The organism is Marinoscillum luteum, assembly GCF_044005705.1.
Classification (GTDB): Bacteria; Bacteroidota; Bacteroidia; order Cytophagales; family Cyclobacteriaceae; genus Marinoscillum; species Marinoscillum luteum.
Genome location: NZ_JBIPKE010000019.1, coordinates 230,686 through 461,371 on the forward strand (window position 1 = coordinate 230,686; position 230,686 = coordinate 461,371).

The window sequence follows — 230,686 nt, forward strand, 5'->3', positions numbered from 1 at the left end:
ATTGACCAACTCCTGAACATTGCACTAACGAACTCACCTGTAGGTAAAATCTACTTTTTAACTGACTACCAATTTGGTCCAGACGAGGCGAACTACGAACGAACTTTTCTAATCAGCGACCTTTGGGAACAACACGATTCGAACGGGCTATCTTGGAACACTCTTTACGAACTCTATGGCAAATAAATGCTGTGGGTAACAGACGCTGATCGGTTATATGCCAAAGTGCTTTCTGGCTGGTTTCAGTGCAACTTGACCGTGAATCTGCCGCTGAGGAAAGTTCGGTGCTTTCTACTGAGTGCAGCTTGCAGGAGTTTTCATCTTTCGGAGCGCAGTGCTACTTTGAACCGTTGTGAGCTTCGGCAGATTTCACTAGATTGTGCCCTTTACAAGCCGTGGGCATACAACCGATAGCTTGGCGTTATGATCAATCCCTACTCATCAAATGATACTCTCATGAATAAATTAAGCTTATTAGTTATTTCAATTTTCACATATTCACTCTCATATTCCCAAGTAACTGACACAGGAGATAAAGTTGGCATTGGCCAAACTAATCCTTCAAGTAAGTTAGATGTATACAGAAATAGTGGTAATGAAACTATTGCCACATTTGGAACAAATGAGGGATCTATAAACATTGCTGCAGCTGGTTCTTCTACTGAAAACCCAACATATATTAACTACATTTCTTCTCGAAATGCAAATAATACTGCTTATGAAGACTTTGCCATTAAAACAGGAGGAGGAGTTGGTCAATTTCTTATTAAGACAAATGGAAACATTGGAATTGGGGAATCATCACCACAAGCGATGGTACATATCAAACAAAGTGCTTCTGGTTTAACTCCAACAAATGTCTCAGGTGGTATGTACATAGAAAATAGCGGTTCTAGTAATACACATTATGTATTTCAGACCGCCACCAGTGGCGGAGGCAAAAGCTTCTCAATAACGAATGCAGGGAACGTAGGAATTGGAACGACTTCACCAAATTATCAATTTGAGATTTTCGAAGGTGATGGGAAAGAAACGGTTGCTCAATTTAGAACTAATGAGGGTATAATTGGTATTGCGGCGGCTGGAAATTCAACCGAAAACCCAACTTATGGAAATTACATTTCTTCTCGAAATGCTAGCAATACCGCATACGAAGATTTTGGTTTTAAAACATCATCTGGAATACCTCAGCTTCTGATCAAGACTAATGGAAGTGTAGGAATCGGAACAAACAACACAGGCACTCATAAATTATCAGTTAATGGCTCAATAAGATCAAAAGAAGTCAAAGTTGAAGCCAATTGGTCAGACTTTGTTTTTTACGACGACTATGAACTTCGAACACTAGAAGAAGTCGAACAACACATAAACGAAAATGGACATCTCCCTGAAATCCCAAGTGAAGCAGAAGTAACTGAGAACGGGATCAACCTTGGAGAGATGAATGCTAAACTGCTTCAGAAGATCGAGGAACTAACTCTGTATCTTATTGAACAAAATAAAGAAATCAACGAACTGAAAGAAAAGGTTAGCAGCCTTGAAAACAAATAAAGATCATAACAAACAATAAAATGAATGCGCTTACTTTCTTCGTAGAAACGAAAGCGCTAGATTGAAAGTTTGTTACCTCAAACAAAGTGTGAGCGCACTCATTTTATTTGGACGTTGGCATCCATAGTCTTCAAGACGCATAAGTAACTCCCAAGTGAACGTATTTAAAATAGGAAATAAGGTATTACATATTGAACCTTCCAAGATTTACTGGGAGAATCAACTTTTTGACAACCTCATTGATCAACCGACTGAAATCCGATATGGAATCGCCCCCATTCAATTGGATATGTTCACCATTGGAACGAACTTCAAAATCCAACTTCGGAACGAAAAGAATGACAGATTTAACATATCTCTAAAATCTTACTTCGGAATTGGAAGAGCTAAGAAATATCAACTCTATGAACAGATAGCAGATTCAATCTGGGACAACTTTTTTGCAACACAATTTGCTGAACTGGTAGAGAAATGGGAGAACGGAGAAACTATTGAGGTTGCCAAATTCTTGATAGACTCGAAAGGTATCACCAAGAAACTTGGACCACATAAAATCACCATGAACTTCGATGAAATGAAATTATTTCCAAGGTTTGATCATTTACTGATTAACTCCAACCTGAAGGATGACAAGTTTATGAAGCTTCACTACCTAGATCATTGGAACTGGCCATTGATTAACGAAATAATAAACCGCGCGATCAATACGGATGCCAACAGACGCTGATCGGGCATATGTCTCCCGATAGCTATCGGGAGTCTGGCTGGGTTCAGTAGAAAACATCACCATGAATCTACCGCTGGGAAATGACGGTGCTTTCTACCCCCCATAGTATTCGCTATCCGAAAAGCTGATCGCGCTTTTTTGTAATTAACTGGGAATACTGCTCCATCATTTCTTTTGACAAAAAGGATTGATTAACAAAGGCCAACCACCTATTCGAAAGTTTAGAATATTTATTGAGAATATTCTCTGCAGCCTTATCTGGTATTCCGGAAGTAGTCATTGCGCTAAAAAAATCTGATTTCTTTAATCTCTTCTTTTTCCCACATAGGGTCAGAGCAAGTTCTTCATCATCACCTTCAACCACCAATGCCGAAGCAACTAAATCATATGCCGGAGCCAATTCATAATGACCATAGTTGTTCTTTAGCAATGAAAAGTTCTTCAAATGCATGTCTGCATTCCCAGTGAGGAAACTGAACAATGTCAACTCGTAAAACCTCACCAAATCAAGTCCTGGATTAATACTGCTCCGTTTTATTTCCTTGGCTATCTGTTCATGTGATGATTTATATTTATCCTCCGTAAGACGCCCAAGTAATTGACACATATCTTCCATATGCTGCTTGTTTCCATCTCTTCTATCCATTCTTTTGGTTATGTATGCAAGTTCACCTGAACCCAAGCGAACCAAGGAATGCTCTGCGGTTCGAATATTTGAAATCTCGGCGAGATGCATCGTCAAGTCTTCTATTTGGGGTAGTTCATTCCACTTTGATGACGGAGGTTTTAATATAAATTGCCCCCACAAACCAACGATTGTCAATTTTTCGGATTCATTATCAGGCTTTTCAATATGCAATGACAATTTCGGCTGAACACCTGTAATGGTAGATTTCCCCTTGATCATTTGTTCCGCCAGATTAAGAAGATCTTCTTCTGTATACGGTACATTCGGTGGCTTTGGGAGACCAAATATTTTCTTACTGCAATTTGTATGAAAATCACCTTCTGAGTCTCTATAGCAGTATAAACATGTCATACTAGTGGTTCAATTGATACAGCTCCAATGCAATCTTTACATGCGACGAGAAGAATTCCCATCCTATCCTTTTCATTCACCTTCCAGCTCTTTTGAACAATATCCAAAATCCACCCTTCTGGGATCAGACCATCAAAAAACGGAAATAAAATATTTGATTGATATGCCTTTTCTTGCAGTGGTAATGTTAAACTGATTGGCTCACCTTTCTTAGCAAAGTATTCAGATTCATATTGAAAATGATACCCTTCGTCATCTTCAGTCAGTGTCCCGGCCCATTGGTCCTGATAAAATACTTTAGCTTTTCTCATCTCTGCTGGCTTCTATAGGCCCTAATTCATATCCAAAAAGGTTTAAAACTTGATTAACCTTATCCATTCTCAAGGTTGGTTTTCCTTGCTCCAGTTCTCGAACGAATCTCAAACCAACCCCTGCAGCAAATGAAAGATCTTCTTGTTTCATTCGTGCTTGCTTTCTTTTCTCCTTGATGAACTGCGCTAATGGTGTTTGTTTCATTCTCTATACCCTTACGGGTGTAAATATATGAATTTATCGCAATTATACCCTTAATGGTATAAAAAAATATATTCTTATGCTAATATACCCTAAAGGGTATATATAGGTGATTATTGGTGTTTATGCCCAACCTGATAACTGGTTACCTATAACTCCTTGCTCCATGAAGAACCAGGATCAACTTTGATGCTTATATCTACTTCTTGTTTTTTGATGGTGGAAGCACATTTGATTTGAAAAAAGGCTCCCCACTTAAAAAGTGGAGAACCAGTATGAAGAAGAATTATTGTATTTCAATTTTTCTTTTGCCATCACTATCCGAGAACTTGATGTGTAGCTTTCCGGAATTTTTATCATACGACCAAAACTCTTGATCGACTTCTGATTCTACGATTTTTTTTGAATTTGTCAATTTTAGCTTTTGTCCATCAAGGGATACTCTTTTAGGGCTACTTTTGATTGTAAGTTCAATGATAATGCTTCGTGGTGTAGCTTCACGTGCTTCATGTTTCCTTTCAACCGTCACAATTTTTTGCCCCTCATTACCTAATGTGTTTGTCACTAATGTACTCGAGAAAATATTCTTCTTATAGTCATTAGTTACTCCATCATCTTCATAAAGTGTGAATGAAGAGGGATCGTCAGGACCGTAAACTCTAAAAGTAATCGGGTAATCCTGAACTTGATGTATATACTGCATTACAGGCATCATTGGGATGATTGAACCGGATTTTACAAACACAGGAATATCGTCCAAAGTCACAGGGTAACCGATCCATTGACCTCCTTCGTAGGATTCTCCTGTAAAAAAGTTGATCCATTCTCCTGCTGGCAAATACACCTGTTTGACCTTAGCGCGCTGCTTAGTAACCGGAGCCACTAACAACTCTTGCCCAAACATAAATTGATGTTCTGCTTTTAAAGCTTCTGGATCATTGGGATACTCTAAAATCATTGCTCGCATAATGGGTAAGCCTGTATCATAAGCTTCCCGCGCATAAGTATACAGATAGGGGAAAAGCTGATATTTCAGTTCTATTGCCTTTTTAGATGCCTTTTCGGCTTTGTCCCCAAAGAGCCATGGCTCTACGGCATTATTTCCTTCATGATGGGCTCTACTAATCGGGTTGAAAACCCCAAACTGAAGCCATCTCACATAAAGCTCGGCCATGGCGTCATAATCTTCTATATCTCCACAGTACCCGGAAATATCCGTAGCCCAAAAAGGAATCAGGCCCATTCCTGCAGACAATGCAACCGGAATTTGGTTTTCGAACTGCTGCCAGCCTTCCAGGACGTTGCTACCATTGCCAGCATCACCGGACCAGCCAAAAGTGTAACGTTGCAGACCGGCGTAAGCGGCACGAGTCATTTGAAAAACACGTTGGTTGGGATTCCGCTTTTCGAATTGCTCAGTAACGACCTTATCCCAAGTAAGCCCATACACATTGTGTATTTCGTCATGCATGCCCAGGTGATGCTTCATATAGAGGCGATCCGTACTTTCCTCATTACTCCAGGCAGGCTCACCCATATCGGTCCAGAAACCCTTCACCCCGTCATCCAGGGGTTTTTGCTGATATTGGCCCCACCAATCAGCCACTTCAGGGTTGGTAAAATCCACCACTCCACAATTGCCTCCCCATGGCCAGGGCATGTCATAGGTTTTGTGCGTTCGAACATCCGTAGTAAAATATCCCAGAGAGTCTGCTTCTTTCCACTGCTGAATGGTACTTTGTGAAATGACCGGATCCTGAGACACAACTACTTTAAATCCATCGTCGGCAAGATCAGACAGCATTTGCTTGGGGTTTTGATACCTTTCTTTCCACCATTCAAAATTTTGGAGACCTTCCACCCATCCAATGTCTTGATAAATGATGTCACATGGAATTTGCCTTTCCCGATATCCAGTAGCAATTTCCCGCGACAAAGCTTCATTCGTAAGCATTCCTCTGCTTTGAGAGAATCCCAATGCCCACTTTGGTGGCATAATGGGTTTACCCGTCAGTTGGGTATACCCATTGATGATTTCCTTATAGTCTTTGCCGAAGATGAAGTAAAATATCATTTCACCATCAGGAGCTGAAAAAGAATAGTAATCATTGGACGAGGCTCCGAAATCAAACTCTGTGAGATAGGTATTATCGAAAAAGATCCCGTAATTATAGCTGCTCATAAAAAAGGGAATACTCTTATAAAGTGGATCTTCATTGATTCCATAGCATGGTTTATCGCTGTTCCACATCTTATAGCTCTGCCCCCTTCGGTCAAGTGAGCCCGACTTTTCTCCCAGCCCGAAAAAATGCTCATCATCCCTAAGTAAATTGACAGCTTTTACCTCTGTGCCAGAGTACTGAAAACCTTGATCCTGATAGCCCCCAAATAAAAGTTTCTGCCACTTGTCAAATATCTGCAGCTGAAAGGGTTTTCGATTTACGCGAATTCGCAAAGGACCCGTAAAAATTTCATAAGCTGAAGCAGACTCACTAACCTGAATATTAGAGATCTCTTCCAGCTCTTCGTTGATCACTGCAAAGGATTCATTAGATCGCTGAAATTTACCATCTGGAGCATACCAAATTTTTATTACCGAACTACTCGCTAATTTGAGTTTGATCTTTGCGCTATCCAAACAATGAAATGTCACTTCATTTCTATCAACAGTATAGGCAAAGCAGTCCTCGGGGGTTTGAGATTGCCCAAACAGGTTGAGATACATCCCAACGTATACAAGAACTACTAAAAAATATTTCACGGCATTCATCTGCATAAGTTTAAAGTACTAATAGAACAGAAGGAAACCTGTCCTTCTGCTCACTATTTACTGATTAGGAATAAAATTTTATTTGATCAATGTTTTCCTCGTCACCTTGATTCCGTTCATTTCACATTCCATTAATAAATGTCCTGGCTTCATTATCAATCCTTACGCATGTGTCTCCAATACATCATAATCAATGCTATCACAAACACTGCGAACTTCAAATGTCTCATTTTGATTAGGGTTTGGTTATAAAAAAGAATTCTCCTGTTTGAGTTATCTGACCTGAGTCAACTGCACATAGTCCAGTACGGCTTCATTGACTTTTAAATTCATATTTTCATCGGACGGCTGAAAGGCCAGTAATAGTTCGTGCGTACCAGCAGTCAGATATGCTTCCACTTCATTGGTCATCCCCCAGTTGGACCACTCTCCCATGCCTCGCTGAGGCATAACTATCGAACCTGATTTTTGGCCATCCACGAAAAGGGTACGTATTGCACATTTATTGTCTGTATTCCAGGGGCCATTTCCATTGGCATAGCGAAAGCGAATAAGATATTTTCCACCCTGCTGCAGGGTGATCGGGATCTTTAGCTTTGTGTTACTCTCTTTTGAAATCCTGATAAACCCACTTCCACTATAGTTGACGAGTGAGGCACCATCCTTCGCAGCGAAACCCTCCATTTCAACTTTAACTTCCTGATTATAATAAGTAACAGGTACACTGGTAAACGATGAAACTCCTTGCTCATTTATGGCCATCACTTTATACTGCCCATAGCCCCCGTCAGGTAAAATGTAAGTGGTGTCATTCGTTTGAGACAGCTCTCTGCCATTAAAAAACACCAGATACCTGTAGGCTCCTTTTACCTTTGCCCATCGTAGGACATCATTTTCCAAACGCACAAGAGGCTCTGACGGAGATACTTCATTTTGCTCTATGTTATATGGCTGTGAATGCGCTAGCTTGTTGTTCATTTCGATTATCACCTGATGATGCCCCTTATATCCGGCAGAAATTTCCATTTCCTGTTTTTCTACACCATCCACTATCAATCGTTTGATTCCGTCTCCGTATCCTCTTACCTCAATATCCAAAGTGGCATCCCGATATCGAAACCCATTGACATGCTTAACCCCTCCATAAGCTCGTGGTATGAATGGTTGGAATAGCAGCTTATCTGGCTGAAAAGACATTCCCAAAAAGACTCTGTAGACCATTGCAAGGTTTCCTGCCATACTCCATAGCATTCGGTCTGAGTTGATCTGGGTGTCCGCATAATCTCCATTCTCTGCTACAAAATTTTCCTTATTGGTCGTAAAAAGTGCTGCGGGACGATAAATTGAAGCCAAACCATGTAACAGTGCCTGCTCGTTTCCAGCCTCTTTTATGGCCCAGTTCCAGTATCCCTGCACAAAAGGCCAAATACCGTTGTTATGATAGGGAGGCACATTGGGAATCTGCGGATAGATACAGGGAATGCCAAAAGACATCACAGGAGTATTTGCCACCACCTGTTGGATGCGCTCCGGCGAGGCTACACCATAAAGTACGCTCAAGGCTTCACCCAGTGCTTCAGAGCGTGGAGATACATTCATGTAATAACGACCGTAGAGATATTGATTGTAATAGTCTTTTTCATCATTCCACAAGTGATCATTGATTGCTGTCCTTACCAACTCTGCTTTTTCAGCATATTGCATACCAGCGACTTCTTCACCCAGCTCGGCAGCCATCATGGAAAGTATCTCCAGCGCCCTGGAATACACCACATTAGTGCCGAGATTCAGCGACTGAGAGATGTCCACATTATCCATCCAATGGGGATAAGTCTGCTCTCTCCAATCCAGAAATGAAGATTCCCCTTTGAAAAGACCCGTAGTTTCATCATAAACAGTCTGAAAGTCACCAGTCAAAGTATTACTGATGATGCCATAGGCTTGCTTAAGCCACTCCATATCGCCTGTGACAACATAAACCTCCCAAGCGGCCAGCGCCCAAACCACCCGATCTGAAGATACAGGCCAGGCACCTCCCGATCCGGTATCTTGTATGATGCGATCAAGTTCATCAACTTTCTTCATCAGACTTATCTTGGCGATGGTCGGCTCGATGTAAGCGAAAGCCAGCAAAATACTGTAGCTGATATCTCGAGTCCATACACCCGACCATTCTTTCCCTGTCCTGAAGGTGCTATCATCTTCGATGTTATAAATCATCTCATCCAGGGCCATATTGTAAAGTGCATCTACCAGCAGCTGATCAGAACTGTATGAAGGGTAGGCTGAGATGTCGTTTTGAAGGGTCCATTGTTCTTCTGCCGGAGCTTCAGGATCATGCGGGTTCAGAATAAAAGTGCCTTCATAAATGCCATCAGCATCCGAATCTTCTAACAAGTATGAAGGATTCGTGTGCAAATTATCAAAGTCCCAACTTAAAGGCGCCGAACCTCCTGCGATGTAAACTCCTTTGAAATCCTGTTGACGAATCTGATCACCATCAAAAGTGGTATAATAGTCTTTTTCCTGAAATTGTTTCAGTACAGCATTCATATCCACCCGCACGGTAAATTTTGTGTTTGCGGGTAAGGTGCCAGGCGCATCAGGTTGTATGTAAGACGCTGGGTCCTTAGCTCCGAAGCTGATGACCGGTGAAACGTATTCGCCACTCTGAGGCACAATGGTAAGCGCATGATCCTGTCCTGAGGATGCCTCATTGTCTTTTCCATTGATCGAAAACTTGAATGACAAAGTGGAAGAATACTGTGTCCTGGCGGGGCTTATATAATCGGAAACTATGTGGGTTCGATCAAGAGCTTTTGCCTGATATGGCCCTTGTACCACCTTGTCAGAAAAAACTGTATACTGCTCAGACTGGTAAAGCACTTCCGACTCGCTACATCCCGTAAGCCCCACCACAGCGCTCACAGCACAAAAAAATTTCCTAAAATCCATTTGTTCTTAATTAATTTGAATTCAGTCGGACGAAAAGGTGAAACCTCGCTCCGATATATTAACTTTTATTTCGAGATGATTCATTTCAGTATTCCACCACCAACATATCCCAGAAAGTGAGCGAAGGAAGCGTGAGTGAAACCTGGCTACCGTTTTGCACAAAATCAAGCTCATGGGAAACCCCCTGATTTACATCCGGGGAAGCCCACCATACTCTTGTTATCGTTTGATTGCTGATAAAATTGACCCTAAAGTTTTTCACCTCTGCCGGAAATGGCTGGGTACCGTTATTATCACGCCAATTCAAGCTATTAGCACTATTAAAATTGATCAAGTGCACCACCCGTCTATTGGCGAATTCTTTGCCAAACACCGACACATGCCCTATCTGAGGAGGCCAAGAACCTATATTCATCTTACCATCTCCAGATTGTAATTCGGGGTAGATAAATTCCCCTCCATCCCGAAGCAAATTCTGATATGCCACCATAAAGTCATAATACTCCATGAGTGCACTTTTGAGGTCATCCCGCATTTTCAGGTTGTTGTTAGGGAAATACTCCTTGGCAAGCATATGCTCTCCTAACTCCAGGTGTGCTCCCCCAAACGCAAAAATTACAGCATCTGCGAGGAGTACAGCCGGTGTATTGAATGATCCGGGGCTGTTGGCCAAATCATAGTTCATGTATGCGGCCAGTACCGTATTCAGTTTGCCATTGCTCCATTCATTATTTTTAAGGATGATGTCCGCAAGAGCCTTGTAGGTGTTGTTTGGATCCCAAACTTCAGTATAAGCAAAATCCACGGCAGTGCTCAATATCTCTGCTTGCCCATATTGGTTAACCGCATTTAGCACCATTTTCTTATCTGGAAAATCTGCGTACAGATTGTTTAGAAAAGGGGCATACGTCTCATTTAAGGAGATTACATTCCCGAAATAATCAAATACCCTTCCTCGATCCCCCAATTGATCAAGATGCCAGCCATCAAACTCCAGGTGATCGTATACAAGTCTGGTCTTTTCAAAAATGTACGATTGCCACTCTTGATTTGCGGGGTTGGTTACCAGAATGTCACTCTCCCAATCGTCCGGAAGGTTATGCTTATTCACATTCTGGTGATTGGCATCACTGTATATCATCCACTCCTCTGACACTCCATCTGTTGCATAATCATCCCACGCTCCATAGAGCAAGTTGTACTGCATAGAAGCCATATTCATTTCTTGGGCTCTACTGATGTAGCTCTCCACTGTAGCAAAGGAGATTTGTCTTCCGATAACATCTACCCAAGTGGTAGCCGGACTGGTGCCATTCATTTTAAGTGGAGAATGATGCTTATTATGCCAATCATAATACTGCAAGCCGTTGATATGATAATCTTTTAAATTAGTGAGCGTGCTATTGATTTCAATATCAGAGAGGTTTCCAAACTCCGACAGAAAACCATATCGTGGAAATCTGGTCCAGTCCGAGGAAACGTCCACAGCTACAGAGCTAATGACCTCCTCTTCTCCATTTACGAAATGAAAAAATTCAACCATATACCCTTTAAAATCTTCAGTTGGGGGCGACCAGGTCCAGGTCTTGCTGGTCATTGGCTCCTCCATCAGCGTTTCATTTAAATGTCTGTACCTCACGGTTACTTCTTGTGGCACGTTATCAGCTGTGAAGGTCACCTCAGAGCCCGGTGTATATCTTGCCTGATCGGTTACTACTTTCAGGTTGATGTTCTTTACTGAATCCTCCGGTTCGTACACGAAATCATCATCCCTCTCTTTACAAGACGTGAAAGTGAACACCAACAATATCAAAACCACCTTTACCAAATCACTCTTCATCATATCATTTCATTTACAAGTGGCGGTGGCAGGTTGCCACCGCCCTTGTGTCTATTCACCACTACCTAAACTTATGCTTTACTACTGTCTTTCTATGGTCATCACTCCTGCATCCAGGTCAAAGGTGATCTCATAGTTGCCGACATCTCCAGAAGCGAGCTTCCATTTATTATCCGGACCATCACATCCTTGCGTGAGAATGTACTCCGTATTGGTAAGAGACTGATTTCCTGTAGCGGCATTAATCCACTCTCCCCCACACCAGTCACCAGCAAATTTCGAAAACTTGAATTCGCCTGTGGCGTTGTCTGCACCCAACGGGCCATTGAAGGTGAAAACACCATCGCTATATGTCATTGGCTCCGGGTTTCCAATGTTCCAGCCATTCGGGCCACCATCACCTATTATATACAGGGTCACAGGATTTATTGAGATGGTATTTTCCAGCGTGTTTAAGGAGACTTTATATCGCCCCTCCATCTCTGAAGTGATCTGCCATGTATTGTCAACATCGCACCCGGAGTTTTGCTCTACCAGGTTGGAAGTGATATCCTGGTGCTGCTCCAAAGGCCTAAACCATTCACCACACCAGTCACCAAGCGGGCCTGCAAATATCTTGAATTCGCCAGGCGTTAAATGGGCTTCATAGGTGAATATGAAAGGATTACTAGCACTTTGCGTCATCTCTTCAGGACTATCAATGTTCCACCCGCTTGGTGTTGCATCTCCAACAATCCAAAGAGCAGAAAACGTAGGAGCTTCTACTGCCTTTATGCTAAAAGTAAGCGCAATCAGATTGACCACTATCTTATACTGACCACCATTGGTGATCCTCCACTGCAAGTCATCGCCGCTTCCGCCTTCATTGTATACTAGTACTGTTGAGTCAGCAGGATCTTTGGTGTAGAAATCCTGGCACCAGCAACCTTCCTGGCTAACCGCAAACTTGAAATTTCCGGGAGAAAGTGCTCCCTGATAAGTAAAGACCCCCGCCTCACTGGATGAGGGTGTTAGCGCTGTAGCGTTCGCAATGTCCCAACTATTGGGAGTGGCGTCACCTACCAGATAAAGCTTTGAAGATACTGGCTCGAAAGGGGTAACTACTACTGAAGTGGTGTCGATCTGAGGCTCTCCGTTACCGTCGGCGAGTGTTGCTGTGATACGTGCCACCAAAACTATCGGACTACCAGGTTGAGCTCCAAAAGTAGAACGCAGAATATTGTTCAAGGTGCCATGCTCATAGGAAAACGCGAAGGTGTTTTTCCCCATATCGTACACCAGCGGAGAGGAGAAATCATTGCCTTGCATGTCCACTTCAAGCAGGTAGTCGATAGACGAACCGGTACCATTATTATTTGCTGGAGTCCAGTTAAAAGTAAGCTTGTTAGATGCAAATTGCTCTTGCAATACTAAAACGCTATCAGAAGTACTAAGACTTAGTGTTCCGTCTTTTATGATCTGGTTATTTTCTAATTCGTCCACACAAGATGCCAGAAGAAATATTACCAGAACGGATGCCAGAGCAGAGAATAAATTGATTTTATATGCCTTTTTCATATTGGTTTGAAATTAGTATCCTGTGTTTTGCGATAATTTTGGATTGGTATCTATTTCCTTTTGTGGGATCGGTAAGAGCAAATGATTTCTTGTCGCATTTGTTTTGCCAATAGAATGCAGAAAATCAAGTGCATATGTCCCGTCTTCAACTCGGATTAGATCAAACCAGCGCTGACCTTCAAAAGCAAGCTCTACCCTTCGTTCATGCAATACCGCTTGACGAAAGTCCTCTTTGCTTAACCCCGTGGCAATATCATCAAGGCCAGCACGATCCCTCACACGATTGAGTGGTGCTTCTGCTTCGCTGGTTCTATCCAGTTCGTTGAGCGCTTCTGCCTTCATCAATAGCACATCTGAAAAACGCAGTATTGGAAAGTTGAGTGGACTATTGTCATAAGAAGCAGAGACCGACAATGGAACCAAAAATTTACGAACATTATATCCGGTAAGAGAATATGCCGCATCATAGGAGTTACCTGCAAATTTTGGACCTCCCTCATATAATATTGTGGACTCTTTTCTAAGGTCATCCTCTTCATAAGAATTCACAAACTCCTCGGTGGGTTGATTCCAACCATAGGCGCCTGCCACAAAATTTGACCCTCTTGGTCCCATGAATGCACTGGCCCAGGATGCCTGGTTTTCGTTGCTCCAGAAATTGTAGCCACCGTTACTGGCGTACTGTACCTCAAAGATAGACTCTACAGAATTTTCCATTGCTGGGTTGAAGTTATCGGCATAGTCCTCGTTGAGGTCGTACCCAAGTCCTTCTAACTCTGTGGTCAAATCCACAACCTCCTGCCAGTTAGCCAATGTTAGGTGAACTTTAGCCAGCATGCCTAACGCAGAGCCTTTAGAAGCTCTGCCCAAATCATTGGCGGAGTACGTGCTTTTTTCAGGCAATAGATCAGCAGCCATCTCCAGGTCTGAAATGATCTGCTCCCAAACGAGCCCTTCCGGATCACGTGCAGGATATAGATCGTCATCTGCGCTCTGAGGTTCTGTAATCAAAGGCACATCTCCAAAAAAGCGAACGAGAATGAAGTAGTAGTGTGCACGAAGAAAATATGCCTCTCCCATGGACCGATCTCTGATTTCCGGAGTAATGTCAAGTTCAGGTGCTACTTTCAGAGCAATGTTTGCCCTCAGGATGCCTGGCCATGGCCCTCTCCAAAGATCAAGAACACCGGCATTATCAGACGTGGTAACAAAATTTGACAAATCCTGAGTTTCGATACCGTCTGTACCGCCACCTGCACCGACAATACTGTTACCAGCCATGATATCGGTTGTCCACATTCGTAAATTATACAGTTTTGGCCATTGCAATGGCTGATATGCGCCATTTACAAGGGAGACCAACTCAGATTCATTGGTCGGATAATTCTCCGTATTAATTGTATCAAGAGGAGCTTTATCCAAAAAATCTTCGGAACAGGCTGCACAAACCACCACAGCCATGGACAGGTAAATATTTCTTAGCAATTTCATGTTAGTCATCTTTAAAATTTGACATTTAGTCCAATCGATACCGTTCTGGTAACCGGATATAGGTTATTGTCGATTCCATCTACACCGACTTCAGGATCAAGGCCAGAATAATTAGTAAGGGTGAATAGGTTTTGACCTGATACGTAAACCTTTGCACCACCAAAGCTCCCTTTACCGATAACCTCAGAAGGAATATTGTAAGCCAGTGTGATGTTTTTAACTCTTAGGTAAGAGCCATCCTCAATGTACCGACTTGAGGGTCTGGCATTGTTGTTAGGATCACCATAAATAGCCCTAGGTATGGTATTGCTGGAACCAGGTCCTGTCCACCTGTCAATAACTGATGCGTTCTGGTTGGTAGTGATTGACATTCCTTCGGTATATATCCTGTTGGCATTGAAAATGTCTCTTCCCTGAACACCCTGCAGAAAGATATTTAATGAGAAATTTCCGTAGCTGAAGGTGTTATTCAATGAATAGATAAAGTCAGGGTTGGGATTGCCTAAGAAAGTTCGATCATCGTCATTGATGATTCCATCATTATTTAAGTCCTGAAACCGGATGTCACCTGCCGATGTGCTGGTCGCTGATGAGCTTCCAGGGATCTGTACGGCACTTAGCTGTACTTCCTCATCCGTCTGAAAGATTCCTTCTGTCACAAATCCGTAGAAGACATTGACCGGATATCCGGGCTGTATCCGGGCCAGGTTATAGTTAAGCCCTATTCCCCCGCGGGTCAGCGGCGTTTCACTATTGATATCAATCACTTCATTGTGATTGAAAGAGAAAACAACATCAGATGTCCAGATTAATTTCTCATTTTGAATATTGGTGGTATTAACAACTACCTCAATACCCCTATTTCGCATCTGTCCTGCATTTATGGATGGCACATAAATATCAGAATAGCCTGATGTCACCGGGACAGCCTGGGGAACCAGCATATCTTTCGTATTCTTGATATATCCATCAATAGTGGCATTTACTCTCCCTTTGAACATTGACAAATCCAATCCGACATTTATTTGCTCCTGTGACTCCCATCGAACATTAGTGTTAGGAAGTACTGTCGGCACTACAGCGCTCACAAACGTGTTATTGAAGTTGTATCGGTAAGTGTCGTAAGAGGATGCGAATGAATAGTTTCCAATTTCCTGATTTCCGGTAATACCATATCCACCTCTTATTTTCAGGTCCTCGATGAAAGCCACATCGAAGAAATCTTCCTGTGATATTCTCCAGGCCGCAGACCCGGAAGGGAATGTACCGTATTTATTGCCCTCGCCAAACCTGGATGAACCATCCCGCCTTACTGTTCCAGTGAGGTAGTACTTGCTTTCAAAGTCAACGTTGAACCGCACAAAATAAGAAAAAAGGGCCCATTCAGATCCACTTCCATCCAAGTTCATCTGAGCGATTCCATTGTTCAATGTTTGTGTTTCTTCACTTTGAAAATCCTGAATGGAACCACTGATAAATTCGAAATCATTTTGTTGTGCACTTGATCCAATGAGCGCAGTTAAATTCAAGCCGTTATCTAAACTTTGCTGATAAGTCAGGGTATTGTCCCACAATAAAGTGATGCTCTGATTAGCTGCTTCATACAGGTATGCATTTTGTGCAATATCTGAATCCCATTCATAAGACGGAGTCCACGTACGATTTTTCCAAATATTAACTTCTATGCCTCCGAGCGACTTAAAAGTGAGGTACTTTAAGAATGTTATTTCTCCAAAGAGCGAACCTTGGGCATTGTATCCACGAGTGCTCATATCCACAATTGTGGCTTTCCCAATCGGGTTATCAACATCTCCAGAGTACAAAGGTTGTCCTATTGCGCCCGAAAAATCTCCATCCTCACGTCGTATTGGCTGGGTAGGTAATGACAGGATGGCATTCTGAATGTTAAAGTCTCCCTGTTCTTTGATGTCATGATTGAGTTTAAGACTGTTACCAAACTTTAGGTTTTTGGTTACTTCAGTATCAGTATTCAACTGGAAGTTGAATCTCTTATAATCGGTGTTTAGTATGATTCCCTGCTGATCAAAATAGTTTAAAGAAGTATACACCTTGGATTTGTCATTTCCATTGGAGTATGAAAGCGCATAACTATTTATTTTGCCCCTATCAAAAAATGCCCCTAACCAATCCGTTCCGTTTCCTAGAGATTCAGGATCGTTAAAATCAGGATTGGGATCCAATCCACCATTGGTCAACATCTCATTGCTTAGTTGAGCAAACTCCCTAGCATTCAAAACATCGAGCATATTGGTAGCTTCGGTGATTCCGGTATATGCATCAAATGTTACCGATGCTTTCCCCTTTTTTCCTCGTTTGGTAGTGATCAACACCACCCCGTTTGCCCCTCTAGCTCCATAAATGGTTGTTGCCGAAGCATCTTTCAGCACTTGAACAGACTCTATGTCATTCATGTTGATTTGGTTTAGCCCGCCATTTAAAGGCATACCATCCACCACAATGAAGGGGTCGTTATTATTAATCGTGCCGATACCTCTTATTCTAAATGTAGGATTACTCCCTGGTTGTCCGGATGTAGTAACGCTAACTCCAGCGGCTCTACCTTGAATAGCATCACCAATATTAGATACCGGCTGCTGCCCCAAGTCATCTGGATCAACGATAGATACTGCACCTGTCAGATCCCTAGTTTTGGTTTCTCCATATCCAATTACAACAACTTCGTCGAGACTGGTGAGGTCTGGAGATAAGGAAGTATTAATGACGGATTGACCTTTTAGCACAACTTCCTGAGACACGTACCCAACAAAGGAGAATACTAGTACAGCATCCTCTGGAACTTCTAAGGAAAAGTTGCCCTCAACATCTGTTATTGTACCTAAAGAGGTATTTTTGACTGTGACCGTTGCACCAGGTAGTCCTTCTCCATTTTCATCGGTGACTTTCCCTGTCACAACTATCTCATCAGTTTGTGGTACATCATCTGAAAACTCCTTCGAATTAGCGTGAACTGCAAGCAGACCACCAACGGCCCAGAAGAACAAGGCCAGCTTCGCAGTTTTCCTTGCCACAATCCTAAACAGGATGGGGGCGGGAAAATTCGTGTGTAAAATTGAACTCATACGCTCGTGTTTGTTTGGTTTAGACATAATTGAAAATCAAGATCATTGTTGTGATCATGTCGACTAAGCAAACTTGTTGAGTATAAAAGGAATTAGGAATTTTTCGGCCCTTTAGGTAAAATATTTTCAATCACAGAGTCTCGTAACTCTCTGATATTGAAATATTTTCAAAATTAACTACCGGCAGATGAGGTAAACAAAAAGTAAAGGGTTTTGATCTGTTTTGGAGCGCAGAGAACCTGACATTGTCATTCGAATGCCTTAATTCCCATTAATTGAACATCAAACTCATCACTGGAAAGAACGGATAGTTTCTTTACCTTATTCTTATAATTGTAGATAGTGCGCACCGAGTAGCCTAGAATACTAGCGATCTGCTCGTGCTCAGTAATGCCGATTCGGATCAAAGCAAAGATTCTTAGCTCAGTTGGTAAAGGCTTATTTTCATCCAACTTAAACTGGTATTCTTCTTTAAAAAACGCATTGAAATCAGCAATGAAATTGGGAAAGAGTTTGAGGAAAATTTCATCAAATTTCCTATTCAACCTTGCCGTCTCGCTCTCTATATCAAACTGTTTAAGGGTGTATTTCAAGTCATCATATCTCTTTTCAATCAGCTTCTTACTTATCTCCATTTTGAATTTTTCAAGCTTATGGAGATATTCCGAATCTTTGGCAAACGAGAAGCCAACATACTCCTCTTTGATGGTATTGGACTCGATCAGCTTCTCGTTTAGTTCTTTCAGACTTTCGTAGGCAAGAGACAGGCTTCTCTTGGTTTTATTTAGCTTTTGATTCTGTCTGTATATAATGAAAGCGAACAAAACAATAAGGAGTGAAAGAAGGCTGACCAATACCAGGTAACCCAAAAGTTTCTTGCTCTTATCCTGAGCATTTAGCAGCATAGCACTCTCAATCAGCGGTAACAGGCTTGAAACTTGAATGACTCGTTGTTTAGCTCCGTAAAATTTAGCATCTGTTGCTGCTTGATTAATATAGATCGATGCTGCCTCAATGGCACCTTGCTCATACATGTAACCCGCGAGTTCCATTGTAGCCACTGTTTCTTTCGTAGCAGACTGAATATCAGCAATCGCTGCGCGAATGATCATATCGAGGTATTCTTCCTCATTGTTGAGTGCCCTATTGATTTTACCTAATGAATAAAATGCCATCGCTTTCTGATGTCGGCTAACATCGAATTGCTCTATAATTTGATGGAAAAGGTACAGGGCCTCCCGGTAATTACCACTTGCTTCTGCTTTCAGACCTTTTAACCGATAAAATTGGAGTGTTTTATCTTCAGTCAATGACAATGCTGAATCGAGATACAAGTTGCCGAGGTTACCATAACTCTCCACAAAATAATCTACATCGTTGAACGAACTTAGGTCGAAGTAGGTGCGCCCCATAGATTCATAGTATCTGACCCACAAGCTTACAGGCAAATTGGATGCGTTAACACTTTCCAAAGTTTGATATGCCTCCTTGTACATGCCTGCAGAACGAAAAATAAAAGCAAGATTTAACTTGGCTTCAGCTTGTCTTGGTGAATCAGCCATTTCTTCCGCTAGTTCCAACATCTTATTTGCATACTTAAAAGCGGAATCGAACTGAAAAGAACTGTATTCAAACCAGAGTGAATCAGATACCTGGAAAAGCTCAAGTTCTGACATTTCACTGCTTAGCATCTCTCTATAATGCAAAATCCGCTGCTGCTTCTGCTCAACGTATTGACCCTGATTGATAATAACCTGATTTAGTTCATACAACAGGCTGTCGGTGTTTGCCCAGCTGGTCAAAGCAAGAATGATCAATGGAAAGCACGTAAGCAGAAAGCGCATAAACATGAGAAACTAATGAAAAGAACAAGGTAAAATAAGACTAAAGAAGTAACAAAATTAATTAGATAGGCTCTCAATTAGTCGACCGAAGATAATTAAGTACTGGAGTCAAAGCAAGGTATCCAATAGATAGCCCCTTGTTCTGGTAGATCATTCATTTGGTTAGCCTTCGCAGACCTGATCCCCAAAACAAAGAACCCTGACTATTGTCAGGGCTTTGCTTGCAGTGGAGGAGGGATTACTCATTCACACAACCATGCCGCACTATCCCCTTGTGAATCTCCTTCATCGATTTCGAACCAAGGTTCTCATCCCAGTTCCTTAAAATAAAAAAGCCTTCTTACAAGTGCAAGAAGGCTTTTATGCAGAGGAGGAGGGATTCGAACCCCCGGTACCTCGCGGTACAACGGTTTTCAAGACCGCCGCATTCGACCACTCTGCCACTCCTCTGTGTAATATTGGTCTACATCCAAACAGGATGCTGCGTTACCAAAATTCGTTTTCAAGACCTTATTCATCACGATCTTGTCCGCGAAATTGGAACGCAAAAATAGTGTATCTAATGAATTAGACAAGTGTCCGATATAATTTTATTTTAATCAGGCAAAATTGCCTTCTCCTCATCCCAAATCTATCACTTTCCCCTGTTCAGCACTCTCGAAGGCTGCGTCGATGATACGCATCACATTCACCCCATCCTGTGCGGTGACGGGCTCGGGCAGATCGCTGGTTAGTGACTGGTAGACCGCCTCATAGTATTCCTTGTAATCCCCCGGGAGGGTCTGAATGTTCTCACGGATCACCTTGCCCTCCACCTCCGTATGTAGCAGCCCCTGCTCCGTATCGGGCTCCACTCCATACTGCGGATCATTGGGTTTCATGCCGGCCTTCAGCTGATCTTCCTGTACATCAGCCCTTGATTTCAAAAACGTTCCTTTCGTACCGAAAAAAGCGAACGAAGGAGTGGGCTCCCGGAAAAAATAGCCGCCCTTCACATGGACACGCATTTTGTCGTATTTCAATAATATATCGAAGTAGTCGTCTACCTGAGAATCCGCTCGAGTAGTGGCAATATCGGCAAAAACGGATCGGGGCATTCCAAACAGGCACAATGCCTGATCAATCACATGTGCACCCAAATCCTTAATGATTCCTGCTCCCGCACTTGGTTTTTCCTTGTGAGTTTTGGGACTGAGTTGGGGGGTATACCGTGCAAAGTCAATACTGGCTTCCACAATGTCTCCCAGCAAACCCTGCCGTACCACGTTCTGCACTGTCTTGAAGTCACTGTCCCACCGGCGATTCTGAAATACGGCCAGCTTCAGGCCCTGCGCCCGGGCAAGTGCCTGTAGCTCCACGGCCTCTGCAGTGCACCCTACAAAAGCCTTCTCTACGATCACATGCTTCCCCGCATTCAGGGCTGCTTTGGCATATTCGTAATGGGTATAAGTGGGTGTATTCACCACCACCAGCTCTATACGATCATCTGCCAGAACAGCTTCCAAACTGTCATAACTGTGCGTGCCTGGATACTGGTCTGCAATGGCCTTCGTGCTTCGCTCCCACGAACCCAGCAAGGTAAACCCGGGATGCAGGTGAAGAAAAGGCGCGTGAAAAACCTTGCCGGACATGCCAAACGAAAGTAGGGCTGCGTTGATGTTAGTCATGCTACAAGTTTAAAACATACAATCCATTCCTGAAATCTTTCAGCAGGGTTACTCATTCGGTTTTTCACAAAACGCCATTAACAGGTCGCCCCACACGCTAAATTGAAAGGGAATCTTTGCATCGATAAACCAGAAAGCCCGGAGACGCTGTGCTTTACAGTGCTCCGGGCTCTTTTGTATCCAACTCTACCTGACCTTGTCAGATTAAAACTATTGGATATGTACTTTTTTGACAGTGCGGATCGAGGGGCCTTCGATCTCCAGTAGATACAAGCCACGCATTACTCCCGCAGGAAGGGTAATTTTTATCTCTGGTGATTGCGCACTCCAAAGACCTATGGCTCTGCCTGACAGATCGGTCAGCTTAAGAGAAACGCCTCCTTCCACCTGAGGCAATGATACGGTAAACATCCCATTCTGCACTGGATTAGGATAAATGGAGAATGATGGTGTCAGTTGCTGCTCATCAGATACTTCTCCCAAGCGTGCACCGCTTAGGTTTTCAAAGCTCCATAACTGATGATCCCCACTACCAGAGTTGGACTGCACAAGCTTAGTCCCGTTGGAGGTGCTTGATCCAGGCACTTCCAGCACCTTATTGCTGTGCGATGCTATGATTTTGAAGTAGCCGCTCCCGGCATCCTGAATTTGCCATTGCTGATTGGCGCTACCAAAATAGTCCCATTGCTGAATTTCCTTTCCATTGGCATTGGAGGCATCCAGCACATCCAACACTTTGCCGCTATGCACCGCAGTGAGTTTATAGAGACCGGACCCAACACTCTCAACTACCCATTTCTGATTGTTACCATTGGCCCAATCCCATTGGTGGATGCGAGCACCATTCGATGTAGATACGCCGGAGACATCCACCACCTTTCCACTGGCCTTATTGGTGATCTTATAGGTACCTCCGGAGACTATTCCTCCTCCAGAGGTGCCCTGAGTGGTTGCATTGGCCGTATTGGACCAGGCAGAGCTCCCGGCGCTATTGGAAGCCCGAACACGGTAATAGTAGGTAGTGGAAGCACTCAGGCCAGAGCTGGTATAAGTGGTAGCATCAGCACCGGGGGTAGCTATCTGCACCCAACTACCCGATCCGCTTGGCGATCTCTGTACTTCGAAATTTACTTCATTGCCGGAATTGTCAGTCCAGCTGAGGGCTATGCTACTTGAAGACTGAGCACTGGCACTCAATCCACTGGGTGCCTGGGGTACGGTGGGCCCGGCTCCGAATTTGAACCAATTCAGGTTCCCTATTCCGTTGCCCCCTTTGAAAACCAAATAAAGATTTTGGACACCAGAAGCTCCGGATACACTTACAGTTCTGGTAACCCATGATTGCCAACCGCCAGTGTTTCCAACAGATACAGTAGCAATCAACGCACCACCAGTACTACCCAGTCTAAACTCAATGGTTCCCGTAAAGCTGGCATTGGAGGCTATACGCGCTTCCAGACTACTCGCCCCACTACCAAAATCCACATTGCTATACGCCAAATAGTCGTTGGTATCAGCATAACCCACATTTTGTCCTCCACCAGTGTCACTGGTGGTTTCAAGCTGTGTACCACTCTGACTGGTGTAACTTTCAGCCTCCACAGTATTGAAAGGGTTGATGGTCGGCTGATTGTGAGTGGTGGCACTGCTGGTGTTAGACCAGGCCGAATTGCCCGCACTGTTAGATGCACGAACCCGATAATAGTAGGTAGTAGATGCGCTAAGCCCAGTGTTGGTATAGTCGGTGGTATTGGCACCAGGAGTGGCCACCTGCACCCAACTGCCGGATCCCGTGGGTGATCGCTGTACCTCAAAATTTACTTCATTGTTAGAATTATCACTCCAGCTAAGGGCTATGCTGCTGGAAGATTGCGCGCCAGCATTCAATCCACTGGGAGCAGAGGGAATGGTGGGTGGATTGGTTTCTCCTGACCACACAAATGTAGCTGCTGATGATCCCGGCAGACTATAAACAAATGATTGACCACCGAACACCACCTTCACGTTTTGAGCACCCCCTGAGGAATTGTATGCCAATACTACCTTGGAGCCATCAGGATTCGAAAAAGCTACATTGGATATGGAAGCTGTGGTATTAGACTCTATTCTTACGGCACCGGGCTGTACAAATTTAGAAACCTGACTAATGATGTAGTAGGATACATTTCGGGTAATGCTGCTACTGCTATTGACAGTAACTGCCCCAAGGCATTCTGAGCATCCCCCTGGCGTTTTAGGCCCGTAGCTGGAGTTTGTGGCAAGGTTCCACTCTATCACAGATTTTGACCAGTTGCGCATAGACCCAATCACCACATTCTGCATGTGCCACCCTAAATCACCCGAAAAATTACCATTGGTGCTGGTAAACTGCTCAGTGAAGTACACGTTTTTACCCGTCTGATTCTTCACCGTAGACATGGCCGAAATATTCCCTCCATAAAGGTGAAAAGCCGCTCCGTCAACATAGCTGCTGTTGTTGAGTACATCTATCGGATAAGCCGTATTGTCGCAGTTGTGATCAAAAGCAATGATCTTAGTAGCGTGACCGGAGCTGGCGATGGCTGGCCCCAGGTTATTGTTTATAAAATTTTTCTGCTCCGTGGAGTTCATGAGCATGCTTGGTTCATTGAACGGGTTTTCAGGCTCATTTTGGGGAGTAATGGCCCAGATGTCTATCCCCAGGGCGGACATGGCATCAAGGTACTTCACAAAATAGGTTGCATAGGCCGCGTAATAGCTGGCATTCAGGCTTCCGCCAATCCAGGTATTGTTCGTCTTCATCCAGGTCGGTGCTGTCCATGGGGTAGCCAGCACTTTGATGTTGGGGTTGATGGTCAGAATATCTTGCAGAATTGGGATCAGATAGGTCTGATCCGGGCCAGCCAAACTGAAATTATTCATATTCACATCTCCGGAAGTTTCATTGTATGAATAGACAGAATTGCTCAGGTCTGAGGCACCAATACTAATTCTCACGATCGATATCGCATTGCCAGAGGCCGGATTGAAGAGCTCATTGAGAAGTGCAGTTCTGGTGCTGGTATTGAGCTGGCTAAGGGCCTCGGCACTTCCCTGAGTAAGCGCAAACCCAAAACCAGTAATACTCTGATAAGTATTTGCATCATTGACAGTGATCGTATTGGGCACATTACCATTGCTCCCAAAAGTCAGGGAAGATTGCTGCTGGAGCTTCACAGACTGATCTCCTTTGGTCAGCCAGACATCCACTGACTGGGCGTTCATCAGCAGTGGCATCAGCATCAAGCCCCATACAAGCGAGGCGATTTTGAAGAATTTAGAATAGTTCATAGTTATTACGTTGAAGGTTGAGAAACAGATTATCTGAAGAATGTACATTTGCCCGCCGATTCACCTGCTTTTTTAAAACAGAAATAATTGCTTAGTTATTAATTCATATTTTAAAGTATTAGCAATTTATCGCTGGTTAAAATGCAAATTCCTCAAACTCAAACCTAGTCACCACCTCACCCCAAATTCCAAAAACAGGGTACACTTTGGTTACATCAGTTCCCTGGATGACTTTCGCCAACCTTACGCCAATTCGTTTATCGTGCTGATTATCAATTAATTAAATACGCCCAGAAAGCATATTATCCGCCACTTTCTGCTGCGAAGGCCTGCGAGAATCGCCCGCTTGGGGTTCTATTAATCCTCCGCATAGACCTGCTTCCACTTCGTGCAATGAATATTTCAACAAATAATACCTGAAGTAGGTGTATTTTTAAATAATGCTAAAAACCCATCACTACTGACGCCACCCATTGTCGATTTTCTAAAATTATACGTGACCTAAAACCCAAAATCGGATTGATTATTTTAGACCGAATGAAAAAGGTGATTTCTCTTATTTTTTCAGGGATGCTGATTGCTCATATTCCTCAGGCACAACCAGCCGCACCCAATGAAATACAGATATTAGGCAAGCCAAGAATAAGGCACTATGATCGCGGAGATTTTCATGGGGACACTCAATTCTGGACCGCCTGCGAGGATTCGCTCGGCGTCCTTTATTTTGGCAACAATGATGGTACCCTCATATTTGATGGTACCCGATGGCAAAACATTACGTTTCCAAACAACTCCTCTACCAGAAGTCTGCATTTTGCACAAAATGGCACGGTGTACATGGGAGGATTTGGGCAGTTTGGTGCAGTCGGCAAAGATGCCTTTGGCAATTACCAATTTGAATCACTCTTGGACCTACTGCGGCAGGAAGATCAAAACATAGAGAATGTTTGGGATATCTGCGAATACCAGGGCTCTGTTATTTTCAGAACCTATAATAAGCTTTTGGCACTTAAAAACAATCAAATCCGTGTGATCCCCACAGAGCACGCCTACTATTCCAATGTGGTGAATGATCAGTTGTTAATCGCCGATGCAGATGGCCTGAAGGTATTGGAACTCAGCAGTATCAACTTTTCCACTTTAGTGACTCAGGAGGAGTTAGATGGTAGCGAAATCTCATCAATACTCCATGGCAGAAATGACCATGAGATGCTCATCACCACAAAAAAAGGAACCCTGTTTTCTCTCTCAGGTCATAAGCTGACCCACATGTTTTCATTAGTCGGTGGCCAGTCCGAATACCAGCTGATTACTGGCATAAAATCCAAAAACGAGATTTACTACTTCGGCACGCTCAACGACCAGATAATCTCTCTTGACAAAAACCTCAACCTCCTTGAATCAGGTAAAGATTACTGGGCCCTTCAAGACAACACGGTACTGAAACTATTCGAAACCCGGAAAGGAAATGTCTGGGCCCTCCTCAACAACGGGCTTGACCTTTTAAATACCTCATCGGCATCCACCATTCTTTTTGAGGAAGCGTCTGTTTTTGACGTAGAGATCAACAGGAACACCCTGTATATGGCCACTAATCAAGGCGTATTTAAGTCAACAGTCAGTGAAAACCGAAAACCACTCAACATGACGCACCTGCTGGAGGGTCAGGCCTGGTCCCTCCAAACGTTTGAGGGAAAAGTACTCTGCGGGCACGACCGGGGATTGTTCGAAATCTCCGAAACAGGGATCACCCGCATTGGCAACATCACAGGTGTTTGGAAGATCATCAAAATCGCTCAGCAACAGAATAAGTACTTGGTATGCACCTATGACGGACTGATTTTAATGGAGTATTCTGACAGTGAAGGCTTTGTACTCAATCAAAAAATAGCTGGTTTCAATGAATCAGGCAGGGACATCTTACAGGCAGAAGGCGAGGGTGTTTTCTGGGTTTGTCATGGATATAAGGGAATCTATCGGTTAAAGCTGGACAAGAGTTTCACCAGGGTGCTGGCCCTGGAGCATTTTCGTGAAAAAGGACTTCCAAGTCCATTCAATATTAACGTATTCAAATGGCAAGGCAAGACGGTATTTACCACCAATCATGGCATCTTCCAGTTCAATGAAAGTACAGACCTATTCGAGGCATTTGCACCCCTCAACCAGGCATTTGGGCAAGAAAAGAATGTGCGCAAAATCATAGAAGCCGGGAACAAGACGTGGTTTGTACTGGACGATATGCTGGGCTATTTTGAAGGGGACGGGTCTGGTGGACTGCAACTTGACCCTTTTCTCGAACTTAAAGGAAGCTTTAACCGTGGCCTTGAATGCATTTACCCAATGCATCAAAGTGTGTTGATCGGAACCACTGAAGGTCTGTTTGCCTATGACCTGAATGCCCTGAAACAGACCGAAAATCAGACAGTGCTCACCAAAGTAACCTTTCGTGTAGGGGCGGAAATAAAAGAAGCCATACTCAACGCTGCAGAACCTATATCCTTGCCAAACAACGTGAGTGACATCACTTTTGAGTATGCCGTACCCGGGATGTCTGATCCTGAGACCGTGCAGTTTCGCTATCGACTTTCGCAGGCCTGGTCTGAATGGGATGCTCAACCTGTCAAACAGTACGAACAACTTAATCCCGGGAAATACACTTTTGAGGTGGGCTCCAGAAGCCTCCTTGGTGAAACAGGCACTATCGCCAAATACGCTTTCAGAATAATGCCTGTCTGGTATAAGACCAACTGGGCCTACCTGGCCTACGCCTGCATGGGGGGCTTGGTCCTTTTGAGCTTAAGAAAACTTGTAAAAGCGAAAATCAGTCGGGAAAAAACACTCACACAACAAGAGGAACAGGAGAAAAGAAACTTGCTGGAGCTGGAGCTGGAGCGAATAAAACTGGCAAGTGAAAAAGAAAAAATAGAGCTGGAAAAGCAAATGCTGGAACAAGATGTAGTGGACAAAAGTAAAGAACTGACCAACTACACCATGCTGCTGGCCAAAAAGCGAGAACTGATCACCAACATCAAAGAAGCACTCAAAGACCTCAAGGAATCCGCTCGCACAGAGGCCAACCGTATGTCCATCAGGGAGATCGTCAGGAGCATCAACATGCACCTCAATGATGAAGAATACCTTAAGGTCTTTGAAACCAACTTTGAGCGGGTTCACAAAGACTTCTTTGATGAATTGAAGGCCAACTTTCCAGATTTATCACCGAAAGAACTCCGACTGTGTGCTCTGGTAAGAATGAATCTGACCAACAAGGATATCGCCCCCATATTAAACATCTCCATAAGAGGTGTAGAAACAGCCCGATACCGCCTAAGGAAACGCCTGAGTATTGACCATGACGAGAACATGGCGTCCTTTCTGGATAAGTTGGCAGATGCTAACCAGGAAGGATAACATGACATACCAACCCAATCCTTTAGACTCCAGTATGGTTGCAGGTCCATTTGGCCAAATGGCCATTAACTCAGTCCAGTTGAATGGGTTTTTCGGAATAATACTTCTTCAACACAAAAAACGCCTTCTTCTTGACTCCCTGATCTGAGATCAGTCCCTTTCTGTTAAAGAAATCCTGAATGTCTGGCAGAGGTCTCCTGGCAGAGTAAAAATCCATCAAAATCCAGGGGGTAGTTCCGCGCAGAAACGGGATATTCTTAAGCATTTCTATATTGTATTTGTATACGTCCTCCTGATACTCCTCCGTCCAGCGTTCCTCTGGCAGGCCGTGCAGCCCCTGCAAGGCACCTCCACCAAACTCACTGATGACCAAAGGCTTGTCATAGATCATTTTCCACTCTACACCGGCACATGACACTGGCGTGCCACCGTACCAGCCACAGTAGTTGTTGATCCCGATGACATCTAAAGATTCGCCCAGGGCATCATCAATCACACGATAGCCGTCCTCAGAGTGCGGCTCCAAAGCACCTGTCAACAGGCGCGTGTTGTCATAGTCACGGGCAGAAACAACCAGTCGCTTCAGAAAATCTGTGCGTGGGTCACTGATGGGTGTCTCATTGGCCACAGACCACATGATCACCGCGGCTCTGTTTTTATCTCTGGTGATCATCTCCCGTAGCTGGTTCTGAGCATTGTCAAACACCGACTGATTTTCCCAGTCTATGGTCCAGTAGACGGGTATCTCCGACCACACCATGATCCCCATTTGATCCGCCAGCCGCACCATGTCTTCATTGTGTGGGTAGTGCGCCAATCGCACAAAGTTGCAACCCAGATCACGGGCCCAATTGAGCAAGGTTAGACACTGCTCCGGAGCAATCACCCTACCACCTGTGAAGGCCGCCACTTCATGGATGGAGATCCCTTTCAGAAATACCGGCTCCCCGTTCAGCAGAATGTCATTGCCACGGGTTTCGATCGATCTGAACCCAATCTGATCCTTCACCTGGTCGTCCCCCGATGTGAGCGACACTTCGTAAAGCTTTGGATTTTTGTCAGACCACAGACTCAGTTTGGTTTTGAAACTTACTTTGGCCAAACCAGTGGCATCGGGAGTCAGTGTGAGCTTCACCCTGGCTTCCGGGATTTCCAATTGCACCTTTTGGGTCAATTGCGCTCCGTCCAGTTGCACCCAGCCTTCTACATCGGTCTTGCTCCCTTTTTTGAGTTGTATGGCATAGTCCCTGATAAAAGTCTTCGGTACTTCCACCAGCTTTACCGAGCGGGTGATCCCCCCGAAATTGTACCAGTCACTGTTTTTGGTAGGGATACTCTCACTTTTGCGTGTATTGTCCACTTTCACCACCACAAAGTTTTCACCTGCCTTCAAAAGATTCGTTACCTCAAAATTGAAGGGCGTGAACCCCCCGATGTGCTCACCTATCTTCTCGCCGTTCAGGTACACTTTGGCGTCATAATTCACCGCCCCGAAATAGAGGAAAGCACGCTGATCTGATGGCTCATAGATAAAGGACTTTTTGTACCAGACCGTGCCCTCATAAAAGAACAGATCTTCCCGCTGCGTGTTCCAGTCACCTGGTACGTTGAGCTGTCCTGATTTATCAAAATCATATTCGATCAGGTCACTGACGGTTTCGGGTTTCTGATCCTTGAAATAGCCATTGGGGTTAACCTTGTACCGATAATTATAATACCCGTTTTCCATCGGGTCTACTATGTATCGCCACTTGCCATCCAGGGTCATGGCCTCACGGTTTGTCATATTGGTCAGTAACGGAGATTCATTCTGTGCTTGTACATTGAGCAACATGATGCTACAAAGAGCGGCCATACAGGTCTTAAAGAGGATTTTCATATCGAAGGGTTTTTTAAAACAAAAAAGAAAAACAGGACACAAAAAAAACTGCTCTCAAGCAGCTTTTGGTGAGTTATATCCAGAGGCTAAAGATACTCAGGGTGCTCACAAATCTGGGCATCAATCGTCCCAAAATGGTCAATTTTTGTCCTTTTGATTTAGTTGGTTTCTTTCACTACCCATCGTTTGTGATCATGTGTAGATTACATAAGTTTGAAAAATGAATCCGAGAACCATCAAGTATCTGAGTACACTGGGCGTCACCGTGGTAATGGCACTGAGTGCCGCTTACTTTTACAAGACCTGGCAAAAAGGTGAACCACGATACTATTTTCTGATTATGGCCTTTGCCATAGCGCTCCTCCTTTCCTATAGTCTGTTTAAGAAAAAGAAAGATTAAACCTCCAACATGAAGCGATTTCTAATCATTCTTCTTGCCATGGGCATATTGTCGGGTTGCGATAAAGAAGAGCCGGCCCCCAATACCCAACTGGAGATTGCGGTACTTGATGCTGAGGGTAATGGCGCTTCAAACTCTGAGGTTAATGTTTATTTGTCTTTGGCGAGTTTCCTGGATCAGGAGTCCCCGATTGCCAACGGTCTTACCGATGCTACCGGTGCGATCACATTTTATGGGCTTAAACCAAAACAGACGTACTATATTGATGTTAGGCGAGTGAATGCAACCAACTGGATCAGTCAGATTACTTCTCCTTACATAGAAGAAGGCATGAATACCTTCTCAACGGTCATCTCAGAAAACTGGTACAGCAACCTGAGCAATGCTGGCGGAATTTCCTGGTCTCCAAAATATGTATTCATAGATGATGTCTGGTACATATACAATGACTGTTTCAACGATGATCAGTATCTGTTTAAGAAAAACCTCAAGATGTCTTACCGCAATCACACCAAGTGCAGCGCCTCCGACCCGGATTTTTACACAGGAGAGTGGTTTGGCACGGCCAATCAGGTAACCATTTATTCTGATCTTGAAGGTGACACAGGACTATCCTTCAAACTGGTGGAGTCCGACCCTGCTTATTTTTTAGGCGAACTGAGAATTAATGGCGGCGAGCTTTTACTGGTCAGGTTTGAAAAAATGGGTATCTGATGTGAAGTTCGACTGAACTGTCGGAGAAAATATTGGGGTTAAATTTGAACAGCATGGCATTAAATGGAATACCTTTAATGGAATACCATGACACTTCAAGCGATTAAACCATTCGTATTTCTATACCTGATGGCCTCATTGACCGCCTGCAATGAAGGAGAGTTAATGTCCGCCGCTGAATTGATCATAACCGTTGAAGACGCACAGGGCAATAAGGTTACCACCGCTGAAGTCTACCTTTATGAATCTCTGACCGCCTTTCAAAATGAAACTTCATCAGTAACTGCCGGCCTGACCAACACCGCAGGGTACCTGCAGTTAAAGAATCTCTCCCCCGGTCAGATATACTATTTGGATATACAAAAAGGAAGTGCCTCCAATTGGATTCATCAAACAACTTCTGTGGTCATTCAGGAGGGCTTGAATGAATTCACAACAATTCTGACAGAAAACTGGTACAGCAATTTAAGCAGTGTTGGTGGCAAGGTTTGGTCCCCAAAATTCATATTGCAAAATGAGCAATGGGTTCAGTATGACGACTGTTTCAACGATGATCAATATCAATTTTATAAAAATTTTGACATGGATTTTCGAAACAACACAAAGTGTGTAGGATCAACCGAAGACTTTTTCACAGGACAATGGTTTGGCAGTGCCACCCAATTGTCAATCTACTCAGACGCAGCGGAGAGCGCCGGACTTTCTTTTAAACTTCTTGAGTCCAGCCCTGATCATTTTGTTGGCGAACTCAGGGCGACAAGTGGACAATTGATCACCGTATACTTTGGAAAGACCAACGGCTAGGAGGACGGCGACCATCTCAAAAAAAGAAAAGGGGTCAATGACCCCTTCTCCCCTAAAACAAAAATACGAAGTATAACAACCAGCCAGATTATCTCTCAATGAGCATTCTCCGGCTTATCTTCTGGTCTCCGCTTTCTACAGTAATCACGTAGACCCCAGCTTTCATTCCTGGGGAAAGACCAATTTCTGTAACTTCTTTTACGAGCTCCTCTGTCAAAATCACTTTTCCGGACAGATCAGTTACCTTCATCACCCCTTGATGAAAATCAAGGTTTCGCAGGTCTATTTTGAAAAGATCAACTGCTGGGTTGGGGTAGATCAGGAAGGATTCCTCTAGGGCTTCCAATCCATTAGACTCTTCAGCCATTCGCGAGCCTGAAACACTCCCCCAGGTGAAGGTTTCCCAGCCACCAATGGTCGCTCTGTTGCACATCATCCCTGAGGCACCATTTTCAGAAGACACATATTGACCATTGAATCCTTTCAAAGCCACGGCATTTCCACCAAGGGATACCCACTCAAAAGCTTCCCAGCCACCTACGGATGGTCGGTCGCAAAGCATGGCAGCGGCGCCATTCATAGAGGACACGTACAGATTATTGGTGCCCCGCAAGGCTACCTTGCCATCTGGAAGACCTACGACGGTAAACTGCTCCCAGCCACCTACTGACCCCCGGTTACACATCATCGGGTTCTGGCCATTCTCAGAAGACACATACTGATTGTTGCTACCACGTAGCCAGATGGTCTGTCCGGTGGGTGCGCCATTTGCCACTGGGGTAATCTTAAACCAGTTGAGATTGAAACCACCAACCAGAATACTCAAGCCAAGTTCCTGCTGACCTGCTGGTAATGTCACCGTATGTGAAATGGTCTGCCAGGTCTGCCACCCACCTGTCGCAGAGACTGCTTTGGTACCATAAGAAGCTCCTCCTCCGAGTTCCTCCAGCTGGAGGGATCCACCACCATTCTGACTGGCTACACGATACTCCACCGTATAATCGCCTGAAGTGGGGATGTCCACCCGATAGCCCAGCCAGTCTCCGGCGTCCGTCCAGCCTACATTCTGACCACCACCTGTATCGGAGGTAGTCTCTGTCTGGATACCGGACATATCGCAATAGGCCTCTGCCTGAATGGCTGCGCTGATACTCTGAAATGATCCGGTACATCCACCAGGTGGAGGCGTGGATCCGCCGGTACAACCGCTTGTCCAGGGGGCAGGCAGATCCTGAGTAACCGCAGCAATGGTATTGGTATTGGGGATACAGTTTTGGAATTTGATGCTTTCGAGTACGCCAGCCATGGCTGAGGCACCGTCTGTCGGGTAACTGCCCCCTATTCGCATCAAAGCCGCATTGGCTCCCACATCATGCCTTTTGTAGGTCCAGTGGCACCAGCCGATGCCTTCCTGATCCAGTTTGTCTATATTTTGACTCAACCATTCATTGGTATTCTCACCAGTCTCCCCAATCCATACCGGCACTTGGTGATTGTTTCTGAAAGCCACCAGGTTGGCCATTCGGTTGATCTGATTCGGATTAGAGTCAGACACCCAATCATCCGCAGGATCTATCCAGTACCGATGCGCATTATAGACCAACCCCCAATTGGGCGAAAAGGTAAACGGCTCCAGGTAATCGTAGTTATTTCCCCAGCCATTACCTTCCACCATGATCATGTGGTTATCACCATTATCACGAATGGTGGTAATCAGCCGCTGCAGCAAGGCATGAATGGCCTGTCCGCCTCCGGGTACATTATTAGGCTCATTGATGAGGTCGTAAAATGCGATGCGAGGCTCGTTGATGTAACGCGCGGAGATCCTGTCCCAAAGCCTGTTGGTCACATCCTGAAAGACCGGAAACTGCCAGAGGTTATTGTCATGAAAGACATCCGCAATGTTCTTATCCGAACCCTGTCCACCTGGAGCCGCATGCAGATCCAAAATCACGTACATGCCGTTATCGGCACACCAGCTCAGCAGGTTGTCGATCACACGGTAGCCTTCCAGGTTAGGGTCATTGAACAGTTGATCATTATCATGCCAACTTTGAAGCGAATTCTTGTAGGTATCATGACCAAAATTGAGGTCGGTGATCACATTGTTTCGCACGGCACGCTGGGCACTCGACAAAAACAGCTCATAATGCATTGGCAGACGCACACTATTGAATCCCAGCGAGGCGATATAGTCAATGTCTGCCTTGGTAATGAAATTGTCCCGCCAGCTTTGATAAAAAGCCTCCACCTGAGCCATGGATTGACCTTCATTTAAATATTGCAGTTTCATCTGCCACTGGGTGCCAGGGCAGCCCGTACACCCTTGAGGGTTGAGCATATAACCCTCCTGAAGCGCCCAGTTGCCCAGGCCCACAGCGCGTAGGATTACCGGCTGGTTGGTTTCAGCGTTGACTATTTGGGTGCCCGAAGCCTCCAGCCAGCAGCTTTGGCCGAAGACAGAACTTTGGGTGATGATCATCAAAATGGCGATTATAAGAAACCCGAGCTTACGAAGCCCGATCCCTTCCGGGATAGAGCCTCTTTTTTCATTTGGTAGGTTAGAAATATATTTCATGGTTTTTTTGGTTGGTTGAATGGTTGGAATAAGAATCAGGCAGAGCAGCAACTCTCATCAATTCCCTGTGCCTGATTTCATGACGATTTAGGGTTCATCATTCAATGATGATTAATGGTGATAGATAATTATTATTGAGAATCAGACATTGAGCAGAAAATCCCGTTTACCGCCGCTGGCCTGATTCAATTAGATATGAAGAAGTATGTAAATCATAAGATTCTTTCTTTTTAGTAAGCCAGTATTTTGTTAGGTGCCAGAGTGGATGGGTCGGACAATCAGGAGGTTCAGCAATGCATGGCGCACTACTCTCCTTGAATTGATCATTTGTAGAATTGAGTTTTCCACGATACATCTTTTAGGTTGATTTTATATTCTCCAACTTCACTTCTCATCTACATACTTCTCACATTCGTAGGGAAGTGCTACTCTCACACCTACATGGTCACTGAGTTTTGGGCCCTGTTGAATCAGGAAAGTGATAACAAAAAGGAAGGCAGAAACTCCGGTAGAGTTCCCACCTTCCTACTAAATGGTCAATTAATCTTCAGCGAACATAGAAACATTGTCTATGACCACCCCTCCAGCGGGGAATGTAATCCCCCCTGCTCTGATCGCTACGTAATATGTTCCGGCAGTGAGTGTGATGGTACCATCACTACTACCACAGTTGTTATCTCTCAAAGATCCCGAATAGGTCGCCTGTGCATCGCCACAATCCCAGGTATTTACTGCCAAAACCACAGTAGCGCCAACCTCGGCATTGTAATCTTGATCTGCTACCGGCTCAGTATCTCCTACCCAAACTTCAGCCCAGAACTCATCTGCAGCATCGGTAGTGATATCCAGGTCAAAGCCATAGGTGCCTGCCTCCACTGTAACAGCCTGCCATGCACCGCCATGAGCTTCTCCACCCCATCCGGCGTCCGGATTAACTTCACCAATAGTCAGAACCCCGGAAGCTATGGATATATCGGCATTCGCATTCACATTAAACTGCTGCAAAGTCCACTCAGAATCATCATCGAATGTGCCATTTTTAATTTGGTTTTGAGGCTCTGCGTCTTTTACTGTCACTTCTTTGGTAGCCTCATTGGATCCTCCTTCATTGGTCGCAGTTAATTTTACCGAATAGGTACCCCCTGCCGAATAGGTGTAGGTAGGATTCTCCTCAGCTGAGGTGCCTGCACCATCACCAAAGTCCCAGGCAAAAGTCTCTCCCTCCAGGGTGGTATTGGTAAAAGTTACAGAAAGGGGATTTGTCGCATCTACTTCAAAGCTGAAGCTCGCACTAGGTGGAGCAATGGGCTCTTCATCCTCAGTACACGATACGGTCACCAGTGCCACCAGTAAAGCAGCACTCAAAATTCTAAAATTCTTGAAAAAAATTCTCATGTTTATAAGGTTTAAGTTGATCTTGGTACGTTTATAAAATCTTTTTTACCTGGTTGAATGTCTTGCTTTCGGTAATGGAAAAGCGGCTTTTAAGCTCCCCAATATTCACTTCATACTCTCCCGCCTCTACGGTCCAGGACAAGTCCCTGGCCACAAAGGCCACATCCCGGGCACTGATCTCAAATGAAACCCTGGTGGTCTCACCTGGTTTGAGCGAAATCTTCTCAAATCCACGCAAACGCTTTACATCTGGCGTGACGGATGCAAACAGATCCGAGATGTAGAGCTGCACCACTTCTTTGCCCTCCACATTGCCCACATTGGTGACGGAGACCGAAATACTAAGTGTTTCGTCCGGGTCGATTGACCCCCGTGAAAACTCCATGTCGCTGTAATCAAACTCCGTATAGCTCAGCCCAAACCCAAATGGGTATTGCACCGCAAAGTCAGACTCGTAATCATACATTCCTTCCATCTTATTCTGCTCCTCTGACGGCTTGTGATCATAGGTAACCAGGGTATTTCCAAACATGGGATAGGTATAGGGCAGCTTGCCACTTGGGTTCACTTCGCCGAAAAGCACAGCGGCCAGAGCATCGCCACCATAGTTGCCAGGAAGGTAGGTTTGCAACACTCCCTGCATCTGGTGTTCGATACTACTGATCAGTCTGGGCCGACCTTCATTCAGCACCAGAATGACAGGCTTACCCGCAGAGGCTGCGGCTTTGGCCAGGTTCAGCTGGTTGGCAGAAAGGCTCAGGTCATGTAAGTCGCCGGGTTTTTCAGTATAGCTATTCTCTCCCAGACAGAGCACTACATAATCCGCCCTTTTCGCAGCGGCAATCACCGCATCCAGATCTTTTACTTCGTCCTCCCAATACTTCCCCTCATGATTATAAGCCACACCTTCCACAAACTCTACATTGGAAGCTCCGGCTTGTGATTGTATGGCCTCCAGAATGGTATGATAGCTCCCTGCAAATTCTTCTACTTTTTCTCCTTGCCAGGAGTAAGACCAGCCACCATTGAGCGTTCGCATGGAATGAGCGTTTGGTCCCGTTACCAAAATTTTGGAGCCTTTTCTCAACGGAAGAATTCCGTCATTTTTCAGGAGGGTAATGGCCTCAGATGCCACATCATACGCAGCAAGTTCAAAGTCTTTGCTCCCAAAATTCGGATAATCCGCAAGGCTCGTTACTGGTTGTTCAAACAGCCCCAGCTCATCTTTGAGTGTGAGAATTCGGCGCACAGCGTCATCAATACGCTCCATGCTCACTTCTCCCTCTTTCACCAGCTCTACCAGATAGGTACAAAAATCGTAATCATAAGGGATCATAGACATGTCAATACCCGCATTAATAGCCATTTTCACCGCTTCCTTTCGGGTGGCAGCCACCTTATCACGAAAGTGGAGGTTGTCAATGTCTTTCCAATCGGTCACTACTACACCCTTGAAGCCCAGTTCACCCTTTAAAAGGTTGGTGATAATCTCCCTATTGGCATGCACCGGAATACCATTGATGATCCCGGAGTTGATCATTACTGAATGAGCCCCAGCCTCTACCGCAGCCTGGAACGTTGGCAGGTGTCGCTCACGAAGTTCCATTTCAGAAATATGTGCCGGTGTTCGGTCTTTACCGGTATATGGTACCGAGTACCCAAGAAAATGCTTTAAGGTGGAAGCCACCTTGGTAGGCTTGGAGACATCATTCTTTTGGCCCTCGTATCCCTTAATCATCTGTTTGCCCATCTCTGAGGCGAGGTAGGTGTCTTCACCGAATGTTTCCCACATCCTCGGAAAACGAGGGTCACGCCCCAAATCCAGAACCGGCGAAAAATTCCAGGGAATCCCTGAAGCACGTGTTTCGTATGCAGTGATCTCTGCCCCCCGTCTCACCAGGTCTCTGTTCCAGGTGGCAGCCAGTCCAATCTGCTGTGGAACAAAAGTAGCTCCTGCTGTGTAGGTTGTTCCGTGGATGGCGTCAATTCCGTAAATAACCGGAATACCAAGTCTCGATTGGTTTACCGCAATGTCTTGTATTTCAGAGACTATGGCATTCCATTGTTCCGGAGTACGTGCACGGTTATTTGCAGTATTGAGTATAGAACCTACCTTATGGTCTAGTATGGCTTCCTTAACCAATGTTATATCTAGTTCCAGTGGCTCATTACTGACATATACACTTTCTCCTTTGGTGATCACATCCAGGGTCACCTGAGCCATCTGGCCTACTTTCTCCTCAAGGGTCATTTTAGCCAAAAGCGCTTCTATTTTTGGTGTAGGCCGTGTCAAAAACGAGGCCTCCATCAATCTGCTGTCAGGATTCTCACAGCTCAGTATTCCTGAGAATACCACCACAATCAATAAATACTTTCTAAACATTATACAATGAGTTTTCTGTGTTTACACACCTTTCATCTTTGCAACTGGTGCAACGCCTTATTCGAATTAATTTGAAAATATGGTGGTGCCAAACACATCGGGCACCACCAGTAATACCTGTTAGTTGAGCTCCACGAGCTGTGTATCATCTATGGTCACTCCCGATCCAAGGTTACCATCCCAGCTTCCTACCTTTATCAGGAAGTACACGGTACCTGCTTCTTCAAAAGAGGTGTCCCCGCCAATTTCAATTCGCCCCTGTGTATAATCGGTTCCATCAGAAGGCTCTGTGGTATGTACATAAAACTCTATCCAGGAACCAGTAGCTCCGGGATCAACTACCGTGGCTTTGAGCCGGTATTTCTGCCCCGCTTCTACATCCACAGCTTGCCACACCCCAACGTTGGTCTGTGCCGGTTCAGAACCGTTGGTAAACTTCATCACACCATCCACAAACTCAACAGTGGTGAGGGTCAGCCCTACGTTAGTCACAGTCCATACATTTTCATCCTCCATGTTACTCCCCACAAGGATATTATCTCCCTCCACAAGTGGGGTAGTATCAAGGCCAACCAAGACGACATCATCCAATATCAACCCGGTGGTTCCGAGGTTTCCGTCCCAGCTACCTACTTTTATCAGCAGATAATAAGTACCATCCTCGGCAACACTCACCTTTCCATCGCCTATGCAGGAAATAGCTGGTAATTTACCATCGAAGGCATCGCCACCACAGCCTGTCCAGGTATTGAGTCCGGCAATTGGTGTGGCACTTGGATCCACTCCTTCCTGAGGCTCTTCATCCAGAAGTAAAACCTCCACCCAGGAGTTGGTCATCCCTGACCCGGAAGCTGATGCCGAAAACTGATAGTCAGTTCCTCCTGTGAGCTCAACTTCCTGCCAAACCGCAATATTGGTTTGGGCCACCTCAGTTCCATTGGAGAGAATCAACTTGCCGTCACTAAACGTGTAGGAAGTCATAGTACTTCCTGTGGAGGTAAAAGTCCAGGCACTCTCGTCGTCCATCTCACTACCCAGGAGCACATTCACCCCGGTGGAAGCATCCGCCTCCACAGTCACCTGCTGCTCGGTGGTCGACTGACCTCCGGCACTCACCACAGTCAGGCTGACGGTATAGACTCCTTTACTTTCAAAAAAAGCGGTATCTGTCTTGCTTCCTGTGATTACAGTACCATTGCCCAAATCCCATTTATAAATAAATGCTCCTTCTGAGCTACTCTCGAGCAGGTAGGTATTTCGCATCTCCGATGTAGAGATGTCCGTGATGGTGAATGCAGCCTCTACGATTTCACCCAAGCTCAAATCTTCGTCTTCAGGAAAGCAGCTTGTCAGCAACATCACCAGCACTCCTGAGTATAATATTGATCGTATAATTTTCATAAACTATTCTCTTTAAGATTGTGAAACTGAGCCCGGCTGGCGCCGGGCTGTGCTCTGTATTTTTTAGTAAGCTGGATCCTGCTCTAGTTTAGTGCCTGAAAAGTCCAACTCAGACTGTGGAATAGGCAAGGCATCATGCTTCCCATCCTCATATCCACGGGGCCCCAGCTTCTCAGCAGCCATGCCCCATCTCACCAGATCAAACCATCTGTGGCCTTCTCCCGCAAGCTCGAGACGTCTCTCAGCAACGATGTTTTCGAAAGTGGCAGGCACAGGTGTCAGACCTACCCTGGCTCTTACAGCATCCAGTAGCAGCTGTGCACGGGCCACGTTTCCTCCGCCTCTTACTAGTGCTTCTGCCTCCAATAAGTAGGTATCAGCCAGTCTGATTTCATATTCATTGGTGCCAAAGTTGATTTCGAAAGGCACTGTTCCGTCGGCTGTTTTCTCCTCTTCTTTACCTGCAAACTTGGCCAGGAAGTAGCCGGTATTTTCATGAGCGTGGGTATAAGAAACTATCCCCAATTGCTCCAGGCTATCGATATTTGTGATTGTGGTAGCATATCGTGGGTCGTACACACTTCCCTGCACAAAAGCATCTACCAAGCTCTGAGTTACCGTATTGAAACTCCATCCAGACACGTATGTTGGTGCCTGAGAAGGGTCATTGATCACATAACCCCGAGGTGCCACCATGATGCTCATGGGGTTTCCTTCGGTACAGGCTATACAGCCCCAGTTTCCCTGTGAGGTAGAGTTATGGCTGATTTCAAAAATGGACTCAGAGTTGAATTCATTGTCCAGGGTAAAAAGATCAGCATAGTTATCCACCAGGTCATAACCAAACTCATTGGCCCCACCAGGTGTACCGTTGACTTTAGCCAACTCTGTGGCAGCAGGTCCAAATTTATCCTGCTGAAGATATACTTTGCCCAGAAGTGCCAAAGCAGCGCCTCGTGTAGCACGACCTGCTTCTTCCATTCCGGAGATCGTACCAGGCAGGAGATCAATCGCCTCTGTCAAATCTTCCTCTATGAGCGCAAAAACGGCAGCCCTGTCTGAAGACTCTACTTCGAATATTTCGGAAGTTGGGATGGGAGCCGTGATCAATGGAAAGCGCTCAAACAACCTAACCATGTCAAAATAGTAATAGGCACGGAGAAAAAGCACCTCACCCATGTAGCGATCCTTGAGTGCCTGAGACATCTCGATATCCGGAAGCTTTTGGATCAGAATATTTGATCTGAAAATTCCAGAATAGTTTCGGTTCCAAAATTCACCCTGTGGGCCGGTAACCGGATCAAGGGAATAGTCATCCCAAACCTGCATGGCGTTGATATCAGTGGGACCACCACCTCCAGCGAAGAAATCATCCGAGGCGGCATTCAGACAACCAGTCTTCACCACAAAGCCGTTCGTCCAGCCAAGTGGATCGTAGGCTGCAACTACTCCATTGAACGCTTCCTCAGCATTTCTATAGTAATTCTCTTCGAGTGCAGTTCCCTTAGGCTCTACATTCACGAAACTGTCAGAGCATCCTGCAAACAGGTGCATGGCGCCTAAAAGAATCGATATATTGATATATTTTGTTTTCATAATTGTATCCTTTTACTACTTAAAATCCAACATTTAGACCTACCATGAAAGAGCGGGCTTGCGGGTAGATCCCACGGTCAATTCCAAAAGAACCTCCACCGATTTCCGGATCGTAACCGGTGTACTCAGTGAATGTGAATAGATTCTCAGCCATCACGTAAAATCTGGCCTTACGCACCTTGATGTTGTCCAGCAATGACTGAGGGAGTGAATACCCCAACTGAACAACCTTCAGGCGGAAATATGAACCGTTTTCGATATAGAAATCCGATGCATATTGGAAATTCTTATTAGGATCATCGTCTGTGAGTCTTGGGAAGTCATTGGACGTGCCCGGACCTGTCCATCGGCCCAATGCTGCCGTCTGATAATTGGCGGCATTAATATCCAACCTTCTGAGTCCCTGAAAAATCTGGTTCCCCTGTACTCCCTGACCAAACACCAGCAGATCGAAACCTTTGTAGTCCAATTTGATGTTCACACCGTATGTCCAATCCGGAATTGGGCTACCCAAAAAAGTACGATCCTCAGGATCTATGTCGCCACTTCCGTCACGGTCGGCCCATTTAAAATCTCCAGGCTGAGCATCCGGTTGAATAAGCCCTCCTTCGTCATTTACATAGGCGTCAATCTCACTTTGGGTCTGGAAAATACCCAGACGCTCATATCCAAAAAATGAGTTGATCGGTTGACCCACAGCCATTCTCGCCATGGCACCCATGTTCTGCACACTTGTGGTGTTGTAAAACTCCACATCACCCAGGTTGGTCACCTTATTCTCTACGTAAGAAGCATTAGCGCTCACGTTTAGGTTGACATCACCAAGACTTTTTCTGTAGCCCAGTTCTATTTCCACACCCATGTTTTCCATGTCTCCGATGTTGGCATATGGGTTACCAATGACACCAGTGTACCTCGGAATGGGCTTGGTTCTCAGGATATCAGTAGTCTCTTTTCTATACCAGTCCGCATTCAACGTGAAATCGTTGAATAGTGTAGACTCAAAACCAATGTTTAACTGACTGGTCTGCTCCCATCTAAGGTCTGGGTTGGCCGGCGCATCCGGGCTGTACCCATTTACAGAGGCATCTCCATTCCCAAAAGTATAGTTACGACCCGAACCGATGGTAGAAAGGAACCTGAAATCCCCAAGGTTGTCGTTACCTACCACACCATATCCTCCACGTACTTTCAGGAAGTTGATAATCTGGTTTCTTTGCCAGAAACCTTCATTGGAAGTGACCCAGCCTATGGACGCTGAGGGAAATACTCCGTACTTGTTGTTCGCCCCGAACCTGGATGATCCGTCTCTCCTTACCACTGCTGTGAATAGGTACTTCTCATCAAAATTGTAATTCAATCTGGTGAAAAGCGAAGAAACAGTGTGAATCACACCCTCACCAGCACTTGCCGTGATATCGTCGGTAGTTACGTTGTAAATAAAAGATGCATCATCGTAATTATCTACCGGGATATTGGCTTTGGTTACCCCAAAACTATAAGTCATGTTATCCTTATAGGCTCCTTGACCCACCAGTACTGTAAAGTTGTGGCCGCCAAGAGATTTGGTGTAACTAATTGTATTTTCTACGTTCCAGTCAAGTCTTCTGTTCAAACCTCCACTTATTCTGGCCTTGTCAAGGTTCTGATTGGTAGCACTTAGGTAATAAACCGGCGTAAAGTCCCTGTTACCATAAAATGCCATTTTTGCACCCATGGTGGATCTTAACGTCAATCCGTCAATCGGCTTGATTTCTGCAAATACGTTTCCAATAATATTATCAGCATAGCCATGATTTCCCAAACGCGTCTGTGCATATGCCAAAGGGTTGAGCATTTCCTGCTGCACGATATCCGAGATGCCATATGGTCTGCCCTGTGCATCTCTCACCACCGGGTTGTTGGAGTATGGAGGTGCACCTGCCACAGTGGGATCAGTAATGACCACTGGCGTAATGGGATCCAGGTTGATGGCTGAACTCAGGGGTCCGCCAAACTCACTATTGGTGTTACCCAGACCTATGGACTCATTGTGCGCATAGCCGATGTTCTCTCCTACAGTCAACCACTTCTTAAGATTATGAGTTGAGTTTAATCTTAGGTTGGTTCGTTTGTATTTCGAAATTTCTGTTGATACGATCCCTTCTTGCTCCAAATGGCCAAAAGAGAAATAAAATGTGGAGTTCTCATTGCCTCCACTCAAGCTTAACTCATGGTTTTGGCGCTTAGCTCCGTTGTTAAAAATTTCCTCTTGCCAGTCTGTGCCCTCTCCGTAAGATGCAGGATCTGCAAAGCGAGGAGCTTTTCCATCAGCGAGTAGTGCCTCATTTCTTAGTGTAGCATACTCAGTAGCGTTCAGCAGATTCAGTTTTCTGGCTGGGCCAGAAACTCCATAGTAGCCATTGTAGTCGATGTTCATTCTGCCTGACTTACCGCTTTTGGTAGTCACCAGAATCACACCGGCTGCCGCTCTGGCTCCGTATATTGCCTGTGAGGCCGCATCTTTCAATACTTCCACAGAGGCAATATCCGATTGATTTAGGTAGTTAATACCGCCATTGTCAACCACTACTCCATCCACTACCCACAACGGGTCGTTGTTATTGAGAGTGGTTATCCCCCTTATGCGAATAGTAGATCCTTCACCTGGCTGACCACTATTGGCTGCAATAGTCACACCAGAGACACGGCCCTGAAGCGACTGACTGATATTGTTCACAGGCAAGGTCTCCAGGTCCGAAGCCTTTACACTGGAAATGGCACCAGTCACCACGCTTTTCTTTTGAGCTCCGTAGCCTACTACTACTACTTCCTCAAGCGACTGGATGTCCATCTCAAGTGCCACATCAATTCTGGTCTGCCCAGCCAGGGAAATTTCCTGAGTGGTGAACCCCACGAAGGAGTAAACCAAGGTTGCATATTCTGTAGGTAATGTGAGGGTATAATTACCTTCAGCATCTGTAATTGTACCATTAGATGTACCTCGTTCCAAAACGGTCACACCAGGTAGACCCTCTTTGGTCTCAACGTCCGTCACAGTACCGGTCACTCGAATATCCTGAGCATATGCCATGCTACTGAGTACCGAAAGGCCTAGTACGAGTAAGAGCCGGTTGGTGCTCTTAAACATGTGTAAAATTTTCAATCTCATATTAATACGGTTTATTAGTAATGGTTAATTGATGGAAATTCAAAATAATCCTCGGATAATCAGAAAATCCTCAATACCAAATATATAATCCTCATTTAGTGATATTCATTTTCATCCTTCGCTTTGATTACTTCACCTTTTCCAATGCCTCGTCATAAATACTTCATTTCATATAAATGATTATATATCAGTAATTTATAATTTCAAAAAATGAGGAAAATTGGCAATTTATAAGCCCTTACACAGAGAATATTGTTAAATGTCATATTGAAATAATACAATATTGGGTGTTTAGAGTCATTTTAGCCTAGTGCGGCTCCGCCAGCAGACCCCAAGTGAACGCAATAACCGCCTACATCATAGAAAACCTTTGTCCCGATATCAATTCATCCAAAAAAAGAGGCCAAAAACTCCCTTAATTTGAATGAGAGCACATCCGCATGTCAGAAAACTGCCGGAATGGTATTTTTCGAAGGGCTGATTTAGGCGATTGGTAACCATCACCCTGCTTTATGTCATCCCATAAGTGTTCAAAACTTCTGTTCGAGGGGAGTATATTGTTTGTGTACAAGCACATCACCTCTATTGACTTTCGTAGGATCACCCATGGCACAAAAAAAGCTGCTCATATTGAGCAGCTTAAGACAGGTTGGATTGGTTGATTTTAAATTATTTGATGATGAGTTTTTGCACTTCCTTCATGTGTCCATTACTCATATAAATCAAATAAACACCTGAAGAAAGTCCCTTTAAATCAATTTTGGAAAGGTTCTGCCTATAAGCCTCGCGAAGTTCCCACACCACCTCACCACCCATATTTCTAATCTCCAGTGAAATTGGGCCAGCGGCATTTTGCAGATCGATAGAAATGTAGCGAGGGGTTGGATTAGGGAAGAGTCTTGCCCATGCAGGAACCTCTAAGCCTAGCGGATCAATTAATTTCTCTTCCCGCTCAGTGAGGATATCCAGCCAGTTGAGATTGAACCCACCACTTACTACTCTGAGGGTTAACCGGTGATGACCCGAGGGAAGTTCAAGAGAATCCTCTAGAGTCTGCCAGCGCTGCCAGGCTCCAGTGGATGGAATGACGATGGTTTTGATAAAATCTCCATCCATCATTAAATCAACCCTCCCATTTGCGGTACCGGCTACTCTCAGATCAAAAGTGTACCACCGATCAGCTGGCACCTCTACCTGATATGACAAAGAATCCCCGGCATCCAAATATCCCACATTCATCAGTCCGGTCTCGTCTTGAGTTAGCTCCAGTTGTATACCCGACATTGTTTGATAGTACTCTGCTTCAATCCTCGAGGGTAAGGTGACGAAATCAGCAGGATCATGTACCGGCATATTCACATAGAGCTGACCAAGCTCGGTTAATTCCCCATCTCCTGCCAGAAGGGCGATGTGTGGCCCATATCCACGCCCTACAAACCAGGCATACCTGAAGACATCCGGGTCATTTTCCATCTGATCCACTACGTTGATCAGATAACTTTTTTGTTGGTCTTCAGAAATATCATCCTGATCCCAACACGCTATTTCAGTTACCCAGATGGGTCGGTTGTATTTCTTGAACAAATCAAGGTACCAGTCGAATCCGCCACAGCCATACCAGTGAATAGCCACGTAGTCCACCTGACAATCCTGGCAGGCTGCAAAAAAATCATCGAGATATACGATGGGGTCAGAATAAGTGGTTCCGTTTTCACTCACACAGTTACCGCAATAGTTGACCGCAGGGCCGATGAGTTTCAAATCAAATCTTGAAGCGAGCTCCTCCAATTCGGGCCACTTTGCTGCAGCTTGTGAAGGCGTCATATTAGCCTGATCCTTAAAGTTGGGCTCATTAAATCCGAGCAAATACTCTACCTCGGGATTGGCTTCAAGAAAATTAATAGTCTCTGTTTTGTTAAAATCCCCATTCCAGGCCATGGGCACATAGGCCACTCCGGATTGCTGATAAGTATCCCGAACCCCTGCATCGGGCTGATAAAACCAATTATACCACCAACTAACCCCCGGAGCAAGGGCTTCCAGGTCTTTCTGGGAATGATACCCATACCCAAGCCCTCGTTTCTCGCTCTTCCGCTGTGCGTAACCGGAGATTGAAACAAGAATGATCAGAGAAACCAAGGTGCCCAATTTTTTCATGATTACCTCACCATCACTTTTGATTCCAGGGTTCCTTTTTCTCCGCTTACTTCGATGACATACAAACCACCTGGCAACCCAGAAATGTCAATACGCTCCTGGCTGTGTACTTCCTGCTTTTTGAAAACCAGCTGACCAGACAGATTATGAATTGTGACCTGAAGAAGGCCACCAAGTCCTGGGGCATTGATCATCAGAAAATCATCCGCAGGGTTCGGGTAAAATGTCAGTCTCCCAGGGGCCTCAACTCCCAAAATCTCAGGAGCTGCCGTGAACCTAAACCAGTTCATGTTGAATTCAGGATCCAGAATTTTCACTTTCAGCCTTCCACGACCCTCCTCCAGCGTCATCTGAGCGCTCACCGTTTCCCATGTTTGCCAGCCCCCTGTCACCGGCACATCCACTTGCGCCTCGTTGAGCACATTACCTTCTTTGTCAAGCTGCTGAAAGGCCAATTTCCCGGAATTATTATTACAGGCAATGCGCACATCCAAATCATAAACCCCAGAGAACTGTACGTTTACCAGGTACTCGAGGTAATCTCCCGTACTGGTGTAGCCAATATTTTGGCCCAGCCCAGTGTCGGTAGTGGCTTCCAGCTCCAGCCCAACGTTCACTTCAAAGTCTTCGGCCTCAATCTTTCCGGGAATGGAAAAATGAGCAGGAAGCTGATTGTCCACAGGTAAATCGGAAAATGCTTCTAAAGAAGTGCCGTCCTGAGCTTCCAGGTTGGTTCCAGTGTAGCTCAGCAGGATCACATTATCATCTCCCAACGTTTCACTAAGCTTGATCAATATCTGAAACTCGCTTTTATCATTAATCATCACCTCACTGGGTGTCAGGTCTTCACCATCTACAGAAACAACAAACCCGGCACTGGAAATGGATTCCTGCTTTACTCTCTTATTAAGGTTTAAAAGAATGGATTCATCATCATAGGTGGTGGACGAAAGGGCCTTAAAATCAAGCTCAGACAATTCACCGGTCAAAAAAAAACTGAGATAGCTGAAATTGAATCCCCCTTTATCAATATGAAATTGAATGGATTTGGTGCCCGACTCAAGGGCCACATTCTCAATCACCTGATCTTTCCACACCTGAAAGCCTCCGGTAGCGGGCAGTTCTACTGGCCCCGAAATGTCCACACCATCCACCTCGAGATGAATAGATCCGGCAGCCTGGCCCGCATAGCGAACAACTACCTGATATGCCCCTGAAACATCTACCTCCACGGTATATTGTAGCCATTCACCATCTTCAGTCCACCCCACATTGTAGCCATTGGTCACCTCTTCTGAGTCAGCTATGGGCTCAATGTCCACACCATCATTTCTATAAGCCCAACCACTGTTCCAGGCTGTATACTCACCCGTACTTCCGTGGTAGTTGGCAGATACCTTATCGTAATAGGCATATTCATTTCTACCCAAATCATAGTCCGTTGCCTGAACGACAGTGGCCTGCCCTTCAGTAAGTCTATGCGTCTTAAACGGTTTGGTATCCAACGTATGAGGCTGACGAATTTTGGCATCTACCACATCTTTGTGATAAAGGGTATTTTCCAGTTTAATGTCCTCCGCCAGTTGCATCAAGCCTGCCAGGGCCACTTCCTGTGAGGGTTTCGCCCCTTCGCCGTTCCAATATTTAACCACCGCCCTGTAATCATCATTATACGGCACTTCCAGTGGGTTATTAAGTCCCAGTTTTTTCAGAGGCCACCAGGACCAGCCTATGCTGTTATCTTCCAGCAACTCGATACAATCCGTAAACCATTTATTGGAATTCTCACCTGTTTCACCCAACCAGATGGGTACGTTTCGCTCCGTTCTCATATTGAGCATTCCCTGGATGTCTCCCTGGGTATTTCCATTCCAGTATTTGTGGTAGCTAATCACGAGGTTATCATCCCAAAGGGTGGGAAGGCCTGAGTAGTTGTTTCCCCAGCAGTTACCTTCTATTACGATAATGTGATCAGGATCTACCTCTCGGATGGCAGCAGTCACCTCTTTTTGCAAATCCCACAGTAATGTATTCTGAGACTCAGCGCACCCATTAGGATCCGAGTCGTGATTCTGAAATCCCCAGTTGGGTTCATTAATAATGTCATAGGCCCCGATCATAGGTTCATCTGCATAGCGTTCGGCCAACTTTCTCCATAATGCCACCATCTTAGCTCGATTGGCTTCACTCTCCCACAGCGATGGCTTGGAGGGATCATAGTCACTAATGTCAGCATTTTCGCCTTGCCCACCGGGCGCAGCATGCAAGTCCAGGATCAGGTACATATTGTTAGCCTTACACCATTCCAGTAACTCATCGGTCATTTCGAAACCTTTATCTATCCAGGTGATTTCTCCGGCCACTGGCTCCTCCTCTATAGGAGGTGTAAAAAGCTTATAGTGCATAGGCAAGCGGATCATATTATAGCCCCACGTCGCCATGGAGTCCACGTCGATCTTACGGGTATGATTCGCCAACCAGGCTTCATAAAATTGTTCCTTACTTTCTGCGCCGACCAACTCTTCTATCCGTTGCTCCAGCACGTGCTGAGCTCCCGAGGTTCCGAGCATATAGCCCTCCTGTAGCATCCATCCACCAAGGCCAATGCCACGCCATATGACCTCATTCCCTTCACTGTCAACAATCTTCTGACCTTCCGTATGCAGAAGCTGAGCAGATACCCAGTGCCCGAAAACGAGTAGAAAACAACACAGCACTCCTATTTTGAAAAAATATCTCATTTGTAATTTTGATTTTTTAAACGCTAAATTTGATTGCCCTATTAATGAAATCATAATATCCAATCGATTTCATTAACAATTATTCATTTCAAAAATACTTTTATAGGATATACAATCTGGAAGTATTTGATACACTATAATTACATCGGGAGTTGTCAGTCGTACATCAGTACTACGCCACATGTTGATACTCGATTGATTATCAGAGTGTTTCGCCTTTAATTTTTGAATGAAAATGCACATAAAAGATTGGAAAATTGTACTTGTTGGCTGCCTGATCATCCTCTTATCACCCCTTTTTGGGCAAAAAAGCGATGACAATGCTACCGCACGCGCAGAAATAAAAGGCACTCCCCGGATCATCCATTATACCCGAAAGGACTTCAGTGGGGATCCACAAATATGGGCCATGTGCCAGGACAACGATGGCATCATGTACTTTGGCAACAATGACGGCACACTTATTTTTGATGGGGCCAGATGGCAAACAGTAAGCCTTCCCAACAACTCCTCAGTAAGAAGTCTCCTGCACACCACCGATGGACATGTCTATGCTGGTGGGTTTAATGAGTTTGGGAGGATTGAACGTGATGAGTATGGCCACTATTCCTATCATTCTCTCATAGACCAACTTAGCCCAGAAGACCGAAACCTCGAGAATATTTGGGCCATTCACGAAGTTCAGAATCACATCGTCTTTCGCAGTTTGTCAAGACTGGTTGCCATTTCCAACAATAAGGCATTCACCATCCCCTCCACAGGCTTTTACCACTCTGCGGTCATCAATGACAAACTGTATCTGGTCAATGGCGAAGGAGTGAAAACCCTGGATCTTCAAACACTTTCTTTCGAATCACTCGTTGCTCCTTCCCAATTCAATCAGGAAACCATCGTTGCCATGGTGGAGGGCACCGCAGAAAATCAAGTCATCCTTTTCACCAGATCGGGTGCTTCCTATACGATCGACCATGGATCAAAGAACATTCACTTCTTCAAAAGCTACTTCACAGGAAACTCTAACAACCAAATACTCTCTGCCATCAAATCGTCGGCCGGGCATTACTACCTCGGCACCCTCAGCTCACAAATCATGGTGCTGGATGAGCACGGAGACCCTGTACCACTGACTGAGAGCTTCATGGAGCTACAGGACAACACCGTCCTCAATCTCTCTGAAAGTTCAGAGGGTAACATTTGGGCACTCCTCAACAATGGCATTGACTGCATCAATATCTCCTCGCCCATCTCTGTATTGTTTGAAAATGCCTCCGTCTTTGACGCCATGATCAGAGGTGGCAAAATATACGCCGCCACCAATCAGGGTGTGTTTGTCTCACAGCGAATCGTCCAAAACCCTCATTTTGCAAGCATGGAGTTCAGAAAAATACCCGGTCTGGAGGGGCAGGCATGGAGTTTACTGAGCCTTCATGGCCAAATACTCTGCAGTCACAATGATGGTCTTTTTGTGATCGATGATAACAACATACTGAAGATTGAAGGCCTGGCGGGAGTGTGGAAAGTTATTCCCATAAGGGGGAAGGATAATCACTATTTTGTATGTACCTATACTGGTATTCACATGCTCAGATTTGAGAATGGTAAGTTTGAACTCCTCTACCGGGTAGATGGATTCAATGAGTCCAGCCGGGACATCATCCAGAGTGATGAAGAAAACACTTTTTGGGTTTGTCATGGCTACAAAGGGGTCTTCAAACTGCAATTTGATCGCAATTTCGAACGTGTGGTAGGTCTGGAGCACTTCCGTGAAAAGGGCTTGCCTTCCCCATTCAGCATCAATGTATTCAGGTGGAACGATCACATCGTATTCACCACCAATCAGGGAGTCTATACATTCAATGAAACCAGCAACCAGTTCGATCCGATGACCGAACTGAACGAGCGCTTCGGTACCGATGTGAACGTAAGAAAACTTCTGCAATACGAGGACAAAACCTGGTTTGTTCAGGATGATGAAGCAGGCTTCTTTCAGAGAGACAGTAAAAAACTTGAAAAGGGCCTGTTCTTAGAACTCAAGGGGACTTTCAACCGGAGCATGGAAAGCATACTCCCCATCAACACCAGCAATGTACTCATAGGCACCACCACCGGACTATATGCATACGACCTCTCCTTTCAGCAGCACGCTGACACCAAGAAAACGCTGATAACAGAAGTGAATTATCAAGATAACGGGGAGCGCACCAAGCGATCGCTGAAAGGTTCATCCGAGCAAATCCCTCACTCTGCCAGTGACCTCAGGTTTGAATTTTCGGCTCCTAAACTAAAAGACCAAACTCAGGTACAGTATAGCCACATGCTGGAAGGCATAGACGAGGACTGGTCTGACTGGAGCGTAGACCCATTTAAAAACTACTCTCAGCTTTTCCCGGGAAAATACACCTTCAAAGTGAAAGCGAGGAGTATGATCGGCGAAACCACATCGGAGTCCTCCTACCACTTCACCATTGCCCCTATCTGGTACATGACCCGCTGGGCCATAGGCGCATATGTCTTGATGATCCTCCTGATCATGATAGGATCCAGAAAGCTGGTGAAAAAGAAAATCGTGGTGGAGAAGGAGAAAACCAGGGAAGAGGAAAAGAAAAAACGAACGGTACTGGAACTGGAACTGGACCAGATGCGATTGGAGCGCGAAAAAGAAAGGATAGAACGCGACAAGAAAATACTCGAAGAAGATGTCATCTTCAAAAGCAAGGAGCTGGCCAACTACACCATGCTGCTGGTCAAAAAACGTGAACTGCTCACGGACCTACGTGAAGACCTGAAAGAACTCAAAGAAGTGGCGAAAAATGAGCGCTCGCGCAACATGCTGCGCAATCTGATACGCAAAATTGGTGTCAACCTGAATGACGAAGAACACATACATGTATTTGAAGCCAACTTCGAAAGGGTGCATGATGACTTCTTTCAGGAACTAAAAACCTACTTCCCTGATCTTACCTCTAAGGAATTGAGACTATGCGCCCTGGTGAAGATGAACCTAACCAATAAGGAAATAGCACCTATCCTGAATATTTCCCTCAGGGGGGTTGAAACCGCCCGGTATCGTCTGAGAAAACGCCTCAGTCTCGATCATGAGGAAAATATGGTAGAATTTCTGGAAAAACTGTCGCCCTAAACCTGGGTAACACTCATACGCACAGGGAGCGTCATGGTAAACACAACCCTATCGCCTTCATTTTTAGCCTCGATCCTTCCCTCGTGTTCTTTCACCGCACTAAAGGCAAAATACAACCCTAATCCCGGAGATACGCCATCATCTTTGGTGGTGTAAAATGGATCAAATATCCTGATCAGGTGATCTTCGGGAATGGCAGGTCCGTTGTTCTCAATCCGAACTTCCAGACTTTCCCCCTTCTGACAGGCCGCCACCCACACACATTTTTCATCCGATGAAGACTCCTTCGCAAAAAAGAAAGCATTCTCCAACACCGCCTTGAGGGCATGATGAATGCGATTGGGAAAACATTCTAAACTCACCGAATCCACCTTGGTGGAAAACCTCACCTCGGGATGACTGGTTCTGCTAAAGGCGATCAGCACATTGTCCACAATCTCGGTGAAATCCAGAACTTTAGGCTTGTGCTCCGTATAGGTGGCAATGATCAGTGCCTGAATGATCCGATTGATTTTAGAAATACTAAAATTAGACTCACGCAGCATAATATTGATGTCCTCCAATAGCTCCTCTTGATTTTCCGAATGGGCATTCATCACTTCAGCGAGGTTCTTTTCAATCACCTGAAGTCCACCGCTGAGTATATTGATGGGGTTGTTTAGCTCATGCGCTACCCCAGAGGCAAAAGAGCCTATAGAGGCCATCTTCTCAGACTGAATGAGTTGGTATTGTGTGCCCTTGAGGTCACTGATGATCTTCTTGAGGAGATCATTTTTTCGCTGGAGATCGTCATGCTGGGAGGATATTTGTGCATTAAGCACCTGTAGCTCCTGATTAAGTTTGTTTCTATTGGACAGGGAGCGGTAGGTAATCACCACCACCAAAAGCAGGATCGTCACACCCAAAATCAGGAAGATGATGTAAGACCGGGATTCGTACTGCCTGAGCTCATACACCTGATTTTCCTTCTCCAGCAGGTCGATGGCCATCTCCTTCTCCTGGAGCTCAAAGAGCTTCTGATAATTGGCCAACTGGGTGGTGAGGTTATTCTTGTAGTACGACTTGAGCTGCTCCACATATTTCCCCTGTTTTTGCACCGCGGCAGTATAGTCTCCTATCAGGGTATCTGCGATAATATTGGTTTCATAAAAATCCAGTGTCTTCTCCAAATGCGCCAGGTCCACGGTCAAAGAATCACGCTTACTCCGATACAGCCTACCCATCACTTCATTGCCCAGCTTCAGATATAGGGCGCTGATAAAATTGAAAACGAAATATTGAGAGGATGGAGTGAGTGATTGTAGGCCTTCGCGCTCCACCTGCAGGAGACCCGCCAGAGCTTCTCTGTACCTGGCTCTGGAAATATTGATGCCCGCCAGGTTGATCAGTGAACTGGCACCAACCTCTCCCGTTTGGGCATATTGTGCCACAGCCATATTGAGGTATTTCTCCGCTGAATCGAGTTGTTTTAGGTTAAAATAAACATAACCAATCCTGTGATTAATCTCTCTGATTTGCTTGAGATCCGTGGCATAGCCACTCGCCCCGAGGATAAAGTCGAGCGCCTTATCATACTCCTGCACCAGCGAATAAGTAAAGGAAATCTGCCGAAGCACGTCAGCCATTCCTGCTGAGTCTCCAGCCGCCCTATAATAGCGAAAGGACTGGTTCAGTTCCTCCAGCGCTTTGTCCGTAAAATCCATTTTGGCGTATTCCTTGCCGAGCAGAAAGGTATACCTGGCGAGAGCCAAAGTATCAGAATGTTCCTCTATCTGGCTATTCAATTCCAGAATCCGGCTTTCAATAGACTGATCCTCGCTGACTGCAAGGCTATCCGCAACTGACCGATTGATGTGCAATGGGCTTAATAGAATAGAAAACAGGAGTAGAATCATAAGGATCAATTACACCATTGGACATCCGTCTTAATCTAAAATAGGATGTTGGGGAAGAAAAACAAAGGAATAACCCACAGTTAAACGGAATAAATCAAAGAAGGACTAACTTATTTCCTTTCCTCTAATTCTCGGTAGAAAAAAGAGTACGGGTAGAAATACTTCGTGCCAAAGTGATTTCATCGGTATATTCCAACTCACCACCCACAGGGATGCCCCGGGCGATGGTGGATACCTTCACAGGCGTATCTCTGAGCATTTTAGCGATATAAAATGCGGTGGTGTCACCCTCCATGGTAGAGCTCAGAGCCAACACCACTTCCTTCACCGCAGCATCACTTTTGACTCTGTCCACCAGCGAATCGATCTTTACATTGTCTGGGCCAATGCCATCCATAGGGGATATTCGCCCACCTAACACATGGAAAAGTCCATTGTACTGACCGGTGTTTCTGATCGCCAACACATCAGGCGTATCCTCCACCACGCAAATCACTGAGGTGTCGCGCGACAGGGTCTTGCAGGTACACTCTTCAGTGTCAGCAATGATGTGACACGTACCACAATATTTGATGTTTTGCCGAAGGTTGGTCAGAGCCTCAGAAAGATTGGTGGTCTGTGCCTGCGGCTGCTTTAGCATATGCAAGGCCAGTCTGAGGGCAGTCTTTTTGCCTATCCCGGGAAGTTTCGAGATCTCCTCTACTGCCTGCTCCACGAGTTTTGAAGGGTACTCCATCATTCGATAGTAGCCGAAATACCAGCATCATTGATCCCCTCTTTCATTGGCTTCAACTCTCTGAATGATCCTTTTTTGACTGCACACTTCCCTTTAAAATGTATAATATAAGTGCACTGCTCTGCCTGATGTACCTCATGCTTACACACTTTGATCAGGGTGTTGATCACGTGATCGAAGGTATTGTGGTCGTCATTGTGAACAATCAGATCTTTGATATCGCCCTGACCAAGATCGGTCTCTACATCTACTAATTCCTCTATTTCCGGTGCGAACTCCATCTGTACCATAAGCTGCAAAATTAGTCTATGTGATTTATTTGCCACAATTTTGAGCACTTTCTTCACACATTTAGTCAGATAATCGTATGAGTCCGGTCTTTGTTGGTGGCATTATCCTTAGTTATTTCCTTCTCCTGATCGTTATTTCATGGCTCACCTCGAGAAATGCCACAGATAGTGATTTTTACAATGCCAACCGCCAATCACCGTGGTATCTGGTGGCTTTTGGCATGATTGGGGCTTCCTTATCCGGGGTTACTTTTATCTCCGTACCCGGTGAAGTAGGCAACAGCAACTTCTATTATTTCCAGGTGGTGATCGGGTATTTGCTTGGGTATTTTGTCATTGCCAAAGTTCTGCTGCCACTCTACTACCGACTCAACCTGGTTTCGATCTATTCCTATCTGGAGCAGCGTTTTGGGTTCTGGTCTTATAAGTCCGGAGCTTTTTTCTTTTTGCTGAGCAGGATCATCGGATCTTCCTTCAGACTCTTTCTGGTAGCCAGTGTGTTGCAAATCTCCTTTTTCGATGCATTCAATTTCCCCTTTTGGGTTTCTGTGCTGGTGACCATCGTACTTATCTGGCTCTATACCTTTCAGGGCGGCATCAAGACCATCGTATGGACAGATACTCTTCAGACCGCTTTCATGATTGCCTCGGTGGTCATCAGCATCGTATTTGTCACCAATGAACTTGATTGGAGTTTCAGCGAAATGATTGGTCACATTGCTGAGGATGAGCGAAGCAATATTTTCAACTGGGAGTGGCAGAGCGGACGCAACTTCTTCAAGCAGTTTTTTGCGGGAGCCTTTATAGCCATCGTAATGACTGGGCTGGATCAGGACATGATGCAGAAAAACCTGACCTGTCGTAGCCTTGGCGATGCACAAAAAAACATGTTTTGGTTTTGCATCATTCTGGTCATTGTTAATTTTCTTTTCCTTAGCATGGGGCTGCTGCTTTTCCAGTATTCAGAAGCCATTGGCGTATCCATACCCTCGAGAACAGACTTTCTCTTTCCTGAGCTGGCCATCAACCACTTCTCTACCCTTGGGGCTGTGGTATTTTTATTGGGGATCACCGCTGCAGCCTATTCCAGTGCCGACTCAGCCCTCACGGCACTGACTACCTCCTTTTGTGTGGACTTTTTAGGGTTTTCACCCAAAAATTACAGTCAAAAGAAGACCCTTAGAAAGCTGGTTCACCTGGGCTTCTCCTTTGTCTTGTTTCTGGTGATCCTCGTCTTTCAGGCCATCAATGACCAAAGTGTGATCACGGCGGTTTTTGTGGCTGCCGGGTATACCTACGGTCCGCTACTGGGGCTTTTTGCGCTTGGTATTTTCACTAAATATGACCTTAGGGATGAGTTGGTGCCAGTGATTTGTTTGCTCTCCCCAGTCATTTCTTACATCATCAACATCAATTCAGAGTCTTGGCTTGGTGGGTATAAGTTTGGTTTCGAAATCCTGATTTTGAACGGGCTACTCACATTTATCGGACTGCTCCTGATCAGGAAAAAAGGCTGACAATTCCCATCATCTCCAAAAAGTGGCCGGGTCTAGAGCTCAAGTTCTTTAGCCGGGTCCCAAAAGATGGATTTGAAATCAATGATTTTGTCATCCTTCACCATGATTCCCTCAGCCTCCAATAGCTGCTGCATGGCCTCCGGACCCCCGCTAAAAAAATGCTTTCCAGTGAGTAAACCTGCACGATTAACCACTCTATGGGCTGGCACGGAGTGATTTCCATGTGCCTGATTCATCGCCCAGCCTACCATGCGGGCGCTGCCCTTCACGCCCAGGTAATTGGCAATGGCGCCATAGGAAGTCACCCGACCTCTGGGGATCAGTTTTACGACCTCATATACATCTCCAAAGAAATTGGATTTAGAATCTTCCATAACTTAGTGGACTGAAGACAACATTAAAAACCTGAAAGTTATGAGCAAAAATGTATTAATCACGGGAGCAGCAGGAAATCTTGGCAGTGCTGTTTCGAAAAAACTGATCTCAGAGGGCTATTCAGTGATCGGGACCATAGTACCTGGCCATCGGGCACCTGAAAATGGTGTGGACTTTTACGAATGTGATCTCACCGATGAAAAAGCAACACAAGCCTTTTTCCAAACCCTCACGAAAAAATACCAAAAGATGGATGCCGTGATCATGCTGGTGGGTGGTTTTGCCATGGGCAACATCCAAGAGGCCAGTAGTGCAGACATGATGAAAATGCTCACACTCAATTATTTCACGGCGTTTCACTCCGCTCAAAACGCTATCAAATGGATGAATGAGGCGACGGGCGGCAAACTGATCTTCGTAGGAGCCAAACCCGCTGTGGAAGGGGGTGGCGCAGCTGTGCTGCCCTATGCCATCTCCAAAAGTGCAGTCATCAAACTTGCAGAAATCATCAATGAGGATAAAAACAACAAGAATATTCAGGCATCTGTCATCATTCCGAGCATCATAGATACCCCTCCAAACCGGGAAGGCATGCCGGATGCCAACTTTAACAACTGGGTGAAGCCCGAGGAAATCGCCGAGAATATTGCTTTTCTCATTTCAGACAAAGCGAATGTACTCCGTGACACGGTGCTGAAAATCTACAACAATTCCTAAACGCTATAAGCCACGCTGATCGCCGGAAAAGGTGGTGATCCTCACCTGACTGGCGGTAGCAGGTATGAGCACTCTTCTGGATCCCTGCGACAGGTAGGTGTGCCCATAGTACACCTCCTGGATACGCTTGCTCCCTGAGGCATCAAGGTACTCCACCCGGGCATCCGTAGGGTACAAAGTAATGACCTGTTGCCCACTGGTAGCCACCGAAAAAGCCTTTAACGGCCCCATGTTCTGGGCGGCCAGTATCTTCATATCTTCATCGCTGTTGATGACATACGTCAGGCTTTTGGCATCCTCCGGCACATAGACGCCACTCTGCCCCATGCCCGTTGGCCTAAAAGTGCCGTCGCCAGCTCCAAGCACGAGTAACCCTTTAAAGGCATCATACCGCCCCTGCAGCACTTCGTTGCCATAGTCGTTGCCCACCATCAGCACATCCAGATTTCCATCATTATTGAAATCCTCGGAGATCATACCATAAACAGGCGCCACCTGGCACTCCAGCGGCAGTGGAGTCATAGCAAAGCGCCCATCACCCAGGTTTTCCAAATAAGCAGACTCCATGTAGTTGGCATGATATGCAGTAGCCCCCGACAACTGCTCCGTCGAAAAAATATCTGCAATACCCGCCCTTGCAAAATCTGCATGCATCCTGAAATCCGCCTTTATTTTGGTCATTTGCTTGATCATATCTCCGCGTCCAAAAAACGGAAACTCCTTAAGCTTCCCCTGCTCATCCGGAAGAAAAACTGTCGGCACTGCATCCAGCCCTTCATTGTGATCAAAATCTGAAGCATAGATGCCAATTGGCGTTTCTGTAGATGCCCTATTGATGGTATTGAGTCCCAGATTTCCAGCCACATAATCTACATCTCCATCTCCATCAAAATCTCCTGAGCTGAGGCTGTTCCACCAGCCCACGTTTTCACCCACACCAGAAGTGGTGGTCACATTGCGGAAGGTTCCCTTTGTGTTTTGTAAAAAACTAATGGGCATCCATTCCCCAGCAAGGATCAGATCGGTGCTCCCATCATTGTCAAAATCGGTCCATAAGGCATCCGTCACCATCCCAAAATCCTCCATCAGCGCCGAGGCCTCCTCGTCAATGACGAATTCTATATGCTCCCTATCTGATTCATTCCTGAGAAAATAACTACTTGCTGGCAGCGGATAATGCAGTGGCACTTGCCTGCCACCGATGAATAAATCCAAATCCCCATCCTGATCATAGTCGGCAGCCCTCACACATGACCCACTGGCCAAAAATGGTGGCAACGCCCCCTTATTCAAAACAAACCGTCCGTCACGGTTCTCATAAAATCGATCCTGATAACTGGAATCCTCGGGTGACAGCTCATAGCTGCCGTGTACCAGGTAGAGGTCAAGATCACCATCCGTATCCGCATCAAACAGTAAGGCGCCCAGTTCTTCCCCTTTGTTTTTATTATTTATCTCTGGAAGCAAGTCTTGCTTGATGAAAGTTCCCTCCGGCTGCTGAATCAGAAAAGTCCCTTTTTTGAAACGTGAACCACTCATGTACACATCATCAAGCCCATCACCATTCACGTCACCCACGGCCATGCCGGGCCCATACTGAGAGAGTTTGTGAGGCAAAAGCGGCTGCACATTGAAGTCAATGAATTCCTCTTCTTCATGGACATATCCAGCCACAACGTCATCTGGTAAAGCCTCAAAATATTGAACTGAACCTGCTTCTCTCACTGGCTGCCTCCTCTTCGCATTTTCGCTGTCCAAAGTAATGTTCTCATTGACCGATACGTTGGAGAGGGCCTCTACTTCACCTGAGGGCCAGTACACCACCACGGAATCCACTCTGGCAGACTGTCCTAGACCAAAAACCAGTGTAGGATCATTACTGGAGAGGTATCCACGGTATGGACTGTGGTCCCAGTAAAGGGTGTTCCCTCCATGATAAACTTTCAGTTGCGCCCCTATTCCTCCCGGGTTCAGACCTCTTCCCTTCAGTCTTATTCGGATCCAGTTATTAGGACTTTCCTTTTTTCGATTACTCAAATTCTCGTAAATAGAAGCCGGATCATTGATGTTATTGACCACATAGTCAAGGTCACCGTCGTTGTCCAAATCTCCATAAGCCGCTCCATTGGAAAAGGACGGCTCGCTAATGCCCCAGGCAGTAGTGACATCTTCAAACTGCACACCGTTGATATTGCGATAAGCATAATTTCGAATCTTCACTGAGGGTATTCTCGCCAAAAGCATAGATTTTTTGGCATAGCGGCCCACTTCTACATTATAATCTGAAAAATCCCGATCAGTGATGTCTTTAGGAAAGCCATTGGTAATGATTAAATCCCTGTACCCATCATTGTCAAAGTCGGCCACCAAAGGTGCCCAGCTCCAGTCTGTAGATGACACCCCCGCAAGGAGTGCCACATCCCCGAAAGTAGGCTCACCTGTGACCGGACTAATGCCCTGATTAAGCTGTACAGTGTTTCTGACGCATTGATATTGATAATCATACTTTTCATTGTTGATGTATCCGGTGTAATTATTGTTCATCAACATGGTCTTTTTTCGGAAGTTATCCTCCGGAAGCATATCCACGGCGACTATATCCGGGTAGCCATCATTGTTGAGGTCTACCACATCATTGCCCATAGCCGAATAGCTGGTATGCGGCAGAAAGGCTTTGGATCGGTTGGTAAAAGTGCCATCCTGATTGTTGATATAAACAAGGTCCTGTGTGAGGTAGTCGTTGGTCACATAGATATCACTCCAGCCATCACCGTTGATGTCGGAGACATTCACTCCCAGGCTGTAGCCTTCATAAATGATACCAGCCTCTTTGGATACCTCTGTAAAAACCGGATGACTCAGGCTGTCGTTCCAGTCATTTCTGAAAAGCTTATCCACCCTGTCCAGTGCTTCTGTGTGGCTTTTCTTGTACACATTGGGGGTCATTATTGGGTCCATCTTATTGATGGCCAGGTAAACATCCAGGTCTCCATCTTTGTCATAATCCAAAAAAGCGGCCACTGTGGTATGGCTGTTGTCCGCTAATCCATAAGCCTCGGCCTGATCCTCAAAAACCGGAATCCCTTCCTCAAGACCCTGATGAATAAAGAGCATGTTTTTCCTTTTCTGGGGATCAGAGTAGACGGTAGCACAGACATAAATGTCCAACCAGCCATCCGCATTTACATCTACCACCGCTACTCCCGAGCTCCATTTGTCCGGAGCTCCCACACCTGCTTTGGTGGTAATATCCATAAAAGTCATTCCGCCCTGATTAAGGAAGAGTCTATTGGGAACCATATTCCCAGTGAAAAACACATCCGAAAGCCCATCATTATTAAAATCGGCCAGCGCAACACCCCCTCCGTTGTAGACATATTCAAAGTCAAGGATATTGAAGCTATCGTTTTCTGTGATCTCGTTATTGAAATTGACATGAGTGAGGTCCATTGGTAGCGACTTGAAGGCGGTCTTTTCCTCACAAGAAACAAGGCACAAAAAGCTAAAAGTGGCGAAAAGCCAGGAATTAAGAATTTTTTGGTTGGTTCTTCTCATACTATTGAGATCATTTAGATTTTGGTGAAATGGTCAACTGATCACATTTTGATGTCCCAGTATCCACTATTCTGTTTCGCGTTTAGTCTGTGAGAAAAGCAAGGCCTTCTGATTATTTCTGGCTACCAAAATGGCCTTTTGCCCGTCGATATCCAGCAACGAGGCATCCCGCACTTCTCCATTGACCGTGATACCACTTTGAGCATTGGTCACGTAAGTAAAGGCCCTATTGCCTTCGCCTTTGAGGAATACCCCTTTATTGGCAGACTGAAAACCCACTTCCGGTTTCAAACCATGAAAGTTGCCCAACAGCAAGAGATCTTTGATTCCATCATTGTCCATATCATCTGCCACGATGGCATAAATGGGCGCCACCTGTGCTTCCAGAGGAAGCGTCTCCAACTGGTAATCGCCATCATTGCTCCAAAGCACGGCACTCTGAAGTAAGGATACCGAATAGGACGCAGCTTCCGCCCGCTGCTGCTCATCGAACAACGTTTCATAAGTGCTGCCAGCATACTGCTCATAGGTAACTGCCTTTTTCTTAATACCGGGTATTTGGCCCGTGATGTCCATTTTGGAGGCAAAAGGATATGATTGGTCTTCTACCTGTGGGTACCAGTTGAGGATAAACTCCGACTTTCCATTTTTGTCAAAATCATTCACAAACATGGTCAATGGCTTTTCTACGCTGGCCTTAAACTTGGTATTCAGCCCCCAATTGCCCAATACATAATCATCCATACCATCACAATCCAGGTCTACGGCCTCTATGCGGTTCCACCAGCCGTTGGTCCCTGGAATGGCATAAGCCTCCTCAAGCCCCTGGCCATTATTGAGGTAAACAGACACGGGTAGCCACTCTCCCACCACGATCAGGTCTTTGCGATCATCTCCATTGAAGTCACTCCAGACAGCATCGGTCACCATGCCAGCTCCACCCAAACTCTGAGGCTCCACGTTGGTCCAAAGACCGTTATCATTTCGGAACAGAAAACTTCTGGGAATTAGTCCATAATTACCCGGGATCACGCGTCCCCCAACAAACAAATCCTGATCTCCATCCTGATCAAAGTCTTCCGCCAGAATACATGAAAAATTACCAATGGCCCGCGGGGCTCTTTCTACTGATCGATTGAACACCCCATGCCCATTGTTATCGTAGTACCTCAGCACATGTGCGTCAAGTCCACGGTTAAATTCATTCCCTCCAGAGCCTATCAGGAGGTCCAGATCACCATCCTGATCTAAATCAAACAATACTCCGCAGGTACTCTCAAAAATGGAATCTCTCAGTAAGGACCCTTGTGGCTTCTGCTTGAACCGGCCGTTGGATTCTTGTAAGAAGACCTTATCGGAATCTCCAAATGCCCCGAGGAGTATGAAGTCATCTTTCCCATCTCCATCAACATCTCCCTCGATCACCCTTGGTCCCTGAGTAGATAGCTTTCTGGGAAGCAGACGCTCATGGTTGAAGTCATTAAAATCATTCTCCTTATGTCGGTAATTACCCTCCAAAGTGGTCTGTGCTACTTCGCTGTAAAGAGACTGAGCACCTGGCTCGGTCTGTCGGAACGTGTCTTCCGCATCCGGGTAACTCAGCGGGAGTACCGTATTCACGGCAAGGTCTCGTACGGTTTGTCTTTTCAGGTCTGGCCAAACGACCTCCAATGAATCCAGCCGCTGAAGGGACCCCAAACCAAAATTAACTACCGGCTCCACGGAGCTCTGAAATCCCCGGGAAGTAAAATTCTCCAATCTTTGTCGCTTGTCACCGGAATAGACTGTGACCCGAGCTCCAATGCCAAAAGGGTTCTTTTCCGGGCCTTGAAACTTCACTTTGAGGTAGGCATGACCGAAAAGCGTATCTGTCTGGTTTTGATAAATGGAGGCAGGTGCATTGATGTTGTTCACTATCAGGTCCAGGTCTCCGTCATTGTCCAGATCGGCATATGCCGAGCCATTGCTAAATGAGGGGATCCCCAAGCCAAGTGAGTCCGCCTGGTTGATAAATGTGCGATTGCGCTGATTGATGTAGGCGTAATTCGAAATTTTGGTGGACGGCAGATAAGCCAACAAATCGTTAACGTCGAGTTTTCCCTCTTTCTGAACAATCTTTTTGATGTTTTCCCTGTCGGAAGCAAAGCTGGCAAAATCCATTGAGGTGATGTCCCGGAGTATTCCATTACTGACAAATATGTCTTTCCAGCCATCATTGTCCATATCGAAGATCAGGGCACCCCAGCTCCAGTCACTGGCCTCTGTATTTGCCAAAGCGGCCAACTCCTGAAAATTCCCATTTCCATCATTGAAATGGAGACAATTTTGCAATACCTGAATGTGATAATCTGCTCTTACTTTTAGCTCCTTCACATTGGTTTCGTCAAACCTGGTCATGGTTTTTAGTCGTTGATTGTCCGGCGGAAGCATTTCTGTGGTAAATATTTCTGGAAATCCATCATTGTTTAGGTCCGCCACATCTGCACCCATACTGGAGCCAGATACCACATCGGTGCGGGAGACAATCTCCTCAGAAAAGGTACCATCCCCCACGTTGAGATAGAGGTAATCCCTTTCCCAAAAATCATTGGCAATGTAGAGGTCGGGCCGCATGTCGCCGTTCAGATCACTGACGGACACTCCAAGTCCAAAGCCCACTGCTCCTCCATAGATACCGGCTTCTGCACTGATGTCTGTAAATAGACCATTGTCATTTCTGAGAAGCTTATCACCCCCAAGGGTATCCCGCAACTCTCTGCGCTGGGTGAAAAGCTCCACCCTGTCGATCGATTTGAAGCTATTGTTCAGCAAATAACAATCAAGGTCACCATCCCCGTCAAAATCAAAAAATGAAGCGTGTGTAGAGTACCCATGATCATCCAGGCCAAAGACAGCAGCCGATTCTACAAAGGTGAGGTCGCCCTGATTGATAAATAATTCATTCGTTTTATTGGAGCCTTCCAGGTCTCCGGAGTTGCACACATAAATATCCAGCCAACCATCTCCGTTTACATCGGCCATGGTGACGCCCGTGCTCCAACTTCTGGTGCCTTGCACACCGGCCTTCTCCGTAATATCTTCAAAACTCCAGTTCCCTGTGTTGAGGTAGAGTTTGTTGGCTGCCATATTCGCAGTAAAGTAAATATCCGGCCATCCGTCATTATTCAAATCCCCGATAGCCACTCCTCCTCCGTTGTAGAAATTCCGGTAATTGAAAATATTGAAGTCTTCCTGATCCCGTACCTCATTGACAAAAGAAACGCCTGTATGATCCATTGACATTTCCTTAAACAGGAGTCCCTGATCCGGAGAATCTGGCCCACAGGCCATCACCAAAAGTGACAATACAATCAGAGGTGAGGTAAAAAATTTTGTGCAGGTCATTTAACTTAATTTAGTCTGTATTCCAACTCAGGTAATCCTTAGGACAGAAAAGTGTAAAACAAAAGGCAGATGATTGAGATCTGCCTTTTGGTTAATGAAAATACAATAGTGGTCCTGATTACCAACCAGTATTCTGTTTCAGAATTTGCTCACCGTTTCGGGTATTCGCATTGATCTGAATGGTAGGAATAGGATACCATCTGTGTCTTGCTTCATAGGTAGCAGCATCAGCATAATAACTTCTGGTTTTCGCTGCGTATTCGGTGTATTTGTTCAATACCTCCGCGGCAATCCCCCACCTTCTCAGGTCAAAGAAGCGATGACCTTCGAGGGCCAATTCAAGTCGTCTCTCCCACCTTACAGCGTTCATAGCAAATTCAGAACCATTGGAAGCAAAAGTGCCAGCCGGATAAGGCTGTACGTCATAGTTGGCCCACTCAATACCCGGATCATTGATATCATCCGTGATGACTGTAGCACCACCTCCATCTACAAATGGTCCCTGTGCGCAGTTACCTGCACGTTCCCTGATGGCATTCACCAGGTCCTCCGCAGCGGATAGATTGCCCAGTATGACTTCAGCTTCAGCCAAAAGCAACATGGCATCAGCCAGTCTGATAATAGAAAAGTTGATACCATTGTAAGCATTATTATTCCATCCACCTGTTGAAACCGGATCAGCCTTGTAATGGGTGAACTTCTTGGGGCTATATGGCCCCGAAAAAGCTCTGTCCCTGATCCAAGATGCATCATGAATGTCCCAATCCCAGTAAGGTACGTTGTCTCTTCCAATGGTCAAGTCAATACGTGGATCAACCGCATCAGTAGACGGATCAAGTTCAGAATCATTATAGTTGTCAAACATCGGTAATCCATTGGCATCTACCTTGTAGGCATTCACCAAATCCTGAGACGGCTGATGAAATCCGCAACATCCAAAGCTGGATCCAGCAGGGAACGCGAGCTGATTCAGCCAGTTGGCATTTCTAGAGTTGCCACCATCATTGATAGACGACTGCACACTGAAAATCATCGCAGGATTATTCTCAGTAGATGTATGGAACATATCCTTGAAGCATGGTGTCAACGACCTAGAAGCCACCACGGGATCCAAATTATCCTTGGCACTAGAGGCATCCGCTGCACTGCCTGATTCTCCGTACTTATACATATAGAATTTGCCAAGCATAGCACGGGCAGCGTCTTTGGTAGCCCGACCGGCATCATCTTGAGTAGCAGGCAGTAAATTGACAGCTGCGGTCATATCCGCAATGGCATCTCCCAGCGGGTCCACACCCTCGTTTGACTTCACAAAGTCCTCATCTGCTTCCGTGAAATAAGGCACATTTCCCCACACTTTGTATAATTCAAAATGATAGTAAGCTCTCAGAAAACGAGTCTGACCTTCCAAATTATCTCTTACTGCATCGGGAAGATCTGCACCACCGAGCAAACGAATCGTTGAATTCGCTCTTACAACTCCTTCGTATGAACTCACCCATTTGTCATTCATAATGGAGTTGCCAGCTGACCACTGATAAATCTCCAGCTGAGTCATTTCCGCAAAGTCAGTTTGCTCTGAACCTTTATAGGCATCATCAGAAGGCACACTTCCAAAAATCCAGTTTTGAGGATTCGCTGACCATGTGTTCGCTCCATCGATATTCATGCCATCCAGCAGGGCGTAAGCGCCTACCAGGGCAGCATTGATACCTTCTTCATTCTGAAGATTGGACTCCCCCAAAAAACCCTTGGGTTCTTCTTCTAAAAATGATTCGCCACAAGCTCCAAGAAGACTCGCGATAGTCAGGAAAAGAATACTTTTTATAATTGATTTTTTCATCTCTTTATTATTTATCATAAATGATTAAAAAGCAGCATTTACACCAATCATGAAGATTTTGGATGCAGGATAGTTACCCAGGTCATAACCTGTCCATCCATCATTCTGCAATCTTCCGTCTACTGCGGTACCAATGTTAGCATTGGATAGTGCAGGATCTATGCCGCTATAACCCGTAATGGTAAATGCATTTTGAGCTTGCACGTAAACTCTCAAGCTGGAGATGCTGGAGATGCCAGCCGTAGGAATGGTATATCCCAGCGTAATGTTCTGAGCCCTCAGGTAAGAACCATCCTCCACATAGAAATCACTCGACTGACTAGCGAAGGTGTCTCCCCCGTCAAGCTTTGGAAGTGAAGCGTTTCTGTTGTTCTCTGTCCAGGTATCTGTCAATACATCTTTACTCATGTTGGAATTGAACTGACCAAAGTGAGTAAACAGCTTGTTGTAGTTGTAGATATCATTTCCAATAGAAGCAAATAACATCACCGAGAAATCAAATCCTTTATAGTCTAGTCCAAGGTTCAATCCCATGGTCAGGTCCGGATGTGGATTGCCAATGACCCCAAGGTCATCACCATTGATCACACCATCACCATTCAGATCCTTTCTTCTAAACCTACCAATGGCTGCTCCTGCCTGATCCAATGCTGCTACATCTGCGGCATCCTGGAAAAATCCATCGTTGGTATAACCATAAAAGCTGGAAATAGGAGAACCTACCTGCCATACATTCACCTCACCAAATCGTTTGTCAATACCCGCAGGGAAAATGGCACTAGCCTCACCATCTAACTTAACGATTTCATTTTTGTAGTGAGACAGATTAAGGAAAGCATTGAACCCAAGGTCTCCTGAAAATCGCTCTCTGTAACCAAGACCCAAATCCCAGCCGGTGTTTCTCATGGAGGCCACATTTCTGAATGAGGCCTGAGAGTTACCTGCAGAACCAGCATTAGTTGGGTCAAAAATCAGGTCATTGATATCTCTTTGATACACATCAAATACTACACTGACCTTCCCATCAATAAGGGAGGCATCCAATCCAATATTCATTGATTCATTCTCTTCCCACTTGGTATCTGGATTACCATATCTATAAAGGGTAAATCCGGGCGTCATAGAGCCTCCAGTACCACCAAGATCGTATCCAGCATCACTTGGACTTCTACCACCGTATCTATCATATGCATTGTATGACACAGGGATGTTCTGATTACCTGTAATACCCCAGCCTCCTCTGACTTTCAAGTCATCTATGAATGAGATACCACTCATGAAAGACTCTTCGGAAACTCTCCAGCCAACACTGACGGCAGGAAACACTCCGAATCTATTGTCTCCCAAAAACTCAGAAGTCCCATCTCTTCTCACAACTCCGCTGACCAGATATTTGTCTTTGTAGGAGTAATCAACCTGACCAAAGACAGAGGAGAGTGCTACCACACGCTCCTGGCTACCAATAGAACTGAAGGTAGAGTAGCTGAGATTTAGAAATCTCACATTAGGATCAATGAATGCAAGATCATTCACCTGACCGTTAATTTGCTTAAATTGGTTTTTGACCCCTTCCTGGCCCGCCAACAATTTCAGAGAGTGATCATCCCCAAACTTCTTGTTGTACTCCAAAGTATTGGTCCATACCCAGTTTAGATAAGTCTGGTGCGTCTCCTGGTAACTGTTGCTGCTATTGACTTCTCTGTCTTCATATCTTGGGAAGTTGGCACTTGGCTGAAAATTCTGTCTGAAATCCACACTAAAGCTGGACCGTACTTTTAGTCCTTCTATCAGCTCGTACTCTCCAAAAATGTTGGTCAATACTCTGAAATCCGTGCCAATATCGTGTTTATTATTTTTAGCAAATGCTACAGGGTTTTTTCCATTTGAGAATCCGTTGGTTTTACCTCCAGCGTAGTTTCCAGCCACGTCATAGACGGGGACAATGGTATTCATCAAAAGAGTCTGAGTGACCGTATTCTGCTCGTTTTGGTTTCCTCCCTGCTGGTCCACAGTCTCTGAACGAGCGACGGAAAGCGACTCACCAAAAGTGAATTTACCAGAGTTCACTCGGCTATTCAATCTGGCTGAAAGCCTTTCAAATCCGGTATTGATCATGGTACCATCTTGCTTAAGGTATCCTACAGAAGAGCTAAAAGTTGCATTCTCAGAACCCCCTGAAATACCAAAATGATGCTCAGTGATTAAAGCAGGGTCAAAAACGGCATCCCACCAATCTGTTCCATCCTTATTGGATCTCATGATGAGATTATCTGGGAAAGAATAGCTAGCTTCATTTGGGTTAGCAGGAATCAGGAAGTCATCATCTGCATTGTCGGGCGTACCATTATCACTCGTAGCCACAGGGAAGAAATAATCCGGAATGACTGGATTGTTAGGATCTCCTCCATAATAATTGGTCAAAGCAGGATTCTTGGCAATTTGTATCCGCGCGTAATCCACAGGATCTTTGATCAGGATATCGTTGTAACCTCCCACGGGATTCTGCACACCAGCATATCCATCGTACGTCACTTTAATTTTCCCTGGTTTTCCCTGCTTGGTGGTGATGATAATCACCCCGGCATTGGCTCTCGATCCATAGATAGAGGAAGCAGAAGCATCTTTAAGTATTTGCATACTCTCAATGTCATTTGGGTTCAAACCATTCATGGCTTTGTCTCCCTGGATCTGCACTCCGTCCACAATGATCAATGGATCACTACTCCCAAAGGAGCTAATCCCTCTGATTCGTATGTTGGTGCCACCCCCTGGAGAACCCGAGTTGGAAACAGTCACCCCAGTGGCTCTACCTGCAAGTTTTTGGGAAAAACTTGGTGCTTTGATGGCATTAAGAGCCTCAGCGTCCACTACCGTCACCGCACCAGTGATATCTGCTTTACGCTGTGAGGTATAACCTGTCACTACTACCTCAGCCAGAGACTGCACGTCATAGTTCATGGCAACATCGATGGTGGTTCGTCCATTGATGGCCACTTCCTGAGTAAGGAAACCAACGGAAGAAAAAACCAGTGCATCGGCATCCGAAACGGCCAGTTTGTATGCGCCGTTAAGGTCTGTTACCGTACCGGTGGCCGTACCCTTGATGAGCACTGTCACGCCCGGCAGCTCCGCTCCATCTTCATCAGTGACAGTCCCAGAGACTGTAAATTCCTGCCTTGTGAGGTAGTTTTCCTCCACACTCACATTTTTGGCCTGGCTACGGTTTACATGGATATTATCGTTGATTCGCTTGAAGCGTAAATCTGTAAGACCAGAAAGGTCCTCTAGTATCTCTCCCACACTCTTATTGCGTCGGTTGAGAGTGACTTTATTCGCATCGATATTCTCGTCGTTGTAGGTAAAGAGGAAATCGGTCTTTTCCTCCAGTTGCTTGAACACCTCAATGACTGACACATCCTTGGCATGAATAGATACCTTGATCTCGTAAACGCTCTTGTTTTGAGCACTGGTTTCTTCTGCATACAAAAATGTCGCAAAAATCACCTGAAGAAAAAGTACTTGAAAAAGGAGTTTAGACATGGTTAGAATTTCCCTTAGTAAATTGTTTTTCATATTTTTAACTGTTTTTAGTTAAGTAAAAATTGACTGCTAAAAACCGCCCTTGCCCACTGAGTTCCCCAACTTGTGTTAGGCAAGGGTTTGTTTTTTTAGGTTTTGTTAGATTGGTTAGTTGCGTTTTACTTTTTTTCTCTCATAGATTAAGATGGTTTTATGGTTCATTTCATAGTTAAAATTCGACGTATAGCTTAACCCCTCGAGGATCAACTCGAGCGATTTTTGTTTATATTCTCCACTGTATTTACCAGCAAGTCTGGTTCCTTCTGCCACTTCAAAAGTCACTCCATACCATTTCTCCAGCTGACCGAAAATCGTCAGTAAATCTTCGTTTTCGAACAATAAAGTGCCATGTGTCCAGGCCATTGATTTTCTCTGATCGAACCGCTGACGCCTCAGGTCATTGCTCTCTTTATCATAGACGCCCATTTCGTTGGGAAGTAAAATGGTGGATCTGCCTGTTTCGGTCTGCACCTCCACCTTACCAGTCAGTACAGACACGCTAGCCTCTGTCTCTTCTTCGAAATGCTTCAGGTTGAAGGAGGTTCCCAACACGCGGGTGGTAAAGGCACCGGATTCAATGACAAAAGGTCTTTCCGGATTATGAGCCACATCGAAGAAGCCCTCACCCTCAAACTTGATCAGCCTCAGGTTAGGCCCGAATCCTTCAGGATATTTGATTGTACTACCCGAGTTCAACATCACTCTCGTGCCATCTGGCAATTGCACGGTCTTTTTCTGCCCATACTCCGTGGCTGCAACTTTCCAAACCAATGAAGGCTCGTTGGCGGGTACTGAGTCATTGTAATTGAGATAAAAAATCAAGGAGAATCCTAGTAAGAACAGAAGGGAGGCCGCTACCCGATAAGAATGCCTCAGCACAAAATTACTCACTGACCTGATCGCTCCGTGTGGTGCCTTATGCTGGAGAATTCGCTCCATCAGGATAGAATATTCATCCGACTTCATCGAGTGCTCCTGCTTATAGTGGATAGATTTGACCAACTCACGAGCCATCTCCACATCGCTCACCTTCTCAGGGTGTCGCTTTAGCCAATTACTCCAGAAATGATCCGCTTCCGGGTGCTGATGTATCACCCAGTCCACGAAAAACTCATTTTGGAGAAAGTCTCCTACCTCAAATTCTTTAAAATCCATCAACGGTTTTTGATCAACACTATAAGTAAAAGACCTTTTCGAGGTAAATGACCATAGCTAATTGGAATAAATGTGTTTTTGACAAAATATTATTCCATATTTTGTGGCGGATGTAGAATAAACTTCGATTTGTTATGATATTCCCAATAGGATTAACGTCACAAGAGGTTCTTGCGAACAGGAATGAGGAGCTTACTCATGGAATCGATTCCACGATACACCAGCGCCCTGGCAGACTTCACTTTCATCCCGAGAAGGCTCGCAATCTGATCGTATTTTAAACCTTCGTAGTAGAATAAGAGAAGGGCTTCCTTCTGAAGAGGTGGCAATTCATTAAGTTTTGCCGCAATCATGCTTCTCTTCTCTTCATCTATCTGCTGATTGATCAACACCAGCTCAGGAGAGAGGGATATAGCAAAGGGATAGGCATCACCCATGTCTCCGGATTGCTCCTTATTCATTTTGGTAAGGACTTTCACCAGTTTATTGCGCAGAGATTTGAAGAGGTAGTACTTGATGGAGTTAGTGTTGCCCAGACGCTCCTTATTGTTGATGATCTCTATAAAAAGATCATGAATAGCATCTTTCACAATTTCCTTTGAGGTCAGCTGGCAGCCGTAGTTGTACAGTGGGTTGGCGTAGTTCCTGTAGATAAATGTGAGCGCAGCCTTATCCCCCTTCTTAAACTTTTCCCATACCACCTCATCGTCCACCGTTGCTTCAGAAAGCGATGGATATTTTTTATCAAATATACCTCTATCAACTGACGAATCTAGGTAGGGATTCTCCATGGGGTTAGGCTGGTTTGTTACAATAATCTCATTAGATTTTCGTAAATCCTATTCCATTTTGAAGAATTTTGTATTTGCCAGGGGTATTATTTGAATATTTTTAATCAATAAAATCATCATTCCACCTGCTAAAAACCTCGTGATTTGAAAGCAAAGGCGCTTAGTTTACTGTCTGAATGAAGTATCCTGAAAATGCAGACCCGCTTTGATTTAATCAAGTGAAGTAACCCTGGCTTCCGACAAAATAAAAAACAAATGCAGCGGATCATTGGCATTGAGCTCCAGGCGGCCGGTGACCCGCACTCTGGAATCCTCCGTTGCCACTTTGTCTTTTGTATAAATTTCGGCAACCGTCTCGGGCCCGGCATTTCCACAGAAAAAGCAGTTGTTATAAGGAAAACGCGAAAGCACAAAAAAATCACCCTCACGGCTCGTTTGGAGCGGAATCACATACCCTTCAATGGTCACGATTTCTCCCTCGAAGCCCTTCAGCTCCTCCGAAAAAACAGGAACCTCTGTCTCTTCTCCCAAAAAATCATCAAAGCCACTAACCAGTTCCAGCCGGGACAAAGTTTCCCATCCCTGAAACGGACTCTGGAGCAACCAGGCAAAAAGGATTAGTACCACTCGCATAATAGAAGTTAATTTGTAAACCAAAACTATAGAAACTACCGTTTGTTAGTCGGTACCTTGTTTAACAACTTTACTTATTACTTTTAAAGTCTATGAGCCTCATAATCGACACTAAAGATATCAAGAAGAGCTATGTGATGGGTAGCGAAACCATCCACGCCCTCAAATCCATTTCCATCCAAATAGAACGTGGCGAGTATGTAGCCTTCATGGGACCCTCAGGATCTGGTAAATCCACCCTCATGAATATCATCGGTTGCCTGGACACTCCGTCAGATGGGACCTACATCCTCAATGATCACGACGTGAGTGACCTGACAGAAAACGAACTGGCAGAAATCAGGAATAAAGAGATTGGGTTTGTTTTTCAAACTTTCAACCTTTTGCCACGAGCTTCCTCCCTGGAAAACGTGGCCCTGCCGCTGATCTATGCTGGCTATGGGAAAGAAGATCGGGAAGAAAAAGCCCTTGCCGCGCTGGATGGTGTGGGTTTGGCAGATCGCGCTCAGCACAAGCCCAATGAACTCTCAGGGGGACAGAGGCAGCGTGTGGCCATAGCCCGGGCACTTGTGAATGACCCAAGTATCATACTTGCGGATGAACCTACCGGAAACCTGGATTCCAAAACCTCTTATTCCATTATGGATTTGTTTGCCGACCTACATCAAAAAGGCAATACCATCATCATGGTCACACACGAAGAGGACATAGCCGAGTATGCACATAGGATCATCAGGCTTCGGGATGGGCTGATCGAGTCTGATGAAGTCAATAAAAACGTGCGATCAACTGTTGCAGCTGTTTAAATAAACCGTATGAGTACCAAGTTATATACCAAGACAGGAGACAAGGGCCAGACGTCCCTTCTGGGAGGCCAAAAAGTTTCGAAATCTGACCTTAGAATTGATGCTTATGGAAATGTGGATGAGCTCAATTCCTTTATCGGATTGCTTAAAGATCATCCCGAAGTGGAAGCTCGCATTGGGAATCAATTCTATTGGATTCAGGAGAATCTTTTCACCATAGGGTCCATTCTGGCCACCGCGCCAGGCTTCACCGGATTTAAATTACCAAAGGTCACGGAGGTTGAAATCAAACAATTAGAAGTTTGGATAGATAAAGCAAGCGGTGAACTTCCAGAATTAAAAAATTTTATTCTGCCGGGAGGTCATCAGGTTGTATCTTTGTGCCACGTTTGCAGGACAGTCTGCCGCAGGGCTGAAAGAAGCATTATTGCGCTCTCGCAAGAAGAACCAGTGGAGAGTGAATTAATCAAATTCATGAACAGGCTTTCGGACTACTTTTTTGTGATGTCTCGAAAAATGGCTCAACTCCTGAACGCACCGGAAACTCCCTGGAGTCCAGGTAATGATTAAAAAATATATCTAATTATTTGAGGTATGACTGAGACAATCGACATCAACATCACGAAAACCAAACATTCGAAAATCCACGAGGCAGACCTGGAAAAGCCACAATTTGGATCAGTTTATTCAGATCACATGTTCCTGGCCGACTACAGCAATGGACAATGGCAAGACCTGAGAATCGTTCCTTACGGCAACCTGAGCATTTCACCTGCCAACACTACCCTACACTATGCCTCCACCATTTTTGAAGGGTTGAAGGCTAACAGATCTGCTGACGGAGAAATTTTGGTCTTCAGACCGGATGCCAATGCCAGAAGGCTTCAGGTAAGTGCAGAAAGGATGTGTATGCCTCCCGTGCCAGAGGAGCTTTTCATGAGTGGCCTCACCGAACTACTGAAACTGGACAGTAGCTGGGTACCATCTGCCCCGGGCACCTCACTTTACATTAGACCCTTGCAGTTGGCCATGGATCCTTATATTGGCATTCGACCATCCAACTCTTACCAGTTTCTGATCATCACCGGCCCCGTAGGCGCCTACTATGCAGAGCCTGTAAAAGTAAAAATAGAAACCAAATACACCCGTGCAGCTCAGGGCGGAACCGGATTTGCCAAAACTGGCGGCAACTACGCTGCTGCGCTCAAGCCCGCAGTGGATGCGCAGAAAGAGGGCTTTAATCAGCTCATCTGGACTGATGCCAAAACACACGAGTTTGTGGAAGAAAGCGGAACGATGAACCTGATGTTTGTCATCAATGACACACTGGTAACGGCCCCCGCCGGTGACACCATCCTCAACGGCATCACCCGGGACAGCATCATCCAGCTGGCCAAGGACAAAGGAATGAAAGTGGAAGAGCGCCCGGTAAGGGTAAGCGAGGTGATTGATTCCATAAAGAATGGCAGCATGCAAGAGGCATTTGGTGCAGGCACTGCAGCCACCGTGGCGCAAATCAAACTCATTCATCATGAGGGAGTGGATTATCACCTACCTCCAGTAGAGGACTGGAAATACTCCGCGGACTTTTTGGACACACTAACCAAAATCAAAACCGGAGAAATACCAGATCCACACAACTGGATCTATAAAATCTAAAATCAGAAAAGCAGTTTGTCACAAACTGCTTTTTTTGTTTATACCGCTTTCAGTAAGCATATCTCTTGCCACTCCAGCCCTCACTTTCGGTCAACTATTAGGAAATCAGGCTCCTTTTGTGTAACTTATTTGACTACCCAAACTCAAATGATATGGTTAAAAGTTACCGGGGCGTGCAGCAAGCCAAGCCCCTCCCCAAAGCTCAGAAAGTAAGTGTGGCCGATTATATGTCCACCAAACTCATCACTTTTCGTCCCGACCAGCACATGGATGAAGTCATCGAAACCCTCCTGAAAAACAAAATATCAGGCGGTCCGGTGGTGAACGAACATGGGGAACTGGTAGGCATCATCTCAGAGGGTGACTGTATGAAAGAAGTGGTACGTGGAAAATACAATAATATGCCCAATCTCAATGGTAAGGTGTCTGAGCACATGACCACAGGCGTCATTAGCATTTCTCCTGAAACGAACATCTTCGATGCGGCTAAAATGTTCCTGGATAAGCGAATCAGGAGGTTTCCGGTGGTCAATATGGGCAAACTCATGGGCCAGATTTCACAAAAAGACATCATGAGAGCCGTGCACAGTATGCAGAGTAGCACCTGGTAGAAAACCCAGCTTTTTAATGTACTCAATTTCTGTCCTTCAATTTCAAATCTGTATAACTTCGCACTCGAATATTCGACAACACTAAATCTCACAACATGACTACAGATCAGTTGAAAGACTTGAAGGCCCGTATCTCGGCCTTGAGGAGGTATCTTTGACTATGATGCCAAGAAAAAAGAAATAGAGGAAGAAGAGTTGGTCACAGCTCAGCCAGATTTTTGGAACGACCCGCAAAATGCGGAGACCACTATGAAGGCGATCAGAGCTAAGAAGACCTGGACCGACCACTTCGAACAAGTAGCAGCCTCTGTGGAGGAAGCTGAAACCCTGCAGGAGTTTCTAAATGAAGGTGAGGGCACAGAGGCGGAAGTGAATGCTGCCTATGAAAAAGCCCTCTCAGACGTAGAGGAACTCGAATTCAAAAAGATGCTTTCCGGCGAAGAGGATCAACTCTCAGCCATGCTTCAGATCAACCCCGGAGCGGGTGGTACTGAAAGTAATGACTGGGCAGGAATACTCATGAGAATGTACATCATGTGGGGAGAGGCCAATGGCTACAAAGTGCGCGAGGTGGAATTTCAGGCAGGTGATGTGGCCGGGGTAAAATCCGTGACACTTGAATTTGACGGTCCGCTGGCCTATGGTTTTCTTAAATCGGAAAATGGTGTCCACAGACTGGTGAGAATTTCACCCTTTGACAGTGGCGGAAGACGTCACACCTCCTTTGCATCGGTATATGTGTATCCTGTGGTGGATGATTCCATTGAGATAGACATCCATCCCAATGACATAGAAATGCATACTTCACGCTCCGGTGGTGCGGGTGGACAGAATGTAAACAAGGTGGAAACCAAAGTGCAGCTGACCCACAAACCAACGGGTATTGTAGTAGTGTGTCAGGTAGAGCGCTCCCAGCTGGCCAACAGGGAAGGTGCCATGAAAATGCTGAAATCCCAACTGTACCAGATGGAGATAGAAAAGCGCAACGCTGAACGCGACAAGGTGGAAGCAGGGAAGATGAAGATTGATTTTGGCTCTCAAATCCGAAATTATGTGCTCCACCCCTACAAGCTGATCAAAGACGCTCGAACAGGACATGAACGCACCGATGTGCAAAATGTACTGGATGGAGATATTAATGACTTTATCAAAACCTTCTTACTCCATCAGCAAGACTAGGCATGTTCAAAAAGTACTCTAAGAACTTTTGGCTCCTGTCTTTTAGCTCATACTTATTCTTTTCCTCCTTTACCATGATTATTCCGGAGCTTCCGGCATATCTCACCGGTATGGGAGGGAAAGAATACATTGGGCTCATCATTGCGCTATTCACCCTCACAGCGGGGATTTCCAGGCCATTTAGTGGTAAGCTCACAGATCACTGGGGAAGAATACCGGTGATGGTAGTGGGCGCTACAGTGAGTGGGCTGGCCGCACTTCTGTATCCTGTTGTGGCCACGGTTTCAGGCTTTCTCCTGATCCGGCTTTTTCACGGATTTTCTACCGGATTTAAGCCCACGGGCACCTCAGCATATATTGCCGACATAGTACCTGCCGATAAGCGAGGAGAGGCGCTGGGCATTTCTAGTTTTTTTGGGTCTGTAGGAATGGCCTCAGGCCCAGCCATTGGCTCATGGTTTTTCCTTCAGTATGGGATCGACGGACTTTTCTACCTCAGCTCCGTTTTTGCTTTCGCCTCTGTGGCCATCCTGATAGGCATGAAGGAGACCCTAAAAACAAAGCAAGCCTTTCACCCCAAAATGTTGAAAATTTCGCGTTCAGACATTTTTGAACCTTCGGTATTCACCCCCTCCACCGTGATGATACTGACCACACTGGCCTTTGGCACGGTGGTTACGCTGGCGCCGGACTTTAGTGATTTTCTGGGCATCAAAAACAGGGGGCTGTTCTTTGTCGTATTTACCAGCTCTTCACTGTTGGTGAGGATCATTGGTGGTCAATTATCTGATCGCTTTGGGAGGAAAGTAGTCCTGAAAGTAAGCACCCTGTTGATTTTCACAAGTATGATTGTGCTGGGCTTCTCCATCACACCATTTCAATTTTTCGCAGGCGCATTCATCTTTGGGATTGGGTATGGCCTGAATTCACCCACTCTTTTCGCATGGACGATTGATCTGAGCCCTGAAGCGAGCCGAGGCAAGGGTGTGGCTACTCTATTCATATTTCTGGAAATAGGGATTGGTGTGGGTGCGCTAATATCGGGCACTGCCTATCAGGGGGTAAACGAGCGTTTTCCCCTCATATTTGGAGCAGCAGGTTTTTTCTCCTTAATTGCTTTCCTTTACCTCCAGTTTTTTAATAGAAGATGAAAGAACGAATCGCCATAGGGGCTTACATGATCTTTGGGACGCTAAATATTACGGCGCAGCTGATCGACGCACCACAACTCGCCCAGACCTCCAAAATCCTGCTGGTACCCACACTGATTTATCTGGTTTTTGTAATGGCCGGGGGCATGGTCACTCTGCCCAGGTTACTTCTGGCAGTTGGGCTTACTTTTTCATGGGCTGGAGATATTCTCCTGCTATTTCCGGATGAGGAAATCTATTTCCTGGGAGGGTTGGGAATGTTTCTGGTGGCGCAGGTGCTTTACACCATTGTGATGTACAAATCGGCCTACAGCAAGCCAAGGGTAAATGTGAAAGCACTGCTTCCCATTGTTCTGTATGGCGTTATCCTTTTCTACTTCATATTACCTCATACGGGCAATCTGGCAGGGCCTATCATTGCCTATGCTGCCTGCATACTGGGCATGGTGAGCATGGCGCGGTTTCGTCAGGGAAAAACTTCAGACGAGAGTTATCAGCTGGCGTTCTTCGGAGCTGCCCTCTTTGTGCTTTCAGATAGCTTTATAGCGCTTGATAAATTTGTGATTGATATTCCCCTGTCCACGTTTTGGATCATGTCCACCTATATAGTGGCTCAGTTTCTCATTGTAAAAGGGGTGATGAGTCATCCCGGGGGATAATCGGGGAAGGTTAGTTGGTATAGTGAAAGGCTACATTGCCCAGTGCTACATCCACTTTGAAGGTGAGAAGGTTTTTGGCATCTGCCCGATAATTCATATTGACAAAGACATTACGCTCTACCTCTTCAAACCCCTCTGCTAGACGCATCCCGCAAAGAGGACTGTCTTTCATATAAATAATCATAGGCACATCCCGACCAGGAAGAAATACGTCCAGATTGCCAGCGCCTACTGAGGCATCCACGGTACACCTGGTGTCACTGGCATCACTAAAGTCCAGCAAGGCGCGACCAAAACCTATATTGGCCATCACATATTTGGCACGTGCAAGCTCCAGGTGTCTGGCCACAATGGAACCCATATCGGCCTTCACCCAAAAGGTATCCATTTCGATCTTGTTGGGCTCGCCATCACTGTAGTCTACCAAAATGTCTGCGCTCCCTGATCTCACTTTGAAATTCTGCACGGAGGTACCACTCAGGTCCACGTCTGCATTTCCAAAACCATAGCTCAGATTGAGCCGGTACTTCTTTTCCCTATCAAAAATGATCTTCCAGTAGTTGTTTTGCTCCGATTTATCCCTGATCATGGCCAGAAGAATCCCGTCGCTCAGGCTGGAGGATCTAAACTCCTGTAGGTCCAGGTGAACCTTGCATACATCATCGACTATTTTACTTCGAAATGAGGGATTGATCTTATCCAGATCGGGATTGCCATAAATAGAAAGAGGCCCTTCGGAATCTGATGATTTGATGAAACAGTTTCCAGCAGTAGCCTCTAATGTGAAATCTATGGTGCTATAACCAGAGGTCTCCTTTAGGGTATAAAACTTCTTTAACTGTCCGTAACAAAACGAAAAAAGCAGCCCAAAAGCCGCTGTAAATACCAACCGCAACATGCCTATCCAATACGTATTAAATGCACATGAGTTGCCAATTTAAATTAAGCGCCAAAAAATTCCTTCATATTCTCGAAAAAACCTTTTTCTCCTTTGGTCGGATTAGGCGTGAAGTTCTCCGAATCCCTCAAAGACTCTAATGTAGCCCTTTCATCCTTGCTCAGGTGTTTTGGCGTCCACACATTCACGTGGATCAGCTGATCTCCTATACCGTATCCTTCGATATCCTTAATTCCTTTTCCTCTCAATCGAAGAATTTTTCCGCTTTGTGTGCCGGGCTCAATTTTGATTTTCACCCGATTGTTCACCGTGGGCACTTCTACTTCAGTACCCAGTGCTGCATCTATGAAGCTCACGTGTAGCTCATAAATCACATTGGTTCCGTCCCGCTTAAGGGTTTCATCAGGTTGTTCTTCTATCAGGATGAGTAAGTCTCCGGGAATACCACCCGCTACTTCGTTGCCCTTTCCGCTCATGCTCAGCTGCATGCCATCCGACACTCCGGCTGGAATCTTCACCGAAATCACATCTTCCTCACGTTTCATCCCCGAACTGTCAGTGCCAGGTGATCGGCTATCCACCGTCTGGCCCACCCCACCACAGGTAGGGCAAGTAGAAGTAGACATCATCTGCCCCAGCATGGTGTTCATGACTTTTCTTACCTGTCCGGTGCCCTGGCAGGTGCTACAGGTTGCAAATTTCGTGTTAGGGTCAACTACCAGTCTGTTAACCTTGATTTTCTTCTCTACTCCGTTGGCTATTTCCTGAAGTGTAAGCTTTAGCTTGATCCGAAGGTTGGTGCCCTTTCGGGTACGTCGGCTTCTGCCGCCGCCTCCACCACCAAAAAAGCTATCGAATGGACTTCCGCCTCCACCGCCGAAGATGTCTCCGAACTGCGAGAAGATATCATCCATGTTCATGCCACCACCACTGTAGCCACCAGCTCCACCAACACCCTGATGACCGAAACGATCATATCGCTGACGTTTCTCGTCGTTGCTCAGGACTTCATAAGCCTCCGCTGCTTCCTTGAACTTCTCCTCAGCTTCCTTATTGTCTGGATTTTTGTCTGGGTGATACTTGATAGCGATCTTACGATAAGCTTTTTTGATCTCATCCTTAGAGGCGCCCTTATCTACTCCCAGTATTTCGTAATAGTCTCTTTTAGCCATTATTATGATTTTGCTCCGGTTACCACTTTGGCAAATCTCACCACCTTATCACTCAGGAAATATCCATTCTCCACTACGTCCACAATCTTACCTGCCAATTCTTCTTCGGCCGGTATTTGCGTGATCGCCTCATGATAGTCGTCGTTGAAGTCATCTCCTTTGTTGACTTCCATTTTCTTCAACCCTTTTGATTCAAGAATCTTTTTGAATTTGTTGTAGATCAATTCCGTACCCTCTTTAGCTGGAGTCATTTCTTCGTTTTCCTCCATGGATTTCAGTCCACGTTCGAAATCATCCAACACGGGCACCAGACTTTCAATCAATTCCTTACTGGCAGACCCGATTAATTCAATCCGCTCTTTAGCAGTTCGTCTCCTGAAATTTTCGAACTCTGAGTACAATCTCAAGTACTTGTCCTTTGCTTCGCTCAACTCGATACTCAATTTCTCCAGCTCAGTTGGTTCCTCTTCTGCTGTCGCAGCTTCAGCTCCACTTTCTTCGTTCTCGGTCACAGGCTGGTCGGTATTTTCCTCCTGATTGACTTCTATATTCTGATCTAGTTCTTTTTCTTCTACTTTTTCCTTCTGCATCGGTAATACACTTTTTTAGAGATAGCTCACTGTTGGCAATTTCTTTGCCAAAGCCGTAGAGGCTGACAAGTTGTCAGAAATGGCCACTACTCAGCGTAATCAGACATTTAGCATTTGCCAAATCTTGTCCTTCAGCTCTTGTATGCCAAGTCCTGTCACACTCGAAATATAAACGTAGGGTAGTTCTGGCAGCTCGGCTTCCATCTCAGCCAAAAGCTCTTCATCGAGCAAATCTGACTTGGTGATGGCCAACAGTCGCTGCTTGTCCAATAACTCGGGATTGTACTTCTCAAGCTCACCAAGCAAGATGTTGTATTCTGCTTTGATGTCCTTGGCATCCGTAGGAATCATAAAAAGCAACATGGAATTACGCTCAATATGGCGCAGGAAACGAATCCCAAGCCCTTTACCATCTGCCGCACCCTCTATAATCCCGGGAATGTCTGCCACCACAAAGGAGCGTTCGTCGCGATATGGAACCACACCCAGGTTAGGCACCAGGGTGGTAAAAGGGTAATCTGCTATTTCAGGCTTGGCTGCAGAAATAACTGAAAGCAGTGTAGACTTACCTGCATTGGGGAAGCCCACAAGACCTACATCGGCTAAAATTTTGAGTTCGAGAATAATCCACTTTTCTACTCCGGGTATTCCCGGCTGGGCATGTCTTGGTGCCTGGTTAGTAGGTGTGGCAAAATGGGCATTGCCCTGACCTCCCATACCACCGGGCAGCAAAATTTGCTCATGCCCATCTTCCATAATCTCGAGCAGGACTTCTCCTGTTTCAGAATCTTTGGCCACAGTACCTACGGGCACATCCAGGTAGATATCACTACCACCTAGTCCGAAACGTTTTCCACCTTCACCATTGCCTCCATGCTCAGCCTTGATATGCTTGCGGTATTTGAGGTGGATGAGTGTCCACATTTGCTTGTTGCCACGCAGGATGATATGTCCCCCTCGGCCGCCATCTCCTCCATCGGGACCGCCTTTTGGTACAAACTTCTCTCTTCGAAAGTGAACTGAACCGGCTCCCCCATCACCTGACCTGGCGTAGAGTTTTACGTAATCAATAAAATTGGAATCCATTCCTTAAGTAAAACTGTCAATCACTGTGCATATCTGATTAAATATTCCTTCGATAGTACCAACCCCATTGATGCCATTGAATTTTCCCTGCTGCTTATAATAACCAGCCACTGGAGATGTCTCCTCTTCATACACCCTTATTCTAGTGGTGATTTTGGCATCATCCTGATCGTCTACCCGACCAGAGGTTTTAGCACGCTCCTTGATACGAGCCCTGAGCTCATCCTCGGGTACTTCCAGAGCCACCATGCCAGATATTTGCAACCCGTGTGCGGTCAGCATCTTATCCAACTCAGCAGCCTGATTGATGGTGCGTGGAAAACCATCAAAAATGAACCCCTTTGCGTCCAGCGTCTCCTTGATCTTATCCTCTACCATGCCCACTACCACCTCATCAGGTACTAGTTTGCCCTCGTCCATATACTTCTGAGCCAGCTTCCCCAGCTCGGTTCCTTCTCCCAAATGTTTTCGGAAAAGATCGCCGGTAGAGATATGTGCCAGCTTATACTTTTCAATGATATTCTCACTTTGTGTACCCTTTCCTGCTCCGGGAGGGCCAAACAGTACGATATTTAACATGGTATAAAATGCTTAATTCAATAATTAAATATAGTGATTAATAATACATGTGAACTTAGTCAATGGCAGCATATATCTGTGACAACTGCCGACCATGACCATCGTAATCCATGCCGTATCCTACTACAAATCTATTTGGAATAGCTATCCCGCAATAATGTACCGGAAACTTGTCATTAAAAACCTCCTTTTTAATAAGTAAAGTGGCCAATGAAACAGAGGCCGGTTTCTTTTCCTCCAGCAAACCTAACAGATACTTCAGCGTGATCCCAGTATCGATGATATCCTCCACTACCACTATATGCTTGCCACTCAACTCATCACTAAGACCTATCAGGCTCTTCACCTCTCCTGTGGTCTGCTCACCCTCATAAGACTTCAATTTCACCAGTTCCAGAGTAAGAGAGACCTCCAACTTCTTCAGCAAATCTGCCAAAAGCATAAAGGCGCCATCCAGTACGCCAAGTATCACTGCTTCCTTCCCTTGAAAATCCCGATTGATCTCCTCCGCCAACCTACCCACTGCAGATGCTATCTCCTTTTCCGAAAGAAATAGCTCGAAGGGCTTTCCATGCAAAGCAATTTTCTTCCCCGTCATAGCTTTTCCATCAGGTATATATACATAGCAATCATTGCTGTAAGATCTTTGATCGCCACCCGCTCATGTGGCGAATGGACGTTGTCCTCCGGGGCACCAATAAAAAGCCAGTCGATCGGGTAAGGAGAATGATGAATCTCACGTCCATCGCTGGAGCCACCACCTTCCACTTCCAGCTGGTGGGCTATGCCCGACTCGGCCGCCAGCTCCAGTACACGGTCGAGAAATTTCCGTCTCGGAATATTTCTATCCCGCATGGAAATAGCCACTCCTGATTCGTGCTGAACACCTTCGGTCACCCAGGTAATGTCTGAAATCAAACACTGTTTTATTGAATAATTCTCCGCGAGGTATTTAATCAGTATGGGCACTGAGCCTCCACCGTGCTCCTCAAACGAACTGAAAACAATCACTCCATCTGTCAGGTGTTCGGCCACCTTCAGTGCATTATAGATTCCAAGCCGGTTGTCCATGTAGGGGCCTTCCAGAAATCCCTCACCCACTTTTAGCGCTGGCTTCCAGGTAAGCGTGGTACCTGTCTCAATGGCCCGAGGAAAATCATAAAACAACTGCCCTTCGTCATCTACCCTGAGGGTACACTGTATCAGTCCTTTGCTATCTCTTCCCACAAGCTCATAGCCATTTTCCACATCAGGTCCGCCTATCGGCACCAGCTGATCGTGATACCTCACCGTGAAACCAATGGTATCCATATGGGCAAAAATAGCGGTGCGTGGCTCGCCAAAAACGAGGATGAGATTGTCTTGCAAAAAATCTCCCGACAAAATCTTTGGTTGAACTTTCCAGCTATCGGAATGCTTTCTTACGTATTGGGTAATAAAGTCCCGCATCAGGTATTCGCTACCTGATGGAGATGGAATGTCTATGAGCTGTTCGAGTAGTTTCATTACAAAAAGGACGCAAAGATAACTTTATCGTAAAGACCCATGCTCATAAATTTCGTATAAATTCACGCGCTCAAAATCAATCCAGAATGCCAGTGATCTTAAAATACCTAACAGTGTATGCCCTGAGTGCGCTCAAAATCATTTTTGGGCCCACCTTAGGCCTTGCTTATGGGTTTTCTGTCCTTGAGACCACCCTCCTATCCCTCCTGGGTATGATGAGTACGGTGTATCTCCTCACTTACTTTGGCCCTGAAATCAGGAACCTGTCACTCCGGCTGTTCAAGTCTAAAAAGAAGCGTAAAAACTTCACGCCCAAGCGACGAAGACTTGTCAGAATCTGGACAAAATATGGTGTAGCCGGCATTGCCTTCTTCACACCCATCCTCCTTTCACCCATCGGTGGCGCCATCCTGGCCAATGCCTTTGGCGGTAAGCGCTCTGAAATCATTCGGTGGATGTGGCTCTTTGGTGCCGTATGGGCATTTATCCTCACCTTGCTCACGAGGTATGCCGGATGGTTGCTGGAAGATTTTGGAGTGATCTAAGGCCCTATTCGGGAACCTCCTCATCGTCCATGATTTCGATATCCTGGATCAACACGCGCCTGGAAATGGCCTGCCCAGTGGGAGTAGCTGCCAGACCTCCCAGTGCTGTTTCTTTGTACTTGGCTTCCATACTCTGACCGATCTCTCCCATTGCGTCCACGCATTCGTCTACAGGTATCACCGGGCTCACATCCGCCAGGGCTATCTGAGCAGAAGAGTTGGCAATGGCTGCCGCACTGGCATTGCGCACTACGCACGGGATCTCCACCAGGCCAGCTACCGGATCGCAGACCAGCCCCAGCATACACTGTATGGTGATGGCTACTGCATTAAACGCCTGATCTACGGTGCCACCAAGGGCATACACAATGGCCGCTGAAGCCATGGCCGCAGCTGCGCCCGTTTCTGCCTGACAACCACCCACTGCTCCAGAAATAGAGGCACGCTTTTCCATAATCAATGCCACTCCGGCACCAATTAACAAGCCTTCCAGGATCGTCCGGTCGGGCAGGTCATGTATTTCCTGCAGGGTAACCATGGTGCCTGGTAAAATGCCGGAAGCGCCAGCAGTAGGTGCTGCCACCACTCGGCCCATACATGAGTTGACCTCCTTGGCCGCCAAAGCTCTTGATATCAATTTTTGAAATTCTGGAGAGAGCACTGACAATGGTAGGTTGGCTACCTTTTTCGCGCCACTGTTGATCATTCCTGAGAATGAGTTCATTTCCTGAGTAAGGCCCGTCTGCACGGCCTCTCGCATCACGAGGTAGGCCTTAGACAGTCCGGTCCATACCTCCTCTTCGCTCTTCCCTTTTTGCTCTCTTTCATACCGGAGCACGGGTTCATACAGGGGCTTGTTTTCATCCGAACAGTACTTACGCCATTCGTCGAAACTATCAAATAAGATACTCATATCTATGTCATTTTTGGGGTTCTGCAAAGTTATAGGAAATGATTGTCCCTTCGCTATTTACTACTACAAAGGATTAGTGGATAAGATTCAGTTTCTATATTTGCGCCCATGTTGAAGAATGACCTCATCTTAAGAGCGGCCCGTGGAGAAAAAACGGAACGAACCCCAGTATGGGTAATGCGCCAGGCCGGAAGAATATTGCCAGAATACCGGGCTGTCAGAAACGGATTGAGCGGTTTCAAGGAGCTGGTGGAGACGCCTGAGCTGGCCGCTGAGGTCACCATTCAGCCAGTGGATATTCTGGGAGTAGACGCGGCCATTATCTTCTCGGACATACTGGTCATCCCAGAAGCCATGGGACTCCCCTATGAGATGGTGGAAAAAACAGGCCCCATTTTCAGGAAGACTGTGGCCACTACGGAAGACCTGACTTCACTCAAAGTAGCCAAAGCTGAGGACCTTTCTTATACCCTGGAAGCCATCAAAATCACTAAACGAGAGTTATCTGGCCGAGTGCCGATCATTGGCTTTGCCGGGGCTCCATGGACCATCTTCGCCTACATGGTAGAAGGAAGCGGCAGTAAGACCTTCTCTAAGCCGAGAAAAATGCTCTATACCGATCCGGAATTGGCCCATCGGCTGCTGGACATGATCACTCAAAGCACCATTGCCTACCTGAAAGGACAAATAGCAGCAGGTGCGGACATGGTGCAGATCTTTGACTCGTGGGCAGGTGTACTGCCCCCTGAGCAGTATCAGAAATTCTCATTGGCCTACATTGAGCAGATTGCGGCAGGGATCACTGAGGTGCCAGTGACAGTCTTTGCCAAGGGTGCTTTTTTCGCCATCGCAGACATGGCCAACATCAGCTGTAACACAGTGGGGCTGGATTGGAACATGGATGTGCAAGAGGCGCGAAAACTTCTTCCCGGAAAAACCCTGCAGGGTAATATGGATCCTTGTGCCCTCTATGGCACCTTTGATCAGGTCAAATCAGAAACCATTAAGATGTTGAAAGCATTTGAGGGGCATCCGCACATAGCGAACCTCGGACATGGCGTGTATCCAGATACTGATCCGGATAAAGTCAGATGCTTCATAGATACAGTGAAGGAATACCGGGCTTAGCCGCGAATGTTCTTCACTAGCTTTTTCCTGAGCTCTTCCGGATCAAAGGGTTTGGTAATGTAGTCGTTCATCCCATAATGAAGCACTTTCTCCTGCACCCTCACCAACGCTGAGGCCGTAAGTGCCACGATGGGCACGTTGTTTTTGGTGGCTCTGATGGCCCTGGTGGCTTCATACCCATCCATCACTGGCATTTGCAAATCCATCAGTATGATGTCGTAGTAGTTGCTGGAAGCCTTTTCTACAGCAACTTCCCCATTTTCTGCCAGATCAATTTTCATATTCCAGCTCTTTAGAAATTTCTTAGCCACCACCACATTCATGGTATTGTCTTCCACCAAGAGCACCTGCCTCCCATGGAGTTTCTCCACCATGCCCTGCTCCTGATCTTCCAGGGATACTGGAGCCACCTTGCGAGCCACCCCCCTGGTATATTCTTGCTCGAAAAAGAATGTAGTCCCTTCCCCGAGCTTACTTTGCACCTGAATGGCAACCCCTTGGAGCTCTAACAATCTTTTGATGATAGAAAGACCGAGTCCAGACCCACCAAACTCTCTGGTAGTGGAGGAACTGGCCTGTGTGAATCTTTCAAAAATCTGCTCCAGCTTATCCTCCGGAATGCCTATACCGGTATCCTCCACTTCATACCTGATCGTAATCCGATCCCGGCTCTCTCCTTGTCTTTTTACCTTCAGGGTTACATGCCCTTCCTTTGTGAACTTGATGGCATTGTCCAGCAGATTGTTGAGTACCTGGTTCAGGCGGGTTCTGTCTGTGATGATTTCGATCGCAATGGATTCATCAAACTCCAGGTTAAGGTCTAGTCCCTTGGCCTGAGCCTTGACGCGATATCCCCTATAAATGCTGGTAATAACCTCCTTGAGGTTCACCGTCATTTCCTCAAATTCTATGGAACCGAACTCCAGTTTATTGTAGTCGAGGATATCATTGATAAGGGAGGTGAGATTCTCTGCGGAATATTTGAGTGAAATCAGGTTTTCCTTTTGATCCTTACGAGGTTTGTCCTGAAGTAAAAAGTGAGAGATACCAACTACGGCATTTAGTGGGGTCCTGATTTCATGGGAAATGGTACTCAAAAAATCCGTTTTTGCCTGAGAGGCTTTTTCAGCTTCCTCTTTGGCCTGCTTTAAAGAATTTGCAAATCGAAATGAAAGGATGAGTGACTGTGAAAAAAAGAAAGAGACGTACCCCCAGAATGAAACGGCCTTATTTTCTTCCAAGAGACCAAAATAGACAAAGATATTATACACAAATATCAGAAAGACCACTCCTACGCTAATGAGACCAAAAGTGGAGTCCGGCCGACGATTGATTTTAGCTCTGACATAAATGAAAAAAGTCAGTGCAATATAAATCAGTAATATGCCGAAAAAGGGCTCCACCAGATGAGAGTAAACGGACACTGGAAACAGAAGAGTAAGCCCAATAAACAGCAGACAAATCCCATCAAGTATGTCCCAAATAATTTTTTTCGCCTCCAGTGGGAAGGTATGATGCACAAAGCGTCCAAACGCAAAAGTGGCCAAAAACAGCGTGAGATATTCGATTCGGGTGGTCACATACCACGAGACGTCCACCAGTGAATGCAGCACATAATACCCAAAACCGATCACCCTGTAGCTGTAGATCAGGCAGAATAGCGCAAAATAAAGAATGGCTTTATCTCGTCTTCCGAAGAAATACAGGCCCAGAAAAAAAAGGCCACCGGTAAGTAAACTGCCCGTAAGGATCAGGTCATAAGCAAGTATCGCCAGGTATTCAGCAGCCATCACCTCCGAAGTGCCTATTTGCATACCCTCTAAGGCACCGCCTTTGCTGTGATCAAAATTGGCAATCTGAAGGATCAGTTCGTTGGTATCCGACACATTAGGAAGGGCGACAAACTGAGGCTTCCATTTGGGCAAGTAAGCCTCGGGAGTAGTTGCCACCTGACCATTCTTGGCGATCAGCTTTCCATTGAAGTACAACGCGAAAGCGCTGTAAACATCCTCAACATAAAGCGTATAGTCGGAACGCTCCGGCAAGAGTATTATGGCCCGGTATGTAGCAAACCCCTTTGCATTCAAAGGCTTGTCACCTACAAACTGATTATTCCAAAGCGACGGAAACGGGAAATAGCCAGGAGTCAATGTGTCAAACTGACCAGGTAGTAGGAGTTGATCCCAATAAAACTCATAGGTCCCATCGAGCGAAATGCTTTTGCTGAAATCGGCGTTTCTCAAATCTATTGTAGCAGATTGAGTCTGCCCCATGGAGAAATTTCCAATAAAAAGTAACAGACAGCAAATGACAAATCGCGATGCGAACATCCAGTATCAGGTATAGTGACGGAGCTTTTTCAAAAGTTCCCCCGGGTCAAAGGGCTTGATAATATAATCATTCATTCCCGAGTTTCTGATTTTTTTCTGTTCTTCGGGTAGTGCTGAGGCCGTCAAAGCGATAATTGGAGTCAGATTATTCTTCTTTCTGATTTCCTCAGCTGCTTCAAAACCATCCATCACCGGCATCTGCAGATCCATCAACACCACGTGAAAATTGCGGGTTGAGATGGCTTCTATTGCCTCTATACCATTCGCCGCCACGGTCACACTGGCTCCCCACTTATTTAAAAACTTGGATGCCACCATCACATTGATCTGATTGTCTTCAACCAATAGCACATCAAGCGGCAGTTGTTGTTCCTCTATGTTGTCAGGCATGCTCTCTAATATAATATCTTCAACTATTGCGAATTGCTGAGTGAACCAAAACAATGAGCCATTGCCCAATTCACTCTCCAGCATCAGGTCAGACCCCTGCAATTTGAGCAATTTTTTTGTAATGGTAAGCCCCAGACCTGTACCTCCGTAGCGTCGGTTAGTGGAGGAACTCGCCTGTGTAAAACTCTGAAAAATATCCTCTTGTCGTTGCTTCTCTATCCCGATACCAGTATCTGCTACTTCAAATTTAATGACCACATGGTCATTGGTCTGTGATTCGCATTTTAAACTCAACCTGATCACTCCTTCTTCTGTAAATTTAATGGCATTGCTCAGCAGGTTGGTCAGTATCTGACTAGTTCGGGTCTGATCACAGGATATGAATTGCGGAATTCGATCATCACACTCAAAGACGACTTTCAGCTTTTTGGCATCCGCAATCGGCAAAAACACACGGTTCAGGTTCTCAATAAGCGACCGGATATCGACCGACCTGTATTCAAACTCAATTTTATCAGCCTCAATTTTACTGAAGTCAAGAATATCATTGATGATGACCAGGAGGTTTTCAGCAGAAAACTTGAGGGTATTGAGGGTTTCTTCCTGATTTTTGGTGGGTTGATCTCCCAGCAAATAGTTGGACAACCCTATCACAGCATTCATGGGTGTCCTGATTTCATGAGACATCATAGAAAGAAACTCCGACTTGGTGCGGGCGGCATGTTCCGCTTGCTCTTTGGCCTCTTTCAAGGAATTGGTAAAGAGAAAAAACAAAATGAGCGACTGAAAAAAGAAGAACGCCAGGTACCCCACAAAAGAAATCAACTCAATCTCTTCCGCCGCACCCATATAAAGGTAAATCTTGTAAGAGAAGATCATTAAAATCATCAGCGAGCTGATCAAAGCATATCTGGACCCCTCCATGTTTCGCTGATATGCCCGGATGTATACATACGCCACGATTAAAATACCCACGAGGAGCAGAATCAAATAGGCATCCACCAAGCTGGTGAAAACCATTGGCGGAAAAATCAATGTAATGCCAGAAGCGAGGATGGAAATGGCCACGAAAATATACAGGGGATTGACACGATATTTCAGTGGAAAAAGTGCGTGCGTGTAAAGTGTGAAGAAGATAGGAGGCACAAATAGTGATAGATACTCAAGGCGAATACTCGTCAGCCACGCCATACCCGGATAAATAATTTGTAAGGTATAATCATCAGCACCCACCACCCGATAGGAAAAAGTGAGACAAAAAACTGAGAAGAAAATCGCTGACTTTTCTCGTTGACCGAAAAAATAAAGGGCACAAAAAAACAAGCCGGTCATTACCAAAGTGCCAGTAAGCAACAAGTCAAAAGCAAGAAGTTCGTTGGCCTGACTTCTCAAAAAAGCCTCATCGCCTAAAAGAATCGCTTCTCTGGCTCCACCTTTCCGGTGGGAAAAATTGGAGATCTGAAGGGTAATCCGAACAGTGTCCTGATCTGGCAATTCAATGATCTGGGGCACCCATTTGGGATCTGAGGTAGCCGGATCCATTCCTACCTGCCCACCAAAATCGATCCTTTCATCCTCGATATACAGTCTGGCTGCCGAATAGACATGTTTGATTCTCAGGGCGAGATCCGTCCGATCACGTGGTAGCAGAATAGTCAAATGGTAAGTAGCAAAACCATTCCGTGAAAGCGGCACTCCACCATGGGAGCTGTGATTATTCCAAAGCTCGGGGAAATAAAAAAAGTCCTGAGTGGAAGATGAGATAGCGTCCGGGGAGAGCAATTGCTCCCAAAAAAAAGTCCATTCACCATTCAGGGGAACGGGCGCAGCGGATAGGTCAGCATCCCTCAAATCCAATACCCCTTTCTGCGCCTCGCGTGCTGTGACATTCATGCCAATAGCAAAAAGTACGATGACGCACAATAAGAATTTCCCGTTCATTAAAAACTGCTGGTTTACTTCAACTGCGCTAAGACAAGTTCATTGGATTGAGCTTCTCCAAGCAATCGGATGGGGTCTATCGGCATCACTCCAGGATACTCACAGACAATACCGCCTCCTAAGTTAGCCAACTCAGCGGTAAATAGCAGTGGCAAATTCAGTGCACAGCAGAGTCCGGCAATAGAAATGACCGTATCTCCAGCCCCTGACACATCCGATATGCTGCGCAAATGCGCCGGCAATTTTCCGGATACTGCGTCTGAATAATAATAAACACCTTCCCCGGAAAGTGTTAACAGCAGCTGGTCAAATTGAATTTTGCCCGATAGTAGAGTGGCGCCATCAGCCAGGGAAGACTCATCGAGACTCAATGCCTCAAGCCCCAATCCGGTTTTCATTTCTGAGAGATTGGGTTTGAACAGACTCACGCCCTGATAAGTAAGGAAATTTTTCTTTTTGGGATCTACCACCACTGGCACGCTGCACTCCTGCGCCGCTCGAATAATCCACTGAATCAGCTCCTTACTCAGACAACCTTTATCATAGTCTTGCAGTAGAATCAAGTCCACCTCACTTATGAGCGGTTCGATGATTGCAGTCAATAACGAACGCTCTACAGCCGTTAGCGACCGTTCGGTTTCTCTGTCTATCCTAAGCAGGTGTTGAGAACCGGAAAGAACCCTGTGCTTGACAGTGGTCACTCGTTCGTCGCTTTTGACTACTTGTGCAGCAGAAATTCGCTGTTGCTCCAGCAGCTGGATCAGTAAATCCGCCTCCGGATCCGCTCCGGCGAGCGTACAAAGAATAGGGTGGGCACCAAGCGCCTGGATATTGAGCGCCACGTTGGCTGCTCCGCCAAGGCGATGCTCGGTCTTTTGGGCCTGTAAGATGGGTACAGGTGCCTCCGGAGATACCCGGTGCACCTCACCATATGTGTAAGTATCGACCATCGAATCACCGATGATCAATACTTTCATTTTTGTAAAAGCATTGAAAACCCCCTCAATGGAGTCAAATGCCATTATGCTAGTTTAGCCAATGATGCCTTCATCCTGCTCATGGCCGTTTTCAGATCCTCAACAGAAGCAGCATAAGACAGTCTCAAACATCTGGGATCACCAAATGCCTCACCAGTCACTACCGATACATTGGCATCTTCCAATAAAAACAGACTTAAGTCGGTGGCGTCAGCAATGACCTTCCCGTTGACACTTTTGCCAAAATAGCTGCTCACATTGGGGAAAAAATAGAAGGCTCCACCAGGCATATTCACCTCCACACCGGGAATTTCACTCAGCAGGCCATACACCAGCTCCCGTCGGCTTCTGTACTCCTCCACCATCTTGTAAGATGGCTCATAGTCTGAAGTCAGGGCCGTCAACGCGGCACGCTGAGCTATTGAACAGTTGGCTGAGGTGATCTGCCCCTGCATTTTATTGGCTGCTTTGGCCAGCCATAGGGGAGCTCCGATGTACCCCACTCTCCAGCCAGTCATTGCAAATCCTTTGGCAAATCCGTTGACAGTAACTGTACGATCCTCCATGCCTGCAATGGCACCGATGCTCACATGCTTCTCTCCGTAGTTGATCAACTCATAAATTTCATCGGAGATCACCACGATATTTGGATATTCTTTCAGCACTTCCGCGATAGCCTCCAGTTCTTCCTGAGAAAAAACAGAACCTGTGGGATTACATGGTGATGAAAAAATCAATGCTTTTGTTTTGTCCGTGATAGAGGCTTTCAGTTGCTCGGCTGTTGCTTTAAAGTCATGTTCCAAATCTCCATTCACAAAAACACACTTCCCCTCAGCCAGTTCCACCAAAGCGCTATAGCTCACCCAGTATGGCGAAAATACGATCACCTCATCACCCGGATCCAGCAGTGCCAAAAATACGTTGGCAATAGACTGCTTGGCTCCATTGGAAACCACAATCTGATCAGGCGAATAATTCAATCCGTTTTCCTTCTTGAATTTGGCACTGATAGCTTCTCTGAGATCCAAATAGCCATTTACCGGAGGGTACGCAAAGTACTTTCCTTCATCAATGGCCGCTTTCGCTCCCTCCTGAATGTGTTTAGGCGTCTTAAAGTCCGGCTCGCCCAAGCTAAGGCTTATTACGTCCACTCCATTCTGCTTCAGCTCCCTTGCCTTTGCTGCCATGGCCAGGGTTGCAGATTCTGCCATATTTTTGATTCGCTCTGATCGTAAATCCATTATCTTTATTCGTTTTGAGGTGCAAAATTAATTAAATCAAATACATCATCAAATGAGAAAAACTATCTATTTTATATTTATATGTGTCTTTTTTTTGAAATTTTTCAATGCGAAAGCGCAAGAATCCAAAATCAAGTTTGGCGCATACCTGGATACCTACTATAGTTTTGACTTTAGCAAACCTCTGGATAATCAACGACTTTACGTCACTCAATACGATAAACACAACGAATTTAACCTGAGCCACGCCTGGGTGAGTGCCGCCTACGAAGAAGATAAAGTCAGGGCTAGTCTGGCCCTACAGGTGGGAACCTATCCGGCCAACAACTACGGGGCAGAACCAGAAAAACTCTACCAAATGGTGTATGAAGCGTATGCGGGGTATCAGGTAACAAAAAAAGGATGGTTGGATGTGGGGATTTTTGGCGGACATTTTGGTTATGAAAGTGCCTTGTCTCTGGATCGGGATCTGTATTCTCCCGCACTGGCCACTGAGTACACCCCATACTATCAGTCTGGTCTGCGGTACACCCACGACCTCTCAGACAAAACACAGCTAAGAGCAGTAGTTCTCAACGGCTGGCAAAATATAGGTGAAACCAACAATAAAAAATCACTGGGTATCGCCGTGGACCACACGCTGAATGAATCATTCAAAATAAGCTATGGTAACTATTACGGCAATGAGAGCACCAACAGCAACATGGACCTGATGAGGTTTCACAACAATCTGATTCTCGAGGCAAAGCCCCTTAAGAATTGGAAAATTGCAGGTGTGCTAGACTACACCACACAAAGCAACAGCGCTACTGATAAAAACCTACACACTTCTTTTATCACGGTGATCAGCAAGTATACATTTTCTGAAAAATGGTCGGTGGCTGGCCGTTATGAAAACATCAATGACAAAGATGACCTACTCATCAATGGCATCACAGGCCAGTTTGCCATGAATGTCATTAGTCTGTCTGTAAACTATTACCCCACCGAAAATGCCGCATTCAAATTAGAAGCTAAAACCTACAAAGGCCCGTACAATAACTTCGCGGGTGAAGAGGGCGTGGGGGCCGGACTATTGGTCCTCGGAGCAGGAATGGCGATTAGACTCAACTAAAAAACAAAACCCCTGCTGCGAAGATCACAGCAGGGGTTTCATAACCAAATATCTATTAGCTATTAATTAGCGACAAACTCTTTAAGTCTTCTGTTTTTACCAGGCTCTCTCAATTTCTGAAGTGCCTTTTCTCTTATTTGTCTCACACGCTCACGGGTCAATCCCATGGCATCTCCTATTTCTTCCAATGTGTAAGGATTGTCATGACCGATACCGAAGCTCATCATGATCACTTCTCTTTCTCTGGCTGTCAGGGTAGAAAGCGCCCTTAGTGTCTCCACCTTCAGTGAATCATTGAATACCAACTCACCATCTGTAGGACCTGTGGTTTGGTTTTCCAATACATCCAAAAGTGAACCAGACTCATCTTCACCAAAAGGTGCATCCATGGACATTTGCTTCACCTCAGCACCCAGTGTGTTTCGCACTTCACTAGGCTTCATGTCCAGAATTTCTGCCAATTCCTCCTCAGTTGGCTCACGCTCAAACTGCTGCTCGAGCTCAGCATAGGCTCTTCTGATCTGGTTGATCGCACCTGACTTGTTCATCGGTAGACGAACAATTCTCGACTGCTCAGCCAAAGCCTGCATAATGGACTGACGAATCCACCACACCGCATAGGAGATAAATTTGAAACCTTTGGTTTCATCAAATTTCTTTGCTGCCTTGATCAATCCCAGGTTTCCCTCGTTGATGAGGTCATTCAAAGGAAGGCTTCTGTTTTGGTACTGCTTCGCCACAGATACCACGAACCTCAAGTTAGCCTTTACCAACTTCTCCAGAGCCAGCTCATCACCCTCGCGGATTCTTTTAGCTAGCGTCACCTCCTCATCAGGAGTAATCATCGGTACATTACTTACTTCAGTAAAGTACTTCTCCAGAGTGTGACTCTCTCTTCGGTTGGTAATGGATTGTGTGATCTTGAGTTGTCGCATGTGCTTTCTTTATAGTTAATATTCCAATCAGCCGCTGGTTTTAAGATCAAAAACGGCCAATTTTTCCTTCAGAATCTATTTCGCTAAATTCAATTAAAGAACCGCGAATTTACGAAAATATTGAGTACGGATCAAATTCTTTTAGACAATAAATTCCAACCTTAATAAAACTCGCTAAGTGGTAAATAGGTTTCACTTTTGGAAAAATTTACGAAAATAATCCCAAAATCCTACCTTTTCTTACTCGTATCTGAGAGAATTAACGGGATTTGATTTAGCCAAACGATACACACGGGCAATCACGGTAACAAAGGAAATAACCAAAACGGCAGCAAATGCAATCGTAAAAACACCAACAGAAAGCTCTATGCGATATGCAAAATCCTGAAGCCAGCCATTGAGGGTCCACCAGGCCACCGGTGCTGCCACGAAAAGGGATATAAGCAGTAGTGCTACATAATCTCTTAGAATGATTTGCAAGATGTTAGGGATGCTGGCACCCAGCACTTTTCTAATTCCCACCTCTTTGGTCTTTCTTTCGACCGTAAAATTCACCAGGCCAAACAACCCGAAAGCGGATATGATAATGGAAATAACGGTGGCAATCAGGATCAAATAGCTCCTACTCTGATCTGCCTGATAATACCGCTCCCAGCGCTCATCCAGAAAGTTGATTTCCGCCGGAGTTTCAGGGTCGTATCGCTTTTGTACCTCCTCTATGTGCGCGAGCACCTCAGGAAGATTCTCCTGATACCGGATAGTAAAATAGTCTATCCCCAGCACGGGATTGTTCCAACTGGTGATCACCACAGGCCCGAGCGGCACATGCAGCGACTGAAAATGAAAATCCTTCACCACGCCGATCACCTGCATTTTGGACAGGGTATCTTCTGCTATCCATACGGATGCGCCGATGGGATCCTCCAAACCCAATAGTTCCACGGCTTTTTCATTCAAAATCACTTTCAGTGTGTCACTGCCTGCAACCCCTGAGAAATTTGAACCCGTCTTCAGTGTCATCTGGTAGGTATCCAGCCAGTTTTCATCAGCTGCATAGTGCGTCGCCACTACAGGGTTTTCATTCTGAACCTGGGACAATTCTACCGATGGAATGTACTTCCACTCTCCAGGCACACGAGAGGAAGTGGTGGCATTCACCACACTGGCATGCTCCTTGAGCCCGGCAATAATGGACTTAAATCGCTGACGGGCGGTTCCGCTATTGATATCCAGTGTTACTAGTTTATCATTCCTAAAGCCCAAATCCTTCGTCTGCACATAGTGAAGCTGACGGTATAGCACAATAGATCCAATGATCAGGCATAAAGAAATACCATACTGCACCACCACAAATAATTTTCGCAACAGGTCACCTTTCCCAACAAAGACATTGCGGGTCAGAATAAGGGAATGATTGAGTTTGGAATAATAAACGGCAGGGATCAGGGATGACAGCACCCAAATAACACCAAAAGCCACAGCATGATAGCCAAGTAGGTCCAGACTAAAAAACCGGCTCAATGGGATGACTTTATCAGAAAGCTCCAGGAATTTCGAATGAAACACAATGAGCAGCACTACAGAGAGCACATAAGCAATCAAAAGGGTCAAAAAGGTCTCTACAAAAAGCTGGAACCGAAGCTGACCGATGGTCGCTCCATTCACCTTTCGGATGCCTGCCTCCAGGGTTCTCTTCAAGGCCTGCACCGAAGACAAATTAATATAGTTCAGTGCGGCTATGGTAATCACAAAAAGGCCTATCAGAAAAATTATTGAGACAAACTGCCGCTGAGAATAGGGGATAGACACCACTGCATCCGAACCAAATGTATCCAAATGACCAGACCCCAGGTGCATCTCTGCGATGGCCTGAAAGTAGAAATCATGGTGGGGTCGGATCTCATCATTGTAGTATTTCTTCATGAACCCCTCCTTCTTGGCAAGGACAGATTCGGGTCGGCTCCCCGCTTTGAACAGCGCCCAGGTGGTCATTCCCCGAGAGTTCCAGGAAGTCAGCCAGTCGCCATAAGCAGCCGGAAACTGCGCAAAATCCGCCACGTACACCGTATTGAACTGATAGGTGGAAGTAGCGGGCAAATCCTCATACACAGCCACCACTTCCACACTACTCATTCTGCCGGGCATGGTCACGATCTTGCCTATGGGATCCTCATCGCGGAAGAGCTTACGAGCGGTGGTTTCATTGAGTACCACCCCCACTGCGCCATTGAAATTCTGAAGTGGATCACCGGCCTTGATGTTGAAATCCAGGATATTAAATAAACTCTTTGTGGCGAATACATAATTGCGATCGTTGAACAACGTCTCACCATACTGCAAACCTCCAGACCCCAGCGAGATCATTTTAGCTGTTTCTTCTATTTCCGGAAACTCATCCTTAAGCCCATCTGCCAGCATATTGGAAGTGGCACTGAAATGCTGAACCTCTCCGTCCTCACCGGTACGTTTTTCCAGTACTCTGTAGATGCGATCCGCTTTGGCATGGTACCTATCCAAATGCTCCTCATCATATACATATATCAGGATAAAAAAGAGCACAGCAAACCCCAGAGCCAGCCCTAAAGTATTGACCAGATAATGGGTAGTTTCCTTTCGAAATCGTCTGAAATAAACTTTGGTATAATTCTGTAGGGCGTTCATGGTCCAGTTGTTAATGGTGAATGGTTTGATATTGATAGGTCGAAAGGCACGGATCACATCCCACAGAAATTTCCGATTGGCACTTTGTGGTGATACCTCCAGCCGCTTTTCAAAAAGCTCGATCAGATCTCCTTCTATCTCCTCCAGAAATTCTTCACGACAAAACCAGCGGAGAAACTTCAATGCTCTTTTCGGGGGTGTCATTTGCATTGGTTTAGTTGAAAGAGATATTAGGAATCTCCTTATAGATGCTCGTGCGAAGGGTGTATTGTTTATCCAGCATACTCTTGCCGAGTGCACTGATCACATAAAATTTCTTTCTTCTCCCACCCCGGTCTGCAGTGATCCCACCAAATCGGGAAGTAACAAAACCCTTTTTTTCCAGACGCTTCAGGGCTACGTGTATGGCACTGATGTTTACCTTTTTTTCCAGCTTTTTTTCCAGACTTTCCAGAATAAGGACACCATAGGCCTCATCGTGATGCGCTGCCACCATCAGCAAGACTAATTCTTCAAATTCTCCGAGAGATTGCTCTTTCATACCTATCTCAAAATTATTTACTTAACAAACGTGCATGTAATGTATTAGTTTCACTATTGTTAAGCAAATAAAGAACAACCGGATTCTTTAAGTTTACCATTCACTACGCTCCTGATATGAAACCATACCTTCACCTGCTGCTTGCTATTGTCATCCTGTCCTGTGGAGACCATACCGCCATAGACCCTGAACAGCCAACTGACTCGGCGGACACGCTCACGATTTTTTTCATCAATGATCAGCATGGCCAGCTAAGCAACTTCGCCAAAATCAAGCACATCGTGGATAAGGAGAAAGCAACCAACGAACACGTACTACTGGTATGCGCAGGGGATATGTTTTCCGGCAACCCCATAGTGGATCAATATGAGAAGAAGGGCTATCCGATGATCGACATCATGAACAAAACCGGATTTGATGTGTCGGTTCTTGGGAATCATGAATTTGACTATGGGCCATCGCACCTGAAAGACAGGGTACTGCAAGCAGAATTTGACTGGGTATGTGCCAACGTGGACATGAAAAACAGCGGAGTGCCACAACCTGACCCTTTCAAAACACTAACCATAGGAAACTTGAATGTCACTTTTCTCGGACTGGTAGAAACTTTCGGCAAGCCTGGAGCCATCATCCCTGCCACTCACCCCTGGCGTGTGACGGAAATGCAATTTCGCAGACACACCGACATACTGGCTAAATACCGTACCCTGAAGGAGGATGAAGGTGCTGATGTCCTCATCGCACTGACCCACCTGGGCACACAAAATGACCTTGAGTTGGCGGAAATTTTCCCGGAATTGGATGCTGTCATTGGTGGTCATTCCCACCAAAAAGTAAACCTGACCATCAACGAAACACCGGTGGTGCAGGCCGGCTCTTACCTGGCTCTACTCGGGCGACTGGATCTGATCGTCGACAAAGCCCGTATCACCAGTTCAGACGTCTCTTTCATCGATCTTCATGACTATGCAGAGCGTGACCAGGATTTAGCAGACCTGATAGCCACTTACAACAATGCACCGCAATTCAATGAGGTAATTGGGGTGGCCCTTTCAGATCATGATCGCAACGAACTAGGCTGCTTTTACACCACCGCTCTGATGGATTACTTGCAGGTAGACATGTCCTTTCAAAACGGTGGAGGTATACGCTCAGGCATAGATGCGGGGGATATCACCACTTTGGAAATATACAACATGGATCCATTCAATAATCAGAGCGTGATTTTCACCATGACGGCCCAGGAGGTGAGCGATTTTTTCACAGAGAGTCGGGCAGGCGTACATGTATCAGGAGTGGATTTCCAGCAAAATGGCTCTACGCTTGTGCTCTACAAAGATGGCAAAGCCATCCCGCCGGAAGATCTGGTTACCATTGGGATCAATGACTATATTCCTGCGGTCTACGACCAGTATTTTCCTTTGGAAAAAGCTGAGATACAAGGACTAACCACTGCCGAAACCATCATTGCCTACCTCAAAACCATCAACGCCACCCTGGATGATGAAGGATGCAACCGGTACTTTCAGTATTAACCAGAGAAAATCTATTCGTTTCGCAGGCATTCTACAGGATTGATTCTGGCCGTTCGGATGGTCTGAAGGGCTACCGTAAACCATGCCACCAGTAAGGCACTTAGACCTGCCAGTGCAAAAAACCACCATTCGAGACCAACCCTGAATGCAAAGTCCTGCAGCCAGTCAGCAGCAATGAAGTAGCTAACGGGCAAAGCAATCATAGCGGCCACCAATACCATTTTGGTAAAATCCAGGGACAACAAATAAACAATGCCCAAAACACTGGAACCCATCACCTTTCTAATTCCGATCTCCTTGGTACGCCGCTCGGCTGTGAAGGCAGCCAACCCAAACAAGCCCAGGCAAGAAATAAGAACGGCAAACCCTGCGAAATACCTCGATAGCACCCCCACTCGTTCCTCCGAGGCATATTGAGCCTGATAATCCTGATCTACAAACTGCGGTTTGAAGACGTATCCCGGATTGAAAGAGGAATAGAGTGATTCCATTTTATGCAGGGTACTCACTTCACTTCCTGGTTTTATTCTGGCCATGACATAATGGGTTTTCTCAGGATTGTATAGGAAAATCATGGGCTCCACCCGGGTATGTAGTGATATCAAATTGAAGTCCTTCACTACCCCCACGATCTTCTTATCGCCGCTATAATGCGTAATCGTTTTTCCCAACGGGTCTGCCATTCCCATGGCCGCAATGGCTGTTTCATTGAAAATAACACTGGTGGAATCAGCTCCAAACTCCGAAGAAAACGCACGACCAGACACCAGGTCCAGCCCGAGCATCTCCACCAATCCAGGGCCTGAATTGATCTCCCAAAACTGGATTTGATCCTGAGGAGTTTTACCTGGCCAACTCACACCACCTGTGGAGTTTCCTCCTCCCACCACAAAACCAGAAAGTGCCGCATCTTCTACTCCTTCGGTATTTCTCAACTCATTGATGAATGCATCTGAATGATTAATAAGCCTACCCTCCCTTTCGAAATACACGAGATTTTCACGGTCGTAACCCAGGTTTTTCTGCTTCACAAATTCCATCTGCTTATAAACCACCAACACCGATACGATGAGAATAATCGAGAGGGAAAACTGAATCACCACCAGTGATTTTCGACCCCAAACTTCACCCGTTTTTCGTGACAGTTTCCCTTTTAGCACTTCTATGGCTCTGAGCCCAGACAGGTACAGGGCAGGGTAACTACCAGCAATCACACCCACAATGACAATCAGGAGTCCGGCGATTTGGATCATCCGCCAGTCCATACCCAGGGTCAATTGCTTTTGGGCTAAAAAATTGAACTGTGGGAGTAGCAGCCGTACCAATACAAGGGCCACTACCACCGACAAGAGACTGAGCATGAGAGACTCTGTGAAATACTGCCCCATCAATGACCACCTGGAGGCCCCCAGCGATTTCTTTACCCCGATCTCCTTGATTCGATGCGTGGCTTTGGCAGTCGACAAATTGATAAAATTGATACTGGCGATAAATAGAATGAATAGGGCGATGGTGATGAATAAATTCATATTCTCAACCCGACCACCTATCTGCTTTCCATTTTCATATTTCCCATGGAGGTAAAGGTCGCTATAGCGGGTCAAAAACAGATCTACCTTACCTTCTTCCTGTTGTTCCTTCAAAATAGCGTCTATCTTCTTAGACACATCCTGCGGGTCAGCTGATGGATTGAGCACCACCGCGATTCTTGCGTAGTAGTTAAACCAATTTTTGTAACTAATGAGGTCATCATGAAAAAAGTCCCAGGACATTACAAAGTCAAACGGATCCGAAGAGTGTCTCGGAATATCTTTCAAAACACCAGCAACCTGAACATCCTTGGTCTGATCAAAAAAGTGCCACTCCAGCGATTTTCCAACCGCATCGGTACTCTTAAAAATGCGCATGGCCAGTGATTCCGTGATCAAAATCCCGGACTTATCAGATATCCCAGTACCTCCTATCAACGGATAGGTGTAGACATTCAAAAATTCGGTACTGGCAAACTTCCCATTGGATTTAAAATAGGTCTCGCCCGACGACAGGGTAAACTCATGGGTGTCAGTAGTGGCGACTGCCGTGCTCACTTCCGGCACCCTGGACTCAATCTCATCCAACAGCAGCCCGGGCACACCTTTCCAGGTGCGGATACCACTGGCATCACTGTGATTTGACATGACCTGATACAGCCGGGATTCATGCTCATGAAATTTATCAACGCTCCTTTCATCTGCCACCCAAAGTGCGATAAAGATCACGCAGGCCAACCCGGTAGACAGCCCTATGAGGTTGATCAAAAACTGAGACTTGTGTTTCTTAAAATTCCTGAATGTTAATGTGAAATTGTGACGCACCATGGTAAAGCGGATTAAGGAGGTTGACTTTGATTTTTTGATGGCGAAGGGCCTCAGGTAGTTAAGTACCTGATACCAGTAATTGAGTTTCGCTCTAAAAAGAGACTTGTGACTGGCCATGGAGTAGAACTTCTCCTCTAAATCTCCGAGCACTTCCTCGACCATGTCTGCCCGAAGCAGCCAGGTAAGTAGGCGCGTTGCCAATTTTGGGGGTATTTTATCGCGGTTTTTCAAGCCTTAGGTAAGAAAATTCAACCGATCCACAGACAATCCGGGGTACTGGTTCCATAGAGAAACCCTGAAATCTCTGGAAGAAGTCAGTGCAGCCTGGCCTGATGCAGTGATGGTATAAATCCGCTTGCGCCTCCCGCCTCGCTCGGCGGTTGGCTGACCCATTTCTGAGGTTAGAAACCCTTTGTCTTTCAATCGATCCAATGTAGAATGCACAGAGCCTATGGACGATGCCCGCCCCGACTGAGCTTCGAATTCCTCTGCAATTTTGAAAGCGTAAGCGTCCTCCCCCAGGATGCCTACCAGCAGTAAAATAACTTCTTCAAATTCACCTAAACGCGTTTCTTTCATAACTCAGCAGTATTATACTAGATTGTAGAACTAATATACGGGAAGGACAAATTATTTGTTCTGGTATTTAGTAAGAAATACAAAAACATGTCTCTTAAAAAGATAACAATATCAATATCCAATAAACCGTTTTACATTATAGATTTGCGGTGATTACAACACTTTGCTGGATTACTGAGTCTTAGATCAATCACATTCGCATCACCCAACCTAACGACGTGACTAAAAAAATTTTATCCCTTGTTTCACTCAATCTCCTTGGAGGACTATTGTTTGGGCAAAACTTTACCATCAATGGATACATCAGAGATCAGGTAACAGGTGAAAACCTCATAGGTGCCACCATACTGGATCCGGCAACCATGCAAGGTACCATCACCAATACCTTTGGTTTTTACTCCCTCACACTACCCACCGGCACGTATCAACTCCGTTGCTCCTATGTGGGCTATCAGTCCTGGGAACAGGAAGTCACCCTCACTCAAAACCTGAATCTCAACATCAGTCTGGCACCAGGTACTACCCTGGAGGAAGTGGTCATCACAGCGGAAGAAAACATAGAGCTATCCCCCCAGATGAGCAGCATTGACGTGCCTATAGAGCAGATCAAAGCACTCCCTGTACTCATGGGAGAGGCGGACCTGCTCAAGTCCCTCCAGCTCCTGCCGGGAATCCAGGGTGGGACTGAAGGATCCAGTGGCATCTATGTGCGAGGTGGCGGACCGGATCAAAACCTCATCCTGCTGGATGGAGTGCCCGTGTACAATGTATCACATCTTTTCGGGTTCTTTTCGGTGTTCAACCCGGATGCCATCAATCGGGTAAACGTGGTAAAAGGCGGCTTCCCTGCCCGCTATGGCGGGCGACTTTCCTCGGTCATCGACATCTCCATGAAAGAAGGCAACAATCAGAAATTTAGCGGGGAAGGATCCATTGGTCTCATCTCCTCCAAGCTCACACTCGAAGGCCCGATCGGTAAAGACAAAAAAACCTCATTCCTGGTCTCAGGGAGACGAACCTACATTGATTTACTCACCCGCCCCATCATCAGGGCTCAGTCCGATGGTCAAGCCTCTGGCGGATACTACTTCTATGATGTAAATGCCAAAATGAATCGAATCATTTCTGATAAAGATCGGGTCTACCTCAGCTTTTACAATGGCCTGGATAAGGGCTTCGGCAAAGACGCTTATCAGTATCAGAGTGATGGCGTCAAGTATACAGACAAAAATAAATTTGGCCTGAATTGGGGCAACACCATCACGGCACTCAGGTGGAACCACACCTTCGGCCCAAGGCTTTTTGCCAATTTTACGGGCACCTATAGCAAGTACAAATTCAGAATATTCAGTGAATACGAAACCATCACCAAAGACGGCAATCAAACGGAACGCGAAGCTGAATCAATAGAATACTTTTCGGGAATTGATGACCTGGGCTTTAAAGTGGATTTTGACTTTTTGCCTTCACCTCAGCATAACATCAAGGCGGGCATGAATATGATCCACCATCAGTTCAACCCGGGCATACTCGGGTATGAAACCAACCTGGAGGGTGAATCCGACACCACACTGGGAGCAAATAAAACCCTGGCCGCTGAGTTTGCTACCTACGTGGAAGATGATTTTAAGATCTCCGACAAACTGCGAGCCAATGGCGGACTTCATTATTCTTCTTTTTTGGTCAATCAGAAATATTACCATTCACTGCAGCCAAGGCTCTCCATGCGCTATTTGCTTGGGAGTGACCTTTCGTTGAAAGCTTCCTTTGCTACCATGACCCAATACATCCACCTCCTCACCAATGGAGGCCTGGGGCTTCCCACAGACCTGTGGGTGCCGGCCACAGACCGCATCTCTCCACAGCGAAGCTGGCAGGTGGCCCTGGGAGCGGCCAAAACCTTTAGTGGATTTGAAGGAAGCATAGAGGTCTATTATAAAGAAATGAACAACCTCATAGAATACAAAGAAGGGGCTTCCTATTTCAACCTGGGCTCCGACTGGCAGGATAAAGTGACTGTAGGAAGCGGTGAAAGCTATGGTGCGGAGTTTTTGATCCAAAAGAAAACCGGCAAACTCTCTGGCTGGGTGGGCTATACCCTCTCCTGGACCAATCGCACTTTTGAAGCCCTTAATTTTGGAAAACAGTATCCCTACAAGTATGATCGCCGACACGACGTGAGCATTGTGGCCGTCTATAATGTGAGCAAGACATTCGCTATTTCCTCCACCTGGGTATATGGGACAGGGGCGGCCATCACCCTGCCAGAGAGTGAGTATGAGCAGGAAAGCACAAACGACGCTCATTTTAGTCGGAGTATTCAAAAATATTCGTCCAGAAATGGCTACCGCATGCGCGACTATCACAGGATGGACCTGGGACTGACCTGGACCAAGCCAAAGAAAAACGGCGAGCGATCCTGGTCTTTGGGTGCCTATAATCTATACAATCGCAAAAACCCTTTCTTTCTCCAGCAGGGGTATGATAATAGGGGGAATAAGAAGTTTATTCAATACAGCCTCTTTCCGCTCATTCCATATGTTCGCTACAGCTTTAAGTTCTAAATAAATGAAATTGACTAAAAACTTATATCGAAAAGTGGCTGCACAAGGAGCCTTGATGGTCATGCTCCTGACCAGCTGTGAACTGGTAGTGGACGTTGATTTGCCTGAATTTAAACCCTCCCTGGTCATCAATAGTGTGATTCATCCGGATACCACTTTCATTATTGACTTATCCACCAACAGAAGCATCCTTGACAACATTTATATTTTTCCAAGCGTAAGTGGGGCCACTTTATATTTACATGAAGATGGAACCCTCAAAGGGACTTTCTCAGAATCTAATGATTTCCCGGGCAGATACACTTTTGACACCTATCCCTCCCCAGGAGCTACATACAAAATAGTGGCTGAAAAATCTGGTCTTCCAACAGCAGAGGCTCAGGCAGTTATTCCCACCAGAGAAACAGTAGTGGAAATCCGCGAAATTAGTAACAGAAATGACGTGAGCAATATGCGTATTATCAAATTGGCCTATTCGATTGACGACTCTGAAGGAGAAGATTTTTACGAAACACGCCTTTATTGGATTTCCCATTATTATGAGCATCATTATGATGAAGAAAAAGATAGTCTCATAAAAGGCGAAATGAAAAAACAGCTTATTGATTTACATTATTCGTTCCTAAGTGCCGATATCAACGAATTTGAAGACACCAACGCCGACTATATTTTCGATGATGAGCTCTTTGATGGCCAGAAAAAACGCATCACCATTGAATTTGAGGATCCCAGCAGCCAATGGGACACCGACACCATGGAGTATCGACTTCACGTCCGAAAGCTCTCCAAGGACTATTATCAATACCTGATCACCTCCAATTTGCAAAATGACTCAGGTGGAGACGGATTTTCAGAGCCGGTACAGGTGTATTCCAATATTAAAAATGGCTATGGCATTTTTGGAGCTTATCAGACCACCCCACTTCAGTTTGTGCTCGTAAAAGGTGAAAGAGCGGAATAAGCGTGCGCCGCATGCGTCTTTCACGATTCCTTCCCGCAACCAATTGTAAAAGGATCGCTATTTTATTCATCCCGCAAAGCGTCTACAGGATTTGAAAGTGCCGTGCCGATGGTTCTCAAGCTCATAGTGACCAATGAGGTCACGAGTATGCAAATGGCAGACCATGCAAAAACCTCCCAGCCTATGGAAATGCTATAAGCGAAGTTTTCCAGCCACCGGGTCATGATGTACCATGACAAAGGTACAGAGACCAAAAGCGACACAACAAATAGCTGGAGAAAATCCCTGGAAAGAAGCCCTACAATACTCGACGTGGATGCCCCCAGTACTTTACGAATCCCTACTTCTTTGGTCCGCTGAGCCGTACTGAAAATCGTCAAACCAAACAAACCCAGACAGGCCACAAATACGGCCAGTCCCGAGAAAACGGTGAAGATGATACCAAAGCGCTCATCGGCCTCATATTGTGCATTAAAATTTTGATCCAGAAAATGAGTGTCAAAAGGCCGATGCGGAACATTCTGACGCCAAATTTCCTCCAGCTCGCTTAAAGTATTGGTGTAATTATCCGAGTTGAGTCTCAAAGAGAGCATTGAGATATTTTCCCTGGTACCATACCTGAGTGACAGTGGCTCTACTTTGTTGTGAAGAGAGACATAGTTGAAGTCCTGAACGACCCCAATCACTTTACCTCTCCGTCCCCACTGCTCAAAAGACTTTCCGACTACATCGGCCGGATTGGAATAGCCATATAGCCTGGCTGCTGCTTCGTTGAGCATCAGTGCATTGCTGGAATCCAGTGGGAAATCCACCGAGAAGCTTCTTCCGGCAATCAAGTTCATTTGAAAGGTGTTTATAAAATCTTCGTCTATTTCATAAATAGCAGGACTTTGATAACTGATCTCTCCAGAAGGCTCCTCCACTCCAGTACCTGCATGTGGGAAAAAATCACCAGGTGTCGCCCTGGAAGCCGACGCACCCACCACGTCTGGGTGTTGCTTCAGCTCCCTTTTGATCACCTCTATCTTCCTTTGCACCAAACCATCGTAGCCATAGTCAATCACCAATACCCTATCGGGATTGAATCCCAAATCGTGAGTTCGTAAAAAGTCTAACTGAGAGTATACCACGCTAGTGCCCACCAGCAAGATCACGGACAGGACAAACTGCAGTGTAACCAGAGTCTTTCTAAGCCAAATACCATTTGAAGACGTCTTAAATGAGCCTTTGAGAACCCTCACTGGCTTGAATCCCGACAAGACAAACGCCGGATAAGAACCGGAGACCAGGCCCAGTGCGAGCACCAAAAAGACAGCCAACACTCCATTTCGGGGTGTAAATAGCCAGTCTATCGGCAATGATTTCCCCGACAACATCTCCAGATAGGGATGGCCAATTAACACAAGGGCCATTGCCACAGTGGCTGCCAAAAAACTCACCAGAATAGCCTCTACTAAAAACTGAAAGATAAGGGCGCTTTTAAGGGAGCCGATGGTTTTTCTAATAGCCACCTCCTTAGCCCGCTCTACAGACCGTGCCGTAGAGAGATTCATGAAATTGATGCTGGCGATGAGTAGAATAAAAATGGCTACGGAAGTAAATACAAAAATATTACTGAGGCTCCCAGATGGTCCCGGCTGCCTCCCCGCCTCGGAGTACAAATAGGCCTCACTGAGGGGTTCCATCCTCACATCATAATTGAATGAAGCGGTAAAGTTCTTTTCCAAAAAATCTGGTATCCTATCGGCAAAATCACTCATCCCAGCGCCCGACCGCACAGTGAAATAGGTATAAAAATCTACATACCCCCAGTTCTCAAAAATCTCTGGCCGCCTGTTCTTAAAAGTGGTCATGGAGATCATCCCGTCAAATGAGAAGTGTGAGTTGGTAGGAATGTCAATTACCCCTGTCACTTCAAACGGATCCTCAGTATCCATTATCAGGATTTGACCAATGGGATCTTCTACTCCAAAGTATTTTTCAGCCAGCTTTTTGGTGAGGACAATGGTGTTGGGCCTGTTCAATGCTGTCTTAGGATTACCAGCAATCATGGGCCAATCAAAGACCTCAAAAGCCGTGGAATCGGCAAAGACAATGTTGTTTTCAGAAAAGGTCTTGTCCCGGTAAGAAACCAGCCAGGGGCTTGGACTCGTAAACCGAAAAACCGACTCTACCTCTGGAAAATAATCTTTCAGGGCAGGCGCCACGGGGGCATTTCCCCAAACCATGTAATCCTTATTGGCTATAGCTTTAAAATCATCTATCTCCTGCTGATTACCAAAGTAATGCAGCACCCGATAGGTATTGTTATACTGATGATTGTAAGTGTCGTAGGAGCGCTCATTGTTTACATAAATGAGGATGAGTAAGCAGCTGGCTATCCCCACACTTAATCCTGCAATATTGAGTGCTGAAAACGTCTTGTGGCGGAGGATATTTCGAAGGCTTATTTTGAAGTAGTTTTTGATCATTCCATATTGATTAAATTCGCCAAAACCTGCCGGTGACCGGACGATCCCAGGCCTAAAAAGCAGTAATATTTCTTTGATGAAGAGCCATTTTGCAGCCTTTACTCCTTTCTTCTTAGCCGTGCGTTGAAAACGCTCCACCAGATCTCCCTCTATATCCTCAGCGTAATCCGGATTGCAAAACCAACGAAAAAATCCGAGCATCCATTTTGGCGACCGATGACCTCCCGGATCGCTCATGATTCACTCAGAGAAAAATCAGGAATAGCATTCCAAAGCCCCAGACGTTGCTCTTTGGTTTCATGAAGTATCATCCTTCCATGCTGTGTCAGTGAAAAGAAACGTTTGCGTTTACCTCCCCGAACGGCAGTGGCTTCTCCAAATTCAGATTTGAGGTATCCTTTCTTCTCTAACCTGCGCAACACAGTTTGAAGCGCCCCTATGCTCACCTTGCGATCCAGTCGGGTTTCCATCTCTTCAATAATAGCGATCCCATAAGCATCGCCCTGGAGAATAGCGACGGTGAGCAGAACCACTTCCTCAAATTCGCCCAATTGATGTTTTCCCATATTAAATTATATTTACCTCAAACGTAGTTAATATTATTTTTATCATGAAACAATATTAACCTTAATTGTAGTTTTTAATCCACATTACCAATACCGGAGTGTTTTGGATCTGAAATTACTTCTTGGAAATCCTGATCGTCAGGATAAAAAAGCAGGATTCGTTATCGAGGGGCTCGAAATAATACTCATACTTAGTGCCTGTTTTTTTGGCCATATCTATGAACCCCAGGCCTGCCCCTCCTTTTTCTGAAAGTTCAGAATTCATCATGGCGGTTTTATAGAGTGCCTTGATCTCGTCTCTATCCAGCTCATTGATTTTATCCAGCACGTCCCTCAGTCGAATGGCATTGGGCATGGAAATCCGGTTGCCGGTGGTCACGAAATACTCCGTTTCATTATCCCCAATGAGAAAAACCCCCTCCTTGGCCAGTCCCTCCTCCAGGCTGTCGGAAGTGTAGCTGGCTTTGCTGTCGGCATGCTTGCAGATATTCTGAAGGGATTCGATCATCACGTGATAGACCCGTTTGGTCACCAGACTATTTTCTCCTTTCTCAGCAATCCCCTCCTTGGTCATATCCGCTATACCATCTATGGTGGATTGGGTGACCCTCCCCAAATAGACGATGTTCAGATTTTCCTCATCCATCATGTCCTTGAGCGTGATCACACTCTGAAGGTACCTTAGCTGGCGGGAAAGTGTATTTTCTGATTCTCCTGTTGAATTTTCCATATAGGTTCACTTAGCTGTTGAGTTGATGAAATTAAGGAAGAGCACAGCATTCCTCAAACTATTTCGGTGAATGGGTGGAATATGGCGAACAATGAGTGAAGCACTGCTGTGAGGGAGTTGGGAGACAATTTCCGACCACCCAACTATTACGTGTATATTTTACACAGTTTTAAACTAGTTTTATCCTCACGATTGATTTTCCTGAATGTCCTATCTCCAAATTGTTCGAAAACATCCTCAAATCCTGGGATACGGTGCCTTACATTATTTTTTCTCGGCCATCGGGCAGACTTTTCTCATCAGCGTGAGCGTGCCTTACTTACTCAGAGACATGGGCCTCACGAGTATCGGCTTCAGCAACAGGTATGCCATTGCAACCATCTCGAGTGCGTTGGTCCTGCCATTGGTAGGCGGGTGGGTAGACAGAGCCAGACTCTCCACACTTAGTTTCCTCGGAGGCCTCGGACTCCTTACAGCCTGTCTTTTGATGTTTTTCAGTGCCCGCTATGCATTGTTGCTGCCCGCACTGTTTCTGATGCGGTTTTTCGGTCAGGGAAGTATGGTTTTGATTGGCTCCACGGCCATTGCCAAGTTTTTTACCAAAAACAGAGGTAAGGGACTTTCCTTAGCGAGCATGGGGCTTTCACTAGCGGAAACCTTCATGCCCCTCATTTTTGTGGGGTTGATCGGGCTATATAGCTGGGAGGATGCCTGGCTCATCATGGGATCGGGTGTTATTTTGATTTTTATTCCGGTCTCCTATCTTCTCATCAGAAACCACCTCCCAGGGCAGGAAGAAGTGGGTACCCCGCTCTCCACCACCATCAACGACTTCACCAGAAGACAGGTATTGGGAGACCCCTATTTCTACATGACCGTGCCGGTAATGCTTTTTCTTCCTTTTTTCATCACGGGCATATTCATACATCAAAATCTGATCGCCCAGGCCAAGGGCTGGACTATGGACTGGATGGCCTTTACTTTCATTGGCTTTGGGTTTTCCAAGGTAGTCACTTCCTTTTTGGGTGGCGCTCTGATCGATCGGTTCACTGCCCGAAAGGTCTTTGTGTTTTATCTGTTTCCACTGGCCGTTGGGCTCATCTTTTTAGCCTTTGGTGAACATAAAATTTTCGCTCTTGTATATATGATTCTCCTGGGGATGACCGCCAGTCTGGGTACCCTCACCGGTGTGGCCATATGGGTGGAAATGTACGGATCAAAAAACCTCGGCGCCATCAAAAGTATGGTCACCACGTTCATGGTTGTTTCTACAGCACTGGGACCAATAGTCCTTGGCTGGGCTCTGGAGATCTCTCTGGAAATGACACTCTATACTTTCTCTGGAATCATCCTCCTATTGATACTTTTGAGCTACCTTGTAGTGAATAGAAAGCGCCCATAACCGGCCATCAAATTCTATCATTTCTTATGAAAAATGTAGCACTCATTACAGGCGCCTCAGGAGGCATAGGGCTTGAACTTGCCAGAATACACGCACAAACCCATGGAGATCTGATACTCATAGCACGTAGCACTTCCAAGCTGGAACAACTCAAAAAAGAACTGGAGGCGGCGTATGGTATTTCGGTTCTGAATATCCCCAAGGATCTTTCCATCCCAGATGCGGCACAGGAAGTATACAATCAGGTAATAGCGGCGAATATTCAGGTAGACTATCTCATCAACAATGCCGGTTTGGGGACTTTGGCAACTACCACGAAACAGAGTGGGAAAAGGAGGAGATGATGATCAATCTCAACATCCTCGCACTGACACAACTCACCAAACTTTTTGGATCTGACATGGTAGAGCGAAAATCGGGGAAGATTATGAATGTCTCCTCCACGGCGGCATTCCAACCGGGCCCGCTTATGGCAGTTTATTACGCCACCAAACACTACGTACAGGCGTACTCCGAAGCCCTTTACGAAGAGTGGAAAGGGCATCGCGTATCCGTAACGGCACTATGTCCCGGAGCTACACAGTCGGGATTTCAGCAAGCCGCCGACATGGAAGACTCCAAGCTCTTCAAAGGAAAAAAGCTCCCCACCTCACTGGAAGTAGCAGAGTTTGGCTACAAGGCCATGATGAAAGGGGAAATGACCGCCATCCACGGGGTGATGAATACGATCCTGGCGGGATCCGCAAAATTCACTCCTAAGAAGCTCCTTCTGAAGGTGGTCCGAAAACTTCAGGAAAAAGCCTCAGCATAAGTCACTCAACTAGTAAATGGGAATGGTCATCAGGATATTGGTGCCCTTCCCCTCATGGGATGAAATGTCCATCTGACCATGAAGTGATTCGCATCTGGTTTGCATATTGATGAGGCCATTTCCTCCGGCCATCTGTACAGGATCAAATCCCACACCATTGTCGTCTATGGTGATCACGATCTCCTCCTGATAGCCCACCAGTTGGATTTCCACTTCGGTGGCCTGGGCGTGCTTGAGGATGTTTTGCAAGGCTTCCTGCACGATTCGGAGAAGAGGCACAGACATGTGCTCCGACAGTACCGGAAAATCAAACTGATCCAATGCTACTTTGATACCTGAGTCCCGTTCGTAGCGCTTGCAGTAGTCCGCCAGCACCTCCGAAAAGCCAATAAGTTCCATCTGATGAGGCACCAGGCGGTGCGACAGGGTGCGAACCTCCTCACAGAGTGCATCTATATCTGCATTTACAATTTTCGGATCAAAGCGCTCATTGGCCAGGCTGTTTTTCAACAGGGACAAACTGCTGCCGATGTTGTCATGCAATTCCTCTGAAATGCGCTTTCGCTCCATGTCTCCTCCGCGGATAAAAGCACGCATCAAATCTTTCTGCTGACGTAGGAGCTTGTTTGAAAGCTCATTTTTGCGCTCATTGAGGGTTTTTACCCGATACGCCATGGAGACAGACAAAATCAAAACCTCCAACATGGAGCCAATGATGATCGGGTTTATCGGGAAGAAACTTTCCGAAATCACTCCATATTCAATAAGTATGTAAATGGAAGCGCCGACCATCAGCGCAAAAAAGGCAAACATGACCAACAGCACATTGCCGCGCTGAAATCGCCAGGTCTTGATGCTTACATAAAACACGGAACCAAAAAATCCCAGAATAAACAGGTAGAGGATATTCAGCGTCAGGATGGTGTACTGCGCATAGGCCGGATTGAACAACCTGTTTAGCAGCCAAATCACAAACACCACGCCTAAAAACACCCATCCGATTTTGTAAATTTTACTCAATAGTGGCAGGTATTTTTTGATGTCCAACAGCCGACTAAAGAAGTCCATGGACGTAATGAGCAGGGAAAACGAAAAAATCACCCGTGAGTAATTATTGAAAGCCGACGATTCCGGATATAAATACTGAAATGAAAAACCCAGCTGGGTAAACATGTACATGCCAATGATGGCCACATAAATACCGTATGACAGAAAATTTCGCTCCCGCATCCCCACTCCAATCACGAAGCTAAACGCGCTCACAAAAGCGAGAATGCCAAAGTAAATACCATAGAGCAGGTTGGACATTGACTCATTGGTACCAAAGGTAGCTTCCGTCCACAGCCTGAGTGGAAAGCTCACGGAGGCATTTCGTTTGTCCACCATCAGGAGAAATTCACGGGGCTGCCCCGCCATTTCAATGGAAAAAACATATCGGCGGTTAATCTCCGTGCGATAACTAAACGCCTGCTTGTCGCCACCTCTGCCCACCAAAAGGGCCTCATCGCCCTTCACTTCAAATAGGTTTACAAAATCAATATGCGGATTGTCCAGCTCCAGTACCCAATCACCTGATTGATCATCCGTCAGGGTAAATCTGATCCAGAAATAATCTCTGGAAAAGCCAGGAGAGGTCTTGTTTTCAGCTGGTTTGAGGTCACCGCTTTTGATGCGGGGTATTACCTCTTCCGCAGACAAAGAATCAGGCGTCTGATACACCTCCACATAAGGGTTGATACTGATTGCCTGATTGGGCTCAAAGGTGCTCAATGGAACCTGCTGTGCAGAGAGGCCCAAGCCGTAAAAGAGGGCGATCAATGCGCCCCATTTTCTAGACCAGGTTATTCCTGAAGGCATAGCTCACCAGTTCTGAGACTTTATTGAAGGAAAGCTTTTTGAGCATGTTTTTGCGATGGGTATCCACTGTTGAAGGGCTGATCTCCAGGTACTCTCCTATTTCCTTGGATGACAACCCTTGCACCAAGAGTTTTAAAATCTCCTTTTCTCTGACGGTAAGTTTAATCAGTCGATCAAATTCATCCTCCACCAGATCACTCGGATCCGCAGAATTAGAATTTTCAACGGTGACAGAGACCATGAAATCCCCAGGCTTCAACTTGGACGCAGCCTCCAGTAGTTCTGTTTGATCACTGTTCTTCAGGAAATATCCATTGGCTCCTTCTTTCCTTACCGAATTGATAAGGGTTCGGTCGTTATACATGGTTACAACGAGTATAATCAGATCGCGGCTATATGCCCGCACCTCTTTCAGCACCTCCAGTCCGTTTTTCTTCGGGAGGTTAAGATCCAAAATTAAAATATCAGGATGATGAGTGATCACCTCATACAAAACATCATTGCCCTTTTCCACTGTACCAACCACTTCGTAGCCTGCCCGCACAAATAGAGCAGACATACCGGAGCTAAATAACGAATGGTCGTCCGCTATCAAAATTTTCCTCATAACGTAACTTAAAGCCTGTTTGAACAAACAGAAAGGGCGGTGATCGGCTCCGAAGAGCTTGTTGCTAAAACTAAGTGATTTGACTTGAAAAAATGGCTAAACCGTCAACTAATCACTAAAAATTAATATGACAATTGTCATGTGTGCTGTGCCTTGCCAGACTGGCTGGCTCTTCTAACTCGCCTTTTTAGCACTCAAGGTCCGCACCGCAAAGACCAGACTTAACAACGCAAATACAGCCCCCAGATAAAACGGTGCACTGGGCAGATACCAATCCGTTTCCGTAGCTGTGAAATAACCAAAAATACCCGTCATCAGTGGTGGCCCCACAATGGAAGTCACACTCACGAGGCTTGTCAGTCCTCCTTGTAGTTCGCCCTGCTCATTAGCATTCACACTGTTGGACATAATGCCTTGCAGTGAAGGTCCCGCGAGCCCACCAAAAGCATACGGGATCATGATGGCATAGAGCATCCAACCCTGAGTGGCCAGGGCAATCATGATAAACCCCAATGCATTGAAGGCGAGACCAGCGTATACAGCATTGGTCTGACCAATTTTATTCACCACCGGCCTGATGATCACACCCTGCACCAGAGCAATCATGAAGCCGACAAAAGCCAATGAATAGCCCACCTGTGCTTCACTCCAGTCAAATTTTTCGATGGTAAAATAAGCCCAGGTACTTTGTGTGGCATGGGCGGCAATGTATACCAGCACTAATGAAGCAATCAGTCCTATCACAGTCGGGTAGTTTCGGAGCTGCACCAGCGTCCCCCAGGGATTGGCTCGCTTCCAGCTAAATTTCCTTCTATTCTCCGGGCTGAGAGATTCCGGAAGCACGAAATACCCATATAGCCAGTTGACCAGAGTCAACCCTGCGGCAGCATAGAACGGAACACGAGATCCAAACTCTCCTAGAATTCCGCCGGTCATAGGGCCCACAATAAAGCCCAGCCCAAAGGCCGCCCCGATCATCCCGAAATTTTGTGCCCTTTTCTCTGGTGAAGATACATCTGCGATATACGCAGAGGCTGTGGTGAAGCTTGCACCTGTCACACCAGCTACAATCCGACCCAGGAAAAGCCACCAAACAGTCGGAGCCAGTGCCATGAAAATATAATCTATGCCAAACCCAAAAAGAGCAAAAAGCAAAACTGGTCGTCTGCCAAACTGATCACTCAGCCCGCCCAAAACCGGAGCACATAGAAACTGCATGAAGGCATAGGCAAACATCAACCAGCCGCCGTATATGGACGCATCACTGATGGTGCCTCCGGTAAGTTCGGTGATGAGTTGGGGAAGTACCGGGATGATAATCCCCAGACCTGTGACGTCTATGAGGACCGTGATAAAGATAAAGCCAAGCGCGGCCTTCTGATTTTTCATAGCAATGGTGAAAGTACGACTTTTCGAAAAGTCGGTGCATTATTTTTTAATAAAGGGGATTTGGGCCGGATGACCGGCCATACTGCACGCCAATCCAGAGTGATCGACCTAGATGGCCATTGAGATTCTTAGTCTATGGAAGGATCCATTTCCTGGGTGAGTTCCCTTAGGCGGAGTACCCCGGCTCCAATGCCGTCAATGTCAGCACCATATTCAAAAGTAACCCGCACAGTCTCTCCTTCTATCTGCAATTCTAACCACTCTGCACCACCATCTGCACAGTCCGGGCATCCTATGGTGGAGGGTAATTGCTGGAATTGATGCACGTCTATTCCTGACCTGATAGCCATCGCATCAGCGGTTGGGAGCTCAGCTACTTTTGTTTTAGTGGCCTGACCATCGTCCCGGGATTTGGCCTGAACGGTGATCTGCGTATCATGCAAGGTGGTCTCCCGAATGCAATAGCCAATACACTCCCCAAAGGAGGTACCATATCGGATATCGCTGGTCGTCATCACCACATCCTCGTCACATCCTGTCATCATCCATGCCATTATGATTATTAAAAGGTATTTCATTTTCCCTGGGTGTTTGCTCTATAGACACCTACTTTCCCCCTTCCGTTCGAATTCCCTAAAAAGGGGCTAAAACTTTATTTTTTTGGTCAGCCTTCTAAACCTCAAAATATGTAAAACTCCAGCGAGGGTTAACCCTCCGGAGAGTGCGTACCAAACCCCATGAATCCCAAGATCGAAGGTAAACCCGAGGAGATAACCTCCCGGAATGGCTAGCAACCAGTAGGAAACAAAAGTGACCAAAGTAGGCACTTTCACATCCGTGAGTCCACGAAGTATACCCAGACCCACGGCCTGAACACCATCAGACACCTGAAATGCTGCCGCAATGATCATGAGACTCGCCGCGATTGACTGAACGTGAGCGTCTTTCACATAAAGACCGGTGAGCTCCCCCCTGAACAGGATAAACATCAACGCAGAAACGGACATGAACATGGCCACCAGCGTAAAGGATGTATATCCGGCAATCCTTAGATTTTTCAAATCCTTAAGTCCCATCTGGTTACCAATGCGAATGGTGGCCGCAGCGGCAATCCCGGTCGCACACATGTAGGTAATGGCAGATAAATTCAACGCAATCTGATGCGCCGCCAGCGCCTCGGCGCTGATCCACCCCACCATGATGGAAGCGGTAGCAAATGCACCTACCTCAAACACATACTGCATCCCCGAAGGCACCCCAATCTTCAGCATCCTTTTGGCTAGTGCCCAATCAAAAGTCCACTCGAAACCTTTCATTCTTGGTCTGATCATCCACCACATCAGCACAGCCATGATCACCCGACTGACCAAGGTAGCATAACCTGCACCCAGAAGGCCCATCGCTGGAAAACCCAGTGCCCCATAAATCATCACATAGTTGAGGCCTACATTCAGGAGATTGGCGAAAATAGAGACCACCATAGGGTTGAACGTATCAGAAAGCCCCTCGGCAAATTGTCTGTAGGTCTGAAAAATCATTAACGGCATCATGGATGCACACATGATGATCAAATAAGGTCTGGCAGCGGTAGCTACTGCCTCCTCCTGCCCAAAGTATTGCAAAAATGGACTGACCAGCAGTCCCACTGCCATCATGAGCACCGAAAGGAGGATATTCAGCACCATCCCACTCTGAAGGTACTTCATCAGTCGCGGTTGGTCTCCAACCTTAGTGGCTGCTACCAGTGGTGTCACGGCATAGCTCACACCAATGCCAAAAAGCATCAACACGTGGTAGAAAGTCCCGGCAAAAGTGGCAGCCGCCAGGGGGATCACCCCTACGCGCCCCACCATCATGGTATCAGCTACAGACACCATGATGTGTCCGAGCTGACCAATCACCACGGGATAGGCCAATACTACGTTTTTACTGAAATGTTCTTTTAGGGTCACGGGGCTATTTTTTGGGGTGGCAAAGATAGAAAACTAATCCATGAGGAAAGGGTGGAACTCACCGGACCTTAAATCCTCAGCATCCTCCCCAATTTGAGTATTGCTACCATACTCAGACTGTCGGTGATCTTCCCATCCAGTACCATCTGATGAGCCTCAGAAAAGGGAAGTTTCCATATTTTGAGGTCCTCGGTTTCTTCAAAATCGGTCTCTCCCTCAGTGAGGTCCTCTGCCAGAAACGCATAGCCCACCTCATCGGTTACAGAGTTGGACGTATGCATTTTCAATAATTCGGTCCACTTTCGAGCAGAAAGACCCGTCTCCTCTTTCAGCTCCCTTTTGGCTGACTCCAACTTGGATTCCTCCTTAGGGCCGCCTCCCATGGGGATTTCCCAGGAGTATTCTCCGAGGGTATAGCGCCACTGACCTACAAGCCAGGTATTTTTTTGCTCATCCAAAGGGATGATCCCGATGGCGAAATTTTTGAAAAGCACCTTCCCATATTGACTCAGTCCTCCTCCCGGATTGATCACCATGTCTTCCTCCACGGTGATCCAGGGATTGTCATAGATCAGCTTGCCCGATTGTTTTTTCCAGGGGTTTTTCTCCATCAACCAAAGTTATCAAAACTCTACCTTGTAGCTCAGGTTAGGAAACATTCCCAGCTGGGTGGCATTCCATACTTTATCGGTCTCCGCTCCATAATACGTAAAGGCTACATTTTCGATCCCAAGCACATTCTGGACATTGATGGCTACCACAGTGGCAGACCTGATTTTATTCCATTTGTAACTCACGCCAAGGTCTAAGCGGAAATAGGCAGGTACCTTATCTTCATAGGTGCGGGTATAATCACGTATGGTATACCCAGCTGCTCGTGAGGCTTCAATATCCACCGGAGACTCCCTTTTCCCGCCTGCATAAATGAGGCGACTGTTCACACTCAGAACTTTTTGCCCGTTGTTGAAGGTGTATTCTTTTCCTCCAAGGGCGTTAAAAATGTAGTTCCCGTTGAACACTGTATTCCGCTCTATTCCGTCAATCGCAGTGTACTTGGACTGGTAGAATGAACCTGTGGTCATGAAGTAATAATTGTTGGTAAAATACTTTTCGAGGGTCAACTCCACGCCATAGTTTCTACCGGTTCCCTTATTGGCCAGTGGTACGGTGGTATATCCATCATAGGAATTAATGGCTGAAAAAGTGCGGGCCTCCATATCGGATATGGTATCATTTGGCCAAACGGGCACATCATACAAATACTGATAGTATACCTCTGACTTCAATTTCAGGTCAGGCTTCAGCATGAGTTCATACCCAACCACTGCATGTGCGGCCCGTGTAAATTTCAGATTCTTATTGTTATAAGTAGAGCTACCATCTTCCCGGATCTCTCGTGCGAGATAAAGTGCAATGCTTTCTTTCCTACTGTGAAGCCCAACCCCGCCCGTCAAAGCTCCCTTGGGTGTCACCTGCCACCGTATGCCAGCCCTAGGCTCCACATAGGCGGTATTGTTCAGTCCAAAATAGGTAAGGTGCCCACCTACGTTTACCGAAAAGTCTTGTGTGAACCTGTGCTGCAACTGTGCAAACCCCTGATACAAGTCCGTACTACCCTTCTCATCCAAAACAGTCACGAATCGCTCCTCATCACGGTGCCAGCTCTCACTTTTCAGATTGAACCCCAGACTGCTGTAGATTCCCCCTGCTCTTAAGGTACTTCTGGCATTGAACTTATGATTCAGAAATGATGATATCCTGAACTGGCTTTCAGTAAAATCTTCGGTGTACCAAACCTGCTGTCTCAGTGAGTCTTCAGAATAATCATTTCTATTGCCGGAGTACGAAACGATGGATTTCAGATAGGTGTCTTCTCCCAGGTAGACAATGTGTGTCAGGCCGGTCGCCCCCATCCACTGGCTTTCATCCTCAAAGTAGAAGTCGTTGGTATTGACTGTATCTGCCTTATACCCATAGGTATTGGCCCCGCCAAGCCCCCAAAGGGAGAATGTTCCCGCCTTTTTGGTAGGCACAAATACCTTGAATGACAAATCCTGAAAAGTAATGTCCTCCTGATCGCCCAGGATATTGATCCCCAGATGCTCAAAAAGAGCAAGAGTGGAATACCTGTAATTGATCAGATAAGAAGCGTTTGAATTCTTACTCAATGGCCCCTCAGAGGCCATTCCAATACCTAACAGGCCTACCTGAAAGGAGTGCTCATGCTTGTCGAAGTTTCCCTTACGCAAATTCAGATCAAAAATCCCGGAGGTGGCATTACCGTACTGTGCTGGAAATGCTCCTGTGAAAAAATCTGAACTGCTGAGCACATTGGCGCTAAGCATACTGACCCCTCCGGCTGAGGAACCTACTGAATTGAAATGATTAGGATTAGGGATTTCCACGCCCTCGAGTCTCCACAAAATGCCCTTGGGTGAGTTGCCCCTGATGACAATTTCATTGAGTAAGTCGTCGCCTCCGGTGGTCACTCCTGCCTGGGTAGCTGCTGCCCGTGCCGGATCGTCAAACGTAGCTGCATACCGACTCGTCTCTTCCACACTGAGCGAGATGGCACTCACAGTGGCCATCTCATTCATAGGCTGACCTTTGTCTTGCTTGTTGGTGGCTACAATTTCCACTGCGGCCATTTCCACAAGCGACTCCACCATTTCTACTTCCATGTATACTTCCTTCCCTGAAGTGACCAGCACATTGGGATGCGTCTTCACCTCATAGCCTACCGAAGAAAAAATCAGGACGTGTCTGCCAATAGGTACGGCTGGCAACCTGAAGTACCCCTCCAGATCGGTCACTGCGCCAAGCATAGGTTCTGAATCCTTGACTAGTACGGTAGCTCCTATAATAGGTGATTTGGATTGCTGATCCACCAAGCGACCCTTGATGGTCTGTGTGAGTGATTGAGCTGAAACATAAGTTCCGGCTACTAAAAAAATGATTGTGGCGATAAATTTCATGTGCATTAATGTTTAAAACACCTTCGGCCAGCTTTACCATATCAATGCCAAAAAATTAAAACCCTCAGAAAAGTGAAATTTCCCCTTGTCTTCGCTTTTTGAAAGTACAAGTGTATCTAAACAATACAATCAGGTGTCCATTTTCGAAAAACTCAATGGCCTAAACCCCTGTTTCACATTAGTTTGGTTAATCCCTCCTGATAAGTCAGATTGCCTTAATTTTACCTGATGCTTTTACCCTACTTTCAGGAAAACCAAATAGAAGCGGGCTGCGATGAAGCCGGAAGAGGCTGTCTGGCCGGACCTGTGGTAGCTGCTGCGGTGGTTCTACCGCCAGACTATCACCACCCCGTGCTGAACGACTCCAAACAGCTCTCCGAAAAGCAACGTGATGAGCTGAGAATTGAAATAGTCAAAGAAGCCATCAGTTTTGGAGTGGGGGTAGCATCCCCTGGAGAAATAGATGATATCAATATTCTCAATGCCTCCTATCTAGCCATGCACAGGGCCGTAGATCAGTTAAAAATCACCCCTGAGATGCTCCTCATAGATGGTAACCGCTTCAAACCGCACAATGAAATTCCCTACGAATGTGTCATAAAAGGAGATGGTAAATATTATTCCATTGCAGCGGCATCCATTTTAGCCAAAACTCATCGGGATGAGCTGATGCGGCAACTCGCACTCGAATTTACCGGCTATAGCTGGGAAACCAACATGGGCTATCCTACCAGGGCTCATCGGTCTGCCATCAAAGCCCAGGGTGTCACCCCGCATCATCGCATGTCCTTTCAGCTGCTACCTGCACAACTGGAGTTGTTTGATTAGAGATGAACATCAGAAACAGATTCGCCCGATCACAGGGAATATCAAATGAAATTCCCAATAAGCAGCTCGCCAGTGAAATAGTCGCCAGCTCGGATGAAGCCAGCATCAGAGAAATACTGCAGATACTGCATGAATCTAAGAAAGTAGATGAACTCTCAGATGGATTAAAAGTGCTAGAGATGGTCGGAGAGCAAAACCCAGGCCTGTTGGCAGACGCGTTTACTCCGGTATTCACGCTCTTACAGCATACCCAAAATAAGATTCAGTGGAGAGCCATGTCGGCATTGAGCACTTTCTCATTTCTCCACCCCGCTACCACTTTCGACAATCTGGGCGTCATTCTGGACCTGATGGATCAAGGAAGTGTGATCACCAGAGACCATGGGGTGAAAATCCTCATTGGACTATATAAGGAGGATGCCTACAGACGGGACATCGGCCCACTGCTCCTGGAGCAGGTGATCGCCGCACCAGACAATCAACTGGGCCAATATGCTGAGAAATGGATGCAGGTAATCACCCAAGAAGATCGTGCAAAACTCATTCGTGTTTTGGAAATGCGTCAGCCAGAGCTGGTAAACCCTTCCCACCAAAAAAGGATTAGCAGGGTCTTATTGAAACTTCACCGATCACAGAAGAATTTTGAGCCTTAACCAACCGCCTGAAAATGTCCATTAACCATTGCTCCCATACACTTGGGGTTGCTTTGCTTTTGCTTTCAGCCCTTTTTTTGTCCAATGATGCCATAGCTCAGGACAGCACACGCTACCAAATCCAAACACGTGATGGAAATACCTATTATGGACACATTGTCCAGAAAGAAATCGAATACATCCTTTTTCAAACCGATAATATCGGCCAGATAACGATCAAATTTGACGATATCAATGTGATCCGAAGGATGGGAAAAGAAGTAAGCACTGAGCGATACCGTGAATCAAATGCCAGCTACCGTGCCCCTGAAGTCTATTTATTTAGGTCCTCGGGCTTTGGCGTAAAAAAAGGAGAGGCCTATTATCGCAATGCATGGCTAATACTCAATGAACTGAACATCGGCGTTACGGATCATTTTTCCCTGGGACTAGGTATGATGCCCTTCGTAGAAGGTAGCTTGCCCGTGTGGATCACCCCAAAACTGACCCTACCACTTTTAAAGGACAAAGTAAACTTTGGCATTGGCTCCCTCAATGGAGTAGCGCTGGGCGAATCTCAATCAAGTTTTGGTTTGGTCTATGGAGACCTCTCTGTAGGTGGGCCCTCCACGCATATCAGCCTGGGTGCTGGCAAAGCTTATGACGAAGGTGAGCTCAATCCCGAACTATTGATCACCTTCAGTGGGGCTGTTAAAATCTCTAAAAACATTACCCTGATTTCTGAAAATTACACCCTTCAGGACTTTTACCTCTACTCGCTCATTTGCCATCAAAATTTCTCAGCTGTAAACATTCAGTATGGGCTCCTCATGTTTGATACCGATTTCGGGAACCTTACCCTTCCATGGATTGGTCTGGTTGTCCCGATAAAAACGAGGTTCTAACCATTGATCATATCCTTTTTTTCATTTATTTAAAGACAAATTTCCCTTGTGGATAAAAAAATGAACGCCTATGATCACCTGGAAAGACTTTGAGCAAGTGGATATACGAGTGGGCACGGTAGTGAGGGTGGAAAACTTCCCGGAAGCCCGAAAGCCGGCCTATAAGCTGGAAATTAACTTTGGGCCTGAAATAGGCACGAAAAAAAGCTCGGCACAAATAACCGATTTGTACAAAATTTCAGATATTTTAGGCAAGCAGGTGATTGCAGTGGTGAACTTTCCTCCGAAGCAAATCGGTCCTTACATAAGTGAATGCCTGGTAATGGGGATCTACAATGAGAACAATCAAGTGATCCTGCTGCAGCCAGAGCAAGCCGCACCCAATGGTGCCAAAATCGGTTAATCAGACGCAATTTGTCGGTAAAGAGCAAAAAAACAAGAGTAGACCTGACCTCATGGAATAGAAGCGAGCACTTCCATTTCTTTAAGGAATTTGACGAGCCCTTCTTTGGGATCACTACTCACGTGGACTGCACCAAAGCCTACCATCGGTCCAAAAACGAAGGATTCTCTTTCTACCTCTATTACCTCTACCAATCCCTGAGGGCCATCAATGAAAGCACCTCTTTCCGATACAGAATGGAAAGCGAAGAAGTCTGGTTGTATGAAAGAATACATGCCTCCACCACACTACTGCGAGAAGACAAAACCTTCGCATTTACCTTTGTGCCATACACAGATACTTTTGAGGAATTTGTGCAAGCAGCCCGACTGGAATTTGATGATGCCATGAACTCCACCGGGTTGAGAATGAGCGAGAGCACCAACAGAGCCGATGTGATTCATTACTCATCTATCCCCTGGTTTCCGTTCACGGCCATCTCACACGCCCGCGCCTTCAAATTTGAAGACAGCATCCCGAAGTTTACTTTTGGGAAGTTTCAGGAAGAAAACGGAAACAAGAAGCTTCCTGTGTCACTCCACGTACACCATGGCATGATGGATGGCTATCACGTAGGGCAGTTTCTGGAATTATTCCAACAATTTCTTCTCGACTAGCGCACAAGGATATTCAACCTTTATCGGGTTCATTTTGGCTGGGGGTATTAACTTCGAGGCAATAACAAAAGCATAAAAAACCTATGGCAGAGTTACACCTGGTATCATGGAATGTAAACGGCATCCGAGCGATCATCAAAAAGGATTTTCTTAAAGACATTAAAGAAATGGACCCTGATATCCTGTGCCTGCAAGAGACCAAGGCCCAGCCAGAAGATGCCAGGACTGCCCTGGAGCTGCTGCCACAGTACAAGTCATACCTCAACTCCTCCAAAGCGAGAAAAGGATACTCTGGCACAGCCATTCTCACCAAGGAGGAGCCACTGGAAGTAACCTATGACCTGGGAATAGAAGAGTACGATCAGGAAGGCAGGGTCATTACGGCTGAATTTGATAAATTCTTTCTGGTTACCGTATACACCCCGAACTCTGGTGAAGGCATGAAGCGTCTTGATTTTCGAGCTGAATGGGATAAGGTCTTCCGCGAACACCTGGAGGCGCTCAATGAGAAAAAGCCGGTAATCGTATGCGGCGACCTGAACGTAGCCCATACCGAGCTGGACATAGCCCGGGCTAAGGCCAATTACAATAAAACCTCAGGCTACACCCAGACTGAGATCGATGGAATGGACAACCTCATCAATGCGGGATTTATTGACACCTTTCGCCATTTTCATCCGGAGGAGATCAAATATTCCTGGTGGAATTATAAGTTCAAAGCCCGTGAGCGAAATGTGGGCTGGCGTATTGACTATTTCCTGGTGAGTAAAGAGCTCGGGCCCGCACTCCAGTCCGCTCACATCTACAATGACCGGTTCGGATCAGACCATTGTCCGGTAGGGATTAAGCTATCGAATGGTTAAATTATGAGATGATTGGAAAAATCTTCCTTTTACTCGTTTGCCTGAGTATTCTGACTGCTTGCTATGATAGTGATCAGAACAGCATGGCCAATTGTGAAAGGAACTTTTTCGACCCGAAAAGAACTTCGGCCCAGGTACTGGACAACGAGCACATGGTGCTCAAGCGAGTCATCAATCCGGACACCACCTTTTTTTACCTGGAATGGCTTGATGCCAACGACCAGTTATCGCTCCTGATTTTTCATCCCGGTCATAAGAATTTTCTGGGTGCGGAATCCCTCTCCCATTATTATGTCTCCGGAGACATCAAGGCATCATGTCCATCTGACCCCAGCATCAATGGAGTGCCCACACAGTTTATTGACATCTTCAATGCAGAGAAGATCAGCCACTGCGTCGTAAACGCTAAGCAGCCTGATGATCGCCCCCTGACGATAACTTATTGGCGATTTTTGGGCTTCCGTACTCCGGAAGGGATCCTTTCTCCCACCTGTGAAGAGAACTTCCTCTACCTCGTGTTCACGACCAGCCAGGTGAACCCTGTGAACCCGGATGACCGGTACTTTGCAGAAATCTACAATGGGGTGAATGATTGCGTCTATATCTACCGGCTGCTTTCCGGCTCACTCGGCATCATCACTCGCTCTTTCTGCTATCGGGAAGAGCTGGCACCCACCACCAGCTCGGAAAAATATGGCAATCGGTACATGCAGGGTCTGCTGGACCCGGATGCCATCCATATCTCGCATTCGGGCTCCACACTGGTCATTAGTCCGGAAAACATGACGGATGAAATGATCTTCGTGGGACTTTAGGAGTTTTTCCTATTTTTGCGCCCAAACAAACATTCCCCATGACAACACAAAAAATTCCCCTACACGAATTACACGTTTCCCTTGGCGGCAAAATGGTCCCTTTTGCAGGATTTGAAATGCCGGTGCGATACAGCTCAGACAAAGAGGAGCACATGAAAGTACGCGAATCCGTCGGGGTATTTGACGTCTCTCACATGGGTGAATTTATGATCACCGGCCCCCAGGCACTAGATTTGATCCAAAAGGTTACTTCCAATGATGCTTCCAAAATAGTGGATGGCCAGGCCCAATACTCCTGCCTGCCCAACGACAAAGGTGGCATTGTGGACGACCTGATTGTCTATCGGTTTGGGCCGGAAGAGTACATGCTGGTAGTCAATGCTTCCAACATCGAAAAAGACTGGAACTGGATCAAGTCTCACAATGACTTTGATGCCCAAATGGAAAATATTTCGGCTGATACAGCGCTTTTTGCTGTGCAGGGTCCAAAAGCTGCTGAGGTACTTCAGCGACTAACAGAGGTGGATCTGTCAGCCATTAAATTTTATCACTTCACCACCGGAGTACTGGCGGGAAAAGAGATGATCATTTCAGGCACAGGCTATACAGGGGCGGGAGGGTTTGAACTATACGTAGACAAGCAAGATGCCCTGGAAGTGTGGGAAGCCATTTTTGAAGCCGGAAAAGAGTTTGATATAGCTCCCATCGGTCTGGGTGCCCGTGATACCCTCAGAATGGAAATGGGATTTTGTCTTTACGGGAATGACATTACGGATGAGACCTCCCCGCTCGAAGCGGGACTTGGCTGGATCACCAAGTTCACCAAAGACTTTGTGAATGCTGAAGCTCTGAAAAAACAGAAGGAGGAAGGCGTCACCAAAAGATTAGTCGGATTTGAAATGGTGGACAAAGGCATTCCAAGGCACGACTATGAAATAGTGGATGAAAATGGGGTTGCTATTGGCATTGTAACCTCTGGTACCATGTCACCACTGCTCAATAAGGGCATCGGCCTTGGTTATGTCAATACAGGTTATCATCAGCCGGACAGCAAAATCTTCATTGCCATCAGAAACAAGCAACTCGAAGCCCGAGTCACCAAACCTCCATTTATCAAATGAATGTCATAGAAGTCTGTCTTACGCCTGAACTCATCCACCAATATACGCTTCAGGGAAAAATCGCTGTGGTGGTGGATATCTTCAGGGCCACCTCATGTATGGTCACGGGCATGGCTCACGGGGTGAAATCTATTCACCCAGTAGCCAGCGTGGAAGAATGTCTGGCCCTCGGCCAGCAGGGTATGGTGACTGCCGGGGAGCGCGGGGGCATCAAAGTGGACGGCTTTACCATTGGGAATTCGCCGTTCGAGTATATGCAGGAGGAGTTCAAGGGGCAGTCTATCGCTGTGAGCACCACCAATGGCACCAAAACCATCCTGGCATCCACGGATGCGGATGAGATCCTGATAGGTGCGTTCTTAAACCTGCAGGCACTCGTGGATTACATAACCACCCAACGAAAAGATGTGGTGGTGCACTGTGCCGGATGGAAAGGCACTGTGAACATAGAAGACACCCTGTTTGCCGGCGCCCTGGCCAGCGCCCTTGCAGATAGTCATACCCTCTCTGGTGATGCCGCCCTGTTGGCGTTTGAGCTTTATGAAGCCAATCAATCTGATCTGCTGAAGATCGCAAGAGCTTCTTCTCATGCTCAGAGGCTCTCAGGGTTTGGCGTGGAAAAAGATATTGAATTTTGTATGGACCAAAGCCTGTACACGGCCATCCCGACTTATAACAATGGCTGCCTGAAAGTGATCAGCTGAAAAGCGGTGCCACGGCACCTTCGGTGATCTCTACAGACCCCCAGACGTTTCCCGTCAGGTAAGGTTCATTGGCCTTCCAGTCGTTCAACTCAGCTTCAGAATCAAAGTTCATCACCATCACGGAGCCTGCCATCTTGCCGTTTTCCAGGATCGCCACAGCGTAGAGTAGTTTTCCCTCCTCTTTCAGCTTTTTGGCACCTTCCAGATGGGCGGCACGATTTTGTTGTCTTCTCTCAAAGCCGTCTTTGTGGTCACGGCCGATTACCAGATAGGTCATAATTCGAAAATTTAAAACTTGGGCTTTGTACCTAGCTCCATATCACTCAGCTCTATTTCGAGTGCCCGGGTGGAAAGCTGGATTTCACGTAAAGATATAAAGAGAGAAAGCAACAAACAGACCAGGCTAATACCAAAAATAACACTGCCCCACTCTCCCACTTTGAGGTAGATGAAAAACATGGCCAGTACGCACAAAAACAAACTACCTACTCCAAAAAACTGCATGGTTCGGATGAGAAACAGGCGGAGGCGAAGGTTTTGAATCTGCCCTTTCAGTACACTCTCAGGGTTGTTGAGGTATTTGGTGTGTAACTGCCTAATGATACTTGCTATGGCCAGAAATCGATTGGTGTATGCCAAAAGTAAGAGGGAAATAGCCGGAAACAATAAAGCAGGTGTGGTCAGTGTTACTTCCATTATTTCAATTTCTCATTTTCCTGATGCCTGGTGGCATCCCTTACATTCTTCTTTTGAAAGTTTTTTTGAAGAGCCTCTGTCAGATCCACGCCCGTTTGGTTCGCCATGCAAATCAACACCCAGAGCACATCGGCCATTTCATCACCCAGGTCTCGACCTTTATCCGATTCTTTAAAAGATTGCTCTCCATAGGTACGAGCCATGAGACGTGCCAACTCACCCACTTCCTCAGTCAGGATGGTCATATTCGTCAGCTCACCAAAATACCGTACCCCGGTGGTTTTTATCCACTGATCTACCTTTTCCTGTGCCTCCCGGATCGTGATCTCACCTTCGGACATTGGCATCCAGGTTTTCATTGAGGTGTTTGATTTCGAAGCCTGCCATATCCAGGTTGCTGAGGAAAAAATATAGTCTACTCTCTTCAGAATCCTTGAGAGAATCTAAATCTGGACCAAACTCCTCAAAGTGTTCGTGAGGGAAACGTTTCCCTACCTCGTAATGGTCTTCCCAGAAAAGCGCCTCTTCTACATTGCCGTCAGGGCCATAGTAGTACTTATATTCATAGGCCATTTGCCCATCTTTTTCCACCACCAGATGTCCACTGAAAATGGGAGTATTGTTTTCAAAGTAAAAATAATCGTCCCTGTCTACATGAGAAGTATGAAGAATACCAACAAGTTTGAGCAAACTTTCATCCATAAAGTAACCCCGGATTTTGTAGATGGAGTCACCGGAGTGAAAATCATCTTCTATTATTCGCACTCTGTGATTAGCATCTATATCGCCTACCTTTTTGTTAACGGAGGCCACCAACGGCCTTTTCTCCTTGCTGATCGTATCACAGGCCACCAGCACGGAGGCTACTATGGTTAGGTAAATGAGCTTTTTCATACAGTTGATCATTTTTCTTACAATATAACTATTTCCTTTTTTTCATTGCAGTTTCCTCCATTTCAACATATTCAAAAGCCTCCACTACAAATGCTATGCTACCGACATTGTCCCGCAATACAAAGCTTTTTTGTGATCAACTGAAAACCATTGCCAGTTTTACACGTGTTTATCTAAAAAACAAACCCTTATGAAACAATTCAAAACCTTTTCAAACGTACTCCTGGCCATGGCCTTTATCTGGTTCACATCATCTGGCCTGATGGCTCAGGACAAAGACAAAAGCAAACGGCCTAGTCCTCCTGCTCAGGTGACCAACACCGTGAACGGAACTACGGTCACTATAGATTACAGCCAGCCTTCAGTCAAAGGGCGAACCATCTGGGGCGATTTGGTACCTTATGGCAAAGTATGGCGGACCGGTGCCAATGAAGCCACCTGGATTGAAGTCTCTGCTGATGTAAAAATTGGCGACAAGACTTTGCCAAAAGGAAAATATTCAATGTTTACCATCCCCGGAGAGGATGAATGGGTAGTGATTTTCAATAGTACCTGGGATCAGTGGGGACACTACAACTACGACAAAAGCAAGGATGTGCTTCGTGTGAAAGCAACCCCTCTGAAGTCTGCCAAATTCAGCGAGCAATTTATCATAGGCCTGTCAGAGGATGGCGTGGTGAATATGGACTGGGCCAACCTTTCCGCCCGATTTGATATCGATTAAATCAGATAACATTACAAAAAACAAGCGCGACAGGATCATATCCTGTCGCGCTTGTTTGTTTATGGTCAGGCCTGAACCCGATTAAATAATATTCATGCTTTGTTCCTTGATTTTCTCCAGCTCATCCTTCATCTGAACCACTGCGCGCTGGATCACCGCATCGTTGGCCTTAGCACCAATGGTATTAATCTCGCGTCCGATCTCCTGAGAAATAAATCCTAGTTTTTTACCCTGAGAATCCCCTGACTCCATCACTTCCCTGAAGTACTCCAGGTGACTGCCCAGACGCACCTTCTCTTCAGTGATGTCCAGTTTTTCAATATAATAGATGAGTTCCTGCTCAAATCGATTCTGATCTACCTGTGTTTTCTCTTTGATATCTTCGATGCTGGAGGTGATGCGCTCACGGATCTGGCTGATTCGCTGTGGGTCATGCTCGGTCACCTCTGCCAGGCCATTTGCTATACCATCCAAATAGCTGGATAGCTTCTCCTGAAGGCTTTTCCCCTCTGCTGCACGAAACTGATTGCATTTCTCCAGTGCTTCCATCAGCGCGCCCTGTACCATTTCCCAGTCCACTTCATTATTACCCCCATCCGGTACGATCACATCAGGAGAGTGCAGCGCCAGCCGAAACAAATCCTTGGGGTTGGCACCCACTTCCGCAGCCAGTTGCTCGTACTGACGGTAGTAACTTTTGAATAATTGTTGATTGATATGTACGGCAGGTTCTTCCAGATTCACCGGAATCAACTCTATCGTGAGATTTACCTTTCCACGCTTCAGGTGCTGAGTCATGAGGTTTTTAATCTCCAGTTCTTTGTCCGCAAGCTCCCTTGGAAGTTTCGGTGCCAGATCCAAAAACTTACTATTTAAGGTTTTGATCTCCACTTTTACACGGTACATTTTGGACTCTGCCTCGGCAGATCCAAAACCAGTCATTGAATAAAGCATGCGCTAATTTAGAAATCTAATCCGAGAGTAAGGTGAATTCTGGTATCTCCTATTGCAAAGTCCCGAATAGGATGGGCCACATCCACCTTCAAATAGTACCCCAGAAGCACCGTTCGCAAGCCAAAACCATAGCTGGCCAGCCATGGATTCTGAAAATTGGCCAGCTCCGCACTAAATGCTGACCCCTCTACGACATATTTCTTGGTGAAAGCACTCCCCTCCTGTGTAAAAGGTGGCTTGCCTGTCCAGGCCGTGCCAAGGTCATAAAATCCAATGAGCTGAAAATTCCTCAAAAAAGCTGATGAAATAGGGGCATTGGAAAAATAACGAAAGACTGGTAAGCGCAGCTCCGCATTGAAAACCAATGCGTTGGTTCCATAGAGCTCATTGTAATCAAACCCCCTGAGGTTAGTCACAAATTTTGAAAACAGGATATTGGAGTTATCCCTGGCATTGGACATGGCCAGCGGATCGTTTACACCCTGATCTTCGTAGCTATTGAACAACCAGTTTTGCATCCCTCCGATCAGGTAATTCTGCTGGTTGGCTCCCATAGACCGACCGTAGAACAGGCGACCCGCTAACGTAAATTCACGATGAATCTTCTGATAGTGTCGAAGGTCCACATTGAGTCGGCTAAAACTTTTGTCCATACCGTTCAATCCCAGGTAGTTTTCAAACTCAATCAACCCACGGGTACCCTGATAAATGTTAAACCCTTTCTCGATGGTATTATCTACGACCAGCGCTGCCCGAGCGCCTCCATAATGAACCATACTATTAGGTGCCAATACTGTTGCGGTATTATTCTGGATCACAGCTTCCCATTGAAGATTTGAAAAACGCGTATTGGCATAAAATGGGAATACCTCAAACCGAAAAGTGTTGGTGAGAGGTAGCGATGCGCCTACTTCCACCTGATTGAGGGTGTACTTCTGGATAAGGTCTCCTTCCTGAGTGCCCCGCAGAAAACTCACATTCGGATCGATGATATAAGTGTTCCTGTCAAATCGCACTTTAAAATCCATCCAGTATTTCAGGTACTGGTACTCCCCGTAGATATTGGCACTCCTCAGGTCGGTATTGGTCAGCACGCCCCCGTTGAGTCGGTGGTTTTCCAGAAGGTCATTGATTTCTGTCTCCAGCAGAATGCTAAACCCTCTTATCGGGTCTATGGCGAAGGAGGTAATCAGGTTGTTGAAACTAAACCTGGGATCATAAGGTTGGGGGCCTATCACTCTGGACTCCCGCTCCAGTTTTCTGTAGCTGGAAAAGAATGATTCTGGTCGGAATGCTGCCTTCACATCCTCCTCAAACACATAATTATCGGTATCAATCAGGCCATCATCCTTTGGTTTGTCCAACACCACCTCATCCTTCTCTGGCTCTTCCTCAAAAAAGAATGAATCCGGTAAGACCAATGAATCAATATCCGTCGGTTCGATTTCAGGTTCGGGAATGGGCTCGGGCTCTGGTTTCTTTCTTTGAGGTAACCGGGCAGCAATAAACCGTGCCTGCTGCAAACGTTGACGCCCTGTCTGTGGGGTGAAAATCCTTCTATTGAGGTCATAGGGAGACTCCACAAAGACCTTTGGTCTGCCCTCATCCAGCATCATGAAACTAAGCTTATCGGGATTATTGAAAGCCAAATCATAGTCGATGATGCTGTAGTGAAAGTCAGAAACCTGCACGAAAGTAGAATCCCTCAGACTGTATTTGTACAAATTAGTAATCCCCTTCTGATCACTGAGGTAAAAGATCTCATTCTGATTTTTGGCAATAGGTTTGCGATCCACACTATAGGTGTTAGTGAGGCGGACAAAACTGGTAGTGGTAGTATCCAGGTTGTAGACAAACAGGTTGTAATTATTGCCCACTGCCTCCAGTGTTGATTTTGCGCTGGAAACTTTTACAGAATCAGTCTCTCTGTTGGAGCTGAACACAATGGTGGAGGTACCTGGTATAAACACCGGATCAAGGTCATCATAAAGGTCTGTGGTAATGCGCTTGAGTGCGTTGCGCCGCATACTGATCAAAAACAGATCGTTCTGACCATCCACATCCCCACTGATAATGGCCAGCTTTCCATTGTCATTGAAAGAAAAACTCTCTACCTGCCTGAATCGATTGAGGGGCTTCTGAAATTTATCTCCATTGATGACATCATAGGTATTCAGGTACAAATATCCTCGCTTATAAAGAAGCACCCCCAATGTTTGATTGTCTTGCCAATCGATCAGCGGCAGGTGGTAATCAATATCCTGATCGTTGATCAGGTAGCCTCCTCTCACCACCGTGGATTCCCTTCCTGAAGTGAGGTTATACACATTCACTTCGTACCGACCATTCTTATGGTAAGCATAGGCCACCTTATCGCCATCGGCATTCATCTTCACATGCGAGAGGGTGATGTCTTTGTTCTTGAACCCGGCGATGATGTCTTCCTGCTTTGGCCCACGATAATTCTCTTCGATCTCCTCCCGCTGGAGCATGTAGTAGTTTTGCCAGTCACCCAGAAAATCCTTAAAAGAGATCCCCAGGGTACTGGAGATACTGTTTTCCTCGTTGCGGATGATACGGGTGAGGTTGAGAATATTGGAAATATTACTCTTCCCGTACTTGATGGCAATATAGTTCCAGATGGACTGACCGATGATTTCAGCTTCTTCGTTCTGTATTTTCACCAGTTTTTTGATCTTCTTCCGATCCAGATAATCTCTTACATAATCGTCCATCTCCTGAGACCATCCGTAGCTTAGGTAGCGGGCCGCACCACCAATGAACCACTCCGGGAGAGAAAGCAGGTAAGAGTTTTGAAAGATCTCCGCCAGACTACCCCCAAACATCATGTCATTGATCAGGATTTGGGAGAGTTTATGAATCATTTCATGCTTAAACTCATAGGCCTGACCCGGATAGGCCAGCTCCACCTGAAGTTTCACAAAATCGGTCTTACCCCCAATAGTAAAAACATCCCCACCTATGCCAATATTGCTCTGCTGAAGGTCCTGAATGGAATTGTAAATGAAGATTTTAGTCTTGGTATAAGGTGCATAGCCGAGAATATCTGTGAGCTCCACAAATTCCTTCTCCAGAAAACTCAGGGCTTCATTGGCATACTCCTGACCTCCGGGGTAGTAGTACACTTCAAAGTTATTGGTGGAGTAGTAGTACCAGTCGAATCGCTTGTACTGGATCCGGTTATGCCCGAATGGGGTATGATAGTATTGAGCCACAGCCGAAACCGTCGCTAACATCACCATCACAATTGTCAATAAGAACCCTTTCATTTAATCGCTCTGCTTACATTCACTTCCGGAATAATTACACCATCCCCGTTCAGGTAATTTACCAATTGACGGGCAAAATATGGAACTAATGAAACGCCTTTTGTTCCGAACCCATTAAATATGCCAATCCGGGGCAGGTCCTGATGAAAACCGATCAGCGGCCTTCGGTCAAATGTGGCGGGGCGAACTCCCGCCGATTCTGAAACAACCGCATATTCCCCCTGATACAATTTACCTAACCGATCTTTCAGGTTTTTGATTCCGCTTTCAGATGGTTCATAGTCCAGTTGAGCGTGATCGTAAGTAGACCCCACACTGAAGTGACCGTTTTTCGGAAGGACAAACACGCCTCTGTTCAGGATCAAATCTGTAGGCAGTGGGCTGTCTATTTCGAGAATCTCCCCTTTGACCAACTTAAATGGCAACCATCCCCAGTAAGGATTGTTTACTGCCATGGGCCCTTCACAAAAAATCACCTTCTCCGCCACGATATCTTTATACGTCACCTCCCGCTCGTTTATTGTCATCTGATCGTACTGAAACACTTCGGCACGGTAGGCTCCCTTATCCAGAAAATACTTTTTGAGGTGACGAAGCATGACCGGCAGATTGACATACCCACACAAAGCCAATACCAATCCTCCCACCGGATCGATCACACCCGGAAGCTGCATGGATTTTGCCCGCAATTCTTTTACAAAAGGAGCATACTCCGCCTCTGAAGCTTTCACTGACCAGTCGTTTTGCTCTTCAAAGTTGAAAAAAGGCCTGTAAATGGGCATGGGGTAAATAAAGTGTGCACCCAGTGTTTGCTCCAAGCCGAGATAGTATCCTTCCAGCCCCGGAAACAACTCATCGGCCAGCCATGTTTTCACCAACTTTCGGCCTGTGATAGGGTTATAAATCCCCGCAGCCTTGTTGGATGAGGTGTTATCCTTTTCTTCATTCAGCACAAGCACCCGCCGGCCCGCCTGCTCCAGCTCATAAGCAAGCAAACTCCCTGCTATCCCCTGCCCTACAATCAAATAATCGACTTTCTCCACGGCCTAAACTTATTTTTCACAAATTTGCATCATACTGAACCATTGAATCTGAATAAATGAAAATTAAATCATTTGTATTTAATCCGTTCTACGAAAACACCTACGTACTCTGGGATGATCGCATGGAGGGTGTGATCATAGATCCTGGCTGCTATGAGTCCCACGAAAAAGAAGAATTAACTGATTTCATAAAAAAAACGGGCATCCTGATCAAAGCCATCGTAAACACCCACTGCCATATCGATCATGTGTTGGGAAACTACGACATGAAACTGACATTTGGATGCCCCCTTTGGCTACCTGAGGGTGAATTGGAAATTTTCAGAGCGGTGAAAGCTTACGCTCCACAGTGGGGGATTCATCAGTACAGTGAATCGGAACCTGATCGGCTTCTGAAGGAAAAGGATCATATAGAGTTTGGAGAGACTACTCTGGAATGCATCTCCGTACCAGGACATTCGCCTGGGCATTTGGTGTTTTATCACTCCGGTGAGAAGAAATTGATAGGTGGTGATGTACTCTTTCGCGAAAGCATAGGCCGAACTGACCTCCCCGGAGGGAATCATGCGCAGCTCTTGGAAAACATTCAAACAAAGGTCTACACCCTTCCCGAGGAAACAGAGGTTTTCCCGGGGCATGGCCCTTCTACCACCGTGGGCTATGAAAAGGCAAACAATCCGTTCATCAAAGGCGCATGAAGAAGCACATTCCAAATTTTATCACCTGTCTTAACCTGGTCACAGGAGCGCTCGGATGTATCACCATCCTCCAGGGTGACTTTCATTTGGCCATCTACTTTGTCATTGTGTCCGGGCTTTTTGATTTCATGGATGGGTTTGCCGCACGGATTTTGGGTGTACAATCGGCCATAGGTAAGGAGTTGGATTCTCTGGCAGACATGATTTCGTTCGGATTGCTGCCAGCCCTGTACATGGTCATGCTCATCAGAGATCAGGAACCCACCAATGAGTACCTGGCTTTTTCGGGTCTTCTGATTGTTGTGTTTTCTGCCATTCGCCTGGCTCGTTTCAATATTGATGACCGACAAACCGATCACTTCATAGGGCTCCCGACTCCCGCCAATACCGTACTAATCACCTCGCTCACCTTCTTACCGGCCGCTTTTCAGCTATCTATCTTAGGGTTACTGATCTTCACCGTTGTTTCCAGTTTGTTGCTGGTGGCCAATTTGCCACTCATTGCACTTAAATTTAAAGGGGTGAGTTGGGCTGCCAACAAGTGGAAATACCTCCTGATGATGGTGGTCATAGGTCTGCTGGCCGCGCTGCAGGATGCTGCCCTTCCCCTGATCATCCCTGTGTACCTGATCATTTCTATTGTTGGGAATTTAAGCACCCGTTCAAGCGTTTAATCCCATGTCGAAATATAATTTTATCCATTTAATGCACGTTGGTAGATAGATGCGCCTGTTAATCACCTTCCTTACACTGAGTATCGCCACCTGTTCTATGGGCCAAAGTGTACTATCGAATGGCCAATGGTACAAAATGGGCCTGACCAAAGAAGGCATCTACAAACTCGACAAGAATTTCCTCATGAAGGAGGTGGGGATCAATGCCGGATTTGACCCCCGCACCTTAAAAATATATGGAACTCGGCATGGTGGAATGCTCCCTCAAGCCAATAGTGTGGAAAGGTTTTCAGACCCCCAGCAATTTGCCATTTGGGGAGTGGGCGATCAGGATGGCCGCCTGGACGATCAGGATTATTTTCTTTTTTACAGCGAAGGACCTGACAAGCTCATGCTGGATAGTACCGGCGCTCCTGTGTATGAAAACAACCTTTACAGCGATACACTTTATTACTTCATGACCACTGGGGGAGAGCCCGGCAAGCGCATCTCTACTGCAGAAATCCCTGCCCCCACCGGAAGCGTTACCACTTCCTATTACGATTATATCACTCATGAAATAGATATAGAGAACCAGCTTAGATCCGGACGCCAATGGCTGGGTGAAAAATTTAAGAAGAATCAGGATGCCCAGCAAAGTTTTGAATACACCCTGTCGGGATCAGCAGATTCTGTGGAAGTATGGGTAAGCGTGGCTGCCAACTCCGAAGGCCCCTGCTCCTTTGATGTCAGTGTGAATAACAATGTCTTAGGCAATATCCAGATAGAGGCCATTCAGAATGGTGTATACGGCGAAAAAATCAAATACAATGCTATTAATGCGAAGACACAGGTTTGGGGTAATAAAGTCACGCTGACGCTCACCTTTCAACCTGCCTCTGGAGTAGATACTTCTCTTGGCTTCCTGGACTTTTTTGTGATGGCCATCAAGCGAAAAATCAACCTTGGTGATGACAAGGAAATGATCATCAGACTGGCTCCGGGCAGTCTCCGTACTTTTGAAATCAGTCAGGCCACGAACCAATCACAGGTATGGGACATTACCGACCCTCTCAATGCGCGCCGCTTGAACAGTAGCATCGTCAACTCCAAAATTCAATTTTCCAACCAGTATGCCCAGCAAACCTTTGTCGCCTTTGATGGGAACGATTTTCCTTCGCCGACCTATTTCCATCCCATTGGCAACCAAAACATCAAAAGTCTGGCGGGCAATGAGGGGCTTATTGTCACCCATCCTGATTTTCTGGATGCGGCCAACAGACTAGCTGCTTTCCATCAGTCCTACAGTGGCCTCTCTGTGGGAGTAGTCACCACCAGTCAGGTGTACAATGAGTTTTCGGCTGGCCGACAGGACCTCACAGCCATCCGTGATTATGCGAGGTACTGCTACCTCAAAAGCGGGAAAATCAAGTACCTCCTTCTCTTTGGTGATGCATCCTATGACTACAAAGACCGGCTGAGCAATAACACCAATTTTGTACCGGTGTATGAGTCTCACGAATCGGCCCATAACATCCTGAGTCACTCTTCAGACGACTATTTTGGGTTCATGGAAGAAGATGAGGGCACCTGGTACGAAGGTGAGCGAAAAGAAAACTCTTCTACCACCTTCCTAGTCCCATATCAAGACCATACCATGGACATTGGCGTGGGCAGGTTACCGGTAAAAACCCCCGAAGAAGCCCATGATGTAGTCGACAAGATCATCAGGTACAAAACCGCCACTCAGGTATTTGGAAAATGGAGAGACCAGATTGCCTATTTCTCTGACGATGGTGATCGCAATGCACACATGATCCAGGCCGAGCAATTTTTTCAGATTGTAGACACCACCGCCATAGAATACACTGCCCGGAAGCTCTATCTGGATCTGTATGATCAAAGCAAAGACCTCAATCCTTCACCTGCTCAGGAGGCCTTTCAAAACACCATAAAAGACGGTGTGTTTATGCTCAATTACATGGGGCATGGCAATGAAAGCCAGCTCACTGAAGAGAACGTCATCACTCTTTCGGTCATTCGTAACCTAACCAACCGGCATAAACTTCCGCTGTTTATTACGGCCACTTGTCAGTTTGGGAAGTACGACAGCCCTATCCTTGTTTCGGGGGCTGAGCGGCTATTGCTCAATCCCAATGGTGGGGCCATTGCGCTGCTCACCACCACCAGGCCTGTATATGCGCACACCAATTTTCCTGTCAATCAGGCCTTGCACGAAAACCTGTTTAAGAAAATAGACGGCAGGCATCCGCGACTTGGCGACATCATTCGCCTAACCAAAAACGCCAGCCTAAGCGGGCCCATCAATAGAAATTTTTCCCTCCTCGGAGACCCCATGCTCACCCTCAACTACCCAGAGCACAACATCAGCTTTGACCAGATGGAAGCGGAGCAGGATACCCTGAGTGCATTGGAAGTCTATCGCCTCTCCGGGAAAATTACCTCGCAAGGCGCTCTGGTACCTGGCTTTTCAGGTAAGGCCATTGTCACACTCTGGGACATCCCACAGGAAAAAGTCACGAAAGGACAAGAAAGTGATCCCTTTACCTATTCGGACCAAACGAACTCACTATTCAGAGGGGAGATCACTGTGACAGATGGGCGCTTTGATACGGAGTTTATCCTCCCCAAAAACATCTCACACAAATTTCAGCCTGGCAAACTCACCATGTATGCCTGGAACGAAAACGAACGGACGGATGCCTCAGGAGCGTCCAGAAATTTTGTGCTGGGTGGCATTGCCGATCAGGTGTCAGAAGACAACACCCCACCCAGAATAAAGGTCTTCATTAATGACTCTACCTTTTCACCCGGAGGCACTGTGGGCACCAACAGTCTCCTGATCGCCAACCTGTCAGACGAAACAGGGATTAACATTTCCGACAATGGCTTCAATCAGGGAATTACCCTTCGGATCAACAGTGGTGATGAAATCGTGCTCAATGAGTTTTACACCGCGCACACTGACACCTACAAAAGTGGCACTGTCCTTTTTCCGCTTCAAAACCTGGAAGCCGGCAAGTATACAGCCACCCTAAAAGTTTTTGACGCGCACAATAATGCAGCCGAAACCACAGTTGAGTTTAAGGTATCCGAAAAACCAATCATAAGACTGTATAATGCTATTAATTACCCCAATCCAGTGTCTCAAGCTGGGGAGACTACTTTCAGATTTGAGCATGATCGGGAAGACGAAGAATTGGAAGTGAAAATATCATTGTATAATATGCGGGGTGAATTGGTACAGGAAAGTAACTTTCAAGTGGATAGCAGCCCCAGAGCAGTGGATCATCTGACCATCAGAGCTTCCAACTATCAGGGTGCTCCATTGGACAAAGGCGTTTACCTGTATCGACTAAAAGTGACCAGTACGCTGGATGATGCTACCAATGAAGTTATCAAACGCCTAATAATCATTAATTAATTATCTTTGCCAACCTTAAAAAATCATTGAATGAGTTTACGTATTAAACAGGCCATTTGGACATTCGTCGGGCTACTTCCGATCGGGGTAATGGCTCAAAATAACTCCGCTTACATCTCGGGACAAGACAGCTCCCGAAACCCTATTACCGTAGCAGTACCATTCGTGAGTTTTGCTCCGGACAGCCGTGCTTCAGCCATGGGAGATGCCGGCGTGGCTTCCTCACCAGATGAATACAGTGTACAGTGGAACAATGGCAAACTCGCTTTCATAGAAGACGACCTTGGATTTTCGTTTTCCTACTCTCCCTGGTTGGGAAACATTGTGGACGACATGTCCCTCAATTACCTGACCTTTCACACGAAGATTGACAGAATTCAGACCATCGGCGTTTCTCTGAGATATTTCGATTTGGGTGAAATCCAATTGACAGACTCTAACGGCGAACCCCTTGGATTGGAAAACCCAAGAGAAGCTGCCTTTGATGGTACCTACAGCCGAAAGCTCTCTGAAAACATCGGTGTGGGGGTAACTGCCCGATACATCTGGTCAAACCTGTCTGGAAACATCACTGGCGCCCCTGACGCCAAAGCTGGTACCAGTGTGGCAATCGACCTGGGTTTTTACTACACCAAAGAACTCATCTTCAACGGCATGAATTCGGAGTTGTCCTTCGGTGCGCATCTGTCTAATTTCGGCAGAAAAATCACCTACAGCAATGACTCTAATGAAGACTTTATCCCTACCAACCTACGTCTGGGAACAGCCTTCAAAATTGATATGGATCCCTACAACAGTGTGGCGTTCCTTTTGGATTTTAATAAACTTCTGGTTCCCACTCCACCCATCTACGAAGTTGATTCGGATGGTAATCTGGTGACAGATAATAATGGTGACCCGGTAATCGCTAAAGGAGAAGACCCTAACCGACCACTGCTGAGCGGTGCTTTCGGCTCGTTTACAGATGCCCCTAATGGATTCAGTGAAGAAATGCAGGAGATCATGATCTCTACCGGACTGGAGTATCGCTATCGCGAGGTTTTTGCGATCCGCACCGGTTATTTCTATGAGCATCAGAACAAAGGAAATCGAAAATACTTTACCGCCGGTATTGGCTTTAAATACCAGGTTTTCGGAATCGATTTTTCATACCTGGTGCCTCAGGAAAACAATCACCCACTGGGAAACACACTCAGACTTTCGTTTGTCTTTAGTTTCGATACCAAAGACGAAGAGCCAACGGTGAATTAATGCCAAACAGATCAGTAGCCCCTGAAGCAACGGCTGTAGCCAGACCCAACCTGCCGCAGCCTAAAGAAATCATGCTGGGTAATATCCCGCTGACGGTTGTCAATCAGGGATTGCAGCCTTTGGTGCTGTTTGAAATAGCTGTGCCAGTAGGCCGATGGGAAGAACCTTCACCTGGCCTGGCATTTTACCTTTTCAAAATGCTCACTGAGGGCACCAAAAGCAAGTCATCCGAACAAATCGCTGAAGCCTTTGACTTCTTTGGGAGTCACCTGGAAGTTACCCCCACCCTGGATGGGGTCTCAATCAAACTTTACACACTCAATAAGTTCTTTCCTGCACTATTGGAATTACTGGTGGAGATGCTCACTGAGTCGGTATTCCCGGAGGGCGAATTCAATACCCTCAAGCAAATAAGGATAGAGCAAGTGCGTCAGCAGCACGCCAAAAACAATGCTTTCGCGAACCTGAAGTTTAGGGAAATGCTTTTTGGAAAAGAGCATCCTTACGGACTATTGATGGACGTGGAGATGGTGGAAAAGGTCACTTATCAGGATTTGCTCCATTTCAAAAATGCACTCCTCACGGCTCCACGGCTTTTCATTTCCGGTCTGGTTACCGACGAGGAGATTGGAGCCATTGAGCGCTTCTTTGGCAACGTGGGTTTTCATGCCTCTCAGCCAGTGAATAACCATCCCCTGGAAACTACCAGTTATTTGGAAGTGACCCGTGAGGACAGTACACAGGCCAGTATCCGCCTGGGCAAGGTCATGATTGACCGGACTCACCCCGACATTCACTTGCTAAAGATCACCAATGAGCTGCTTGGAGGTTTTTTTGGCTCACGCCTGATGAAAAATATTCGGGAGAAAAAAGGACTGACTTACGGTATTCACTCCAGTCTGGTTCATTTACAAAATGCATCCTACTGGACCATCAGCTCGGAGATTCTCCGTGAGAAAACGGAGTTGGCTCATCAGGAGATCCTCAAAGAAATCAGCCGACTGAAAAGTGAGACACCCACCGCAGAGGAATTCAAAATGGTGGTCAATTACATGAAAGGTAAGTTTCTTAATTCGTTCGATTCCCCTTTTAGCTCACATGAAATGATCAAAGGCCTGAAACAGGCCGGGCTTACCGAACAATATTTTTACAATTTCCTGGATACACTGGACACTGTACAACCTGAAAATCTTTGCGAAATGGCCACCCAATATTTTGGTGAGGATGATCTGATTTTTTTGAAAGTGGTCTAAATCACCGTTATTTCCTCAATAACAAGTAATCTCCAACAATCTGTATTTGTTGATAGTCGAACGGTACTTTGGTAAACCCTGAGTAGTCTAGGACTCCTTTTTTGCCAGATCGGCCAGCGATAATGAGTGCCTGATCGGTATCTTCTATGGACCCGTAGTTGGGACGTACAATAAATTTACCATTGGCATCAACCAGACCCATTTTCATATCCCAGTCTGTAATCCTGTAATTGCCAGTAGCAAGGCGCTCAATGTACTTCCATGCAGGCGCTATCACTTCTTCCCCTTCCTGATTGATGATTCCGAAATGCTCACCCGACTGAATCACGGCCAGACCATGATCAAACACGCTGGAGTATCTGTAAAACGGCTGAATGACCAAGTTCTCTGCCGGATCTACAAAACCCCATTTCCCCAGCAATTTTATCGGGGCCAGCCCTTCATGATAATATTGCGCCGAGTCATACCGGTTAGCAATCCTGAGTTTGCCATTTTCGTCCACAAAACCGTGCTTCCCATCCTTGATGATATGGAAGTACCCTTCTGAATAGGAAAGCACATCCTCCACCTTATCTTTTGGGCCTAAAAGCACCCGCCCCGTCCCGGAAATGAGCCCCGTGATGGTACCTTTTCTCAATTCAAAAAACTCACCATGCCGACTCACCTCATCGTACTCGGGATAAATATAGTACCCCTGATCAGTCACAGCTCCCACACTGGCAGAGTCCTGCACAGCCAGAAAATCTCCCGGCATCAGTGTATATGGCAACTCATACAACAACTTCCCACCCAGGCTATACACATGAGTGGCAAAGCCTCTTTCGGCCAAATAGAACGATTGATAGGCATAGACACTATCATACTGAGGCATGATCAACCACTCATCTTCAAAGCCACTCACGCCCCACCTGCCATAGTTTTTAGCCATAAAATGGCCCGGATTAGTCGTGGGTATAACATCCTCAAAGTGATAATTAATCAGCTGCTCACCCTGAAAATCTACCCAGCCCCAATAATCATTTTTCCTAACCGGCACATGGCGCTCCTGAGAGCTCCTCACCTGCTGAAAAGGTCGGTCATTGATCTTCCTGCCAAAAAGATTGTACACATCCCAGCTAGCCCCTGATTTTGCATAAAAATAATCAGCATCCACAGCGACTGAATCAAACCCTATGGCCACTTCGCGACCATCTGTCTTGTAAATCCCCCAGGTCTGGAGATACTTATTGCGTGTCACCAAAAAACCGTTGCTGATGTACTTTAGGCCGTGTTGCTGATCCTGAAAGAGTGTCTCGCTCGCACCCAGCATGTGTTCGGCATTGTTCACATGGGCGATAAGTAAGTCCGTTTCATAATCGTAACTCAAAGAATCACAGAGAAAAAATCGCTGCTCAGCGCCATTCAGCTTTTTCACTTCCCAGCGGGGAAACTTCACCAAATCCTCAACCGACTTGTAAGTAAGCTCATGGATCAACTTGCCGTGATGATCAAGAAAACCCTGATACCCCTCGTTGATAACCACCAGACCCTCGGAGGTGGGCTTTACCTCATCCACCCATACGGGCAGTACCACCTGACCGTTCAGGTTATAGATTCTTGTTTTACGGGCCTTGTTTCTCGCCAAAATGTAATTTCCTTCCCGGTCTATGGAAGCATACTCCGGGGCAATCAATCTTTCATTTTGATCTGTATACACGCCAAAGCGCAACTCACCTCCTGTGACGTACTCTGACACGAGCAGCCGGTGATCTCCCAAATCATCAATGGTATAGTACTTGAAATCGAGATGCACTTGCGACTTGCTGTCAATCAACCCACGGAAAATAATATTGGTGAATTTTCCGGCCACCCCTGCTTCGAAAAGCACATTATTAAAAGGCTCCAGCGTGGTGTACCTGGCATTGGTGAGCTTGGTGGTCTTAATATTGATGAGTCCCCACTTCCCATTTTCAAAATATCCGATAGACTCGCTGGTGATATCACTTTGCCCATTGGACCAGCCCAGCTTCTCATAGATTGCCGGCACTACCACCTGGCCCTGATCATTGGCTACACCCTGCAAACCACCAGATGTGATGATGCGCAACTCGCCCGCAAAACCAGCCAAGCCAGAAAAAAACATAGCCAAAAAAACGTAGGATTTACGCATGCTCAAATATAGAGAAGGTAAAGCTAGATGACTACTCGGAATCTTTGGTTTCTTCCTTTTCGAGATTGAAAAGGTGATTGAGGAGCCCCACCATAGAATCAGCTTCACCCCGCTTACAAGCCGCTTTTAGTTGTAGGACAGGAAGCTTGATCACTTTCTGGATCATGTTCTTGGTGGCTTTATCGAGAAGCTTGGCCTGTGCCTCATCTACCTTGTCCGTATATCTGGCCAGCTCTTGCTTTCTGATGTCCTCCAGAGCCTGCTTGAATTTCTTGATGGTAGGAGATACTTCCATCTCCTGTGACCAGTTATCAAACTCAGCGATACTCTCAGTGACAATGGCGCTCACCAGAGCTACTGCAGATTTTCGCTTCTCAAGAGCTTCTGAGGCTCGCTCCTGAAGCTGATCCACGTTGTAAAGCAGTACACCCGATACGGTTTCCACATCCTCGGAAATACTTCTGGGTACCGAAAGATCTATCAGCAATTTGGGGTGAGAGTTTTCTGAGAGGTGCGCTGCATGGATAATTGGACTGGGAGCCTGCACCGCACTGATGATCACGTGCGCGTCTTTTAACACCTCGTCCAACTCTTCAAACGGCCTGGCCAGATAATCCAGCTCAGCAGCCTTAGCCTCTGCTGTAGAGAAAGTCCGGTTCAGGAGCGTGATCTCCGCATTCACCCCTTTGAGGTTTTCAGCCACATTCTGACCGATTTCTCCCATTCCCACAATGGCCACTTTGGGAGCGGTATAATTGACCATAAACTTCTCAGCCACGCTGGCGGCAGCAGAAGCCACAGAAGCTGTTCCGTCGTGAAAGGCAGTTTCCTGAACTACCCGCTTATTCGTATAAAATATGGTATGAAGGAGGCGATGTAAAAATGGACCAGCCATGTTTTCATCAGCCGCCCACTGATAAGCTTTCTTTACCTGATTGGTGATCTGGATATCCCCCAGTACCATTGACTGAAGGCCCAGCGCCACCTCGAACAAATGCCGAACCGCTTCCCTATGAGTGAACGGTTTAAAATATCCAGCAGATGGTGCGGTAGTAGAAATACCATGAAACACATCCACCAACCCGCTGATCTCTTTGTTTAGATTCTCGGAAGCAAAATAGTAGATCTCTGTTCGATTGCAGGTGGAAAGCACCAACGCCTCATCCACACCCAACATCTCCTTGAGCTGAAGCAGAAAACGCCTTGTCTGCGGCTCATCAAAAGCCACGGACTCTCTCACCTCCAACGGAGTGTTTTTATAAGATATCCCTACTGCCTTAAAATGTCTCTGCATCTATCCTTTACGCTACTTTACTTTTTCGTGAAAATTTCAAGTGTTTGCAAAAATAAGGCACGATGCGTTATTAACCACATGACATTTATCATAAAAATCTATTATTCTTGTTTGTAAACACCGGTCAATGATCAGATTTATCAGACAGTGGATAATTGACACGCTTGGCTTTTCGAAATCTGAAGCCAATGGCACCCTTGTTTTGATTCTCGTCACCTTTCTGGCAGCCGTACTACCCAAAATCTATCTCATTGAATCGCGATCAGACAAAGAAAGTTTCACTGCTGACCAAGAATCTTTGCGCCAGTGGGGAGAAGAGCTGGAATCCTTTTTGGAGCTTAAAGAATCTAAAAGCCTGGAAGACACCTCCCCAATCGTGAAACTCAAATCCTTCCCCTTTGACCCGAATACGGCCTCCCTACAAGACCTTATCTCTTTGGGGTTTTCTGAAAAAGCCTCCACCAACCTAATCAACTATCGTGAACATGGCGGGTCCTTTAAGGTGAAAAGTGACCTCTCTAAAATATATGGCATCTCAGAAGAGCGTGTGCAGGCCCTGTGGTCGAAAATCCAGCTCCCGGAGGTGATCGCTCCCAAAGAATCGAAAATGGTCTCGGCGGAAAAGGTTACTGAAAGCAAGAAAAGGTTCGACATTAACCGCGCAACAGCAGCTGATTTACAGGCTGTCCGGGGAATAGGCCCTGTGCTCTCGGAGCGCATCGTCAGTTTTCGAGATAAGCTCGGTGGATTTCACTCCAGCGATCAGCTGCGTGAGGTTTACGGCCTTGATCCTGAGGTCATCGGCAAGCTATCGGACCTTGCTATTTTCACCGGAGAAGTGAAAAAGATCAACATTAATACCGATTCACTCAAGCACCTCTATACGCATCCCTACATCGATTACAATCTGGCAAGGGCCATTGTAAGTTTCCGCAAGCAGAAGGGACATTTAGATTCTGTCAGTCAGATAAAACCCATAAAGATTCTCAGCGACAGTTTATATCAAAAAATATATCCCTATCTTTCACCTAATCCGTGAAGGACACCTTATGGAGAAAATTCTACAATCTTACTTACGTAGGCTCACCAATCTGTCCGGAAACAATCGATCACTACTCCTCCTTAGGTTGATCTCGGATCAGTTTCTCGACATTCACGATCTGGATTTTGCCAATAATGAACCCAGCTTCAGTGTGATTGAAGCACTCATAGGTCAAAAAGAGCGCATCAAACTCTGCGATGAATTTGATGCGAGAGATAAGTCTGTCAACACTACCAGCCAGAAACTCAGAAAAATTCAGCGAATAGAACAATTTATCTTTCAGGAGCGAGGGGCCCGGGATCTCTATGTTGGGTGGCCGTTCGTCCGGGGTAAATTCAGCGATGGAACCCTGGTCAGGTGCCCACTCATCTTTTTCCCTGTATCTCTGAGTCGCGGCCAGAACGGCTGGCATCTGGAGCAACGCAAGGATGTAAACATCACCTTCAACAAAACCTTTCTGCTGAGCTATGCCTACTACAATAAAGCCTCTCTGGACGAGGAATTAATTGAATCTGTGCTGACCGATCTGGACCGGGACAGCACTGTGTACCGCACGGAGCTCTACGGAATATTGAAGGAGAGCAACCTGGAATTAAACTTCAATCAGGAAAATTTTCTGGATAAGCTACTCCCCTTTGTCAACTACAAAAAAACGGATTTCGAAACAGATCAAAAAAATGGTGAGTTAAAACTACATCCGGAAGCTGTCCTGGGCATTTTCCCACAGGCGGGCTCCTACCTGGTACCGGACTACGTCAAATTACTGGAAAATCCGAAAACCACGGATCTATCGGACTTCTTTACCTCCCGAATCAAAGAGGACCCGGAGGCTTCTCAAAACATTCGCTTTTCCGATCAGGTAAAGGAAGAGACCACCTTCACGCCGTTTGAGATGGATGCCTCGCAGGAGTATGCACTCAAACTGATCAAAAACGGCAATTCCCTCACCGTGCAAGGCCCTCCGGGTACAGGCAAGTCTCAGCTTATCTGCAACCTGATCAGTGACTTTATCGCCAGAGGAAAAAACGTGCTGTTGGTCTGCCAGAAAAAAGCGGCGCTGGATGTGGTGTATGCCCGCCTGCAGCAGCAGGAGCTCCATGACTTCATTGGCCTGGTCCATGATTTCAAAAATGATCGGAAAGATATTTTCGGGCAAATCGCCAGACAGGTGGACAGTCTGGATGAATACCGTCAAAAAAACAACGGCCTGGATGCCATCCACCTGGAGCGTAACTTCCTGCAGGCCAGCAGAAAAATCGATCAGACCACAGAAGAGTTGGAGGAGTTCAAAACGGCCCTTTTCGATGAATCTGAATGTGGAAAGTCGGTAAAAGAACTTTACCTCACATCAGATCCCGAGCAGCCTTCTTTTTCCCTCAATCAGCAATATCGACAATTTGATTACCAGCATGCCCCCGAGTTTATCAGCCGACTTTCGCGGTTTCTCGATTACTATCAGAAATTTGAAAAGAAACCGCACTTCTGGATCTCTGGACCCTCTTTTGCCACCTTCACGAGTCAGGACTTTGTCAAGATCAAGGCGCTCCTGGAAGAGATTCCCGAGTTTGAGCTCAGACTGAAAACTGAATCGCTCCAATTTGCCGTACTGGCCCTTGACTTTGAAACCTGCCTGCATTTTTTATCCCATCAGCAAGACCTCAGCATGCTGCGTACCAACCTGGATAACGAGACCGTGTTCCAGTATTATAAGCACATGATGGAGTTTGATCCGGATGAAGACCCGTTATGGCTCTCCAATCTGGAACGAACCATGCTGCAGTGTTTTAAAGGGGACGGACCTGAAGTTTCACTGGCCTCCAGTGAACTTGGCCGCTTCCAGGAAGCGCTGGAGCACGCCATACGTGCCCGAAAAAACCTGTTTAGCTGGATCAGGTGGCGACTTTTTTCGGCTGACAAAATTTTCATCACCCGTGTGCTGGTAGCCAACGAGCTCAAGAGCAACCGGGAGGGATTTGAGATTCTTCTGAAACGCATTGACAACCGACTCAACTATGAGCACATTGTCACCAAAATAGAAAAAACCCCATGGCTCATAGAATTTCCCAAAACCTTTCGGAAAATTGACATCCAGAATTGGTTTTTCTATCAAAAACTGGGGCTAAAATGCATACAGCTGACACGAGCTGTGAGAACGATTACACAGTTTATCCCATCCAAAACAGCAGATCGCGGATCCTATATTTCCGCTCTCGGGGCGCTCCTCTCGTTCCTTGAAAAGATCCCTCAACAACTCCAGCGGTGGGCCAAATACATTTCTGAAAAGCAGGTACGCAGTATCCTCCTCGGCAAGGAGCGGGTGGAAACCATACAAAAGCAACTCACTGAAGATTTTGATGCGTTGGTGGAGTATCACAAGCTGAAAGGAGGGTTTACCAGAGAGGAAGAAAAAATCATTTCAGAACTCGTGGACAGAGATCATGAGGACAAGCAAAAAGTGATCACTCTTTTTGAAAACAGTCTCGCGCTTGCCTGGATCGATCACATTGAAACCAAATACCCCATTTTGAGGGCTGTTTCTTCCTTCAAGATTGACCACCTCACCCAGGAGCTACAGCAGGCTATTGAAGACAAAATGAGCATCAGTAAAGAAATACTACTGCTCAAGTCACGGGAACGAACCTATGAAAACCTGGAATATAACAGGCTCAATAATCTGGTAACCTACAAGGATCTGTATCATCAGGTCACCAAGAAAAGGAAAATCTGGCCTATACGAAGGGTCATTTCACAGTTTCATGAAGAGGTATTCTCCCTGCTCCCATGCTGGCTGGCTTCTCCTGAGTCCGCCTCGGCCATTTTCCCTATGGCTGAGACCTTCGACCTGGTTATTTTTGATGAAGCGTCTCAGTGCTTTGCTGAGCGGGGCATCCCGGCCATGTATCGTGGCAAACAAGTGGTCATAGTGGGTGATGATAAGCAGCTTCAGCCCAACGACCTCTACCGGGTACGATGGGAAGACGAAGCTGATGATGCGCCGGAGTTAGAAGTGGATTCTCTGCTGGGTCTGGCCAAACAGTACCTAACAGAGGTAAGCCTGAGAGGTCACTACCGTAGCAGGTCATTGGAGTTGATGGAGTTTTCCAATCATCACTTCTACAATGGCAAGCTCAAGCTCCTCCCCGACTATCATCTGGCTAAAAATGGGAAGCCCAACATCCACTATTTAAAACAAAATGGTACCTGGGAAAACAACACCAACCAGGAAGAAGCAGAGGCTGTGATAGCGCTCTTGAAAAAACTCAATCAATCTCACCCCGATAAATCCATCGGTATAGTCACCTTCAACAACAATCAGCAAGGGCTCATTTTGGATTTGGTAGAGCAGAAACAAGACGCATCCGAACTTACCATCCCGGATTCGCTCTTTGTCAAAAACATAGAAAATGTGCAGGGAGATGAGCGCGACATCATTATATTCAGTACGGCCTATGCCCCCGATGCGAAAGGTAACCTACAGCTTCGCTTTGGTTCACTCAATCAGGCTGGAGGCGAAAACAGGCTAAACGTGGCCATCACCCGCGCACGTGAAGCAATCTATGTCATCACCAGCCTGCTTCCCCATCAGCTCCACACCGAGCAAACAGTCAACCCAGGCCCGAAACTACTAAAAGCCTATCTGGAATATGCCAAAAACGTGAGTGATGGCCAGTGGCAGCCCGAAAGCCAGGAAGACACCAATCATCATCAAAGCTGGTACCTGAGAAACAGACTCACGCATACGGAAAGTACCGCCATCCTGGAGAAGAGCCTGCCCTTTGCAGACCTGACGGTAAAAATGAACGACCGTAACCAAGGCCTGATTCTCACGGATGATGATCTTTTTTATGATACCCTATCGGCCAAGGAGGCACATAGTTATCGCCAAACTCATTTCGTGGAGAAAGGCTGGCCTTTTTTACAGTTTTACAGCAGAGAATTTTGGATCAACCGCTCTCAAGCTCAGGAAAAGCTGGAGAAGTTTATTCACCGGATGGAAGAGTAAGTCTATTGCCCTGAAACCCGCTCAAGTCTGGCCCCTACTGACATAATCAGCGCCAGACTATCCTGTCGCATGTATTGCTCAAAGGTGACCGTATACTTGCCCTGGGCTGGGAAGTCATAGGCAGAAAGCAGCAACTGTCTGTGATCGAAAAGGTCTCCCAAACCACTTCCATAAGGTTCTCCCGTTTTCGGGTCGAAAAGATCAATGTTCTTCAACTCTTGTGCAAGCACTACACCAGAGGTGTCTGAAAGGGTGTACTGATAGTACAAATTGTAAAAAGGAAAGTGCTGGGCATTCCTAATGTTAGCATAGAGGTTGTACTTGCGATCAGCAGCGGGCACATCAAACTCAAAGGTCACCAGCGAATCTTTATGCCAATAGGCCTCTTCAAGGTTCTTGTTTTCTTCAAACACTCGATCGGGATCACATGCCAGCAATAGGGCTACCGGAATGAGCAGCCAAATCGATTTTATCATGATGGTTTATTCTGATTATTGGGACGATTCTTTCGGTTCTTATTTTTGTTTTTATTCTTATTGAACTTGCGCTTTTTATTCTTCCCTTTAGATTTTGGATCTCCTTTGGAGAATTTTCTATCCATGGCCACCAGGTCACTATTCAACCCTACGTCATCTTTCACCACTTCCACCACATCCTCAGCCAGGGTCACAGGTTTCTTTCCGGCTTTGTTCAATTCCAGGATCTCATTCACCCGTTTCACATCCAGTGGATACCAGGTGTTTTCATCATCGTACCCAAACCACATGATTTTCCTGAATATATCAGTCTTTTGAAGTTTGGCCCTCCCCTTGGCTGTTTCCAGGGGCTTTTCCACTTCCGGAATATCCTTGAGCGCCTCCATGTAGGTATCCAGCTCATAGTTCAGACAGCACTTGAGGCGTCCGCACTGACCTGAAAGTTTACTCGGGTTCAATGAAAGGTTCTGATACCGTGCTGCCTGGGTACTTACGCTCTTAAAGTCGCCTAGCCACGTAGAGCAACAAAGCTCCCGGCCACAGGAGCCGATACCGCCAAGCCTTCCGGCCTCCTGGCGCAGGCTAATCTGACGCATCTCCACACGAATTTTGAATTCGCCGGCCAGCAATTTGATCAGCTCTCTGAAATCAACCCGCTCTTCTGCGGAATAGTAAAAAGTGGCTTTGGTGTTATCTGCCTGATACTCCACATCGGTCAGTTTCATGCCGATCTTGAGGTCCTCGATGATCTGACGGGTGCGATAGAGCGTGGGCATTTCGCGCTTTTTCACTTCCCTGTACTTATCAATGTCGCGCTGGGAAGCTATGCGGTAAATGTTTTTGATTTCTTCGTTTTCCTCTACGCTGCGCTTCTTCATCTGAAGACGCACCAGCTCCCCCTGCAGGGACACGTGACCTATATGATGACCATTCGGCACATCCACCACCACAGCATCACCGGTAGTCAGGTTTAAATGATTATTATTCGTGAAGAATTCTTTGCGTCCGTTCTTGAACCGGACTTCCACTATATTGAAATCACTGACTATAGGATCTTCCATATTGGAAAGCCAGTCAAACACGTTCATTTTATTGCAGCCGCCAGTACTGCAGCCGCCATTGTTATTACAACCTAAGGCCACTCCATCCTCACTGCCAGCCGTACTACACGATGCACATCCCATGGTTTGAATTATTTAGGTTAAAATACCAAATATAACGAACAAGTGAAAGATCTAAGTTTTGAAGCATCAACACTTCAAAGCAGTGGGAAAGTTTTGTACCAAAGGCGGGAGTCGAACCCGCACGAGCGTAAGCTCACACGTCCCTGAAACGTGCGCGTCTACCAATTTCGCCACTTTGGCATTAAAGAAGTAAAATCACAGGAAACCGAAATATTGACCTGATAATTTTACCATTGACTTTTCAAAGCTAGGTAGATTTTTGCTAAAATCTACTGACCCAACTCCTGTAAATCAAATCCAATATCTGAACGGAAATTAATCCCTTCCCATTTGACATGCTCAGCCGCTTTGTAGCAATGACTAAGTGCCTCCCCCATGTTCTTACCAAGTCCTGTCAGGGCCATTACACGTCCCCCGTTTGTCACCAGTTTGTCCTGCACTTTTCTGGTGCCTGCATGAAACGTGATCACGGATTTCATCGAATCTGTAAATGATATTTCCTTCCCCTTCTCATAGGCATCGGGGTATCCTCCAGCCACGAGCATCACGGTGGCCGCGGTGAAGGGCTCCACCTCAAGCTTTTGACTAGCAAGAGTGCCGCGTGCTGCAGCCTCGAGAAGACTCACAAAATCAGATTTAATCCGCGGCAGGACTACCTCCGTTTCAGGATCTCCCATCCGCACATTGTACTCAATCACCTTAGGTACGCCGCCACTGTTCATCAGCCCTATAAAGACAAAACCAGTGTAATCCATTTGCTCCTTTCTGATGCCCTCAATAGTAGGCTTCACCACTTCATCCTCCACCCTTTTCATAAAATCCTTATCCGCAAAGATAACTGGTGAGATGGCGCCCATCCCCCCTGTGTTAGGTCCTGAATCCTTCTCTCCTATGCGCTTATAATCTTTGGCCTCAGGAAGTATGAGGTAATCCTTTCCGTCTGTTAGCACAAATACTGAAACCTCTATCCCCGGGAGAAACTCCTCTACCAGCACCTTGGCGCTGGCATCGCCAAACTTCTTGTTGATGATCAAATCATCCAGATTCTGTTTAGCCTCATCGATGCTCTCCGTGATCAATACCCCTTTACCCGCAGCCAAACCATCCGCTTTGAGTACATACGGAGGCTTAAGTTTTTCCAGAAACTGATATCCCTCCTGTATGTTCGATTGGTCAAATACTTCAGCAGCAGCCGTTGGCACTCCGTATTTTTTCATGAAATCCTTGGCAAACTCCTTGCTCCCTTCCAGGATGGCCCCATTTCGACCTGGCCCCACAATCAACAAATCCTTGCAAGCAGGGTCATTTTTCAGGTCATCCACCAGACCATTTACCAGAGGCACTTCCGGACCTATCACCACCAAATCGATATGCTTTTCCAATATAGCCGCTTTGATGCCATCATGATCCTCTACGCTGATATAAAGGTTAGTGGCCAGATCATGTGTGCCTCCATTGCCGGGCGCCACGAAAAGCTCATCACATTTAGCACTTTGCCGGATCTTCCAGACCATGGCATGCTCTCTCCCACCTGAGCCAATCACAAGTATATTCATTGGATATTTTGATTTTGTCAAAAAAAAGACCGCCCAAAAATAGACGGTCTAAATTAATTTTGTGGCGTTATTAAGGATTAATGCGCATGTTCTGACATGAATTTGATTCGCATGAGTCTCACTTCATCCTCGGAATAGAAATCGCGCAACTCTTCCATGGCATCTTCAATGCTATCAGACTCAGCATTCATGAAATAATCGATGATGTCCTCCTGACGCTCGTCATCCAGCAGCTGATCGATGTAGTAATTGAGATTGAGTTTGGTACCCCCGAAGCAAATGTTTTCAATTTCACGTATAAGCTGCTCATATTTCATCTCCTTTGACTCGGCTATATCTTCCAGGTCTATCTTCAGGTCAATCTGCTGGATGATAAAAATCTTGTTCTTGGATTTGACGCCAGACGACTTCACCAGCACATCTGATGCGGTGATAATGTCGTTTTCCTCAACATATTTTTCGATCATCTCCAAAAACGGCTTTCCGAATTTGCGGGCTTTGCTTTCCCCGACACCCACAATCTTGATGAGGTCATCCATGGTGGTGGGATAAAGCGTGGCCATTTCCTCCATTGAAGGATCCTGAAAAATAACGTAAGGTGGAAGATCCTTCTGCTTGGCTACCTTCTTCCTCAGATTTTTGATCATATCAAAGAGCACCTTATCATACGCCGTGGTATTAATGGTCTCCTTTTCTATTTCTTCTTCCTCTCCCTCAGTTTCGTATTCATGGTCTTTGACCAGGTCTACCGGATAAGGATCCAGCATAAATTCCACCCCCTTTGGGGTGAGCTTGAATACGCCGGGATTATCAATGTCTTTACAAATAAACTCATTCAACAGAGTCTGTCTGATGATGGACTTCCAGAAGTGCTCATCATTGCTCTTGCCCGCACCGAAGATTTTAAGTTTGTGATGGTTATAGCTCAGTACGTGCTCAGACTTGATGCCCAGTAGCACCTTACTCAGGTGGTCGAGATTAAACCGCTCTTCTGTCTGGGACACTGACTCTATCACCTTTTTCACATAGTCCTGCCCATCAAAGTGCTCTCTCTGATGAAGGCAATTGTCACAATTCTCGCAGTTCTCTACGTGGTACTCTTCTCCAAAGTAATGCAGCAATTGCTTGCGGCGACACACCGCAGACTCTGCATATAGCGCCATTTCCTCCAGCAGGTACTTAGAGTTCTCCCTTTCAGTAACTGGCTTATCCTTGTTGAACTTTTCGAGTTTCAGGATATCATTGTAGCTGTAGAACATGACCACTTTACTCATGATACCGTCTCTACCGGCCCTGCCCGTTTCCTGATAATACCCCTCGATGGACTTGGGCACATCATAGTGCACCACAAAACGCACGTCGGGTTTATCTATACCCATACCGAAGGCTATGGTGGCTACGATCACGTCCACGTCTTCATTAAGAAATGCGTCCTGGTTTTTCATCCGTACATTTCCATCCATGCCTGCATGGTATGGTGCCACATTCACACCATTTACTTTTAGAAACTCCGCGATTTCCTCCACCTTTTTTCTGCTCAGGCAGTAAACAATCCCGGATTCGCCCTTATGCTCTTTTACGATTCTGATGAGCTGCTTTTTTGCTTGCTTCTTGGGCTTCACCTCATAGATGAGGTTGGTTCGGTTAAATGAGCTTTGGAAGACCTCTGCTTCTTCTATTTCAAGGTTCTTCTGGATATCCAACTGCACCTTGGGAGTGGCCGTGGCGGTGAGCGCCACAATCGGAATATCACCGAAGCTTTTAATGATGGACTTGATTTTTCGATACTCAGGCCTGAAGTCGTGACCCCACTCTGAGATACAGTGGGCTTCATCCACGGCAACAAACGAAATATTGGCTTTGTGCAGAAACTCTATGTTGCTTTCCTTGGTAAGAGACTCTGGCGCCACATAGAGCAACTTCACATCACCAGCCAGGGTTTCCTTCTTTACCCTGGTCATTTCCCCCTTATTCAGGGTGCTATTGAGAAATCTGGCATTGATCCCTACTGCATTCATTTGATCCACCTGATTTTTCATCAAAGCGATCAGAGGTGAAATGACTATGGCTGTACCTTCCTTCACAATAGCCGGAAGCTGATAGCACAGTGACTTTCCAGCCCCTGTGGGCATAATGACAAAAGTATTTTTCCCATCCATTACATGCTGGATGATTTCCTCCTGAGTGCCTCTGAAGGTATTGTAGCCGAAAACACGCTTCAGTGTTTCCTTAAGTTTATAATCGATTCCGGTCTCCATCTATATCCTCTTCGTTCAAGGGATGTATAAATTAATAAAAATATTGGTATTTGCCGCACCAATGGCCCTCAGATATTCAATAGACGAGAGACACCGCTGTGCAGGTTGTAGCATTGGTCTATATTTGTCGAAAATAATCCAGAAAGCATTAATTTCAGCAACAGTCAACATGAACAAGAATATCCATGTAGTGATTATGGCAGGTGGTGCAGGGACAAGGTTTTGGCCTTACAGCCGCAATAATAAACCAAAACAATTTCTAGATGTTTTGGGAACGGGCAGAACTTTGCTTCAAATGACCTTTGACCGGTTTAAGGAAACTGTACCCTCTGAAAATATCTGGGTGGTTTCCAATGAAATATACAAAGATTTTCTTGCCGAGCAGCTACCTGAGGTACCCATCGAAAATATACTTCTCGAACCCTCCAAACGAAATACAGCCCCCTGCATTGCCTACGCTGCCTATAAGATCAGGGAAAAAGATCCCAATGGCGTGATGGTCATTTTGCCATCCGATCATGTCATCTTTAAAGAAGCAGCTTTTGTGGAGGTGATTGGGCAGGCGGTAGACAGCGCAGACGATGAACGTCTGTTTACAATAGGCATAGAGCCCCACAGACCTGAAACCGGATATGGATACATCCAGTTTGAAGAATCCGACGAAGAAATCAAGAAGGTAAAGACTTTCACTGAAAAGCCCGAACTAGAACTGGCTGAGAAATTTATTGCCAGCGGCGATTTTGTATGGAATGCCGGCATTTTTGTGTGGAGTGTCACGGCCATCATCAATGCTTTTGAAACGTATCAGCCCGAGCTGGCGGAAACTTTTGAGGAAGGTTCTGGCATTTACTATACTCCCGATGAGCCGAAGTTTATCAAATCGGCCTACTCGCTGTCCAAAAGCAACTCTATAGATTATGCCATCATGGAGAAGTCCGACAGTGTATATGTGGTTTTGGGGGATTTTGGGTGGTCCGATCTGGGCTCATGGAATGCCCTGCACGAAATCAAGACCAAAGATGAGAACGAAAACGTAATAGAGGGTAATGTGATCACTTACGACTCTAAGGATAATTACATTCTCAGCGAAACCAATCGCGTGATCGTAGCCCAGGGACTAGAAGGCTACCTCGTTGCCGACTTTGAAGATGTACTCCTGATCTGCAAAAAAGAAGATTCGGGTATTTTCAGGCGGTTTGTCACCGATGTGAAAATAGAAAAAGGCGAGAAGTTTATATAAGCCTTTGCCTATTCACTTCGTACAGAGCCATGGCGGCAGCCACTGACACATTGAGCGAGGCTATTTCTCCACTGATAGGGATTTTCACCTGTTTATCGGCCATGGCCAGATAGGCAGATGAAATTCCCTCATCTTCAGAACCCACAATGATGGCCGTGGGCACCATCAAATCGATATCCTGAAAGTAAGACTCTGCTTTCTCAGTACTGGCCACTATCTGAAGTCCTGAGTCCTTTAAGAACTGGATGGCTTCTTTCAGGTTGGCTTCTCTGCACACGGGAATAAAATTGAGTGCTCCGGCTGACGTCTTGATGGCATCCGCATTGATTTGAGCACTGTTTTTGGTGGGAATCAGTATGGCATCCACACCCATGCACTCAGCTGTCCGGGCAATCCCTCCAAAATTTCTAACATCCGTAACTCTATCCAGTATAAGTATAAGAGGCACACGTCTGTTTTCAAATACCGCAGGCAGCACATGGTCTATTTTGTGGTATTGTACAGGAGACAAAAAGGCCACCACTCCCTGATGGTTTTTACGGGTAAAGTTGTTGATCTTTTCTACGGGCACCGTGGAGAGTGGAATCTGTCGTCCATGAATAAGCCCCTGAAGCTCTTTAGCCAGATCCCCTTTCAACCCCTTCTGAATGAACACTTTCTCAAGATCCTTTCCTGCATGGATGGTTTCTATGACAGCCCGTATGCCATAGATCATATGTTCATTTTTCTTTACTTCCATTTATAAGCCTTTTCTGAGATCCCCTACCTGTGAATACCACAGCCGCTCATACTGGCGGTCACGCTTCAAGGTATACATTGCGGGTGTAAAGAGAGTTGAAATCCTGATGAATTCAAATTCAGGGCCGTCATTATATTTCCAGACCTCAGTGCTTTCATTACGGAAAACCTGATCCGGACGACCAAAAATGATGTAGATCATCCCCCGGTCAGTTTTCCATCCCTGCTTGTAATCCGTGAAAAGTTTGTTCGCATCTTCCACCTGCTTGTAGAAGACACGAATGGCATTTTTCGCTCTAAACTTGGTCCCATAGGTATTGAGCCAGAAATTTTCAAAAATCTTTTTACTTTGACTATCACTGATGGCTTTGAGCTCCGTAGGAGTGGTGATGTAGGTAAGCGGACCAATCAGTTCATCCAATCGCTTGAACTCCGGATAGTAAGCAGGGCACTTGAGCAGCGTAAGGGCGGTTTGAGCCAGGGTATCCTCCTGAATGAGGTAAAAGTGGTAGTTCTCCATACTGACCAGCTCCCCTTCAAAATAAAAAGAACTATCGATGGACAGGCTGGGAGCTATAGGCTTCATGAGGCCCATGGGCGGGTCTGCCGACCCAAAATCATCCAGGTATTGGTATGCATGGAGCTCAGCTACTTCACCTGCTATCCGTACACTTTCTTGAATTACATAACTATCAAAAATCGGAAGGCCCCGCTCATCCAGCGGAAGGTTTGGAGTAAACCCCACAGGAGTTGAAACCCTAATATCTCCAATTCTGTACAGCCCTCTGTTCAAGTCCACCATACTGATGAGCAACAATGCTTTTGAGGACTGGGACAGGGTAAGTTTAAAGTATCCGGAAGACAGACTGATCTGCAGCGTATCCAGTGTGTAATTACTCAGGGTATCATGCTTGGGTGAATTGTATCTCTCCTGCAAAAGAAAATGGCTCTGCCATGCACTCAGGCTATCGGTGCTCACCCTAAAATAAACCGCCACACCTTCATCCACCTCCACCACCCGATGACTGATGGTCATGCCGGCACTGAGATCATATTGAAAGCCAAGGTTGATTCTGGAAAGGTCTAAAGCATGAGAAACCGATGCCAGACAAATAAGGAAAATAAGAAAACCACTTCTCTGTCGCTGCATAAGGCAAAAAAGTTAAGTAATAATTTGGTTTCTTTGCCAAAAAAATTGCCATGAGTGTATATACTACTGAGATCACATCAGACCAGATCCCCTCAGACAACCCCATCCATCAAAGGCTCCTAAAAGCTTATTACGCAGCTGAGCCGCTGGTTTCGGGAGACTTGCTGGAGCTGGGCTGCGGCGAAGGCAGGGGCGTATCCCTACTTCTGAATAAAGTAGATAGTTATTTGGGACTCGATAAAATTGAAGGAGTTATTGAAACATTGCGTGGAAAATTTGAGAATGCCCGCTTTGAGTCAGGTGTTTTTCCTCCCATCGATTTGCCGGATAATAGTTTTGATACAGTGGTGAGTTTTCAGGTGATCGAACACATTCAGCAGGATGAACTTTTTCTTTCAGAAATCCACCGCATTCTGAAGCCTGGAGGAAAAGCAATTCTATCTACGCCCAACATCAAAATGACCCTGAGCCGTAATCCATGGCACATCAGGGAATATACTGCTGATCAATTGGCCACTCTGGCTGGAAAATATTTCTCCTCAGTAGATATGAAAGGAATAGCGGGCAATGAAAAGGTGATGGAGTACCATAAGCGCAACCGCAAGTCTGTGCAGAAAATCATGAAGTATGACATCCTGGACCTGCAATACAGGCTCCCGGCGGCACTGCTCAGAAAGCCCTATGAAATCCTCAACAGACGAAACCGAAATAAACTCAAAAACCAGTCGGACGAACTGGTTCTTTCTATCTCACATGAGGACTATTTTGTCAGGGAAAAGTCCGAACAAAACCTTGATCTTTTTGTTATTCTAAGTAAGTAAAAACAAAAAAAGATCATGAATTCAGAAAAACTAATAATCGAACTTAATCAACTACTCAGCGACTTTCATATTTACTATCAAAACACCCGCGGATTCCATTGGAATATCAAAGGAAAGCGGTTTTTTGAGCTGCATGTAAAGTTTGAGGAACTGTACACTGAGGCCCTGACCTCTATTGATGAAATCGCTGAGCGTATTTTGACGATTGGTGGCACGCCACTTCATGCGTTTGATGATTATCTCAGCACTTCAAAACTTCGTGTGCATAAAAATGTATCGCTCGACACAGCAACTGTTACGGCCATTCACGAACAACTGAGTCAGCTCGTAGATCAGGAAAATGTGGTGAAGGCGCTGGCGGTAGAATGTGACGATAACGAAACAGAGGATATGATGATTGCCCTCATCAATACTCAGCAAAAAACCATGTGGATGTTTAAGTCCTGGCTGGGTGAGGAAGTGACCGCTTAATCATTAAAATAACGGTGGTACCAGTTTTGAAAGACAAACAGGCACCACACCAAAATATGAGTATCGCCCGGATCAAAAGAATAGAGTTTCTTTTTGATTCGGGCGATTTCATTCCAGTCAAATATGGCCTGAGCTTCTACCTTTTCACGGTTAAATACCTTTTTTTCCAGCTCCCCTTTCAGGGCGCCTTTAAACCAATCCAGAAGAGGCACTTCGAACCCATGCTTAGGCCGCTGATATAACTCCTCAGGTAAAACCTCGCGAAAGGCCTCCCTAAGCACTATTTTCCTGCCGGCACTTGTTGCCTTCAAATCTGTGTGCATAGAAAAAGCCATCTCCACCACTGCCGGATCCAAAAATGGCACCCTCACCTCCAGGCCATTGGCCATGGACATCATATCTACTTTTGGGAGCATATCTCCCTGCAAAACCAACTGTGAGTCCAGCGCCAGCACCTCATTCAATTCACCCACCCTCATAAGCTGGAGCAGGTTATTCTTGAAAGACATATGATCTGTTTGATAATCAGACTTCAACAGCCTCCCAATCTGCAAATCATTGGTAAAACTGGCCAGAAACCAATACCGCTCCCTGAGGGTCATTTTCTGTGCACTGGCAAACCGGTGAAGCTGCCTGATGGTATCGGTGACCTTATGATTTCTTGACTTTGGTAGCTTCTCCCAAAGCCCTCCCAATGAGGCAATCAGGCTGTTTCTTGCACTTGTCTGCTGACTCATAAGCCAGGCACTGTGCTTGTTGTATCCGGAAAAAATCTCATCCGCTCCATCTCCTGAGAGAGCTACTGTCACGTGCTTTCTGGTCTCTTTGCTCAGAATAAAGACTGGCAGTGCCGATGAGTCACCAAAAGGCTCATCTATATAATCCACCACATTTTGCACCTCAGCCAGGAGGTCATCATTGGTCAGGGAAAATACATGATGATCCGTCTGAAATTTGTCTGCCACTAGCTGAGCATAGTGCGTTTCATCAAAGTATTTGTTGTCTTTGAATCCTATGCTGTAAGTTTTCAGGTCTTTGACCTCCTCGCTAGCCAGAGCCACAATGACTGACGAATCGATGCCTCCGCTGAGAAAAGCGCCTAATGGAACATCAGCTACCAGCCTGTCGGTCACTGCTTTTCGCAGCGTCGTAATCAACTGTTGTTTAGCTTCTGCCAGGCCTCGGATGGGTGGTGCTTCCCGATAGGGAAATTCATAGAATTTTTTAATCTCCACTGCTCCATGCTGTATCATCATGTAATGACCCGGCAGGAGTTTTTTCACACCCTCCAGTATAGACAGGGGAGCTGGAATGTAAGTGAGCTGAAAAAAGAGATGCAACGCTTCCCGGTTGATTTGTTTGTCCAAACCATAAGCCATCAGGGCCTTCAATTCGGAGGCAAACAACAAACGATCACCATCCACATGATATACCAGGGGCTTGATGCCAAACCGATCCCGAGCCAGAAAAAGCGATTCCTCCTCTTGATCATAAATGGCAAACGCAAAGAACCCATTCAGCCTGGGGAGCACCTCCTGCCCCCACCGGATATAGGCTTGGAGCAACACTTCCGTGTCACTGTCCGAATGGAAAACACACCCTTCATTTTGAAGCTCAGTCCTTAGGTGTTTGTAGTTATAAATTTCCCCGTTGAATACGATGTGATAGCGCCCCGAGACATCCTTCATGGGCTGATTACCGGCGGCCGAGGTGTCAATGATGGACAATCGCCGGTGCCCCAGCCCCGCCACCTCATCAAACCAGGTGTTATGAACATCAGGGCCACGTTTTTCCAACCGCCTTGTGGCTGCTTCCAGATGCACGAGATTGATTCTCCCGACAGAGTTAAATGCAAAAATTCCTGTAATCCCGCACATATGGCATTAAATTTATGGACTAAAGCATGAAATCATACAGGGATGAACAGTACTTTTCTTAAAATCCTCTTTATCGCAAGTTTTAGCCTTCTGATGGTCAGTAATATTTCGGCTCAAAACCGGAAAAAGACCAAAAAGATTGATCGGGTAATCGCCGAAGGAAGAAGATACATAGGCACCCCCTATAGGTACGGGGGTATGTCTAAATCCGGCATAGACTGCTCTGGGTTAATTTACAATTGTTACAAGACCATTGATGTAACCCTGCCACGTACGGCGAAAGACCAATCCAAAATAGGTAGCAGCAAAACCTGGGACAGCATCCGCCCAGGAGACATTGTTTATTTTAAGTTTAAACAAAAAGGTGAAAAGTGGTACCATGCCGGTATGATCACCTATGCAGAAAAGGATGACATCAGGTTTGTGCATGCCTCCACACGGAGCGGAGTGATAGAATCCAGCCTGATGGATAGCTACTATATGAACAATGTGAAGAAGTTCAGGAGAGTGATAAAGTAGATTTAGTCCTTCTTAGGATTTTTCAAAAATTGAGCGATATCCTTAACTATCCTCTTTGAAAATTTCAGATTTGACTTAAATCGGTTATCACTCTTATCTGTTTTGATATCGCGGGTATCAAACTTATCCAGAGCGCTGGTAAGTGAATTCATCGCTGAAGGGGTAACTCTCACTTCATAAACCTTCCCCGAAGCCTTTCCAATTTTCATAATAAGAGAGTCAACCGAAAAATCGATTAATGAGGACTCCTCAATTGGATAATTAAACTCAATGTGATCATTCCCAATTTGTACGGAAGTAGGAATGTCGGACGGAGATTGACTAAATGGAACCTCCAGGCTCTTCGAGTAATCTTCAAAAAACAAAGGAACTTTCATAAACTTCGGTTAAGATTTCAGAATTATTCCAACAGTATCAGATAACACCTTGATTTTGTCATCAAGCGAGTTTAAGTCCATTTTAGGCCGATCACCATCAAATACAAGAACATGAGATGGGGTCTTTTGTTTCGTATTACAATATAATGGAATAGCAACTATAAAGCCAGATAGTTTTCTAAATAGTTTTAGGCGTGAAAAGTTCCTTACGGATGTTTTCTTCATATATCTTTTCACCGTAGCTCTTAAAGAAGGAGGCAAGTCATCTAATTCTGAATATTTTGATAATTTTTCACCATCCACTTTTAATCCTTCGGCTTTGGAAATCTCCTTCGTATAATACGCTAACGGAACAATTCCATCCACTTCTCTATCGTTCTTGGGCGCCATAAAAAGCGTTGATCTCTTCTCAAGGTTTGGCAAGCCAGCCCGCTGATACACCCTAAGGTATTTATGAGCAGGTATAGGAAATGTCCTCATTCGAAAAATAAAGCACCGTCTTCTTAGGAAATATCTAACATTCATTGTCGTTGACCTCACAAAATACAATGCTGCGACTAATGGACCACATTCCTCAAAAATTGTCACCCGATACCTTGAAGATTCACTTCCCATGGATTGAATAAAGTTATCCAATACCTCGTACACTAAATTCCTTTTTCTATTTATTACCTGTAACGACAAAAAACCATAAACAACTGCATTGCCAAGAAACAAAGCTGCGCCAAAAAGCCCCTTATTATTGTAGATATCATTTAATAACATGCAGAACCAAGAATTTTCACATTCTTCAAGCTGCAGAGTTTCAATTGAAAAATAAAGATAACCACAAATTGAAGGGAGGAGAAAAGACCTTATCCAATTCATAATTTCGTGAATAATGTAATTCAAAAAAATCCCCTACCGCTAATTACAAAAATTTGATATTTTAACAATCAAAACTTTCAATTATTTCAATTGAAAGAAACTGAGGAATAGAGCCTCAATAATCAAATAGACCCCAATTGTTCAAAAGAAAAAATAAACAATGGGAGTCGAACCGTGAAAATATCGTAAAGTAATCCTATGGCTAGCCCCTACCAGTCTAAATCACCGAAGTTTAATTTACAACTAGCCAAGTCTCAAGAAATTGACAGAAAAAAGTGGAGCATATCGGATTCGAACCGATGACCCCCACGCTGCCAGCGTGGTGCTCTAGCCAGCTGAGCTAATGCCCCTTTTTTTGATCAGAAAGTGAATCAGCGTGGTGCTCTGGTCTCCGCGACCCGGCCACCTGCGCTAATGCCCCTTTTTCAAGTTTAAGAGCAAGCCTGATGCTTTTGCTCTTTAAGGATTGCGAATTTAAGCTAAAATTCAATTTAACCAACCCCTCCTTTATATTTTTCTACCGCCATCAACCCTTCCACGCGATCCCGTGTCCTAATAGGCAGATTTGAAAACTTATGAAAGCCCTTTTGCCCTTACTTTGTTTGACCATGCTGTCGGCATGTCTTACCAACCCCTCCCGAACAGAAAACACCTATTATCAGAATGCCAAGCTGATATAAGAACACCCCTATGTGCTCCCGGGAGATTCACTTGTGTTTCTGCGATATCATCAGGCAGAGGACAAAGAGAATGTAATGGATGATGAGTACGCTGAGGCTCTTTATTTTCAGGTTCCGGACACCACCCAATTTCACTACGAAGGTGCTGATCAACTTCGACAATTGAAAATCCGGCTCTATCCATACTGCTTCTGTATGGAAGCCGTGGGCAATACCATAGAAGGCGGCAAAATCTCCGGAACACGCAGCAACGGAAACTGGCGTATTTCAGCGGACATCGACTTACGCATTATCTATGCCTACGATCAGGACAGCACTTATCTGGGCCAGCGGATCAATCGCACCTTTTCCGGGACTTTTCATCAGGAAGCAATCCCAGCAGGGAGATAAGAAATCATTTTCATCACATATCCGTAGAAGGAATCTTAGAACCTTTTTGGAAGCATTTCGCTTTCCTACCTAAATTCCTTTTATGAGCAAATCCAAAGTAACACTGAGCCATGTGTTCAAAACCATCGTATGGCCCAGAAGAAAGATCATTGGCGTAGGTCTGATATTGATTGTGATCAGTCGGGCCGCCAGCCTGGTACTACCGGGAGCCAGTAAATACCTGATGGACGATGTGATCGCAAAGAGTGACATGGAAATGCTAAAAGTACTTCTGTTGGCCATTCTCGGAGCCATCGTGGTGCAGTCCATCACTTCCTTTCTGCTGACGCGCATACTGAGCGTAGAAGCTCAGCACCTCATCTCTCAACTGCGCGTCAGAGTGCAGCGAAAGATCATGTACTTGCCGGTTCGCTTTTTTGATAATACCAAAAGCGGGGAGCTCGTATCCCGAATCATGACGGATGTGGAAGGGGTAAGAAACCTTGTGGGTACAGGGCTGGTACAGCTGGTAGGAGGTCTCCTTACGGCCATTGTTTCCCTGTTCCTCCTCATCAACATCAGCCCCATGATGACAATTTACGTGTTGGTGCCGGTTTCCATATTTGGGGTGATCTCGTTAAAAGCCTTTGGGTACATCCGCCCCATTTTCAGAGAACGAGGCAAACTGAATGCCGAAGTAACCGGCCGCCTGAATGAGACACTCGGCGGGGTGCGGGTGATCAAAGGCTTCAATGCAGAAAAACAAGAAATCAAGACCTTTGAAGAAGGGGTCGAAAAACTTTATCTGAACGTAAAAAAGAGCCTTACCTCCACCAGTCTGGTTACCAGTTCGGCCACATTTCTGTTGGGCCTTGCCAGCACTGGCATCATGGGCATAGGCGGATACCTGATTGTCCAGGGCGAAATGACCATCGGAGATTTCCTGGCCTTTACATTGTATTTGGGATTTATGATCGCCCCTATCGTGCAAATGAGTAACATCGGCAGCCAGCTCACGGAGGCATTTGCCGGGCTGGACCGCACAGAGGAGATCATGAATCTTGCAGAAGAAGACGATGGCTCGGTAAGAACCATTCGCATCCCACAGATCAAAGGTGACGTGGAGTTTCGTGATGTAAGCTTCTCTTATGAAGACGACAACCATGTAATCAAGCACATTAGCTTCAAGGCTCCGGCTGGCTCTGTGACTGCCCTGGTAGGAACCTCCGGCTCTGGGAAATCCACCATCGCCAGCCTTGCTGCATCTTTCCTCACCCCCGATGAGGGCATCATCACCATTGACAATGAAGACCTCTCTAAAATTTCCTTGGATAGCTATAGGAGTCAGCTGGGAGTCGTCCTTCAGGATGATTTCCTCTTTGAGGGCACTATTCGTGAAAACATTCTCTTCCCAAGACCGGATGCCACAGAAGAAGCTCTGATGACTACCGTAAAAGCCGCTCACGTGGACGAGTTTACCGATCGGTTCGAAAAAGGATTGGACACGCGAATCGGTGAACGGGGCGTAAAACTTTCCGGCGGTCAAAAGCAACGCATAGCCATCGCTCGAGCGATATTGGCAGACCCGAGAATACTCATCCTGGATGAGGCTACCTCCAATCTGGATACCGAGAGCGAAAGTTTTATTCAGGAGAGTTTGGCCAGGCTCATGAGTGGGCGTACCTCGTTTGTCATTGCCCACAGGCTGAGCACCATTCGTCAGGCCGATCAGATTCTGGTGGTAGAAAATGGTCAGATTGCCGAGCAGGGTACCCATGACGAATTGATCCAAAAAGAGGGCCGCTACTTTCAACTTTACACTTACCAGGCAAGAATTTAAGCTTACAATACACCGCGGGCTGGTTAATTCCATTTGAGTTTGTATATTTATCCTCCCCTGATCAGCAAAATAAATTCGGGCATGTAGAATGCCACGTTGTTAAACCAGGATTAAAACCCAAAAAAAGCATGATAATAGGAATTGGAGGTGTAAGCCGTGCGGGTAAAAGTACTTTGGCCGAGAAGCTGAAAGTCCACCTTGAAAAGGCGGGCAAATCAGTGGACATATTTTGCCAGGATGAGTATGTGAAACCCAAGATTTCCATTCCTAAAGTGCAGGGTGTACCCGATTGGGAGAGACCCAGCACCATCAAGTGGGACTCGCTCACCAATGATGTTCAAAGATCTGAAGCTGATGTCAAAATCGTAGAAGGTTTGTTTTCATTTTATCCTGCCTCCCTGCGGGTAAAATATGATGCAAAGCTGTTTTTAGAAATCGATAAGGAGGTTTTTCTGGGCAGAAAAAGTCAGGACAAACGCTGGGATGAAGAGCCCGAATGGTATGCTGAACACGTGTGGAGGTCATATATGAAATATGGCCAGAAAAAGGGAGACAAAAGTGAGTATTTGGACATCTCAGGGGAAGCTCCGTATGACCCTAAGAAAATTCTGGAAGCCATCAGTTAGGTCACTTCGCCAATTTTGTATGATTTCCCATTGAAGGAAACCAAATCTCCGCGCTTTTTTCCCAGAAATGCCGCTCCCAGTGGTGCCACTGGTGAAATACAAAACACCTTTTCTGGAGTTTGGATGAGTCCGAGACTTATGCTGATGTAGAATAGCCCCTGATCTGTACTCAACAAGCTACCTAGCTCTACTTTCTCTGACTTTCGTTCGGGATGGAGCTCCCGAAGAACTTTCTGCTGCTTCAGCACCTGATTGAGCTGTGAAGCTACCTTCTCCTTCTCCAGGTGCATCATGGCACGCCCGGTTTCGTACTTATCTCCGGCACTGCTTTTAGACTCCTCATTGGCAGCCGCCTGAAAGCCCCTGAGCTCATTATTGAGCCCATCTATTCTGCTTTGGATCAAAGCCAAGCAGACTTCATGAACTTTCAATTTCATCGTGTGTAATTCCATGAAGCCTGCCTGATTATTTTATAATTCAAATTTTATCCCCTGTGCCAGAGGCAGCTGTGTGGAATAGTTAATGGTATTGGTCTGTCGGCGCATATAAGCCTTCCATGCATCCGAACCAGACTCGCGTCCTCCACCGGTCTCTTTCTCCCCACCAAAAGCACCACCAATTTCTGCTCCCGATGTACCAATGTTAACATTGGCAATACCACAATCTGAACCAGCCTGTGAAAGGAATAGCTCCGACTCTCGCATGTTGGTTGTCATGATGGCCGAAGACAATCCCTGCGGCACCGCATTCTGCATGGCGATGGCTTCCTCCAGGGTACTATACTTGATCAGGTAAAGAATCGGTGCAAAAGTCTCATGACACACGATTTCGTAATCGTTTTTCACCTCATAAATGGCGGGCTTCACATAACATCCAGATTCATAACCAGGACCTGAAAGCACCTCTCCTGCGATAACCGCTTTACCTCCTTCTGCGGCAATTTTGGTCAGGGCACTTTCGTACATCTGCACAGCATCTTTGTCGATCAGTGGACCCACGTGGTTGTTTTGATCCAAAGGACTTCCGATTCTCAGCTGACCATATGCACTTTGTAGTCGCTGCTTCAGATCTTCATAAATGCTCTCATGGATGATGAGCCTTCTCGTAGAAGTACATCTTTGTCCGGCAGTCCCTACTGCACCAAACACAGCACCCGGAATGGCAATGTTGAGGTCGGCATTTTCGGTTATTATAATAGCGTTATTTCCGCCGAGTTCCAGGATCGATTTTCCAAGCCTTCGCCCTACAGCTTCTCCCACGGCCTTACCCATACGTGTAGATCCTGTAGCGGAAACCAAGGGCACCCTGGTATCGTTAGCCATTTTCTTTCCGATTTCAGCGTCACCTACGATCAGGCCACACACTCCTGGGTGCACACCGTTCTTTTCAAAGATTCCCTGCACAATTTTCTGACAAGCTATGGCTGACAAAGGCACTTTTTCGGATGGCTTCCAGATACACACGTCACCACAGACCCACGCCAGAGCGGAGTTCCACGCCCAGACGGCCACCGGAAAATTGAATGCAGAAATAATCCCGACAATGCCCAGAGGATGCCACTGCTCATACATCCTGTGCAGCGGGCGCTCCGAATGCATGGTGAGCCCATAAAGCTGGCGCGAAAGCCCTACCGCAAAATCGCAGATGTCGATCATCTCCTGCACTTCTCCCAGCCCTTCCTGTAGAGACTTGCCCATCTCATAAGACACCAAAGTGCCCAAATCATCTTTATGCTTTCTGAGCTCCAGCCCTATCTGGCGCACAATCTCACCACGCTGTGGTGCGGGCACTAGTCGCCACTCCAGGAAGGCCTCCTGAGCCGCTCGCACTACTTTTTCGTAAGCATCGGCATCCGCCAGCCTCACTTCGGCAATGGCCTTGCCATCTACAGGTGAAAAAGAAGTGATCACTTCACCCTTGGTAGGAAGCCACTTGCTCCCTATAGCGGCACCGGGGTTAGATGCCTCTACGCCAAGGTTCTTTAAGATTTTAGTCATGTCAGAAGATGGGGTACTCATATCTGTTTTGGTTAAATGTTGTTTCGAGCGGCAAAGCTAAATAATCTCATTGCGAAAAACCCTAAAAACCAAAAGAGCCACCTTGCCGAAGGGCAAGGTGGCTCTTATCTCTGCTAACTTCGCTCACCAACCTATCCCATAATAGGCTTTTTCTCCATTGGGGTAAACTCCTTCTATGAGTATGCCCTCTCCTCTGGCTCCGTTTAGTGATGCAGATAGATCATCCATATTGGCGATCGGTCGCTTGTCTATTTTCGTGATAATAAACCCTTCCTCGATTCCGGCCTCTTTCCACTTGCCTTTTTCAATAGACTTCACCTGCACCCCTGACTTTATCCCAAACTTTTCTTTGTAGGTATCTGAAACGGGCTCCAGAGTAGCTCCCTCCATCTGAAAGGCGCTGTTGGCTTTCACCACCTCAGTTGTCATAAACTGGTTCTTCAATATCGCATCAACTGTTTTAGTTTTTCCATCCCGGATGAACGTGACCTCAATCTTGTCCCCAGGTCTGTTGAGCGCTACCTGCTCCTGAAGCTGGGCCACGTTGGACACCTTTTTTCCCTCGATGGCAATGATCACATCCTTCTCCTTCAAGCCTGCTTCGGCGGCAGATGTACCTTCGTTCACTTTAGCCACAAATACCCCCTTGAGCACATTCAGGTTTTCCTGCTCGGCCAGTGCTGATGACACATCCACAATCTGAATGCCCAACAAGGGGCGCTGTACCGCACCAAAATCCTTCAAATCATAGATCACCTTTTTCACCAGCGTAGCTGGCACTGCAAATGAATAGCCGGCAAAGGCGCCTGTCGGAGAGGCGATAGCGGTATTAATGCCCACAAGCTCACCTTTCAGATTGACCAGTGCTCCACCACTATTTCCGGGATTTACAGCCGCATCTGTCTGTATAAATGCCTCTATGCGTGTAGCACTTCCTCCACGTGCCAGTATGTTGATGTTTCGGGCTTTGGCGCTCACAATCCCTGCGGTCACCGTAGACCTGAAATCAAACGGATTACCTATGGCCAGTACCCACTCCCCAATCTGCATGCTTTCAGAATCCCCAAACTTCACCGTGGGCAGGTTCTCTGCATCTACTTTGATCAGGGCCAGGTCGGTATCGGGGTCCACACCCACCACTTCTCCTTTGTAAGTACTGTTGTCATTCAGCAGGATTTCGATCTCCGAAGCTCCATCCACCACATGGTTGTTGGTAGCAATGTATCCATCCGAAGAAATAATAACCCCGGAACCAGCTCCCATACCCGGTCCGCCCTCTCGCCTGTCATAGCGATCACCAAAATAGTCTCTGAAGAAATCCTCCATAGGGTTACGGGCACCATTGGATTGAGTGGTTGCAGCATATTTTGTGCGGATGTGTACCACTCCGGGTGTTGCAGACTTGGCAGCATATACAAAATTGAGTCCCTGCGGAACTACATAGTCTGTGGTATCAAAAACGTAATTGGTAAAACTCACCGGGTTGTTACCACTAACCGGCTGAATCTGATTTGTAACTTCTGTCTCCACCAGTGTGGCATACCCGCCAAGGGCGATGGCTGCTCCCAAAAATGAAGACAGAATCATTGCGAAAAATATATTTCTCTTACTCATAATTCTTACTGTTTCTAATTTCCGTATAGACTTATACTGTCTTTGATCAGACTTTGTTTGGGTTAAACTCCCGATACCCGGCAAGTGTGTATAACCTTAACAAATCTTAACAAAAAACCCTGATCCCGGCTATTGCCAGAACCAGGGCCTCACTTGCTCCAACTCTAATTACTTAATCGCAATGGTCTTTTTCATTTCCTTCTTAGCATCCTTGGGCAGTACAATGTTGAGTACGCCATCTTTGTAAGAAGCGTCGATTTTCTCCACATTCACATTGTCTGGAAGGTAGAAGGATCTACTGAATGTCCCGTAAGAGCTCTCCACAGTGTGGTAGTTCTTTTCGGTTTTTTCCTGACTCATTTTTCGCTCTCCACTCACAGTCAATCGATCATCCTTCACATCTATGTTGATGTTTTCCTTTTGGATGCCGGGAATGTGAAACTGAATTTCAAATTCCTTATCTGATTCAGCAATATCTACCTGTGGTGAAAAGCTGGTAATGCCTTTTCCTCCATAAAAGTCATCATTGAAAAATCTGTCAATGAAGTTTCCGAATGTCGCAGGCTTAAAGCCGTTTGGGTTATACTTTATAAGTGTCATGTTTTTGAAAGTTTAAATTGTTTAACATCAAATTCGATTACCCATTAAACGAATTCTGTACCAAGCCGAAAATCATAACAAACAAGTGTCATAATGACCGATTTTAATGACAAATAGATAAATAAACTGACATAATGGCTTGTATTTAAAAAATGCAGAAGTAATTAAAATTTTTAAGTGAAAGGTTTTGCAGATAATGAAACAGAAAATTAAGTTTGCAATCCTTTTTACAAAGCCTTGTAAAGAGGCAGCGAAAAATTCCTCCTTAGCTCAGCTGGTTAGAGCATCTGACTGTTAATCAGAGGGTCCTTGGTTCGAGCCCAAGAGGAGGAGCCAAAACAAGAAACCTACTAGTTCATTCTGGTAGGTTTTTTTATGTCCTGAAGGGTAAGACGCGGGCTCGAACTGGTTCGAGGGCTAGCCGCCCCTTTTCAGCAAGCCTGTTCCCCCTCTTGAGAGGGGCTAGGGGTGTGTAATTTGGATCAAGCAATATTTGCGCGGGTTATCACTTCATGGTTATATTTTGCAAACTGAAATAATCCACTCTAGATTCAGAAAAGTAAGGACACAATGGCGGGTAGGCATCCAAGCCTTATCCGACCGGGGCGAGGGCTAGCCGCACCTTTCAGCAAGACTGTTCCCCTCTTGAGAGGGGCTAGGGGTGTGTAATTTCACTTCCTCTTTTCCAGTCAAGGGCACTCCGATCCAAACGCTCATATTCATCCCACAAAGCAGCCGCTCCCAGAATGGCAAGATCCTGCTGATCCATAGTGACCAATTTCAAACGACGGACGGTCTCTGGAAAAGGAAAATCCGACAAAGCAGATTTGAGGTCACCTTCAAATAGCGGAAAAGCCTTGGAAATAGAACCTCCAAAAGCAATGACTTCAGGATCATAGGCTGCCAACACCATTTTCACAAATTGTCCCAGATGATCTCCATACTCCCTCCATACCTCAGTGACTTCACCATCCCCACCGGCTGCAGCTTCGTTTGCGGCCTGTGCGGTCGTTTGGTGTTGGGTCACAAAAAATCCGCTACTGCTAAAATCCTCGTAGCGGGCATCGAGGTAGCGGAGTATCCCGAGTTCTCCTGCCCCACAATTGCTCCCGAAGTAAGGTCGCCCGTTTAGCACCAGACCAATCCCTATTCCGGTGCCCAGTGTGATGCCCACCATGTTTTCACATGGGTCCTCCAGGCCATACTTATAAGTTCCGTACGCAAAGCAGTTGGCATCATTATTAACATGCACCGGCAGTCCGAATCTCATCTCCAGTTCGCGCTTGAGCTCCACCCGCTTCCATGAACTAATATTGTTTGAATTGTACACGGTGCCCGTGGGAATGTCTACCACAGCGGGTACCCCTATCCCAATACCATCCGTATTGGAATTGATCAATGGGGAAAGGAAATCAGAGATTTGATCAAGGGTCTTCTCCAATACATCTTTATTTTCCAGCAAGGTCTGACGCTTATGCTCCAACCGATCTCCCTGACAGATGGCTGCCCGAATTTGAGTTGCTCCTAAATCTACGCCTATTGTCATCCGTCCTAAAATTTCAATTTCCCAAAAACTTTAAAAAGGGCCACAGTACTCAAAAGTGAAACAGCAGCAAGGCATACACCCAACCAAACGTCCTGATAGACAAATGAGCCAATGGAGAAGAGGGCAGAATAAACCGACACCAGTCCAATAAAAATCAGCAGCACTTGTAACGGCATTTGCCAAACAACACCCTCTGCATTATCACATGGATCGTTGTCTCCTCTGGCTTCCTCCACCACGCGCTTCCACCCTGGACCACCGGGGCGGGTAAGGCGATAAAAATTTCTCAGAACCTGGGCATTTTCCGGCTTGGTCAGCAGTGTGACGGACACCCACGAAACCGTAACAACACCCACAGTAATCAGGAGCTTCATGGTAAAGCCATCCAGAACCTCCGTAGCCACTGTAGCGTCATCCACTCCAAGCACCAGCACAAAAGCCACCACAGTGGCCACAATCATGGCGGTAATTTCGGTGATGGCATTGATCCGCCACCAAAACCAGCGCAGCAGGTAAATGGCCCCTGAACCTGCTCCTGACAAAAGCAGGATATTGAATGCCTGAGTGGCATTGTCCAGCACATACAATGAAAGAAATCCGGCAATGATCATCAGGAGGACTGTAGTCCATCTACCCATGGCCACCATCTGCTTATCGGTCGCATCAGGCTTCAGAAACCGCTTATAAAAATCATTGACAAAATACGATGAGCCCCAATTGAGGTGAGTACCTATAGTGGACATATAGGCCGCAATGATTGACGCCACCACAAGGCCTATCCATCCTGTGCCGAGTTTGGCCAGCATCACGGGATAGGCAATGTCATCTTTCAAATAAGTGGGATCTATATCCGGAAATTCTGCATGAATAGAATCCAGGTCCGGGTAAATCACCATGGAAGCCAACGCCACGATGATCCATGGCCAGGGCCTGAGGGCATAGTGCGCAAAATTGAACAGTAAAGTAGCCCCGATGGCATTTTTTTCATCTTTGGCAGAAAGCATACGCTGGGCAATGTAACCACCACCACCAGGCTCAGCGCCCGGGTACCAGACGGCCCACCACTGCACTGCCAGGGGGATCAACAGTAGTGGCACCCAAACCGAGGCACTGCTGAAATCCGGAATAACGCTGATCTTATCAGCAATAATGGGGTTACTCATTAGCTCAGAAAGGCTCCCAACCTCCGGCTGACTCACGGCCACATAAGCGGCATATACGGCACCAAACATAGCAATTCCGTATTGGAAAAAGTCCGCCCAAACCACTCCCTTAATGCCTCCGAGCGAGGCATAAATCACCACCACAATGGAGGCACCCACCACCACCACCCAAGGCTCCAGTCCCAACATCACTGCACCAATCTTGATAGCCGCCAGTGTGACTGAACCCATGATCAGGGTATTAAAAAAAACGCCTAAATAAATGGCCCTAAACCCTCGCAGAAAGGACGCGAGCTTTCCTCCGTATCGTATCTCGTAAAATTCCAGATCGGTATTGACTCTTGACTTTCTCCAAAGCCGGGCATAGATAAAAACCGTGACCATTCCTGTAATCAGAAAGGCCCACCACGCCCAGTTTTTAGACACTCCACTCTCCCGGACAAATCCAGTCACCAGGTTGGGGGTGTCCGCTGAAAAAGTACAGGCCACCATGGATACACCCAGGAGCCACCAGGGCATTCCGCGGCCTCCCAGGAAGTACTCTTCCGAACTCTGACCCGCAGTACGGGAGGCCACCCAGCCTATTCCCAATACGATGGCGAAAAAAATGGCAATAATGATCCAGTCAAGGGTATGTAAAAGCATATCCGGTTATTTTAAGAGGGAGAAACTGATGTAAGTATTAAAAGTGGTAGCGCTTGAAGGCTTCGATGGCTTCATACTCAGCCAAACCAAGTTGATCATAAAGCTTGGCAGTGGATCTGTTTCGGTCTTCAGCCCTTTGCCAGAACTCCCGACCATCAGTTCCCTGAAAGACCACTCCATCTTTTTGTGATTGGTGCTTGAAGATTGCCTGACGCTTCTTCATCAACTCATCCGGACTCAGAGGCACAGCCATATCTATGTCTTCGATTCCCCACTCCTGCCATGCGCCGCGATACAGCCACACGTAACAATCCTTCAGCCAGTCATCATCCTTCAGGACTTCCAGTGCTTTGAAAATAACATCCAGACAGACCCTGTGGGTACCATGTGGATCTGATAGGTCCCCTGCTGCATAGATCTGATGTGGCTGAATGGCCCGGAGCAAGTCCACGGTAATCCTGACATCCTCTTCACTAATCGGGAGTTTTTTCACTCGGCCGGTCTCGTAGAATGGCAGATCCAGAAAGTGTGCTCGCTCGTCTGGTAACCCAACAAAGCGACAGCCGGCACGGGCCTCACCCCTTCTGATCAGCCCCTTGATCCTGCGAACATCATCAGTATCCATTTCACCGGTACCTTTATTGAGAATGTCGGCTTTTATTTTTTGATAAAACTCCTTTTGCTCTGACTGCTTATTGTCCTGGGAGTTTTTCAGCTCATTGTAGAAATCTGCAAAACGGATCACTTCTTCGTCAAATACCGCAATATTTCCAGAAGTCTGATAGGCCACATGCACCTCGTGCCCCTGGTCATGTAAGCGAATAAAAGTACCTCCCATGGAGATCACATCATCGTCCGGATGAGGGCTGAAAAGCACCACTCTCTTCTGGGCAGGTAAGGCACGCTCAGGTCGCTGAGAATCATCTGCATTGGGCTTACCCCCGGGCCATCCGGTAATGGTATGCTGTAGTGCATTGAACATCTTAATATTCAGCTCATAGGTAGAAGGATAAGCGGTAATGAGATCATTCATTCCATGATCATTGTAATCACGCTCCGTAAGCTTCAGGATAGGCTTTCCAGTTTGCTGGCAAAGCCATACCACCGCCCGCTTGGTGGTGAACTCGTCCCATTTACAACCACCTACCAGCCAGGGGGTATAGATTCGCTTCAGGTAAGCAGAAGATCCAGTGTCCAGTACCACTGTGGTATTGTGATGCTGCTGCAGGTAGGTAGCAGGTATTTCTCCTGAGATATCCCCTTCTATCATCCTTCCCACCACAGTGGCTTTGCTCTCACCCCAGGCCATCAATAGAATTCTCTTCGCTTTCAGAATGGTCCCGATCCCCATAGTAATGGCCTTGCGAGGCACATTCTCTTTTCCATAAAAATCTCCAGCGGCATCCTCGCGGGTCACTTGATCCAACGTGACAAGCCTGGTAATTGAATTGACGTGGGAGCCCGGCTCATTGAAACCTATGTGTCCGGTTCGGCCAATCCCCAATATCTGCAGGTCTATCCCGCCATATGTTTCAATCTTGCGCTCATACTCCAGGCAGTATTTTCTGACTTCAGATTCCTGCAGGTCACCTTTCGGGATGTTAATATTCTCCGGATCAATATTGATGTGATCAAACAAATACTCATGCATAAAATGCCAGTAGCTGTGACTGGAGATGGGTGCTATCGGGAAGTACTCGTCCAGATTGAATGTCACTACATTGTGAAAACTCAGCCCCTCCTCCTGGTGCATTTTGACCAGTTCGTTATAAACACCCTTCGGGCTGGAGCCTGTGGCCAGGCCCAACACACAAACATCCCCTTTGCTCTGCTTATGCCGAATCAAATCAGCTATCTCCATGGCAATGCTTCTGGAGCCTATAGATGATTCACTGAAAACAACATTGTGAATCTTTTCAAAGCGTTTTTCCTCATGCAACCCAACCATCTCATGGGTGAGTATTTGACTATTCTGAATGGGCTCTTCCAATATGTCAGTCATTTTGTTTGGTAGTTTAAAGATAGAAAAGACATCAATCGACTTCTCCTAAAATGGTCATCTTTTACAAACGTATAAAAAAATGTGTGCGCACACAATTAATTTAAATAAAAATGTGTGCGCACACACCAACATCAGAAAGAGTCTCAGGTTTTGATTAGTTTTGACCATTATATGTTTCGAAAATGATTGATAAGAAAAACATCAGAATCAAGGATATTGCTCAAATGGCTGGTGTATCGGTGGGTACTGTGGACCGGGTGCTGCATGGAAGGGGGAAAGTATCTAAAGACGCACAGCAAAAAGTAGAGGACGTTCTCAATCGTACCGGGTATAAGCCTAACCTGATCGCCAGAACATTGGGATCCAACAAGACACTCAAAATCACCGCCTTATTGCCCGACCCGGCACAGGATGACTACTGGGCGCTGGCTGAAGCCGGGATACTTCAAAGCATTGAAGAGTGGTCTTATTATGATGTAGAAATCAACTGCATTTTCTTTGACCTCTACAATCCTGGCTCATTCAAAACCACCACAGATGTTGTACTCGAAAGCAAACCCGACGGAATACTTATCGCTCCTGTCTTTCACCACGAATCTATCGAGCTGCTGGCGCAATTGAAAGCGCACTCCATACCTTATGTGCTCTTTAACACCAACATACCTGAAGCCGATCCTTTGTGTTTTATCGGACAAAACCTGGTACACAGTGGCAAGGTGGCCGGTGAGCTCCTCAGCCTTGCAGGTGGGACCAGACGAACCATCATGTCACTGCACATCTATGAAAACCGTGATAACTCGGTTCACCTGATGGCCAAGGAGCATGGGTTAAGGCAATATTTTCAGGAGCAGCCCTACGAGGTGATCAGTCTCGACCTCAGCACTCCACATGAGGTAGAGGATCATATCAGAGAAGCCATCTTGAATCCTGATCTACTGGGAATTTTTGTGACTACCTCCAAAGGCACGTACATAGTAGCCCAAATACTTGAAAAGTACAGTCTGGAGCACATTAGACTGGTGGGCTACGATCTATTGGAAGAAAACCTCCGCTATCTGAAAAAAGGAACGATTGATTTTCTGATTAATCAAAATCCCAAACGGATGGCAAAAATAGGCGTCAATCACCTGGTGAACCACCTGCTCTTCCAAAAGACCCTCCCGGAAAAAGAGATTTTCCCCATTGAAATCATCACCCGCCAAAACCTGGATTCCTACCTCACCTCCAGGATTCATTGAGACCCCTAAACATCAAAAACCCGCACCGATAAAATCGGTGCGGGTTTTCTACTTCAGTTGAGCACTGATCAACTCTTCAATATATCCTCAATCTTTTTGAGCTCATCTGCCTCAAACCCCAGATGATCCAAAGCTTTCACATTAGACCTTAGTTGCTCGGCACTACTCACGCCCACCAGTACGGAAGTAAGTCGCTCGTCTTTCAGCAACCAGGCGATGGCCATATCGCTCAATGATTGCCCTCTGGCCTCTGCAATGGCATGCAGGCCTTTTATTTTCGCCAAATTAGCCTCTACGGTCTCTCGCTGCAAATAGGTCATCCCCTTTGCCGCCCGGCTATCAGCCGGTATTCCCTTGATGTATTTATTGGTGAGCATACCCTGCTCCAATGGACTAAAAGCAATGCAGCCCACGCCATTGTCATCCAGGGTATTCATCAATCTCTTTTCCACCCATCTGTCAAACATTGAGTACCTGGCCTGATGAATGAGGCAGGGTGTTCCCAGATCTTTGAGAATGGCAATGGCTTTTTTAGCCTGATCATCCGGGTAGTTGGAGATCCCCACATATAAAGCCCGCCCTGATCTGACAATGAAGTCCAACGCACCCATCGTTTCCTCCAGTGGTGTGTCAGGGTCTGGCCTGTGGTGATAGAAAAGATCCACATAGTCCAGGTTCATCCTTTTCAGGCTCTGATCTAAACTATTCACCAGGTACTTTCTCGATCCAAAATTGCCGAACGGCCCGGGCCACATGTCGTATCCCGCCTTTGAGGAAATAAAAAGTTCATCGCGATGAGCTGAAAAATCCTCCTTATATAATCTCCCAAAATTGGTTTCGGCTGATCCAAACGGCGGCCCGTAGTTATTGGCCAGGTCAAAGTGTATGATTCCAAGATCAAAAGCAGTTCTCAGAATCTGCTGTCCTTTGAGTAGGTCATCTGCATGCCCAAAGTTGTGCCACAGACCAAGTGAAAGAAGCGGAAGCTGTACACCGCTGCGACCACAGCGGCGGTATTTCATTTGCTGATACCGGCCGTCCTTTGCCAGGTATCGTTTATATCCTGATTTGTCGTTAATTTCCATGGGTTTAAAGTTACTCGCTCAGTAAGAAAATACCAGTGCTACATCATCATTCCTACCTACCAAAATGTACTTGGATCCTTTAGCTGACTGGATCACTGCCAAACTCCGGATATCTCCACGGATTTTTAATCCCGCTTCACTGGCTTTGGGTACCGAAAACTCTCCTTGTCCATTACCCAAAAGTAAGGCACCCTGACTGGCATCATATGCCCCGAAATACGGGGTGGCCCATTCCATATTCCCCCCCAGAATGAGGTCCTGATTTCCATCATTGTTCACATCCAGAGAAGCAATGGCATAGACGGGTGCCCTTTGGGCCACTGCCGGGAGTTCCTTTTGCTCAAATCTGAGCCCTCCAAGATTCATCAGGGCTATAGACTTATAAGTGCATGCCTCATACCTTTTGCTGGCACTTAGTGCTTCCGGCTGAAAAATCTGATCAATGCTCTTCCCGGAAAAATCCTTATTGAGGATGAATAACTTCTTGATCAGGGGCATCTGCTTTACTAGCTCGTCTCGGTTGGCCAGGGGGTACTCCTTATCACCTATGCTGTAGGTAATAATCTGATCCAGAGAGAGATTCTTATCAAAATCATTCACATACATTCGAACAGGCTGATCCACGGATGGCTGAAGCTTACTATTAGTACCCAAATTTCCCAACACAAAATCAGGACGTCCATCTCCGTTCAGATCCGTTAGGGTGATGGTATTCCACCAGCCATTGGTTCTATCCAGGTCAGGAATATCGGCCTTCTCCAATTTCCCATTTCTATTCATAAAAACGGTAATGGGCATCCACTCACCCACAATGATCAGGTCTTCGTAACCATCCTCGTCCAAATCGGCCCAAACAGCATCAGTGACCATGCCAATGTGTTCGAGTTCAGGAGCCACGCCAGCAGTTTCGTTTCTGAACCTACCAGGGCCAATATTGAACAGGATACGGCTCTCCGGGGTCTGGCCATATTTACCGGCCACCACTCGTCCCCCCACAAATAAGTCCTGATCTCCATCATGATCTATGTCTGAAGCAATGACTACTGATCCATGCTGAAAATTCTCCTCCAAAGCGCCTTGCTGAAGCGAAAAATTCCCAGCTCCATCATTGTAAAAGAGTCTGTCATTCAGCCGGGGATTGGGCGGCTGAAACTCATTGCCACCGGAGGCCAGGTATAAATCCTGATCGCCATCATTGTCCGCATCAAAAAACAAAGCCGCAGTTTCTTCCGGTGCCGGATTACTACGGAAAGTCTCAGCCGAATGCTTTCGAAAGGTACCATCTGCGTTCTGTAAATAGAGCATTCCATTGTTGCCAGAGGCTCCACAGATATAAGCATCCTCCAGCCCGTCTCCATTGACATCAGCTACCGCTATGGCCGGGCCATCACGCGAGATTACATGTGGAATAAGGTATTGAGCATTAAAATCAACAAAGGGATTTTCAAAGTGTCTGAATGCCAGCTGACTTTGCTCGGTCACCTCCTTCAAAACAGGCGGCTGTCCCTCCTCCTCATATTCAAAGAGGCCTTTAGCCTGCGCCATGTCAAGCAGAATGGTCTGATTAACCTCTACAGCCGTGAGCATCTGTGTGCCTCCTCCCGGCCAGATGACTCGCAAGGAATCCACTTTAGCACTCTTACCAACTCCAAATACCAGCTCCTTGGTGGTACTTGACTGGAAGCCCCTATCCGGGAAAAGCTCCTGATACTGCAGGTTACCTTCCGCATAAAGCCTCACTTTGGTCCCTACGCCATTTGGGTTTCCAGACGAGCCCTTCAATCTTACCTTCAAATAATTATTTCCCTGCTGGTTGTTTTTAAGAATCTGCGCCCGGTCGTTGATGTTATTCACGACCAAATCCAGGTCTCCATCATTGTCCAGATCAGCATAAACCGAGCTGGTCGAGACTGTCTTTTCTAGCTTCGCCCACGAGGCGGATACATTTTCAAAGGATATTCCACCCTGATTTCTGAATAAATAATTCTCAACTTTTCCATCCGGCATCTGCGCAATCAAGGCTGAGTCACTGATCTCATCATTCCCTACTTTGAAATCATTGGCAGAAAGGAACATGATGTAATCCAAATCATTCGGACGTTTCACGATTCCGTTGGAAATAAACAGGTCCTTATAACCATCCAAATCTAGATCAGCAAAAAGGGGAGCCCAGCTCCAGTCTGTAGCCGCCACACCGGTCATCAGTCCCACCTCAGAGAATGTTCCGTCGCCATTATTAAGCTGCAACATATTGCGGGCAAACTGCTTTTCGTAACCAAAAGTCTGCTTGAGTTTGTAGATCTCATAGGATTCCTCGCCGGCTGAGTTCTTGAGGACTTTTTCATCCTCGGGTAGCATATCCAGGGTGATGATTTCAGGCAGTCCATCATTGTTAATATCCCCAATGTCATTACCCATGGAAGACCTGCTGCTATGAGTGATCATGCTCCCTATGGATTCAGTAAATGTGCCATCCTGATTGTTCAGATAGAGGTAGTCATTTTCATGAAAATCATTGGAAATGTAGATATCCGTATATCCATCAAAATTAAAATCTGAAAGTCCAATTCCCAGTCCGTAACCGATTTGAGAAGTATAGATACCAGCACTTTTAGTAACATCCACAAACATGCCGCCATCATTTCTGAGCAGTAAATCTCCTGCCAGGGAGTCTTCATCCAGACGCAGAGTGGATCGGCCGTAACTCCTTTTGGTATGGACAGAATGATTCAAAAGATAAACATCCAGGTCCTGGTCATTATCAAAATCAAAAAATGCAGCCTGTGTGGAAAATCCCTTAAAATCAAGCCCAAATGAAGCGGCGCTTTCGGTAAATGTGAGGTCTCCGTTATTAATAAAAAGCTGGTTTTGACCTGATATCCCTTTGTACTTCCCTACCCTGCAAACATAGATATCCAGATAACCATCCGCATTCACATCAGCCATGGTCACACCGGTTTTCCAGGCACCTGGCGAACTCACTCCTGCGGATTCGGTAATGTCCTCGAACTCAAAGTTGCCTTTGTTCAGGTAAAGTTTATTCTCTGCCTGATTGGCAGTAAAATAGATATCCTCCAGGCCATCATTGTTAATATCACCAACAGCCACACCTCCGCCATTGTAGAAGTAGAGATAATCCACAATATTGAATTGTTCATCCTCAGTAAGTGTGTTAGAAAAGGAGACCCCTGACGTTTCAGCAGGCACATACTCCAGCAGCGATTTCGGTACTTGCTCTTTACAGGAAACGACAGATACAATCAGAATTAACAGACAAAAGGTGCGTATGGACATCATTTTTTACTTTTCGCGATGAAGATTTGCATCGCCTCATTATTATTGGCCACTATGACTTTGGGTCCAGCCTTGGTATTCACTACTTTGATTTTCCTTGTTTGGCCGTTCAGGTATAGCCCGGAATCCGTTGATTTGAGGGCTTTAAACCCACCATTTCCGTCCCCCAGAAGCACGAGCCCGTAGTTGGCATCATAGCGGCCCACTTCCGGCTTAGTATCATTAAGGTTGCCACCCACCAGCAGATCCATATTACCATCCATATTCACATCCATGGCCTCCAGCGCGTAGGTCACAGAAAACTGAGCCTCAATGGGAAGACTAGCTTTGGTATAGCCATTTGGTCCACTTAGATAAACCACCGTTTCCAGTTCTCTTACTTCGTACACTTTAGACTTGGCAAGCGCCTCTGGTGGAAACACATCCGTCATCTCCTGATTCTTATAATCCCCCCATTCCAGATATTTCTTCTTCAAATGTGGCAGCTGCATGATCAGGTCGTGTCGCAATACCATGGGGTAAGCCTTCTCTCCATTATACTGGGTGACGATTTGCTCAATGGTGCCATTCTGATCAAAATCATTGACATACATGGAAACCGGCTTTGTCTCAGAGGCTTCAAACCGACTGTTGCTTCCATGATTTCCCACGGCCAGGTCGGGCCGCCCATCATTGTTGAAATCGGCCATTTCGATGGTATTCCACCAGCCAGCATCGTCCAGAAGGTTGGGTAAGCTATCTCTGACCAAACTCCCCCCGGTGTTGGAGAAATACATAATAGGCATCCACTCTCCCACGACCATCAGGTCCTGATCGCCATCACCGTCCATATCTTCCCAGCTGGCATCTGTGACCATTCCCAGGTCCTGAAAAGCTACGGATAGCTCCAAGTCAGTCTGAAAATTGCCCTTACCATCATTGATCAGTAAATAGCTGGAGGCGGGCACACCGTAGTAGCCGGGCACCATCCTAATCCCTACAAAAAGATCCAGATCCCCATCGCCATCCACATCCCCGGGCACCACCGATGAAGTATTTTCATACCTCCCATTCGGGTAAATTTTGTTCTGCTTAGTAAAACCTTGTCCCTTGAGATTGAGATATAGCCGATCTCCAAGGGCCGACGACAAATCAGAAAATTCTGAGCTTCCACTAGCAACATACAGATCTTGAAAGCCGTCTCCATCAGCATCAAAAAAAGCACAATCCACGTCTTCATACTCCGCTTCCTGGATCATATAAGATTTTGGCACTCGCTCGAAAACACCGGAAGCTTTCTGTATAAAAAGGGCTCCTGCCTGGCCCGCTGCCCCGCCAATGTAAAAATCTTCCAGGCCGTCATTGTTGGCATCCCCGGTGCATAAGCATGGACCTTCCGTGGACCGCATGTGGTAAACCAACCTGTCCTTATCAAAATCTACCCATTTGCTCTCTCGGTGCACAAAAGCCGAATCAGTCACCGACTGAAAAATTGGCTCCTTGTTTGTTTTTCTACTCATAGAGCCGGTCTTCTCTGAGGGCTCTTTGAGCTCCAATGTCTGGTTGGCCTCTACATTGATAAGAGTCTGGATGGCGCCACCCGCCCAGTAAATCTTGACCGAATCCGCCATTTTTGCTAACCCCAGCCCAAAAAGCGGGCGGCTATCCACGGTGGACTCGAAGCCCCTGATGGGCATATTCTCCAGGTAAAGCGTGGTATTCGCCAGGAAAACCTCAATTCGGGTTCCAAAGGCCCCGCTATTTTGACCCTGCCCGGTGAGTTGAAATCGCAAATAATTATTTTGCGGATAGAGTTTATTGGTTTGGTTCTCGAACACCCATGATGGAAGATTGACATTATTGACTATCAGGTCCAGGTCTCCATCATTGTCTAGGTCTCCATAGGCAGACCCATTTGAAAAACCCGGCTCGCCCAATCCGAACTCCTGTGATGTATTGACAAACTGAAGATTGCCCTGGTTCAAATAAGCGTAATTAGCAATTGGTCTGGACGGAATCAAGTCTATCAGGCTTTTGTAATCCACCCCTGCACCTGAAACCAGTTTTTTCACCACCTCCTCCTGTTTCACATAGTGCAGAAAATCCTGATCTGTAAGGTCCTGATAAATCCCATTGGCAATGAAGATATCCTTGAGGCCGTCATTTTGAAAATCAAAAATCAGCGCTCCCCAACTCCAATCTGTGGCTTCCACCCCTGCTAACCGACCAATCTCACTGAAGGTATTGTCTCCATTGTTCAGCTGAAGCATATTTCTGGTGAACTGATGATAATAGCCATTTTGGAGGTTGTACTGATACTTATCCCAGTTCTCGAAGGTCGTCACGGTCTTCACCCGCTCGTCTGGCTCTGGTAGCATATCTGTCACAAAAATATCGGGACGGCTGTCATTGTTGATGTCGGATAAGTCTGCACCCATGGACGCTGCACTTAAGCTTCTGATCTGATCCTCCAGCACTTCCCGAAAAGTACCATCCTGATTGTTCAGATATAGATAGTCACGCTCAAAAAAGTCATTGGAAACATAAATATCCTGCCAGTGATCCCCATCAATATCCCCGACCGTGACACCAAGACCAAAACCTATAATGCTGCCATAGATCCCAGCCTTGTCGCTCACATCCAGAAACTTGCCATTGTCATTTCTAAACAGCTTATCTCCTCCTACCGGATCTCTTTTTGGTCTTTCATTTCTTCTGAGGTCAAAACTCCCAATGGCCTGATAAGAGTTATTGAGCAGGTACATATCCAGGTCTCCGTCTTTGTCATAATCAAAAAAGGCAGCGTGAGTAGAAAACCCGGGATCAGCCAGCCCATACTCGGCAGCACTTTCCCGAAACGTGAGGTCTCCCTGGTTAATAAAAAGCTCATTTTCCTTGCTATCGCCGGCTATGTCGCCTGAGTTACAGACATAAATATCGAGCAGCCCATCTCCATTGATATCCACCAGGCTCACACCAGTGCTCCAGGCTTTTTTACCCTCCACACCGGCTGACATGGTTATGTCCCGGAACTTCATTCCGCCTTCATTAAGATATAGCTTGTTCTTTTTCTGGTTGGCTGTAAAATAAATATCTAACAAACCATCGTTGTTAAAATCGCCCAAGCCAACACCTCCGCCGTTATAGAAGTTACGGTAGGTGAAAATATTGAAGTCTTTATCAAACTCCAGCACATTAGAAAAGTCAACACCAGATTCTGCCGCTGGTACTTTTCGAAAAAGAGTGTCGGCCTCCCTGGCCGTCTCCTGCTGACAGGAAACCATTAAAAGAGACACTGCGAATAAGTATAAATATTTCATACGCTTCAAAGTCTATTGATTGAGTTGCTTGGCTACCGTAAGGTCCGTGAAACGAACGGACACTCGCCTTTCATCCTTCAGTGAAATAGAAATCCTCCTATTACCATCCACTTTCGCATAAGCTGTCGGTTTTTCGGGATGTTCGATCGCCAGAAATCCACCTCCAAATGTCTCTTCCGTTAAGCTCTTGACCGTCAGAATAAGGGAGTCCGCTCCGAACTCCGTATTCCATGGTGCCCAGGCATTGTAAAAATAATCATAGGACATCTCGTAAAGCCCATCTTCATGAAAGGAGGGCTGAAACTGCACGGTCACCGGAGATTTAACATTTTCCTTGATGACATACTCAACAATTCTGGCTCCAGGACCTTGATAAATAAGCTTCTGTCGGTTAAGATCCATGCACCGATCAAAAAAATCCTGAAGACTCATTCCAAAAGTCATTCCCATCAGGAGGGTATCATACCGCACTCCGCTTGCCAATTCACGCTCCTCCATCTCCTGATAGGGGTGCGACTGGCATCCTGCCAACATTATGGCGACTAGTCCTATCGAATACACTGCATTTCTCATCACTAATACGTCACTATATAAGGTTGATCATTATTTTTCAAAAACAATAGTAAAGGCCGGCCTTTCGTGTTAACCTCCAAGATACTCCTCACATCCCCGGTTGTGGAGATCCCGGATTCATTCGGATAAGTGTATCGGAAATCACCATTGCCCGCACCCAAAAACAACTGGCCGTAGCTGCCGGCATAAATACCCGTTTCGGGTTTTGCCATGTGTTGGTTCCCTCCTAACACAAAATCCATAATTCCATCACCATTATAATCAGCAGCACTGATGGCATAGACAGGTGAAAACTGTGCCTCGCGCGGCAATGCTGTTTTGGTGAAAATACCCGAGCCGTCATTGAGATACAAAGACGTTTCTAAATCTACCATTTCATAAGTGACCGCCCCCTCAAGCTGCTCCGGGGTAAAAACGTCTGTCATATTCGCTTCCTTGTATGCTTCATACCTCAGAAATTTCTTTTTCATGGACGGGAGTTGCTTAATCAGATCTTTCAATTGGATCATTGGGAAATAGGCCCCATCTCGATAGTAAGCGGTGATGTGCTCTATGCTCCCATTTCTATCAAAATCACCAACATAAATCCTCATCGGAGCATCAATAGTCGCCCGAAACCGCGAGTTGGTGCCGTTATTCCCTACCAGCACATCTACATCACCATCACCGTCCACATCGGCCACTTGCAGCGTATGGTACATGCCAGAGGAGTTTGAAAACCCCGCCTCCAGGGACTCTGTGAAGCTTCCATCCTGATTGATAAATACTTTCAGCGGCATCCATTCTCCTGCCAGGAGTAGATCCTCATCACCGTCTCCATCAATATCAGCCCATTGAGCGGCTGTAATCATACCGATCTCCTTGTGTGGTGCTATTTCCTCCGTGACTTCATGGAAGGTCCCATCTCCCTTATTCTGAAAAAGGTGACCCGAAACCGGCAACCCAAAGTACTGAGGCTTTAGTCGATCTCCGAGAAACAAATCCGGGTAGCCGTCACCATCAAAATCACTCACCGCTACTGTACCCGTACTGCGTAACTCTGTACCGGGCAATGCCTCTGGCATCAATTGAAATTTCCCTCCAATATTGGTATAGATTCTATCCCTCAGTTCGAGACTCAGACCTGTAAATTCACTTCCTCCACTTGCCACAATCAGATCAAGGTCTCCATCCCGCTCAAAATCAGAAAAAGCGCAATCTGTATCCTCCGACCCTGCTTCGGCATCAAACCTCTGCCCCTCAATGAAGGTACCGTTTCGCTGCTGAAAATAAATCCTGCCGGCCTGCCCCCTGGCACCGCCCAAATAGACATCCTCCAGCCCATCCCCATTCACATCTCCCTTGCAGGCGCATGGCCCTTCATTGGAAGCCATATCAAACAGTAAACGGTCCCGATCGAAATCAACATACGTGTTCTCAGTATGTGAATAAGGCACAACAGATGGATCAACGGCTTGAAAAATGCCTTTACGTTCGTTAAGTCCAGGTACCCGAGTGTCAGTAAGGCTGGCGTAAGAAATCTCAACCAATCGATTCACATCCACTTCCAATTTTCTACTCTCCCGACCATCGGGCCACTGAATCACCACACTGTCTATCCGATCAAGTGTACCCAATCCGAAATGGAGCCGTTGATCTACCGACGACTGAAATCCACGCATCGGGGTAAGCTCTCTGGACCAACCTCTACCACCTCCATACACCCATACTTTACTGCCAATGGCATTCGGATTTCTACCCTTTCCCTGCAGTTTGATGGAGATAAAATTGTTCCCCTGACCATTTGTACGGTTTTCATAGACAAAGGCGGGCATGTTCACATTATTGAGCAAAAGGTCCAAATCCCCATCATTGTCAAGGTCAGCATATGCAGAGCCATTGGAAAATGTCAGCTGATCCAGCCCCCAATCACTGGCTGCATTTTTGAATTCGAGATTCCCCTGATTCTCATAGGCATAGTTGGCCAACGGCTCGGACGGGATCATATCAATCAATTTTTTGATGGCATTCCCGTCGGCCTGAAGCATCTTTCTGATGGCTTCAGGATTTGCCATGAAATTGATATAATCCTGATCAAGCAGATCCTTATAAATTCCATTGGCTACAAAAAGATCACTGTAGCCGTCGTTGTTCATATCGAAAATCAAGGCTCCCCAGCTCCAATCGGTCGCTTCCACACCAGCCAGCCTGGACACTTCACTGAAGGTACCGTTTCGGTTATTGAGCTGAAGGGCATTTCTTCCAAATTGGTGATAGTAGCCTTGCTGCACTTGTAGTTGATACTTGTCCCACCCCTCAAAAGAAGCTTTTGACATGACCCGATCATGTCGCTCAGGCAGCATCTCGGTGACAAACACTTCATTGTAACCATCATTATTCAGGTCGGCAATATCAGCACCCATGGAGCCCATGGATATTTCGGTCATGTAAGAGGTCAGGGACTCTGCGAACGTTCCATTCTGTTGATTGATATACAAATAGTCACGCTCAAAAAAATCGTTGGACACGTAGATATCCAGCCAACCATCCATATCTATGTCACTAATGGTCACACCCAGCCCAAAACCAATGCTGCTGCTATAAATGCCGGCTTGTGTGGACACATCCACAAACCTGTTGTCATCATTTCTAAGCAACATATTTCCACCCAGAGAATCGGGAATCTCCCGCTGATCTTTGATCAAATCATAGCCTCCCACAGAGCGAATTGAATTATTGAGCAAGTAGCAATCCAGGTCACCATCCCGATCATAATCAAAAAATGATGCATGTGTGGAAAGCCCCAGATTATCCAACCCATATTTTTCAGCTTCCTCGCGAAACGTAAGGTCTCCATTGTTGATATAAAGAGAATTTCTTCTGTTTGGGCCACCTGGGGGGCCAGATTTGCAGACATAAATATCCATCCACCCGTCGTAGTTGATGTCCACAAAGGTGACTCCTGTGCTCCAAACATTCTCCGATAGAAGACCGGCGGACTCGGTAATATCTTCAAACGCTATACCCACTTCTGATGAAGTCCCTTTGTTAAGGTAAAGTCTATTCGAAACCATGTTTCCGCAGAAAAACACATCCGGGAAACCATCATTGTTAATGTCACCCACTCCAACACCTCCGCCATTGTAAAAATTTTTGAAGGTATATGGGTTGACATCTTCTGTGTAATCCAGTGTATTTTGGAAATCAATGCCTGTAGACTTCAACAGTCGGAAGCGTTTGTCCGAAGGCTCCTCCTCGGAGGGGACACAGGAAAATGCCAGACAAATAAGAAAAAAAATGATCGCTGGTTGTCTCATGTACATAATGAGGATGGATTCGCTCCTCCAAAACTAAAAAAAAGGCAAGCAACAGAAGCCGCTTGCCTTTTCTTTCAGAAATTATTCTTATTAATTATATCCTTCGTTCTGCTTCAACTTGTTGTTGGCATCCAGCTGAACCTGAGGAATAGGGAATATAGCATAGTGGCTGTCAGAAGTTCCTTTTTCCCACCATGGATCATCATACTTGCCAAATCTGATCAGATCCTGACGTCTGGTCATCTCTGCATACATCTCACGACCCCACTCAGCAAGTAGGTTGGTAGCATCCAGAGATGAGAAAGGGGTTACCCCTGCTCTGGTTCTGATCTGATTGACCATAGCCAATGCATCTGCAGTGTTTCCCTGACGGAAATCAGCTTCTGCTTTGGTCAGGAGAATGTTTCCTAAACGGAAGATCACAAAGTCATTACTCAGGTTAGGTGTAGCTCCCTGAGCAATCTCATATTTACCAATTCTGGCTCCAGCCTGACGCAATCCATCAGGATAAATAGAGTTGTGCTGAGGTGTAAAGGTAAGTGGTGCTCCATCCGGATCAGTTGGTTCTACACCAGCATCTTCGGTTCTGCTTCCATCTGGATTAAACTGAGGCCCAACGATGAAATTGGATAGCCTTGAATCCACAGTTCCGATACTTGTTGCCTGAGCCAGACCTTTATAAACATCCCCCTGAGGGCCAGGGTTTTTCGCAGGATCTACGTAGGAGTTATAAAACTCCTCTACAGTCGCATATCCATTCCATGGCTGATCCTGAAGGTTAAATGTGTTTTGACTTCCGTAATGCAGAGTCATCTGATGCCAGTTGAATCCTTGTGCAAATACCTGATCGTAAGGCACTACAAAGATGTTTTCCTGAGAACCAGCGTTGTCTGTCTGGAAATTCGCAGCATAGTTGCTCTCCAGTGAGTAAAGTCCTGAATTGATGATCGCGTCAGCATCAGCTTCGGCATCAGCCCATCGGGCAGTACCAGTATACACTTCTGCATTCAAGTAAAGTTTGGCACGAATGGCCAAAGCTCCCCACTTGTTGATTCTACCATAAGTAGAAGCATCTTTCGCTTCGCTCAGCAATGGAATGATTTCATTCAATTCTGACTCTACGAAGTTAAATACCTGCTGACGGGTAGAATTACCAGCCGTTTCAGTGTCTGTAAAGTCAGTCACCAAAGGTACATTTCCGAATGCATCCAATAACCAGTAGTACCAAAGGGCACGCACCGCTCTCAACTCTGCGATGAAAGCATCTGCTTCTTCAGTCCCTAATTGCTCAAACTGATAGATCAAACGGTTACAGGTATTCACCCCTGAGTAACAGAATCCCCAGGTGTTATTGAAGAATCCATTGTCAGCAGTGTATTCATGTTGATGCAACTGCAACAAAATACCACCATCATACCAGTCACCACCTTTGGTGGTAATTACCAACTCATCAGAAGCGATTTCATTGATTGACCAAAGGTTTGAGTGGTTACCAATTCCAAGCAGTGAAGAATATGCTTGTCCAAGAGCTGCGACAAACTCCTCATCAGATGTGAAGAAGTTATCGGCGGTTACGTCGCTATACAGCTCTTCTTCCAGGTCCGTACATGCCGGTGCAAAAAACACCAGGCCAAGAACCATTAAAGAAACTCTTTTCATTAATTTATTCATGTCTTAAAATTTTAAGTTTTTAGAAGCCCAGGTTTAAACCCAACGTGAAGGTTCTGGTGGTAAAGTAAGTTGACCTTCTCTCGATACCAGGTGATAGTGTATCAGCATCACCAGGACGTCCACCATTGTCACTGTCTATCCTGTCTTCATACCTTACTTCTGGGTCCACACCAGTGTAGTTGGTCAAAACAAATGGGTTTTGAACTGACGCAAACAATCTCAATTTACGTACTGCACTGCCACTCTGTAGTGGGAAATTATAACCAATGGTAGCGTTATCGATTTTCACGTAATCAGCACTCTCTACATGAACACTGTTCACAGAAGCCTTCTTAACATTTGAATCGTAATACTTAGTCTTCACCACATTGTAATTACCGACCGTAGTAGACTCATTGTTCTCATAGAAACCTCGGTAGCTATTCAGCAGGTCATGACCCACAGCTCCTCTAATGAAAATATTAAGATCAAAGCTCTTATAGGTAAACGAGTTGTTGAAACCGAAAGTGGCATCTGGAAGTCCAGATCCAATTACCGTTCTGTCGTCATCACAGTTACAATAAGAACCGTCACCACTCAAATCAGCAAACCTAGGTGTGCCATCTTCGTCTACACCAATCTGAACGGGTCCCCAAAGTTGACCTAATTCTTCACCTTCTTTAACTCTTACCAATTCTGTGTCATTCTGACCAGGCGCTCCCATGTTGGCTCTGTAGAGTACTCCACCTTCTCCAAAGGACAAATCCCCAGAAGTCAAACTCACTACTTCCGTTTTGAATGTAGAGAAGTTCACCCCAGTAGACCAGGTGAAGTCATTGGTCACTATAGCTTGGTAGTTAAGTGCTACCTCAAGTCCGGAATTCGCAAATTCTCCAATGTTCACCCAAGTCTGTCCAAACAAGTTTGGTGGCACAGGCACATTTACAGAAAGAATCATATCAGTAGTGGTTCTTGTGTACCAGTCAACTGTACCACTCAATTTATTATCCAAAAGGGTAAAGTCAATCCCTACGTCGATCTCATCTTTAGTCTCCCAGGAAAGATCCGGATTTGGATTACTTACAGGACCAAAACTTGGCACGTATTCCCCGTTATAAAAGAAGTTTCCTTGAGGACCATATCTCTGAAGTGATAGGTAAGACTGACCAGGGATGTTTCCTGTTCTACCAAACGAACCTCTCAATTTCAAGCTGTTCACTGTAGGGATTTCCACGAGGTTGGTGATGTTCACACCGGCACTCACGGCTGGGAAAATACCCCATCTGTTGTTGATACCAAATCTTGAAGATCCTTCATATCTCGCACTTGCAGAAAGGAAATATGTGTTATCGTAATTCAGATTCAATCTGCCAAAAAATCCAATGAGTTTGTAAGAATTCGCATAACTCCATAGGTTACCAAGTCCGTTAGCAAAATCAAGAGCAGCACCCATATTGTTATATCCAAACGCATCAGTAAGGAAATCACCGCCTTCCATACCAGATCCCTCAGTGAAGAATTCCTGGTATGAATAACCACCCAAAAGGGAAATATTAAGGTCACTTACATCCTTGTTGTAGTTTACTGTAGATTCGATCAACTGGTTGGTCCTTCTTTCATTAGACTTACGGGCCAAGCCATTTCTACCTGCTCCTCTGAATTTAGAATTCTTAGAGTAGTACTCACCTCTCAGGTCATTCTCCTCTTGTCTGGAGTAGAACACAGAAGCACTCAAGCCATTTACCAGATCGCTGAAGTCATACTCAGCTTTCACACTCGCAAGCAAACGATGATCCACTCCTTCATTAACATTCTGCTCTGCTATGCCCACCGGGTTGAAGAAATCAAAAATATCTCTCTGTGCATAACCACCTTGCTCAGTCAGACCACCACCAGATGCAGCAATATTTACAGGCATTGTAGGGTTAGCCACTACAGCATATCTAAAAGCTTCAGCAAAACCATAGTCAGACTCTTTGGTGGTACTTGATATACCCACAGTTATTTTCGCACGGTCATTTAAAGCACGCTGAGTAATGTTCACACGACCATTCAACTGGCTAAAGCCTGTACCAATACCAATACCTTCAGTATCTCTATAGTTCATAGAAATACGGTAACTGGTCTGGCCTGTACCACCTGACAGTGACAAGTTGTGCACCTGAGCCTGACCTAGTTGAGTCACCTCATCCATCCAGTCTGTATCAGAACCGAAATCCTGAGCCCCTGGCACCTCTCTGTACTCATCGGCGGTCATGAAGTCGATGGTGTTATAGATAGACTCCACAGCGTAGGAGCCGTTATAGTCCACCTGCATTTTACCTTTTGATCCGGTCTTAGTGGTCACGAGGATTACTCCACTGGATCCACGAGTACCGTAGATGGCAGCAGCTGATCCATCTTTCAGGATATCAATGGATGCAATATCATTCGGGTCTACTGTAGAAAGTGATCCTCCGATTACCCCATCAATGACTACCAGCGGGGATGCATTTGCTCCCACGGTAGAGATTCCTCTCAGTCGGATGTTATATCCACCATTGGGATCACCACCCGGCTTAGTGATGTTCAAGCCAGCCACTTTACCTTGTAGCAACTGTACTGGATCATTCACCGTACCACGGTTGAAATCCTCAGAGCTGATACTGGCTACTGAACTGGTGATCTCTTTTTTGTCCTGGGTACCGTACCCTACCACTACCACTTCTGATAATGATTGTACATCCAGGTCAAGGGCCGCGTCGATCACTCCGCGAGATCCTACTACCGCTTCCGATGAGGCATAGCCCACAAACGAAAACACAAGTGTTGCACCATCACCCACAGCCAATTTGTATTGACCATTGAAGTCGGTAATGGTACCATTCGTTGTTCCTTTTTCAACAACGTTGGCGCCCGGAACAGCTTCACCTGTTTCCGCATCGGTTACTGTACCTGTCACCGTTCTCTCCTGCGCCCACAGCGTGGCGGACAGAATCAACGATAAACCTAAGAGTAAATACTTCTTCATACTATTACAATTTGTTTCTAAACTTTTAACTAAAAGTCAATTTACGAAATGATATTCTGACCATTACAACCTCCAAGAAAACGAATTAAAAAGAATTATAAAAACGATTTGATATAAAAAGAGAGCGATTTTGGCAATTGAATAATTGCAAACGTTTGCAATGGATAGATAATTTTTGAAGTCATAAAATATGACTTTTCTAAGATGCCTGAAGGGCCTTTTTAGGCTTTCCTCACCGAAACCCTTTTTGAAAATTTTCTTTGGATAAAGAATGGGTAATTTTATAGTTCATTATCTTGCCTGAACATGAAAAAAGGATCAGTTACCATCAAGGACATAGCCCTCGAGTTGAACATTTCGGTTTCCACCGTTTCCAGGGCATTGGCAGATAATCCTTTGGTAAAACCATCAACCAGAGCGGCAGTCAAAGAACTGGCAAAAAAGTACCACTACCGTCCCAACTTCACTGCCCTGAGTCTGCGAAGCAATAAAACCAAAACACTGGGCATTATCATTCCGCAGCTGGTGCACGAGTTTTTTGCCATGGTGATTCGCGGCATTGAGGATTTTGCCTACTCCAATGACTACAATGTGATCATCTGCTCCACTCACGAATCATACGAACGCGAAGTGATAGACACCAAAGCCCTGATCAATGGGAGGATCGATGGTCTGATGGCCTGTATTTCGAAAGAAACCAATGAATTTGATCATTTCTCAGAATTTGTAGACCGAGGCCTGCCGCTGGTATTTTTTGACTGCATCTGTGACGAAATAGAAGCGCCAAAAGTGGTGCTGGATGACTTTGATGCAGGCTATAAAGCAGTGAAACACCTCATAGATCAGGGATGCACCAAAATAGCCTATGTTGGAGGGCCCATTAACCTTTTTATCAACAGAGACAGACTCGCCGGCTATAATAAGGCCTTATCTGAGGCGGGGCTCAATACCCGAGACAGCTGGATCATTCATTGTGACTCTGGGGACTATGACGATGGCATGGAAAGCACTCGCGAACTGGTGCAGGCCCGGGAGATCGATGGCCTCTTTGCTGCCACGGATATGCTGGCCATAGGTGCCATCAAAAACATGAAAGCAGCCGGACTGAAAGTACCGGAGGATGTGGCAGTGGTTGGCTTTAGCAACTGGTCCATCGGCACCCTTTACGAGCCTTCGCTCTCCACCATGTCACAACCCGGATATGAAATGGGCCAAAAAGCGGCAGAGCTGCTCATTCAGCAAATTGATAACCCGGATCAGGAATTCAATGAGACAGTGGTGCTCCACAGTGAACTATTGATCAGAGAGAGCAGCATCAGGGACTGAGGCACGTTTCTATTCCTGATATAAGCTTAACTTATCGACTGATAATCTTGATCAATAATAGTTTAATGATCTTCGCGCTCAGATTTTTAACCATTTTTTCAGAGCATGATTGAATTAACCGAGGACAACTTACAAAATATTCTGGCAGAGAACGAACGCGTGATGGTACAATATGGAGCCACCTGGTGTGGAAACTGCCGAATGATCAAACCAAAATTCAAAAGACTGGCAGGAGAACATGAGCAGGTGCTCTTCGTCTATGTGGATGCGGAGAAACTACCAGCCTCAAGAAGTCTGGCTGAAGTGAAAAACCTTCCAACATTTGCCGGCTTCAAAAATGGCACATTAGTGTCACAGGCAGCAGGAAACAAAGAAGAAACCATAACAACTATTTTAAATGAGATTGCCAATAATTAAGCACATCATCGATTTTGTAGATGAAAACGATGAGGACTGGGTAGTGGAGACCATCGAACTGTTGGAGCATATGTCTGAAGCCAAGGGCATAAAAGATGAGGAGCTGGATGTGATCGGGGAATTGCTCTCCAATATGTATGGTGCTTTGGAGGTTCATAAAGAAATCAAAAATGGCACCCCTCAGAAAGAGGCACTGAACGGCTTTATGAAAAGAGTGATGGGTGCTATTAACTAAGGCCAGTACTGCAAAAACATTGGGCGCTGCTGGCGCTCAATGTTTTTGCAATTTTATAGCTCTACTTCAACTCATAGGGATCCACAATGGCCCAAATGAGCCAGGCCAATCCCTGAAGAATGACAAAAATGTTGTGGGCCTTCTTGTTATGAATGTCCAGTGTTAGAAAAATGATGTAAGCCAATGCCATCAGGTACTGTGGAATCTGCGAGGTAATGGCCCATCCTGACACGATGATGTTTTGCAAAAAGCTAACCACTATGATGGAGAGTATGATTCCAAAAAACCACTTCCACTGGTCGTAGTAATACTCTTCCAGATTGGTCTCATGGCCCCTAAGCCCTGTGGGAAAGAGCATTCTGGCCAGCAGAAAAAGTAGAATGGGATAGATAAGGAGAAATAACACCAGCGGCAAGGTCCACACTTTCACATCGCTGGCATACTGATAACTGTACCACCACTCCTGAATGTGCAGCAGAAACACGTTGAACACCATGACCGAATGAGCCAGGCCGGTTTTCGTATTCCTGAGATTGGACACAATATCTGCAATACCTGTGAGTAACTGAGCGATCCCCAGCCCCAGAATCAGGGAGAAAAGAACGACAACATATTCGAAAGGTTCCATAGGCAGTTAATTGATGGGGACAATTCTATTCAACCTGGAGCAATTTATAAGCACAATCCGTGGGGTAATGCGCATTAGTAGTCACCACGACAGTTCTACACGGTCAATTCCTGAGGCTTCATTTCGTGCGAGTTTATTGACAGCCCCCTACGCGATGAATCGCGACCATGCCGCACTACCCCTCGTGAATGCTGCGCATTTCGAACCAAGCGTTTAACGGGGGTTCTCATCCCTCAAACCTCAGAGAATAAAAAAACCCAATCCGTAATCAAACGAATTGGGTTTTGGATGTGGGCGCTGAGGGATTCGAACCCCCGACCCCCTCGGTGTAAACGAGGTGCTCTGAACCAGCTGAGCTAAGCGCCCTTCCGGGCTCGCTTTTGATATGACCCTCAAAAACGGATTGCAAATCTAGTACAGTTTGGAAGTATTGCAAACACTTTCATTTTTTTATTCAAAAAAAATTAACTGACCGCCACAGTCAGGTAGTCATTGAAGGGCTTCATCGCCTTGAAATAGCTCACTGCGTCCTCTATCAGCCGATCTGACGTCACTTCGGCATCACTCAATTCGTGCAACACCACATAGCTTTTCAACTTCAAAAACTCAATATTGGGGTGGTCTTTGGGGTAACCCTTGGGTGCGGTCTTCAACTTTTCTCCACGGATCTCTCCATAGACTTTCCTGAAATTCGGCTCACTCACTATGTTTTTAAGCTCCTCCGGATTATAATCCACCTCCTGCCTGATCTTTTTTAACACTTCAGCCTGAGGCATGTAGATCCCTCCTCCAATGAAATTCTCACCTGGCTGTACATGCAGGTAATATGAAGGATTTTCAGAGTGCTTGCCCCCTTCTGAAATAGCCGCGCCAAAATTGGTCTTGTAGGGTCGCTTGTCATTGCTAAAGCGGATGTCGCGGTTGATCCGAAAGATGGTGTCTTTGGCCTGAATGCCCGCCAACCCCGGATCGAATGCCTGCATCTGCTGAATCAACTCCCCGACCAAAGCAATAAACTCCTGACGACACTCCTGATACCAACTGCGGTTGGCATCCATCCATTCTTTGGAATTGTTGGCGGCCAGTGCATGGAGAAACTGAAGACTGTTAGATAGGTTCATGGTGTGGTTAAACTGAAAGGATCAAAAAGGGGTTACAAAAATGGCTAGTAAACATCACTTTTGGGTAGTGAAGGGGCGCTTACTAATTGAAATAACCTGGAACTTACGGGCTAATGCAGTGATTCCACCACCTGGTCTAGTCCCATGCTTCGGGAGGCTTTGATCAAGACGGTATGATCTGCAAGGGATCTTGTTTCCAGAAAAGCCTTCGCCATCGCTACTGTCTCGAATCGGAATGAGCCCTCCACCAGCATGTTCGCCGCCATCATGTATCGCCCGATAAGGATCACCTGATCAAAACCAACCTCCTTCAGCCATCTGCCCACATCCAGGTGCCGGTCTACAGCGTCCTGCACTTCTTTCATGTCACCAAGAATCACCGCCTTTTTGCCGGGCATCGCTGCCAGATTGTCTATGGCCGCTTTCATGGACGTAGGGTTGGCATTGTAGCTGTCATTGATGATGGTGATGGAGCCTTTTTTGATGACTTGTGAACGCTGATTGGAAGGTGTATAATCGGAAATGGCCTTCAAAATCTTCTCGTCGGACACGTCAAATGCCCTGCCCACAGCCACGGCCGCAGCAATGTTGCCATAGTTGTACCGGCCGATCAGGTTGGTTTGTACCTCTAAGTCTCCAAGCTTTATTTTGATGTAAGGGTTTGCTTCGATCAACGCAAGGTCACTGGCCGGAAACAGTACCGGATCAGAGAATCGCTTGGCCATATTTTCCAAACGGAAATCATCCAGGTTGATAAAGGCTGTACCCCCTGTGGTTCTCAGGTGATCAAATAATTCGCTCTTGCCACGGAGCACGCCTTCTATTCCGCCAAACAGCTCCGTATGCGCCTCACCGATGTTGGTGATGAGCCCGTGGGTAGGGTTGGCCATCCGGCACAGATCGGCGATCTCGCCCACGTGGTTGGCACCCATCTCTATCACGGCCACTTCCACCTGCGGGTGAATGTGCAGCAACGTGAGGGGCACTCCCAGGTGATTGTTGTAATTGCCCACGGTAGCATGGGTGATGTATTTCTCCTGAAGTACCCGGTTGATCAATTCCTTGGTGGTGGTTTTACCATTAGATCCAGTGATGGCCAGCAGCCGGCGTTTGTACCGGCTCCTATGGAAAACGGCCAGATCCTGCAAGGCTTTTTGACTGTCCTCAGCCAGGATGATCCGGGGATCGGTGGCATAGGCGGGATCATCCACCACAGCATAGGCTGCTCCGAGCTCCAGGGCCTTCTCTACAAACTTATTGGCGTTGAAGTTGGGTCCGCTCAGCGCGAAAAACAGGTTATCCTTTTGGATGGTGCGGGTATCGATAGAAACCCCATCGCTTTGTAGAAACTTCGAGTAGAGATATTCAATAAAATTTTCCATCATTACAAATATATTCGGATCTCCTGCATGAACGACCAAAACCGTACGATCATCTTCATTCACTTCCTCACCGACCCGGCTGGTTTTGATTTTGAAAACCCGCTGGAACAAAAAGTGCGTGCGGAGAAAAAAGAGGATGATGTACTGTATTCACTGGATAACTTCTCAGACAGTCTCACCCTTCACTATGCCAAAAAACTGATCAGCGACAGTGAGCAAATAACAGTCATCTGCCAACTGCAAGGAGAAGACGTACCGACTGGAGGTGCCTTTTCGTTACTGAATCAGCTCATTAAAAAGAAAGACTCAAAGCTCTTTTGCAACAGGGATTATGCTCCACTGAAACCCATGATGACCCGGCTCAAGGGGAGGGTGTTCGCTACTGGGGAGGAATTGATGAAGATGTTATTCGAATGAAAACCGATCGGCATCCTGCTGAAAAGGAAACCGCTCTCTAAAAGATTGTAAATCTAAGGCAGACAAAGTGGCAGTGAGGTTTTCTTCCTTTTCGGAAAAAGCCATTACCTCTCCTTTGAAATTATAAACTGCCGAATGTCCGACATACTGCGCACCGACACCATCGGTACCGATTCGATTGACCCCCATGCAATAAGCGATGTTCTCTATGGCACGTGCTGCCAGCAAGGTATTCCAGGCGTGAATGCGTGGTTCGGGCCAGTTGGCCACATAGACGAGCGCATCATATTCATATAGGGAGTTTTCAGTCGATCTTGACCGGGCCCATGCCGGAAATCGCAGATCATAGCAAATCAGTGGCATGAGCTTCCAGCCATTCACCTCCACGATCAATCGTTCGGTGCCTGCAGTGTATCCGACATTTTCACCCGCCAGACCAAATAGGTGTTTCTTATCGTAATACTGGCTCGCTCCATCCGGGTAGACCACATACAGCCGATTGTAAAACGACTCCCCTTCCCTGAGGATGTAGCTACCCATAATCACCGCTTTGGTTTGGGCGGCTTGCTGCTTCATCCAACGAAAGGTCTTGGTGTGTGCTACTTCGGCCAGCTCCGCGGCCTTCATGGAAAACCCGGTGGTAAACATCTCCGGGAGTATGATGAGGTCTGGCCTGGACTCCAGCTTCCAAATTTTTTCCTCAAACATCCCGAGGTTTGCTTCGGTATTCTCCCAGTGGATATCGGACTGGATCAGGGCTATTTTCAGCTCATCGGTCATCGTTTGGCAGGCACCTTCACACGGTAGTCTGCATCCACCTTCCCTTTGCTAATATTGGCCAGTTTGCCCTTCAGTAGCCTCTTCTTGAAAGAAGATATGTGATCGGTAAACAATACCCCCTCGATGTGATCGTACTCATGCTGGATGACCCGCGCATGGATGTCATCATACTCCTCCTCATGCTCGTTCCACTCTTCATCGAAGTATCTGATCTTCACCACCGACTTACGGGATACATCCTCCCGGATACCGGGTATGCTCAGACAGCCTTCTTCAAAAGCCCATTCTTCACCATGTTCATCGATGATCTGAGGATTGATAAACGCTTTTCTCACACCTTCTTCGCCTTCATCCATCATAGGGTAATCGTCTACTACAAAGAGACGAATGGACTTGCCAATCTGCGGAGCTGCCAGACCCACCCCTGATGCGGAGTACATGGTCTCAAACATGTCAGCTATCAGTTCTTTCACGCTGGCTCCCTGTGGGATGTCTGCTGCTTTTTTCTTTAATACCGGATCTCCGAAGAGTACGATCGGATATATCATAAACGTGCTTCTAAATAAGATTGTAAAATGATCGTTGCGCTTATTCGATCAATGTTTTCCTTTTTCTGACGGTCGCTTTTTTTTGTCCCTCCTGCAATCATGGCATCCAGTGCCATTTTGGAAGTGAACCGCTCGTCATGCAAAAATAGTTTCTTATCGGGAAATAGTTTCTTAAATCTGTTCACCGCAGCTTCCACGAGGGGTGTGGCATTGGTTGGCTGGCCGTCGGTATTTTTAGGCATCCCCATCACCACCTCAGACACTTCCTCCTTTTCAAAATAGGCTTTCAGGAAATCCATGAGGTCGTGGGAACGGACAGTTTCCAGCGGAGTGGCGATGATTCCCAATGGATCAGTGACGGCTATTCCGGTACGCTTGGCACCATAGTCTAAGGCCAGAATCCGAGGCATTAATTAAGTGGGGTAAGATTATTGACTTTTTCGCGCACTACAGCCTCCAAAGCCACTGCACGGGGGAAGAGTATTTTATTCTCGATTTCGGCATGATACCACATCTCCCGATCGAAGGCCTTGATCTCCTGAGCAATGACCCGCCAGTGCAGATCACTCATATCAGCCTCTTCCACCAGATTGCGGATACCAGCCAGTTCATCTTCTTCGCAATGGTCAGTGTGAATCTGCTTCAGCGAGAGTTTGCGGTGCCTCCAAAGCGCAATCTGAGGGTTTGAAACTTCTCCTTTTTGAATCTTTAGGAGCAAATTGATATAAGAGAAAAGGGTGTCCTCCTCCTCATATATGTGATTGATAAACTCCTCTACAAACTCCGGAAAGATCAGCTTGAGGTCATTCAACGTCTCATATTGATGAACCAGATTAGCGATATAAGGCAATTTCTCCTTAATAAAGAGGTGGTGGGCATATTTCAGGTATTCAATGACGATTTCCAAAGGATATTTACCCAGCTCCTGAAAGGAAAACCGATGTGACCGGTCAAATAAATAGAAAGCTTTGAGCACCTGACCTTTCTGCAAACCCATCTGACCGCATACCTCTCTGAGCGTACGGTCAGGGTGGCGATAGAAGTCTATCCCCAGGTAACTTAGTGCCCGGGCGTAGATGTAATTTTCATCTACTAGTGATCGTATGGTCAAATCAAATACTCTCATCCACCCTCAAAGATACCAATATGATTGAAAACGATGGGTTGATTTTGGTCAGAAACGTTTTTGATCATCCGCACGTTTAATTTTGACCTCATAAGGCTGTAATTTTAAACGCACAATAAATTCTGAATCCATTGGAGACTCCAAAAAATAGTAAAAGCGCCATCAGACTTCCTTTATACATCGCCCTGGGAATTGCCCTGGGAATTTTCATCGGAGCTAATATGGCGGAAGGCAATGGCCCTGCTGACAGCTTGTACGAAAGCATTTACAAGTTTAGGCAGGTGATCACCCACATTCAGAATGACTATGTGGATGAAGTAAATACTGAGGAGCTGGCCGAAACAGCCATTACTGAGATGCTGGAGAAGCTAGATCCACACTCAGTCTATATTCCTGCTAAGGAGCTGGAAATCTCCCAGTCTCAGCTGGAAGGAAACTTTGAAGGCATCGGCATTGAGTTCAATATTTTCAAAGACACCATACATGTGGTGAGTCCACTCAGCGGTGGTCCTTCTGAGCGCCTGGGCATTATGCCAGGTGACAAAATCATTAAGGTAGACGACAAAACTGTGGCTGGCACAGGCATTAACAACCGGGGAGTAATAGACCTGCTCCGTGGAGAGCGCGGTTCTAAAGTGAAGGTGGAAATCCTGCGAAAAGGAAATAGTGACTTACTGGAGTACATGATTGTGAGGGATGTGATTCCTCAGTACTCAGTGGATGTGTCTTATATGGTAGATGATGAAATTGGCTACATCAAAGTGAGTCGTTTTGCAGCTACTACCTTCATGGAATTCAAAGAAGCCATGAATAAACTCAGTCAGGCTGGCATGCAGCGATTGATTCTGGATCTGACAGGCAACCCGGGTGGCTATATGGATCCGGCTATTAAGATTGCGGATGAGTTGCTGGCGGGTACTCAGATGATCGTCTACACCAAAGGCAAAGATCCACGCCACGATGCAGAGTACTTTTCTAAAACCAAAGGCGATTTTGAATCTGGCTCGGTCATCGTGCTCATTGATGAAGGCTCTGCTTCGGCTTCCGAGATTGTGTCAGGCGCCCTTCAGGATCATGACCGGGCACTCATAGTAGGCAGAAGATCTTTTGGAAAAGGGCTGGTGCAGATGCCCATCCAACTGAAAGATGGTTCAGCCCTTCGCCTGACCATCTCCAGATACTACACGCCAAGTGGTCGCTCCATTCAGAAACCTTACGATGGTTCACTCGAAGACTACCATCTGGAGTTTTATGAGCGTTTTCAAAATGGTGAAATCTATTCTCAGGACAGCATCAAGTTTGCGGACTCGCTGACTTACCAAACCGACAAGGGTCGCACGGTTTACGGAGGTGGTGGCATCATGCCCGATTATTTTGTACCGCTGGACACCTCTGCCAACAGTAGCTATATGACCAGACTGTTCAACACCAACAGCATCGCAGAGTTTAGCCTGATCTATGCTGATGAAAACCGATCAAGACTGGAAAAGATGTCACTGGCAGACTTTAAGTCTTCTTTCCGAATGACAGATAAAATCTGGGCTGACCTGCAAAACACAGGCACTCAAAATGGCGTGAAGTTCAACTCAAAAGAATTCGAAAAGTCTAAACAACTGCTGGAAATTTATACCAAAGCTTTCATTGCCAGAAACATCTGGAAAAACGATGGCTTCTACCCCATCTTCAATGAGCAGAATGAGGTATTCCAGAAAGCACTAACCCTAATAGATGAAGCCAACAAGTTGGCAGAAAACCAATAACCCCCAAACAACATGACCTTTTATCATCGACTCGGAGAGATACCCCCAAAGAGACATACCCAGTTTAGACAGCCCGACGGAAGTCTTTACGCGGAAGAACTGGTCTCCTCCAGAGGATTTTCCGGTATCTATTCCAATCTTTATCACATTACACCCCCTACCAGGATCAAAGCTGTGAAACAGTCGATCCCGTACGACACCAAAATCGTCAAAGAACACGGCCTGAAGCAAACACACCTGAAAACCAGTGGTGTGGGAGAAACGGGGGAGGACTACCTCGGAGCCCGCGAAGTGGTGCTTATGAATAGTGATGTGAAAATGGCATTGTGCAACCCCAGGAGCCGAAGCATGGACTACTACTATAAGAATGCAGAGGCCGACGAGGTAGTATTTATCCATGATGGAAATGGATACCTCCTCTCACAGTTTGGCAAGCTACGTGTGAAACAAGGAGATTATGTGGTGATCCCGCGAACGACTATTTACAAATTTGAATGGGACGAAGGTCCGTTGAGGTTGCTCGTTATTGAGTCCGCCTCTCCGGTGGAAACGGTCAAGCGATACCGAAACGAGCTGGGTCAGTTGATGGAACACTCTCCTTATTGTGAGCGTGATATCAGGCCGCCAAGCGAACTGATTACCGAAAAGGAAAGGGGAAGTTTTCTGATGAAAATCAAGAAAGACGGCATGCTCCATCAATACGAATATGATCAGTCTCCATTCGATTTGGTAGGCTGGGATGGCTATCTGTTTCCTTATGCCCTTTCGATCCATGATTTTGAACCCATTACCGGGCGCATCCATCAACCACCGCCAGCCCATCAGACCTTTCAGAGCCAGGGTTATGTCATTTGCTCCTTTGTTCCCCGATTGTTCGATTATCATCCGCTGGCCATACCGGCTCCTTATAATCATTCCAACATCGATAGTGATGAGGTACTGTACTATGTAGATGGGGATTTTATGAGCCGAAAAGGAATAGACAGAGGCTCCTTCACACTGCACCCCGGAGGTTTACCTCACGGTCCACACCCCGGTACTGTGGAGAAAAGTATTGGTGCCAAGGAGACCAAAGAGCTCGCCGTAATGCTGGACACCTTCAGGCCACTCTATGTGACCGAAGAGGGAATGAAGTATGTGGATGAAAAATACCCCATGAGCTGGACGGAGTAAGCTTTTATAAAAAGTGAAAACCAAATGAACAGTGGTGACGTTATTCATCACTGTTCATTGTTTTTTATGCCCAAAACAAAACGTGTGTTGTTAAAATTCTCAGCCTTTCTTTTGGGCGCCATCCTTCTCTTTTTCCTATCCGTTATGGCTTTCATTCATTTTGCGCCTCAGTTTGGTGCTAAACCCTCCGGCGAACATCTGGAGAAAATTGCTCAGTCTCCTAACTACGACAGCAAGCAGTTTATCAACCTGATAGAAACCAAAATGGATAACAGCCTGAGCAATATGTGGGGGATGATCAAAGAGTATGCATCGGCCAAAAACACTGCTCCCTCAGCCACCATCGAAACTCAATTTGGCAAGGAAAATAAATCAACATCGGACACCACCGTGAGGGTCACCTGGTTTGGTCACTCAGCTATATTATTGGAGATCGGGGGCAAGCGCATCTTTCTGGACCCCATGCTGGGGCCAGCAGCCTCTCCGGTTCCTTTCTTTGCCAAACGGTTCAAAAATAAACCCGCCTTTGACCTGAAAAAGCTCGGGGAGCTGGACGCAGTAATTTTTTCTCACGATCACTATGACCACTTAGATTATCCTACCATAAAGGCTATTCAGGATCAGGTGGGCCATTTCTACACCCCCCTTGGATTAGGCGCTCATCTGCAGGCGTGGGGCGTTCCCAAAAATAAAATCACGGAACTGGATTGGTGGCAAAGCGCCCAACTGGATAACCTCACCTTTGTGGCAACTCCTGCCCGTCACTTTTCCGGTCGTGGCACCGGAGATACCAACAAAACGTTGTGGGCCTCCTGGGTCATTCAGGGTCCAGAAAACAATATCTACTTCAGTGGTGACAGTGGCTATGGGCCTCATTTTAAGGAAATAGGAGAAAAATACGGTCCGTTTGACTTTGCCATGATGGAGTGCGGGCAGTATAACGAACGCTGGAAAGCCATCCACATGATGCCTGAGCAAACGATTCAGGCGAGCCTGGATCTTGGGGGCAAGGCTGTTATGCCCATCCACTGGGGAGCCTTCACGCTGGCACCTCATGAATGGCATGAGCCCGCCGAGCGTGTGTTGAAAGCAGCACAAGATGCTGGCGTCAACCTGATCACCCCACGAATTGGTGACAGCTTCACCCTGGGAGAGACCCTGCCGCAAACCACGTGGTGGCAGGAAGTGCAGTAGTTATTCTATTTCGAGCGCTCTCAGATAAGCCTGATCATAATAGCGAATGAGATTGGACCAGTCAAAAAGGGAAGAGGAACTCTCGGTTCTGTTTCGGAGATCAATCCTATCTCTTCTGCTCAGCCGCACATAGTTGTACATTTTATTGGCCAGGTTACCTGCTGCTTCGTCAAATGACTTTTTATTTCTTTTGACCAGGTAAATCCCGCGGCGATCATGGTCTGGCACGTTGTCCTGCACGTAATCCCCAAATCCCGCCAGGTCACTAGTGACTGTAGGGACTCCGGAAGCAATACACTCCAGCGGCGTGTAGCCCCAGGGCTCATAGTAGCTGGGGAATACACCAAGGTGACAGCCCCGCACAAACTGACCATACTCCATGGAAAACAGTGGGTTGGTGTAATTGATGAAATCCGGATGATAAACCACTTTCACCCTATCATACTCATTGTTAATCAGGTTGGAAGTGCGCAAGAAATTAAGAATCTCGTCATTGGCATCATCATGGAGATTGTGCGTAATGATGGGAGGTAAGGAAGTTGATTTCCAGGTCTGGAGCGTCCTTCTAAACCTCAATCTCCAGTAATCGTCCACAAACTCATTGAGTTCAGGAAGTTTGGTGTCTTTTCTACTCACTGCATCGAAAAGCAAACGCTCTCCTACCTGCTTCTTGATGGAATCTATCACATGTCTGAACTCTTCCAACAACGCTCTGCTCTCAAGGATATCCGGATTGATGCTATAATAGGGCCTTTTGGTGATGAAAAACATCACCACAGTGACATCAGACTTCTCTGTTTGCAGCCGGTGATTGAGACGCGCCAGGGCCTCCAGGGTAAGGTCATACCCCTTATTGAGAAATTCGTAGCGCCCTGAGGTAAAAAAGTAAAGCGTCTTATCCAGGTCAAAAGTGTAGTTGGAAAAGAAGTGAGTCATCGTGAACGAGTGAATCTTATTCTTGTTTTCCAGGTGCAGGTTCTGAAATTCATGCAGCGCTTCGAAGCGCTGATTGTTAATGCCATTCGGCAAAATCACATCGGGGTTTCTTCCGAGCAGCTGACGGCATTCTGTAGCAGTGACTTCACTCACCGTACTGAAAACATGTGATCCATGGGCTGCAGCGCGCTCTATCATCACATTCGCTTCAATATTAAAATGCCGGGCCTCCTTTTGCCAATCCATGAAGGAGAGGTGATCATAAAACTGCGGATCATTCATGGCCAGGTACCTGCCCAAAAGTGTGGCATGGGTGGTAAAGATGGTCTTCACGTTCACGCGATCTTTTCTCAGACCAGGGATGCCCGAAGCGGCCATCCATTCATGAAAGTGAGCGATAATTTGTTTATTGCTATCCTTGGTTTCCTCGGCCAGTTCTGTAAGAAAAAGCTTCACCAACTCACCAAAGGCCAGGACGTCATTCAGCAGATGATCATCGCTCGGTGTGGAAATCCCATGGTTTTCCCACAGTAAATATTTGATCTCTCCGAGCTTATGCATGACGCTCCCCAGATCAAAAAGGACCGCCTTGGGTCGGCCAGAAACCAACCAGACACCATAGTGCACACCATAGCCCTTTTCACGCATCCGACGCACCGCCCTTCCAATTGGGTCATTATTGAGTGGCTCTTCCGGCTCAAACTCAGCAGTTACATTGGCAGACATGTAAGGGCCCAGCAGGCAGTAATTATTTCCCCACTTGGGGATCACAGTGGGCACCTTGGAGCGGATAACCGTATAAATACCCCCTACCTGATTGAGCACTTCCCACGCTATCTCCAGTAGTAAGGTGTTGGAGGTATGGGTTTTTGTAAGTCGCTTTGCTTTCACCGTTGTTTTGCCCTGCTTAACCATATGTTTGAACGTTTCACTTTACTCTAAAGAAAAACAATTCTTGTGGCTTTTCTCATAACAGGGTCAGTATTTGGTGGTAAAATGTAACGATCCACAGAAAGGAGAGTATTTTTTGAAAAGATGCAACCTTATTGGTCAAAACGTCATCAATACATTGAATGAAGTGGACTAAGCTCATAACGCTATTAATGATCATCTCGCTCCTCACCTACCTGATGGAAATGGAAAGAAGACTGCGAGACATCATATCACCTCAGGTAGAGACCATTTCTCTACAGCTGGAAGCCCCCGTGACTCACCTACTGGCAGCCCAATAAATCCCACAATACCAGCCATAAGGCTCCATTTCAGCTTAAAAAGTCAAATCAGAACAATTTGTTTTCTCTTTTATTGAATGCTTTATATTAGTTTTCCGCAAATTTGATAGTCCGCCAACATATAAAATGTTTGAGGTTTTAATAATTTTCGGTTAGACAGAGCAGTTTAACTTTAAACATTCATCATATAAAGCATTATGAAAACTAACGATTCCTATTTGTCCTTTCTTGATATCTGGCATGTAGCCATGTGGTACCTCTTTCTGGTAGCTATTGGCCTCACCATTGTTTTTGTCATCAGGTATTGGATCAAATATTCCTTTGCTGGCACGCTCAAAGAAAAATTTGATGTGGCCAGTCAGCATGAGATCAAAAGTTACCTCCGGGCCAATTATGTGTTAGCCGCCGGTATTTTTTTCTTTCTCAACACAGTATATGATGAAACGGTAGTTCTCAGCCCTGTCTGGTTTTTCATCAGGATTTTTGTCTCATTTTGCATAGGCACGCTCCATATCTACATCGCATACCTTATTTTCAAATACTACTACCCTGGCCCTCTGGAGAAAAAACTCAAAAAACTGAGGTATACACCACGTATCAATCCGGGCACGGGTAATGAAATGAAACTTCTGAGCGAGGACGAAGAAGATACGTATCTGGATGAGGGAATGCAGGCCGAGGAAGATGCTTTCTCCGTGGACTACGATGTATGGATAGATCCGGAAACTCAGGAAACCAAGATTGAAAAATATCAGGGTCACCTAAGTGCGTTCGAATGTGACCGATGTGGTTTCCAGACCTTAAAACTGGTAAAAGAGGACATCCTGAAACCTGCCACTGATCACGAAGATGGCGAAATACAGAAGGAGTACGAATGCTCTTACTGTGGACGGGTAAAAAGGAAAACGCAGAAACTCTCCAAGAATATTGACAAGGACTCTTTGGTGGCTAAGTCAACCACTCATGCCATTCCTAACATTGAGGCCATCAAAGTGGAGATCCATGACACAGACGGTCACACCAAAATGTTCGAGTTTCAAAATACGCAGCAGGCGAAGAAATTCCTGGAAGAATTTGATTTTTCGAAACTGCACGACTAAGGTCTTAGTCTGCTAAAAAAGGCGACCTGATGCTATCGGGTCACCTTTTTTTATGCCTTCCTCTTACTGGAATTGGCCACATACACTCCTGCCAAAATAGCGACTATGCCGAGTATATGACTCAATAGAAGCACCTCGCCATCCAGCACTCCCCACATCACTGCCACGATGGGAATGATATAAGTCACCGAAGAGGTAAAAACAGGATCGGTGAGATTCACCAGTTTATTGAAAATAATCAATGCAATGGCCGTGCCTACCACTCCAAGTGTGAGGATATAGCCAGTAGCCTCCAGTACACCCTCCACCTCCATCACCCTAGTGGGGAAATCTGAAAAGAACACAAGCTGCACAGCAGCGATCGGCCCCACAAAAGCCAGCGATATGCTGGTGATGGTCATAGACCTAAGCTCCTGCAGGTGATACTTGATGATGTTGAGATTGAGTGCATACATGATCGTGGCCAGCACCACAAAAAATGCATAAAAATTGAAATTGGATAGCTCACCTCCCGAGCCGGCCATGACCAGTGTGGCAGCGCCCAAAAAACCCACGAATACTCCCACAAATACCCGCGGAGACTGCTGCTGCTTATAGACAAATAAGCCCACCAGCATGGTGAATATGGGTGTCATGGCATTGAGCACTCCGGTGATCGAACTTTCTAGTCGGGTCTGAGCTATGGCAAATAAAAATGCAGGAATAAAACTCCCGAGAAAGCCAATGGACACCAGATACTTGACCTGATGTCTCTTGACCTTTTTCAGGTTTCGAATCACAAAGGGCAGTAAAAAAATAGATGCAAAGAGGATTCTCAGAGAGCCCACTTCAAAAGGAGTGAGTCCCAAAAGGCCCTTCTTGATCAGGATAAAGGAGCTTCCCCATATCAAGGATAGGGCAAGCAAAAGGCTCCAGGCCTTTACGGTTGGTTTTTGGGTCATATTGGGGTTGGGCTTTGGGGGGTCAGGCGATTATCGCCTCCTGAAATACTTCCGGAATTTCATCCAGAATGCTTTTCAACTCTTCAAATGAAGCAGACTCTACCAGACGTGTACGGTAGGGTTTGAAGTCCGGTATGCCTTTGAAATAGTTGGTGTAATGTCGCCGCATCTCGAAAATCCCTTTCAACTCACCTTTCCACTCTACAGAAAATTCCAGGTGTTTTTTGGCAACAGCTACCCGCTCGGTCAAAGTAGGTTTATCCAGGTGCTCTCCAGTAGCCATGAAGTGCTTGATCTCATTGAAAATCCATGGGTAACCAATGGCCGCTCTCCCGATCATGATTCCATCTATGCCATACTTCTCCTTATACTCCAGGGCCTTCTCGGGACTGTCAATGTCGCCGTTCCCAAAAATGGGAATGTGTATATCGGGATGGTTTTTTACCTCCGCTATTTTGGTCCAGTCTGCTTCGCCCTTATACATCTGCTTTCGCGTACGACCATGAATGGTCAGCGCCTGAATGCCCACATCCTGCAGACGCTTGGCCACCTCCACTATACGGATGGTGCTATCGTCCCAGCCCAGTCGGGTCTTCACCGTCACAGGTTTATTCACCGCTTTCACGATTTCGGCGGTCATTTCCTGCATCTTGGGGATATCCAGCAAAATACCCGCACCCGCTCCTTTACAGGCTACCTTTTTCACAGGACAGCCGTAGTTGATATCAATAATTTCTGGATTGGCCTCCTCGGCAATGGCAGCCGCCTGGCGCATGGAGTCAATTTTATCTCCAAAAATCTGAATGCCTATCGGCCGCTCGTAATCATAAATATCCAATTTCTCCACACTCTTGGCAGCATCTCTGATGAGCCCCTCCGAGGAGATGAATTCCGTATACATCAAATCCGCTCCGTTTTCCTTGCACACGGCACGGAATGGCGGATCGCTCACATCCTCCATAGGTGCAAGCAACAGTGGGAATTCCCCGATTTCTAAGTTTCCTATTTTGACCACAGTCTTATGTCCAATTTTGCCGTAAATTTAGGGCAATTATGCAGAATATCCTGAAAAACACCGATGAGGGTGATTCCACCCCTTGGATGTTACTACTAATTTTGGGTGGTTATGTTTTAGCTGCCCTTTTTTTGTTTTCATTCATTGCCCAGGGGCTGATCATGCTCCTATTTAATTATGACGTACAGGAATCGCTAGGCATTCTCACCAACCCCTACGGGTCTGAAAGTGCCAAATTACCCCTGATGATTATTCAGGCAGTAACCTCCATAGGTGCCTTCATCGTGGTGCCTCTTTTCTTCATCAAAGTCAACCTAAAAGGGCGGTACGCTCCGTTCTTCAATTTTCCAGAGCAGGCGCTTCGCCCCATACTGATGACAGTGGTGATCCTTTTTTGCTTTATGGTGGCCAATAGTGTGGTTATAGAGTGGAATCAGAATGTGGATATGCCCGACATCTTTTCGTGGTTTGAAAACTGGGCGCAGAGTAAAGAAGCACAGCTGGAAAAACTCACCGAATACCTGACTACATTTTCTGGAATTCATGAATACCTGATCGCGCTGGTGGTCATCGCCCTGATACCTGCCGTGGGTGAAGAACTCCTTTTTCGCGGACTGATTCAAAATCTTTTCGGGAAGGCCTTCAACAATCCGCACGTGGCCATATGGTTATCGGCCATTATTTTCGGTATTTTCCACTTTCAGTTTTACGGAGTGGTCCCCAGGGTTTTTCTTGGCGCACTCTTCGGCTATCTGTATTATTGGTCTGGCTACTTGTCACTGGCCATGGTAGGGCATTTTATCAATAACGGACTCACCCTGACGCTGCTCTATTTCAGTCAGATCAAATTCATCAATTATAATCCTGCAGAAACAGACTCTTCTCCGCCACTCTATGTGGTGGGAATCTTTTTTCTGGCTGGTGCGGTATTGCTATATTTATTCAGAAATTTATTCCCTGAAAAAAATGCGTGATTGGCAATGCGTGTACCGTGACTCCCTGGAATACCGGGCGGAAATCGTAAAAGCAGTGCTGGAAGATCAGGAAATGAGTCCTGTGGTGTTGAACAAAAAAGATTCTGCATATCAATTCGGTACATTTGAAGTTTTGGTGGCCCCGGAATACATCATCAAAGCAATAAAAATTATAAACGACGAAATCAAATTTGAATAAATTCTCCGACCTCTACCAGCGCATCATTTCTGCTACAGCAGGTGCAGCGATCATTGTTTCTTCCCTTATCATCGGCGAGTGGGCCTACTTTGTAGTATTTCTCACCATTTCGTTGCTGGCCCAGTGGGAGTTTTACCGCCTCATCAAACTCCAGAGCTATCTGCCCATCAGGCTACTGGGAGTGGCTATAGGAGGTGGGCTTTTCATTTTGTCCTTCTTTGTGGCCCGTGGCTCGCTCAACTCCAATTTTTACTTTATCATTTTCCCGATCGCCTCCCTGATCTTTTTGATCAAACTATATAAGAAAAATGACAACAACCCATTCCTGAACATTGCACTCTTCTATCTTGGCCTGACCTATGTGGCTCTGCCTTTTGCCCTCATGAATGTCGTGGTACATTACCACGGCTGGTACAGTTATGAGATATTACTGGGCCTCATGCTAATTATCTGGGCCAGTGATACAGGTGCCTACTTTGCCGGAATCCGTTTTGGCAAACGAAAACTTTTCGAGCGTATCTCCCCAAAAAAATCCTGGGAAGGGGCCATAGGCGGGGCACTGACGGCCGTGGCATTTTCTATTGCCATCAGCAGATACAGCACTGGTCTGGCCATGTGGCAATGGATCATCGTCTCGCTCATAGTGGTCATCGCGGGCACTTACGGTGACCTGGTGGAGTCCATGTTTAAGCGTACTATGCAAATCAAGGATTCGGGTACTTCCATACCCGGACATGGAGGCTTTCTGGACAGGTTTGACAGCCTCATTTTGGCCGTCCCGTTCATCGTTGTTTTCCTCAAACTTTTCTAGTTAAATGTGGGGAAACGCGTAGCTTTGCTGCCAAATAAACAATAACCCCATTTAAATTATTAACAAGCATGGCTTACATTGAACCGGCTCCTATTAAGGATAAAGGAAATCCTTTCGAGTCAATGATGTCAAGATTTCACATTGCAGCGCAACACCTCGGCCTGGATGATGAAGTTTATAATGTATTAAAATCCCCCACCAAGCAAGTCATCGTATCACTGCCCATCACCATGGACAATGGATCTATCCAGGTATTTGAAGGCTATCGAGTGATTCATTCCAATATTCTGGGCCCTTCCAAAGGTGGGATCAGGTATGACATGGATGTGAACCTGGACGAAGTAAAAGCCCTGGCTGCATGGATGACCTGGAAATGTGCGGTGGTCGATATTCCGTATGGAGGTGCCAAAGGTGGCATCAAGTGCAACCCAAGAGCCATGTCTGCCGGAGAAGTGGAACGACTCACCCGATCATTCACGCAATCCATGTTGGAGATTTTCGGTCCCGACCGGGACATTCCGGCACCAGATATGGGTACCGGGCCAAGAGAAATGGCCTGGCTGATGGACCACTATTCCAGAGCTCAGGGCATGACCGTCAACTCGGTTGTTACGGGTAAACCGCTGGTATTGGGTGGATCACTGGGCCGAACAGAAGCTACTGGCCGGGGAGTAATGATCTCAGCCATGGCGGCTATGGAGAAGATGAAAATCAATCCATTCAAAGCTACCTGTGCCGTTCAGGGATTTGGTAATGTAGGCTCATGGGCGGCCATCCTGCTGGCAGAAAGAGGTGTTACTGTGGTATCAGTCTCTGACCTTTCGGGTGCTTACTATAACAAAGAAGGTATCAACATCAAGGAAGCCATCAATTACCGAAATGAAAACAACGGATCACTGGAAGGTTTTGCAGGTGCTGAAAAAATAGATCCGGATGAACTCTTGCTACTCGATGTAGACGTGCTGGTGCCCGCTGCTGTGGAAGATGTAATCACTGAAAAAAATGCAGGCCAGATCAAGGCCAAGCTGATCGTGGAGGGAGCCAACGGCCCCACATCTGCCAAGGCTGACGCCATACTCAATGACAATGGCATCATGGCTGTGCCGGACATTCTGGCCAACGCCGGTGGGGTTACCGTCTCTTACTTTGAGTGGGTACAAAACAGGCTGGGTTACAAGTGGACCGCAGAGCGAGTCAACAGAAGGTCTGACAGAATTATGAAAACGGCCTTTGATAAAGTGTACGAGACATCTCAACAATATAATGTTTCCTTGCGTATCGCTGCATATATTGTGGCCATAGACAAGGTGGCTAAAACCTATAAATACAGAGGAGGATTCTAATGAACATTCACAAAGAAGGATACAAGATCATACCCATTGCAGCCATTATTTTAGTGCTGCTTTATGCATTGCTTTATTGGCTCATCCCATTTCAGGTGGTGCAGATCATGCTGGGCCTGGCAGCGGTTATTTTCTTCATCCTTGTGGTACGTTTCTTCAGAGATCCTGAGTTTCCAGTGGAGAAAAACCCTACACAAATCATCGCTCCGGCAGATGGAAAGGTGGTGGTAATAGAAGAGACCGAAGAGTCTGAGTATCTGAAAGACAAAAGAATTCAAGTATCGATCTTCATGTCGCCACTGAACGTGCATGTGAACAGGAGCCCGGTGGCAGGAGAAATCTCTTACTTCAAATATCACCCGGGTAAATTTCTGGTGGCGTGGCATCCCAAATCGAGCACAGACAATGAGCGCACTTCTATCGGGCTAAAGCTGGCCTCCGGAGTGGAGATCATGATGCGGCAGGTGGCGGGTGCTGTAGCCAGGAGGATTTGTTTTTATTCGGAAGCAGGAAAACCAGTAGAGCAAGGTGAGAAATTTGGCTTTATCCGTTTCGGTAGCCGAATAGACCTCTATCTTCCACTGGATGCCAAAATCAAAGTAAACATTGATGACATTTCTTACGGAGGCAAAACGGTCATTGCCGAACTGTCATAATAGAGAAAAGAAGTCACAAAAAAAAGGCCTGGTGATCACCAGGCCTTTTTTTTGGCGTTCCCTGTACCACCCGCGGGAGGATTGCAAATAGTTCTTTGATCCTTTTCTAAAAAAAATTAACTTCCGATTTCACAAAACCTAACCTTAAATGAAGTTAACCATCCAACATCAGGAGTACTACTCCCGTGGAGAGCTCATCTTGCGCTCACTTTTTGGTGCGATTTACATCGCACTCCCACACCTCTTTCTCCTTATTTTCGTCAGTATCTGGGGAGCCATCTTACAGTTCATTGCCTGGTGGATTGTGCTTTTTACCGGAAAATACCCTCAAAGCTTTTTTGAGTTTCAGGTGGGTCTGTTGCAGTGGAACCTGCGACTGAATGCACGATTGATGAACCTTTCTGACGGGTACCCCGCTTTTGGCATCAATGCCTCCGACGAGTACACCTCTCTGGAAGTACCTTATCCTGAAAACATCAGCCGGGGATTGCTCCTGATCCGTGCGTTCTTTGGTTTTATTTATGTGCTTATCCCACATGGATTTATTCTTTATTTCCGTACGCTCTGGGGAATTATCCTCTCTTTTCTCGCCTTTTGGGCCGTGCTTTTCACTGGTAAGTATCCGGAATCCTGGCATACCTTCAATGTGGAGACATTGAGATGGAGCACCCGTGTGAGCTTATACATGGGCTTTATGGATGATCAGTATCCACCATTTTCCGGTAAGGAATAATCACTCAGAAACATGACAAATACGTCCGAAAAATACTACCCTATTGAACAGGTAGAGGATATCAGCATGAGGGATCGGGAAGATGCCATGGGGGCATACCTGATGATGTTTGCCGCTCTGGCGGCAGGCCTCCCTTTGCCTATTTTGAACCTCATCGCCGCGGTGATCTACTATTATGTAAACAAAGGCAAAAGCAGATTTGTGAAATTTCACGCTCTGCAATCCCTCTATTCGCAGATCCCCACCACTCTGATGAACGCAGGGTTGGTTTTTTGGACCTTCCGGATCATCTTCAATGAAGGGTCATTTCGCAGTAGTGATGTGTTTATGGAGGGATTTGCTACCGTATCGGAGCTCTACTGGGGTTACCTGTGGGTGGTAGTGGCAGCCAATCTGCTGTATGTCATTTTCAGTCTGGTGGGAACCACAAAAGCCCGAAAAGGAAGGTTCTATTATTTCCTTTTCTTTGGCAAGCTGGCTTATCACTTTGCTTATCGCAAAGAGGAGTCTTCTGGCGCTCCCGTTCTCAATGAGCCTCCCAAATAATTCAGCAAATGATCAAAGGACTCTATAAGGAACTGCTCATCGTCATTGGGGCATTTCTCATTGGTTGGTTGGCTTTCACCCTGTTTAGGTGGGTGCCTGATGCCCCCGAACTGTCCGTGTCTGTGGAAACCGAGCAAGAGCTGGGAGACCTACTGGCCGACCAGGTGCTGCGTGAGTATGAAGCGGTAGAAAACGATACGGTGAGTGAAGCCATTCTGACTATCAAAAAGAGACTCCTGACGGCCATCGGTCCTACCAACTATGACTATCAGCTCCATGTGCTGAATGAACCGGAGGTGAACGCTTTTGCTACGATGGGTGGACATATCTTTATTTTCTCGGGAATCATCAGGCTCTCAGAGAACCCAGAGGAGCTGGCAGCAGTACTGGCCCATGAAATGGGTCATGTGGAAGAACGCCATGTTGTGAATAAAATCCTGAAGGATCTCGGTATCAATGTGGTCTTTTCCATCCTTACCGGAAGTGATCCGGTACTGGTAGGGGAAATAGCCAAAGCCACCATCTCCTCCTCATTTGACAGGACTCAGGAGACAAGTGCGGACCAGTTTGCCTTAAAGACACTGGAAGAAGCAGCCATCAGCCCCCGGTATGTTTCCACGATCTTTAGGCGACTGAAAGAAAAGTACGGAGAAGGTGACGACCGGCTGGATTTTCTGATGTCTCACCCCAATCTCAATAAGCGCATCAAGGAAGCACTAGAGTATCCACTGAAGGAAAACTTCGAAGCTGAGCCGATGAATATTGACTGGGAACTGGTGAAGTCCGCACTATAATCAGAGCCTGGAAACCAATCTTTCGAGAAACTCCTGATCCACCTCGTCAAAAGTGTTTAGTTGATCACTGTCCACGTCCAGTACACCTATCACCGCACCGTCTTTGATCACAGGCACCACAATCTCTGATTTGCTATCAGAACTACAGGCGATATGTCCTGGAAACTGGTCTACATCAGGCACGATAATGGTTTGGCCAGTGGCCCAGCTTTGTCCACAAACCCCTTTGCCTTTGTTGATCCGTGTACAGGCGATGGGCCCCTGAAACGGAGCCAGCACCAATTGATCATTTTTGACCAGGTAAAACCCCACCCAAAAGAAATCCATCCCATATTTGAGTGCTGCGGCGATATTGGCCAGGTTAGCAATCAAATCCTCCTCATCAGCAATGAGCGATTCTATCTGCGGTATGAGAGAAGCGTATTTTTCCCTCTTGTCAGTGGTATGGATAATGTTTAGTTCTTCTGCCATGGTAGCGCTTTCAATGATTTTTATAAATTAATAACCGATCTCCTAAAACGTCCTCTGCTGACAAAAGTTCACCGGAAATATGAGGGGCAGCAATGCCTTTACCAAAAGTGTGAGGGGCAATGAAAACCCTGGCTTCATCCCAAAGTCCACGTTCAATGAAAGAGTTGAATAACCCACTCCCACCCTCAATAATCAAAGACTGGATTTTCATTTCGCTGATCGAAGCTAAAATGGCTTCAGGAGTAATCTGCTCCTGCTGAATAAATGTCAAATTCTGCCTGTTTTCATCCTCTCCTTCCGTAAAACAATAAGTAGGTACGGTTCCATCCATGAGATGCATTCCCTTGTTCAACTCCAACGTTCTGTCAATGAAAAAACGCACAGGATTTTTGCCCTTCCAGTCTCTGGTGGTCAAAGATGGATTATCGTAACGAGCCGTATTGGTACCCACCAAAATAGCATCCTCCTCGGCACGCCACTTATGCACCAGCTGTCGCGAATAAGTATTGCTGATCCATTTGCTGTCATAGTTTTCACGGGCCACAAAACCATCAGTGGTCTGTGCCCACTTCAGGATCACATAGGGTCTTTTCTTTTCAAAAGCAGTGAAAAATCTCCTATTGAGCACTCTCCCCTCTTCCTTTAACAAACCGATTTCCACTTCAATTCCGGCATTCCTTAGTCGCTCAATGCCCTGCCCGGCCACCAAAGGATTGGGATCCTCATTGCAAATGACCACCCGCTTTACCTGATGGCGCACCAGCAAGTCGGCACAAGGTGGAGTCTTTCCAAAATGGGAACAGGGCTCCAATGTGACATAAGCGGTACTCTGAACCAAAAGGGACTGATCCTTCACAGCTTGTACAGCATTCACTTCCGCATGCGGCCCTCCGTACTGCTCGTGATAGCCCTCCCCAATGATTTTGTCATCTTTCACAATCACGCACCCTACCATAGGGTTGGGGCTCACATTGCCCAAACCCAGACGGGCAAGCTCCAGCGCTCTTTGCATCCATTGTTGATCTGACATATTCGGTAACTTCGTGCTGTGAATCACAAAGTGTCCGCAATTTACAAAGAATCAGTTCTTCAACTCACTCCCATCTATGGAGAAAGAGAAGCAGAGTCAATCATCAATCTCTTGCTGGAAGATCATTTGGGGATCACCCGGATCCACCGACTCACCAACCCAGAGAGGAGCCTTTCAGAAAGTGACCATAAAAAGCTCCGATCTGCCATGCTACAGCTGCTGAGCAATGTGCCCGTGCAGCACGTCATCGGCTTTGCTTATTTTATGGGTCGAAAATATCTGGTGAATAAACATACCCTAATTCCCAGACCAGAAACCGAGGAGTTGGTCGAGCTGATACTTGATGAGAATGATCGTCATCAAAAACTGAATATTCTGGATATAGGTACGGGCACCGGATGCATTGCCATCAGTCTCGCGCTGGCCATGAGGGCCTCAAATGTGACTGGTTGGGACCTCTCTGAAGGAGCTGTAAAAACCGCTCAGAAAAACAGCCGGGCATTGGGAGCTCAAGTCAACATGGAGGTACAGGATGTGTTTGGGGAAATTCCGCCACAGCAATATGACCTCATCGTGAGTAACCCTCCCTATATACCAGAGGCGGATCGTCACGAAATGCATGAGAATGTGGTGGCCTTTGAGCCGGAAGGGGCACTCTTTGTCTCTAATGATGACCCGCTCATTTTTTACCGCCGCATTGCGGAGATTGGGCTAACTCACCTAACCCCGGAAGGAAAGCTCTATTTCGAAATCCATGAGGCCTTTGGACTGGCAACGAAAGACATGCTGAGAACAAAAGGATACGAAGACGCAAAAGTTTTTCAAGACCTGAATGGCAAAGATCGCATGGTAAGGGCAATACTCCCCTGACCTACTCCGGTTGGAATACCACCTTTACCCGAACCTGACTTTCTACAGGCTCTCCATCTCTGGTGGCTGCTTTCCACGGGGGACCTGTTCGTACCAACCTCATCGCCTCCTCATCACAGCCAAATCCGAGGCTTCGCTTCACTTCAATCGTTCCTATCTCTCCAGTGGCGAGAATGGCAACTTTCAGGATTACTTTACCTGAAACATTGCTGTCGATAGCCGTCCTGGGATAATTCAGTTCTCGCTCCAGGTAAGACCGGTAGGCTTTTAACCCTTCGTCTGGCACAGCGTTTTCAAAGCTCATTTCATTGGTCTCCGCATAAGTGGTCACTACCACCTCGGAGAGTGCCTGTACATCCGTCTCCAGCTCCACGTTCAACTGCCTTCTGTCTCCCACCTTCAGCTCTATCTGGTCATAACCCACATAGGAGAAAATAAGCACAGCGCTTCTATCTGCGAGTTCCAGGTTGTATTGACCATTGCTATCACTCATCACTCCATAGGAGGTGCCTTTCACCAGCACCGTCACTCCTGGCAATGGGGTTCCAGCTTCATCAGTGACCGTGCCCGTCACCACATTATCTGCCCCCAGAGCTGATCGGGTCCCTGCTCCTGTGGATCTGCTCATAGCTACCGCTTCCTTCTTCAGTGCGGAGCTCTCTTCCGGAATCACCTCTTCTATCACCACCTCAGCCAGTGTCTCATCTGCCAGCTCAATGACCTGATCCTCCTCCATCAATTCATCTGCGGAAGGTTCCGGACGCTTGGTAGTGATCGCAACATCTTCCTGAGAAGGACCTTCCTCATTTTCATCCGTCAGTATATTTTCTTCGGGCTTTGGTCGGGTTGCTTCAGCAACCGGGACGCTTTCTTCTTTGATAAAAGGTGGCTCCGGGATGACAACCTGTTCTTGCACAATTTTGGAATCTCCCTTAACAGCCGCACCTTCTTCCTGTTGGTCTTCTTCTTTCAGGGATAGCTGGTCACTGGCAGAGTCTAAGGACGGTACCACCAACCAAACAACCACAGCAGCCACCGCAAGGAGTGCGAAGGTAGCTGCCCAACGCCACGCATAACTCTGGCGCTTTTTGGCCCTTGCTGTCACTCTTTTCATCAGCCCATCCAGATCCGTTTCGGTAAGTTCTGGATCAAACAGTGCATATCCTTTCATAGCCTCCTCGTCAAAAGGATCATTGAGCAACTGACGCTCCACGGCATGGGCATTTTTGCCCGTCAGTTTTCCCTCCAGATAGTTCCGGATCTGCTCCCTGGTTAATGTGCTATGTTTTCTACCTGTCGGCATGTTGTTTTTCTATACAGATTTTCAAATTTCTCTTTCCATTTTGGATATAGCTCTTCACCTTTTTCAGCCCAAAAGTGGTTTTCGTACTCACCTCTTCATAACTCAGCTCTTGCAAATAAAACATCCGCAAGCATTTTTGTTGATCCTCCCGCAGCTGTTCCAGGCATTTCTCCAGGGCATCAAGGTCATCGGTCACATCGGTAGGCATTTCTTCTATTGGATGCAAAAACACCTCATTTTCCATAATTGATCCATTCAAATCTTTGCTTGTTCCGGCTTTGCGAAGCTCCATGAGACAGTGATTTTTAGCCACCATATAGAGCCAGCTCTTGAAATACTTTACGTCATGGTCCAGAAGCTTTTTAAAAAGAGATTCAAAAATGGTCATCACCGCATCCTGTGCGGCATCCCGATCTTTTAAATACTTCAGGCAAAGTCCATACACCAGATGCACATACCTGCTGAAAAGTGCTCCAATCAAAGCCTTATCGCCAGTCTGTTGGTAGCGGATGAGCAGTGCTTCATCCGGTTGTTCGTCCTTATTTGAAGAAATAAATTTCAAATAACCTGTTGTTTTACAGTCAGTTAAAAATTAAGTGGGAAAATAATTTCACTCCACTTATGGAATTAAGGTCGGTATCACATCTCAAGAATACAAATCAAATATGATACCGATATGAAAAAGCTCTTATTACTTCTCAGCATGGTGATGGTTTTCAGTCTGAATGCCATGACCCTCCCAATAACCGGTTCGGTTTATGACGAAACCGGCAACCCGCTTCCTGGGGTAACTATAGTAGAAAAGGGAACAACGAACGGCGCACAAACGGACAAGTCTGGAAAGTACTCCATTCAGGTAAATGATACCAACAGCACCCTGGTCTTTTCATTCGTGGGCTTTCAAACTGAAGAAATCCGAGTCGGGAAGAAACAACAAATCAACGTAATCCTTTACGCCGATGTGCAACAGTTACAAGAAGTAGTACTTCAGGATGCTTCATCATCTTCCTTACGCAAGCGATTGAATGCCACAGGGGCAGTATCAAGGGCCGCTGGCCCCTCCTACATGGTAGGTGAGTCCAACCCATTTCACAACACCGAGTCCTATGACGCCATCGAGGAAAACATCTTCCACAAAAGTGCCGACAAGCCACTTTCCACTTTTTCAATAGATGTGGACGCCGCTTCCTACAGTAACATGCGCCGCTTTCTCCACATGGGTCAGCTACCGCCCAAAGATGCCGTACGCATAGAAGAGATGATCAACTACTTTCATTACGACTATGATGGGCCTAAAGACGACAAGCCCTTTGCCATACACACTGCCAAAACCAAAGCTCCCTGGAATGAGGATCACCTGTTGGTGAAAATTGGCATTCAGGGGAAAAAACTGGCCATGGAGCAGCTTCCACCATCCAACATCGTTTTCCTGCTGGATGTCTCCGGCTCCATGAACGCTCCCAACAAACTACCACTCCTCATCTCCAGTCTGAAAATGCTGACCAATGAACTCCGTCCACAGGATCAGGTGGCCATAGTGGTCTACGCAGGTGCTGCGGGGCTGGTGCTGCCCCCCACAGACGGAGCGAATAAGTCTGCAATCATCGAAGCACTGGAAAATCTGGAAGCAGGGGGCTCCACCGCTGGTGGTGCCGGCATCAAACTGGCGTACAAAGTTGCGAAGGAGCATTTTGTGGAGGGTGGCAACAACCGGGTGATATTGGCCACCGATGGAGACTTCAATATTGGGGCCTCCAGCAATGGAGAGATGCAGCGCCTCATCGAAGAAAAACGGGAGGAAGGCGTATTCCTAACCGTACTGGGCTTTGGTATGGGCAATTACAAAGATTCTAAAATGGAAACCCTGGCTGACAAAGGTAACGGCAACTATGCCTACATCGATAACATCCTGGAAGCCAAAAAAGTATTGGTAACGGAGTTTGGTGGTACTCTTTTCACGATCGCCAAAGACGTGAAAATTCAGGTGGAGTTTAACCCCAATGTGGTGCAGGCCTATCGCCTGATAGGCTATGAAAACAGAAAGCTCAATGATGAGGACTTCAACGATGACAAAAAAGATGCGGGCGAGCTGGGGAGTGGGCACACGGTGACCGCTCTTTACGAAATCATTCCGGTAGGAGTCAAAAGCAATTTCACCAAAGAGGTAGATGACCTGAAGTACCAGTCGCAGACCATCACGGGAGATACAGATGAGTTACTTACCGTAAAATTCAGATACAAGGAACCAGATGAAAATACCAGTCAACTCATAGAACAGCCTTTGGCCAATGACAGCTTATTTGATGAAGACGAAAACCTCAACTGGGCGGCCACGGTAGCCAGCTTCGGGATGGTGTTGAGAGATTCAGAATTTAAGGGAAATCTCACATTCAGCAAAATACTCACCATGGCCCACCAGTCTGCCGGGGTGGACGAATTCGGCTATAGAGCAGAGTTTATCAAACTGGTAAACATTGCTAACAGGATTCAGTAATCTAAATCCTCAACCACCAAGTAAGGGGGATGGCTGCAGTGGATCTCAGCCTCCCCTTCTTTTGCCTTGACCACCTCCAACTCCTGATCATGTGAGGCTTTCACATCTTCCTGAAATCCCACGACATCCCATCTAGAATCCTCACTCAGGGCCATCAACGTGAGCCGCGTACCGGCAGGCAGCCATTTTTTGAATGTCTCATTCTTGACAAAAAGGAACTTTTGTTTTTCTGTAAATACCACCAGATCCAACTGGTTGAGCCACTGGGTAAGCAATTGGATCACATCAAAGACCGACGCTTCATCTGTGATGATATTCACCGCACGATGACCTTCCTTTTGGAGTACTGTCAGCCCGGTCATTAAAAAGTGGGAATCGTCAATGGCGATGATTTTAACGGGCTGTTGATTATCCAGGCGGCCTTTCCAGCTTTCAAAGCGGTTTAAACTCACCATTGCAAAATCCAGCTTATGGCCCAGACTGGTGTATTTATCAATACCCGGTTCACAACAGATCACCGTCGGTGACCACTCCAGGAGTGCATGCAAATGTGAGACCGGAAAGGAGTCCAGGCGGTGCAAAATTAAGGCAGGTTCCTGCTGATCTCTGACAATGTGGTGTGATGACATTCGGAAATATTAAAATTCGGTGCTAAATTATAAGTGTTTAAATAACAGAAATCCAAAACAAAAACAGTTTGTAAAGAATTTAATAGATAAGAACGTTTCACCAAACCCCGCCAAATTTCTACAAAAATGAAAAATTTGCTCATAATTACCTCGTTTATCCTGCTCTCCGGATGCATGGCAGAGCGGGAATTTATCGTAGAGTATGATTACAGTTATCGCGGGAAATTTAAGCGCTACGATACCTTCAATTTTCTAAACCTGGGAGACACCGTAAACTACAATGGCCTTAGTGACAGCATGATCAAAAGAGAGATTGAGCGTAGGATGATTTCTCAAGGCTACAAAAAATCCGATAAGCCCTCAATTTACATTGCTTACAAAGTATTCTCCAACGACATGTCCTTCAAAGGCTACGAGCAGCTGGAGCTGGAGAGCTGGGATGCCCTGTACGCAGAGCGCGCTGAGAACGAAAGCAACCTGGAGTACATCCGTGAAGCGAAGTATACCAATAAAGCCTACGAACTTAAGAAAGGCACCTTACTGATTGACTTTGTAGACCGCAAGTCCAATGGTGTCATCTGGCAGGGCTACGCCAGTGGGCTATTCGATGACAGAACTTATTTCTCTAAAGACGTGCGGTATTCGGTACGCAGTATTTTGAATCAATACCGACTACTAGCGGCCAGCTACCAATAGAAATAATAACGATTCCTATAAAAAAGCCTTCGGAATATGCTTCCGAAGGCTTTTTATCCTTAAAACTTCAGTGATAAGGCCAGCATGAAATTAGTCCCCGCCTGAGGGTAATAGTAATTTTCACGCACCACATAGTCTCCTCCGGCATAGCCAAAGGTGTAGCCATTGCTCACATATTGCACATCGAAAATGTTATTCACCAAAAGGGAGATGCCAATTTGCTTCACCTGCTTGCTGGCAAACGTGAGATCCATTTTCAGGTCATTCACAAAGTAGGCATCAATGCTGCGATCATCATTAGACGTATTGTCCAGATACTGCTTACTCACATACTTGCTCAACAAAGAAATCTCCAGGAAGCTCAGTGGCTTGTAACCAATCTGCGTGCCACCAATCACATTGGGAGAGAATGAGATGTCAGTATCGGTGTATTCATTTTGGATTTCGTTGTACTCGTCAAAGGCCGGACCATAGTCGTAAATCACCTCTGTAAAGTTGGCAATCTTGTTTTTACTGAGGGTCAGATTTCCAGACAGGGTCAGGGCGTCCATCACCTTCACCGCTCCCACAAGCTCCACACCCATCCGGTAGCTATCAGGCACATTGACCCGTATGGATGAACCCACATCATTCACCGCACCGGTGAGCACCAGCTGGTTTTCATAATCCATGAGGTAGTAGTTGGCTGAATAGCTATAATTCCCTGCAGCCTTACGATACCCAACCTCCAGGTTGCGCATGGTCTCTGCCTTTGGAATCTGACCCTCGGCAGCATCTACAAAATCACCTCGTACCGGCTCCCGGTTGCCCACTGCGTAAGAGGCATAAAAACTTTCGCCCCGCTTCACCAAATAGGTCATGCCCACCTTTGGATTGAAAAAGGCGTAAGTATCTCCTGTATCTATATTCCTGAGGTCGCTGTCCACCCCTTTGGTGTGATAATCCAGCATTCTGACCTGTGCATCTGCAAAGAGGTTCACTTTTGGAGCTACCTGATAGTTTCCTTTCAGGTAAACATTGAAATCGGTCTTCATTCCGAAATTGTCATAATAACGATCCCGAATGGCACTGGTACTGGCATATTGTGCCCAGATGATTTCACCAAAATGATCCCCATCATATTTGTTCCAGGCACCTCCAAAAGACAAATCCCATTTCTCCTTAGTGTAGTTAGCTGAAAAGGTGAATCCATAAAAGTCGTTGTCCAGCCATCTGCGACGAATCAGGTCTGTGGATGTGATGGTGCTGTCGCCAATCACTACCTCCGGCAACGCGTAGTCCGCCAGGTCATCATCCGCTCTGTACTGCTCATAGTACCCACGTCCGTAGGTATAGTGCAGGGCTCCGTTCACATTGAAATTAGGATTGAAAACATGACTTAAATGGAGCTGATAGTGGTCTTGCTGATAGTTGTCCACTTCATTGTCATACTGATAGTAGTTGTAGGTGCGTCCTGAGTTGAGCAGATTATCCGCCTGTTCGTCGGAGAGTCCATTGTTGGCAATGACCTCCATCATCCCGTCCACGTCATTGTTCAGCCGGGCCTCAGGAGTACCCCACCAGGCCTGATAAGTCACTTCCTTGCCTGCAAAAACCACAGCTTTCACGGTAGTCTTATCTCCATAGTACCCGCCAGACAGGTAGTAAGACTTCAGATCGGCCGATGCACGATCCAGGTATCCGTCAGAGGATATCTGTGACAATCGCCCCTGAAAAGCCCATTTTTTGTTAATCAGACCGGTATTCATTTCTACCGTGTGTTTCCAGGTATTGAATGACCCAAAACTATTGTCCACTTTGGCGTAAGCCTCCTGAGAAGGCATGTCCGTTTGCAGGTTTACGGAAGCACCGAAGGCTGCCGCACCATTGGTGGACGTACCCACCCCACGCTGAATCTGAATGTTGTTGACAGAAGAGGCCATGTCCGGCATGTTTACCCAAAACGTACCATGCGATTCCGAATCATTGATCGGCACACCATTTACGGTCACGTTGATTCGTGTGGGGTCGCTCCCCCGGATCCTGATCCCTGTATAGCCTACACCATTTCCTGCATCGGAGGTCACCACCATAGAGGGCGTATGTTGTAGGATAAAAGGCAGGTCCTGGCCCATGTTTCGTCCCTCTATCTCCTTGTTAGAAATGTTTGAAAAAGTGGTGGGTGTTTTCTCATTGGCCCGGGTTGCGTAAACAAAAACCTCCTCGCCTTTAATCACATTCTCATTCAGCGAAATCTCCAGAGAAACGTTTTGATTCACCTCCAATACTTTCGTGTAGGTTTCGTAGCCCACAAAAGAAACACTCAACTCAAAAGTACCCGCTGGCACCTTGCTCAACATAAAAAAACCATCCCAATCTGTAGAGGTGGCATACTTAGACTGGTTCAGCCATACGTTGGCTCCGGGCAAAGATTCACCCGCTTCGGTGACCACCTTGCCATCCACAGTGAACTGACCAAACGCACTGAATACAGCGGTCATTGCCAGCATTGACATCCAAAAAACTTTCATTTTAAATTGTTGTTAACATTTAACCATACGGAAAGCGGGGAACTTCCCTACTGGTTTATCATACTTCCCTACGCCGGCATTATCCGGATCAGGTTATTTGGGTATGATCTCAGCCCGATAGACTCTTTTAGAATCCGTAAGGCACCCCTTTTGTAGCCGCAAACTTAGGCCAAAACTATTTGTTGAAGAAATCCTCGATTAAATCCTGAGCACATTTGACCCTGATGTCTTCGATCCCTGATACAATGGCATACGGCAGGTCATGCTCCTTCAGGTAGGTTTCGTATACATCAAAAAAGTGCTTTCTCAGCTTGGGGTGCTCACGCTGCGGATCAGGCCGCCAAATCAAGTCTATATTACCCAGCAGGTAAAAATCGTACTGGCGCCTCTCCAACTCCTCCAGTATCCAGGGGTCGGCTTCACCATACTTGTGCTCACTCCAGACCTTCATCACAATGAGGTTGGTATCACAAAAAAGATACCCACTGGCCTGCTCGGCCTTATCATCTTCCCAGGCCATCTGGCCCTGCGCTATATGCAGAAGATCCTCTTTTTGGTATTCTCCCTCTAGTCTGTCCAGATAAAAACGAGCGTACTCTGGCACCCATTCGGTATCGTAAATCCGTGCCAGATGCTGGCACAACTCACTTTTCCCGGTAGACTCGGGACCAATTATCGCTATCTTTCTGATCATGACTTAAGCAACGTTTTTCTCCATGAAAAATACCCCCAGGTGGCCAGTACTGTAAACACAAAAAACTGAAAAGCTGTAAATGGCAATCCTTTATACAAGTAAAGCGGCACCGAAATAATATCTGCAATGATCCAGGCAATCCAGTTCTCAATTTTCTTTTCGGCCATCAGCCACATACCTACCAGGGCAAATGATGAGGTAATGGAATCCCAGTTGGGCACATCGCTATCGGTGAAGTAAACCAAAACGGTCC

Annotated in this window: 178 protein-coding genes, 5 tRNA genes, 1 pseudogene and 1 riboswitch (2 of these 185 running past the window's edge); of the genes and pseudogenes, 71 read left to right on the plus strand and 113 right to left on the minus strand. The window is 46.2% G+C overall.

The window, feature by feature from the left end:
- The 3 genes from ACHKAR_RS16115 to ACHKAR_RS16125 all read left to right on the plus strand — a co-directional run.
- Positions 1-186, plus strand: the end of a protein-coding gene (locus ACHKAR_RS16115; RefSeq protein WP_395418420.1) for a hypothetical protein. Its footprint begins 321 nt before the window's first position; the window shows 186 of its 507 coding nt (coding positions 322-507); its start codon lies beyond the left edge, outside the window; its stop codon occupies positions 184-186.
- A 270-nt stretch (positions 187-456) separates the two neighbouring features.
- Entirely contained in the window at positions 457-1,551 is a 1,095-nt protein-coding gene (locus ACHKAR_RS16120; protein ID WP_395418421.1) for a hypothetical protein, read from the plus strand.
- 154 nt (positions 1,552-1,705) lie between these two features.
- Positions 1,706-2,278 (plus strand): hypothetical protein, encoded by a 573-nt coding sequence (locus tag ACHKAR_RS16125; RefSeq protein ID WP_395418423.1) that lies wholly within the window; start codon positions 1,706-1,708, stop codon positions 2,276-2,278.
- Positions 2,279-2,390: 112 nt separating this feature from the next.
- On the opposite strand, the gene ACHKAR_RS16130 is transcribed toward ACHKAR_RS16125, so the two are convergent.
- The 13 genes from ACHKAR_RS16130 to ACHKAR_RS16190 all read right to left on the minus strand — a co-directional run bounded on the left by ACHKAR_RS16130 (position 2,391) and on the right by ACHKAR_RS16190 (position 24,364).
- Positions 2,391-3,185, minus strand: coding sequence for a HipA domain-containing protein (locus ACHKAR_RS16130; RefSeq protein ID WP_395418425.1), 795 nt, complete (start codon positions 3,183-3,185; stop codon positions 2,391-2,393).
- A gap of 128 nt (positions 3,186-3,313) precedes the next feature.
- The gene (locus ACHKAR_RS16135) at positions 3,314-3,628 is read right to left on the minus strand and encodes a HipA N-terminal domain-containing protein (protein ID WP_159583107.1); all 315 of its coding nucleotides are present in this window, start codon (positions 3,626-3,628) and stop codon (positions 3,314-3,316) included.
- Positions 3,615-3,833 carry a helix-turn-helix transcriptional regulator gene (locus ACHKAR_RS16140; protein ID WP_395418426.1) on the minus strand — a complete coding sequence of 73 codons (219 nt, stop codon included), beginning with the start codon at positions 3,831-3,833 and terminating at the stop codon, positions 3,615-3,617. Before ACHKAR_RS16140 ends, ACHKAR_RS16135 begins: the two co-directional genes overlap by 14 nt.
- A gap of 283 nt (positions 3,834-4,116) precedes the next feature.
- The gene (locus ACHKAR_RS16145) at positions 4,117-6,600 is read right to left on the minus strand and encodes a glycoside hydrolase family 31 protein (RefSeq protein ID WP_395418428.1); all 2,484 of its coding nucleotides are present in this window, start codon (positions 6,598-6,600) and stop codon (positions 4,117-4,119) included.
- 273 nt (positions 6,601-6,873) lie between these two features.
- Complete coding sequence (locus ACHKAR_RS16150) at positions 6,874-9,555, minus strand: alpha-L-rhamnosidase-related protein (protein WP_395418430.1); 2,682 nt, start codon at positions 9,553-9,555, stop codon at positions 6,874-6,876.
- Positions 9,556-9,640: 85 nt separating this feature from the next.
- Positions 9,641-11,398 (minus strand): endo-dextranase, encoded by a 1,758-nt coding sequence (locus tag ACHKAR_RS16155; RefSeq protein ID WP_395418432.1) that lies wholly within the window; start codon positions 11,396-11,398, stop codon positions 9,641-9,643.
- 78 nt (positions 11,399-11,476) lie between these two features.
- Positions 11,477-12,952 carry a SusF/SusE family outer membrane protein gene (locus ACHKAR_RS16160; protein WP_395418433.1) on the minus strand — a complete coding sequence of 492 codons (1,476 nt, stop codon included), beginning with the start codon at positions 12,950-12,952 and terminating at the stop codon, positions 11,477-11,479.
- 12 nt (positions 12,953-12,964) lie between these two features.
- The gene (locus tag ACHKAR_RS16165; RefSeq protein WP_395418434.1) at positions 12,965-14,443 is read right to left on the minus strand and encodes a RagB/SusD family nutrient uptake outer membrane protein; all 1,479 of its coding nucleotides are present in this window, start codon (positions 14,441-14,443) and stop codon (positions 12,965-12,967) included.
- Between the two features lie 11 nt (positions 14,444-14,454).
- A complete protein-coding gene (locus ACHKAR_RS16170; protein WP_395418436.1) occupies positions 14,455-17,544 on the minus strand; it encodes a SusC/RagA family TonB-linked outer membrane protein in 3,090 nt (1,029 codons plus the stop codon).
- A 248-nt stretch (positions 17,545-17,792) separates the two neighbouring features.
- Positions 17,793-19,388, minus strand: a complete 1,596-nt coding sequence (locus tag ACHKAR_RS16175) for a DUF6377 domain-containing protein (RefSeq protein WP_395418437.1) — start codon at positions 19,386-19,388, stop codon at positions 17,793-17,795.
- 365 nt (positions 19,389-19,753) lie between these two features.
- A tRNA-Ser gene (locus ACHKAR_RS16180) sits at positions 19,754-19,838 on the minus strand.
- Positions 19,839-20,008: 170 nt separating this feature from the next.
- Positions 20,009-21,055, minus strand: a complete 1,047-nt coding sequence (locus tag ACHKAR_RS16185; RefSeq protein WP_395418439.1) for a Gfo/Idh/MocA family oxidoreductase — start codon at positions 21,053-21,055, stop codon at positions 20,009-20,011.
- A 210-nt stretch (positions 21,056-21,265) separates the two neighbouring features.
- Positions 21,266-24,364: a carbohydrate-binding protein gene (locus ACHKAR_RS16190; RefSeq protein ID WP_395418441.1), complete on the minus strand. Its 3,099-nt coding sequence runs from the start codon at positions 24,362-24,364 to the stop codon at positions 21,266-21,268.
- A 537-nt stretch (positions 24,365-24,901) separates the two neighbouring features.
- Between ACHKAR_RS16190 and ACHKAR_RS16195 the strand changes: the two genes are divergently transcribed.
- Positions 24,902-27,775, plus strand: a complete 2,874-nt coding sequence (locus ACHKAR_RS16195) for a helix-turn-helix and ligand-binding sensor domain-containing protein (protein WP_395418443.1) — start codon at positions 24,902-24,904, stop codon at positions 27,773-27,775.
- A gap of 70 nt (positions 27,776-27,845) precedes the next feature.
- On the opposite strand, the gene ACHKAR_RS16200 is transcribed toward ACHKAR_RS16195, so the two are convergent.
- Positions 27,846-29,654, minus strand: coding sequence for a glycoside hydrolase family 2 protein (locus tag ACHKAR_RS16200; protein WP_395418445.1), 1,809 nt, complete (start codon positions 29,652-29,654; stop codon positions 27,846-27,848).
- Between the two features lie 220 nt (positions 29,655-29,874).
- On the opposite strand from ACHKAR_RS16200, the gene ACHKAR_RS16205 reads away from it, so the two are divergent.
- From ACHKAR_RS16205 to ACHKAR_RS16215, 3 genes are all read left to right on the plus strand, one after another.
- Complete coding sequence (locus tag ACHKAR_RS16205) at positions 29,875-30,054, plus strand: hypothetical protein (protein ID WP_395418447.1); 180 nt, start codon at positions 29,875-29,877, stop codon at positions 30,052-30,054.
- A gap of 9 nt (positions 30,055-30,063) precedes the next feature.
- Complete coding sequence (locus ACHKAR_RS16210; protein WP_395418448.1) at positions 30,064-30,768, plus strand: hypothetical protein; 705 nt, start codon at positions 30,064-30,066, stop codon at positions 30,766-30,768.
- A gap of 87 nt (positions 30,769-30,855) precedes the next feature.
- Positions 30,856-31,572, plus strand: coding sequence for a hypothetical protein (locus ACHKAR_RS16215; RefSeq protein WP_395418450.1), 717 nt, complete (start codon positions 30,856-30,858; stop codon positions 31,570-31,572).
- A gap of 88 nt (positions 31,573-31,660) precedes the next feature.
- Here the strand turns inward: ACHKAR_RS16215 and ACHKAR_RS16220 are convergent, their stop codons facing one another.
- The 8 genes from ACHKAR_RS16220 to ACHKAR_RS16255 form a co-directional block, all read right to left on the minus strand.
- Positions 31,661-34,150: a carbohydrate-binding protein gene (locus ACHKAR_RS16220; RefSeq protein WP_395418452.1), complete on the minus strand. Its 2,490-nt coding sequence runs from the start codon at positions 34,148-34,150 to the stop codon at positions 31,661-31,663.
- 540 nt (positions 34,151-34,690) lie between these two features.
- Positions 34,691-35,545: a PKD domain-containing protein gene (locus tag ACHKAR_RS16225; RefSeq protein ID WP_395418454.1), complete on the minus strand. Its 855-nt coding sequence runs from the start codon at positions 35,543-35,545 to the stop codon at positions 34,691-34,693.
- A 31-nt stretch (positions 35,546-35,576) separates the two neighbouring features.
- Positions 35,577-37,928 carry a glycoside hydrolase family 3 N-terminal domain-containing protein gene (locus ACHKAR_RS16230; RefSeq protein ID WP_395418456.1) on the minus strand — a complete coding sequence of 784 codons (2,352 nt, stop codon included), beginning with the start codon at positions 37,926-37,928 and terminating at the stop codon, positions 35,577-35,579.
- A gap of 120 nt (positions 37,929-38,048) precedes the next feature.
- Entirely contained in the window at positions 38,049-39,329 is a 1,281-nt protein-coding gene (locus tag ACHKAR_RS16235; RefSeq protein WP_395418458.1) for a PKD domain-containing protein, read from the minus strand.
- A 63-nt stretch (positions 39,330-39,392) separates the two neighbouring features.
- Positions 39,393-40,925, minus strand: a complete 1,533-nt coding sequence (locus ACHKAR_RS16240; protein WP_159583083.1) for a RagB/SusD family nutrient uptake outer membrane protein — start codon at positions 40,923-40,925, stop codon at positions 39,393-39,395.
- A gap of 19 nt (positions 40,926-40,944) precedes the next feature.
- On the minus strand, positions 40,945-44,076 hold the full coding sequence (locus tag ACHKAR_RS16245; RefSeq protein WP_395418459.1) for a SusC/RagA family TonB-linked outer membrane protein: 3,132 nt from the start codon (positions 44,074-44,076) through the stop codon (positions 40,945-40,947).
- 669 nt (positions 44,077-44,745) lie between these two features.
- A complete protein-coding gene (locus ACHKAR_RS16250; protein ID WP_395418460.1) occupies positions 44,746-46,233 on the minus strand; it encodes a glycosyl hydrolase in 1,488 nt (495 codons plus the stop codon).
- A 2-nt stretch (positions 46,234-46,235) separates the two neighbouring features.
- A complete protein-coding gene (locus ACHKAR_RS16255; RefSeq protein ID WP_395418462.1) occupies positions 46,236-48,974 on the minus strand; it encodes a carbohydrate-binding protein in 2,739 nt (912 codons plus the stop codon).
- A gap of 235 nt (positions 48,975-49,209) precedes the next feature.
- Here ACHKAR_RS16255 and ACHKAR_RS16260 point away from each other — a divergent pair, with 235 nt between their 5' ends.
- Positions 49,210-52,113 (plus strand): triple tyrosine motif-containing protein, encoded by a 2,904-nt coding sequence (locus ACHKAR_RS16260; protein WP_395418463.1) that lies wholly within the window; start codon positions 49,210-49,212, stop codon positions 52,111-52,113.
- Here ACHKAR_RS16260 and ACHKAR_RS16265 read toward each other — a convergent pair.
- From ACHKAR_RS16265 to ACHKAR_RS16275, 3 genes are all read right to left on the minus strand, one after another.
- The gene (locus ACHKAR_RS16265; RefSeq protein WP_395418464.1) at positions 52,110-54,008 is read right to left on the minus strand and encodes an ATP-binding protein; all 1,899 of its coding nucleotides are present in this window, start codon (positions 54,006-54,008) and stop codon (positions 52,110-52,112) included. The genes ACHKAR_RS16260 and ACHKAR_RS16265 overlap by 4 nt on opposite strands.
- Before the next feature lie 124 nt (positions 54,009-54,132).
- The gene (gene recR / locus ACHKAR_RS16270; protein ID WP_395418814.1) at positions 54,133-54,744 is read right to left on the minus strand and encodes a recombination mediator RecR; all 612 of its coding nucleotides are present in this window, start codon (positions 54,742-54,744) and stop codon (positions 54,133-54,135) included.
- Positions 54,744-55,025 (minus strand): ATP-dependent Clp protease adaptor ClpS, encoded by a 282-nt coding sequence (locus ACHKAR_RS16275; RefSeq protein WP_159583818.1) that lies wholly within the window; start codon positions 55,023-55,025, stop codon positions 54,744-54,746. Before ACHKAR_RS16275 ends, recR begins: the two co-directional genes overlap by 1 nt.
- An 86-nt stretch (positions 55,026-55,111) precedes the next feature.
- On the opposite strand from ACHKAR_RS16275, the gene ACHKAR_RS16280 reads away from it, so the two are divergent.
- Entirely contained in the window at positions 55,112-56,551 is a 1,440-nt protein-coding gene (locus ACHKAR_RS16280; protein WP_395418465.1) for a sodium:solute symporter, read from the plus strand.
- A 32-nt stretch (positions 56,552-56,583) separates the two neighbouring features.
- On the opposite strand, the gene ACHKAR_RS16285 is transcribed toward ACHKAR_RS16280, so the two are convergent.
- Positions 56,584-56,925, minus strand: a complete 342-nt coding sequence (locus ACHKAR_RS16285; RefSeq protein WP_395418467.1) for an MGMT family protein — start codon at positions 56,923-56,925, stop codon at positions 56,584-56,586.
- Positions 56,926-56,965: 40 nt separating this feature from the next.
- Here ACHKAR_RS16285 and ACHKAR_RS16290 point away from each other — a divergent pair, with 40 nt between their 5' ends.
- The gene (locus ACHKAR_RS16290; RefSeq protein WP_395418469.1) at positions 56,966-57,643 is read left to right on the plus strand and encodes an SDR family NAD(P)-dependent oxidoreductase; all 678 of its coding nucleotides are present in this window, start codon (positions 56,966-56,968) and stop codon (positions 57,641-57,643) included.
- Between the two features lie 3 nt (positions 57,644-57,646).
- Here ACHKAR_RS16290 and ACHKAR_RS16295 read toward each other — a convergent pair whose 3' ends face one another.
- The 7 genes from ACHKAR_RS16295 to ACHKAR_RS16325 all read right to left on the minus strand — a co-directional run bounded on the left by ACHKAR_RS16295 (position 57,647) and on the right by ACHKAR_RS16325 (position 72,583).
- Positions 57,647-61,198, minus strand: a complete 3,552-nt coding sequence (locus tag ACHKAR_RS16295) for a VCBS repeat-containing protein (RefSeq protein ID WP_395418470.1) — start codon at positions 61,196-61,198, stop codon at positions 57,647-57,649.
- 66 nt (positions 61,199-61,264) lie between these two features.
- Entirely contained in the window at positions 61,265-64,582 is a 3,318-nt protein-coding gene (locus ACHKAR_RS16300; protein WP_395418472.1) for a VCBS repeat-containing protein, read from the minus strand.
- Between the two features lie 118 nt (positions 64,583-64,700).
- Complete coding sequence (locus tag ACHKAR_RS16305) at positions 64,701-66,425, minus strand: RagB/SusD family nutrient uptake outer membrane protein (protein ID WP_395418474.1); 1,725 nt, start codon at positions 66,423-66,425, stop codon at positions 64,701-64,703.
- A gap of 24 nt (positions 66,426-66,449) precedes the next feature.
- Complete coding sequence (locus ACHKAR_RS16310) at positions 66,450-69,998, minus strand: SusC/RagA family TonB-linked outer membrane protein (protein ID WP_395418475.1); 3,549 nt, start codon at positions 69,996-69,998, stop codon at positions 66,450-66,452.
- Positions 69,999-70,112: 114 nt separating this feature from the next.
- On the minus strand, positions 70,113-71,159 hold the full coding sequence (locus tag ACHKAR_RS16315; protein ID WP_395418476.1) for a FecR family protein: 1,047 nt from the start codon (positions 71,157-71,159) through the stop codon (positions 70,113-70,115).
- Between the two features lie 158 nt (positions 71,160-71,317).
- Entirely contained in the window at positions 71,318-71,950 is a 633-nt protein-coding gene (locus ACHKAR_RS16320) for an RNA polymerase sigma factor (RefSeq protein ID WP_395418478.1), read from the minus strand.
- 210 nt (positions 71,951-72,160) lie between these two features.
- The gene (locus ACHKAR_RS16325; RefSeq protein ID WP_395418480.1) at positions 72,161-72,583 is read right to left on the minus strand and encodes a hypothetical protein; all 423 of its coding nucleotides are present in this window, start codon (positions 72,581-72,583) and stop codon (positions 72,161-72,163) included.
- A 92-nt stretch (positions 72,584-72,675) separates the two neighbouring features.
- On the opposite strand from ACHKAR_RS16325, the gene ACHKAR_RS16330 reads away from it, so the two are divergent.
- The 7 genes from ACHKAR_RS16330 (at position 72,676) to ACHKAR_RS16360 (ending at position 78,648) form a co-directional block, all read left to right on the plus strand.
- Positions 72,676-73,389: an ABC transporter ATP-binding protein gene (locus ACHKAR_RS16330; protein ID WP_159583053.1), complete on the plus strand. Its 714-nt coding sequence runs from the start codon at positions 72,676-72,678 to the stop codon at positions 73,387-73,389.
- Between the two features lie 9 nt (positions 73,390-73,398).
- Positions 73,399-73,959 carry a cob(I)yrinic acid a,c-diamide adenosyltransferase gene (locus ACHKAR_RS16335; RefSeq protein ID WP_395418481.1) on the plus strand — a complete coding sequence of 187 codons (561 nt, stop codon included), beginning with the start codon at positions 73,399-73,401 and terminating at the stop codon, positions 73,957-73,959.
- A 24-nt stretch (positions 73,960-73,983) separates the two neighbouring features.
- Positions 73,984-75,048 (plus strand): branched-chain amino acid aminotransferase, encoded by a 1,065-nt coding sequence (locus tag ACHKAR_RS16340; RefSeq protein WP_395418483.1) that lies wholly within the window; start codon positions 73,984-73,986, stop codon positions 75,046-75,048.
- Positions 75,049-75,200: 152 nt separating this feature from the next.
- A complete protein-coding gene (locus ACHKAR_RS16345; RefSeq protein WP_159583047.1) occupies positions 75,201-75,659 on the plus strand; it encodes a CBS domain-containing protein in 459 nt (152 codons plus the stop codon).
- Positions 75,660-75,754: 95 nt separating this feature from the next.
- Positions 75,755-76,838, plus strand: a protein-coding gene (prfB, locus tag ACHKAR_RS16350) for a peptide chain release factor 2 (protein ID WP_159583045.1) whose coding sequence is annotated in 2 segments (ribosomal slippage) — positions 75,755-75,814 and positions 75,816-76,838 — 1,083 coding nt in all. Because the reading frame shifts where the segments join, the coding sequence is not laid out codon by codon here.
- A gap of 2 nt (positions 76,839-76,840) precedes the next feature.
- Positions 76,841-77,989, plus strand: coding sequence for an MFS transporter (locus ACHKAR_RS16355; protein WP_395418485.1), 1,149 nt, complete (start codon positions 76,841-76,843; stop codon positions 77,987-77,989).
- Positions 77,986-78,648, plus strand: a complete 663-nt coding sequence (locus tag ACHKAR_RS16360) for a lysoplasmalogenase (protein WP_159583041.1) — start codon at positions 77,986-77,988, stop codon at positions 78,646-78,648. The genes ACHKAR_RS16355 and ACHKAR_RS16360 overlap by 4 nt, the downstream gene beginning before the upstream one ends.
- Before the next feature lie 10 nt (positions 78,649-78,658).
- On the opposite strand, the gene ACHKAR_RS16365 is transcribed toward ACHKAR_RS16360, so the two are convergent.
- The 7 genes from ACHKAR_RS16365 to ACHKAR_RS16395 form a co-directional block, all read right to left on the minus strand.
- Positions 78,659-79,546 carry a hypothetical protein gene (locus ACHKAR_RS16365; protein WP_159583039.1) on the minus strand — a complete coding sequence of 296 codons (888 nt, stop codon included), beginning with the start codon at positions 79,544-79,546 and terminating at the stop codon, positions 78,659-78,661.
- A 44-nt stretch (positions 79,547-79,590) separates the two neighbouring features.
- A complete protein-coding gene (dnaJ, locus tag ACHKAR_RS16370; RefSeq protein ID WP_159583037.1) occupies positions 79,591-80,718 on the minus strand; it encodes a molecular chaperone DnaJ in 1,128 nt (375 codons plus the stop codon).
- 2 nt (positions 80,719-80,720) lie between these two features.
- Entirely contained in the window at positions 80,721-81,308 is a 588-nt protein-coding gene (locus ACHKAR_RS16375) for a nucleotide exchange factor GrpE (protein ID WP_159583035.1), read from the minus strand.
- A 99-nt stretch (positions 81,309-81,407) separates the two neighbouring features.
- Positions 81,408-82,394: a GTPase ObgE gene (obgE, locus tag ACHKAR_RS16380; RefSeq protein ID WP_395418487.1), complete on the minus strand. Its 987-nt coding sequence runs from the start codon at positions 82,392-82,394 to the stop codon at positions 81,408-81,410.
- Positions 82,395-82,397: 3 nt separating this feature from the next.
- Positions 82,398-82,973, minus strand: coding sequence for an adenylate kinase (locus ACHKAR_RS16385; RefSeq protein WP_159583031.1), 576 nt, complete (start codon positions 82,971-82,973; stop codon positions 82,398-82,400).
- A 55-nt stretch (positions 82,974-83,028) separates the two neighbouring features.
- The gene (gene hpt / locus ACHKAR_RS16390) at positions 83,029-83,571 is read right to left on the minus strand and encodes a hypoxanthine phosphoribosyltransferase (RefSeq protein WP_395418489.1); all 543 of its coding nucleotides are present in this window, start codon (positions 83,569-83,571) and stop codon (positions 83,029-83,031) included.
- Positions 83,568-84,479, minus strand: coding sequence for a M20/M25/M40 family metallo-hydrolase (locus ACHKAR_RS16395; RefSeq protein WP_395418491.1), 912 nt, complete (start codon positions 84,477-84,479; stop codon positions 83,568-83,570). Before ACHKAR_RS16395 ends, hpt begins: the two co-directional genes overlap by 4 nt.
- Before the next feature lie 86 nt (positions 84,480-84,565).
- On the opposite strand from ACHKAR_RS16395, the gene ACHKAR_RS16400 reads away from it, so the two are divergent.
- Positions 84,566-85,024, plus strand: a complete 459-nt coding sequence (locus ACHKAR_RS16400; RefSeq protein WP_159583025.1) for a hypothetical protein — start codon at positions 84,566-84,568, stop codon at positions 85,022-85,024.
- 4 nt (positions 85,025-85,028) lie between these two features.
- Here ACHKAR_RS16400 and sdaAA read toward each other — a convergent pair whose 3' ends face one another.
- Positions 85,029-85,937, minus strand: a complete 909-nt coding sequence (gene sdaAA / locus ACHKAR_RS16405) for an L-serine ammonia-lyase, iron-sulfur-dependent, subunit alpha (protein ID WP_395418493.1) — start codon at positions 85,935-85,937, stop codon at positions 85,029-85,031.
- Positions 85,938-86,045: 108 nt separating this feature from the next.
- Between sdaAA and hemE the strand changes: the two genes are divergently transcribed.
- Positions 86,046-87,065, plus strand: coding sequence for a uroporphyrinogen decarboxylase (gene hemE, locus ACHKAR_RS16410; RefSeq protein ID WP_395418494.1), 1,020 nt, complete (start codon positions 86,046-86,048; stop codon positions 87,063-87,065).
- On the opposite strand, the gene ACHKAR_RS16415 is transcribed toward hemE, so the two are convergent.
- The 4 genes from ACHKAR_RS16415 to ACHKAR_RS16430 form a co-directional block, all read right to left on the minus strand.
- A complete protein-coding gene (locus ACHKAR_RS16415) occupies positions 87,062-89,338 on the minus strand; it encodes a hybrid sensor histidine kinase/response regulator (RefSeq protein ID WP_395418496.1) in 2,277 nt (758 codons plus the stop codon). The two genes, hemE and ACHKAR_RS16415, sit on opposite strands and share 4 nt — an antisense overlap.
- Before the next feature lie 63 nt (positions 89,339-89,401).
- Positions 89,402-91,726 (minus strand): response regulator, encoded by a 2,325-nt coding sequence (locus tag ACHKAR_RS16420; RefSeq protein ID WP_395418498.1) that lies wholly within the window; start codon positions 91,724-91,726, stop codon positions 89,402-89,404.
- Between the two features lie 14 nt (positions 91,727-91,740).
- Entirely contained in the window at positions 91,741-92,748 is a 1,008-nt protein-coding gene (locus ACHKAR_RS16425; RefSeq protein WP_395418500.1) for a bifunctional heptose 7-phosphate kinase/heptose 1-phosphate adenyltransferase, read from the minus strand.
- Positions 92,748-93,947 (minus strand): pyridoxal phosphate-dependent aminotransferase, encoded by a 1,200-nt coding sequence (locus tag ACHKAR_RS16430; protein WP_159583816.1) that lies wholly within the window; start codon positions 93,945-93,947, stop codon positions 92,748-92,750. Before ACHKAR_RS16430 ends, ACHKAR_RS16425 begins: the two co-directional genes overlap by 1 nt.
- A gap of 49 nt (positions 93,948-93,996) precedes the next feature.
- On the opposite strand from ACHKAR_RS16430, the gene ACHKAR_RS16435 reads away from it, so the two are divergent.
- The gene (locus ACHKAR_RS16435; protein ID WP_159583013.1) at positions 93,997-95,058 is read left to right on the plus strand and encodes an outer membrane beta-barrel protein; all 1,062 of its coding nucleotides are present in this window, start codon (positions 93,997-93,999) and stop codon (positions 95,056-95,058) included.
- Between the two features lie 62 nt (positions 95,059-95,120).
- Here ACHKAR_RS16435 and ACHKAR_RS16440 read toward each other — a convergent pair whose 3' ends face one another.
- From ACHKAR_RS16440 to ACHKAR_RS16450, 3 genes are all read right to left on the minus strand, one after another.
- On the minus strand, positions 95,121-95,993 hold the full coding sequence (locus tag ACHKAR_RS16440; protein WP_159583011.1) for a sigma-70 family RNA polymerase sigma factor: 873 nt from the start codon (positions 95,991-95,993) through the stop codon (positions 95,121-95,123).
- A gap of 240 nt (positions 95,994-96,233) precedes the next feature.
- On the minus strand, positions 96,234-98,858 hold the full coding sequence (locus ACHKAR_RS16445; protein WP_395418501.1) for an ABC transporter permease: 2,625 nt from the start codon (positions 98,856-98,858) through the stop codon (positions 96,234-96,236).
- Between the two features lie 10 nt (positions 98,859-98,868).
- The gene (locus ACHKAR_RS16450) at positions 98,869-99,195 is read right to left on the minus strand and encodes a PadR family transcriptional regulator (RefSeq protein ID WP_395418502.1); all 327 of its coding nucleotides are present in this window, start codon (positions 99,193-99,195) and stop codon (positions 98,869-98,871) included.
- A gap of 116 nt (positions 99,196-99,311) precedes the next feature.
- Here ACHKAR_RS16450 and ACHKAR_RS16455 point away from each other — a divergent pair, with 116 nt between their 5' ends.
- Positions 99,312-100,730, plus strand: coding sequence for a bifunctional metallophosphatase/5'-nucleotidase (locus ACHKAR_RS16455; RefSeq protein ID WP_395418503.1), 1,419 nt, complete (start codon positions 99,312-99,314; stop codon positions 100,728-100,730).
- 11 nt (positions 100,731-100,741) lie between these two features.
- Here the strand turns inward: ACHKAR_RS16455 and ACHKAR_RS16460 are convergent, their stop codons facing one another.
- Entirely contained in the window at positions 100,742-103,288 is a 2,547-nt protein-coding gene (locus tag ACHKAR_RS16460; protein ID WP_395418504.1) for an ABC transporter permease, read from the minus strand.
- A gap of 33 nt (positions 103,289-103,321) precedes the next feature.
- Complete coding sequence (locus tag ACHKAR_RS16465) at positions 103,322-103,666, minus strand: PadR family transcriptional regulator (RefSeq protein WP_395418505.1); 345 nt, start codon at positions 103,664-103,666, stop codon at positions 103,322-103,324.
- A 218-nt stretch (positions 103,667-103,884) separates the two neighbouring features.
- Between ACHKAR_RS16465 and ACHKAR_RS16470 the strand changes: the two genes are divergently transcribed.
- Entirely contained in the window at positions 103,885-106,230 is a 2,346-nt protein-coding gene (locus ACHKAR_RS16470) for a TonB-dependent receptor (RefSeq protein ID WP_395418506.1), read from the plus strand.
- Positions 106,231-106,234: 4 nt separating this feature from the next.
- Positions 106,235-107,191, plus strand: a complete 957-nt coding sequence (locus ACHKAR_RS16475; protein WP_395418507.1) for a DUF4249 domain-containing protein — start codon at positions 106,235-106,237, stop codon at positions 107,189-107,191.
- A gap of 62 nt (positions 107,192-107,253) precedes the next feature.
- Here the strand turns inward: ACHKAR_RS16475 and ACHKAR_RS16480 are convergent, their stop codons facing one another.
- From ACHKAR_RS16480 to ACHKAR_RS16490, 3 genes are all read right to left on the minus strand, one after another.
- On the minus strand, positions 107,254-109,863 hold the full coding sequence (locus tag ACHKAR_RS16480; protein ID WP_395418508.1) for an ABC transporter permease: 2,610 nt from the start codon (positions 109,861-109,863) through the stop codon (positions 107,254-107,256).
- Positions 109,864-109,895: 32 nt separating this feature from the next.
- Positions 109,896-110,228 carry a PadR family transcriptional regulator gene (locus ACHKAR_RS16485; protein ID WP_159582993.1) on the minus strand — a complete coding sequence of 111 codons (333 nt, stop codon included), beginning with the start codon at positions 110,226-110,228 and terminating at the stop codon, positions 109,896-109,898.
- 115 nt (positions 110,229-110,343) lie between these two features.
- Entirely contained in the window at positions 110,344-110,958 is a 615-nt protein-coding gene (locus ACHKAR_RS16490) for a SiaB family protein kinase (protein WP_395418510.1), read from the minus strand.
- Positions 110,959-111,163: 205 nt separating this feature from the next.
- Between ACHKAR_RS16490 and ACHKAR_RS16495 the strand changes: the two genes are divergently transcribed.
- Complete coding sequence (locus ACHKAR_RS16495; RefSeq protein WP_395418511.1) at positions 111,164-112,360, plus strand: MFS transporter; 1,197 nt, start codon at positions 111,164-111,166, stop codon at positions 112,358-112,360.
- A 26-nt stretch (positions 112,361-112,386) separates the two neighbouring features.
- Positions 112,387-113,171, plus strand: a pseudogene (locus ACHKAR_RS16500) (SDR family NAD(P)-dependent oxidoreductase).
- A gap of 9 nt (positions 113,172-113,180) precedes the next feature.
- On the opposite strand, the gene ACHKAR_RS16505 reads toward ACHKAR_RS16500, so the two are convergent.
- The 7 genes from ACHKAR_RS16505 to ACHKAR_RS16535 all read right to left on the minus strand — a co-directional run bounded on the left by ACHKAR_RS16505 (position 113,181) and on the right by ACHKAR_RS16535 (position 121,951).
- Complete coding sequence (locus ACHKAR_RS16505) at positions 113,181-115,028, minus strand: sensor histidine kinase (RefSeq protein ID WP_395418512.1); 1,848 nt, start codon at positions 115,026-115,028, stop codon at positions 113,181-113,183.
- Entirely contained in the window at positions 115,003-115,635 is a 633-nt protein-coding gene (locus ACHKAR_RS16510) for a response regulator (protein ID WP_395418513.1), read from the minus strand. The genes ACHKAR_RS16505 and ACHKAR_RS16510 overlap by 26 nt, the downstream gene beginning before the upstream one ends.
- 174 nt (positions 115,636-115,809) lie before the next feature.
- Positions 115,810-117,024, minus strand: a complete 1,215-nt coding sequence (locus ACHKAR_RS16515) for a TCR/Tet family MFS transporter (RefSeq protein WP_395418515.1) — start codon at positions 117,022-117,024, stop codon at positions 115,810-115,812.
- A gap of 128 nt (positions 117,025-117,152) precedes the next feature.
- Positions 117,153-117,602 carry a hypothetical protein gene (locus tag ACHKAR_RS16520; protein ID WP_395418517.1) on the minus strand — a complete coding sequence of 150 codons (450 nt, stop codon included), beginning with the start codon at positions 117,600-117,602 and terminating at the stop codon, positions 117,153-117,155.
- 66 nt (positions 117,603-117,668) lie between these two features.
- Positions 117,669-118,976 carry an MATE family efflux transporter gene (locus ACHKAR_RS16525; RefSeq protein ID WP_395418518.1) on the minus strand — a complete coding sequence of 436 codons (1,308 nt, stop codon included), beginning with the start codon at positions 118,974-118,976 and terminating at the stop codon, positions 117,669-117,671.
- A gap of 68 nt (positions 118,977-119,044) precedes the next feature.
- Positions 119,045-119,587, minus strand: coding sequence for an NUDIX domain-containing protein (locus tag ACHKAR_RS16530; protein ID WP_185155818.1), 543 nt, complete (start codon positions 119,585-119,587; stop codon positions 119,045-119,047).
- Positions 119,588-119,599: 12 nt separating this feature from the next.
- Positions 119,600-121,951 carry a TonB-dependent receptor gene (locus tag ACHKAR_RS16535; protein WP_395418520.1) on the minus strand — a complete coding sequence of 784 codons (2,352 nt, stop codon included), beginning with the start codon at positions 121,949-121,951 and terminating at the stop codon, positions 119,600-119,602.
- A gap of 228 nt (positions 121,952-122,179) precedes the next feature.
- On the opposite strand from ACHKAR_RS16535, the gene ACHKAR_RS16540 reads away from it, so the two are divergent.
- The 9 genes from ACHKAR_RS16540 to ACHKAR_RS16580 all read left to right on the plus strand — a co-directional run bounded on the left by ACHKAR_RS16540 (position 122,180) and on the right by ACHKAR_RS16580 (position 128,878).
- On the plus strand, positions 122,180-122,779 hold the full coding sequence (locus tag ACHKAR_RS16540) for a ribonuclease HII (protein ID WP_395418522.1): 600 nt from the start codon (positions 122,180-122,182) through the stop codon (positions 122,777-122,779).
- A 2-nt stretch (positions 122,780-122,781) separates the two neighbouring features.
- Positions 122,782-123,432, plus strand: coding sequence for a hypothetical protein (locus tag ACHKAR_RS16545; protein ID WP_395418523.1), 651 nt, complete (start codon positions 122,782-122,784; stop codon positions 123,430-123,432).
- A gap of 14 nt (positions 123,433-123,446) precedes the next feature.
- Complete coding sequence (locus ACHKAR_RS16550; RefSeq protein WP_395418524.1) at positions 123,447-124,316, plus strand: hypothetical protein; 870 nt, start codon at positions 123,447-123,449, stop codon at positions 124,314-124,316.
- Positions 124,317-124,386: 70 nt separating this feature from the next.
- Complete coding sequence (locus ACHKAR_RS16555) at positions 124,387-124,719, plus strand: tRNA-binding protein (RefSeq protein ID WP_395418526.1); 333 nt, start codon at positions 124,387-124,389, stop codon at positions 124,717-124,719.
- An 11-nt stretch (positions 124,720-124,730) separates the two neighbouring features.
- Positions 124,731-125,375: a chloramphenicol acetyltransferase gene (locus ACHKAR_RS16560; RefSeq protein ID WP_221413343.1), complete on the plus strand. Its 645-nt coding sequence runs from the start codon at positions 124,731-124,733 to the stop codon at positions 125,373-125,375.
- Positions 125,376-125,458: 83 nt separating this feature from the next.
- Positions 125,459-126,238, plus strand: a complete 780-nt coding sequence (locus ACHKAR_RS16565; protein WP_159582963.1) for an exodeoxyribonuclease III — start codon at positions 125,459-125,461, stop codon at positions 126,236-126,238.
- An 8-nt stretch (positions 126,239-126,246) separates the two neighbouring features.
- Positions 126,247-127,053 carry a hypothetical protein gene (locus ACHKAR_RS16570; protein ID WP_159582961.1) on the plus strand — a complete coding sequence of 269 codons (807 nt, stop codon included), beginning with the start codon at positions 126,247-126,249 and terminating at the stop codon, positions 127,051-127,053.
- A 38-nt stretch (positions 127,054-127,091) separates the two neighbouring features.
- Positions 127,092-128,174, plus strand: a complete 1,083-nt coding sequence (gene gcvT, locus ACHKAR_RS16575) for a glycine cleavage system aminomethyltransferase GcvT (RefSeq protein WP_395418527.1) — start codon at positions 127,092-127,094, stop codon at positions 128,172-128,174.
- Positions 128,171-128,878 (plus strand): 2-phosphosulfolactate phosphatase, encoded by a 708-nt coding sequence (locus ACHKAR_RS16580; protein WP_395418528.1) that lies wholly within the window; start codon positions 128,171-128,173, stop codon positions 128,876-128,878. The genes gcvT and ACHKAR_RS16580 overlap by 4 nt, the downstream gene beginning before the upstream one ends.
- On the opposite strand, the gene ACHKAR_RS16585 is transcribed toward ACHKAR_RS16580, so the two are convergent.
- The 4 genes from ACHKAR_RS16585 to ACHKAR_RS16600 are packed head-to-tail and all read right to left on the minus strand — an operon-like array spanning position 128,871 to position 130,468.
- A complete protein-coding gene (locus ACHKAR_RS16585; RefSeq protein WP_159582955.1) occupies positions 128,871-129,155 on the minus strand; it encodes a YciI family protein in 285 nt (94 codons plus the stop codon). The genes ACHKAR_RS16580 and ACHKAR_RS16585 overlap by 8 nt on opposite strands.
- Positions 129,156-129,166: 11 nt before the next feature.
- Complete coding sequence (locus tag ACHKAR_RS16590; RefSeq protein ID WP_395418529.1) at positions 129,167-129,574, minus strand: DUF2721 domain-containing protein; 408 nt, start codon at positions 129,572-129,574, stop codon at positions 129,167-129,169.
- Positions 129,574-129,900, minus strand: coding sequence for a nucleotide pyrophosphohydrolase (locus ACHKAR_RS16595; protein WP_159583810.1), 327 nt, complete (start codon positions 129,898-129,900; stop codon positions 129,574-129,576). The genes ACHKAR_RS16590 and ACHKAR_RS16595 overlap by 1 nt, the downstream gene beginning before the upstream one ends.
- A 1-nt stretch (position 129,901) precedes the next feature.
- Positions 129,902-130,468: a hypothetical protein gene (locus ACHKAR_RS16600; protein ID WP_395418531.1), complete on the minus strand. Its 567-nt coding sequence runs from the start codon at positions 130,466-130,468 to the stop codon at positions 129,902-129,904.
- 190 nt (positions 130,469-130,658) lie between these two features.
- On the opposite strand from ACHKAR_RS16600, the gene ACHKAR_RS16605 reads away from it, so the two are divergent.
- Complete coding sequence (locus ACHKAR_RS16605) at positions 130,659-131,192, plus strand: DUF2911 domain-containing protein (RefSeq protein WP_395418532.1); 534 nt, start codon at positions 130,659-130,661, stop codon at positions 131,190-131,192.
- Between the two features lie 81 nt (positions 131,193-131,273).
- On the opposite strand, the gene ACHKAR_RS16610 is transcribed toward ACHKAR_RS16605, so the two are convergent.
- From ACHKAR_RS16610 to ACHKAR_RS16620, 3 genes are read right to left on the minus strand one after another with little or no spacing between them, the layout of a single operon-like run.
- Positions 131,274-132,146 carry a YicC/YloC family endoribonuclease gene (locus ACHKAR_RS16610; RefSeq protein WP_395418533.1) on the minus strand — a complete coding sequence of 291 codons (873 nt, stop codon included), beginning with the start codon at positions 132,144-132,146 and terminating at the stop codon, positions 131,274-131,276.
- Positions 132,147-132,154: 8 nt separating this feature from the next.
- Positions 132,155-135,436 carry a translocation protein TolB gene (locus ACHKAR_RS16615; RefSeq protein ID WP_395418535.1) on the minus strand — a complete coding sequence of 1,094 codons (3,282 nt, stop codon included), beginning with the start codon at positions 135,434-135,436 and terminating at the stop codon, positions 132,155-132,157.
- Entirely contained in the window at positions 135,433-136,479 is a 1,047-nt protein-coding gene (locus ACHKAR_RS16620; protein ID WP_395418537.1) for an NAD(P)/FAD-dependent oxidoreductase, read from the minus strand. Before ACHKAR_RS16620 ends, ACHKAR_RS16615 begins: the two co-directional genes overlap by 4 nt.
- 56 nt (positions 136,480-136,535) lie before the next feature.
- Between ACHKAR_RS16620 and ACHKAR_RS16625 the strand changes: the two genes are divergently transcribed.
- From ACHKAR_RS16625 to ACHKAR_RS16645, 5 genes are read left to right on the plus strand one after another with little or no spacing between them, the layout of a single operon-like run.
- Entirely contained in the window at positions 136,536-137,177 is a 642-nt protein-coding gene (locus ACHKAR_RS16625) for an MBL fold metallo-hydrolase (protein WP_395418539.1), read from the plus strand.
- Positions 137,174-137,851 carry a CDP-diacylglycerol--serine O-phosphatidyltransferase gene (gene pssA / locus ACHKAR_RS16630; protein WP_395418541.1) on the plus strand — a complete coding sequence of 226 codons (678 nt, stop codon included), beginning with the start codon at positions 137,174-137,176 and terminating at the stop codon, positions 137,849-137,851. Before ACHKAR_RS16625 ends, pssA begins: the two co-directional genes overlap by 4 nt.
- Before the next feature lie 49 nt (positions 137,852-137,900).
- Entirely contained in the window at positions 137,901-141,275 is a 3,375-nt protein-coding gene (porU, locus tag ACHKAR_RS16635) for a type IX secretion system sortase PorU (protein ID WP_395418542.1), read from the plus strand.
- Positions 141,276-141,305: 30 nt separating this feature from the next.
- Positions 141,306-142,526: a type IX secretion system outer membrane channel protein PorV gene (gene porV, locus ACHKAR_RS16640; protein WP_159582937.1), complete on the plus strand. Its 1,221-nt coding sequence runs from the start codon at positions 141,306-141,308 to the stop codon at positions 142,524-142,526.
- A complete protein-coding gene (locus ACHKAR_RS16645) occupies positions 142,526-143,779 on the plus strand; it encodes a M16 family metallopeptidase (protein ID WP_395418544.1) in 1,254 nt (417 codons plus the stop codon). The genes porV and ACHKAR_RS16645 overlap by 1 nt, the downstream gene beginning before the upstream one ends.
- 7 nt (positions 143,780-143,786) lie before the next feature.
- Here the strand turns inward: ACHKAR_RS16645 and ACHKAR_RS16650 are convergent, their stop codons facing one another.
- Positions 143,787-145,928, minus strand: a complete 2,142-nt coding sequence (locus ACHKAR_RS16650) for a WG repeat-containing protein (RefSeq protein WP_395418546.1) — start codon at positions 145,926-145,928, stop codon at positions 143,787-143,789.
- Between the two features lie 31 nt (positions 145,929-145,959).
- Positions 145,960-147,222, minus strand: coding sequence for a glutamyl-tRNA reductase (gene hemA / locus ACHKAR_RS16655; RefSeq protein WP_395418547.1), 1,263 nt, complete (start codon positions 147,220-147,222; stop codon positions 145,960-145,962).
- A gap of 127 nt (positions 147,223-147,349) precedes the next feature.
- Between hemA and ACHKAR_RS16660 the strand changes: the two genes are divergently transcribed.
- Positions 147,350-148,261, plus strand: a complete 912-nt coding sequence (locus ACHKAR_RS16660) for a ComEA family DNA-binding protein (protein WP_395418548.1) — start codon at positions 147,350-147,352, stop codon at positions 148,259-148,261.
- 10 nt (positions 148,262-148,271) lie between these two features.
- Complete coding sequence (locus ACHKAR_RS16665) at positions 148,272-152,267, plus strand: AAA domain-containing protein (protein WP_395418549.1); 3,996 nt, start codon at positions 148,272-148,274, stop codon at positions 152,265-152,267.
- A gap of 2 nt (positions 152,268-152,269) precedes the next feature.
- Here the strand turns inward: ACHKAR_RS16665 and ACHKAR_RS16670 are convergent, their stop codons facing one another.
- From ACHKAR_RS16670 to recQ, 5 genes are all read right to left on the minus strand, one after another.
- Entirely contained in the window at positions 152,270-152,743 is a 474-nt protein-coding gene (locus ACHKAR_RS16670; protein WP_395418551.1) for a gliding motility lipoprotein GldH, read from the minus strand.
- The gene (locus tag ACHKAR_RS16675; protein WP_159582923.1) at positions 152,740-153,927 is read right to left on the minus strand and encodes a PSP1 domain-containing protein; all 1,188 of its coding nucleotides are present in this window, start codon (positions 153,925-153,927) and stop codon (positions 152,740-152,742) included. The genes ACHKAR_RS16670 and ACHKAR_RS16675 overlap by 4 nt, the downstream gene beginning before the upstream one ends.
- A 96-nt stretch (positions 153,928-154,023) precedes the next feature.
- Positions 154,024-154,107: transfer RNA gene (locus ACHKAR_RS16680), tRNA-Leu, on the minus strand.
- 89 nt (positions 154,108-154,196) lie between these two features.
- Complete coding sequence (purD, locus tag ACHKAR_RS16685) at positions 154,197-155,483, minus strand: phosphoribosylamine--glycine ligase (RefSeq protein ID WP_159582921.1); 1,287 nt, start codon at positions 155,481-155,483, stop codon at positions 154,197-154,199.
- A 77-nt stretch (positions 155,484-155,560) separates the two neighbouring features.
- Complete coding sequence (gene recQ / locus ACHKAR_RS16690; RefSeq protein WP_159582919.1) at positions 155,561-157,741, minus strand: DNA helicase RecQ; 2,181 nt, start codon at positions 157,739-157,741, stop codon at positions 155,561-155,563.
- Between the two features lie 169 nt (positions 157,742-157,910).
- Between recQ and ACHKAR_RS16695 the strand changes: the two genes are divergently transcribed.
- A complete protein-coding gene (locus ACHKAR_RS16695) occupies positions 157,911-158,981 on the plus strand; it encodes a mannose-1-phosphate guanylyltransferase (protein ID WP_395418553.1) in 1,071 nt (356 codons plus the stop codon).
- On the opposite strand, the gene rlmB is transcribed toward ACHKAR_RS16695, so the two are convergent.
- Together rlmB and ACHKAR_RS16705 are read right to left on the minus strand one after the other, a co-directional pair.
- Positions 158,974-159,720: a 23S rRNA (guanosine(2251)-2'-O)-methyltransferase RlmB gene (gene rlmB, locus ACHKAR_RS16700; RefSeq protein ID WP_395418554.1), complete on the minus strand. Its 747-nt coding sequence runs from the start codon at positions 159,718-159,720 to the stop codon at positions 158,974-158,976. The genes ACHKAR_RS16695 and rlmB overlap by 8 nt on opposite strands.
- Positions 159,721-160,869, minus strand: coding sequence for a GWxTD domain-containing protein (locus ACHKAR_RS16705; RefSeq protein WP_395418555.1), 1,149 nt, complete (start codon positions 160,867-160,869; stop codon positions 159,721-159,723). It lies immediately after the preceding gene.
- A 50-nt stretch (positions 160,870-160,919) separates the two neighbouring features.
- Here ACHKAR_RS16705 and ACHKAR_RS16710 point away from each other — a divergent pair, with 50 nt between their 5' ends.
- Entirely contained in the window at positions 160,920-161,690 is a 771-nt protein-coding gene (locus tag ACHKAR_RS16710; RefSeq protein ID WP_395418557.1) for a class I SAM-dependent methyltransferase, read from the plus strand.
- Positions 161,691-161,705: 15 nt separating this feature from the next.
- Positions 161,706-162,161 (plus strand): Dps family protein, encoded by a 456-nt coding sequence (locus ACHKAR_RS16715; RefSeq protein ID WP_395418558.1) that lies wholly within the window; start codon positions 161,706-161,708, stop codon positions 162,159-162,161.
- Here the strand turns inward: ACHKAR_RS16715 and asnB are convergent.
- Positions 162,158-164,038: an asparagine synthase (glutamine-hydrolyzing) gene (gene asnB / locus ACHKAR_RS16720; protein WP_395418560.1), complete on the minus strand. Its 1,881-nt coding sequence runs from the start codon at positions 164,036-164,038 to the stop codon at positions 162,158-162,160. The genes ACHKAR_RS16715 and asnB overlap by 4 nt on opposite strands.
- Positions 164,039-164,080: 42 nt before the next feature.
- Here asnB and ACHKAR_RS16725 point away from each other — a divergent pair, with 42 nt between their 5' ends.
- Positions 164,081-164,557 carry a C40 family peptidase gene (locus ACHKAR_RS16725; RefSeq protein WP_395418562.1) on the plus strand — a complete coding sequence of 159 codons (477 nt, stop codon included), beginning with the start codon at positions 164,081-164,083 and terminating at the stop codon, positions 164,555-164,557.
- Positions 164,558-164,559: 2 nt separating this feature from the next.
- Here the strand turns inward: ACHKAR_RS16725 and ACHKAR_RS16730 are convergent, their stop codons facing one another.
- The 3 genes from ACHKAR_RS16730 to ACHKAR_RS16740 form a co-directional block, all read right to left on the minus strand.
- Positions 164,560-164,934 carry a hypothetical protein gene (locus ACHKAR_RS16730; protein ID WP_395418564.1) on the minus strand — a complete coding sequence of 125 codons (375 nt, stop codon included), beginning with the start codon at positions 164,932-164,934 and terminating at the stop codon, positions 164,560-164,562.
- Positions 164,935-164,943: 9 nt separating this feature from the next.
- Entirely contained in the window at positions 164,944-165,801 is an 858-nt protein-coding gene (locus tag ACHKAR_RS16735; protein WP_395418566.1) for a hypothetical protein, read from the minus strand.
- 276 nt (positions 165,802-166,077) lie between these two features.
- Positions 166,078-166,151 (minus strand) — tRNA-Ala (locus ACHKAR_RS16740).
- Positions 166,152-166,493: 342 nt separating this feature from the next.
- Here ACHKAR_RS16740 and ACHKAR_RS16745 point away from each other — a divergent pair.
- The 3 genes from ACHKAR_RS16745 to ACHKAR_RS16755 all read left to right on the plus strand — a co-directional run bounded on the left by ACHKAR_RS16745 (position 166,494) and on the right by ACHKAR_RS16755 (position 169,316).
- Positions 166,494-166,871: a hypothetical protein gene (locus ACHKAR_RS16745; protein ID WP_395418568.1), complete on the plus strand. Its 378-nt coding sequence runs from the start codon at positions 166,494-166,496 to the stop codon at positions 166,869-166,871.
- An 82-nt stretch (positions 166,872-166,953) separates the two neighbouring features.
- Positions 166,954-168,690, plus strand: a complete 1,737-nt coding sequence (locus ACHKAR_RS16750) for an ABC transporter ATP-binding protein (protein ID WP_395418570.1) — start codon at positions 166,954-166,956, stop codon at positions 168,688-168,690.
- Positions 168,691-168,818: 128 nt separating this feature from the next.
- Positions 168,819-169,316 (plus strand): uridine kinase family protein, encoded by a 498-nt coding sequence (locus ACHKAR_RS16755; protein ID WP_395418572.1) that lies wholly within the window; start codon positions 168,819-168,821, stop codon positions 169,314-169,316.
- Here ACHKAR_RS16755 and ACHKAR_RS16760 read toward each other — a convergent pair.
- From ACHKAR_RS16760 to ACHKAR_RS16775, 4 genes are all read right to left on the minus strand, one after another.
- Positions 169,313-169,768 (minus strand): 3-oxoacyl-ACP synthase, encoded by a 456-nt coding sequence (locus ACHKAR_RS16760; protein ID WP_395418573.1) that lies wholly within the window; start codon positions 169,766-169,768, stop codon positions 169,313-169,315. The genes ACHKAR_RS16755 and ACHKAR_RS16760 overlap by 4 nt on opposite strands.
- Before the next feature lie 18 nt (positions 169,769-169,786).
- Positions 169,787-171,334, minus strand: a complete 1,548-nt coding sequence (gene amaB, locus ACHKAR_RS16765; protein ID WP_395418574.1) for an L-piperidine-6-carboxylate dehydrogenase — start codon at positions 171,332-171,334, stop codon at positions 169,787-169,789.
- Positions 171,335-171,457: 123 nt separating this feature from the next.
- Positions 171,458-172,948: a Do family serine endopeptidase gene (locus ACHKAR_RS16770; protein ID WP_159582893.1), complete on the minus strand. Its 1,491-nt coding sequence runs from the start codon at positions 172,946-172,948 to the stop codon at positions 171,458-171,460.
- 168 nt (positions 172,949-173,116) lie between these two features.
- On the minus strand, positions 173,117-173,548 hold the full coding sequence (locus tag ACHKAR_RS16775; RefSeq protein WP_395418576.1) for an Hsp20/alpha crystallin family protein: 432 nt from the start codon (positions 173,546-173,548) through the stop codon (positions 173,117-173,119).
- Between the two features lie 259 nt (positions 173,549-173,807).
- On the opposite strand from ACHKAR_RS16775, the gene ACHKAR_RS16780 reads away from it, so the two are divergent.
- A tRNA-Asn gene (locus ACHKAR_RS16780) sits at positions 173,808-173,884 on the plus strand.
- A 319-nt stretch (positions 173,885-174,203) separates the two neighbouring features.
- On the opposite strand, the gene ACHKAR_RS16785 is transcribed toward ACHKAR_RS16780, so the two are convergent.
- The 3 genes from ACHKAR_RS16785 to nagB are packed head-to-tail and all read right to left on the minus strand — an operon-like array spanning position 174,204 to position 178,850.
- Entirely contained in the window at positions 174,204-175,094 is an 891-nt protein-coding gene (locus ACHKAR_RS16785; RefSeq protein ID WP_395418578.1) for an ROK family protein, read from the minus strand.
- Positions 175,095-175,099: 5 nt separating this feature from the next.
- A complete protein-coding gene (locus ACHKAR_RS16790; RefSeq protein WP_395418579.1) occupies positions 175,100-176,902 on the minus strand; it encodes a sodium:solute symporter family protein in 1,803 nt (600 codons plus the stop codon).
- A 37-nt stretch (positions 176,903-176,939) separates the two neighbouring features.
- Positions 176,940-178,850 carry a glucosamine-6-phosphate deaminase gene (nagB, locus tag ACHKAR_RS16795; protein ID WP_395418816.1) on the minus strand — a complete coding sequence of 637 codons (1,911 nt, stop codon included), beginning with the start codon at positions 178,848-178,850 and terminating at the stop codon, positions 176,940-176,942.
- 236 nt (positions 178,851-179,086) lie between these two features.
- On the opposite strand from nagB, the gene ACHKAR_RS16800 reads away from it, so the two are divergent.
- On the plus strand, positions 179,087-180,142 hold the full coding sequence (locus ACHKAR_RS16800; RefSeq protein ID WP_395418581.1) for a LacI family DNA-binding transcriptional regulator: 1,056 nt from the start codon (positions 179,087-179,089) through the stop codon (positions 180,140-180,142).
- A 68-nt stretch (positions 180,143-180,210) separates the two neighbouring features.
- On the opposite strand, the gene mgrA is transcribed toward ACHKAR_RS16800, so the two are convergent.
- The 7 genes from mgrA to ACHKAR_RS16835 all read right to left on the minus strand — a co-directional run bounded on the left by mgrA (position 180,211) and on the right by ACHKAR_RS16835 (position 196,349).
- On the minus strand, positions 180,211-181,227 hold the full coding sequence (gene mgrA / locus ACHKAR_RS16805) for an L-glyceraldehyde 3-phosphate reductase (protein ID WP_395418582.1): 1,017 nt from the start codon (positions 181,225-181,227) through the stop codon (positions 180,211-180,213).
- An 18-nt stretch (positions 181,228-181,245) separates the two neighbouring features.
- A complete protein-coding gene (locus tag ACHKAR_RS16810) occupies positions 181,246-184,524 on the minus strand; it encodes a VCBS repeat-containing protein (RefSeq protein ID WP_395418583.1) in 3,279 nt (1,092 codons plus the stop codon).
- A complete protein-coding gene (locus ACHKAR_RS16815) occupies positions 184,521-187,820 on the minus strand; it encodes a VCBS repeat-containing protein (RefSeq protein WP_395418585.1) in 3,300 nt (1,099 codons plus the stop codon). Before ACHKAR_RS16815 ends, ACHKAR_RS16810 begins: the two co-directional genes overlap by 4 nt.
- A gap of 12 nt (positions 187,821-187,832) precedes the next feature.
- A complete protein-coding gene (locus ACHKAR_RS16820; protein ID WP_395418587.1) occupies positions 187,833-188,393 on the minus strand; it encodes a hypothetical protein in 561 nt (186 codons plus the stop codon).
- 2 nt (positions 188,394-188,395) lie between these two features.
- Complete coding sequence (locus tag ACHKAR_RS16825) at positions 188,396-191,689, minus strand: VCBS repeat-containing protein (RefSeq protein ID WP_395418589.1); 3,294 nt, start codon at positions 191,687-191,689, stop codon at positions 188,396-188,398.
- Positions 191,690-191,779: 90 nt separating this feature from the next.
- A complete protein-coding gene (locus ACHKAR_RS16830) occupies positions 191,780-193,360 on the minus strand; it encodes a RagB/SusD family nutrient uptake outer membrane protein (protein WP_159582871.1) in 1,581 nt (526 codons plus the stop codon).
- 19 nt (positions 193,361-193,379) lie between these two features.
- Positions 193,380-196,349 carry a SusC/RagA family TonB-linked outer membrane protein gene (locus ACHKAR_RS16835; protein WP_159582869.1) on the minus strand — a complete coding sequence of 990 codons (2,970 nt, stop codon included), beginning with the start codon at positions 196,347-196,349 and terminating at the stop codon, positions 193,380-193,382.
- Between the two features lie 306 nt (positions 196,350-196,655).
- Here ACHKAR_RS16835 and ACHKAR_RS16840 point away from each other — a divergent pair, with 306 nt between their 5' ends.
- The 3 genes from ACHKAR_RS16840 to ACHKAR_RS16850 all read left to right on the plus strand — a co-directional run bounded on the left by ACHKAR_RS16840 (position 196,656) and on the right by ACHKAR_RS16850 (position 198,327).
- Entirely contained in the window at positions 196,656-197,675 is a 1,020-nt protein-coding gene (locus ACHKAR_RS16840) for a LacI family DNA-binding transcriptional regulator (protein WP_159582867.1), read from the plus strand.
- Positions 197,676-197,780: 105 nt separating this feature from the next.
- A complete protein-coding gene (locus ACHKAR_RS16845) occupies positions 197,781-198,092 on the plus strand; it encodes a thioredoxin family protein (RefSeq protein WP_159582865.1) in 312 nt (103 codons plus the stop codon).
- Positions 198,073-198,327: a DUF6952 family protein gene (locus ACHKAR_RS16850; protein WP_159582863.1), complete on the plus strand. Its 255-nt coding sequence runs from the start codon at positions 198,073-198,075 to the stop codon at positions 198,325-198,327. The genes ACHKAR_RS16845 and ACHKAR_RS16850 overlap by 20 nt, the downstream gene beginning before the upstream one ends.
- Before the next feature lie 61 nt (positions 198,328-198,388).
- On the opposite strand, the gene ACHKAR_RS16855 is transcribed toward ACHKAR_RS16850, so the two are convergent.
- The 4 genes from ACHKAR_RS16855 to ACHKAR_RS16870 form a co-directional block, all read right to left on the minus strand.
- Positions 198,389-198,955: a hypothetical protein gene (locus ACHKAR_RS16855; protein WP_159582861.1), complete on the minus strand. Its 567-nt coding sequence runs from the start codon at positions 198,953-198,955 to the stop codon at positions 198,389-198,391.
- A 291-nt stretch (positions 198,956-199,246) separates the two neighbouring features.
- Positions 199,247-199,321, minus strand: a tRNA-Val gene (locus tag ACHKAR_RS16860).
- A gap of 98 nt (positions 199,322-199,419) precedes the next feature.
- Complete coding sequence (locus ACHKAR_RS16865; protein ID WP_395418591.1) at positions 199,420-200,076, minus strand: DUF2461 domain-containing protein; 657 nt, start codon at positions 200,074-200,076, stop codon at positions 199,420-199,422.
- Positions 200,077-200,186: 110 nt separating this feature from the next.
- Positions 200,187-201,461 (minus strand): UDP-N-acetylmuramoyl-tripeptide--D-alanyl-D-alanine ligase, encoded by a 1,275-nt coding sequence (locus tag ACHKAR_RS16870; RefSeq protein ID WP_395418593.1) that lies wholly within the window; start codon positions 201,459-201,461, stop codon positions 200,187-200,189.
- 24 nt (positions 201,462-201,485) lie between these two features.
- On the opposite strand from ACHKAR_RS16870, the gene ACHKAR_RS16875 reads away from it, so the two are divergent.
- The gene (locus ACHKAR_RS16875; RefSeq protein ID WP_395418595.1) at positions 201,486-201,875 is read left to right on the plus strand and encodes a hypothetical protein; all 390 of its coding nucleotides are present in this window, start codon (positions 201,486-201,488) and stop codon (positions 201,873-201,875) included.
- Here ACHKAR_RS16875 and ACHKAR_RS16880 read toward each other — a convergent pair.
- Genes ACHKAR_RS16880 through ACHKAR_RS16895 form a run of 4 tightly spaced genes read right to left on the minus strand, consistent with a single transcriptional unit; the run spans position 201,864 to position 204,329 of the window.
- Positions 201,864-202,655, minus strand: a complete 792-nt coding sequence (locus ACHKAR_RS16880; protein ID WP_395418596.1) for an amidohydrolase — start codon at positions 202,653-202,655, stop codon at positions 201,864-201,866. The genes ACHKAR_RS16875 and ACHKAR_RS16880 overlap by 12 nt on opposite strands.
- A complete protein-coding gene (gene def, locus ACHKAR_RS16885) occupies positions 202,652-203,203 on the minus strand; it encodes a peptide deformylase (RefSeq protein WP_395418598.1) in 552 nt (183 codons plus the stop codon). Before def ends, ACHKAR_RS16880 begins: the two co-directional genes overlap by 4 nt.
- Positions 203,200-203,613, minus strand: coding sequence for a Holliday junction resolvase RuvX (gene ruvX / locus ACHKAR_RS16890; protein WP_159582847.1), 414 nt, complete (start codon positions 203,611-203,613; stop codon positions 203,200-203,202). Before ruvX ends, def begins: the two co-directional genes overlap by 4 nt.
- A complete protein-coding gene (locus ACHKAR_RS16895) occupies positions 203,613-204,329 on the minus strand; it encodes an iron-sulfur cluster repair di-iron protein (RefSeq protein WP_395418600.1) in 717 nt (238 codons plus the stop codon). The genes ruvX and ACHKAR_RS16895 overlap by 1 nt, the downstream gene beginning before the upstream one ends.
- Positions 204,330-204,460: 131 nt before the next feature.
- Here ACHKAR_RS16895 and ACHKAR_RS16900 point away from each other — a divergent pair, with 131 nt between their 5' ends.
- From ACHKAR_RS16900 to ACHKAR_RS16910, 3 genes are all read left to right on the plus strand, one after another.
- On the plus strand, positions 204,461-206,089 hold the full coding sequence (locus ACHKAR_RS16900) for a S41 family peptidase (RefSeq protein ID WP_395418602.1): 1,629 nt from the start codon (positions 204,461-204,463) through the stop codon (positions 206,087-206,089).
- A 12-nt stretch (positions 206,090-206,101) separates the two neighbouring features.
- Positions 206,102-207,262, plus strand: a complete 1,161-nt coding sequence (locus ACHKAR_RS16905; protein WP_395418603.1) for a homogentisate 1,2-dioxygenase — start codon at positions 206,102-206,104, stop codon at positions 207,260-207,262.
- 84 nt (positions 207,263-207,346) lie between these two features.
- The gene (locus ACHKAR_RS16910) at positions 207,347-208,456 is read left to right on the plus strand and encodes an MBL fold metallo-hydrolase (RefSeq protein ID WP_395418604.1); all 1,110 of its coding nucleotides are present in this window, start codon (positions 207,347-207,349) and stop codon (positions 208,454-208,456) included.
- Here the strand turns inward: ACHKAR_RS16910 and ACHKAR_RS16915 are convergent, their stop codons facing one another.
- Positions 208,457-210,307: a glycosyltransferase gene (locus ACHKAR_RS16915; RefSeq protein ID WP_395418605.1), complete on the minus strand. Its 1,851-nt coding sequence runs from the start codon at positions 210,305-210,307 to the stop codon at positions 208,457-208,459.
- A gap of 158 nt (positions 210,308-210,465) precedes the next feature.
- Between ACHKAR_RS16915 and ACHKAR_RS16920 the strand changes: the two genes are divergently transcribed.
- Both ACHKAR_RS16920 and ACHKAR_RS16925 read left to right on the plus strand, forming a co-directional pair.
- A complete protein-coding gene (locus tag ACHKAR_RS16920) occupies positions 210,466-210,624 on the plus strand; it encodes a hypothetical protein (protein ID WP_159582835.1) in 159 nt (52 codons plus the stop codon).
- Positions 210,625-210,821: 197 nt separating this feature from the next.
- Positions 210,822-211,724: a hypothetical protein gene (locus ACHKAR_RS16925; RefSeq protein WP_395418606.1), complete on the plus strand. Its 903-nt coding sequence runs from the start codon at positions 210,822-210,824 to the stop codon at positions 211,722-211,724.
- A gap of 50 nt (positions 211,725-211,774) precedes the next feature.
- Here ACHKAR_RS16925 and ACHKAR_RS16930 read toward each other — a convergent pair whose 3' ends face one another.
- Together ACHKAR_RS16930 and dusB are read right to left on the minus strand one after the other, a co-directional pair.
- Entirely contained in the window at positions 211,775-212,665 is an 891-nt protein-coding gene (locus ACHKAR_RS16930; RefSeq protein ID WP_395418608.1) for a DMT family transporter, read from the minus strand.
- 22 nt (positions 212,666-212,687) lie between these two features.
- Positions 212,688-213,680 carry a tRNA dihydrouridine synthase DusB gene (dusB, locus tag ACHKAR_RS16935; protein ID WP_159582829.1) on the minus strand — a complete coding sequence of 331 codons (993 nt, stop codon included), beginning with the start codon at positions 213,678-213,680 and terminating at the stop codon, positions 212,688-212,690.
- A gap of 38 nt (positions 213,681-213,718) precedes the next feature.
- On the opposite strand from dusB, the gene ACHKAR_RS16940 reads away from it, so the two are divergent.
- The 8 genes from ACHKAR_RS16940 (at position 213,719) to ACHKAR_RS16975 (ending at position 219,736) form a co-directional block, all read left to right on the plus strand.
- Positions 213,719-214,654: a CPBP family intramembrane glutamic endopeptidase gene (locus ACHKAR_RS16940; RefSeq protein WP_395418610.1), complete on the plus strand. Its 936-nt coding sequence runs from the start codon at positions 213,719-213,721 to the stop codon at positions 214,652-214,654.
- Positions 214,647-214,853, plus strand: coding sequence for a DUF2007 domain-containing protein (locus ACHKAR_RS16945; protein WP_159582825.1), 207 nt, complete (start codon positions 214,647-214,649; stop codon positions 214,851-214,853). Before ACHKAR_RS16940 ends, ACHKAR_RS16945 begins: the two co-directional genes overlap by 8 nt.
- On the plus strand, positions 214,846-215,664 hold the full coding sequence (locus ACHKAR_RS16950) for a phosphatidate cytidylyltransferase (protein ID WP_159582823.1): 819 nt from the start codon (positions 214,846-214,848) through the stop codon (positions 215,662-215,664). Before ACHKAR_RS16945 ends, ACHKAR_RS16950 begins: the two co-directional genes overlap by 8 nt.
- Positions 215,665-215,732: 68 nt before the next feature.
- Positions 215,733-217,007 carry a Glu/Leu/Phe/Val family dehydrogenase gene (locus tag ACHKAR_RS16955; RefSeq protein WP_159582821.1) on the plus strand — a complete coding sequence of 425 codons (1,275 nt, stop codon included), beginning with the start codon at positions 215,733-215,735 and terminating at the stop codon, positions 217,005-217,007.
- Positions 217,007-217,663, plus strand: coding sequence for a phosphatidylserine decarboxylase family protein (locus ACHKAR_RS16960; protein WP_395418612.1), 657 nt, complete (start codon positions 217,007-217,009; stop codon positions 217,661-217,663). Before ACHKAR_RS16955 ends, ACHKAR_RS16960 begins: the two co-directional genes overlap by 1 nt.
- Before the next feature lie 148 nt (positions 217,664-217,811).
- A complete protein-coding gene (locus ACHKAR_RS16965) occupies positions 217,812-218,396 on the plus strand; it encodes a DUF4389 domain-containing protein (RefSeq protein ID WP_395418613.1) in 585 nt (194 codons plus the stop codon).
- Between the two features lie 12 nt (positions 218,397-218,408).
- Positions 218,409-218,942, plus strand: a complete 534-nt coding sequence (locus tag ACHKAR_RS16970) for a DUF4870 domain-containing protein (protein WP_395418614.1) — start codon at positions 218,409-218,411, stop codon at positions 218,940-218,942.
- 8 nt (positions 218,943-218,950) lie between these two features.
- A complete protein-coding gene (locus ACHKAR_RS16975; RefSeq protein WP_395418616.1) occupies positions 218,951-219,736 on the plus strand; it encodes a M48 family metallopeptidase in 786 nt (261 codons plus the stop codon).
- Here the strand turns inward: ACHKAR_RS16975 and ACHKAR_RS16980 are convergent, their stop codons facing one another.
- Together ACHKAR_RS16980 and ribD are read right to left on the minus strand one after the other, a co-directional pair.
- Complete coding sequence (locus tag ACHKAR_RS16980; RefSeq protein ID WP_395418617.1) at positions 219,737-220,207, minus strand: GAF domain-containing protein; 471 nt, start codon at positions 220,205-220,207, stop codon at positions 219,737-219,739.
- 10 nt (positions 220,208-220,217) lie between these two features.
- Entirely contained in the window at positions 220,218-221,237 is a 1,020-nt protein-coding gene (ribD, locus tag ACHKAR_RS16985) for a bifunctional diaminohydroxyphosphoribosylaminopyrimidine deaminase/5-amino-6-(5-phosphoribosylamino)uracil reductase RibD (RefSeq protein WP_395418619.1), read from the minus strand.
- 18 nt (positions 221,238-221,255) lie between these two features.
- Between ribD and prmC the strand changes: the two genes are divergently transcribed.
- The gene (prmC, locus tag ACHKAR_RS16990; RefSeq protein ID WP_395418621.1) at positions 221,256-222,107 is read left to right on the plus strand and encodes a peptide chain release factor N(5)-glutamine methyltransferase; all 852 of its coding nucleotides are present in this window, start codon (positions 221,256-221,258) and stop codon (positions 222,105-222,107) included.
- Position 222,108: 1 nt separating this feature from the next.
- On the opposite strand, the gene ACHKAR_RS16995 is transcribed toward prmC, so the two are convergent.
- Together ACHKAR_RS16995 and ACHKAR_RS17000 are read right to left on the minus strand one after the other, a co-directional pair.
- Complete coding sequence (locus ACHKAR_RS16995; RefSeq protein WP_395418622.1) at positions 222,109-223,410, minus strand: energy transducer TonB; 1,302 nt, start codon at positions 223,408-223,410, stop codon at positions 222,109-222,111.
- Positions 223,397-223,972: an RNA polymerase sigma factor gene (locus ACHKAR_RS17000; RefSeq protein ID WP_395418623.1), complete on the minus strand. Its 576-nt coding sequence runs from the start codon at positions 223,970-223,972 to the stop codon at positions 223,397-223,399. The genes ACHKAR_RS16995 and ACHKAR_RS17000 overlap by 14 nt, the downstream gene beginning before the upstream one ends.
- A gap of 114 nt (positions 223,973-224,086) precedes the next feature.
- On the opposite strand from ACHKAR_RS17000, the gene ACHKAR_RS17005 reads away from it, so the two are divergent.
- Positions 224,087-225,904, plus strand: coding sequence for a vWA domain-containing protein (locus tag ACHKAR_RS17005; protein ID WP_395418625.1), 1,818 nt, complete (start codon positions 224,087-224,089; stop codon positions 225,902-225,904).
- Here ACHKAR_RS17005 and ACHKAR_RS17010 read toward each other — a convergent pair.
- Positions 225,898-226,533, minus strand: a complete 636-nt coding sequence (locus tag ACHKAR_RS17010; RefSeq protein WP_395418626.1) for a hypothetical protein — start codon at positions 226,531-226,533, stop codon at positions 225,898-225,900. The genes ACHKAR_RS17005 and ACHKAR_RS17010 overlap by 7 nt on opposite strands.
- Positions 226,534-226,659: 126 nt before the next feature.
- Here ACHKAR_RS17010 and ACHKAR_RS17015 point away from each other — a divergent pair, with 126 nt between their 5' ends.
- Positions 226,660-227,229, plus strand: a complete 570-nt coding sequence (locus ACHKAR_RS17015; RefSeq protein ID WP_395418628.1) for a DUF4136 domain-containing protein — start codon at positions 226,660-226,662, stop codon at positions 227,227-227,229.
- Positions 227,230-227,288: 59 nt separating this feature from the next.
- Here the strand turns inward: ACHKAR_RS17015 and ACHKAR_RS17020 are convergent, their stop codons facing one another.
- The 3 genes from ACHKAR_RS17020 to pnuC form a co-directional block, all read right to left on the minus strand.
- On the minus strand, positions 227,289-229,739 hold the full coding sequence (locus ACHKAR_RS17020; protein ID WP_395418630.1) for a TonB-dependent receptor: 2,451 nt from the start codon (positions 229,737-229,739) through the stop codon (positions 227,289-227,291).
- 48 nt (positions 229,740-229,787) lie between these two features.
- A riboswitch (TPP riboswitch) is annotated at positions 229,788-229,898 on the minus strand.
- Between the two features lie 16 nt (positions 229,899-229,914).
- A complete protein-coding gene (locus ACHKAR_RS17025) occupies positions 229,915-230,433 on the minus strand; it encodes an AAA family ATPase (protein WP_395418631.1) in 519 nt (172 codons plus the stop codon).
- Positions 230,430-230,686, minus strand: the 3' end of a protein-coding gene (gene pnuC / locus ACHKAR_RS17030) for a nicotinamide riboside transporter PnuC (protein ID WP_395418633.1). Its footprint extends 343 nt past the window's final position; the window shows 257 of its 600 coding nt (coding positions 344-600); its start codon lies beyond the right edge, outside the window — the gene reads right to left on this strand; its stop codon occupies positions 230,430-230,432. The genes ACHKAR_RS17025 and pnuC overlap by 4 nt, the downstream gene beginning before the upstream one ends.

Excerpts from the sequence above, each read along its gene's own strand:
- ACHKAR_RS16120 (WP_395418421.1), top strand. The coding sequence starts at position 457 with ATGAATAAATTAAGCTTATTAGTTATTTCAATTTTCACATATTCACTC.
- ACHKAR_RS16130 (WP_395418425.1), bottom strand. The coding sequence starts at position 3,185 with ATGATCAAGGGGAAATCTACCATTACAGGTGTTCAGCCGAAATTGTCA.
- ACHKAR_RS16135 (WP_159583107.1), bottom strand. The coding sequence starts at position 3,628 with ATGAGAAAAGCTAAAGTATTTTATCAGGACCAATGGGCCGGGACACTG.
- ACHKAR_RS16140 (WP_395418426.1), bottom strand. The coding sequence starts at position 3,833 with ATGAAACAAACACCATTAGCGCAGTTCATCAAGGAGAAAAGAAAGCAA.
- ACHKAR_RS16145 (WP_395418428.1), bottom strand. The coding sequence starts at position 6,600 with ATGAATGCCGTGAAATATTTTTTAGTAGTTCTTGTATACGTTGGGATG.
- ACHKAR_RS16150 (WP_395418430.1), bottom strand. The coding sequence starts at position 9,555 with ATGGATTTTAGGAAATTTTTTTGTGCTGTGAGCGCTGTGGTGGGGCTT.
- ACHKAR_RS16155 (WP_395418432.1), bottom strand. The coding sequence starts at position 11,398 with ATGATGAAGAGTGATTTGGTAAAGGTGGTTTTGATATTGTTGGTGTTC.
- ACHKAR_RS16160 (WP_395418433.1), bottom strand. The coding sequence starts at position 12,952 with ATGAAAAAGGCATATAAAATCAATTTATTCTCTGCTCTGGCATCCGTT.
- ACHKAR_RS16165 (WP_395418434.1), bottom strand. The coding sequence starts at position 14,443 with ATGAAATTGCTAAGAAATATTTACCTGTCCATGGCTGTGGTGGTTTGT.
- ACHKAR_RS16170 (WP_395418436.1), bottom strand. The coding sequence starts at position 17,544 with ATGAGTTCAATTTTACACACGAATTTTCCCGCCCCCATCCTGTTTAGG.
- ACHKAR_RS16175 (WP_395418437.1), bottom strand. The coding sequence starts at position 19,388 with ATGCGCTTTCTGCTTACGTGCTTTCCATTGATCATTCTTGCTTTGACC.
- ACHKAR_RS16185 (WP_395418439.1), bottom strand. The coding sequence starts at position 21,055 with ATGACTAACATCAACGCAGCCCTACTTTCGTTTGGCATGTCCGGCAAG.
- ACHKAR_RS16190 (WP_395418441.1), bottom strand. The coding sequence starts at position 24,364 with ATGAACTATTCTAAATTCTTCAAAATCGCCTCGCTTGTATGGGGCTTG.
- ACHKAR_RS16195 (WP_395418443.1), top strand. The coding sequence starts at position 24,902 with ATGAAAAAGGTGATTTCTCTTATTTTTTCAGGGATGCTGATTGCTCAT.
- ACHKAR_RS16200 (WP_395418445.1), bottom strand. The coding sequence starts at position 29,654 with ATGAAAATCCTCTTTAAGACCTGTATGGCCGCTCTTTGTAGCATCATG.
- ACHKAR_RS16205 (WP_395418447.1), top strand. The coding sequence starts at position 29,875 with ATGAATCCGAGAACCATCAAGTATCTGAGTACACTGGGCGTCACCGTG.
- ACHKAR_RS16210 (WP_395418448.1), top strand. The coding sequence starts at position 30,064 with ATGAAGCGATTTCTAATCATTCTTCTTGCCATGGGCATATTGTCGGGT.
- ACHKAR_RS16215 (WP_395418450.1), top strand. The coding sequence starts at position 30,856 with ATGACACTTCAAGCGATTAAACCATTCGTATTTCTATACCTGATGGCC.
- ACHKAR_RS16220 (WP_395418452.1), bottom strand. The coding sequence starts at position 34,150 with ATGAAATATATTTCTAACCTACCAAATGAAAAAAGAGGCTCTATCCCG.
- ACHKAR_RS16225 (WP_395418454.1), bottom strand. The coding sequence starts at position 35,545 with ATGAGAATTTTTTTCAAGAATTTTAGAATTTTGAGTGCTGCTTTACTG.
- ACHKAR_RS16230 (WP_395418456.1), bottom strand. The coding sequence starts at position 37,928 with ATGTTTAGAAAGTATTTATTGATTGTGGTGGTATTCTCAGGAATACTG.
- ACHKAR_RS16235 (WP_395418458.1), bottom strand. The coding sequence starts at position 39,329 with ATGAAAATTATACGATCAATATTATACTCAGGAGTGCTGGTGATGTTG.
- ACHKAR_RS16240 (WP_159583083.1), bottom strand. The coding sequence starts at position 40,925 with ATGAAAACAAAATATATCAATATATCGATTCTTTTAGGCGCCATGCAC.
- ACHKAR_RS16245 (WP_395418459.1), bottom strand. The coding sequence starts at position 44,076 with ATGAGATTGAAAATTTTACACATGTTTAAGAGCACCAACCGGCTCTTA.
- ACHKAR_RS16250 (WP_395418460.1), bottom strand. The coding sequence starts at position 46,233 with ATGAAAAAATTGGGCACCTTGGTTTCTCTGATCATTCTTGTTTCAATC.
- ACHKAR_RS16255 (WP_395418462.1), bottom strand. The coding sequence starts at position 48,974 with ATGAGATATTTTTTCAAAATAGGAGTGCTGTGTTGTTTTCTACTCGTT.
- ACHKAR_RS16260 (WP_395418463.1), top strand. The coding sequence starts at position 49,210 with ATGCACATAAAAGATTGGAAAATTGTACTTGTTGGCTGCCTGATCATC.
- ACHKAR_RS16265 (WP_395418464.1), bottom strand. The coding sequence starts at position 54,008 with ATGATTCTACTCCTGTTTTCTATTCTATTAAGCCCATTGCACATCAAT.
- recR (WP_395418814.1), bottom strand. The coding sequence starts at position 54,744 with ATGGAGTACCCTTCAAAACTCGTGGAGCAGGCAGTAGAGGAGATCTCG.
- ACHKAR_RS16275 (WP_159583818.1), bottom strand. The coding sequence starts at position 55,025 with ATGGAGTTCGCACCGGAAATAGAGGAATTAGTAGATGTAGAGACCGAT.
- ACHKAR_RS16280 (WP_395418465.1), top strand. The coding sequence starts at position 55,112 with ATGAGTCCGGTCTTTGTTGGTGGCATTATCCTTAGTTATTTCCTTCTC.
- ACHKAR_RS16285 (WP_395418467.1), bottom strand. The coding sequence starts at position 56,925 with ATGGAAGATTCTAAATCCAATTTCTTTGGAGATGTATATGAGGTCGTA.
- ACHKAR_RS16290 (WP_395418469.1), top strand. The coding sequence starts at position 56,966 with ATGAGCAAAAATGTATTAATCACGGGAGCAGCAGGAAATCTTGGCAGT.
- ACHKAR_RS16295 (WP_395418470.1), bottom strand. The coding sequence starts at position 61,198 with ATGAGAAGAACCAACCAAAAAATTCTTAATTCCTGGCTTTTCGCCACT.
- ACHKAR_RS16300 (WP_395418472.1), bottom strand. The coding sequence starts at position 64,582 with ATGACCTGCACAAAATTTTTTACCTCACCTCTGATTGTATTGTCACTT.
- ACHKAR_RS16305 (WP_395418474.1), bottom strand. The coding sequence starts at position 66,425 with ATGAAAAAATCAATTATAAAAAGTATTCTTTTCCTGACTATCGCGAGT.
- ACHKAR_RS16310 (WP_395418475.1), bottom strand. The coding sequence starts at position 69,998 with ATGAAAAACAATTTACTAAGGGAAATTCTAACCATGTCTAAACTCCTT.
- ACHKAR_RS16315 (WP_395418476.1), bottom strand. The coding sequence starts at position 71,159 with ATGGATTTTAAAGAATTTGAGGTAGGAGACTTTCTCCAAAATGAGTTT.
- ACHKAR_RS16320 (WP_395418478.1), bottom strand. The coding sequence starts at position 71,950 with ATGGAGAATCCCTACCTAGATTCGTCAGTTGATAGAGGTATATTTGAT.
- ACHKAR_RS16325 (WP_395418480.1), bottom strand. The coding sequence starts at position 72,583 with ATGCGAGTGGTACTAATCCTTTTTGCCTGGTTGCTCCAGAGTCCGTTT.
- ACHKAR_RS16330 (WP_159583053.1), top strand. The coding sequence starts at position 72,676 with ATGAGCCTCATAATCGACACTAAAGATATCAAGAAGAGCTATGTGATG.
- ACHKAR_RS16335 (WP_395418481.1), top strand. The coding sequence starts at position 73,399 with ATGAGTACCAAGTTATATACCAAGACAGGAGACAAGGGCCAGACGTCC.
- ACHKAR_RS16340 (WP_395418483.1), top strand. The coding sequence starts at position 73,984 with ATGACTGAGACAATCGACATCAACATCACGAAAACCAAACATTCGAAA.
- ACHKAR_RS16345 (WP_159583047.1), top strand. The coding sequence starts at position 75,201 with ATGGTTAAAAGTTACCGGGGCGTGCAGCAAGCCAAGCCCCTCCCCAAA.
- ACHKAR_RS16355 (WP_395418485.1), top strand. The coding sequence starts at position 76,841 with ATGTTCAAAAAGTACTCTAAGAACTTTTGGCTCCTGTCTTTTAGCTCA.
- ACHKAR_RS16360 (WP_159583041.1), top strand. The coding sequence starts at position 77,986 with ATGAAAGAACGAATCGCCATAGGGGCTTACATGATCTTTGGGACGCTA.
- ACHKAR_RS16365 (WP_159583039.1), bottom strand. The coding sequence starts at position 79,546 with ATGTTGCGGTTGGTATTTACAGCGGCTTTTGGGCTGCTTTTTTCGTTT.
- dnaJ (WP_159583037.1), bottom strand. The coding sequence starts at position 80,718 with ATGGCTAAAAGAGACTATTACGAAATACTGGGAGTAGATAAGGGCGCC.
- ACHKAR_RS16375 (WP_159583035.1), bottom strand. The coding sequence starts at position 81,308 with ATGCAGAAGGAAAAAGTAGAAGAAAAAGAACTAGATCAGAATATAGAA.
- obgE (WP_395418487.1), bottom strand. The coding sequence starts at position 82,394 with ATGGATTCCAATTTTATTGATTACGTAAAACTCTACGCCAGGTCAGGT.
- ACHKAR_RS16385 (WP_159583031.1), bottom strand. The coding sequence starts at position 82,973 with ATGTTAAATATCGTACTGTTTGGCCCTCCCGGAGCAGGAAAGGGTACA.
- hpt (WP_395418489.1), bottom strand. The coding sequence starts at position 83,571 with ATGACGGGGAAGAAAATTGCTTTGCATGGAAAGCCCTTCGAGCTATTT.
- ACHKAR_RS16395 (WP_395418491.1), bottom strand. The coding sequence starts at position 84,479 with ATGAAACTACTCGAACAGCTCATAGACATTCCATCTCCATCAGGTAGC.
- ACHKAR_RS16400 (WP_159583025.1), top strand. The coding sequence starts at position 84,566 with ATGCCAGTGATCTTAAAATACCTAACAGTGTATGCCCTGAGTGCGCTC.
- sdaAA (WP_395418493.1), bottom strand. The coding sequence starts at position 85,937 with ATGAGTATCTTATTTGATAGTTTCGACGAATGGCGTAAGTACTGTTCG.
- hemE (WP_395418494.1), top strand. The coding sequence starts at position 86,046 with ATGTTGAAGAATGACCTCATCTTAAGAGCGGCCCGTGGAGAAAAAACG.
- ACHKAR_RS16415 (WP_395418496.1), bottom strand. The coding sequence starts at position 89,338 with ATGGGGCAGACTCAATCTGCTACAATAGATTTGAGAAACGCCGATTTC.
- ACHKAR_RS16420 (WP_395418498.1), bottom strand. The coding sequence starts at position 91,726 with ATGAACGGGAAATTCTTATTGTGCGTCATCGTACTTTTTGCTATTGGC.
- ACHKAR_RS16425 (WP_395418500.1), bottom strand. The coding sequence starts at position 92,748 with ATGGCATTTGACTCCATTGAGGGGGTTTTCAATGCTTTTACAAAAATG.
- ACHKAR_RS16435 (WP_159583013.1), top strand. The coding sequence starts at position 93,997 with ATGAGAAAAACTATCTATTTTATATTTATATGTGTCTTTTTTTTGAAA.
- ACHKAR_RS16440 (WP_159583011.1), bottom strand. The coding sequence starts at position 95,993 with ATGCGACAACTCAAGATCACACAATCCATTACCAACCGAAGAGAGAGT.
- ACHKAR_RS16445 (WP_395418501.1), bottom strand. The coding sequence starts at position 98,858 with ATGACACCCCCGAAAAGAGCATTGAAGTTTCTCCGCTGGTTTTGTCGT.
- ACHKAR_RS16450 (WP_395418502.1), bottom strand. The coding sequence starts at position 99,195 with ATGAAAGAGCAATCTCTCGGAGAATTTGAAGAATTAGTCTTGCTGATG.
- ACHKAR_RS16455 (WP_395418503.1), top strand. The coding sequence starts at position 99,312 with ATGAAACCATACCTTCACCTGCTGCTTGCTATTGTCATCCTGTCCTGT.
- ACHKAR_RS16465 (WP_395418505.1), bottom strand. The coding sequence starts at position 103,666 with ATGAAAGAAACGCGTTTAGGTGAATTTGAAGAAGTTATTTTACTGCTG.
- ACHKAR_RS16475 (WP_395418507.1), top strand. The coding sequence starts at position 106,235 with ATGAAATTGACTAAAAACTTATATCGAAAAGTGGCTGCACAAGGAGCC.
- ACHKAR_RS16480 (WP_395418508.1), bottom strand. The coding sequence starts at position 109,863 with ATGCTCGGATTTTTTCGTTGGTTTTGCAATCCGGATTACGCTGAGGAT.
- ACHKAR_RS16485 (WP_159582993.1), bottom strand. The coding sequence starts at position 110,228 with ATGGGAAAACATCAATTGGGCGAATTTGAGGAAGTGGTTCTGCTCACC.
- ACHKAR_RS16490 (WP_395418510.1), bottom strand. The coding sequence starts at position 110,958 with ATGGAAAATTCAACAGGAGAATCAGAAAATACACTTTCCCGCCAGCTA.
- ACHKAR_RS16495 (WP_395418511.1), top strand. The coding sequence starts at position 111,164 with ATGTCCTATCTCCAAATTGTTCGAAAACATCCTCAAATCCTGGGATAC.
- ACHKAR_RS16505 (WP_395418512.1), bottom strand. The coding sequence starts at position 115,028 with ATGCCTTCAGGAATAACCTGGTCTAGAAAATGGGGCGCATTGATCGCC.
- ACHKAR_RS16510 (WP_395418513.1), bottom strand. The coding sequence starts at position 115,635 with ATGAGGAAAATTTTGATAGCGGACGACCATTCGTTATTTAGCTCCGGT.
- ACHKAR_RS16515 (WP_395418515.1), bottom strand. The coding sequence starts at position 117,024 with ATGAAAAATCAGAAGGCCGCGCTTGGCTTTATCTTTATCACGGTCCTC.
- ACHKAR_RS16520 (WP_395418517.1), bottom strand. The coding sequence starts at position 117,602 with ATGAAATACCTTTTAATAATCATAATGGCATGGATGATGACAGGATGT.
- ACHKAR_RS16530 (WP_185155818.1), bottom strand. The coding sequence starts at position 119,587 with ATGGAGAAAAACCCCTGGAAAAAACAATCGGGCAAGCTGATCTATGAC.
- ACHKAR_RS16535 (WP_395418520.1), bottom strand. The coding sequence starts at position 121,951 with ATGAAATTTATCGCCACAATCATTTTTTTAGTAGCCGGAACTTATGTT.
- ACHKAR_RS16540 (WP_395418522.1), top strand. The coding sequence starts at position 122,180 with ATGCTTTTACCCTACTTTCAGGAAAACCAAATAGAAGCGGGCTGCGAT.
- ACHKAR_RS16545 (WP_395418523.1), top strand. The coding sequence starts at position 122,782 with ATGAACATCAGAAACAGATTCGCCCGATCACAGGGAATATCAAATGAA.
- ACHKAR_RS16550 (WP_395418524.1), top strand. The coding sequence starts at position 123,447 with ATGTCCATTAACCATTGCTCCCATACACTTGGGGTTGCTTTGCTTTTG.
- ACHKAR_RS16555 (WP_395418526.1), top strand. The coding sequence starts at position 124,387 with ATGATCACCTGGAAAGACTTTGAGCAAGTGGATATACGAGTGGGCACG.
- ACHKAR_RS16565 (WP_159582963.1), top strand. The coding sequence starts at position 125,459 with ATGGCAGAGTTACACCTGGTATCATGGAATGTAAACGGCATCCGAGCG.
- ACHKAR_RS16570 (WP_159582961.1), top strand. The coding sequence starts at position 126,247 with ATGATTGGAAAAATCTTCCTTTTACTCGTTTGCCTGAGTATTCTGACT.
- gcvT (WP_395418527.1), top strand. The coding sequence starts at position 127,092 with ATGACAACACAAAAAATTCCCCTACACGAATTACACGTTTCCCTTGGC.
- ACHKAR_RS16580 (WP_395418528.1), top strand. The coding sequence starts at position 128,171 with ATGAATGTCATAGAAGTCTGTCTTACGCCTGAACTCATCCACCAATAT.
- ACHKAR_RS16585 (WP_159582955.1), bottom strand. The coding sequence starts at position 129,155 with ATGACCTATCTGGTAATCGGCCGTGACCACAAAGACGGCTTTGAGAGA.
- ACHKAR_RS16590 (WP_395418529.1), bottom strand. The coding sequence starts at position 129,574 with ATGGAAGTAACACTGACCACACCTGCTTTATTGTTTCCGGCTATTTCC.
- ACHKAR_RS16600 (WP_395418531.1), bottom strand. The coding sequence starts at position 130,468 with ATGAAAAAGCTCATTTACCTAACCATAGTAGCCTCCGTGCTGGTGGCC.
- ACHKAR_RS16605 (WP_395418532.1), top strand. The coding sequence starts at position 130,659 with ATGAAACAATTCAAAACCTTTTCAAACGTACTCCTGGCCATGGCCTTT.
- ACHKAR_RS16610 (WP_395418533.1), bottom strand. The coding sequence starts at position 132,146 with ATGCTTTATTCAATGACTGGTTTTGGATCTGCCGAGGCAGAGTCCAAA.
- ACHKAR_RS16615 (WP_395418535.1), bottom strand. The coding sequence starts at position 135,436 with ATGAAAGGGTTCTTATTGACAATTGTGATGGTGATGTTAGCGACGGTT.
- ACHKAR_RS16625 (WP_395418539.1), top strand. The coding sequence starts at position 136,536 with ATGAAAATTAAATCATTTGTATTTAATCCGTTCTACGAAAACACCTAC.
- pssA (WP_395418541.1), top strand. The coding sequence starts at position 137,174 with ATGAAGAAGCACATTCCAAATTTTATCACCTGTCTTAACCTGGTCACA.
- porU (WP_395418542.1), top strand. The coding sequence starts at position 137,901 with ATGCGCCTGTTAATCACCTTCCTTACACTGAGTATCGCCACCTGTTCT.
- porV (WP_159582937.1), top strand. The coding sequence starts at position 141,306 with ATGAGTTTACGTATTAAACAGGCCATTTGGACATTCGTCGGGCTACTT.
- ACHKAR_RS16645 (WP_395418544.1), top strand. The coding sequence starts at position 142,526 with ATGCCAAACAGATCAGTAGCCCCTGAAGCAACGGCTGTAGCCAGACCC.
- ACHKAR_RS16650 (WP_395418546.1), bottom strand. The coding sequence starts at position 145,928 with ATGCGTAAATCCTACGTTTTTTTGGCTATGTTTTTTTCTGGCTTGGCT.
- hemA (WP_395418547.1), bottom strand. The coding sequence starts at position 147,222 with ATGCAGAGACATTTTAAGGCAGTAGGGATATCTTATAAAAACACTCCG.
- ACHKAR_RS16660 (WP_395418548.1), top strand. The coding sequence starts at position 147,350 with ATGATCAGATTTATCAGACAGTGGATAATTGACACGCTTGGCTTTTCG.
- ACHKAR_RS16665 (WP_395418549.1), top strand. The coding sequence starts at position 148,272 with ATGGAGAAAATTCTACAATCTTACTTACGTAGGCTCACCAATCTGTCC.
- ACHKAR_RS16670 (WP_395418551.1), bottom strand. The coding sequence starts at position 152,743 with ATGATAAAATCGATTTGGCTGCTCATTCCGGTAGCCCTATTGCTGGCA.
- ACHKAR_RS16675 (WP_159582923.1), bottom strand. The coding sequence starts at position 153,927 with ATGGGATGTGCATCGTGTAGTACGGCTGGCAGTGAGGATGGAGTGGCC.
- purD (WP_159582921.1), bottom strand. The coding sequence starts at position 155,483 with ATGAATATACTTGTGATTGGCTCAGGTGGGAGAGAGCATGCCATGGTC.
- recQ (WP_159582919.1), bottom strand. The coding sequence starts at position 157,741 with ATGGAGACCGGAATCGATTATAAACTTAAGGAAACACTGAAGCGTGTT.
- ACHKAR_RS16695 (WP_395418553.1), top strand. The coding sequence starts at position 157,911 with ATGAACAAGAATATCCATGTAGTGATTATGGCAGGTGGTGCAGGGACA.
- rlmB (WP_395418554.1), bottom strand. The coding sequence starts at position 159,720 with ATGGAAGTAAAGAAAAATGAACATATGATCTATGGCATACGGGCTGTC.
- ACHKAR_RS16705 (WP_395418555.1), bottom strand. The coding sequence starts at position 160,869 with ATGCAGCGACAGAGAAGTGGTTTTCTTATTTTCCTTATTTGTCTGGCA.
- ACHKAR_RS16710 (WP_395418557.1), top strand. The coding sequence starts at position 160,920 with ATGAGTGTATATACTACTGAGATCACATCAGACCAGATCCCCTCAGAC.
- ACHKAR_RS16715 (WP_395418558.1), top strand. The coding sequence starts at position 161,706 with ATGAATTCAGAAAAACTAATAATCGAACTTAATCAACTACTCAGCGAC.
- asnB (WP_395418560.1), bottom strand. The coding sequence starts at position 164,038 with ATGTGCGGGATTACAGGAATTTTTGCATTTAACTCTGTCGGGAGAATC.
- ACHKAR_RS16725 (WP_395418562.1), top strand. The coding sequence starts at position 164,081 with ATGAACAGTACTTTTCTTAAAATCCTCTTTATCGCAAGTTTTAGCCTT.
- ACHKAR_RS16730 (WP_395418564.1), bottom strand. The coding sequence starts at position 164,934 with ATGAAAGTTCCTTTGTTTTTTGAAGATTACTCGAAGAGCCTGGAGGTT.
- ACHKAR_RS16735 (WP_395418566.1), bottom strand. The coding sequence starts at position 165,801 with ATGAATTGGATAAGGTCTTTTCTCCTCCCTTCAATTTGTGGTTATCTT.
- ACHKAR_RS16750 (WP_395418570.1), top strand. The coding sequence starts at position 166,954 with ATGAGCAAATCCAAAGTAACACTGAGCCATGTGTTCAAAACCATCGTA.
- ACHKAR_RS16755 (WP_395418572.1), top strand. The coding sequence starts at position 168,819 with ATGATAATAGGAATTGGAGGTGTAAGCCGTGCGGGTAAAAGTACTTTG.
- ACHKAR_RS16760 (WP_395418573.1), bottom strand. The coding sequence starts at position 169,768 with ATGGAATTACACACGATGAAATTGAAAGTTCATGAAGTCTGCTTGGCT.
- amaB (WP_395418574.1), bottom strand. The coding sequence starts at position 171,334 with ATGAGTACCCCATCTTCTGACATGACTAAAATCTTAAAGAACCTTGGC.
- ACHKAR_RS16770 (WP_159582893.1), bottom strand. The coding sequence starts at position 172,948 with ATGAGTAAGAGAAATATATTTTTCGCAATGATTCTGTCTTCATTTTTG.
- ACHKAR_RS16775 (WP_395418576.1), bottom strand. The coding sequence starts at position 173,548 with ATGACACTTATAAAGTATAACCCAAACGGCTTTAAGCCTGCGACATTC.
- ACHKAR_RS16785 (WP_395418578.1), bottom strand. The coding sequence starts at position 175,094 with ATGACAATAGGCGTAGATTTAGGAGCAACTCAAATTCGGGCAGCCATC.
- ACHKAR_RS16790 (WP_395418579.1), bottom strand. The coding sequence starts at position 176,902 with ATGCTTTTACATACCCTTGACTGGATCATTATTGCCATTTTTTTCGCC.
- nagB (WP_395418816.1), bottom strand. The coding sequence starts at position 178,850 with ATGGTTGGGTTGCATGAGGAAAAACGCTTTGAAAAGATTCACAATGTT.
- ACHKAR_RS16800 (WP_395418581.1), top strand. The coding sequence starts at position 179,087 with ATGATTGATAAGAAAAACATCAGAATCAAGGATATTGCTCAAATGGCT.
- mgrA (WP_395418582.1), bottom strand. The coding sequence starts at position 181,227 with ATGGAAATTAACGACAAATCAGGATATAAACGATACCTGGCAAAGGAC.
- ACHKAR_RS16810 (WP_395418583.1), bottom strand. The coding sequence starts at position 184,524 with ATGATGTCCATACGCACCTTTTGTCTGTTAATTCTGATTGTATCTGTC.
- ACHKAR_RS16815 (WP_395418585.1), bottom strand. The coding sequence starts at position 187,820 with ATGAAATATTTATACTTATTCGCAGTGTCTCTTTTAATGGTTTCCTGT.
- ACHKAR_RS16820 (WP_395418587.1), bottom strand. The coding sequence starts at position 188,393 with ATGAGAAATGCAGTGTATTCGATAGGACTAGTCGCCATAATGTTGGCA.
- ACHKAR_RS16825 (WP_395418589.1), bottom strand. The coding sequence starts at position 191,689 with ATGAGACAACCAGCGATCATTTTTTTTCTTATTTGTCTGGCATTTTCC.
- ACHKAR_RS16830 (WP_159582871.1), bottom strand. The coding sequence starts at position 193,360 with ATGAATAAATTAATGAAAAGAGTTTCTTTAATGGTTCTTGGCCTGGTG.
- ACHKAR_RS16835 (WP_159582869.1), bottom strand. The coding sequence starts at position 196,349 with ATGAAGAAGTATTTACTCTTAGGTTTATCGTTGATTCTGTCCGCCACG.
- ACHKAR_RS16840 (WP_159582867.1), top strand. The coding sequence starts at position 196,656 with ATGAAAAAAGGATCAGTTACCATCAAGGACATAGCCCTCGAGTTGAAC.
- ACHKAR_RS16845 (WP_159582865.1), top strand. The coding sequence starts at position 197,781 with ATGATTGAATTAACCGAGGACAACTTACAAAATATTCTGGCAGAGAAC.
- ACHKAR_RS16850 (WP_159582863.1), top strand. The coding sequence starts at position 198,073 with ATGAGATTGCCAATAATTAAGCACATCATCGATTTTGTAGATGAAAAC.
- ACHKAR_RS16855 (WP_159582861.1), bottom strand. The coding sequence starts at position 198,955 with ATGGAACCTTTCGAATATGTTGTCGTTCTTTTCTCCCTGATTCTGGGG.
- ACHKAR_RS16865 (WP_395418591.1), bottom strand. The coding sequence starts at position 200,076 with ATGAACCTATCTAACAGTCTTCAGTTTCTCCATGCACTGGCCGCCAAC.
- ACHKAR_RS16870 (WP_395418593.1), bottom strand. The coding sequence starts at position 201,461 with ATGATGGAAAATTTTATTGAATATCTCTACTCGAAGTTTCTACAAAGC.
- ACHKAR_RS16875 (WP_395418595.1), top strand. The coding sequence starts at position 201,486 with ATGAACGACCAAAACCGTACGATCATCTTCATTCACTTCCTCACCGAC.
- ACHKAR_RS16880 (WP_395418596.1), bottom strand. The coding sequence starts at position 202,655 with ATGACCGATGAGCTGAAAATAGCCCTGATCCAGTCCGATATCCACTGG.
- def (WP_395418598.1), bottom strand. The coding sequence starts at position 203,203 with ATGATATATCCGATCGTACTCTTCGGAGATCCGGTATTAAAGAAAAAA.
- ruvX (WP_159582847.1), bottom strand. The coding sequence starts at position 203,613 with ATGCCTCGGATTCTGGCCTTAGACTATGGTGCCAAGCGTACCGGAATA.
- ACHKAR_RS16895 (WP_395418600.1), bottom strand. The coding sequence starts at position 204,329 with ATGAGAGTATTTGATTTGACCATACGATCACTAGTAGATGAAAATTAC.
- ACHKAR_RS16905 (WP_395418603.1), top strand. The coding sequence starts at position 206,102 with ATGACCTTTTATCATCGACTCGGAGAGATACCCCCAAAGAGACATACC.
- ACHKAR_RS16915 (WP_395418605.1), bottom strand. The coding sequence starts at position 210,307 with ATGGTTAAGCAGGGCAAAACAACGGTGAAAGCAAAGCGACTTACAAAA.
- ACHKAR_RS16920 (WP_159582835.1), top strand. The coding sequence starts at position 210,466 with ATGAAGTGGACTAAGCTCATAACGCTATTAATGATCATCTCGCTCCTC.
- ACHKAR_RS16925 (WP_395418606.1), top strand. The coding sequence starts at position 210,822 with ATGAAAACTAACGATTCCTATTTGTCCTTTCTTGATATCTGGCATGTA.
- ACHKAR_RS16930 (WP_395418608.1), bottom strand. The coding sequence starts at position 212,665 with ATGACCCAAAAACCAACCGTAAAGGCCTGGAGCCTTTTGCTTGCCCTA.
- ACHKAR_RS16940 (WP_395418610.1), top strand. The coding sequence starts at position 213,719 with ATGCAGAATATCCTGAAAAACACCGATGAGGGTGATTCCACCCCTTGG.
- ACHKAR_RS16945 (WP_159582825.1), top strand. The coding sequence starts at position 214,647 with ATGCGTGATTGGCAATGCGTGTACCGTGACTCCCTGGAATACCGGGCG.
- ACHKAR_RS16955 (WP_159582821.1), top strand. The coding sequence starts at position 215,733 with ATGGCTTACATTGAACCGGCTCCTATTAAGGATAAAGGAAATCCTTTC.
- ACHKAR_RS16960 (WP_395418612.1), top strand. The coding sequence starts at position 217,007 with ATGAACATTCACAAAGAAGGATACAAGATCATACCCATTGCAGCCATT.
- ACHKAR_RS16965 (WP_395418613.1), top strand. The coding sequence starts at position 217,812 with ATGAAGTTAACCATCCAACATCAGGAGTACTACTCCCGTGGAGAGCTC.
- ACHKAR_RS16970 (WP_395418614.1), top strand. The coding sequence starts at position 218,409 with ATGACAAATACGTCCGAAAAATACTACCCTATTGAACAGGTAGAGGAT.
- ACHKAR_RS16975 (WP_395418616.1), top strand. The coding sequence starts at position 218,951 with ATGATCAAAGGACTCTATAAGGAACTGCTCATCGTCATTGGGGCATTT.
- ACHKAR_RS16980 (WP_395418617.1), bottom strand. The coding sequence starts at position 220,207 with ATGGCAGAAGAACTAAACATTATCCATACCACTGACAAGAGGGAAAAA.
- ribD (WP_395418619.1), bottom strand. The coding sequence starts at position 221,237 with ATGTCAGATCAACAATGGATGCAAAGAGCGCTGGAGCTTGCCCGTCTG.
- ACHKAR_RS16995 (WP_395418622.1), bottom strand. The coding sequence starts at position 223,410 with ATGCCGACAGGTAGAAAACATAGCACATTAACCAGGGAGCAGATCCGG.
- ACHKAR_RS17005 (WP_395418625.1), top strand. The coding sequence starts at position 224,087 with ATGAAAAAGCTCTTATTACTTCTCAGCATGGTGATGGTTTTCAGTCTG.
- ACHKAR_RS17010 (WP_395418626.1), bottom strand. The coding sequence starts at position 226,533 with ATGTCATCACACCACATTGTCAGAGATCAGCAGGAACCTGCCTTAATT.
- ACHKAR_RS17015 (WP_395418628.1), top strand. The coding sequence starts at position 226,660 with ATGAAAAATTTGCTCATAATTACCTCGTTTATCCTGCTCTCCGGATGC.
- ACHKAR_RS17020 (WP_395418630.1), bottom strand. The coding sequence starts at position 229,739 with ATGAAAGTTTTTTGGATGTCAATGCTGGCAATGACCGCTGTATTCAGT.
- ACHKAR_RS17025 (WP_395418631.1), bottom strand. The coding sequence starts at position 230,433 with ATGATCAGAAAGATAGCGATAATTGGTCCCGAGTCTACCGGGAAAAGT.